This window comes from Streptomyces sp. NPDC028711, assembly GCF_055565415.1.
In genome coordinates this window covers 109,166-331,167 of the sequence record NZ_JBVHUJ010000004.1, presented here as the reverse complement: position 1 = coordinate 331,167, position 222,002 = coordinate 109,166, and the positions used below count along the sequence as shown (strand labels likewise).

232 protein-coding genes, 4 tRNA genes and 1 pseudogene are annotated in these 222,002 nt (G+C 71.0%); 87 read left to right on the top strand and 150 right to left on the bottom strand.

The features are described 5' to 3' along the window. The first annotated feature begins 238 nt into the window (after positions 1-238). Positions 239-670, top strand: coding sequence for a DUF6234 family protein (locus tag ACZ4VK_RS16085; RefSeq protein WP_468352608.1), 432 nt, complete (start codon positions 239-241; stop codon positions 668-670). A gap of 68 nt (positions 671-738) precedes the next feature. Here ACZ4VK_RS16085 and ACZ4VK_RS16080 read toward each other — a convergent pair whose 3' ends face one another. Both ACZ4VK_RS16080 and ACZ4VK_RS16075 read right to left on the bottom strand, forming a co-directional pair. Beyond that, positions 739-945 carry a hypothetical protein gene (locus ACZ4VK_RS16080; RefSeq protein WP_468352606.1) on the bottom strand — a complete coding sequence of 69 codons (207 nt, stop codon included), beginning with the start codon at positions 943-945 and terminating at the stop codon, positions 739-741. Further along, on the bottom strand, positions 942-1,862 hold the full coding sequence (locus ACZ4VK_RS16075) for a polysaccharide deacetylase family protein (protein ID WP_468352604.1): 921 nt from the start codon (positions 1,860-1,862) through the stop codon (positions 942-944). The genes ACZ4VK_RS16080 and ACZ4VK_RS16075 overlap by 4 nt, the downstream gene beginning before the upstream one ends. A gap of 129 nt (positions 1,863-1,991) precedes the next feature. Between ACZ4VK_RS16075 and ACZ4VK_RS16070 the strand changes: the two genes are divergently transcribed. Further along, a complete protein-coding gene (locus tag ACZ4VK_RS16070; protein WP_468352602.1) occupies positions 1,992-3,185 on the top strand; it encodes a THUMP-like domain-containing protein in 1,194 nt (397 codons plus the stop codon). A 38-nt stretch (positions 3,186-3,223) separates the two neighbouring features. Here the strand turns inward: ACZ4VK_RS16070 and ACZ4VK_RS16065 are convergent, their stop codons facing one another. From ACZ4VK_RS16065 to tsaB, 8 genes are all read right to left on the bottom strand, one after another. Further along, the gene (locus ACZ4VK_RS16065; RefSeq protein ID WP_468352600.1) at positions 3,224-3,847 is read right to left on the bottom strand and encodes a hypothetical protein; all 624 of its coding nucleotides are present in this window, start codon (positions 3,845-3,847) and stop codon (positions 3,224-3,226) included. A 56-nt stretch (positions 3,848-3,903) separates the two neighbouring features. Next, positions 3,904-5,226 (bottom strand): RNA polymerase sigma factor, encoded by a 1,323-nt coding sequence (locus ACZ4VK_RS16060; protein ID WP_468352598.1) that lies wholly within the window; start codon positions 5,224-5,226, stop codon positions 3,904-3,906. Positions 5,227-5,257: 31 nt separating this feature from the next. Next, entirely contained in the window at positions 5,258-5,623 is a 366-nt protein-coding gene (locus ACZ4VK_RS16055; protein WP_073810095.1) for a YciI family protein, read from the bottom strand. A gap of 112 nt (positions 5,624-5,735) precedes the next feature. Then, complete coding sequence (locus ACZ4VK_RS16050; protein WP_468352596.1) at positions 5,736-6,650, bottom strand: polysaccharide deacetylase family protein; 915 nt, start codon at positions 6,648-6,650, stop codon at positions 5,736-5,738. Positions 6,651-6,696: 46 nt separating this feature from the next. After that, positions 6,697-6,954 (bottom strand): hypothetical protein, encoded by a 258-nt coding sequence (locus tag ACZ4VK_RS16045; protein WP_468352594.1) that lies wholly within the window; start codon positions 6,952-6,954, stop codon positions 6,697-6,699. Further along, a complete protein-coding gene (gene tsaD, locus ACZ4VK_RS16040; protein WP_468352592.1) occupies positions 6,951-8,063 on the bottom strand; it encodes a tRNA (adenosine(37)-N6)-threonylcarbamoyltransferase complex transferase subunit TsaD in 1,113 nt (370 codons plus the stop codon). The genes ACZ4VK_RS16045 and tsaD overlap by 4 nt, the downstream gene beginning before the upstream one ends. 31 nt (positions 8,064-8,094) lie before the next feature. Then, on the bottom strand, positions 8,095-8,556 hold the full coding sequence (rimI, locus tag ACZ4VK_RS16035) for a ribosomal protein S18-alanine N-acetyltransferase (RefSeq protein WP_468353291.1): 462 nt from the start codon (positions 8,554-8,556) through the stop codon (positions 8,095-8,097). Positions 8,557-8,579: 23 nt separating this feature from the next. Next, positions 8,580-9,236 (bottom strand): tRNA (adenosine(37)-N6)-threonylcarbamoyltransferase complex dimerization subunit type 1 TsaB, encoded by a 657-nt coding sequence (gene tsaB / locus ACZ4VK_RS16030; RefSeq protein WP_468352590.1) that lies wholly within the window; start codon positions 9,234-9,236, stop codon positions 8,580-8,582. Positions 9,237-9,332: 96 nt separating this feature from the next. On the opposite strand from tsaB, the gene ACZ4VK_RS16025 reads away from it, so the two are divergent. Further along, positions 9,333-9,899, top strand: a complete 567-nt coding sequence (locus ACZ4VK_RS16025; protein ID WP_468352588.1) for a hypothetical protein — start codon at positions 9,333-9,335, stop codon at positions 9,897-9,899. A 19-nt stretch (positions 9,900-9,918) separates the two neighbouring features. Here the strand turns inward: ACZ4VK_RS16025 and ACZ4VK_RS16020 are convergent, their stop codons facing one another. The 9 genes from ACZ4VK_RS16020 to ACZ4VK_RS15980 form a co-directional block, all read right to left on the bottom strand. After that, positions 9,919-10,098, bottom strand: a complete 180-nt coding sequence (locus tag ACZ4VK_RS16020) for a hypothetical protein (protein ID WP_468352586.1) — start codon at positions 10,096-10,098, stop codon at positions 9,919-9,921. 123 nt (positions 10,099-10,221) lie between these two features. Continuing rightward, positions 10,222-10,722 carry a tRNA (adenosine(37)-N6)-threonylcarbamoyltransferase complex ATPase subunit type 1 TsaE gene (tsaE, locus tag ACZ4VK_RS16015; RefSeq protein ID WP_468352584.1) on the bottom strand — a complete coding sequence of 167 codons (501 nt, stop codon included), beginning with the start codon at positions 10,720-10,722 and terminating at the stop codon, positions 10,222-10,224. Between the two features lie 71 nt (positions 10,723-10,793). Next, positions 10,794-12,005: an alpha/beta fold hydrolase gene (locus ACZ4VK_RS16010; protein ID WP_468352582.1), complete on the bottom strand. Its 1,212-nt coding sequence runs from the start codon at positions 12,003-12,005 to the stop codon at positions 10,794-10,796. Positions 12,006-12,016: 11 nt separating this feature from the next. Beyond that, a complete protein-coding gene (gene alr / locus ACZ4VK_RS16005; RefSeq protein WP_468352580.1) occupies positions 12,017-13,165 on the bottom strand; it encodes an alanine racemase in 1,149 nt (382 codons plus the stop codon). 20 nt (positions 13,166-13,185) lie between these two features. Continuing rightward, entirely contained in the window at positions 13,186-14,112 is a 927-nt protein-coding gene (locus ACZ4VK_RS16000; RefSeq protein WP_468352578.1) for a L,D-transpeptidase family protein, read from the bottom strand. Between the two features lie 363 nt (positions 14,113-14,475). After that, a complete protein-coding gene (locus ACZ4VK_RS15995; RefSeq protein ID WP_468352576.1) occupies positions 14,476-15,915 on the bottom strand; it encodes an NAD(P)H-hydrate dehydratase in 1,440 nt (479 codons plus the stop codon). Between the two features lie 162 nt (positions 15,916-16,077). Continuing rightward, a complete protein-coding gene (locus tag ACZ4VK_RS15990) occupies positions 16,078-16,446 on the bottom strand; it encodes a holo-ACP synthase (protein WP_468352574.1) in 369 nt (122 codons plus the stop codon). A gap of 7 nt (positions 16,447-16,453) precedes the next feature. After that, positions 16,454-18,301, bottom strand: coding sequence for a glutamine--fructose-6-phosphate transaminase (isomerizing) (gene glmS, locus ACZ4VK_RS15985; RefSeq protein WP_468352572.1), 1,848 nt, complete (start codon positions 18,299-18,301; stop codon positions 16,454-16,456). 177 nt (positions 18,302-18,478) lie between these two features. Continuing rightward, a complete protein-coding gene (locus tag ACZ4VK_RS15980; RefSeq protein ID WP_468352570.1) occupies positions 18,479-19,237 on the bottom strand; it encodes a hypothetical protein in 759 nt (252 codons plus the stop codon). 174 nt (positions 19,238-19,411) lie between these two features. Between ACZ4VK_RS15980 and coaA the strand changes: the two genes are divergently transcribed. Beyond that, positions 19,412-20,440, top strand: coding sequence for a type I pantothenate kinase (gene coaA / locus ACZ4VK_RS15975; protein WP_468352568.1), 1,029 nt, complete (start codon positions 19,412-19,414; stop codon positions 20,438-20,440). Between the two features lie 2 nt (positions 20,441-20,442). Next, positions 20,443-21,390 (top strand): DUF389 domain-containing protein, encoded by a 948-nt coding sequence (locus tag ACZ4VK_RS15970; protein WP_468352566.1) that lies wholly within the window; start codon positions 20,443-20,445, stop codon positions 21,388-21,390. An 84-nt stretch (positions 21,391-21,474) separates the two neighbouring features. Here the strand turns inward: ACZ4VK_RS15970 and glmM are convergent, their stop codons facing one another. From glmM to ACZ4VK_RS15950, 4 genes are all read right to left on the bottom strand, one after another. Next, on the bottom strand, positions 21,475-22,833 hold the full coding sequence (glmM, locus tag ACZ4VK_RS15965; protein WP_468352564.1) for a phosphoglucosamine mutase: 1,359 nt from the start codon (positions 22,831-22,833) through the stop codon (positions 21,475-21,477). 158 nt (positions 22,834-22,991) lie between these two features. Further along, positions 22,992-23,504, bottom strand: a complete 513-nt coding sequence (gene rpsI / locus ACZ4VK_RS15960; RefSeq protein ID WP_148005775.1) for a 30S ribosomal protein S9 — start codon at positions 23,502-23,504, stop codon at positions 22,992-22,994. Positions 23,505-23,548: 44 nt separating this feature from the next. After that, positions 23,549-23,992 (bottom strand): 50S ribosomal protein L13, encoded by a 444-nt coding sequence (gene rplM / locus ACZ4VK_RS15955; protein WP_148005774.1) that lies wholly within the window; start codon positions 23,990-23,992, stop codon positions 23,549-23,551. 395 nt (positions 23,993-24,387) lie between these two features. Further along, positions 24,388-26,019 (bottom strand): ABC-F family ATP-binding cassette domain-containing protein, encoded by a 1,632-nt coding sequence (locus ACZ4VK_RS15950; RefSeq protein WP_468352561.1) that lies wholly within the window; start codon positions 26,017-26,019, stop codon positions 24,388-24,390. A 47-nt stretch (positions 26,020-26,066) separates the two neighbouring features. Here ACZ4VK_RS15950 and ACZ4VK_RS15945 point away from each other — a divergent pair, with 47 nt between their 5' ends. Next, positions 26,067-27,023, top strand: a complete 957-nt coding sequence (locus tag ACZ4VK_RS15945) for a hypothetical protein (RefSeq protein WP_468352559.1) — start codon at positions 26,067-26,069, stop codon at positions 27,021-27,023. On the opposite strand, the gene truA is transcribed toward ACZ4VK_RS15945, so the two are convergent. The 33 genes from truA to ACZ4VK_RS15780 all read right to left on the bottom strand — a co-directional run bounded on the left by truA (position 26,994) and on the right by ACZ4VK_RS15780 (position 46,194). Next, positions 26,994-27,851, bottom strand: a complete 858-nt coding sequence (gene truA, locus ACZ4VK_RS15940; protein WP_468352557.1) for a tRNA pseudouridine(38-40) synthase TruA — start codon at positions 27,849-27,851, stop codon at positions 26,994-26,996. The two genes, ACZ4VK_RS15945 and truA, sit on opposite strands and share 30 nt — an antisense overlap. Positions 27,852-27,944: 93 nt before the next feature. Beyond that, the gene (gene rplQ, locus ACZ4VK_RS15935) at positions 27,945-28,412 is read right to left on the bottom strand and encodes a 50S ribosomal protein L17 (RefSeq protein ID WP_468352555.1); all 468 of its coding nucleotides are present in this window, start codon (positions 28,410-28,412) and stop codon (positions 27,945-27,947) included. Between the two features lie 161 nt (positions 28,413-28,573). After that, positions 28,574-29,596 carry a DNA-directed RNA polymerase subunit alpha gene (locus tag ACZ4VK_RS15930; RefSeq protein WP_024755423.1) on the bottom strand — a complete coding sequence of 341 codons (1,023 nt, stop codon included), beginning with the start codon at positions 29,594-29,596 and terminating at the stop codon, positions 28,574-28,576. 123 nt (positions 29,597-29,719) lie between these two features. Then, positions 29,720-30,124, bottom strand: coding sequence for a 30S ribosomal protein S11 (gene rpsK / locus ACZ4VK_RS15925; protein ID WP_003956432.1), 405 nt, complete (start codon positions 30,122-30,124; stop codon positions 29,720-29,722). Positions 30,125-30,190: 66 nt separating this feature from the next. Next, complete coding sequence (gene rpsM, locus ACZ4VK_RS15920) at positions 30,191-30,571, bottom strand: 30S ribosomal protein S13 (protein WP_266895455.1); 381 nt, start codon at positions 30,569-30,571, stop codon at positions 30,191-30,193. A gap of 206 nt (positions 30,572-30,777) precedes the next feature. Then, the gene (rpmJ, locus tag ACZ4VK_RS15915) at positions 30,778-30,891 is read right to left on the bottom strand and encodes a 50S ribosomal protein L36 (RefSeq protein ID WP_003956441.1); all 114 of its coding nucleotides are present in this window, start codon (positions 30,889-30,891) and stop codon (positions 30,778-30,780) included. A gap of 62 nt (positions 30,892-30,953) precedes the next feature. Beyond that, positions 30,954-31,175, bottom strand: coding sequence for a translation initiation factor IF-1 (infA, locus tag ACZ4VK_RS15910; protein ID WP_003956442.1), 222 nt, complete (start codon positions 31,173-31,175; stop codon positions 30,954-30,956). Between the two features lie 173 nt (positions 31,176-31,348). Further along, the gene (gene map / locus ACZ4VK_RS15905) at positions 31,349-32,200 is read right to left on the bottom strand and encodes a type I methionyl aminopeptidase (RefSeq protein WP_468352553.1); all 852 of its coding nucleotides are present in this window, start codon (positions 32,198-32,200) and stop codon (positions 31,349-31,351) included. Positions 32,201-32,296: 96 nt separating this feature from the next. Beyond that, positions 32,297-32,944, bottom strand: coding sequence for an adenylate kinase (locus tag ACZ4VK_RS15900; protein WP_468352551.1), 648 nt, complete (start codon positions 32,942-32,944; stop codon positions 32,297-32,299). Beyond that, a complete protein-coding gene (gene secY, locus ACZ4VK_RS15895) occupies positions 32,944-34,263 on the bottom strand; it encodes a preprotein translocase subunit SecY (RefSeq protein WP_468352549.1) in 1,320 nt (439 codons plus the stop codon). The genes ACZ4VK_RS15900 and secY overlap by 1 nt, the downstream gene beginning before the upstream one ends. Positions 34,264-34,476: 213 nt before the next feature. After that, complete coding sequence (rplO, locus tag ACZ4VK_RS15890; protein WP_030214036.1) at positions 34,477-34,932, bottom strand: 50S ribosomal protein L15; 456 nt, start codon at positions 34,930-34,932, stop codon at positions 34,477-34,479. Position 34,933: 1 nt separating this feature from the next. Next, entirely contained in the window at positions 34,934-35,116 is a 183-nt protein-coding gene (gene rpmD, locus ACZ4VK_RS15885; RefSeq protein ID WP_015035589.1) for a 50S ribosomal protein L30, read from the bottom strand. Then, entirely contained in the window at positions 35,116-35,718 is a 603-nt protein-coding gene (gene rpsE, locus ACZ4VK_RS15880; RefSeq protein WP_030214033.1) for a 30S ribosomal protein S5, read from the bottom strand. The genes rpmD and rpsE overlap by 1 nt, the downstream gene beginning before the upstream one ends. A 46-nt stretch (positions 35,719-35,764) precedes the next feature. Further along, positions 35,765-36,148 (bottom strand): 50S ribosomal protein L18, encoded by a 384-nt coding sequence (gene rplR, locus ACZ4VK_RS15875; RefSeq protein ID WP_015035587.1) that lies wholly within the window; start codon positions 36,146-36,148, stop codon positions 35,765-35,767. A 3-nt stretch (positions 36,149-36,151) separates the two neighbouring features. Further along, on the bottom strand, positions 36,152-36,691 hold the full coding sequence (gene rplF, locus ACZ4VK_RS15870) for a 50S ribosomal protein L6 (RefSeq protein ID WP_030214030.1): 540 nt from the start codon (positions 36,689-36,691) through the stop codon (positions 36,152-36,154). Between the two features lie 21 nt (positions 36,692-36,712). Beyond that, positions 36,713-37,111, bottom strand: coding sequence for a 30S ribosomal protein S8 (rpsH, locus tag ACZ4VK_RS15865; RefSeq protein WP_015035585.1), 399 nt, complete (start codon positions 37,109-37,111; stop codon positions 36,713-36,715). Between the two features lie 208 nt (positions 37,112-37,319). Further along, on the bottom strand, positions 37,320-37,505 hold the full coding sequence (locus ACZ4VK_RS15860; RefSeq protein ID WP_003948630.1) for a type Z 30S ribosomal protein S14: 186 nt from the start codon (positions 37,503-37,505) through the stop codon (positions 37,320-37,322). Positions 37,506-37,510: 5 nt separating this feature from the next. Further along, positions 37,511-38,068 carry a 50S ribosomal protein L5 gene (gene rplE, locus ACZ4VK_RS15855; RefSeq protein WP_106975815.1) on the bottom strand — a complete coding sequence of 186 codons (558 nt, stop codon included), beginning with the start codon at positions 38,066-38,068 and terminating at the stop codon, positions 37,511-37,513. Next, on the bottom strand, positions 38,065-38,376 hold the full coding sequence (rplX, locus tag ACZ4VK_RS15850; protein ID WP_030214024.1) for a 50S ribosomal protein L24: 312 nt from the start codon (positions 38,374-38,376) through the stop codon (positions 38,065-38,067). Before rplX ends, rplE begins: the two co-directional genes overlap by 4 nt. 2 nt (positions 38,377-38,378) lie before the next feature. Next, a complete protein-coding gene (rplN, locus tag ACZ4VK_RS15845; RefSeq protein ID WP_003956455.1) occupies positions 38,379-38,747 on the bottom strand; it encodes a 50S ribosomal protein L14 in 369 nt (122 codons plus the stop codon). 106 nt (positions 38,748-38,853) lie between these two features. Continuing rightward, a complete protein-coding gene (gene rpsQ / locus ACZ4VK_RS15840; RefSeq protein WP_053646167.1) occupies positions 38,854-39,138 on the bottom strand; it encodes a 30S ribosomal protein S17 in 285 nt (94 codons plus the stop codon). After that, positions 39,138-39,362: a 50S ribosomal protein L29 gene (gene rpmC, locus ACZ4VK_RS15835; protein ID WP_015035581.1), complete on the bottom strand. Its 225-nt coding sequence runs from the start codon at positions 39,360-39,362 to the stop codon at positions 39,138-39,140. Before rpmC ends, rpsQ begins: the two co-directional genes overlap by 1 nt. Continuing rightward, positions 39,362-39,781, bottom strand: a complete 420-nt coding sequence (gene rplP, locus ACZ4VK_RS15830; protein WP_015035580.1) for a 50S ribosomal protein L16 — start codon at positions 39,779-39,781, stop codon at positions 39,362-39,364. Before rplP ends, rpmC begins: the two co-directional genes overlap by 1 nt. 5 nt (positions 39,782-39,786) lie before the next feature. After that, the gene (gene rpsC / locus ACZ4VK_RS15825; protein WP_030214015.1) at positions 39,787-40,638 is read right to left on the bottom strand and encodes a 30S ribosomal protein S3; all 852 of its coding nucleotides are present in this window, start codon (positions 40,636-40,638) and stop codon (positions 39,787-39,789) included. After that, positions 40,638-40,985, bottom strand: a complete 348-nt coding sequence (rplV, locus tag ACZ4VK_RS15820) for a 50S ribosomal protein L22 (protein ID WP_004571827.1) — start codon at positions 40,983-40,985, stop codon at positions 40,638-40,640. The genes rpsC and rplV overlap by 1 nt, the downstream gene beginning before the upstream one ends. Positions 40,986-41,028: 43 nt before the next feature. After that, entirely contained in the window at positions 41,029-41,310 is a 282-nt protein-coding gene (rpsS, locus tag ACZ4VK_RS15815; protein ID WP_024755409.1) for a 30S ribosomal protein S19, read from the bottom strand. A 12-nt stretch (positions 41,311-41,322) separates the two neighbouring features. Further along, positions 41,323-42,159: a 50S ribosomal protein L2 gene (rplB, locus tag ACZ4VK_RS15810; protein ID WP_030318653.1), complete on the bottom strand. Its 837-nt coding sequence runs from the start codon at positions 42,157-42,159 to the stop codon at positions 41,323-41,325. A 40-nt stretch (positions 42,160-42,199) separates the two neighbouring features. Continuing rightward, positions 42,200-42,523 (bottom strand): 50S ribosomal protein L23, encoded by a 324-nt coding sequence (rplW, locus tag ACZ4VK_RS15805; RefSeq protein WP_024755407.1) that lies wholly within the window; start codon positions 42,521-42,523, stop codon positions 42,200-42,202. Then, on the bottom strand, positions 42,523-43,173 hold the full coding sequence (gene rplD, locus ACZ4VK_RS15800; RefSeq protein WP_365784172.1) for a 50S ribosomal protein L4: 651 nt from the start codon (positions 43,171-43,173) through the stop codon (positions 42,523-42,525). Before rplD ends, rplW begins: the two co-directional genes overlap by 1 nt. Positions 43,174-43,180: 7 nt before the next feature. Then, on the bottom strand, positions 43,181-43,825 hold the full coding sequence (gene rplC / locus ACZ4VK_RS15795) for a 50S ribosomal protein L3 (RefSeq protein ID WP_017239574.1): 645 nt from the start codon (positions 43,823-43,825) through the stop codon (positions 43,181-43,183). Positions 43,826-43,838: 13 nt separating this feature from the next. Then, complete coding sequence (gene rpsJ, locus ACZ4VK_RS15790) at positions 43,839-44,147, bottom strand: 30S ribosomal protein S10 (protein ID WP_003948644.1); 309 nt, start codon at positions 44,145-44,147, stop codon at positions 43,839-43,841. Between the two features lie 446 nt (positions 44,148-44,593). After that, entirely contained in the window at positions 44,594-45,835 is a 1,242-nt protein-coding gene (locus tag ACZ4VK_RS15785; protein ID WP_468352543.1) for an RNA polymerase sigma factor, read from the bottom strand. Beyond that, positions 45,832-46,194, bottom strand: a complete 363-nt coding sequence (locus tag ACZ4VK_RS15780; RefSeq protein ID WP_468352541.1) for a YciI family protein — start codon at positions 46,192-46,194, stop codon at positions 45,832-45,834. Before ACZ4VK_RS15780 ends, ACZ4VK_RS15785 begins: the two co-directional genes overlap by 4 nt. Positions 46,195-46,380: 186 nt before the next feature. Between ACZ4VK_RS15780 and ACZ4VK_RS15775 the strand changes: the two genes are divergently transcribed. After that, a complete protein-coding gene (locus ACZ4VK_RS15775) occupies positions 46,381-48,363 on the top strand; it encodes a PIG-L family deacetylase (RefSeq protein WP_468352539.1) in 1,983 nt (660 codons plus the stop codon). Positions 48,364-48,444: 81 nt separating this feature from the next. Here ACZ4VK_RS15775 and tuf read toward each other — a convergent pair whose 3' ends face one another. The 5 genes from tuf to ACZ4VK_RS15750 form a co-directional block, all read right to left on the bottom strand. Continuing rightward, positions 48,445-49,638, bottom strand: coding sequence for an elongation factor Tu (gene tuf, locus ACZ4VK_RS15770; RefSeq protein ID WP_026058274.1), 1,194 nt, complete (start codon positions 49,636-49,638; stop codon positions 48,445-48,447). Positions 49,639-49,789: 151 nt separating this feature from the next. Then, the gene (fusA, locus tag ACZ4VK_RS15765) at positions 49,790-51,919 is read right to left on the bottom strand and encodes an elongation factor G (protein WP_389680882.1); all 2,130 of its coding nucleotides are present in this window, start codon (positions 51,917-51,919) and stop codon (positions 49,790-49,792) included. 39 nt (positions 51,920-51,958) lie between these two features. After that, positions 51,959-52,429: a 30S ribosomal protein S7 gene (gene rpsG / locus ACZ4VK_RS15760; RefSeq protein WP_351213415.1), complete on the bottom strand. Its 471-nt coding sequence runs from the start codon at positions 52,427-52,429 to the stop codon at positions 51,959-51,961. 2 nt (positions 52,430-52,431) lie between these two features. Beyond that, positions 52,432-52,803, bottom strand: a complete 372-nt coding sequence (gene rpsL, locus ACZ4VK_RS15755; RefSeq protein WP_003948652.1) for a 30S ribosomal protein S12 — start codon at positions 52,801-52,803, stop codon at positions 52,432-52,434. Positions 52,804-53,097: 294 nt separating this feature from the next. Further along, positions 53,098-53,550, bottom strand: coding sequence for a helix-turn-helix domain-containing protein (locus ACZ4VK_RS15750; RefSeq protein ID WP_468352536.1), 453 nt, complete (start codon positions 53,548-53,550; stop codon positions 53,098-53,100). Between the two features lie 243 nt (positions 53,551-53,793). On the opposite strand from ACZ4VK_RS15750, the gene ACZ4VK_RS15745 reads away from it, so the two are divergent. Genes ACZ4VK_RS15745 through ACZ4VK_RS15735 form a run of 3 tightly spaced genes read left to right on the top strand, consistent with a single transcriptional unit; the run spans position 53,794 to position 55,083 of the window. Beyond that, entirely contained in the window at positions 53,794-54,081 is a 288-nt protein-coding gene (locus ACZ4VK_RS15745; RefSeq protein ID WP_468352534.1) for a WhiB family transcriptional regulator, read from the top strand. After that, entirely contained in the window at positions 54,074-54,886 is an 813-nt protein-coding gene (locus tag ACZ4VK_RS15740) for a hypothetical protein (RefSeq protein WP_468352532.1), read from the top strand. Before ACZ4VK_RS15745 ends, ACZ4VK_RS15740 begins: the two co-directional genes overlap by 8 nt. Then, complete coding sequence (locus ACZ4VK_RS15735; RefSeq protein ID WP_468352530.1) at positions 54,880-55,083, top strand: hypothetical protein; 204 nt, start codon at positions 54,880-54,882, stop codon at positions 55,081-55,083. Before ACZ4VK_RS15740 ends, ACZ4VK_RS15735 begins: the two co-directional genes overlap by 7 nt. A gap of 59 nt (positions 55,084-55,142) precedes the next feature. Here ACZ4VK_RS15735 and ACZ4VK_RS15730 read toward each other — a convergent pair whose 3' ends face one another. Then, positions 55,143-55,967, bottom strand: coding sequence for an ATP-grasp domain-containing protein (locus ACZ4VK_RS15730; protein WP_468352528.1), 825 nt, complete (start codon positions 55,965-55,967; stop codon positions 55,143-55,145). A 230-nt stretch (positions 55,968-56,197) separates the two neighbouring features. Here ACZ4VK_RS15730 and ACZ4VK_RS15725 point away from each other — a divergent pair, with 230 nt between their 5' ends. The 4 genes from ACZ4VK_RS15725 to ACZ4VK_RS15710 all read left to right on the top strand — a co-directional run bounded on the left by ACZ4VK_RS15725 (position 56,198) and on the right by ACZ4VK_RS15710 (position 58,187). Continuing rightward, the gene (locus ACZ4VK_RS15725) at positions 56,198-56,608 is read left to right on the top strand and encodes a hypothetical protein (protein ID WP_468352526.1); all 411 of its coding nucleotides are present in this window, start codon (positions 56,198-56,200) and stop codon (positions 56,606-56,608) included. Between the two features lie 175 nt (positions 56,609-56,783). After that, positions 56,784-57,383 (top strand): phage tail tube protein, encoded by a 600-nt coding sequence (locus ACZ4VK_RS15720; protein WP_468352524.1) that lies wholly within the window; start codon positions 56,784-56,786, stop codon positions 57,381-57,383. A gap of 94 nt (positions 57,384-57,477) precedes the next feature. Further along, positions 57,478-57,768 carry a hypothetical protein gene (locus tag ACZ4VK_RS15715; protein WP_468352522.1) on the top strand — a complete coding sequence of 97 codons (291 nt, stop codon included), beginning with the start codon at positions 57,478-57,480 and terminating at the stop codon, positions 57,766-57,768. A gap of 119 nt (positions 57,769-57,887) precedes the next feature. Further along, on the top strand, positions 57,888-58,187 hold the full coding sequence (locus tag ACZ4VK_RS15710) for a hypothetical protein (RefSeq protein WP_468353288.1): 300 nt from the start codon (positions 57,888-57,890) through the stop codon (positions 58,185-58,187). Between the two features lie 27 nt (positions 58,188-58,214). Here ACZ4VK_RS15710 and ACZ4VK_RS15705 read toward each other — a convergent pair whose 3' ends face one another. Further along, entirely contained in the window at positions 58,215-59,066 is an 852-nt protein-coding gene (locus ACZ4VK_RS15705) for a hypothetical protein (RefSeq protein WP_468352520.1), read from the bottom strand. A gap of 303 nt (positions 59,067-59,369) precedes the next feature. Between ACZ4VK_RS15705 and ACZ4VK_RS15700 the strand changes: the two genes are divergently transcribed. From ACZ4VK_RS15700 to ACZ4VK_RS15630, 15 genes are all read left to right on the top strand, one after another. Continuing rightward, positions 59,370-59,564, top strand: coding sequence for a hypothetical protein (locus ACZ4VK_RS15700; RefSeq protein WP_468352519.1), 195 nt, complete (start codon positions 59,370-59,372; stop codon positions 59,562-59,564). A 56-nt stretch (positions 59,565-59,620) separates the two neighbouring features. Further along, positions 59,621-60,019 carry a hypothetical protein gene (locus ACZ4VK_RS15695; protein ID WP_468352517.1) on the top strand — a complete coding sequence of 133 codons (399 nt, stop codon included), beginning with the start codon at positions 59,621-59,623 and terminating at the stop codon, positions 60,017-60,019. Positions 60,020-60,138: 119 nt separating this feature from the next. Further along, entirely contained in the window at positions 60,139-60,768 is a 630-nt protein-coding gene (locus ACZ4VK_RS15690; RefSeq protein ID WP_468352515.1) for a hypothetical protein, read from the top strand. 52 nt (positions 60,769-60,820) lie between these two features. After that, complete coding sequence (locus ACZ4VK_RS15685; protein WP_468352513.1) at positions 60,821-62,020, top strand: phage tail protein; 1,200 nt, start codon at positions 60,821-60,823, stop codon at positions 62,018-62,020. Continuing rightward, positions 62,017-63,267: a tape-measure protein gene (locus tag ACZ4VK_RS15680; RefSeq protein ID WP_468352511.1), complete on the top strand. Its 1,251-nt coding sequence runs from the start codon at positions 62,017-62,019 to the stop codon at positions 63,265-63,267. The genes ACZ4VK_RS15685 and ACZ4VK_RS15680 overlap by 4 nt, the downstream gene beginning before the upstream one ends. 105 nt (positions 63,268-63,372) lie before the next feature. Further along, positions 63,373-64,296 (top strand): phage distal tail protein, encoded by a 924-nt coding sequence (locus ACZ4VK_RS15675; RefSeq protein ID WP_468352509.1) that lies wholly within the window; start codon positions 63,373-63,375, stop codon positions 64,294-64,296. Between the two features lie 38 nt (positions 64,297-64,334). Further along, positions 64,335-65,534, top strand: coding sequence for a hypothetical protein (locus tag ACZ4VK_RS15670; RefSeq protein WP_468352508.1), 1,200 nt, complete (start codon positions 64,335-64,337; stop codon positions 65,532-65,534). A 49-nt stretch (positions 65,535-65,583) separates the two neighbouring features. After that, positions 65,584-66,774 (top strand): hypothetical protein, encoded by a 1,191-nt coding sequence (locus ACZ4VK_RS15665; RefSeq protein ID WP_468352506.1) that lies wholly within the window; start codon positions 65,584-65,586, stop codon positions 66,772-66,774. 30 nt (positions 66,775-66,804) lie between these two features. After that, a complete protein-coding gene (locus tag ACZ4VK_RS15660; RefSeq protein WP_468352504.1) occupies positions 66,805-67,941 on the top strand; it encodes a hypothetical protein in 1,137 nt (378 codons plus the stop codon). A gap of 10 nt (positions 67,942-67,951) precedes the next feature. Further along, complete coding sequence (locus tag ACZ4VK_RS15655) at positions 67,952-69,052, top strand: hypothetical protein (protein ID WP_468352502.1); 1,101 nt, start codon at positions 67,952-67,954, stop codon at positions 69,050-69,052. Next, a complete protein-coding gene (locus ACZ4VK_RS15650) occupies positions 69,052-69,675 on the top strand; it encodes a hypothetical protein (protein WP_468352500.1) in 624 nt (207 codons plus the stop codon). The genes ACZ4VK_RS15655 and ACZ4VK_RS15650 overlap by 1 nt, the downstream gene beginning before the upstream one ends. A 29-nt stretch (positions 69,676-69,704) precedes the next feature. Continuing rightward, the gene (locus ACZ4VK_RS15645; RefSeq protein ID WP_468352498.1) at positions 69,705-70,136 is read left to right on the top strand and encodes an ATP-binding protein; all 432 of its coding nucleotides are present in this window, start codon (positions 69,705-69,707) and stop codon (positions 70,134-70,136) included. Positions 70,137-70,204: 68 nt separating this feature from the next. Next, complete coding sequence (locus ACZ4VK_RS15640; RefSeq protein WP_468352496.1) at positions 70,205-71,122, top strand: peptidoglycan-binding protein; 918 nt, start codon at positions 70,205-70,207, stop codon at positions 71,120-71,122. A gap of 24 nt (positions 71,123-71,146) precedes the next feature. After that, entirely contained in the window at positions 71,147-71,386 is a 240-nt protein-coding gene (locus ACZ4VK_RS15635) for a hypothetical protein (RefSeq protein WP_468352494.1), read from the top strand. After that, positions 71,373-71,636 carry a hypothetical protein gene (locus ACZ4VK_RS15630; protein ID WP_389680906.1) on the top strand — a complete coding sequence of 88 codons (264 nt, stop codon included), beginning with the start codon at positions 71,373-71,375 and terminating at the stop codon, positions 71,634-71,636. The genes ACZ4VK_RS15635 and ACZ4VK_RS15630 overlap by 14 nt, the downstream gene beginning before the upstream one ends. A gap of 76 nt (positions 71,637-71,712) precedes the next feature. Here ACZ4VK_RS15630 and ACZ4VK_RS15625 read toward each other — a convergent pair whose 3' ends face one another. From ACZ4VK_RS15625 to ACZ4VK_RS15580, 10 genes are all read right to left on the bottom strand, one after another. Beyond that, entirely contained in the window at positions 71,713-75,612 is a 3,900-nt protein-coding gene (locus ACZ4VK_RS15625; RefSeq protein ID WP_468352493.1) for a DNA-directed RNA polymerase subunit beta', read from the bottom strand. 107 nt (positions 75,613-75,719) lie between these two features. After that, complete coding sequence (rpoB, locus tag ACZ4VK_RS15620; RefSeq protein WP_384108007.1) at positions 75,720-79,202, bottom strand: DNA-directed RNA polymerase subunit beta; 3,483 nt, start codon at positions 79,200-79,202, stop codon at positions 75,720-75,722. 548 nt (positions 79,203-79,750) lie between these two features. Continuing rightward, positions 79,751-80,134: a 50S ribosomal protein L7/L12 gene (gene rplL / locus ACZ4VK_RS15615; RefSeq protein ID WP_468352491.1), complete on the bottom strand. Its 384-nt coding sequence runs from the start codon at positions 80,132-80,134 to the stop codon at positions 79,751-79,753. A gap of 113 nt (positions 80,135-80,247) precedes the next feature. Next, entirely contained in the window at positions 80,248-80,778 is a 531-nt protein-coding gene (gene rplJ, locus ACZ4VK_RS15610) for a 50S ribosomal protein L10 (protein ID WP_360785295.1), read from the bottom strand. A gap of 247 nt (positions 80,779-81,025) precedes the next feature. Continuing rightward, positions 81,026-81,841: an SCO4651 family lipoprotein gene (locus tag ACZ4VK_RS15605; protein ID WP_468352489.1), complete on the bottom strand. Its 816-nt coding sequence runs from the start codon at positions 81,839-81,841 to the stop codon at positions 81,026-81,028. A 118-nt stretch (positions 81,842-81,959) separates the two neighbouring features. Beyond that, positions 81,960-82,688 (bottom strand): 50S ribosomal protein L1, encoded by a 729-nt coding sequence (gene rplA, locus ACZ4VK_RS15600; protein ID WP_073810254.1) that lies wholly within the window; start codon positions 82,686-82,688, stop codon positions 81,960-81,962. Between the two features lie 104 nt (positions 82,689-82,792). Next, positions 82,793-83,227 (bottom strand): 50S ribosomal protein L11, encoded by a 435-nt coding sequence (gene rplK, locus ACZ4VK_RS15595; RefSeq protein ID WP_030318720.1) that lies wholly within the window; start codon positions 83,225-83,227, stop codon positions 82,793-82,795. 158 nt (positions 83,228-83,385) lie between these two features. Further along, a complete protein-coding gene (nusG, locus tag ACZ4VK_RS15590; RefSeq protein ID WP_468352486.1) occupies positions 83,386-84,297 on the bottom strand; it encodes a transcription termination/antitermination protein NusG in 912 nt (303 codons plus the stop codon). 44 nt (positions 84,298-84,341) lie between these two features. Further along, complete coding sequence (gene secE / locus ACZ4VK_RS15585) at positions 84,342-84,629, bottom strand: preprotein translocase subunit SecE (RefSeq protein WP_351901903.1); 288 nt, start codon at positions 84,627-84,629, stop codon at positions 84,342-84,344. Positions 84,630-84,732: 103 nt separating this feature from the next. Further along, positions 84,733-84,805 (bottom strand) — tRNA-Trp (locus ACZ4VK_RS15580). 207 nt (positions 84,806-85,012) lie between these two features. On the opposite strand from ACZ4VK_RS15580, the gene ACZ4VK_RS15575 reads away from it, so the two are divergent. Both ACZ4VK_RS15575 and ACZ4VK_RS15570 read left to right on the top strand, forming a co-directional pair. Then, positions 85,013-86,239, top strand: coding sequence for a pyridoxal phosphate-dependent aminotransferase (locus ACZ4VK_RS15575; protein ID WP_468352484.1), 1,227 nt, complete (start codon positions 85,013-85,015; stop codon positions 86,237-86,239). 122 nt (positions 86,240-86,361) lie between these two features. Beyond that, positions 86,362-87,384: an adenosine deaminase gene (locus tag ACZ4VK_RS15570; RefSeq protein WP_468352482.1), complete on the top strand. Its 1,023-nt coding sequence runs from the start codon at positions 86,362-86,364 to the stop codon at positions 87,382-87,384. On the opposite strand, the gene ACZ4VK_RS15565 is transcribed toward ACZ4VK_RS15570, so the two are convergent. After that, positions 87,374-87,973, bottom strand: a complete 600-nt coding sequence (locus ACZ4VK_RS15565) for a TetR/AcrR family transcriptional regulator (protein WP_468352480.1) — start codon at positions 87,971-87,973, stop codon at positions 87,374-87,376. The two genes, ACZ4VK_RS15570 and ACZ4VK_RS15565, sit on opposite strands and share 11 nt — an antisense overlap. A gap of 87 nt (positions 87,974-88,060) precedes the next feature. Between ACZ4VK_RS15565 and ACZ4VK_RS15560 the strand changes: the two genes are divergently transcribed. Continuing rightward, on the top strand, positions 88,061-88,693 hold the full coding sequence (locus tag ACZ4VK_RS15560; RefSeq protein WP_468352478.1) for an NAD(P)-dependent oxidoreductase: 633 nt from the start codon (positions 88,061-88,063) through the stop codon (positions 88,691-88,693). A gap of 9 nt (positions 88,694-88,702) precedes the next feature. On the opposite strand, the pseudogene ACZ4VK_RS15555 reads toward ACZ4VK_RS15560, so the two are convergent. The 6 genes and pseudogenes from ACZ4VK_RS15555 to ACZ4VK_RS15530 all read right to left on the bottom strand — a co-directional run. Beyond that, positions 88,703-89,773, bottom strand: a pseudogene (locus tag ACZ4VK_RS15555) (UDP-N-acetylmuramate dehydrogenase); the annotation flags it as partial. 43 nt (positions 89,774-89,816) lie between these two features. Further along, positions 89,817-90,245: a MaoC family dehydratase gene (locus tag ACZ4VK_RS15550; RefSeq protein ID WP_468352476.1), complete on the bottom strand. Its 429-nt coding sequence runs from the start codon at positions 90,243-90,245 to the stop codon at positions 89,817-89,819. A 2-nt stretch (positions 90,246-90,247) separates the two neighbouring features. Beyond that, positions 90,248-90,700 (bottom strand): MaoC family dehydratase N-terminal domain-containing protein, encoded by a 453-nt coding sequence (locus ACZ4VK_RS15545; RefSeq protein ID WP_150161562.1) that lies wholly within the window; start codon positions 90,698-90,700, stop codon positions 90,248-90,250. An 82-nt stretch (positions 90,701-90,782) separates the two neighbouring features. Continuing rightward, positions 90,783-90,947, bottom strand: a complete 165-nt coding sequence (rpmG, locus tag ACZ4VK_RS15540) for a 50S ribosomal protein L33 (protein WP_003956487.1) — start codon at positions 90,945-90,947, stop codon at positions 90,783-90,785. 86 nt (positions 90,948-91,033) lie between these two features. Then, positions 91,034-91,106 (bottom strand) — tRNA-Met (locus ACZ4VK_RS15535). Positions 91,107-91,150: 44 nt separating this feature from the next. Next, positions 91,151-91,223, bottom strand: a tRNA-Thr gene (locus ACZ4VK_RS15530). 207 nt (positions 91,224-91,430) lie between these two features. Here ACZ4VK_RS15530 and ACZ4VK_RS15525 point away from each other — a divergent pair. Together ACZ4VK_RS15525 and ACZ4VK_RS15520 are read left to right on the top strand one after the other, a co-directional pair. Further along, entirely contained in the window at positions 91,431-92,711 is a 1,281-nt protein-coding gene (locus ACZ4VK_RS15525) for an amidohydrolase family protein (RefSeq protein WP_468352474.1), read from the top strand. A gap of 2 nt (positions 92,712-92,713) precedes the next feature. Further along, the gene (locus tag ACZ4VK_RS15520; RefSeq protein ID WP_468352472.1) at positions 92,714-93,370 is read left to right on the top strand and encodes an NAD(P)H-binding protein; all 657 of its coding nucleotides are present in this window, start codon (positions 92,714-92,716) and stop codon (positions 93,368-93,370) included. Between the two features lie 68 nt (positions 93,371-93,438). Here ACZ4VK_RS15520 and ACZ4VK_RS15515 read toward each other — a convergent pair. Next, a tRNA-Tyr gene (locus tag ACZ4VK_RS15515) sits at positions 93,439-93,520 on the bottom strand. Between the two features lie 171 nt (positions 93,521-93,691). Here ACZ4VK_RS15515 and ACZ4VK_RS15510 point away from each other — a divergent pair. The 4 genes from ACZ4VK_RS15510 (at position 93,692) to ACZ4VK_RS15495 (ending at position 96,672) form a co-directional block, all read left to right on the top strand. Next, complete coding sequence (locus ACZ4VK_RS15510) at positions 93,692-94,183, top strand: YajQ family cyclic di-GMP-binding protein (protein ID WP_468352470.1); 492 nt, start codon at positions 93,692-93,694, stop codon at positions 94,181-94,183. 104 nt (positions 94,184-94,287) lie between these two features. Next, the gene (locus tag ACZ4VK_RS15505) at positions 94,288-94,797 is read left to right on the top strand and encodes a methylated-DNA--[protein]-cysteine S-methyltransferase (RefSeq protein WP_468352469.1); all 510 of its coding nucleotides are present in this window, start codon (positions 94,288-94,290) and stop codon (positions 94,795-94,797) included. Further along, positions 94,794-95,423: an alpha-ketoglutarate-dependent dioxygenase AlkB family protein gene (locus tag ACZ4VK_RS15500; protein WP_468352467.1), complete on the top strand. Its 630-nt coding sequence runs from the start codon at positions 94,794-94,796 to the stop codon at positions 95,421-95,423. The genes ACZ4VK_RS15505 and ACZ4VK_RS15500 overlap by 4 nt, the downstream gene beginning before the upstream one ends. A 10-nt stretch (positions 95,424-95,433) precedes the next feature. Further along, on the top strand, positions 95,434-96,672 hold the full coding sequence (locus ACZ4VK_RS15495; RefSeq protein ID WP_468352465.1) for an APC family permease: 1,239 nt from the start codon (positions 95,434-95,436) through the stop codon (positions 96,670-96,672). Between the two features lie 28 nt (positions 96,673-96,700). Here the strand turns inward: ACZ4VK_RS15495 and ACZ4VK_RS15490 are convergent, their stop codons facing one another. From ACZ4VK_RS15490 to ACZ4VK_RS15430, 13 genes are all read right to left on the bottom strand, one after another. Next, on the bottom strand, positions 96,701-97,108 hold the full coding sequence (locus ACZ4VK_RS15490) for a YccF domain-containing protein (RefSeq protein ID WP_468352463.1): 408 nt from the start codon (positions 97,106-97,108) through the stop codon (positions 96,701-96,703). Continuing rightward, on the bottom strand, positions 97,105-97,968 hold the full coding sequence (gene htpX / locus ACZ4VK_RS15485; RefSeq protein ID WP_468352461.1) for a zinc metalloprotease HtpX: 864 nt from the start codon (positions 97,966-97,968) through the stop codon (positions 97,105-97,107). The genes ACZ4VK_RS15490 and htpX overlap by 4 nt, the downstream gene beginning before the upstream one ends. 174 nt (positions 97,969-98,142) lie before the next feature. Beyond that, complete coding sequence (gene mscL, locus ACZ4VK_RS15480) at positions 98,143-98,598, bottom strand: large conductance mechanosensitive channel protein MscL (protein WP_468352459.1); 456 nt, start codon at positions 98,596-98,598, stop codon at positions 98,143-98,145. Positions 98,599-98,631: 33 nt separating this feature from the next. Beyond that, positions 98,632-100,131: an NADH-quinone oxidoreductase subunit N gene (locus ACZ4VK_RS15475; protein ID WP_468352457.1), complete on the bottom strand. Its 1,500-nt coding sequence runs from the start codon at positions 100,129-100,131 to the stop codon at positions 98,632-98,634. Then, the gene (locus tag ACZ4VK_RS15470) at positions 100,128-101,681 is read right to left on the bottom strand and encodes a complex I subunit 4 family protein (RefSeq protein ID WP_468353286.1); all 1,554 of its coding nucleotides are present in this window, start codon (positions 101,679-101,681) and stop codon (positions 100,128-100,130) included. Before ACZ4VK_RS15470 ends, ACZ4VK_RS15475 begins: the two co-directional genes overlap by 4 nt. 27 nt (positions 101,682-101,708) lie before the next feature. Then, on the bottom strand, positions 101,709-103,694 hold the full coding sequence (locus tag ACZ4VK_RS15465; protein WP_468352455.1) for an NADH-quinone oxidoreductase subunit 5 family protein: 1,986 nt from the start codon (positions 103,692-103,694) through the stop codon (positions 101,709-101,711). Next, positions 103,691-104,068, bottom strand: coding sequence for an NADH-quinone oxidoreductase subunit NuoK (gene nuoK, locus ACZ4VK_RS15460; RefSeq protein ID WP_468352453.1), 378 nt, complete (start codon positions 104,066-104,068; stop codon positions 103,691-103,693). Before nuoK (ACZ4VK_RS15460) ends, ACZ4VK_RS15465 begins: the two co-directional genes overlap by 4 nt. After that, the gene (locus ACZ4VK_RS15455) at positions 104,068-104,661 is read right to left on the bottom strand and encodes an NADH-quinone oxidoreductase subunit J family protein (RefSeq protein ID WP_468352452.1); all 594 of its coding nucleotides are present in this window, start codon (positions 104,659-104,661) and stop codon (positions 104,068-104,070) included. Before ACZ4VK_RS15455 ends, nuoK (ACZ4VK_RS15460) begins: the two co-directional genes overlap by 1 nt. Continuing rightward, positions 104,658-105,203: a NuoI/complex I 23 kDa subunit family protein gene (locus ACZ4VK_RS15450; RefSeq protein WP_468352449.1), complete on the bottom strand. Its 546-nt coding sequence runs from the start codon at positions 105,201-105,203 to the stop codon at positions 104,658-104,660. The genes ACZ4VK_RS15455 and ACZ4VK_RS15450 overlap by 4 nt, the downstream gene beginning before the upstream one ends. Then, on the bottom strand, positions 105,203-106,171 hold the full coding sequence (locus ACZ4VK_RS15445; protein WP_365784084.1) for a complex I subunit 1/NuoH family protein: 969 nt from the start codon (positions 106,169-106,171) through the stop codon (positions 105,203-105,205). The genes ACZ4VK_RS15450 and ACZ4VK_RS15445 overlap by 1 nt, the downstream gene beginning before the upstream one ends. Next, a complete protein-coding gene (locus ACZ4VK_RS15440) occupies positions 106,168-107,532 on the bottom strand; it encodes an NADH-quinone oxidoreductase subunit C (RefSeq protein ID WP_468352447.1) in 1,365 nt (454 codons plus the stop codon). The genes ACZ4VK_RS15445 and ACZ4VK_RS15440 overlap by 4 nt, the downstream gene beginning before the upstream one ends. Further along, positions 107,529-108,092 carry an NADH-quinone oxidoreductase subunit B gene (locus ACZ4VK_RS15435; protein ID WP_468352445.1) on the bottom strand — a complete coding sequence of 188 codons (564 nt, stop codon included), beginning with the start codon at positions 108,090-108,092 and terminating at the stop codon, positions 107,529-107,531. Before ACZ4VK_RS15435 ends, ACZ4VK_RS15440 begins: the two co-directional genes overlap by 4 nt. Beyond that, positions 108,083-108,511, bottom strand: a complete 429-nt coding sequence (locus tag ACZ4VK_RS15430) for an NADH-quinone oxidoreductase subunit A (protein WP_189800433.1) — start codon at positions 108,509-108,511, stop codon at positions 108,083-108,085. Before ACZ4VK_RS15430 ends, ACZ4VK_RS15435 begins: the two co-directional genes overlap by 10 nt. 146 nt (positions 108,512-108,657) lie before the next feature. Between ACZ4VK_RS15430 and ACZ4VK_RS15425 the strand changes: the two genes are divergently transcribed. The 5 genes from ACZ4VK_RS15425 (at position 108,658) to ACZ4VK_RS15405 (ending at position 115,588) form a co-directional block, all read left to right on the top strand. Then, the gene (locus ACZ4VK_RS15425; RefSeq protein ID WP_468352443.1) at positions 108,658-109,839 is read left to right on the top strand and encodes a sensor histidine kinase; all 1,182 of its coding nucleotides are present in this window, start codon (positions 108,658-108,660) and stop codon (positions 109,837-109,839) included. 300 nt (positions 109,840-110,139) lie between these two features. Further along, positions 110,140-111,426, top strand: coding sequence for a sensor histidine kinase (locus ACZ4VK_RS15420; protein WP_468352440.1), 1,287 nt, complete (start codon positions 110,140-110,142; stop codon positions 111,424-111,426). 215 nt (positions 111,427-111,641) lie between these two features. Beyond that, on the top strand, positions 111,642-112,301 hold the full coding sequence (locus ACZ4VK_RS15415) for a LuxR C-terminal-related transcriptional regulator (protein WP_389680934.1): 660 nt from the start codon (positions 111,642-111,644) through the stop codon (positions 112,299-112,301). A gap of 295 nt (positions 112,302-112,596) precedes the next feature. Next, entirely contained in the window at positions 112,597-114,534 is a 1,938-nt protein-coding gene (locus ACZ4VK_RS15410) for a 2-oxoacid:acceptor oxidoreductase subunit alpha (RefSeq protein ID WP_468352437.1), read from the top strand. Then, complete coding sequence (locus ACZ4VK_RS15405) at positions 114,527-115,588, top strand: 2-oxoacid:ferredoxin oxidoreductase subunit beta (RefSeq protein WP_468352436.1); 1,062 nt, start codon at positions 114,527-114,529, stop codon at positions 115,586-115,588. Before ACZ4VK_RS15410 ends, ACZ4VK_RS15405 begins: the two co-directional genes overlap by 8 nt. Before the next feature lie 66 nt (positions 115,589-115,654). On the opposite strand, the gene ACZ4VK_RS15400 is transcribed toward ACZ4VK_RS15405, so the two are convergent. Then, entirely contained in the window at positions 115,655-116,071 is a 417-nt protein-coding gene (locus ACZ4VK_RS15400; RefSeq protein WP_468352434.1) for a winged helix-turn-helix transcriptional regulator, read from the bottom strand. 107 nt (positions 116,072-116,178) lie between these two features. Between ACZ4VK_RS15400 and ACZ4VK_RS15395 the strand changes: the two genes are divergently transcribed. The 3 genes from ACZ4VK_RS15395 (at position 116,179) to ACZ4VK_RS15385 (ending at position 119,095) form a co-directional block, all read left to right on the top strand. Further along, positions 116,179-117,045, top strand: a complete 867-nt coding sequence (locus tag ACZ4VK_RS15395) for an NmrA family NAD(P)-binding protein (protein ID WP_468352432.1) — start codon at positions 116,179-116,181, stop codon at positions 117,043-117,045. Positions 117,046-117,216: 171 nt separating this feature from the next. Next, positions 117,217-118,149, top strand: coding sequence for an EamA family transporter RarD (gene rarD, locus ACZ4VK_RS15390; RefSeq protein ID WP_468353284.1), 933 nt, complete (start codon positions 117,217-117,219; stop codon positions 118,147-118,149). Positions 118,150-118,234: 85 nt separating this feature from the next. Continuing rightward, positions 118,235-119,095 carry a mechanosensitive ion channel family protein gene (locus ACZ4VK_RS15385; RefSeq protein WP_468352430.1) on the top strand — a complete coding sequence of 287 codons (861 nt, stop codon included), beginning with the start codon at positions 118,235-118,237 and terminating at the stop codon, positions 119,093-119,095. A gap of 9 nt (positions 119,096-119,104) precedes the next feature. On the opposite strand, the gene ACZ4VK_RS15380 is transcribed toward ACZ4VK_RS15385, so the two are convergent. Then, the gene (locus ACZ4VK_RS15380) at positions 119,105-119,425 is read right to left on the bottom strand and encodes a DUF6401 family natural product biosynthesis protein (protein WP_468352428.1); all 321 of its coding nucleotides are present in this window, start codon (positions 119,423-119,425) and stop codon (positions 119,105-119,107) included. 29 nt (positions 119,426-119,454) lie between these two features. Continuing rightward, on the bottom strand, positions 119,455-120,873 hold the full coding sequence (locus tag ACZ4VK_RS15375) for an MFS transporter (protein ID WP_468352426.1): 1,419 nt from the start codon (positions 120,871-120,873) through the stop codon (positions 119,455-119,457). A 99-nt stretch (positions 120,874-120,972) separates the two neighbouring features. Between ACZ4VK_RS15375 and ACZ4VK_RS15370 the strand changes: the two genes are divergently transcribed. Next, entirely contained in the window at positions 120,973-121,410 is a 438-nt protein-coding gene (locus ACZ4VK_RS15370; protein WP_468352424.1) for a winged helix-turn-helix transcriptional regulator, read from the top strand. A 49-nt stretch (positions 121,411-121,459) separates the two neighbouring features. On the opposite strand, the gene ACZ4VK_RS15365 is transcribed toward ACZ4VK_RS15370, so the two are convergent. Beyond that, entirely contained in the window at positions 121,460-121,780 is a 321-nt protein-coding gene (locus ACZ4VK_RS15365) for a hypothetical protein (protein WP_468352422.1), read from the bottom strand. A 156-nt stretch (positions 121,781-121,936) separates the two neighbouring features. After that, positions 121,937-122,548 (bottom strand): GNAT family N-acetyltransferase, encoded by a 612-nt coding sequence (locus ACZ4VK_RS15360; RefSeq protein WP_468352420.1) that lies wholly within the window; start codon positions 122,546-122,548, stop codon positions 121,937-121,939. 349 nt (positions 122,549-122,897) lie between these two features. Here ACZ4VK_RS15360 and ACZ4VK_RS15355 point away from each other — a divergent pair, with 349 nt between their 5' ends. Then, on the top strand, positions 122,898-124,205 hold the full coding sequence (locus ACZ4VK_RS15355) for a M28 family metallopeptidase (protein ID WP_468352419.1): 1,308 nt from the start codon (positions 122,898-122,900) through the stop codon (positions 124,203-124,205). A gap of 81 nt (positions 124,206-124,286) precedes the next feature. Here the strand turns inward: ACZ4VK_RS15355 and ACZ4VK_RS15350 are convergent, their stop codons facing one another. Both ACZ4VK_RS15350 and ACZ4VK_RS15345 read right to left on the bottom strand, forming a co-directional pair. Beyond that, positions 124,287-125,450, bottom strand: a complete 1,164-nt coding sequence (locus ACZ4VK_RS15350; RefSeq protein ID WP_468352416.1) for a LolA family protein — start codon at positions 125,448-125,450, stop codon at positions 124,287-124,289. 143 nt (positions 125,451-125,593) lie between these two features. After that, entirely contained in the window at positions 125,594-126,604 is a 1,011-nt protein-coding gene (locus ACZ4VK_RS15345; RefSeq protein WP_468352414.1) for a polyprenyl synthetase family protein, read from the bottom strand. A 252-nt stretch (positions 126,605-126,856) separates the two neighbouring features. Here ACZ4VK_RS15345 and ACZ4VK_RS15340 point away from each other — a divergent pair, with 252 nt between their 5' ends. Next, the gene (locus ACZ4VK_RS15340) at positions 126,857-128,854 is read left to right on the top strand and encodes a CocE/NonD family hydrolase (RefSeq protein ID WP_468352412.1); all 1,998 of its coding nucleotides are present in this window, start codon (positions 126,857-126,859) and stop codon (positions 128,852-128,854) included. A gap of 51 nt (positions 128,855-128,905) precedes the next feature. Here the strand turns inward: ACZ4VK_RS15340 and ACZ4VK_RS15335 are convergent, their stop codons facing one another. After that, positions 128,906-130,237: a peptidase gene (locus ACZ4VK_RS15335; RefSeq protein ID WP_468352410.1), complete on the bottom strand. Its 1,332-nt coding sequence runs from the start codon at positions 130,235-130,237 to the stop codon at positions 128,906-128,908. A 289-nt stretch (positions 130,238-130,526) separates the two neighbouring features. On the opposite strand from ACZ4VK_RS15335, the gene fahA reads away from it, so the two are divergent. Further along, a complete protein-coding gene (gene fahA / locus ACZ4VK_RS15330) occupies positions 130,527-131,753 on the top strand; it encodes a fumarylacetoacetase (protein WP_468352409.1) in 1,227 nt (408 codons plus the stop codon). On the opposite strand, the gene ACZ4VK_RS15325 is transcribed toward fahA, so the two are convergent. Next, a complete protein-coding gene (locus tag ACZ4VK_RS15325) occupies positions 131,750-132,565 on the bottom strand; it encodes a dioxygenase family protein (RefSeq protein ID WP_468352407.1) in 816 nt (271 codons plus the stop codon). The two genes, fahA and ACZ4VK_RS15325, sit on opposite strands and share 4 nt — an antisense overlap. Positions 132,566-132,605: 40 nt before the next feature. Further along, positions 132,606-133,526 carry a helix-turn-helix transcriptional regulator gene (locus ACZ4VK_RS15320; RefSeq protein ID WP_468352405.1) on the bottom strand — a complete coding sequence of 307 codons (921 nt, stop codon included), beginning with the start codon at positions 133,524-133,526 and terminating at the stop codon, positions 132,606-132,608. A gap of 288 nt (positions 133,527-133,814) precedes the next feature. On the opposite strand from ACZ4VK_RS15320, the gene ACZ4VK_RS15315 reads away from it, so the two are divergent. After that, positions 133,815-134,375 (top strand): hypothetical protein, encoded by a 561-nt coding sequence (locus ACZ4VK_RS15315; RefSeq protein ID WP_468352403.1) that lies wholly within the window; start codon positions 133,815-133,817, stop codon positions 134,373-134,375. Positions 134,376-134,434: 59 nt separating this feature from the next. Here the strand turns inward: ACZ4VK_RS15315 and nuoN are convergent, their stop codons facing one another. The 14 genes from nuoN to ACZ4VK_RS15245 are packed head-to-tail and all read right to left on the bottom strand — an operon-like array spanning position 134,435 to position 150,169. Continuing rightward, positions 134,435-136,096 carry an NADH-quinone oxidoreductase subunit NuoN gene (gene nuoN, locus ACZ4VK_RS15310; RefSeq protein WP_468352402.1) on the bottom strand — a complete coding sequence of 554 codons (1,662 nt, stop codon included), beginning with the start codon at positions 136,094-136,096 and terminating at the stop codon, positions 134,435-134,437. Then, positions 136,093-137,673 carry an NADH-quinone oxidoreductase subunit M gene (locus ACZ4VK_RS15305; RefSeq protein WP_468352400.1) on the bottom strand — a complete coding sequence of 527 codons (1,581 nt, stop codon included), beginning with the start codon at positions 137,671-137,673 and terminating at the stop codon, positions 136,093-136,095. Before ACZ4VK_RS15305 ends, nuoN begins: the two co-directional genes overlap by 4 nt. A gap of 5 nt (positions 137,674-137,678) precedes the next feature. Further along, a complete protein-coding gene (gene nuoL / locus ACZ4VK_RS15300) occupies positions 137,679-139,571 on the bottom strand; it encodes an NADH-quinone oxidoreductase subunit L (protein WP_468352399.1) in 1,893 nt (630 codons plus the stop codon). Between the two features lie 10 nt (positions 139,572-139,581). Continuing rightward, entirely contained in the window at positions 139,582-139,881 is a 300-nt protein-coding gene (gene nuoK / locus ACZ4VK_RS15295) for an NADH-quinone oxidoreductase subunit NuoK (RefSeq protein ID WP_030549909.1), read from the bottom strand. Beyond that, on the bottom strand, positions 139,878-140,705 hold the full coding sequence (locus tag ACZ4VK_RS15290; RefSeq protein ID WP_468352397.1) for an NADH-quinone oxidoreductase subunit J: 828 nt from the start codon (positions 140,703-140,705) through the stop codon (positions 139,878-139,880). Before ACZ4VK_RS15290 ends, nuoK (ACZ4VK_RS15295) begins: the two co-directional genes overlap by 4 nt. Then, on the bottom strand, positions 140,702-141,298 hold the full coding sequence (gene nuoI / locus ACZ4VK_RS15285) for an NADH-quinone oxidoreductase subunit NuoI (protein ID WP_468352395.1): 597 nt from the start codon (positions 141,296-141,298) through the stop codon (positions 140,702-140,704). The genes ACZ4VK_RS15290 and nuoI overlap by 4 nt, the downstream gene beginning before the upstream one ends. Further along, positions 141,273-142,631 (bottom strand): NADH-quinone oxidoreductase subunit NuoH, encoded by a 1,359-nt coding sequence (gene nuoH, locus ACZ4VK_RS15280; RefSeq protein WP_468352393.1) that lies wholly within the window; start codon positions 142,629-142,631, stop codon positions 141,273-141,275. The genes nuoI and nuoH overlap by 26 nt, the downstream gene beginning before the upstream one ends. After that, positions 142,628-145,108: an NADH-quinone oxidoreductase subunit G gene (locus ACZ4VK_RS15275; RefSeq protein WP_468352392.1), complete on the bottom strand. Its 2,481-nt coding sequence runs from the start codon at positions 145,106-145,108 to the stop codon at positions 142,628-142,630. Before ACZ4VK_RS15275 ends, nuoH begins: the two co-directional genes overlap by 4 nt. Then, positions 145,105-146,454 carry an NADH-quinone oxidoreductase subunit NuoF gene (gene nuoF, locus ACZ4VK_RS15270; RefSeq protein ID WP_468352390.1) on the bottom strand — a complete coding sequence of 450 codons (1,350 nt, stop codon included), beginning with the start codon at positions 146,452-146,454 and terminating at the stop codon, positions 145,105-145,107. The genes ACZ4VK_RS15275 and nuoF overlap by 4 nt, the downstream gene beginning before the upstream one ends. Beyond that, the gene (gene nuoE, locus ACZ4VK_RS15265; RefSeq protein WP_468352388.1) at positions 146,454-147,194 is read right to left on the bottom strand and encodes an NADH-quinone oxidoreductase subunit NuoE; all 741 of its coding nucleotides are present in this window, start codon (positions 147,192-147,194) and stop codon (positions 146,454-146,456) included. Before nuoE ends, nuoF begins: the two co-directional genes overlap by 1 nt. After that, positions 147,191-148,513: an NADH-quinone oxidoreductase subunit D gene (locus ACZ4VK_RS15260; RefSeq protein ID WP_468352386.1), complete on the bottom strand. Its 1,323-nt coding sequence runs from the start codon at positions 148,511-148,513 to the stop codon at positions 147,191-147,193. Before ACZ4VK_RS15260 ends, nuoE begins: the two co-directional genes overlap by 4 nt. Beyond that, positions 148,510-149,241, bottom strand: a complete 732-nt coding sequence (locus ACZ4VK_RS15255) for an NADH-quinone oxidoreductase subunit C (RefSeq protein ID WP_389680964.1) — start codon at positions 149,239-149,241, stop codon at positions 148,510-148,512. Before ACZ4VK_RS15255 ends, ACZ4VK_RS15260 begins: the two co-directional genes overlap by 4 nt. Further along, a complete protein-coding gene (locus ACZ4VK_RS15250) occupies positions 149,238-149,792 on the bottom strand; it encodes a NuoB/complex I 20 kDa subunit family protein (protein WP_468352384.1) in 555 nt (184 codons plus the stop codon). The genes ACZ4VK_RS15255 and ACZ4VK_RS15250 overlap by 4 nt, the downstream gene beginning before the upstream one ends. A gap of 17 nt (positions 149,793-149,809) precedes the next feature. Next, positions 149,810-150,169 carry an NADH-quinone oxidoreductase subunit A gene (locus tag ACZ4VK_RS15245; protein ID WP_019888619.1) on the bottom strand — a complete coding sequence of 120 codons (360 nt, stop codon included), beginning with the start codon at positions 150,167-150,169 and terminating at the stop codon, positions 149,810-149,812. Between the two features lie 670 nt (positions 150,170-150,839). Between ACZ4VK_RS15245 and ACZ4VK_RS15240 the strand changes: the two genes are divergently transcribed. Beyond that, positions 150,840-151,736 (top strand): C40 family peptidase, encoded by an 897-nt coding sequence (locus tag ACZ4VK_RS15240; RefSeq protein WP_468352381.1) that lies wholly within the window; start codon positions 150,840-150,842, stop codon positions 151,734-151,736. A 59-nt stretch (positions 151,737-151,795) separates the two neighbouring features. Here ACZ4VK_RS15240 and ACZ4VK_RS15235 read toward each other — a convergent pair whose 3' ends face one another. Further along, on the bottom strand, positions 151,796-152,731 hold the full coding sequence (locus tag ACZ4VK_RS15235) for an NAD(P)-dependent oxidoreductase (protein WP_468352380.1): 936 nt from the start codon (positions 152,729-152,731) through the stop codon (positions 151,796-151,798). A 103-nt stretch (positions 152,732-152,834) separates the two neighbouring features. On the opposite strand from ACZ4VK_RS15235, the gene ACZ4VK_RS15230 reads away from it, so the two are divergent. Beyond that, positions 152,835-153,809, top strand: a complete 975-nt coding sequence (locus ACZ4VK_RS15230; RefSeq protein WP_468352378.1) for a GlxA family transcriptional regulator — start codon at positions 152,835-152,837, stop codon at positions 153,807-153,809. Here ACZ4VK_RS15230 and ACZ4VK_RS15225 read toward each other — a convergent pair. Then, positions 153,775-155,061: a geranylgeranyl reductase family protein gene (locus ACZ4VK_RS15225; RefSeq protein WP_423650147.1), complete on the bottom strand. Its 1,287-nt coding sequence runs from the start codon at positions 155,059-155,061 to the stop codon at positions 153,775-153,777. The two genes, ACZ4VK_RS15230 and ACZ4VK_RS15225, sit on opposite strands and share 35 nt — an antisense overlap. Positions 155,062-155,238: 177 nt before the next feature. Here ACZ4VK_RS15225 and ACZ4VK_RS15220 point away from each other — a divergent pair, with 177 nt between their 5' ends. Next, complete coding sequence (locus tag ACZ4VK_RS15220; RefSeq protein ID WP_468352375.1) at positions 155,239-155,991, top strand: peptidase inhibitor family I36 protein; 753 nt, start codon at positions 155,239-155,241, stop codon at positions 155,989-155,991. Beyond that, the gene (locus ACZ4VK_RS15215; RefSeq protein ID WP_468352373.1) at positions 155,988-157,370 is read left to right on the top strand and encodes a phosphodiester glycosidase family protein; all 1,383 of its coding nucleotides are present in this window, start codon (positions 155,988-155,990) and stop codon (positions 157,368-157,370) included. The genes ACZ4VK_RS15220 and ACZ4VK_RS15215 overlap by 4 nt, the downstream gene beginning before the upstream one ends. A gap of 7 nt (positions 157,371-157,377) precedes the next feature. Here the strand turns inward: ACZ4VK_RS15215 and ACZ4VK_RS15210 are convergent, their stop codons facing one another. Then, a complete protein-coding gene (locus ACZ4VK_RS15210) occupies positions 157,378-158,070 on the bottom strand; it encodes a demethylmenaquinone methyltransferase (RefSeq protein WP_389680969.1) in 693 nt (230 codons plus the stop codon). 149 nt (positions 158,071-158,219) lie between these two features. Between ACZ4VK_RS15210 and ACZ4VK_RS15205 the strand changes: the two genes are divergently transcribed. Together ACZ4VK_RS15205 and ACZ4VK_RS15200 are read left to right on the top strand one after the other, a co-directional pair. Further along, positions 158,220-158,855 carry a SigE family RNA polymerase sigma factor gene (locus ACZ4VK_RS15205; protein WP_468352371.1) on the top strand — a complete coding sequence of 212 codons (636 nt, stop codon included), beginning with the start codon at positions 158,220-158,222 and terminating at the stop codon, positions 158,853-158,855. A gap of 8 nt (positions 158,856-158,863) precedes the next feature. After that, positions 158,864-159,697: a hypothetical protein gene (locus ACZ4VK_RS15200; RefSeq protein WP_468352369.1), complete on the top strand. Its 834-nt coding sequence runs from the start codon at positions 158,864-158,866 to the stop codon at positions 159,695-159,697. A gap of 79 nt (positions 159,698-159,776) precedes the next feature. On the opposite strand, the gene ACZ4VK_RS15195 is transcribed toward ACZ4VK_RS15200, so the two are convergent. The 3 genes from ACZ4VK_RS15195 to ACZ4VK_RS15185 all read right to left on the bottom strand — a co-directional run bounded on the left by ACZ4VK_RS15195 (position 159,777) and on the right by ACZ4VK_RS15185 (position 162,660). Beyond that, positions 159,777-160,376: an imidazolonepropionase-like domain-containing protein gene (locus ACZ4VK_RS15195; RefSeq protein WP_468352367.1), complete on the bottom strand. Its 600-nt coding sequence runs from the start codon at positions 160,374-160,376 to the stop codon at positions 159,777-159,779. Between the two features lie 5 nt (positions 160,377-160,381). Continuing rightward, the gene (gene mqnC / locus ACZ4VK_RS15190) at positions 160,382-161,581 is read right to left on the bottom strand and encodes a cyclic dehypoxanthinyl futalosine synthase (RefSeq protein WP_468352365.1); all 1,200 of its coding nucleotides are present in this window, start codon (positions 161,579-161,581) and stop codon (positions 160,382-160,384) included. A gap of 206 nt (positions 161,582-161,787) precedes the next feature. Further along, positions 161,788-162,660, bottom strand: a complete 873-nt coding sequence (locus ACZ4VK_RS15185; protein WP_468352363.1) for a menaquinone biosynthetic enzyme MqnA/MqnD family protein — start codon at positions 162,658-162,660, stop codon at positions 161,788-161,790. Between the two features lie 260 nt (positions 162,661-162,920). On the opposite strand from ACZ4VK_RS15185, the gene ACZ4VK_RS15180 reads away from it, so the two are divergent. Next, on the top strand, positions 162,921-163,124 hold the full coding sequence (locus ACZ4VK_RS15180; RefSeq protein WP_468352361.1) for a cold-shock protein: 204 nt from the start codon (positions 162,921-162,923) through the stop codon (positions 163,122-163,124). Between the two features lie 109 nt (positions 163,125-163,233). Here ACZ4VK_RS15180 and ACZ4VK_RS15175 read toward each other — a convergent pair whose 3' ends face one another. Then, a complete protein-coding gene (locus ACZ4VK_RS15175) occupies positions 163,234-164,070 on the bottom strand; it encodes a M23 family metallopeptidase (RefSeq protein WP_468352359.1) in 837 nt (278 codons plus the stop codon). 131 nt (positions 164,071-164,201) lie between these two features. Between ACZ4VK_RS15175 and ACZ4VK_RS15170 the strand changes: the two genes are divergently transcribed. From ACZ4VK_RS15170 to ACZ4VK_RS15145, 6 genes are all read left to right on the top strand, one after another. Next, a complete protein-coding gene (locus ACZ4VK_RS15170; RefSeq protein WP_468352357.1) occupies positions 164,202-164,600 on the top strand; it encodes a DnaJ family domain-containing protein in 399 nt (132 codons plus the stop codon). Between the two features lie 31 nt (positions 164,601-164,631). Then, the gene (locus tag ACZ4VK_RS15165; protein WP_468352355.1) at positions 164,632-165,138 is read left to right on the top strand and encodes a mycothiol transferase; all 507 of its coding nucleotides are present in this window, start codon (positions 164,632-164,634) and stop codon (positions 165,136-165,138) included. 83 nt (positions 165,139-165,221) lie between these two features. Then, entirely contained in the window at positions 165,222-165,368 is a 147-nt protein-coding gene (locus ACZ4VK_RS15160) for a hypothetical protein (RefSeq protein WP_468352353.1), read from the top strand. A 21-nt stretch (positions 165,369-165,389) separates the two neighbouring features. Next, positions 165,390-167,609 carry an FG-GAP repeat domain-containing protein gene (locus ACZ4VK_RS15155; protein WP_468352351.1) on the top strand — a complete coding sequence of 740 codons (2,220 nt, stop codon included), beginning with the start codon at positions 165,390-165,392 and terminating at the stop codon, positions 167,607-167,609. A 72-nt stretch (positions 167,610-167,681) separates the two neighbouring features. Then, entirely contained in the window at positions 167,682-169,904 is a 2,223-nt protein-coding gene (locus ACZ4VK_RS15150) for an FG-GAP repeat domain-containing protein (protein ID WP_468352349.1), read from the top strand. Positions 169,905-170,003: 99 nt separating this feature from the next. After that, positions 170,004-172,241, top strand: coding sequence for an FG-GAP repeat domain-containing protein (locus ACZ4VK_RS15145; RefSeq protein ID WP_468352347.1), 2,238 nt, complete (start codon positions 170,004-170,006; stop codon positions 172,239-172,241). A gap of 52 nt (positions 172,242-172,293) precedes the next feature. Here ACZ4VK_RS15145 and ACZ4VK_RS15140 read toward each other — a convergent pair whose 3' ends face one another. Beyond that, a complete protein-coding gene (locus ACZ4VK_RS15140) occupies positions 172,294-172,731 on the bottom strand; it encodes an ATP-binding protein (protein ID WP_468352345.1) in 438 nt (145 codons plus the stop codon). A gap of 90 nt (positions 172,732-172,821) precedes the next feature. On the opposite strand from ACZ4VK_RS15140, the gene ACZ4VK_RS15135 reads away from it, so the two are divergent. Both ACZ4VK_RS15135 and ACZ4VK_RS15130 read left to right on the top strand, forming a co-directional pair. Then, on the top strand, positions 172,822-173,685 hold the full coding sequence (locus tag ACZ4VK_RS15135; protein ID WP_468352343.1) for a helix-turn-helix domain-containing protein: 864 nt from the start codon (positions 172,822-172,824) through the stop codon (positions 173,683-173,685). Then, a complete protein-coding gene (locus tag ACZ4VK_RS15130) occupies positions 173,682-173,933 on the top strand; it encodes a DUF397 domain-containing protein (RefSeq protein ID WP_468352341.1) in 252 nt (83 codons plus the stop codon). The genes ACZ4VK_RS15135 and ACZ4VK_RS15130 overlap by 4 nt, the downstream gene beginning before the upstream one ends. Here the strand turns inward: ACZ4VK_RS15130 and ACZ4VK_RS15125 are convergent. Beyond that, positions 173,930-174,367, bottom strand: coding sequence for a hypothetical protein (locus ACZ4VK_RS15125; RefSeq protein WP_468352339.1), 438 nt, complete (start codon positions 174,365-174,367; stop codon positions 173,930-173,932). The two genes, ACZ4VK_RS15130 and ACZ4VK_RS15125, sit on opposite strands and share 4 nt — an antisense overlap. 59 nt (positions 174,368-174,426) lie before the next feature. Between ACZ4VK_RS15125 and ACZ4VK_RS15120 the strand changes: the two genes are divergently transcribed. The 3 genes from ACZ4VK_RS15120 (at position 174,427) to ACZ4VK_RS15110 (ending at position 178,589) form a co-directional block, all read left to right on the top strand. Beyond that, positions 174,427-174,846, top strand: coding sequence for a hydrolase (locus ACZ4VK_RS15120; RefSeq protein ID WP_468352337.1), 420 nt, complete (start codon positions 174,427-174,429; stop codon positions 174,844-174,846). A 35-nt stretch (positions 174,847-174,881) separates the two neighbouring features. Continuing rightward, entirely contained in the window at positions 174,882-175,511 is a 630-nt protein-coding gene (locus tag ACZ4VK_RS15115; RefSeq protein ID WP_468352335.1) for an HAD family hydrolase, read from the top strand. Between the two features lie 1,143 nt (positions 175,512-176,654). Then, on the top strand, positions 176,655-178,589 hold the full coding sequence (locus tag ACZ4VK_RS15110; protein ID WP_468352334.1) for a protein kinase domain-containing protein: 1,935 nt from the start codon (positions 176,655-176,657) through the stop codon (positions 178,587-178,589). Here the strand turns inward: ACZ4VK_RS15110 and ACZ4VK_RS15105 are convergent. Together ACZ4VK_RS15105 and ACZ4VK_RS15100 are read right to left on the bottom strand one after the other, a co-directional pair. Beyond that, complete coding sequence (locus ACZ4VK_RS15105) at positions 178,578-178,985, bottom strand: Zn-ribbon domain-containing OB-fold protein (protein WP_468352332.1); 408 nt, start codon at positions 178,983-178,985, stop codon at positions 178,578-178,580. The two genes, ACZ4VK_RS15110 and ACZ4VK_RS15105, sit on opposite strands and share 12 nt — an antisense overlap. Then, complete coding sequence (locus ACZ4VK_RS15100) at positions 178,982-179,434, bottom strand: DoxX family membrane protein (protein ID WP_468352330.1); 453 nt, start codon at positions 179,432-179,434, stop codon at positions 178,982-178,984. The genes ACZ4VK_RS15105 and ACZ4VK_RS15100 overlap by 4 nt, the downstream gene beginning before the upstream one ends. Positions 179,435-179,590: 156 nt before the next feature. Here ACZ4VK_RS15100 and ACZ4VK_RS15095 point away from each other — a divergent pair, with 156 nt between their 5' ends. Further along, positions 179,591-180,745, top strand: a complete 1,155-nt coding sequence (locus tag ACZ4VK_RS15095) for a flavin-containing monooxygenase (protein WP_468352328.1) — start codon at positions 179,591-179,593, stop codon at positions 180,743-180,745. Between the two features lie 138 nt (positions 180,746-180,883). Here ACZ4VK_RS15095 and ACZ4VK_RS15090 read toward each other — a convergent pair whose 3' ends face one another. Continuing rightward, positions 180,884-182,572 carry an FG-GAP-like repeat-containing protein gene (locus ACZ4VK_RS15090; protein ID WP_468352326.1) on the bottom strand — a complete coding sequence of 563 codons (1,689 nt, stop codon included), beginning with the start codon at positions 182,570-182,572 and terminating at the stop codon, positions 180,884-180,886. A gap of 275 nt (positions 182,573-182,847) precedes the next feature. Here ACZ4VK_RS15090 and ACZ4VK_RS15085 point away from each other — a divergent pair, with 275 nt between their 5' ends. The 4 genes from ACZ4VK_RS15085 (at position 182,848) to ACZ4VK_RS15070 (ending at position 190,227) form a co-directional block, all read left to right on the top strand. Beyond that, complete coding sequence (locus ACZ4VK_RS15085; RefSeq protein WP_468352324.1) at positions 182,848-185,070, top strand: acetate--CoA ligase family protein; 2,223 nt, start codon at positions 182,848-182,850, stop codon at positions 185,068-185,070. A 7-nt stretch (positions 185,071-185,077) separates the two neighbouring features. Then, positions 185,078-185,863 carry an enoyl-CoA hydratase/isomerase family protein gene (locus ACZ4VK_RS15080; protein WP_468352323.1) on the top strand — a complete coding sequence of 262 codons (786 nt, stop codon included), beginning with the start codon at positions 185,078-185,080 and terminating at the stop codon, positions 185,861-185,863. Positions 185,864-186,226: 363 nt separating this feature from the next. Next, positions 186,227-189,532 carry a hypothetical protein gene (locus tag ACZ4VK_RS15075; protein ID WP_468352321.1) on the top strand — a complete coding sequence of 1,102 codons (3,306 nt, stop codon included), beginning with the start codon at positions 186,227-186,229 and terminating at the stop codon, positions 189,530-189,532. Between the two features lie 110 nt (positions 189,533-189,642). Further along, positions 189,643-190,227: a flavin reductase family protein gene (locus ACZ4VK_RS15070; protein WP_468353282.1), complete on the top strand. Its 585-nt coding sequence runs from the start codon at positions 189,643-189,645 to the stop codon at positions 190,225-190,227. 9 nt (positions 190,228-190,236) lie between these two features. Here the strand turns inward: ACZ4VK_RS15070 and ACZ4VK_RS15065 are convergent, their stop codons facing one another. The 3 genes from ACZ4VK_RS15065 to ACZ4VK_RS15055 all read right to left on the bottom strand — a co-directional run bounded on the left by ACZ4VK_RS15065 (position 190,237) and on the right by ACZ4VK_RS15055 (position 193,402). Further along, positions 190,237-190,737, bottom strand: a complete 501-nt coding sequence (locus ACZ4VK_RS15065; protein ID WP_468352319.1) for a hypothetical protein — start codon at positions 190,735-190,737, stop codon at positions 190,237-190,239. Between the two features lie 20 nt (positions 190,738-190,757). Beyond that, complete coding sequence (locus ACZ4VK_RS15060) at positions 190,758-192,068, bottom strand: MFS transporter (protein WP_468352317.1); 1,311 nt, start codon at positions 192,066-192,068, stop codon at positions 190,758-190,760. An 80-nt stretch (positions 192,069-192,148) separates the two neighbouring features. Continuing rightward, positions 192,149-193,402, bottom strand: coding sequence for an MFS transporter (locus ACZ4VK_RS15055; RefSeq protein WP_468353280.1), 1,254 nt, complete (start codon positions 193,400-193,402; stop codon positions 192,149-192,151). Positions 193,403-193,470: 68 nt separating this feature from the next. Here ACZ4VK_RS15055 and ACZ4VK_RS15050 point away from each other — a divergent pair, with 68 nt between their 5' ends. After that, on the top strand, positions 193,471-194,472 hold the full coding sequence (locus ACZ4VK_RS15050) for a GlxA family transcriptional regulator (RefSeq protein WP_468352315.1): 1,002 nt from the start codon (positions 193,471-193,473) through the stop codon (positions 194,470-194,472). Here ACZ4VK_RS15050 and ACZ4VK_RS15045 read toward each other — a convergent pair. From ACZ4VK_RS15045 to ACZ4VK_RS15035, 3 genes are all read right to left on the bottom strand, one after another. Next, on the bottom strand, positions 194,427-195,644 hold the full coding sequence (locus tag ACZ4VK_RS15045) for an MFS transporter (RefSeq protein WP_468352313.1): 1,218 nt from the start codon (positions 195,642-195,644) through the stop codon (positions 194,427-194,429). The genes ACZ4VK_RS15050 and ACZ4VK_RS15045 overlap by 46 nt on opposite strands. 130 nt (positions 195,645-195,774) lie before the next feature. After that, a complete protein-coding gene (locus ACZ4VK_RS15040) occupies positions 195,775-196,824 on the bottom strand; it encodes a Zn-dependent alcohol dehydrogenase (RefSeq protein WP_468352312.1) in 1,050 nt (349 codons plus the stop codon). Beyond that, positions 196,821-197,843: an SDR family NAD(P)-dependent oxidoreductase gene (locus ACZ4VK_RS15035; RefSeq protein WP_468352311.1), complete on the bottom strand. Its 1,023-nt coding sequence runs from the start codon at positions 197,841-197,843 to the stop codon at positions 196,821-196,823. Before ACZ4VK_RS15035 ends, ACZ4VK_RS15040 begins: the two co-directional genes overlap by 4 nt. 102 nt (positions 197,844-197,945) lie before the next feature. Between ACZ4VK_RS15035 and ACZ4VK_RS15030 the strand changes: the two genes are divergently transcribed. Next, positions 197,946-198,872, top strand: a complete 927-nt coding sequence (locus ACZ4VK_RS15030) for a cyclase family protein (protein ID WP_468352309.1) — start codon at positions 197,946-197,948, stop codon at positions 198,870-198,872. Between the two features lie 149 nt (positions 198,873-199,021). On the opposite strand, the gene ACZ4VK_RS15025 is transcribed toward ACZ4VK_RS15030, so the two are convergent. From ACZ4VK_RS15025 to ACZ4VK_RS15010, 4 genes are all read right to left on the bottom strand, one after another. Further along, on the bottom strand, positions 199,022-199,468 hold the full coding sequence (locus tag ACZ4VK_RS15025; RefSeq protein WP_468352307.1) for an ATP-binding protein: 447 nt from the start codon (positions 199,466-199,468) through the stop codon (positions 199,022-199,024). 410 nt (positions 199,469-199,878) lie between these two features. Next, entirely contained in the window at positions 199,879-200,742 is an 864-nt protein-coding gene (locus ACZ4VK_RS15020; RefSeq protein ID WP_468352305.1) for an acyl-CoA dehydrogenase family protein, read from the bottom strand. Between the two features lie 8 nt (positions 200,743-200,750). Next, positions 200,751-201,884 carry an acyl-CoA dehydrogenase family protein gene (locus ACZ4VK_RS15015; protein WP_468352304.1) on the bottom strand — a complete coding sequence of 378 codons (1,134 nt, stop codon included), beginning with the start codon at positions 201,882-201,884 and terminating at the stop codon, positions 200,751-200,753. Next, a complete protein-coding gene (locus ACZ4VK_RS15010) occupies positions 201,884-203,110 on the bottom strand; it encodes an amidohydrolase family protein (protein WP_468352302.1) in 1,227 nt (408 codons plus the stop codon). Before ACZ4VK_RS15010 ends, ACZ4VK_RS15015 begins: the two co-directional genes overlap by 1 nt. 134 nt (positions 203,111-203,244) lie before the next feature. On the opposite strand from ACZ4VK_RS15010, the gene ACZ4VK_RS15005 reads away from it, so the two are divergent. Then, a complete protein-coding gene (locus ACZ4VK_RS15005) occupies positions 203,245-204,753 on the top strand; it encodes a class I adenylate-forming enzyme family protein (RefSeq protein ID WP_468352300.1) in 1,509 nt (502 codons plus the stop codon). Here the strand turns inward: ACZ4VK_RS15005 and ACZ4VK_RS15000 are convergent. After that, entirely contained in the window at positions 204,725-205,153 is a 429-nt protein-coding gene (locus ACZ4VK_RS15000) for an STAS domain-containing protein (RefSeq protein ID WP_468352298.1), read from the bottom strand. The two genes, ACZ4VK_RS15005 and ACZ4VK_RS15000, sit on opposite strands and share 29 nt — an antisense overlap. Positions 205,154-205,351: 198 nt before the next feature. Here ACZ4VK_RS15000 and ACZ4VK_RS14995 point away from each other — a divergent pair, with 198 nt between their 5' ends. Both ACZ4VK_RS14995 and ACZ4VK_RS14990 read left to right on the top strand, forming a co-directional pair. Continuing rightward, on the top strand, positions 205,352-205,933 hold the full coding sequence (locus ACZ4VK_RS14995; RefSeq protein ID WP_468352296.1) for a sigma-70 family RNA polymerase sigma factor: 582 nt from the start codon (positions 205,352-205,354) through the stop codon (positions 205,931-205,933). After that, on the top strand, positions 205,930-207,180 hold the full coding sequence (locus ACZ4VK_RS14990) for a maleylpyruvate isomerase N-terminal domain-containing protein (RefSeq protein ID WP_468352294.1): 1,251 nt from the start codon (positions 205,930-205,932) through the stop codon (positions 207,178-207,180). Before ACZ4VK_RS14995 ends, ACZ4VK_RS14990 begins: the two co-directional genes overlap by 4 nt. A 29-nt stretch (positions 207,181-207,209) precedes the next feature. Here the strand turns inward: ACZ4VK_RS14990 and purU are convergent, their stop codons facing one another. After that, positions 207,210-208,061: a formyltetrahydrofolate deformylase gene (gene purU, locus ACZ4VK_RS14985; protein ID WP_468352292.1), complete on the bottom strand. Its 852-nt coding sequence runs from the start codon at positions 208,059-208,061 to the stop codon at positions 207,210-207,212. A gap of 46 nt (positions 208,062-208,107) precedes the next feature. Beyond that, the gene (locus tag ACZ4VK_RS14980; RefSeq protein ID WP_468352290.1) at positions 208,108-208,554 is read right to left on the bottom strand and encodes an SCO4402 family protein; all 447 of its coding nucleotides are present in this window, start codon (positions 208,552-208,554) and stop codon (positions 208,108-208,110) included. A 192-nt stretch (positions 208,555-208,746) separates the two neighbouring features. Here ACZ4VK_RS14980 and ACZ4VK_RS14975 point away from each other — a divergent pair, with 192 nt between their 5' ends. Further along, the gene (locus ACZ4VK_RS14975) at positions 208,747-210,039 is read left to right on the top strand and encodes an ABC transporter substrate-binding protein (RefSeq protein WP_468352288.1); all 1,293 of its coding nucleotides are present in this window, start codon (positions 208,747-208,749) and stop codon (positions 210,037-210,039) included. Between the two features lie 66 nt (positions 210,040-210,105). Here ACZ4VK_RS14975 and ACZ4VK_RS14970 read toward each other — a convergent pair whose 3' ends face one another. Continuing rightward, a complete protein-coding gene (locus tag ACZ4VK_RS14970) occupies positions 210,106-211,653 on the bottom strand; it encodes a hypothetical protein (RefSeq protein ID WP_468352287.1) in 1,548 nt (515 codons plus the stop codon). Between the two features lie 113 nt (positions 211,654-211,766). After that, positions 211,767-213,149, bottom strand: coding sequence for a transcriptional regulator (locus ACZ4VK_RS14965; RefSeq protein WP_468352285.1), 1,383 nt, complete (start codon positions 213,147-213,149; stop codon positions 211,767-211,769). A gap of 258 nt (positions 213,150-213,407) precedes the next feature. On the opposite strand from ACZ4VK_RS14965, the gene ACZ4VK_RS14960 reads away from it, so the two are divergent. The 3 genes from ACZ4VK_RS14960 to ACZ4VK_RS14950 all read left to right on the top strand — a co-directional run bounded on the left by ACZ4VK_RS14960 (position 213,408) and on the right by ACZ4VK_RS14950 (position 216,654). Next, the gene (locus ACZ4VK_RS14960) at positions 213,408-214,094 is read left to right on the top strand and encodes a bifunctional DNA primase/polymerase (protein WP_468352284.1); all 687 of its coding nucleotides are present in this window, start codon (positions 213,408-213,410) and stop codon (positions 214,092-214,094) included. 74 nt (positions 214,095-214,168) lie between these two features. Beyond that, entirely contained in the window at positions 214,169-215,014 is an 846-nt protein-coding gene (locus tag ACZ4VK_RS14955; protein WP_468352283.1) for an ABC transporter ATP-binding protein, read from the top strand. Beyond that, positions 215,011-216,654, top strand: a complete 1,644-nt coding sequence (locus ACZ4VK_RS14950) for a transporter (protein ID WP_468352281.1) — start codon at positions 215,011-215,013, stop codon at positions 216,652-216,654. Before ACZ4VK_RS14955 ends, ACZ4VK_RS14950 begins: the two co-directional genes overlap by 4 nt. An 82-nt stretch (positions 216,655-216,736) precedes the next feature. Here ACZ4VK_RS14950 and ACZ4VK_RS14945 read toward each other — a convergent pair whose 3' ends face one another. Beyond that, complete coding sequence (locus ACZ4VK_RS14945; RefSeq protein ID WP_468352279.1) at positions 216,737-217,123, bottom strand: DoxX family protein; 387 nt, start codon at positions 217,121-217,123, stop codon at positions 216,737-216,739. 60 nt (positions 217,124-217,183) lie between these two features. Further along, positions 217,184-217,654, bottom strand: a complete 471-nt coding sequence (locus ACZ4VK_RS14940) for a carboxymuconolactone decarboxylase family protein (RefSeq protein WP_468352277.1) — start codon at positions 217,652-217,654, stop codon at positions 217,184-217,186. Between the two features lie 166 nt (positions 217,655-217,820). Here ACZ4VK_RS14940 and ACZ4VK_RS14935 point away from each other — a divergent pair, with 166 nt between their 5' ends. Next, on the top strand, positions 217,821-218,387 hold the full coding sequence (locus ACZ4VK_RS14935) for a GNAT family N-acetyltransferase (protein ID WP_468352275.1): 567 nt from the start codon (positions 217,821-217,823) through the stop codon (positions 218,385-218,387). A 46-nt stretch (positions 218,388-218,433) separates the two neighbouring features. On the opposite strand, the gene ACZ4VK_RS14930 is transcribed toward ACZ4VK_RS14935, so the two are convergent. Continuing rightward, positions 218,434-219,174 (bottom strand): class I SAM-dependent methyltransferase, encoded by a 741-nt coding sequence (locus tag ACZ4VK_RS14930; RefSeq protein WP_468352273.1) that lies wholly within the window; start codon positions 219,172-219,174, stop codon positions 218,434-218,436. A gap of 186 nt (positions 219,175-219,360) precedes the next feature. Here ACZ4VK_RS14930 and ACZ4VK_RS14925 point away from each other — a divergent pair, with 186 nt between their 5' ends. Next, on the top strand, positions 219,361-219,693 hold the full coding sequence (locus tag ACZ4VK_RS14925) for a type II toxin-antitoxin system PemK/MazF family toxin (protein WP_468352272.1): 333 nt from the start codon (positions 219,361-219,363) through the stop codon (positions 219,691-219,693). A 75-nt stretch (positions 219,694-219,768) separates the two neighbouring features. After that, on the top strand, positions 219,769-219,990 hold the full coding sequence (locus ACZ4VK_RS14920; protein ID WP_468352270.1) for a hypothetical protein: 222 nt from the start codon (positions 219,769-219,771) through the stop codon (positions 219,988-219,990). Positions 219,991-220,003: 13 nt separating this feature from the next. Here ACZ4VK_RS14920 and ACZ4VK_RS14915 read toward each other — a convergent pair whose 3' ends face one another. Next, positions 220,004-220,993 (bottom strand): hypothetical protein, encoded by a 990-nt coding sequence (locus ACZ4VK_RS14915; protein WP_468352268.1) that lies wholly within the window; start codon positions 220,991-220,993, stop codon positions 220,004-220,006. Positions 220,994-221,150: 157 nt separating this feature from the next. Continuing rightward, entirely contained in the window at positions 221,151-221,561 is a 411-nt protein-coding gene (locus ACZ4VK_RS14910; RefSeq protein WP_468352266.1) for a hypothetical protein, read from the bottom strand. An 82-nt stretch (positions 221,562-221,643) separates the two neighbouring features. On the opposite strand from ACZ4VK_RS14910, the gene ACZ4VK_RS14905 reads away from it, so the two are divergent. Then, positions 221,644-222,002 (top strand): helix-turn-helix domain-containing protein (locus ACZ4VK_RS14905; RefSeq protein ID WP_468352265.1); only part of this gene is annotated, 359 nt, incomplete at its 3' end.

The window sequence follows — 222,002 nt, the reverse complement described above, 5'->3', positions numbered from 1 at the left end:
CCTTCGGAGATCACGGGGTTGACTGTCTGAGGTGGCGAACCAGGTGGATCCGTCGTCGCGGGTGCCGGACCTGCCCGTCGCTGTGTTGGCACTCTCCGGTGGGGAGTGCCAGAGCCGAGACTATGACCGCGGTTAGCACTCGGTCAAGCGGAGTGCCAATTCCGTGCCGTGTGGCGATTCGGTCTCGGTACGCGCAACGGCACACCCCGCCCCTCTGTTCCGTACGAGGGTTCGATCCATGACGACTTCCCGTCCTCCTGTTCGCACCGGTGCCGACATCCTGCTCGCGTGCGCGCTCCTGCTCCTGGAAGGCGTGCTCGTCCTGATCGCCGCGTTCACCCTTGGCATGCGGAAGTGGGGAGAGGCGTACGACCCGCGGCCCGAGGGGACGCCGCCGATGAACTGGGTGCCGGTGCTCGTCCTCGGCGGGATCACGGCGGGCATCCTGCTGCTCGGCTGGTCGATGCTGCGCGGGGGCTGGATGTGGACCGCCTGGGCGCAGTTCTTCGCGGTGGGGCTGCTCACCCTCGCGACCCTGCTCGTCGCGAACGAGGAATGGTCGCGGTCCCACCCCGCGACCCCGGACCCGGCGGCCTCCCCGCCCGCACCGTCCGAGGCCCGGTGCGTCTGCCGCAGCGGGGGCGGGCCCTGTGAATGCCCGGGAGGCTAGACGCGGGGGCGGACCCCGTGAACGCCCGGGAGGCTAGGGGTGTCCGGCGGATCATGGCCGGATACGCCCTAGGGGGTGTCCCCTCGTACCGGCCCGGCCGCCGCCCGTTCCGCGATCGTCGTCGCCTCCCGCGGTTCCACCGTCCCCACCCGCTCCGCCGCCTTGCGCCCGAGCCGTTCGATCGGGTCCACCGCCGAGGCGCAGCCGGAGACGGCGAGGAGCGCGCCGGCCAGGACGACTCCGGCAACCGTCCGGCGCGCCGAGGAGCGGCTCACACGTAGTCCTCGAGCTTCGCGACCGCGTACCCCTTGGCCGTGATCACGTTCATCACCCGGCGGATCATGTCGGGCATGGTCCCCTTCCAGTCGTCCTTGCCCCGGAAGTGGGTGAGCACGATGTCGCCGGGGTGCAGGTCCCGGTCCCACTCGCGCCACTCCATGCGGTCGGGGAACGCCTCGGACGCCCACAGCGGGACGGCCTTGACCCCGCAGGACCTGGCGGCGCGCAGGGTGTCCTCGTTGTAGTTGCCGTAGGGCGGACGGAAGAGCGTCGGCCGCTTGCCGAAACGTTTCTCGATGACGTCCTGCATGCCGCAGATCTCGCGCTTCTGACGGCTGTACGAGAGTCCCGGCAGATAGCGGTGGTTGAGGGTGTGGTTGTGCAGGGCGACCCCGCCCTCCTGCGACGTCTGCATGCGGGCGAAGTAGCCGTAGTCGTCCTTGACGACGTAGTCGCTGATGAAGGCGCTGTACGGGATCCGGAGCTCCTTCATCATCCGCAGCAGCTGGGGATCCTTCTCCGCGCCGTCGTCGATCGTCAGGAAGACGACCTTCTGCTTGGTCGGCACGGTGGTGAAGACGGGCGGCAGGCCTTCGCCGTCCGTCTCGAATCCCTTGCGGGTGGTGATCTTCGGCTTGACGGCGGGCGGGGCGGGGGCGTCGAGCGGCGGCCGGGCGAGGCCCCACTTCTTCGCGGCGAGCACCCGGGCGGCGCGCTGCTCGCGGACCTTCTCGACGTACTTGGTGAGCGCGCCGGACGCACCCTGCGCCGGGGCCTGCTGTCCGGCGGCGGGGGCGGGCGCACCGGCGACCGGCTCGGGGTCGTCGGAGCAGGCCGTCGCGGTGGAGGCGAGGGCGGCGACGACGAGGGCGGCTCCGAGCACTCGGGAGGAACGGTGCACACCGTTTGCCATCATTTTGTCCTTTTGTCGTAAGAGTCGTATGGCGCCGCATCCTGTCAGCGCGGCGCCCCGTTCCCGGCCGCGACACCGCCGTACCGCACCCACGTCCCCCGGCCGGCCCACAGCGTCACAGGGCCCACAATGGGACGGGTGACCGACCTCGCCTCCTTCGCCCCGCTCCTCGGACCCGAGGGGCAGACCCTCCTCACCGCCCTGCGCGACTACGACCCCGCGCGGGAGCTGGCGGTGGCCTCACGGCTCCGCCGCGACCACCCCGCGGAACTGGTCACGGCGGCCATCGGGCAGGCACGGCTGCGGCAGCGGGCGGTGGCGAAGTTCGGCGCGGAGGACGCGTACCGGATGTACTTCACGCCGAACGGCGTCGAGCAGTCGACCCGCGCCTCGGTCGGCGCCCACCGGGCGGCCCGGATGAAGGCGCTCGGCGTCCGCAGCGTCGCCGACCTCTGCTCCGGCATCGGCGGCGACGCGATCGCCCTGGCCCGCGCCGGGATCTCCGTCCTCGCCGTCGACCGCGACCCGCTCACCGCGGAGGCGGCCCGCGCCAACGCCGAGGCGCTCGGCCTCACGGAGCTGATCGAGGTGCGGTGCGCGGACGTCACCGACATCGACACCACCCCGTACGACGCCGTCTTCGTCGACCCGGCGCGGCGCGGCGGCCGGGGCAGGATCTTCGACCCGGAGGCGTACTCCCCGCCGCTGTCATGGGCCGTCGAGGCGGCCCGCACCGCCCCGCACGCGGCCCTGAAGGTGGCCCCCGGCATCCCGCACGAGGCGGTGCCCGAGGAGGCCGAGGCCGAGTGGATCTCGGACGGCGGGGACGTCAAGGAGGCGGTCCTCTGGTTCGGTACGGAGCCGGGCCTCCGCCGGGCCACGCTGCTGCCCTCCGGCGCGGGCCTCGCCGGCCGGGGCCTGCCCGACCCGGCGGTCCGGCCGGTCGGCCGCTATCTCTACGAGCCGGACGGCGCGGTCATCCGGGCGCATCTGGTCGCCGAGGTGGCGGAGGACGTGGCCGGCGGCCTGATCGACGCGACGATCGCGTACGTCACGGCGGACGCCCTCGTCCCCACGCCGTACGCCTCCGCCTATGAGATCACCGACGAACTCCCCTTCAACCTGAAGAAGTTGAAGGCCCTGCTGCGGGAGCGCGAGGTCGGCAACCTGACGGTGAAGAAGCGCGGCTCGGCGGTGGAACCCGAGGAGATCCGCCGCAAGGTGAAGCCGAAGGGCCCGAACGCGGCGACGGTCCTGCTCACCCGGGTGGCGGGCGCCCCGACGATGCTGATCGGCCGTCCGGCGAGCACCGGCGGTCGGTGACCCCTCGGCACTGACGGGCGAGGCCGTCGACCCGGCCGTCACCGGCGGCCGCCCGTCAGGCGTACCGCGAGGCGGTAGTGGCCGAAGGCCTTCGCCAGGCCCGTCAGGCCGGTGATCCAGAGGATCAGGGCGACGCCCATGCCGTAGGCGACCAGGCCGTAGCCGTCGTGCGTGCTGGTGCCCGCCGGGATCGCGAAGCCCATCCAGAGACCAAGACCGCACATCGCGAAGGACAGCAGCATCCAGCCGGCGCTGAGGACGGGGGCGCGCAGCCGGGCGTCCGTCGGTCCGTGCCGGTCCAGGGCGGCCCAGAGGACGAGGCGCTCGCGGACGATCCGGTCGCGCCGCAGACTGCGGACGGTCAGCCACACGGCCGGGACGAGGACGCCGATGCCGATGATCGCGGTGAAGACCCCGATGAGCAGGGTGATCGGATCGGGCACGGGCCTGCCGAGCGAGGTGAGCAGGACCCCGATCAGCCCCCAGCCGAGTTGGAGCAGCAAGAACCAGAGCAGGAAGAGCGCGAGCCGCCCGCCGCCGAGCAGCCGCCTGCTGAGCTCGTCGAGCGCGAGCGCCCGGTCCGCGAGCCGTGCGTCCCGGTCGGGCCAGCTCCGGAGTTCGGCGGGTGGGGGTGGCGGAGGCAGCGGAATGCGCGGGGACATGCCAAGACCCTAAGGGTGCGCCTCAGGGCCCCGACGGAACGCCCCCCGTACCGGAGTTACGGCGACGAGTACGGACCCGACCCCCCGACCCCGACCCCCGGAAGCCCACCGGCGGCGACGCCCGACTCCCGCGCCCTCCCCCGCAGCAGCGCCCGCTCGCTCTCGTTGCGGGTGAGCTCGGCCGCCCGCTCGAACTCCGTACGGGCCTCCGCCGGCCGGCCGAGCCGGGCCAGCAGGTCGCCCCGCACGCTCGGCAGCAGGTGGTAGCGCGCCAGGGACGGTTCGGCGGCGAGGGCGTCGACGAGCGGGAGGGCCGCCGCCGGGCCCTCGGCCATCGACACGGCGACCGCGCGGTTCAGTTCGACGACCGGGGAGGGGGCGAGGAGGCCCAGCTGTCCGTACAGGGCGGCGATGGTCGCCCAGTCGGTCTCCTCGTACGAGGCGGCCCGCGCGTGGCAGGCGGCGATGGCGGCCTGCAGGGCGTACGGCCCGTACGAGCGCCCGTCCCCGGCCCGGGCGAGGGCGGCGAACCCGCGCCGGATGAGCAGCCGGTTCCACCGCCGCCTGTCCTGCGCGGCGAGCAGCACCGGCTGTCCGCCGGGCCCGGTCCTGGCCGCCGTCCGGGAGGCCTGGAGCTCCAACAGGGCGGCCAGGCCCTGCGCTTCGCCCTCCTGCGGTACGAGGGCGGCGAGGCCCCGGGCGAGGCGCAGCGCGTCCTCGCAGAGGCCGGGGCGCAGCAGGTCGTCGCCGGCGGTCGCCGCGTACCCCTCGTTGAAGATCAGGTAGATCACTTCGAGGACGGAGCCGAGCCGGGCCGCCCGGTCCTCGCCGTACGGCACCTCGAAGGGGACGCCCGCCTTCGCGAGCGTCCGTTTGGCGCGGGTGATCCGCGCCGCGACCGTCGCCTCCGGTACGAGGAAGGCGCGGGCGATCTCGTCCGTGCGGAGCCCGCCGACGAGCCGCAGGGTCAGCGCGGCCCGGGCGTCGGCGGAGAGCACCGGATGGCAGGCGGTGAAGATCAGCCGCAGTACGTCGTCGTCGATGTCACCGGGCCCGGGGGGCTCGGGGTCGTACGACTCCTCCGTGAGCGTCCTGCCCACCTCGGCGAGCTTTCTGGCGTACGTCTCGCGGCGCCGCACGAGGTCGACGGCGCGGTGCTTGGCCGTGGCCGTCAGCCAGGCTCCCGGCCGCTCCGGGACCCCGTCCCCCGGCCACTGCTCCAGGGCGGCGACGAGGGCGTCCTGGGCGATCTCCTCGGCGATGCCGATGTCCCCGACGATCCGCGCCACCGTGGCGATGATCCGCGCCGACTCCATGCGGAAGACCGTGTCGAGGGTGCTCTCCACCGGGTCAGGGCCGTGTGCCGTCACATCTCCCATGACAGCACACGGCTCGGACAGTGCGGGCGGGTCAGCCCTCCGGCATCTCCTCGACCTCGCGGACCTCGAGGCCGACCTTCCACTGCGGCGGGTGGACGGCCAGGAAGCGCTTCCCCCATTCGACGGCCTCGGCCATGTCCTTGCACTGGAGCATGGCGTAGCCGCCGACGACCTCCTTGGTCTCGGTGAACGGCCCGTCGGTGTACGAGAGCTTCCCGTCCGACCAGGTGATCCGGGTGGCCTCGGCGGTCGGCCTGAGCCCGGCCGTGTCCACCATGGCGCCGGCCTTGGTGATCTCCTCGAAGAGCGCGCCCATGCGCTCCTCGAAGCCGGGGTCGGCGCTCTCCATGTCGATGGTGTTCTCCTCGATCCGGACGAGGGACAGGAAGCGGGGCATGACGACTCCTCGGTGGTGCGGCGGCGGGGCCGTTCCCCGCCTTCCACACATACGTCGAACGGGCCGCGACCGCATCGACACCACGCCCGGAAAGTTTTCGGACGTGTCCGACCTAGACGTAGTCCTCCAGGCGGGCGACGGTGAAGCCCTGCTCCTGGATGCGGCGCAGCATGGTGGCGGTCATCTCCGTCATCGTCCGGCCCTTGAGCTCGGAGGGGCCGCGGAAGTGGGCCAGGATGATGTCGCCGGGGTGCAGCTTCCGGTCGCCGCGCTGGTACTGCATGTTCTTGATCTGCATGGACTCCCGCCACAGCACGATCGCGTCGACGCCGCACTCCCCGGCCGCCGCGCGGGTGGCCTCATTCCAGTTGCCGTAGGGCGGGCGGAAGAGCCGCGGGGCCTGGCCGTAACGATTCTTCAGCTTGGTCTGCTGGCCGCAGATCTCACGGCGCTGGGCCTCCTGGGAGAGGGTGCGCAGGTTGGGGTGGGTGAGGGTGTGGTTGGCGAGCCCGTGGCCCTGGGCGACGAGCGGCGCGAAGTAGGCGTAGTCGGCGCGGATGGCCGCGTCGGTGAGGAACATCGTGACCGGGACCTTGAGGTCCTTCATCATCATCACGAACTCCGGGTCCTTCTCCGCCCCGTCGTCGATCGTGATGAAGACGATCTTCTCGGTGGTGGGGATGTCGCTGATGACGGGGACCGGGCCGCCGGACGGCCGGACGACCGGCTTGACGGCGGGCGGGGCCGGCGGCGGCGCGAAGGGCTTGAGCCCCCACTTGCGGTACGCGGCGGCAGCGGCGGCACCGGGTGCGGCGGGCGCCTCGGGCACCTTGTCCCCGGCCCGGTCACCACCGCCGTCACCGTCCCCGGCCCGGTCACCACCGCCGTCACCGTCCCCGGCCCGGTCACCACCAACGTTCCCCACACCGCCACCGCCACGGCCCCCGGCGGGGTTCTCCGCCGCGCAGCCGGTCACCAGGAGCACGGCGGCGGTGAGGGCCGCCCACAGCGCGATCGTCTTCTTCACGCGTTGTGGGATGCCCGCCGGGATCGAAAGGTTGCCCGACCCTCGCCTATTCCACCGATTCGAAGCGCCAGCGGTGGACCGGACGGGCGATCAGCTCCGCGTCCGGCTCCGGCAGCTCGGGCAGCTCCGCGTCGAACGACTCCGTCTCCCACCAGGTGAGGACGAGGACCCGGTCCTGGGGGGCGCGGAGGATCTCCCGGCGCAGCGGCTCGTACGGGAGGACCTGGGCCCTGGCCCACTCCAGGAGCTCGGCGCCCCGGCCCTGGGCGGCCCGCGCCTCCCACATGAGCGTCACCGTGGTCACGGGTACAGGTTCTCCTTGCTGACCTCGTGCACATGATCGTGGTCGTGGTCGTGCGTGTGCCCGTGGTTCCCCGGCACATGCGGGTCCGTCACCGGAAGCGAGGAGTCCGCTGAGAGTTCCAGGTCGGAGGCCGACCGGTTGCGGGCGACCATCTCGGAGCCGAGGGCGGCGACCATGGCGCCGTTGTCGGTGCAGAGGCCCGGCCGTGGCACCCGCAGCCGGATGCCGGCCCGCTCGCAGCGTTCCTCGGCGAGGGCCCGCAGCCGGGAGTTGGCGGCGACGCCACCGCCGATCATCAGGTGGTCGACGCCCTCGTCCTTGCAGGCCCGGACGGCCTTGCGGGTGAGCACGTCGACGACCGCCTCCTGGAAGGACGCGGCGACGTCCCGTACCGGCACGTCCTCGCCGGCCGCCCGCTTGGCCTCGATCCAGCGGGCCACGGCGGTCTTGAGGCCGGAGAAGGAGAAGTCGTACGCGGGGTCCCGGGAGCCGCTCAGGCCGCGCGGGAACGCGATGGCGGCCGGGTCGCCCTCCCTGGCGAGCCGGTCGATGACCGGTCCGCCGGGGAAGCCGAGGTCGAGGACGCGGGCGATCTTGTCGAAGGCCTCGCCGGCCGCGTCGTCGATGGTGGCGCCGAGGGGCCGCACGTCGGAGGTGATGTCGGCGGAGAGCAGCAGCGAGGAGTGGCCGCCGGAGACGAGCAGGGCCATCGTCGGCTCGGGCAGCTTGCCGTGCTCCAGCTGGTCGACGCAGATGTGCGAGGCGAGGTGGTTGACGCCGTAGAGCGGCTTGCCGAGGGCGTACGCGTAGGCCTTGGCGGCCGAGACGCCGACGAGCAGGGCGCCCGCGAGACCGGGTCCCGCGGTGACGGCGATGCCGTCGAGGTCCCTCGCGGAGATCCCGGCCGTCTTGAGGGCGCGCTCGATCGTCGGGACCATCGCCTCCAGGTGGGCGCGGGAGGCGATCTCGGGGACGACGCCGCCGAAGCGGGCGTGGGTGTCGACGCTGGAGGCGACGGCGTCGGCGAGGAGCGTGGTCCCGCGGACGATGCCGACGCCGGTCTCGTCACAGGAGGTCTCGATGCCGAGTACGAGCGGTTCGTCAGCCATCAGTCATTCCAGCCATGGGTCGGTGCGGACATCAGATCTCGGTCTCGGTTCCTTGGACGGTCAGTCGCATCACGAGCGCGTCGATGTTTCCGGGCTGGTAGTAGCCGCGCCGGAAGCCGATGGGCTCGAAGCCGAAGCGCTCGTAGAGCTTCTGGGCCCGGGTGTTGTCCACGCGCACTTCGAGGAGCACCTCGTCGCACTCGAAGGCGGTGGCGTGCTGCAGCAGGTCGGTGAGGAGCCGGGCGCCGAGGCCGGTGCCCCACTGGTCGCGGGCGACGGCGATCGTCTGGACGTCGCCGAGACCGCCGGCGGCGGCGAGCCCGGCGTATCCGACGAGCCGTCCCTCGCCGTCCTCCGCGACGATGTAGCGGCGGGTGGCCCGCGGTCCGCGCGCGTGCGCGAGCTCCGACCAGAACATCCCCGCCGACCAGGCGTCCTCGGGGAACAGCTCGTCCTCGAGGGCGAGGACCGGTGCGATGTCCCACCAGCGCATCTCGCGCAGTTCGACGGCGCCGGTCACTGGGGTGTGACCACCTTGTAGTTCTTCGGCACCTGCGCGTCGGGGCGGCGCAGGTACATCGGCAGCGGGTCGAGGAACCCGTCCCCGTCGGCCGCCAGCCTCTCCGCGGCGAGCGCGGCGAGCGCCGCCGCCGACTGGTGCTCGGGGTCGCGGGCGTCGGGGAAGGCCTCGGGGTAGAGGCGGGCGCCCGCGCCGACGACCGGGAGGCCGGCGAGCGACTCCGCGATCTCGGCGGGCCGGTCGACGGCCGGGTCGGTCGCGCGGGTGCGGGAGTCGTCGTAGCGCGCCCAGTAGACCTCCTTGCGCCGCGCGTCCGTGGCGACGGCGAAGGGCTCGCCGATCCCGGAGGCGTACGCGAGCCCGTCGAGGGTGCACAGTCCGTGGACCGGCACTCCGAGGGCGGAGGAGAAGGCCGCGGCGGTGACGAGGCCGACGCGCAGGCCCGTGTAGGGGCCGGGGCCGACACCGACGACGAGGCCGGTGACCGCGTCGAGCGTCAGGCCTGCCTGCTTGAGGACCCGGTCGACGGCGGGCAGCAGCAGCTCCCCGTGGCGGCGGGCGTCGACCTGGCTCGACGAGGCGACGACGGCCTCGCCGTCGTGCAGGGCGACGGTGACGGCGGGGGTGGCGGTATCCATGGCGAGCAACAGCACGCGAACAGCCTACGGCTCCCGGGCACGGTGCCCGGCCCCTCGCTCCCCCGGCTGCTACCGTCACCCTTCGATACGTTCGTACGAGAGGTGGGCACGGTGGCACGGAGCAGCTCGGGATTCGTGGCCGGGCTCACGGCGGCGGCGGTCGCCGCGGTCGCCTTCCTCGCGTACCAGGCCTCGGCCAACGTCCCCGCCGATCTGACGCAGAAGCCGCGGACGCCGAGCACCGCCGTCCCCTCGATCTCGCCGAGCGGCGGCCCGAAGGAGCCTGCCGCGAACCCCCTCGCCGTCCCGGCGAACTCGGGCAGCGGCGAGCGGGTGGTGTACGCGCTCGCCGACCGCCGGGTGTGGCTGGTCGACGGGAAGGGCAGGGCGACCCGTACGTTCACGGTGATGCCGAGCACGGTGCACCCGGCGCCCGGGGCGTACAGCGTGACCTCCCGTTCGGGCTCGGTCCGCGGTTCGGACGGCGTGCAGATCGAGCACGTGGTGCGGTTCGCGACGGCCCAGGACGTGGCGATCGGCTTCAGCGCGGCGGTCGACGGCTCGACGCCGAGCCCGGACCCGTCGAAGAAGACGGGCGGCATCCGCATGAAGCGGGCCGACGGTGACGCGCTGTGGATGTTCGCGGTGATCGGCGCGAAGGTCGTCGTCGTCGCCTGAGCGCGCGCGTCCTACCGGCTCACGCGGCCTCGTCCCGTACGTCCCGCAGCCCGCCGAGGGGCTCGTCCAACCCGTCCTCGGCCCGCTCCGGCTCGATCCGGGGTGGAGTCGAGAGCTCGCGGGCGGCCACGCAGGACGCCAGCAGGTCACTCATCGAGACGTGGTCCCGGGTGTGTTCCGCGCGCTTCGGCGTCGCCATGCATGCCTCCCGTAGGTTAGGTAGACCTAACCAGTTCGTGCAACCATGTCACCACGGCACGTACGAACGACGCAACACCTTCCCGACACGTTGTCGGAATCTACGTACCCGCGATCCGGCCGTTCAGAGCACGCCCAGGTCCTCGCCGGCCCAGCGCGGGCCGATCCCGCGCAGCACGACCGTGCGCCGGTCGTCGTCGGTGTCCCCGGTCACCCGGTGGATCAGCAGGTGCAGCCGGTCGTCGGCCAGCTCCTCGACCTTGCCGTCACCCCATTCGACGACGACGACCGACTCGGGCAGCGAGACGTCGAGGTCGAGGTCCTCCATCTCGTCGAGACCGCCGCCGAGGCGGTACGCGTCCACGTGCACCAGGGCGGGACCGCCGGTCAGCGACGGGTGGACGCGGGCGATGACGAAGGTCGGGGAGGTGACGGCACCCCGCACCCCGAGCCCCTCGCCGAGGCCCCGGGTCAGGGTGGTCTTCCCGGCGCCGAGCTCGCCGGTGAGCATGACGAGGTCGCCGGGGCGGAGGATCTTCGCGAGGCGGCGGCCGAGCTCCTGCATCTGCTGGGGGGAGTCGACGGAGAGGGTGGCGCCGGAGACGGGCGGGTGCGCTGCTTCCATACCCGCCAACCTATCCGTTGCGGGTGTCGGGTTCCGCCGTGACCGTCGTCGCCTCCGTAGCCTCCGCCGCCTCAGCCGTCTCCGCCACGATCTCCGGGCGCCGCCTCCGCCGCGATCTCCGCCGCCGCCTCCGTCTCCGGACCGGCGCCCGCGCGTACCAGCAGGTCGACGAGGCGGTCGGTGACCGCCTCCGGGTGCTCCAGCATCACCAGATGGCCGCCGTCGGGGACGATGACGAGTTCCGCCTCCGGGAGCAGGTCGGCGATGGCCTCGGTGTGCGAGCTCGGCGTCACCAGGTCGTTGTCCCCGGCGAGCGCGAGCACCGGCACCCCGGCGAGAACGGGCAGGGCGGCGGCCTTGTCGTGCTCGGCGAAGGCCGGGTAGAACGCGGCGACGACGTCGATGGGGGTCGACTCGATCATCCGCTCCGCGAAGCGGGCCACCGCCGGGTCCACGTCCCTCGACGCGAACGAGTACTTCTTGATCAGCCCGGCGAACAGGTCCGCGGTCGCCCTGCGGCCCCGCTCGACGAGCTCCGCCTGGGAGCCGAGCGCCCGCAGCACCCCCGGCAGGACCCGGCGGACGGCGTTGACGCCGGCGATCGGCAGCCCGTACGACACCTCCGCGAGCTTCCCGGCCGAGGTGCCGACGAAGGCGGCGCCGACGACCCGGTCGCGGACGAACTCCGGGTAGCGGTCGGCGAGCGCCATGATCGTCATCCCGCCCATCGAGTGCCCGACGAGGACGAGCGGGCCCTCGGGCGCGGCGACGTCGAGGACGGCCTTGAGATCACGACCGAGCTGGTCGATGGTGACGGGCACGCCGTCGGCACCGGCCTGCGAGACACCGGCGCCCGAACGGCCGTGACTGCGCTGGTCCCAGTGGACGGTGCGGACGAGACCGCGCAGCGCGGCGCGCTGGAAGTGCCAGGAGTCCTGGTTGAGGCAGTAGCCGTGGCTGAAGACGACGGTGACGGGCGCGGGCTCCTTGCGCCCGAAGAGCCGCCGTCGGCGGGCGGGCGGGGCGGGCGCCTCGACCTCGTCCACCTCGTAGTAGAGGACGGTCGAGTCGTCGGCGAGGGCCCGGCCGGGGGTCCCGCGCAGTCCGCCGTACGGACCGGTGGAGTCGAGGGCGAGCCGCGCCTTCTGGCGCACGGAACGGCCGACGGTGAGCCGCTCGACGGCGACCCCGGCGGCCGCGCCAGCGGCGAGGACGCCTATCGCGGCACCGGCGAACCCGGCGCGCCGCCAGCTGGTGGTACCGGTACCGGCTGCGTCGCCCACGTCGTCTCCCCCTACTCGCCCAGGTACACGCGCGGGACGCGCGCGCCGATCCGGGTGACGATCTCGTACGCGATGGTGTCGGCGGCCACCGCCCAGTCCTCGGCCGTCGGCTCGCCCCGGTCGCCGGAACCGAAGAGCACGGCCTCGGTACCGGGCGGGGGCTCGTCCCCGCCGAGGTCGACGACGAACTGGTCCATGGCGACCCGCCCGGCGACCGTACGGACCGTGCCGTCGACGAGGACGGGTCCGCGGCCGGAGGCGTGCCGGGGAACGCCGTCGGCGTACCCGAGGGGCACGAGCCCGAGAGTGGTCTCGGTCTCGGTGACGTAGTGATGGCCGTAGCTCACGCCGTGCCCGCCGGGCACCCGCTTGACGAGGGCGATGCTCCCCTTCAGCGACATGACGGGCCGCAGTCCGAGCTCGGCGGAGGTGCCGAGCTCGGGGCTGGGCGAGACGCCGTACAGCGCGATGCCGGGCCGGACGAGGTCGAAGTGGGCCTCGGGGAGGGTGAGGGTGGCGGGCGAGTTGGCGATGTGCCGGACCTCGGGCCGGACGCCGGCCTTCTCCGCGTGGTCGAGCATCGAGCGGAAGACGTCGAGCTGGGCGGCGATGGAGGGGTGGTCGGGTTCGTCGGCGCACGCGAGGTGCGACCAGAGCCCGGTGACCTTGACGAGGCCGTCGGCCTCCGCCTTCAGGGCCGCTTCCACGAGCTCGGGCCAGTCGGCGGGCTGGCAGCCGTTGCGCCCGAGCCCGGTGTCGGCCTTGAGCTGGATACGGGCGGTCCCCCCGGTCGTCCTCGCCGCGTGGAGAACCTCCTCCAGGGCCCACATCCCGCTCACGGACATGTCGAGACCGGCCTCGATGCCCTGGTCCCAGGGGTCGCCGGGCGTCCAGAGCCAGCACATGACCGGCACGTCGACGATGCCGGCGGCCCGCAGCGCGAGCGCCTCGTGCGGCGTGGCCGTCCCGAGCCAGTCGGCTCCCGCGTCCAGGGCGGCGCGGGCACAGCGGACGGCGCCGTGGCCGTACGCGTCGGCCTTGACCACGGCCATGATCCGGACGTGGGGGGCGACGCGGGCGCGCAGCGTGCGGACGTTGGCACGCAGCGCACCGAGGTCGATCTCGGCGCGGGCTCTGCGGGGCGGCGGTGTCTCAGTCATCGCGCCCAGTCTCTCAGGTGTCAGCTCCCGGGCCGCTTTCCCCAGATGTAGACCCGGTCACCCTTGCGCAGCACGTCCCAGAGTTTCTGGGCATGGCCGTAGCTGAGATTGACGCAGCCACGGCTGCCGGTGGGCGTGGCGAGCTGCCCGTAGACGGCGTGGAAGGCCTGACCGCCGTCGAAGAACTGGGCGTACGGCATGGGGGTGTCGTAGATGGAGGACCAGTGGTCCTTGTTCCGCCAGTAGACGGAGTGCCAGCCGGTGCGGGTCGCGTAGCCGGGCCGCCCGCTCCGGATGTTGACGACCGCGAACGTGACCTTCTTGTCCTTCCGGACCCACATGAGCTGCCGGTCGAGATCGACGCAGGCCACGGTGTACTTCTTCACGGGACAGCGCCCACCCGGATCGAGGTTCTTCCGGGCGGCGAGCAGCTCGGCCCTGGCCCAGGTGACGGGCCCGGCGTACCCGTTGGCGGGTTTGATCTTCTCCTTGACCTGGAAGGCACGGATGGCCCGGCAGTCGGCGGCGGACTGCCTCCCGTCGACGGGAAGTTTCAACAGCCGCTCGACCAGCCGCTGATGGGTTCCGGTGGTGGCGGTACAGGCGGCCCCGACGGCACTGCGCGGCATGTACTCGACCAACTCGTCCACCTCCCCCTCCGGCTCGGGCACGGGAACGCCCCCGTCGACCCGCAGGGGCGGCAGCACCTGATCGGGCGTATCCATCGGATACTCGGCCGCCCCGCCTCCGGCGACACCGGGCACGAGGACGTCGTCGGAGCCGAGGGGGCCGGCGGGGCCACCGGGCTCGGGCTCGACGGTGCCGGGGACGGCCCCGGCACCGGCCTCCGGCTCAACGGTGCCGGGAACGGCCCCGGCACCGGGCGCGGGCTCATCGGCGAAGGCGCCGGGCCCGACCGCGAGCGCGGCGGCAAGAACGAACGACAACGACGCGAGACGACTTCTCCACCTGATCACCCCACCACCCAATCCCGGCCCACGCCGCGGAGCGCGCCGGAAAGGGCAGCCGGGGCAACGGGTTCGCCCGAGTGGGGGCGGGACGGGAGGGGGCGAAGCCCGGGGGCAGAGCTCCCCCGGCGCCGCGAAGCGGCCGCCGTCGAGGGTCCGGGGCCGAAGCCCGGGGGCCGAGCCCCCGGCGCCGCGAAGCGGCCGCCGTCAGGGGTCCGGGGGCGAAGCCCCCAGGACAACCCCCACCCGCCCCCGGCAGGGTTTCGGGAAGGGGTGGGGTGGGGGGCCCGCCCGGAGGGCACCCCGCGCCCGCAACGGACCCGCACCCGCGCCCCCGGAGCCTCACCCCTCCGCCGTCACGTCCCGCCACGCCGCCCCCAGCGACGCCGCCACCTCCCCCGCCGTCACCGGCCCCCAGCCCTGGGACGCCCGGCGGGCCGCCAGGCCGTGGAGGTACGCGGCGCACGAGGCCGCGTCCAGGGGGCTCAGGCCCGCCGCCAGGAGGGAGCCGGCCAGGCCGGAGAGGACGTCGCCGCTGCCGGCCGTGGCCAGCCAGCCGGTCCCGGTGGGGTTCACCCGTACGGGGCCGCCGCCCGGCCCGTACACCAGCGTCGTCGAGCCCTTGAGCAGCACCGTCGCCCCGAACCGCCCCACCAGTTCCCGTACCGCCGCGAGCCGCCCCGCCTCCACCTCCTCGCGGGCCACGCCGAGCAGCGCCGCCGCCTCGCCCGCGTGCGGGGTGAGGAGGGTCGGCGCGCTGCGTGCCCGTACCAGCAAGGGGTCCAGGCCGCGGAGTCCGTCCGCGTCCATGAGGACCGGCACGTCCGAGGCGAGGACCTCCTCGACACCGGGTTCGTCGCCGAGCCCGGGCCCGACGACCCAGGCCTGGACGCGCCCCGCCGCGGAGGGCGGCCCCGCGTGGACGAGGGTCTCGGGGTGCCGGGCGATCACCGCGTCGGCGGCGGGTCCGACGTACCGCACGGCCCCCGCCCCGCCCCGGAGCGCCCCTTCGACGGTGAGGACGGCCGCGCCCGGATAGCGGGCGGATCCGGCGACGACGCCGAGGACTCCGCGCCGGTACTTGTCGCTCTCGGCGCCCGGTACGGGCAGCAGCCGCGCCACGTCCTGGTGCTGGAGCGCCTCCAGGTCGGGCACGCCCGGCAGCTCCTCGCCGAGTCCGATGTCGACGAGCCGCAGCGCGCCCGCGTACTCCCGCGCGGGGTCGACGAGGAGCCCCGGCTTGTACGTCCCGAAGGTCACCGTCACATCCGCCCGCAGCGCCTCCCCCGTCACCTCCCCCGTGTCCGCGTCGACGCCGCTGGGCAGGTCGACGGCGACGACGACGGCGTCGGAGCCGCGCGCGGCCCGGGCGACGGGCACCGCGTCGGGCCGGAGTCCGCCGTGCCCGCCGATGCCGGTGATGCCGTCGAGGACGAGGTCGGCGGTGGCGAGGGGTGCGAACGGGTCGTCGGCGACCCGGCCTCCCGCCGCCCGGAGGGCCGCGAGCCCCCCCTCGTGGGCGCGGTCGCCGAGCAGGACGGCGGTGACGGCGGCGCCGCGCCGGGCGAGCCGGACGCCGGCGTAGAGGGCGTCGCCGCCGTTGTCGCCGCTGCCGACGAGGAGGACGACCCTTGCCCCGTACACCCGTCCCTTCCCGAGGAGAGAGAAGCAGGCGGCGGCGAGGCCCGCCGCGGCTCGTGCCATGAGGGCGCCGGGGGGCAGCCGGTCCATGAGGGCGGCCTCGGCGGCCCGTACGGTCTCCACGCGGTGAGCGGTACGCATGGTCAGCAGTCTGCCGCAGTCCTCAAGCCCCTGCCCGAAGCGGTGGGTTGACGGAGACGCGCCCGGCACTCACACCCGCTCCGGCCCCCGCGGTCGCGCGCCACACAGCGGGGGCCCGGCCGTCAGGAAACGGCCGGGCCCCCGCTCCGTACAGGAAGGGCCTCACCCCTCCGCGATCACCACCGCCGAAGCCACCCCCGCGTCATGGCTGAGCGAGACGTGCCAGTGCTTCACGCCCAGCTCCGCCGCCCGCGCCGCCACCGTCCCGCGCACCCGCAGCCGGGGCTGCCCGGTGCCCTCGACGTACACCTCCGCGTCCGTCCAGTGCAGCCCGCCCGGCGCGCCGAGCGCCTTCGCGAGGGCCTCCTTCGCGGCGAACCGCACCGCGAGGGAGGCCGGTCCGCGCCGGTCGCCGCTGGGGAGCAGCAGCTCGCTCTCGACGAAGAGGCGCTGGAGCAGCCCCGGTGTCCGCTCGATCGACGCGGCGAAACGGTCGATCTCCGCCACGTCGATCCCCACCCCAATGATCATTTCCCACTCACTCCACGGTCACGGATTTGGCCAGGTTGCGCGGCTGGTCCACCTCGTTGCCCCGCGCGGTGGCGAGCTCGCAGGCGAAGACCTGGAGCGGCACCGTGGAGACCAGCGGCTGGAGCAGCGTAGGCGTGGCCGGGATCCGGACGAGGTGGTCGGCGTACGGGACGACGGCCTCGTCGCCCTCCTCGGCGATCACGATGGTGCGTGCCCCGCGCGCCCGGATCTCCTGGATGTTGGAGACGATCTTGTCGTGGAGGACGGACCGGCCCTTCGGCGAGGGCACCACGACGACGACCGGCACATCCTCCTCGATGAGCGCGATCGGCCCGTGCTTGAGTTCGCCCGCCGCGAAGCCCTCGGCGTGCATGTAGGCGAGTTCCTTGAGCTTGAGGGCGCCTTCGAGGGCGACGGGGTAGCCCACGTGCCGGCCGAGGAAGAGGACGGTGTTCTTGTGGGCGAGGGAGCGGGCGAGGGCCCGTACCGGCTCCATGGTCTCCAGGACCCGCTCGACCTCGTCGCCGATCCGGGCGAGTTCGCGGACGACGGCGTGGATCTCGTCGCCCCATTTGGTGCCGCGGACCTGCCCCAGGTAGAGGGCGAGCAGGTAGCAGGCGACGAGCTGGGTGAGGAAGGCCTTGGTGGAGGCGACGGCGACCTCGGGCCCGGCGTGCGTGTACAGCACGGCGTCCGACTCGCGGGGGATCGTGGAGCCGTTGGTGTTGCAGACGGCGAGGACCTTCGCGCCCTGCTCACGGGCGTGCCGGAGCGCCATGAGGGTGTCCATCGTCTCGCCGGACTGGGAGATCGCGATGACGAGGGTCCGCTGGTCGAGGATCGGGTCCCGGTAGCGGAACTCGCTGGCGAGCTCGACCTCGCAGGGGATCCGGGTCCAGTGCTCGAGGGCGTACTTGGCGATGAGACCGGCGTGGAAGGCGGTGCCGCAGGCGATGATGACGACCTTGTCGGCCTCGCGGAGGACGTGGGCCGGGATGCGCAGCTCGTCGAGGGTGAGCCGGCCCGCGCCGTCGATCCGGCCGAGGAGGGTGTCGGCGACGGCCTTGGGCTGCTCGGCGATCTCCTTGAGCATGAAGTAGTCGTAGCCGCCCTTCTCGGCGGCGGAGGCGTCCCAGTCCACGTGGTAGGCCCGTACGTCGGCGGGGGCCCCGTCGAAGTCGGTGACGGTGACGCCGTCCCTGGTCAGCTCGACGACCTGGTCCTGGCCGAGTTCGATGGCCGAGCGGGTGTGGGCGATGAAGGCGGAGACGTCGGAGGCGAGGAAGTTCTCGCCCTCGCCGACGCCGACGACGAGCGGCGAGTTCCGGCGGGCGCCGACGACGACGTCCGGCTGGTCGGCGTGCACGGCGACCAGGGTGAACGCCCCGTCGAGCCGACGGCACACGAGCCGCATGGCCTCCGCGAGGTCGCAGGCGGAGGAGAACTCCTCGGCGAGGAGGTGGGCGACGACCTCGGTGTCCGTCTCGGAGACGAGGTCGTGGCCGCGTTCGGTGAGCTCCTCGCGCAGGGCGGCGAAGTTCTCGATGATGCCGTTGTGGACGACGGCGACGCGCCCCGCGTTGTCGAGGTGGGGGTGCGCGTTGGCGTCGGTCGGCCCGCCGTGGGTGGCCCAGCGGGTGTGTCCGATGCCCACGGACCCGCCGGCGAGGGGCCGGTCCACGAGCTCCTTCTCCAGGTTGACGAGCTTGCCCGCCTTCTTGGCCGCGGCGAGCCCTCCGTCGGAGAGCACCGCGACACCGGCCGAGTCGTAGCCCCGGTATTCGAGCCTCTTGAGACCCGCGACCACCACATCAAGCGCCGACTGCCCGCCGACGTATCCCACGATTCCACACATGTGGGAAGCCTAGGGCGGAAGAAGCTCCGGAGACCGGAGTCGACGGGGTTCAGAGGGTACGAGTCGGCCGAGCCGGGACCCGTGGGCCCAGCGAGTACGAGTCGGCCGAGCCGGAACGCGACGGCCCAACACGTACGCGCCGACCGAGCGGGACCCGAGAGCCCCGCCCGCCCCTCGTCAGCCCAGCTTCTTGTCCTGCGCGCCGATGACGGCCGTCGGCAGCGCCTTGACCGGGCCGCCGAAGCTGAGGGTGGAGAACGAGGCCAGCGTGCCGCCCTCGCGGAAGGCGACCAGCTTGGTGACGAACGGCTTCCCGTCGACGTCGGTGGTCACGGTCCAGGCGAGCGCCTCGTCGCCGGCGGACACCGTCTCGGGCGCCACCTTCAGGATCTTCGTCTTCTCGCCGCCGGCGATCAGCGTGAAGCCGCCCGCGCACTCCGTACCGGCCTTCTTCAGCGAGGCGAAGGCCTCCTGGGCGCCCTGCCCGTCGTACGAGCCGAGGGTCACGCCCGTCACCGGTGCGCTGAGCGCCTTCAGCACGTCCTCGGGCGACCCCGTCGCGCCGTCGGTCTTCGGCATCTCGACGGTCTTGCGCGTCGCGGAGGCGCCCGGGTCTCCGGTCGCGATGTACGACATGGCGTCCGCGAGGGGCTTGCAGGACGGCTTGTCGGCGGCGACCGCGGAGGACGGGACGATGTCCGCGGCCGTGGCCTTCTTCACCTGGTGGCCGGGCAGGTCGGCCTGCTCGACGATCAGCTTCTCGAGCTCGGCGGCGGACAGCGCCTTGGCCGGGGGCGCGCTGGTCGTGGCGGAGGCGCTGGGCGCGGCGCCCTTGCCCTGGTCGTCGCTCTTCTTCCCGCCGCCGCAGGCGGTGACGAGCAGGGCGAGGGAGACGGCGGTGACGGCGACGGAGGCGGTCCTGAGGGGCGTACGCATGGGTGGTGGCTCTCTGTTCTCTCTTCGTGCCGCCGACGGCGGCTCCCCCCGCGTGAAGTACAGGAGCCCACGCGGCATCAGCATGATCACCCTAGAGGACGGCTCGGACAACGGCTTTTGTCGCGTGACCCACCCCACGACCCACGGAGCCGCCCGACCCCCGACAATGGCGGGGTGATCACTTCGCCGCCACGAAGCCCCGACGGGAACGGCCCTGCCAAGGGCGACGGTCCCCGTAACGGCTCCGGGCCCCGCCGCCCCTCAGAGGCGACCCCGTACGTCGACCTCACCCGGGCCGAGTGGAGCGACCTGCGCGAGAAGACGCCGCTGCCGCTCACCGCCGACGAGGTCGAGCGGCTCCGCGGGCTCGGGGACGTCATCGACCTCGACGAGGTGCGGGACATCTACCTCCCCCTCTCCCGGCTGCTCAACCTGTACGTGCAGGCCACCAGCGGTCTGCGCGGCGCCCTCAACACCTTCCTCGGCGAGAGTGCGGAGCAGCGCGGCACCCCCTTCGTGATAGGGGTCGCCGGTTCGGTCGCCGTCGGCAAGTCGACCGTCTCCCGTCTCCTCCAGGCGCTCCTCGCCCGCTGGCCGGAGCACCCGCGCGTGGAGCTGGTGACCACGGACGCCTTCCTCTATCCGATGGAGGAGCTGAAGGCGCGCGGGCTCATGTCCCGTAAGGGTTTCCCGGAGTCGTACGACCGCCGGGCCCTGACCCGGTTCGTCGCGGACATCAAGGCGGGCAAGGAGGAGGTCACGGCCCCGGTCTACTCGCACCTGATCTACGACCGCGTGCCCGGCGAACGGCTGGTCGTCCGCCGCCCGGACATCCTCATCGTGGAGGGCCTGAACGTCCTCCAGCCGGCCCTGCCCGGCAAGGACGGCCGGACCAGGGTCGGTCTGGCCGACTACTTCGACTTCTCGGTGTACGTGGACGCGCGCCCCGAGGACATCGAGCGCTGGTACCTCAACCGCTTCCGCAAGCTGCGCGACACCGCGTTCCAGAACCCCTCCTCGTACTTCCAGCGCTACACGCAGGTCTCCGAGGAGGAGGCCCTCGACTACGCCCGCACGATGTGGCGGACCATCAACAAGGTGAACCTCCTGGAGAACGTGGCCCCGACACGCGGCCGCGCGACCCTGGTCGTCCGCAAGGGCCCCGACCACAAGGTGCAGAGGCTGAGCCTCCGTAAGCTCTGAGGATGCTGCACCTCCGGATGATCGTCCCGCCCGAACGCACCCCGACCACGGTCGAACTCATCGAGTCGACGGTCGGCACCACGCACCTGGTGGTGCTTCAGGGCGCGGCCCGGGACCCCGAGGGAGACGTCGTGATGTGCGACGTGGCCCGGGAGGCCGGCGACGAACTCCTCAGAAGACTGTGCGAACTGGGGATCGATCAGGACGGGTCGATCGCCGTCGACGACATCGGCCTCTCCCTCTCCAAGCGGGCGGAGGCGGCCGAGGACGAGGCTCCCGGCGAGCCCGCGGACGCGGTGATCTGGGAGCAGCTGACGGGGGCGACGCACGAGGAGTCGTCGCTGTCGATCACGTACAGCGCGTTCATGATCCTGGCGACGATGATCGCGGCCTGCGGTGTCGTCCTGGACAACGCGATCCTGATCGTGGGCGCGATGGCGGTCGGCCCCGAGTTCGGTCCGGTCGCCGGGGCCTGTACGGCGGTGGTGCAGCGGGCCCCGAGGCTGGCGGCGCGGTCGCTGATCGCGCTGCTCGTCGGCTTCGCCGCGGCGATCGCGGCGACGACGGTGTTCAGTCTGGGGATGGACGCGCTGGACCTGTTCAGCAGGGAGCGGCTGGACGCGGACCGCCCCAACACCTCGTTCATCTGGCAGCCGGACCCGTTCTCGTTCGTCGTGGCGCTGCTCGCGGGCGCGGCCGGCATGCTCTCGCTGACCTCCGCCAAGTCGGGTGCGCTCGTGGGCGTGGCGATCTCGGTGACGACGGTCCCGGCGGGGGCGAACGCGGCGGTGGCGCTCAGCTATGGCGAGCTGGGCCAGATGTGGGGCTCGATCGAACAGCTGCTGCTCAACCTCTTCGGGATCATGCTGGCCGGGGTGCTGACGCTGTACAGCCAGAAACTGCTGTGGCGCACCCAGCGCGGCCAATGGCTCCGCACGAAGAAACCCTGAGAGCCGCACGACGCGGCCCCGCACGGCGAAGGGCCCCCACCGATCCGGTGAGGGCCCTTCTTGCATGACGATGCCTCAGAAAGCCTAGCCCAGCGCGGACTTCACGACGTCCGCCAGCCGCTGCGCCACCGCGCGCGCCTGCTCGATGTCCGCGGCCTCGACCATCACGCGGACCAGCGGCTCGGTGCCGGAGGAGCGGAGCAGCACACGGCCGGTGGAGCCGAGCTCGCGCTCCGCCTCGACGACGGCGGCGGCCAAGTCGGCGGAGGTGGTGACGCGCGACTTGTCGACGTCCTTCACGTTGATGAGGATCTGCGGGAGCCGCTCCATCACCCCGGCCAGGTCAGCGAGCGACTTGCCGGTCGCGGCGAGCCGGGCGGCCAGCATGAGGCCGGTGAGGGTGCCGTCGCCTGTGGTGGCGTGGTCGAGGACGATGACGTGCCCGGACTGCTCGCCGCCGAGCGCGTAGCCGTGCTCCTTCATGGCCTCCAGGACGTAGCGGTCGCCGACCGCCGTCTGGACGAGGCTCAGGCCCTCGCGCTCCATGGCGAGCTTGAAGCCCAGGTTGGACATGACGGTCGCGACGACGGTGTCCCCGCGCAGCGTCCCGGCCTCGCGCATGGCGAGGGCGAGCACGGCGAGGATCTGGTCGCCGTCGACCTCGTTGCCCGCGGCGTCCACGGCGAGGCAGCGGTCGGCGTCGCCGTCGTGCGCGATGCCCAGGTCGGCGCCGTGCTGGACGACGGCGGCCCGGAGCAGCTCCAGGTGGGTGGAGCCGCAGCCGTCGTTGATGTTGAGGCCGTCGGGCTCGGCACCGATGGTGATGACCTCGGCGCCGGCCCGGGAGAAGGCCTCGGGCGAGACGCGGGCGGCGGCGCCGTGGGCCTCGTCGAGGACGACCTTCAGGCCGTCGAGACGGTTGGGGAGGACGGCGATGAGGTGGGCGACGTACGTGTCGAAGCCCTCCTCGTAGTCACGGACGCGGCCGACGCCGGCACCGGTCGGGCGCTCCCAGGGGGCGCCGGTGCGGTGCTCCTCGTAGACGGCCTCGATCTTGTCCTCGAGCTCGTCGGCGAGCTTGTGGCCGCCGCGCGCGAAGAACTTGATGCCGTTGTCGGGCATGGCGTTGTGGCTCGCGGAGAGCATGACGCCGAGGTCGGCGCCGAGGACGCCGGTGAGGTGGGCCACGGCCGGGGTGGGCAGGACGCCGACGCGCAGCACGTCGACCCCGGCGCTGGCGAGCCCCGCCACGACGGCCGCCTCCAGGAACTCTCCGGACGCCCGGGGGTCACGTCCGACCACGGCGACCGGCCGATGGCCCTCGAAGGTGCCCGCCTCGGCGAGCACGTGCGCCGCCGCGACCGACAGGCCGAGCGCCAGCTCCGCCGTCAGGTCCGCGTTGGCCACACCGCGTACGCCGTCCGTGCCGAAGAGTCGTCCCACAGCTGTCCTCCGAAATACGTGCCCAAGCCGATGAAAGAACTGATCAAAGATCAAAGATGAAAGGCGAAAGTGCCAGGTCGAAAAGGTTATGAAAAAACGTACGCCCCGACGGCACGGGCAGTGCCGCCGGGGCGTACGAAAGCAGACCGAGCAGGCGATTAACGCTTGCTGTACTGCGGAGCCTTACGGGCCTTCTTGAGACCGGCCTTCTTCCGCTCGACCGCGCGGTCGTCACGGGAGAGGAAGCCGGCCTTCTTCAGCGCCGGGCGGTTGTTCTCGACGTCCGCCTCGTTCAGCGCACGGGCCACACCGAGGCGCAGGGCGCCGGCCTGGCCGGAGACACCGCCACCCGCGATGCGGGCGATGACGTCGTAGCGGTTGTCGAGCTCGAGCACCTTGAAGGGCTCGTTGACTTCCTGCTGGTGCACCTTGTTGGGGAAGTAGTCCTCAAGGGTGCGACCGTTGATCTTCCACTTGCCGGTGCCCGGAACGATCCGGACGCGGGCGATGGCGTTCTTGCGACGGCCCAGGCCGGCGGCCGGCTGCGGGTCGCCGAAGCGGCCCGCGAGCGACTCGGAGGTGTACTCACCCTCGACGAGCTCGGTCTCGGTGGTGTATTCCTCAACGCCCTCGAACTCGTCGACGGGGGTCTCGGGGGTGGTCTCGGCCACGATTCTCCTCAGATTTCTTTCGTTCTTAGGGGGTGTGGCCGGAACTACTGCGCGACCTGGGTGATCTCGAACGGGACCGGCTGCTGAGCAGCGTGCGGGTGGTTCTCGCCCGCGTAGACCTTCAGCTTCGAGAGCATCTGACGGCCCAGGGTGTTCTTGGGGATCATGCCCTTGATGGCCTTCTCGACGGCCTTCTCGGGGTTCTTGGCGAGCAGCTCGTCGTAACGGACGGAGCGCAGACCACCCGGGAAGCCGGAGTGGCGGTAAGCCAGCTTCTGGGTCTTCTTGTTGCCGGACAGGTGGACCTTGTCAGCATTGATGATGATGACGAAGTCGCCCATGTCCATGTGGGGCGCGTACACGGGCTTGTGCTTGCCTCGCAGGAGGTTCGCAGCCGTGGTCGCGAGACGACCCAGGACAATGTCCTGCGCGTCGATGATGTGCCACTGGCGAGTGACATCGCCGGGCTTGGGGCTGTACGTACGCACTTCGTAGCCTTCGCTTCTTCAGTGGATGGAGTCCAGACACACCTGAAGCGATCATGCAGCTGGGGCCTGCACTGCCGGGATCACTGCCCGTATGCGAGCCACTGGTAACTGCTCCAGGGAACCTGCGTAAGGGCCCTTCGCGTGATAACGACGAAGCCAATACGCATAACAAACCGCAACAGTACCCGCGCCACCCCCACGGGTCAAAACGCCGCGAGACACCAGGGCCCGGCCCCCAAGGTCACCGCGCCCGCTCGACCCGCCGCTCGACCTATCCCCCACGCCGCGCTCGCACGGTTCGGCCCCGAGGGGCCTCCCCGGCTTCGCCCGGCTGCGCCGGACTCCGTCCGCCGGACGTGGCCGGCCCGGGGTCGAAACCTGCCGACCGCCCAAGGTCACCGCGCCCGCTCGACCCGGCGCTCGTCCCACACGGGCTCCGTCGTCTCCCGTACGACCCCGTCCGACCCGAACACCAGGAACCGGTCGAAGCTCTTCGCGAACCACCGGTCGTGCGTGACGGCCATCACCGTCCCGTCGTACGCCTCAAGGCCGTCCTGGAGGGCCTCCGCCGACTCCAGGTCCAGGTTGTCCGTGGGCTCGTCAAGGAGCAGCGCCGTCGTGCCGGCCAGTTCAAGGAGCAGGATCTGGAACCGCGCCTGCTGTCCGCCCGACAGCTTGTCGAACGGCTGGTCCCCCTGCCGCTCCAGCTCGTACCGCCGCAGCACCGACATCGCCCCGCCCCGGTCCTTGGCGTGCTCCGTCCACAGGATGTCGACGAGCGGCCGCCCGGTCAGCTCCGGATGGGCGTGGGTCTGCGCGAAGTGCCCGGGCACGACCCGCGCGCCCAGCTTCCACGTCCCCGTGTGGGCGACCGACGTGTCGCCCGCGAGGAGCCGCAGGAAGTGTGACTTGCCCGACCCGTTCGAGCCAAGGACGGCGACCCGCTCCCCGTAGAAGATCTCCAGCGAGAACGGCTTCATCAGACCGGTCAGCTCAAGGTTCTCGCAGGTCACGGCCCGCACGCCGGTCCGCCCGCCGCGCAGCCGCATCCGGATGTCCTGCTCGCGCGGCGGCTCCGGCGGCGGCCCCGCCTCCTCGAACTTCCGCAGCCTGGTCTGCGCCGCCGCGTACCGGGAGGCCATGTCGTGGCTGACGGACGCCGCCTGCCGCAGGTTGACGACGAGCTTCTTCAGCTGGGCGTGCTTCTCCTCCCAGCGCCGCTTCAGCTCCTCGAAGCGGGCGAACCGCTCCCGCCGCGCCTCGTGGAAGGTGTCGAAGCCGCCACCGTGCACCCACACGTCCGAGCCGGCCGGACCGGGCTCGACCGCGACGATCTTCTGCGCGCCCCGGGACAGCAGCTCACGGTCGTGCGAGATGAAGAGCACGGTCTTACGGGTCTCCCGCAGCCGCTCCTCCAGCCACCGCTTGCCGGGGACGTCGAGATAGTTGTCCGGCTCGTCGAGGAGCAGCACCTCGTCGGGGCCGCGCAGCAGCGACTCCAGGACCAGCCGCTTCTGCTCACCGCCGGAGAGCGTCCTGACCTGCCGGAACTGCGCCTTCTCGTACGGGACGCCGAGCGCGGCCATCGTGCAGATGTCCCAGACGGTCTCGGCCTCGTACCCCTGCACCTCGGCCCAGTCGCTGAGCGCCTGCGCGTAGGCCATCTGCGCGGCCTCGTCGTCGACGGTCATGATCAGGTGCTCGGCCGCGTCGACGGCCTTCGCGGCCTCCCGGATCCGGGGCTGGGCCACCGAGACGAGCAGGTCACGGACGGTGGACTCGTCGCGTACGGAGCCGACGAACTGCGGCATCACGCCGAGTCCGCCGCTGACGGTGACGGAGCCGCCGTGCGGCTGGAGCTCTCCGGCGATCAGCCGGAGCAGTGTGGTCTTGCCGGCGCCGTTGGCCCCGACGAGGGCGACGACGGCACCCTCCCCCACCCGGAAGGAGGCGTCCCCGAGCAGGACCCTCCCGTCGGGAAGGTAGTACTCAAGATGCGCGGCCTCGACATGTCCCATGAGGTGCATTGTCGCCGCCCGCGTCGGCCCGGCCCAACCGGTTTAGGATGCGCGGCATGAGCTTTGGGGGACCGCAGTGGCCGCACGAGCCGCAGCAGCAGGGACAGCAGGGGTACGGGCAGCAGCCGCAGGGACAGCAGGGGTACGGCGGACAGCCCCAGGGTCAGCAGGGGTACGGCGGACAGCCGGACCCCTTCCCGGGCGCCCAGGGCGGCGGCTCGACCCCGGACTGGGGCGCCCTGGCCGAGGCCTCGGCCTCCCGTAGCCGGCGCAGGCGCTGGCTGATGATCGGCGGCGGGGTCGTGGCCGCGCTGGCCGTCGGCGCGATCGTGGCGACCGCCGTGGTGGCCACCGGCAAGAAGAACGACGAGGCCAAGAACGGCGGGGTGCCGACCGCCACGGCCTCCCCCACGGACTCCCCCACCCCCGAGCCGACCTTCTCCTCGGTGGCGCCCCCGCCCCCGCCGAACCCGAAGGACTACATCTCGGACCCGAAGAAGGACAAGGCCCCGCTCAGCGCCGAGGGCCTCTTCCCGGGCAAGAAGCTGACCATGGACAAGCGCGCGTACAAGAAGGGCGCGACCTCCTCGACCACGAACTGCGCGGCCGTCACCCAGGGCGGCCTCGGGGGCGTCCTGAAGAAGAACGGCTGCCAGCGGGTGCTCCGCGCCACGTACGTGAAGGACGGCGTGGCGATCACCGTCGGCGTGGCGGTCTTCCCGTCCGAGGCGGCGGCCCTCAAGGCGAAGAACCAGGCCACCGGCGGCATCGCCCCGCTGGCCGGCGCGGGCGTGAAGGAGTTCTGCCGCGCCACCGTCTGCCTGCGCCGCTCGAACGCGATCGGCCGCTACGCGTACTTCACCCAGGCCGGCTTCACCGACGGCAAGAAGGTCACCACCGCCGACAAGCCGGTCTTCCGGGCCAGCGACGACCTCGGCACCTTCGCCTTCAACCAGATCTACGCCCGGGGCAAGGCCCAGGCCTCAGCAGCAGCCAACGCTCCCGGGGAGTGACCGCTTGTTCCTGGCCTCCAGATTGCGGGCGGCCAGGAGCTCGTCGGCCGGGTAGCCGACCTCTTCGAGGGTGAGGCCGTGCGGCCGTACGACGTGCACGGCCGAGTCCCGGACGCCGGCCGCGAGCACCTTGCCCGGCCAGTCCACCGGGCGGTGTCCGTCGCCGACGAACAGCAGGGCGCCGACCAGCGAGCGGACCATGTTGTGGCAGAAGGCGTCGGCCTTCACGGTGGCTTCCATCACACCGCCGGGGCGCCGCTCCCAGCGCAGCTCCTGAAGGGTGCGGATGGTCGTCGCGCCTTCGCGCCTCTTGCAGTACGCGGCGAAGTCGTGCTCGCCGACGAGCGCGGCGGCGGCCTCGTTCATGGCGTCCATGTCGAGGGGCCAGTCGTGCCACAGGACGTGCCCGCGCAGCAGCGGGTCGACGCCGCCGGGGTTGTCGGTGACGCGGTAGGCGTACCGGCGCCAGATCGCCGAGAAGCGGGCGTTGAAGCCCGCGGGGGCCTCCTCCACCCTCCACACCCGTACGTCGTGGGAGAGGCGCCCCGCGAGCCGCCGCAGCAGCTTGTCGCGGTGCTCGGCCCACAGCTCGACGGGCAGGTCGACATGGGCGACCTGGCCGCGCGCGTGCACCCCGGAGTCGGTCCGGCCCGCCACGGTCAGCTCGTACGTCTCCTGGGACCTGGTCACGGTCCGCAGGGCCGCCTCGATGTCCCCCTGCACGGTCCGCTGTCCCTGCTTCTGCCTGGCCCAGCCGGAGAAGTCCCTGCCGTCGTACGAAAGGTCAAGGCGTACCCGTACGAACCCGTCCTGCACGTCATCGCTCACGCGGAATCATCCTCTCGAACCATCAAAAACACGCAACGGGCCCGCACCCCGGAGAGGGGTACGGGCCCGCACACGAAAAGTCGGCGAGAACGCTTACGCGTCCTTCGACTCCTCGGCGGCCTCGGTCGTGGCGGCCTCGTCGGCCTCCTTGACGGCGCGCACGGTGGCGGCCTCGGCCTCGGCGACGGTCGCCTTCTTGGCGATCTCGCCCTCGACCAGCTCGATCACGGCCATCGGGGCGTTGTCGCCACGACGGTTGCCGATCTTGGTGATACGGGTGTAGCCACCCGGGCGCTCGGAGTAGCGCGGCGCGATCTCGGTGAAGAGCGTGTGGACGATGCCCTTGTCGGTGATCGACTGCAGCACGAGGCGACGGTTGTGGATGTCGCCCTTCTTCGCCTTGGTGATCAGACGCTCGGCGACCGGACGCAGGCGACGGGCCTTGGCCTCGGTCGTGGTGATGCGGCCGTGCTCGAAGAGCGACTTCGCCAGGTTGGCGAGGAGCAGCTTCTCGTGCGCGGCGGAACCGCCGAGGCGGGCACCCTTCGCGGGACGCGGCATGGTGTTTCTCCTTGTGATCTGCACCGGCCGTATGAGGTACCGATGTCAGTGTCCGAGCGGGCGGTCACCCGTCGGAGACCCGCGCCCCCAAGGGGCGCGGGGAACTGCGCGACCAGCCGAAACGGGCCCGCAGAAGCAATCAAACAGTCAGTCCCGAGGGACTAGTACTGCTCGGTCTCGACGAAACCGGCGTCCGCGTCATCGTCGGCGCCGAAGGCGTCCGCCGCGGCGGTCGGGTCGAATCCGGGCGGCGAGTCCTTCAGCGCGAGGCCCATACCAGCCAGCTTCGCCTTGACCTCGTCGATCGACTTCGCACCGAAGTTGCGGATGTCGAGCAGGTCCGCCTCGGAGCGCGCCACGAGCTCACCCACGGAGTGGATGCCCTCACGCTTGAGGCAGTTGTACGAACGAACGGTGAGCTCGAGCTCCTCGATCGGCAGCGCGAGATCGGCGGCGAGGGCGGCGTCCGTGGGGGACGGGCCCATGTCGATGCCCTCGGCGTCGATGTTGAGCTCGCGCGCCAGACCGAACAGCTCGACCAGGGTCTTGCCGGCGGACGCCATGGCGTCACGCGGGCGCATGGCCTGCTTGGTCTCGACGTCGACGATCAGCTTGTCGAAGTCGGTGCGCTGCTCGACACGGGTCGCCTCGACCTTGTACGTGACCTTGAGCACCGGGGAGTAGATGGAGTCGACCGGGATACGGCCGATCTCCTGGCCCGCCTGCTTGTTCTGCACGGCGGAGACGTAGCCGCGACCGCGCTCGACGGTGAGCTCCATCTCCAGCTTGCCCTTGCCGTTGAGCGTGGCGAGGACGAGGTCGGGGTTGTGCACCTCGACACCGGCCGGGGGCGCGATGTCGGCGGCGGTGACCAGACCCGGGCCCTGCTTGCGCAGGTACATCACGACCGGCTCGTCGTGCTCCGAGGAGACGACCAGCTGCTTGATGTTGAGGATGAGGTCGGTGACGTCCTCCTTGACGCCCGGCACGGTGGTGAACTCGTGCAGGACACCGTCGATGCGGATGCTGGTGACAGCGGCACCCGGGATCGAGGAGAGGAGGGTACGGCGGAGGGAGTTGCCGAGGGTGTAGCCGAAGCCCGGCTCCAGCGGCTCGATGACGAACCGGGAGCGGAACTCGTCGACGACCTCTTCGGTCAGCGACGGACGCTGAGCGATCAGCATGTCTTGTCCTTCAGTCGTGGACGCCCACTATTTGACGCCCGACGGGATGTAGCACCTACAAGGGTACGGGCGGCACGGTCCGAAGAGCCGTACCGCCCGAAGTCCTGATCAAGCAGCCGTGCGTCAGACGCGGCGGCGCTTGGGGGGACGGCAGCCGTTGTGCGGCGTGGGGGTGACGTCCTGGATCGAACCGACCTCGAGGCCCGTGGCCTGGAGGGAGCGGATCGCGGTCTCGCGGCCGGAGCCGGGACCCTTGACGAAGACGTCGACCTTGCGCATGCCGTGCTCCTGCGCGCGGCGGGCGGCCGACTCGGCGGCCATCTGCGCGGCGAACGGAGTCGACTTGCGCGAGCCCTTGAAGCCGACGTGGCCGGCGGAGGCCCAGGAGATCACGTTGCCCGAGGGGTCCGTGATCGAGACGATCGTGTTGTTGAACGTGCTCTTGATGTGGGCGTGCCCATGAGCGACGTTCTTCTTTTCCTTGCGGCGCACCTTCTTGGCGGCACCCTGACGACCCTTGGGGGGCATCTATAACTCCTACGGGAGGTGGTCGGTCCTACAGCGAAGACCGCTTGGTCAAGCGTCCGCTGAGGACTACTTCTTGCCCGGCTTCTTCTTGCCGGCGATGGCGCGACGCGGGCCCTTGCGGGTACGAGCGTTCGTGCTGGTGCGCTGGCCGCGGACGGGCAGGCCACGACGGTGGCGCAGGCCCTGGTAGCAGCCGATCTCGACCTTGCGGCGGATGTCGGCGGCGATCTCGCGGCGGAGGTCACCCTCGGTCTGGAGGTTGGCGTCCACGTACTCGCGGATCTTGACGAGGTCTTCCTCGGCAAGGTCGCGGACACGGGTGGACGGGTTCACGCCGGTCGCGACGAGGATCTCCTCGGACCGGGTACGTCCGATACCGAAGACGTAGGTGAGTGCGACCACCACACGCTTTTCGCGCGGGATGTCAACACCGGAAACGCGTGCCATTCAATGGCTCCTGTGTTCTCGGGGGTCTGCTGCAGAACCGCTCCCGACCGCCGACTCCTCGAGGTTTCGAAGAGTGGTACGTCCGGGTCCCCGGCCCCCGCCGGAGGTGCCGTCAACCGTTGAAGAACGGCCCGACGGGCTCTGCGTATGTACGTACTGCTATGCGTCGCGCGAAGAACTGCGAAATGCAGGTCGGTCGGCGTGCGTCAGCCCTGGCGCTGCTTGTGGCGCAGGTTGTCGCAGATGACCATGACCCGGCCGTGACGGCGGATCACCTTGCACTTGTCGCAGATCTTCTTGACGCTCGGCTTGACCTTCATGGGTGTGAGGTTCTCCGGGTCAGTGCCACCACCCGCGCACGGAGGCGGGGTGCGGGCAAGATCTACTTGTAGCGGTAGACGATCCGGCCACGCGTCAGGTCGTACGGAGAGAGCTCCACGACAACCCGGTCGTCCGGAAGGATTCGGATGTAGTGCATCCGCATCTTGCCGGAGATGTGCGCGAGGACCTTGTGACCGTTCTGGAGTTCCACCTTGAACATGGCGTTCGGGAGGGACTCGATCACGGTGCCCTCGATTTCGATGGCACCTTGCTTCTTGGCCACGCTTCGCCTTTCGAATCGGCTACCTTGATCGACTCTCGCCGCCGCATGCGGACACACGGGTACACGAGAACCGACGCATCAGTCTACGTCAGGCCCCAGGAAAAGACGAATCGGTAAGTCTGCCCAGGGTTGGAGATCACTACGCCGGCGGAACCCGTCCCCCGACGCGCGTGCTACGCCAGCGGATCGGGCGCCGCGGTCACACCGAGCTCCGCCAGCTTCGCCTTGCCGCCGTCGACCGCCGTGAGGACCAGCGGGCCCTCCTCCGTCAGCGCGACCGAGTGCTCCCAGTGCGACGACCAGGTGCCGTCGGTCGTGATGACCGTCCAGTCGTCCTTCAGGACCTCCGTCTGCGGGGTGCCGAGGGAGACCATCGGCTCGATCGCCAGGCAGAAGCCGGGGACCAGCTTCGGGCCCTTGCCGCGCTTGCGGGAGACGTAGTTCAGGAGGTGCGGGTCCATGTGCATCTCGGTGCCGATGCCGTGGCCGCCGTAGTCCTCGATGATCCCGTACCGGCCGAGGCTGTGGTCGCCGACCGCCGGCCGCGGCTGCCGCTTGATGTACGTCTCGATCGCCTTCGAGATGTCGACGAGCCGGTTGCCGAGCTTCATGGCCGCGATACCGGCCCACATCGACTCCTCCGTGACGCGGGAGAGCTCGACGAGCTCGGGCGCGTGCCCGGTGCCCACGAAGGCCGTGTACGCGGCGTCGCCGTGCCAGCCGTCCACGATCGCGCCGCAGTCGATGGAGATGATGTCGCCGTCCTTGAGGACGGTCTTGTCGTCGGGGATGCCGTGGACGACGACCTCGTTGACCGAGGTGCAGATCGTCGCGGGGAACCCGCCGTACCCGAGGAAGTTCGACTTCGCCCCGTGGTCGGCGATCACCTTCCGCGCGACCTCGTCGAGGTCCTTCGTCGTGGCGCCCGGCACGGCGGCCTCGCGGGTCGCCGCGTGGATGGCGGCGACGACCAGGCCCGCCTCACGCATCTTCGCGATCTGCTCGGGGGTCTTGATCTGCACCATCGTGGCCGCGGCCTTTCCATCGAGTACGGGGAACAGAACAACGATACGGCCGCGGCGCCCCTGAGGGGCACCGCGGCCGTATCGGACGAAGCGGGGTTACTTCTTGAGCGCGGCCATCGCCTTCGCGGTGACCTCGTCCACCTTGCCGAGCGCCGTGATCGTCACGACCAGGTTCTGCGCCCGGTAGTAGTCGATGATCGGCTCGGTCTGCGTGTGGTAGACCTCCAGGCGCTTGCGGACGGTCTCCTCGGAGTCGTCCGGACGCTGGTAGAGCTCGCCGCCGCAGACGTCGCAGACGCCCTCGGTCTTCGGCTGGTTGTACAGCACGTGGAAGACGTGCGCACTGTCGTTGCGGCAGGTGCGGCGACCCGCGATCCGCTTCACGACCTCGTCCTCGGGGACCTCCAGGTCCAGGACCGCGTCGAGCTGCATGTCCTCGGCCTTCAGGACCACGTCCAGAGCCTCGGCCTGCGCCACGTTGCGGGGGAACCCGTCCAGCAGGAAGCCGTTGGCGGCGTCCGGCTGAGCCATCCGGTCCTTGGCCATCCCGATGGTCACCTCGTCGGGTACCAGGTCGCCGGCGTCCATGAACGCCTTGGCCTTCAGACCCAGCTCCGTGCCCTGAGAGATGTTGGCGCGGAACAGGTCACCCGTGGAGATGTGCGGGATGTCCAGGTTCCTGGCAAGGAACGCGGCCTGCGTACCCTTGCCGGCACCGGGCGGTCCGACGAGGACGATTCGCATCAGCGGAGGAACCCTTCGTAATTGCGCTGCTGGAGCTGGCTCTCGATCTGCTTCACGGTCTCCAGCCCCACACCCACGATGATGAGGATGCTCGTCCCGCCGAAGGGGAAGTTGGCATTGGCGCCACCGAAGCCTGCCAACGCCATCGTCGGCACAAGAGCGATCAGACCCAAGTACAGCGAGCCCGGCCAAGTGATCCGGTTGAGCACGTAGCTCAGATACTCGGCAGTAGGTCGACCAGCCCGGATACCCGGGATGAAGCCACCATACTTCTTCATGTTGTCCGCGACTTCCTCGGGGTTGAACGAGATCGCCACGTAGAAGAAGGCGAAGAACACGATCAGGAGGAAGTACGTAGCGATGTAGTAGGGGTGGTCACCCTTGACGAAGTGGGCTTCGATCCAGGTCTTCCACCCTGCGGTGGAGCTGGAGAACTGGGCGATCAAGGCCGGGATGTAGAGCAGCGACGACGCGAAGATGACAGGAATCACACCTGCCTGGTTCACCTTCAACGGGATGTAAGTGGACGTACCGCCGTAGGAACGCCGGCCGATCATCCGCTTCGCGTACTGCACCGGGATGCGTCGCTGGGCCTGCTCGACGAAGACCACGAGGGCCACCATCACGAAGCCGATCAGGATGACGGTACCGAACTCGATCCAGCCCTTGGCGAGCTTGCCGCTCTCCTTGATGGCCCACAGCGCGCCCGGGAAGCCGGCGGCGATCGAGATGAACATCAGGATCGACATGCCGTTGCCGATGCCGCGGTCGGTGATGAGCTCACCGAGCCACATGACGACACAGGTACCCGCGGTCATCGTGATGACCATGGTGGCGATGGTGAAGATCGACGGGTCGGGCACGACCTGGTCGGCGACGCGGCAGCCGCTGAAGAGCGCACCGCTCTTGGCGGTGGCGACGAGACCGGTGCCCTGCAGCACGGCGAGGGCGACGGTCAGGTACCGGGTGTACTGCGTGATCTTGGCGGTGCCCGACTGCCCCTCCTTCTTGAGGGCTTCCAGGCGCGGGATCACGACGGTCAGCAGCTGCAGGATGATGCTCGCCGTGATGTACGGCATGATGCCGAGCGCGAAGATGGTGATCTGCAGCAGCGCCCCGCCACTGAACATGTTGACCAGGCCGAACAGGCTGTTGTTGCCCTCGCTGGCCTGCTTGACACACTCTTGGACGGCCTCGTAGCTGACGCCGGGGACCGGGATGTGGGCCCCGAGGCGGTACAGCACGATGATGGCGAGCGTGAAGAACAGCTTCTTGCGCAGGTCGGGCGTCTTGAACGCCCGGGCGAACGCGGTGAGCACGGTGCCTCCTGCGACCCCCGCGCTATGCGTCAAGGGTGACGGTCTTGAGGTTCGACGAATAGGTATCGGTCATCAATTCCGTGCAGGCATACCGCACGGAGTCTAGACAGTGCACGCCACCTTACCGGCGACCATGCCCGCCTAGGAACGACCAATCGGGGATGCCCCATATGAGAGGCATCCCCGATCGGATGTTCAAGCCATCGAGTCGTCTCAGACGAGCTCGGTGACGGTGCCGCCAGCGGCAGCGATCTTCTCCTTGGCGGAGCCGGAGACGGCGTCAACCGTCACCTGCAGCGCCACGGTGATCTCGCCGGTGCCGAGCACCTTGACGAGCTGGTTCTTGCGAACCGCACCCTTGGCGACCAGATCGGCCACCGTGACCTCGCCACCCTGCGGGTAGAGCGCGGTGAGCTTGTCCAGGTTCACGACCTGGTACTCGGTGCGGAACGGGTTCTTGAAGCCCTTCAGCTTCGGCAGACGCATGTGGAGGGGCATCTGCCCGCCCTCGAAGCGCTGCGGAACCTGGTAGCGGGCCTTCGTACCCTTCGTACCACGACCAGCCGTCTTACCCTTCGACGCCTCACCACGACCGACACGGGTCTTCGCGGTCTTGGCACCGGGGGCGGGACGGAGGTTGTGGGCCTTCAGCGGGCTGTTCTCCGCCATGTCAGTCAACCTCCTCGACCGTCACGAGGTGGCGGACGGTGTGCACCATGCCGCGGAACTCGGGACGATCCTCCTTGACAACCACGTCGTTGACCTTCTTGAGGCCGAGCGAACGCAGGGTGTCGCGGTGGTTCTGCTTGCTGCCGATGTACGACTTCGTCTGCGTGACCTTGAGGCGAGCCATTACGCACCCGCCCCAGCACGCGCACGGAGCAGAGCCGCGGGGGCGACGTCCTCGAGGGGCAGACCACGGCGAGCCGCGATCTCCTCGGGACGCTGCAGGCCCTTGAGGGCCGCCACGGTCGCGTGCACGATGTTGATCGCGTTCGAAGAGCCGAGCGACTTCGACAGGATGTCGTGAACGCCGGCGCACTCCAGAACGGCGCGCACCGGGCCACCGGCGATAACACCGGTACCGGGGGAAGCCGGCTTCAGGAGCACGACGCCCGCGGCACGCTCGCCCGTGATCGGGTGAGGGATGGTGCCCTGGATGCGCGGAACCTTGAAGAAGTTCTTCTTGGCTTCCTCGACACCCTTGGCGATGGCCGCGGGAACTTCCTTGGCCTTGCCGTAACCGACACCTACGGTGCCGTCACCGTCGCCCACCACGACCAGCGCGGTGAAGCTGAAGCGGCGACCACCCTTGACAACCTTGGCGACGCGGTTGATCGCGACAACGCGCTCAACGTACGCGGTCTTCTCGGCGGCAGCGCCACCGTCGCGGCCCTTCCGGTCCCGCCGCTCGCCGCCACCGGCACCGCTTCCGCGGCGCTGGGGTCCAGCCATTGGATTTACCTCTCTCTGTTACGTCCGTTAGTCCCGGAACCGGGGCTTAGAACTTCAGCCCGGCTTCGCGGGCGGCGTCAGCCAGAGCGGCAATGCGCCCGGCGTACCTGTTGCCACCACGGTCGAACACGACAGCCTCGACACCAGCGGCCTTGGCGCGCTCAGCGACGAGAGCACCGACCTGCTTGGCCTGCGCGGACTTGTCACCCTCGCCACCACGGATCGACGCGTCCAGGTTCGACGCGGACGCAAGGGTGTGACCCTTGAGGTCGTCGATGACCTGAGCGGTGATACCGCGGTTCGAACGCGTCACGACGAGGCGCGGACGCTCCGCCGTACCCGACACGTTCTTGCGGATGCGGATGTGGCGGCGAGCCTTGGCCGCACGCTTGTAAGCGTCGCCCTTGGCGATCTTCACACCGTATGCCATGGCTTACTTACCAGCCTTTCCGACCTTGCGGCGGATGACCTCGCCGGCGTACTTGACGCCCTTGGCCTTGTACGGGTCGGGCTTCCGCAGCTTGCGGATGTTCGCCGCGACCTCGCCGACCTTCTGCTTGTCGATGCCCTCGACCGAGAACTTGGTCGGCGACTCGACCTTGAACGAGATGCCCTCGGGCGCCTCGATCAGGATCGGGTGGCTGTAACCGAGCTGGAACTCCAGGCTGGAGCCCTTCGCGGCGACGCGGTAACCGACACCGCTGATCTCGAGCGCCTTCACGTAACCCTGGGTCACACCGGTGATCATGTTGGCCACCAGCGTGCGGGACAGGCCGTGAAGGGCCTTGTTCTGACGCTCGTCGTTCGGACGGTTGACGTTGAGCACGCCATCCTCGCCCTTAACGATCTCGATCGGCGCGGCGACGGTGTGGCTCAGGGTGCCCTTGGAACCCTTCACCGTGACCGTGCGGCCATCGATGGTGACGTCCACGCCGGCGGGAACCTGGATAGGCAGCTTGCCAATACGCGACATGAGCTTTCCTTCCTTTCCCGACTACCAGACGTAGGCGAGGACTTCCCCACCTACGCCCTTCTTGCCTGCCTGCTGGCCGGTCAGGAGACCGTGGGACGTGGAGATGATCGCCACGCCCAGGCCGCCGAGGACCTTCGGCAGGTTGGTGGACTTCGCGTACACACGGAGGCCCGGCTTCGAGATCCGCTTGATGCCCGCGATGGAGCGCTCACGGTTCGGACCGAACTTGAGCTCGAGGACGAGGTTCTTGCCGACCTCGGCGTCCTCGACCTTCCAGCCCGTGATGAAGCCCTCCTGCTGGAGGATTTCCGCGATGTGAGACTTGATCTTGCTGTGCGGCATCGTCACGGAGTCGTGGTATGCCGAGTTCGCGTTACGCAGACGAGTCAGCATGTCCGCGATCGGATCAGTCATGGTCATGAATTGGCCTTCGGCCTCTCTCGCCGGGGTTTCCTGTATGCGCCATCCCTCTCCCCACACAGGGGCGGGACGGGTGCGGCGCGGGGACCTACGGCGTAGTAAGTCGTACGGGCGGCGGACGCCCAACCCTCCTAGCCTAAGCCATGGAGGCCTGGGCATCCGCCAACCCAGTGCTTACCGAGAGACTCCGGTCATCCCAAGTAAGGGATTACCAGGAGCTCTTGGTCACGCCCGGCAGCTCGCCACGGTGAGCCATCTCACGAAGGCACACGCGGCACAGGCCGAACTTGCGGTACACGGAGTGGGGTCGACCACAACGCTGGCAGCGCGTGTAGCCACGCACGCCGAACTTGGGCTTGCGGGCAGCCTTCGCGATGAGAGCCTTCTTCGCCATCTCGCTTACGCCTCCTTGAACGGGAAGCCGAGGTGACGCAGAAGGGCACGGCCCTCGTCGTCGTTGGTCGCCGTGGTCACCACGGTGATGTCCATACCCCGGACACGGTCGATCTTGTCCTGGTCGATCTCGTGGAACATGACCTGCTCCGTGAGACCGAAGGTGTAGTTGCCACGCCCGTCGAACTGCTTGGGGGACAGACCACGGAAGTCGCGGATGCGCGGAAGCGCGAGCGACAGGGTGCGGTCCAGGAACTCCCACATGCGGTCGCCACGGAGGGTGACGTGCGCACCGATCGGCTGTCCCTCGCGGAGCTTGAACTGCGCGATGGACTTGCGGGCCTTGGTGACGGCCGGCTTCTGACCGGTGATGGTGGTCAGGTCACGGACGGCACCGTCCATGAGCTTCGAGTCACGGGCGGCGTCGCCGACACCCATGTTGACCACGATCTTGACGAGGCCGGGAACCTGCATGACGTTCTCGTACGAGAACTCCTCACGCAGCTTGCCCGCGATCTCCTCGCGGTACTTCGTCTTGAGACGCGGAGTGGTGGTAGCCATCAGATGTCCTCACCCGTCCGCTTGGCAACGCGGATCTTGTTGCCCTCGTCGTCGAAGCGGTAACCGACACGCGTGACGACCTTCTGGCCGTCCTTCTCCACGACCAGCTGGACGTTGGAGACGTGGACCGGAGCCTCGGTGGTGACGATGCCACCGGCCTGCGACGGGCCGGCCTTGGTGTGCTTCTTGACCCGGTTGACACCCTCGACGAGGACGCGGTTCTCGCGGGGGAAGGCCGTGATGACCTTGCCCTGCTTGCCCTTGTCCTTACCGGTGATGACCTGGACCAGGTCGCCCTTCTTGATCTTCATGCTTACAGCACCTCCGGCGCGAGCGAGATGATCTTCATGAACTTCTTCTCGCGCAGCTCACGGCCGACCGGGCCGAAGATACGGGTGCCACGAGGGTCGCCGTCGTTCTTGAGAATGACAGCGGCGTTCTCGTCGAAGCGGATGTACGAGCCGTCCTGGCGGCGGCGCTCCTTGACGGTGCGAACGATGACCGCCTTGACGACGTCACCCTTCTTCACGTTGCCACCGGGGATCGCGTCCTTGACGGTGGCGACGATGACGTCACCGATGCCCGCGTAGCGGCGACCCGAGCCACCGAGAACACGGATGCAAAGGATCTCCTTGGCACCAGTGTTGTCGGCGACACGCAGTCGCGACTCCTGCTGGATCACGTCTATCTCCTGATTGTCTGCCGGTTCCCGGCGGAGGAGCGCTGAACGATCAGCGCTCCTCCGCCGAGCCTGGCGGAACGAACTTGAAGGGTTACCCCCTCAAGAATTACTTGGCCTTCTCGAGGATCTCGACGACGCGCCAGTGCTTGGTCGACGACAGCTTCCGGGTCTCCATCAGGAGGACGCGGTCACCGATGCCGGCAGCGTTCTGCTCGTCGTGAGCCTTGAGCTTGTTCGTACGGCGGATGACCTTGCCGTACAGCGCGTGCTTGACGCGGTCCTCGACGGCGACGACGACGGTCTTGTCCATCTTGTCGCTGACGACCAGGCCCTCGCGGACCTTGCGAGCGTTGCGCTCGGTCTTCTGCTCAGTCACGTTGCTCTCGCTCATCAGGCGCTCTCCACCGTCTCGATGCCCAGCTCGCGCTCACGCATCAGGGTGTAGATCCGCGCGATGTCCTTGCGGACGGACTTGAGCCGCCCGTGGTTCTCGAGCTGGCCGGTCGCCGCCTGGAAGCGGAGGTTGAACAGCTCTTCCTTGGCTTCGCGGAGCTTGTTGAGAAGCTCCTCGTTGCCCAGCTCGCGCAGCTCGGACGCCTTGGTACCGGCCGACATCACAGCTCACCTGCTTCGCGCTTAACGATCTTGCACTTCATCGGCAGCTTGTGGGCCGCACGGGTCAGGGCCTCGCGCGCGATCTTCTCGTTCGGGTAGGACAGTTCGAACATCACCCGACCCGGCTTGACGTTCGCGATCCACCACTCCGGAGAACCCTTACCGGAACCCATGCGGGTCTCGGCGGGCTTCTTCGTCAGGGGACGGTCCGGGTAGATGTTGATCCAGACCTTGCCGCCACGCTTGATGTGGCGGGTCATCGCGATACGAGCAGCCTCGATCTGGCGGTTCGTCACGTACGCCGGCGTGAGGGCCTGAATGCCGTACTCGCCGAACGCAACCTGCGTACCACCCTTGCTCATACCCGAGCGCTTGGGGTGGTGCTGCTTGCGGTGCTTGACCCTACGGGGGATCAGCATTTCGGTCAGGCCTCCGTTCCGGTGCTCTCAGCCGGAGCGGCAGCGGCGGCGGGAGCGTCGGCCTTGGGGGCCTCGGCAGCCGGCGCGGACTGCTGCTGCGGCTTGCGGCCGCGGCCGCCACGCTCGCCACCGCGGCCACCACGGCCGGCGGGACGGTCGCCAGCGCCACCCGCGCCACGGGCCGGGCGGTTACCCGCACGGGCCGCAGCGTTCTCGGCGCGGACCTCGGCGATGTTCTTGACGTCGCCCTTGTAGATCCAGACCTTCACGCCAATGCGACCGAAGGTCGTCTTGGCCTCGAAGAAGCCGTAGTCCACGTTCGCGCGGAGCGTGTGCAGCGGCACACGGCCCTCGCGGTAGAACTCCGAGCGGGACATCTCGGCGCCGCCGAGACGACCGCCGCACTGGATCTTGATGCCCTTGGCGCCGGCCTTCATCGTGCCCTGCATGCTCTTACGCATGGCGCGACGGAAGGAGACGCGGGAGGAGAGCTGCTCGGCAACGGCCTGGGCGACCAGCTGAGCGTCCATCTCGGGGTTCTTGACCTCGAGGATGTTCAGCTGGACCTGCTTGCCCGTGAGCTTTTCGAGGTCGCCGCGGATGCGGTCGGCCTCGGCGCCGCGGCGGCCGATGACGATGCCGGGACGCGCGGTGTGGATGTCCACCCGCACGCGGTCACGGGTGCGCTCGATCTCAACCTTCGAGATGCCGGCGCGCTCCATGCCGGACGTCATCATCCGACGGATGGCGACGTCTTCCTTGACGTAGTCCTTGTACAGCTTGTCGGCGTACCAGCGGGACTTGAAGTCCGTGGTGATGCCGAGCCGGAACCCATGCGGGTTAACCTTCTGGCCCATTACCGGGTTCCTTCCTTGCTGCTGACGACCACGGTGATGTGGCTGGTCCGCTTACGGATCCGGTAGGCACGGCCCTGAGCACGCGGACGGAACCGCTTCAGGGTCGGGCCCTCATCCACGTACGCCTCGCTGATGACCAGCGAAGAGGCGTCAGTGTGGTCGTAGTTGTGCGCGGCGTTGGCAATGGCGCTGTCCAGCACCTTGCCAACCGGCACGCTCGCGGCCTGCGGGGCGAAACGCAGGACCGCCTGAGCCTCCGTGGCGTCCATGCCACGGATAAGGTCCACCACGCGGCGGGCCTTCATGGGCGTGACGCGGATGTACCGCGCCTGGGCCCTGGCTTCCATGGTTGTCCTTCCAGTGTCTGTCATGGTCGATTCCACCCCGCTACTAGCGGCGCTTCGACTTCCGGTCGTCCTTCACGTGACCCCGGAAGGTGCGCGTCGGCGAGAACTCGCCGAGCTTGTGGCCGACCATCGACTCGGTGACAAACACCGGAATGTGGGTCTTGCCGTTGTGCACCGCGATCGTGTGGCCGAGCATGGCCGGGATGATCATCGAGCGACGGGACCAGGTCTTGATGACGTTCTTGGTACCGGCTTCGTTCTGTACGTCCACCTTCTTTACGAGGTGTCCGTCGACGAAGGGTCCCTTCTTGAGACTGCGCGGCATCTAAACCCGCTCCTAGCGCTTCTTGTTCGTCTTGCGGCGGCGGACGATGTACTTGCTCGAAGCCTTCTTCGGCGAGCGAGTACGACCCTCCTTCTGACCCCACGGGGAGACCGGGTGACGACCACCGGAGGTCTTGCCCTCACCACCACCGTGCGGGTGGTCCACCGGGTTCATCGCCACACCGCGGACGGTCGGGCGAACACCCAGCCAGCGCTTACGGCCGGCCTTGCCCCAGTTGATGTTCGACTGCTCGGCGTTGCCGACCTCGCCGATGGTGGCGCGGCAGCGGGCGTCGACGAGACGGATCTCACCGGACGGCATACGAAGGTGGGCCATCGTGCCCTCCTTCGCCAGCAGCTGCACGGAGGCACCAGCGGAGCGCGCGAACTTGGCGCCGCCACCGGGACGGAGCTCGATCGCGTGGATCGTGGTACCGACCGGGATGTTGCGGAGCGCCAGGTTGTTGCCGGGCTTGATGTCAGCGCCGGGGCCGTTCTCGACGCGGTCACCCTGCGTCAGACCCTTGGGGGCGATGATGTAGCGCTTCTCGCCGTCCACGTAGTGGAGCAGCGCGATGCGCGCGGTGCGGTTGGGGTCGTACTCGATGTGAGCGACCTTCGCCGGCACGCCGTCCTTGTCGTGACGACGGAAGTCGATCACGCGGTAGGCACGCTTGTGGCCACCGCCCTGGTGGCGCACGGTGATCCGGCCGGTGTTGTTACGGCCGCCCTTGCTGTGCAGAGGGCGAACCAGCGACTTCTCCGGCGTGGACCGCGTGATCTCGACGAAGTCGGCTACGGAGGAGCCACGACGGCCCGGCGTAGTCGGCTTGTACTTGCGGATTCCCATTTCTCAGTCCTCGTCCGATTCCGGACGATCCAGACCGCCGTTAGGCGGTCGGACCGCCGAAGATGTCGATACGGTTGCCCTCGGCAAGGGTCACGATGGCGCGCTTGGTGTCCTTGCGCTTACCGAAACCGGCCTTGGTGCGCTTGCGCTTGCCCTGGCGGTTGATCGTGTTGACCCCGGTGACCTTGACCGAGAAGACCGCCTCGACGGCCTGCTTGATCTGGGTCTTGTTGGAGCCAGGCGCGACGATGAACGTGTACTTGTTCTCGTCCAGCAGGGCGTAGCTCTTCTCCGAGACAACCGGCTTGACGAGAATGTCGCGCGGGTCCGAGAAGGTCTTGCTGGTGACGACGGCCTCAGTCATCAGGCGTCGCTCCCTTCGGTCTCAGCGGTCTGGGGGCCAGACACGAAGGACTCGAGGGCGGCCTGGGTGAAGACCACGTCGTCGGAGACGATCACGTCGTACGTGTTGAGCTGGCCCGGCTCCAGGATGTGCACCTGGGGCAGGTTACGAGCGGACAGCCACGCGGCCTCGTCGGAGCGCTCGACGACCAGGAGCAGGTTCTTGCGCTCCGAGATCTTGCCGAACAGCGTCTTCGCGGCCTTGGTGGAGACATCACCCTCGACCACGCCGGTGACGACGTGGATGCGGGAGTGGGTGGCCCGGTCCGAGAGGGCACCGCGGAGGGCGGCGACCTTCATCTTCTTCGGGGTCCGCTGCGAGTAGTCACGCGGCTGCGGGCCGTGGACGACGCCACCGCCGGCGAACTGCGGGGCGCGGGTCGAACCCTGACGGGCGCGGCCGGTGCCCTTCTGGCGGTACGGCTTCTTGCCACCACCGCGGACTTCGCCACGGCGCTTGGTCTTGTGCGTGCCCTGACGGGCCGCGGCCAGCTGCGCGACGACGACCTGGTGGATCAGCGGAACGCTGACCTTGGCGCCGAAGATCTCCTCGGGGAGCTCGACGGTCCCGGTCTTGTCGCCTGCCGGCGAAAGGATGTCAATGGTGCTCATCGGTTCCTCAAACCCCCTTGGCCGCGGTGCGGACCAGGACGAGGCCACCGTTAGGGCCGGGGACGGCGCCCTTGATGAGCAGCAGACCCTTCTCGGCGTCAACGGCGTGGACGGTCAGGTTCTGGGTGGTCACACGCTCGTTGCCCATGCGACCCGCCATGCGCATGCCCTTGAAGACACGGCCCGGAGTGGCGCAGCCACCGATGGAACCGGGCTTGCGGTGCACGCGGTGGGCACCGTGCGACGCCTTGCCACCACGGAAGTTGTGGCGCTTCATGACACCGGCGAAGCCCTTGCCCTTGCTCTTGCCGGTGACGTCGACCTTCACGCCGGCCTCGAAGAGCTCGGCGGTGATCTCCTGGCCGAGCGTGTACTCGGAGGCGTCAGCGGTGCGGAGCTCCACCAGGTGGCGGCGCGGGGTGACGTCGGCCTTGGCGAAGTGACCCTTGAGGGGCTTGTTCACCTTGCGAGGGTCGATCTCGCCGAAGGCGATCTGGACCGACTCGTAGCCGTCGACGTCGTTCGTACGCACCTGGGTCACGACATTGGGGCCGGCCTTGACGACGGTCACCGGGACGACCCGGTTGTTCTCGTCCCAGACCTGCGTCATGCCGAGCTTCTCGCCCAGGATGCCCTTGATGTTCTTAGCCATCTCGCGCGTCACCTCAGAGCTTGATCTCGATGTCGACGCCCGCCGGCAGGTCGAGGCGCATGAGCGAGTCAACCGTCTTCGGCGTGGGGTCGAGGATGTCGATGAGGCGCTTGTGCGTGCGCATCTCGAAGTGCTCGCGCGAGTCCTTGTACTTGTGCGGCGACTTGATGACGCAGTACACGTTCTTCTCAGTGGGCAGCGGCACCGGGCCCGCGACCGACGCACCAGTGCGGGTCACCGTCTCGACGATCTTCTTCGCCGAGGAGTCGATGACCTCGTGGTCGTAGGCCTTGAGCCGGATGCGGATCTTCTGTCCCGCCATGGCTACTAGTAGTCCTTTGTCTCGTTAACGCTCTGGAACCCGATCGGCTGTGCTGACGAACAGCGCGGTCCCGTCTCCGACCCACGCGGTCGGGCGTGTCGCGCTCCCTCTACGCAGAAATCCCTGAGGATTTCCCAACCAAGGGGGCGCGGTCACCATGACCGCGAGCCGGGGATAGAACACCCACCGGGTGCCTGGCCGGTACCCCGCTGACGCTTCCCAGAAGATTCCCGTACGTCCGCCCCTGAGAAGGGGCGACGAGTACTGTGGGACTCGCTTCCGGTCCTCCCGACGGGAGGCGCGCAGCATCGGCACTCAACCGAGCAACCCCGACAGTCTGCCATACGGGGGCATCCGGCCGCCAATCGGAACCGGAGACTGTACCCCACGTCACGTACGGTCATGCGCCGGGGCGCGTGCGCCCGGTCCGGCAGCCCCCCTCCGGTTCATCCCAAACGCCGTGCGCGCTCCGTGAGATGGCGCCGCTCGGGGGCGCTCGTCGTCCGGCGGGCCGCCTCCCGGTAGGCGACGGCCGCGGCCTCCTCGTCGCCGAGGAGTTCGAGGAGATGGGCCCGGGTGGCGAGCAGCCGGTGGTGCCGGGCCATGCGCTTGTCCTCCGCCACCTCGTCCAGGAGGGCGAGACCGGCCCCGGGGCCGTGGACCATGGCGACGGCCACCGCCCGGTTGAGGGTGATCATGGGGTTCGGCCCGGTCCGCTCCAGAAGCTCGTAGAGCGCGAGGATCTGCGGCCAGTCGGTGGCCTCCGCGGACTCCGCCTCGTCGTGGACGGCCGCGATGGCCGCCTGGAGCTGGTACGGGCCGACCTGGCCGCGCGGCAGGGTGCGGCTGATCAGCGCGAGGCCCTCGGCGACGAGCCCGGCGTCCCAGGCCCGCCGGTCCTGTTCCGCGAGCGGTACCAGTTCGCCGTGCGGGCCCGTACGGGCCGGCCTGCGGGCGTCCGTGAGCAGCATCAGGGCGAGCAGGCCGGCCGTCTCCGGGTCCTCGGGCAGCAGCCGGTGGAGCAGGCGCGTGAGCCGGATCGCCTCCGTGGACAGCTCGGGCGCGGTCAGCGCGTCCCCGCCGCTGGCCGTGTAGCCCTCGTTGAAGACGAGGTAGAGCACGTGCCGCACCTCGGCGAGGCGGGGCGCCCGGTCCTCGCCCTCGGGCAGTGCGAGCGTGCCGCCCGCCGCCTTGATCGTCTGCTTGGCCCGGCTGATCCGCTGCGCCATGGTCGACTCGGGCACGAGGAAGGCGGCGGCGATCTGCGCGGTGGTGAGGCCGCCCACCGCGCGCAGCGTGAGCGCGATCCGGCTGGGCGGCTTGAGGTCCGGGTGGCAGCAGAGGAAGAGCAGGGACAGGGAGTCGTCCCGGTCGGTCCCCGGAGTGTCGTCCGCGGCGCGCGCGAGGAGCGCGGAGTCGGGGGTGGCGAGGGCCACGGCGTCCTCGCGGCGCCTCCGCGCGGCCTCGCTGCGCACCAGGTCGATGTACCGGCGGGCGCCGACGGTGAGCAGCCAGCCGCGCGGCTGCTCGGGAACGCCCTGCCGGGGCCACTGCTCGGCGGCGGCGATCAGCGCCTCCTGGACGGCGTCCTCGCAGAGGTCGAAGTCGCCGTACCGCCGCACGAGCGTGCCGAGGACCTGCGGCGCGCAGGTGCGCAGCAGGTCCTCGATGGTGTCGGTGCCGGTCACACGTCCGCCGCGGACTCGTGCAGGACCGGCCACAGCTCGACGGGGTCGACGTCCGCGAAGGGCATGTCGGCGGCGATCTCCTGGGCCCGCTCCAGGCTGTCGCAGTCGAGCAGGTAGAAGCTGGCCAGGTACTCCTTGGTCTCCAGGTAGGGGCCGTCGGTGACGGCCGGGGCGCCGCCCTCTCGGCGTACCAGCTGGGCGGCGGCGGCGTCGGCGAGTCCGTACGCGCCGACGAGCTCGCCGCTCTCGCGGTACCTCCGGTTGAAGGCCTCCTGCCGGGCGATCGCCTCGGGCCAGGCCTCGGCGGGGAAGGAGTCCCACTTGGCCTGGTTGCCGTAGATCATCGCGACGTACTTCATCTCGGGTGTCCTCCCCGTCCCGCGTGCCCCTGTGGCGCGCTGTCACCCTTCGGTCGGAGCCATGATCGCCCGCTCGACATTCCTCCGCGAGCTTCCCCGGATCTTTTTCCCACGCGGTCCGCACGGCACAACCTCCTCGCCCGCACGGCCGTCTTCCAGGCGAACCCCTGAGCGAAGGACCCGGACGTGCAGCCCACCCCACCCCGCCGGCGATCGGTGCTCGCCGCCGCCGCCGCCGTCACCTCGGCCGCCGCCGGCTGCTCCGTACCGGAGCCGCGGCGCACCGCGCCGACCGCCGATCCGGCGCCGGGGAAGCCGATCGCCCCGGCGCGGCCCGGGCGGGCGCTCCTCATGCAGTTCTCCGCGCATCCGGACGACGACCTGTACTTCATGAACCCGGACACGCAGCGGCTGCTCGACGCGGGCGTCCCGCTCGTCTCCGTGTACGTGACGGCCGGCGAGCACACGGGCCGGAACCGGATCGCGGGGATGCCCCGGACTCCCCCGGACCGTGCGGCCTATTCGGCCGCCCGCCACCAGGGTCTGCGCCAGTCGTACGCGGTGGCGCTCGGCCTTCCGATGTTCACGCCGTGGCGGCGGCAGACGCTGACGCTGCCCGGCGGCCGGCGGGCCGAGGTCGACACGCTCACGCACGGCACCCGCCGGATCGAGCTGGTCTTCCTCAACCTGCCGATGCACACCTCCCGCCGGTACATGGCCATGCCCGCGCTCTGGGACGACCGGGCCCTCGAGGTACGGACCCATCTGCCGGCCGGCTCCCCCGTCACCCGCGCGGACACCTACGACTACGACCAGCTGGTCGCCGCCCTCGCCCGGCTCCTCGCCCGCTACCGGCCCACGGTGGTGCACACCCTCGACCCGGACCCGGACATCCAGGACGGCGACGAAGCCACCCGTCGGCGGAACTCCGAGCAGCCGGGGTACTCGGACCACGGGGACCACACGGCGGTCGCCTGCTTCACCTGGGCGGGGCTCACCCGCTGGGTCTCGGACGCGGTCCGCGACGGCGAACCCATACCGGCGTTCACGACGACCGCCTTCCGCGGGTACTACAACCGGCACTGGCCGAAGAACCTCCCGCCGGCGGTCCTGGCGGAGAAGGCCGCGCGTCTCGTCCCGTACGGCGGGGACCCGGACTGGCAGTGCGGGAACCCCTCGGGCTGCGGCGACTACGGCGTCGGCGGCGACCGGCCGCTGACCAACCGCAAGGGTTGGGTCCGCTCCACGCACCACCGCTGGCCGGGGACGGGCCCGGGGCTCGCCGAGGAGCCGGACGGACGGCTCTCGGCGTACGGCGTCCTCGGGCTGCGCGCGGTCCGCTGGCGCGAGTCGGCGCCCGGGGTCTGGGGCGAACCGGCGGACCTCGGCGGCGGTCCGCTCGCCCCCGCGCTCGGTTCGGCGGTGCTCGGCGACGGCCGGATGCTGCTCTTCGGGGTGCGGTTCGCCGCGCTCGACGGGCACGGCGGGTCGAACCGGCGCGAGGTGGTGCTCCTGGAGCAGCGCTCCCCCGGCGGCCCGTTCCTCGCCTGGCGGGGGCTGGGCTGTCCGGAGCGCGGGGACGACCGGGGACGGCGGATCGGCGCCCCGGTGGCGGCCCTCGCCCCCGACGGCCGGGTCCATCTCTTCGTACGGAACGCGGACAAGGGCGTCTCGACGCGGGTACGGGCGACGGACGGCTCCTGGGGCCCGTGGCGGAGGCTGCCGGGGGACGCGGAGGTCCAGGACGGCCTGGCGGTGTCGGTGGACGCGGCCGGCCGGACGCACGTCTACGCGGCGGGGCGGGAGTCCGTACGGCACTGGGTGGACGGGGAGGAGCGGACGGGCCGACTGCCGCGCTCCGGGTCCACGGTGGCGAGCGCGAACGGCGCGCTCTACTTCCGGGCTCCGGCCGCCGAGAAGCTGCGCGGTCCGGGCGGTGACACCGGTCTCGACGGGTACGGAGGGGTGGTCGCCGCGCGCTCGGCGGCGCTCGGGACCGTGCTGCTCGGCACGGACGTCCGGGGCAGGTTGACGGTACGGGCCGGGGGCCGCTCCCGTACCCGTACGAAGGGCGCGGCAGCCGTGTCGGCCGGGCTGCACCTGGGGTCGGGCGAGGTGACCGTGGTGGGCATCGGCGCGGACGGACACCCCTGGAGCTGGCGGCCCTAGGGGGGAACGCGAGAAGGCCCCGCACCGAGAGGTGCGGGGCCTTCTGCTTGCAGCTCGTGGAGCTACCGGGTCACTTCAAGATCAGGCAGTGATCTTGACGACCTGGCCGGCGCCGACGGTCCGGCCACCCTCACGGATGGCGAACTTGAGGCCCTCCTCCATGGCGATGGGCTGGATCAGCTCAACGCTCATGGCGGTGTTGTCGCCCGGCATGACCATCTCGGTGCCCTCGGGGAGGGTCACGACGCCGGTCACGTCCGTGGTACGGAAGTAGAACTGCGGGCGGTAGTTGTTGAAGAACGGGGTGTGACGGCCACCCTCGTCCTTCGACAGGATGTAGGCCTGCGCCTCGAAGTTCGTGTGAGGCGTGACCGAACCCGGCTTGATGATGACCTGGCCGCGCTCGACATCCTCGCGCTTGATGCCACGGAGGAGCAGACCGACGTTCTCACCGGCCTGGCCCTCGTCGAGCAGCTTGCGGAACATCTCGATACCGGTGACCGTGGTGGTGGTCTTCTCGGTCTTGATGCCGATGATGTCGACGGTCTCGTTGACCTTGAGGATGCCGCGCTCGATACGACCGGTGACGACGGTGCCACGACCGGTGATCGTGAAGACGTCCTCGATCGGCATCAGGAACGGCTTGTCGACGTCACGCTCGGGCTGCGGGATGGACTCGTCCACCGCGTGCATGAGGCCGAGGAGCTTCTCGCCCCACTCCTTGTCGCCCTCGAGCGCCTTCAGCGCCGAGACGCGGACGACCGGCAGGTCGTCGCCCGGGAACTCGTACTCGGAGAGGAGCTCACGCACCTCGAGCTCGACGAGCTCCAGGATCTCCTCGTCGTCCACCATGTCGGCCTTGTTCAGGGCGACGACGATGTACGGAACGCCGACCTGGCGGGCCAGGAGCACGTGCTCCTTGGTCTGCGGCATCGGGCCGTCGGTGGCCGCGACCACGAGGATGGCACCGTCCATCTGCGCCGCACCCGTGATCATGTTCTTGATGTAGTCCGCGTGACCGGGGCAGTCGACGTGGGCGTAGTGACGCGACTCGGTCTGGTACTCGACGTGCGCGATCGAGATCGTGATACCGCGCTGGCGCTCCTCGGGAGCCTTGTCGATCTGGTCGAAGGCCGAGGCCTCGTTCAGGTCCGGGTACGCGTCGTGCAGCACCTTGGTAATGGCGGCCGTGAGGGTCGTCTTACCGTGGTCGATGTGACCGATGGTGCCGATGTTGACGTGCGGCTTAGTCCGCTCGAACTTCGCCTTCGCCACGGGGGTCCTCCTGGAGAGTGGTTCTGTACGCCTTGCTTCATCGGCGCCAGGTGATCTTTGCTGGGATGCCAGTCGCCGGGGCCCGTTCCTCGGGTTGCGGGGTCTGGGCCCCGACGACTGGTGTCAAGCCTAAAGCGTGAACTCGGGAGAGTTACTCGCCCTTGGCCTTCGCGATGATCTCCTCGGCGACGTTCCGCGGAACCTCGGCGTAGGAGTCGAACTGCATCGAGTAGCTTGCGCGACCCGAGGTCTTGCTGCGGAGGTCGCCGACGTAGCCGAACATCTCCGAAAGGGGCACGAGGCCCTTCACGACGCGAGCGCCGCTGCGCTCCTCCATGGCCTGAATCTGACCACGGCGGGAGTTGATGTCGCCGATGACCTCACCCATGTAGTCCTCGGGCGTGGTGACCTCGACGGACATCATGGGCTCGAGGATGACCGGCGAAGCCTTCCGCGCGGCCTCCTTGAAGGCCTGCGAACCGGCGATCTTGAACGCGAGCTCGGAGGAGTCGACCTCGTGGTAGCCACCGTCGAGAAGAATGACGCGGACGCCCGTCATCTCGTAGCCGGCCAGGATGCCGAACTGCATGGCCTCCTGCGCACCCGCGTCGACCGAAGGGATGTACTCCTTCGGGATGCGGCCACCGGTGACCTTGTTCACGAACTCGTACGAGGCGTCGCCGCCCTCGATGGGCTCGATCGCGATCTGCACCTTGGCGAACTGACCGGTACCACCGGTCTGCTTCTTGTGGGTGTAGTCAAGTCGCTCGACGGCCTTGCGGATCGTCTCGCGGTACGCGACCTGCGGCTTGCCGACGTTCGCCTCGACCTTGAACTCGCGACGCATGCGGTCGACGAGGATGTCGAGGTGAAGCTCGCCCATACCACCGATGATGGTCTGGCCGGTCTCCTCGTCCGAGTGCACCTGGAAGGAGGGGTCCTCCTCCGCGAGACGCTGGATGGCGACACCCAGCTTCTCCTGGTCACCCTTGGACTTGGGCTCGATGGCGACCTGAATGACCGGGGCCGGGAAGTCCATGGACTCCAGGATGACCGGGTTCTTCTCGTCGCACAGCGTCTCACCGGTGGTGGTCTGCTTGAGGCCCATGACGGCGACGATGTCGCCGGCGCCCACCGAGTCGATCTCCTCACGCTTGTTCGCGTGCATGCGGTAGATCTTGCCGATGCGCTCCTTCTTGCCCTTGACGGAGTTCAGCACCGCGGTGCCGGCCTCCAGGCGACCGGAGTAGATCCGGACGAAGGTGAGCTTGCCGAGGTGCGGGTCGCTCGCGATCTTGAACGCGAGGGCCGACAGCGGCTCGTCGTCGGACGGCTTGCGCCGCACGATCTCCTCCGCGTCCTTGACGCTGTGGCCCTCGATGGCCTCGACGTCCAGGGGGGAGGGGAGGTAGCGGACGACCGCGTCGAGCAGGGGCTGAACACCCTTGTTCTTGAACGCGGTGCCACAGAAGACGGGGGTGATCGTCTTCTCGCCGCCACCCTTGCCGGAGGCAATGGTGATGCGACGGACGGCGGCGTAGAGCTGCTCCTCGGTGGGCTCGACGCCCTCGAGGAAGAGCTCCATGAGCTCCTCGTCGTTCTCCGCCACGGTCTCGACCAGCTTCGCGCGCCATTCCTCGGCGAGCTCCGTGTGCGAGGCCGGGATGTCGACGACGTCGTACATCTCACCCTTGCTGGCCTCGGCGGACCAGACAAGCGCCTTCATGCGGACCAGGTCGACAACGCCCTGGAAGTCCATCTCGGAACCGATGGGGAGCTGCATGACGATCGGGACGGCGCCGAGGCGGTCCACGATCATGTCGACGCAGCGGAGGAACTCGGCGCCCGTACGGTCGAGCTTGTTGACGAAGCAGATACGCGGCACGCCGTAGCGGTCCGCCTGACGCCAGACAGTCTCGGACTGGGGCTCGACGCCGGCCACACCGTCGAACACGGTGACAGCACCGTCGAGCACGCGCAGCGAACGCTCCACCTCGACGGTGAAGTCGACGTGACCCGGCGTGTCGATGATGTTGATCGTGTGATCGACATTCTCGAGCGGCCAGTGGCAGGTCGTCGCGGCCGACGTGATCGTGATGCCGCGCTCCTGCTCCTGCTCCATCCAGTCCATCGTGGCAGCGCCGTCGTGGACTTCACCGATCTTGTACGAAACGCCGGTGTAGAACAGGATCCGCTCGGTGGTGGTCGTCTTGCCCGCGTCGATGTGCGCCATGATGCCGATGTTGCGCACCTTGGCAAGGTCAAGCGAAGTGGTAGCCATATCGGCTCAGTCTTCTCTCGGTCTCGATGTGGGTTGCGACTACCAGCGGTAGTGCGCGAAGGCCTTGTTGGACTCGGCCATCTTGTGCGTGTCCTCACGCTTCTTGACGGCCGCACCGAGGCCGTTCGAGGCGTCGAGGAGCTCGTTCATGAGGCGCTCGGTCATGGTCTTCTCGCGACGGGCGCGGGAGTAACCGACGAGCCAGCGGAGGGCCAGCGTGGACGCGCGGCCCGGCTTGACCTCGATCGGCACCTGGTAGGTGGCGCCACCGACACGGCGGGACTTGACCTCGAGAGCCGGCTTGACGTTCTCAAGAGCGCGCTTCAGCGTGATGACCGGGTCAGCACCGGTCTTCTCGCGGAGGCCCTCCATGGCGCCGTAGACGATGCGCTCGGCGGTGGAGCGCTTGCCGTCCAGCAGGATCTTGTTGATCAGCGAGGTGACAAGAGGAGAGGCGTAGACCGGGTCGATGATGACCGGGCGCTTCGGGGCGGGGCCCTTACGAGGCATTCTTACTTCTCCTTCTTGGCGCCGTAGCGGCTGCGAGCCTGCTTACGGTTCTTGACGCCCTGCGTGTCGAGGGAACCGCGGATGATCTTGTAGCGAACACCCGGCAGGTCCTTCACACGGCCACCGCGCACGAGCACGATCGAGTGCTCCTGCAGGTTGTGGCCCTCACCCGGGATGTAGGCCGTGACCTCGATGCCGGAGGTCAGACGCACACGCGCGACCTTACGGAGCGCCGAGTTCGGCTTCTTCGGGGTGGTCGTGAACACACGCGTGCAGACGCCACGACGCTGAGGGGAACCCTCGAGTGCGGGCGTCTTGTTCTTCTCGACCTTGTCCTGCCGGCCCTTACGGACCAGCTGCTGGATCGTAGGCACTACTTCTCCGGTTTCTGTGTGCCGTCGGTGAAACTAACCTGGAACAGTCGCCGACCCACGCGGTCGGGTGTGTCGAATCTCGCTGATCTCCGCCTGGGCGGAAAAGGCACGGGATCACGGTGGCCGGTATCTGACTCGCCTTGCGGTTGAGGACACGCACGCGAGCCCAGGCACACCCCAGGCACAAGGCTTGAGCGTACCTATCGCATGGACTCCGGTCAAAACAAATGCCCACGCGCAGGCGGTCCCGGCCGTGACGGGCCGGGACCGGGGGTGATCAGGGCAGGTCCGGGGTCAGTCCCGGGCCGTGCGACGGGGCTCGGCGGCGGCCCCGGCCGGCCGCTCGGCCTCCGCGTCGGGCTCCAGGAACTGGTTCACGACCTTGACGAAGACGCCCATGCGGTCGTCGGGCACCCCGAGCCAGCGGGCGAAGTCCTCCATCGAGGGCTGCCAGTCGCTCGGCGGCAGCAGATCCGCCGCCATCGGCAGCTCCTCCGGGGTCACGCGACCGGACCGGATCAGCATGTCGCGGACGGAGACGCCGAGCAGCGGGGCGATCCTGCGCATGGTCTCCAGGTCGGGCATGCTCTGCCGCTGCAGAAGGCGCGTCACGGCGGCGCGGTGCACCCCCGCCTCGTCCGCGATCCGGGACTTGCCACCGCCGCGCGGGCTGTCGATGTCGTAGCCGCGCCGTCGCATCAGGCCTTCGACCCAGCCTGCGAACTCGTCCAGCCCTCGAGTGGTCATGTCCAGCTCCTCACTCCACTCCTCCGGGTTTCAACTCTAGCGTGCTTGCGCGCACAGAATTACTTGGTTTCGGGTACGCAACGTGTCGAAATCGTGGAGACGGGCGGGAAGGGAACGGCGAGGTGTCGGTTTATTTTTGTTGCGCGCTCGCACGCAACGTGTAAGTCTAGCTCGCCGCCGCACTCGTCGGCCCCCTGAGCCCCACAGGCCCCACCGGCCCCACCGGCTCCGGAGGCCCGGACCGTGGAGACCCTCTTGTTCCAGACCGACCCCACCCCCTGGCAGGCCGCCGCCGCGTGCACCGGCCTCTCCCCGTCCGTCGTCTTCGCCCGCCGCGCCAAGGAGGCGGCCCCGGCCCTGCGCGCCTGCTCCGCCTGCCCCGTCCGCCGCGAGTGCGAGTCGGCGGTGGCCCCCGCCGAGAGCTACTTCGACGGCGTCTGCGCCGGGCGCCTCTGGCGCAACGGCCGCCCGGCGGACCAGCGGCGCGTGGCGAAGGCGCTCGCGTCGGCGGGGAGCCGCCGCCGTGGCTGACCGCACCGCCCGGACCGACCGCAACGGCCAGGCCGGCCGCACCGCCCGGGCCGCGGGGCTTCCCGCGGGGAGTGCCCCCTCCGGCGTCACCCTCGAACCCGTACTGCGTGACATCGCGCTCTGGGCCGCCTCGCTCGTACGCCACTTCCCCGAGCTCGCCGACGAGCTCGCGCCCGGCCGCCGCGGCCCCGCCGGAGGCGCCCCCGCCCCCTCCCCCGCGGGCCGTGACGAGCAGATCCGCGAGGAGCGCCGCGAGGCGCTGCTCCTCCAGCAGCGGCACGGGCTCGCCGTCCCCGGTCACGGCGCCGCCCCGATCAGGCTGCACGTCTCCGACGCCATCCGTGACATCACCGACGGGGTGGTGGAGCTGGAGGAGGCGGTGTGCGCCCGGCTCGCGCTGGCCCGGCCGCCCCGCGCCGGGGTGCTCGACCGGCTCCGCCGGGTGGTGGGGCTGCTCGACGCGATCGCGGCCCACCCAGACCTGGCGCGGCACGTCCGCGACGAGATCCGGCGGATGGCCCGGCGGTGCGCCCGGACGCTCGGCGACCCCGAGACGGTCGTCCGGGTGTCGGGACGCTGCCCCTGGTGCGACTCGGTGTCGCTGCGGGCCTTCCCCGACCGGCGCGCGGTGCTCTGCGTCAACCCGGCCTGTGTGTGCGCGGACGAGGAGTGCGGCTGTCGGGACGACGCCGCCTACCGGCATCTGTGGCCGGAGCGGGAGTGGGCGGAGCTGGCGGCCGCTTCCGGAGCCCGTACCGAGGAGATCGAGACCGCGATGGACCACCGGGAGGAACCCGCATGCTGAGCTCGATCGCGCTGCCTGCCCTGATCCCGGGGCCGCTGGCCGCCGAGGAGGCGGGGGTGGCCCCCGCGACGATCCGGAAGTGGGTCCAGCTGGGCCATCTGGCCGCGGCGGGCCGGGCGGGACGGGCCCAGCTCTTCCGCCTTGAGGACGTGTTCGCCGCCGAGCGGACCGCCCGCCGCCGTCCCCGTACCGCCTGACCCCTTTCCCGTACGAGAAGCGCCCCGTGTCCGGTTCCCTCCGGACGCGGGGCGCTTCGTCATGCCGCCAGGAAGCGGTGGAGGGAGTCGGTGAGGGCGGCGACGAAGCGGTCGCGGGTCTCCGCCGGCACGAGGTCGAGGGAGAGATAGGGGTTGAGGTCCTCCAGTTCGACGAGGAGCAGCTCGCCGCCGGGGGCGCGGCAGGCGTCCACGCGCTGGATGCCGTGGTCGAGGGTGTTCCAGTCGACGAAGCGGCGGGCGAAGGCGAGGTCGTCCCCGGTGGGCTCGTACGGCTCCAGGACCCAGCGGCGTTCGGGGTCGGGGGCGTGGAGGGCGTACTGGAAGAGGTCGTCGACGAAGTAGAAGGAGACCTCGTACCGGAAGTCGACGCGGGGCTGGACGAGGAGCTCGCCGTAGGTGAGGGCGGCGAGTTCCCCGTACGGGACGAAGCGCAGTCCTATGGAGTCGGCACCGGCCTTGGGCTTGACGGCGTAGGCGGCGGCCTCGGGGAGGCGGTGGAGGTCCTCGGGCCTGTCGACGGTGGGGATGACGGGGTATCCGGCGGCCGTGAGGTCGAGGAGGTACTGCTTGCCGGCCATGTCGCCGCGGCCGTGGAGGGGGTTGTAGACGCGGGTGCCGCGGGCGAGGGCCCGGGCGCGGAAGGTGTCGTACTCCCGCTGGTGGCCGAGGACCGGGCCGCTGTTCCGTACGACGACGGCGGCGAAGCCGTCCATGAGGGCGGCGGCGTCGCGCGGGTGGCAGAGCGCCAGGTCGAAGTGCTCGCGCAGCCGGGCGGTGAGGTCGATGTCCTCGTCGCAGTAGCGCCGTCCGCGGGCCGGGTAGGCGAGGTCGGTGACGTACAGGAGGGTGGGGCGGGCGGTCACGGGGCGGCTCCTCGGTCGGTGGCGGTCACGGTACCGGGCCCACCTGGAGCCGTATTAGTTGCGTGCGCGCACGCTCTCTGTCACAGTTGGTGCAGCGGCGGAGCTGCGCCCGCAGGACGGGCGGCGGCTTCGCCGTTCGCCGTCCGGGCGCGGCTCCGCGCCCGTCCCCCTCCCGCCGGAGCGCCCCGGACGGCACCCCGCCCCGTACCCCTCTCCGAGGAGAAACCGTCATGACCACTCCCCCGAGTGCGTTCCCGGACGTCGAGAAGCTGGTCGTCGACGTCCTCAAGGCCGACCCGGCCCTGGCCGGCGCGACCATCGCGGTCAACCCGCCGGCCGGCTTCGACGGCACCCAGAGCGCCGTCCTGGTGAACCGCCGCGGCGGCGCCTGGATCGGCGACCTGCACGTCGACATGCCGCTGATCGAGTTCGAGGTGTACGGGCCGACCAAGAACGCCGCCCACGTCCTCGCCAACGGCGCCCGCGGGGCCCTGCTCGCCACCATCGGCAAGCAGATCGGCGCGAACAACGTCGTCCACGACGTCGAGGAGCAGGACGGCCCGCGCTGGCTGCCCGACTACCTCTACCGGGGCGCCAACCGCTACCTCTGCGTCATCCGCCTCTCCCTGAGCGTGTTCTAGACGACTTGAGCGTCTTCTGGGCGCCCTCCGAGGAGCGTCTTCCGGACGCCCTCCAGGCGCTCTCCGGAACCGCTCGCCCCCACAGACCAGGCCCCGCCGTCCGGCGGGGCCTTTGCCGTACCCCGGGTCCGACGCCCGGGGCGGCGCCCCACCCCACCCAAGGAGAAAACCCACCATGGCAGGAAACAACTCCGCCGAGATCCGCGTCGCAGGTACCGGCAAGCTCTACGTGGCCACGGCCGGCACCGACCTGCCGGCCTTCGGCGCCAACTCCGAGACCGACTGGGCCGGCTGGACGGACCTCGGCTACACCTCCGGCGACGGCGTCACCTTCTCCAAGAAGGACAAGCTGGAGGCCATCGACTCGTGGCAGTCGGTCTCCCCGATCCACTACATCTACTCCAGCCGCGACCTCTCGCTGAAGTTCTCGATGCTCCAGTTCAACGAGAACACGCTGCCGTTCTTCATGGGCGGCGGCTCGGTCAAGACCGAGACCACCCCGGCCGACACGTACCGCTACGAGATCGCCGAGCGTCCGTTCGCCGACGCCCGCGCCCTCGGCCTGGAGTTCACCGACGTCAAGGCCGGCGGCACGACCGCGGTCAAGTACCGCTTCATCATCCCGCGCGGCCAGGTCACCGCCTCCGACGACATCAAGCTGGCCCGCAAGGCCGCGTCCCAGCTGGGCATCACCTTCACCGCCATGTCGAACGGCGACGGCAAGCCGCTGGCCACCTTCCTCATGCAGGACAGCCAGTACTCCACGACCGTCTGATCCCGCACCGCCCGGGGCGGGACGGCCGACCGCCGTCCCGCCCCACCCTCTGCTTCTTCCTTTCCCTCACCAGAAACAAGGAGTACGCGTCACCATGGCCCGATTCGACGTCAACGCCGCCCGCGCCCAGCGCCAGGAGGCCCACGGCCGCGCCTGGTCCTTCGAGCTGGACGGCGAGAGCTACACCCTTCCGACCGAACTGAGCCGCGCGACGGCCAAGGCGCTGCGCGAGCTCGACGACAACGACGTGGACGGCCTGCTCGGACTCCTGATGGGGGAGAAGCAGTTCGCCCGCTTCGAGCAGCACGACATCACCATGCAGGACATCGCCGCCATCCTGGAGGCCTACGGCAAGGAGACCGGGCTCGGCCTGGGGGAAGACTGAGCCTCGTCGAGTTCGTCGACGAACACGCCGAGGCCCTTGAGGCGGATCTCCTCCGCTACTACTCCACCGATCTCCTCGACTGGCACCGCGGCACGCTCTCCAGCCGTCGCGTCGCGGCGCTGATCAAGCACCTGCCGCGGGACAGCGCCGTCCAGCGCGAGCTCCACGGGGAGGCCGCCGAGTGGTCGGTCACCGACCATCTGCTCGCGGCCTCGGTGGACCATCTCGCGGTGGCCAACTGGATGTTCGCCTGCGTCAACACCGGCGAGGACGGCGACATGCCGGACGCCCCGGCGCCCGTACCCCGTCCCGGCGACTCCGCCGGGGACACGGAGGACACGGACCCGGACGGGCAGAGCCCGCCCGACGAGGGGGGCGACGCGGTGTCGCCCCACGCCCTCGCCCGGTTCTTCGGGTGATCCCGCGGCCCCCGGAGTCCCCTCCCGTCAGGGAGCGGGCTCCGGGGGCGCTTCCCGTGCTCGCTCGGCGGTCATGTCCTTCTCCAGGTCCCTGGCCCGGTCGGACAGCCGGCGCCCCTTGCCCGCGCGCGACTCCGGTTCGGCGGGCTCGGCGTCACGGCGGTCGGCGGCGGACTGGACGGGGACTCCGGCCAGGGGCGGAACGATGGGGCGGCCGCCCTTGCCGCGGACGACCTTCCGCACCGGCTGGGCGTTCCGGCGGGTGCGGCTCTCCTGGGCGGTCAGCAGGACGTCCGGCTCGGTGTCGGGCTCGGCTCCCGAGTGGTGCTCGGGCTCGGGCTCGGGACGCCCCTCGGTGCGCTCGGCACGCTCGGTGCGGTCGGTGCGGTCGGTGCGGTCGGTGCGGTCGGTGCGGTCGGTGCGGTCGGTGCGGTCGGCTCGCTGTTCGAACAGCTGGCGCTCCCTGCGGACCCGCTCCTCGGCCTCGACGACGGACGCCGGCGGTTCGAGAAGCCGGGCGAAGGGCAGCGCGATGACCCGGGCGCTCTCCTGGCCGGTCCCGGCATCCGTACGCCGCTGGGGACGGCGGATTCCACGCGCGTCACCCTGTCCCTGCGCGTAGGCGTCGGCGACGCGCTTCTCGTACTCCCTGCGGATGCGCGGCAGTTCGTCGGACACCGCCTCGGCCCACCCCGCGGTGAACGCGGCGGTCTCCCGGCGGTCGACCTCGCTCCGTGGCATCACGACGAGGTCCTCGGTGGCGTGTCCGTGGACGAGGACGAGCTCGGAGAGGCGTGCGAAGAGGTGGGGCAGATCGGGGTGGGAGGCGAGCCAGTCGATGACTCGGTCCCGCCGCCCGCCGCCCGGCTCCGTGTCCATGCGTCAGTACTGCCTTCCAGCCCCCTGGGGTCCCCGCGCGCCCCTCGCGCCCCTCGCACCCCGAAGTGGTCCGGTCCGAGGAGCGTCGTTCAGGTTACCCGGTCGAACGCACGCCCAGTTTCCGGGATCAACACACCCCGGAAACCAGCCAGAAGACACGCCGTCAGGTGTTTACCGCTCGACAAACATCGAACAGGTGTTCCACACTCTGTTCGCACAGAGGTTCGAACACGTGGTGCCCCCGCTCCTCACCCCGCGGCGCCGCCACGCACGCACGGGCAAGCAACCGGAAGGCAGGCGTCCATGACTCAGCAGGCCGAGGCATCGCGACCGCACATCCCGCTCCAGGACCGCCTCCGCCAGCTCCTCGACGGACCCGTCGCCCTCGACAAGAGAGCGCTGCTCGGCAGCCTGTACGCCGAGGTGTCCCGCTGCGAGACCCTCGCGTACGCGGCGGGCTGGAACGACGCCCTCGCCGAACTCCGCCGTACCCCCTAGGGGGTGTCTTGTCGAACAGCCCGGCCCGGTCGGCACGTCGCCCCTAGGATCCGGGCATGACTCGAACGGGATGGCGCGTCGCTGTGGGCCTGACGGCATGCAGCCTCTTCTTCTGGGGTGTCGCGGGCACCGTCGACGTGGGAGTCGTCCGTACGCGCAAGGGCTACACCCTCGCCGAGGGCGGCGGGTGGTACGCCCTCGCCCTCCTCGCCGGCTTCGTCGTCGGGTACGTCGCCGTCGCCTCGCTCACCGACCTCGTCCCTCCCCGCCGCATGGCCCTGGTCCCCACCTGGGGCGCCGGCGTCGGCGCCGTGGCGTGTCTGCTCATGGGCCAGGAGACCCGCCACTGGGTCGCCGCCCTCGCCCTGGTCCTGACCGGTGTCGCGGTACCGGCCGCCGTACACCTCAGGGAGCAGACGAGGACCACCCGGCGGAACACCGGCAGAACCACCTGACCGAAGCCCTCCGCACCCGTACCACGAAGCCCCTGCCGCGCTCCGCCGGCAGGGGCTTCGTCGTGCCCCGACCCGTGCACCCCTCACCTCCATGACAACCGGAACCGGAGGAATCACCGATGAGCGACAAACAGCCCGAGGACCTCAAGGCCCAGATAGCGGACCTGCGGGAGAGCCTGAAGGGCAAGGCCGACACCACCGCACTGACCGGCCTCGCCCGGATCTCCGAGATCAGGGTGGCGGCCCTGACCAAGACCACCACCGAGGAGCAGCTCGCCACCCAGGCCTGGGTGAAGCAGGAGACCGCCGCCAAGTGGTGGCAGTTCTGGAAGGACCCGGAGATCGTGGGCGCGGCCTTCGCGTTCACGATCCTGAAGTTCGAACTCTTCTCCCTCATCAACCTCGATCCGGCCATCGAGAGGTGGCTCAACAAGAAGGGCTGGGAGCGCAACCGCTTCGGCATCCTCTGGAAGCTGACGGAGGACGAGAAGCGGCGCCGCGAGAGGGAGTCGCCCGAGTACGCGATCAGGCGCCTCCAGGACATGGTCGTCAACGCCCACACGAAGATCCGTAACTCCAACGTCCGGATCGGCGTGCTCGAAGGCAAGGTCGGACGCATGACCACACGGGACAACGTCTCCCGACAGCAGGTGCGCCACATGGGCTCCTCCCCCTCGCTGCAGGGCGCCACCGACCAGGTCACGCTGCTCGAACGCCGGGTCGACCTGCTCGCCGCCGCCCTGTCCTGACGTTCACCCCCTCCATCGACATCTCCGTATCCCAGAGCAGAGGTGGACGCACATGTCCCTCGTACGTTCCCTGAAGAACGCCTCCGGATCGCTGCAGCAGTTCAGATCGGCCTCGGCCACCGCCGACCGCGCCGCGTCGACCCTCGGTCAGCGCGCCTCGTCGGCGGGGCGCGGCATCAACAGCGTCAAGGGGGCCGCGCAAGGCTCCACGAAGGAGCTCAAGAGCCTCAAGACGGCCTCGGACCAGGCCGAGCGCGCCATGAAGAAGGCCGGCACCACGGCCCAGTCGGCCGGCGGCAAGCTCGGCAGGTACGAATCGGGTGCCGGTAAGGCCGCCAAGGGCCAGGACAAGCTCAACAAGTCCATGAAGGGCAACATCCTCGCCCGGCTGCTCGAACTCTTCATGCCGCTCATCGAGAAGATCGTCGAGATGGCGGCCCGCTCGAAGACGATGCAGACGATCATGAAGAAGGCGTTCTCCGCCATCAAGACCGTCATCGGCTCGGTCATGAAGGCCATCGGCCCGATCATGAAGAAGGCCGGCAGCCTGATCAAGACGGTCTGGAACGGCATCAAGAAGGCCATCTCCACCGTCGTCAAGGCCGTGGCCACCGTCATCAAGACCTACGTGAAGATCTGGAAGACGGTCATCACGACGGTCATGAAGGCCATCAAGACCGTCATCAGCACGGTCTGGAACGGCATCAAGGCCGTCATCACCCCGGTGGTCAACTGGATCAGGACGGCGATTCCGAAGGCCTTCAGCGCCGTCAAGGAGAAGATGTCGTCCGTCTGGAACGGCCTCAAGGACATCGCGTCCCGGGCGTTCAACGGCATCAAGGACGGCGTGAAGTCCCCGATCAACTCCGTCATCCGGCTGATCAACGGCATGATCGGCAGCCTGAACAGGGTCAAGGTCAGCGTCCCCGGCTGGGTGCCGATCGTCGGCGGCAAGACCTTCGGCGTCAATCTGCCCACCATCCCCATGCTCGCCACCGGTGGTGTCGTCATGCCCCGCCACGGCGGCGTCCCGGCGATCCTCGCCGAGGCCGGCGAGGCCGAGGCCGTCCTGCCGCTCTCCAAGCTGGACCGGCTGCTCGCCCTCACCGCCCGCCGCGCCCGTGCGGCCCAGGGCGTCCGGGCCGGAGGGGCCGGCGCGGGACTGCACATCGAGCACTACCACGCCGCCCGGGGCAGTGACCCGCAGTCCACGGCGGACGCCCTGATGTACCTGGCCAAGGCACGCGGATGAGTACCGCCGCGATGCCCCTGAACCCGCTCGCCGGGACCGCGTCGGCCTTCGCCGGGCTCGCGTCGGCCGCCGGGCGCGCCGCGGAAGCCGTACGGCTCGTCCGGCAGGGCGTGCTGGACGCGGCCGGAGGCGTCGACCGGCTCCGCGCGGGAGCCCGGGCGGCGACCGCTCCCGTCCGCGCGCTCGGGCAGAGCGCCTCCGCCGCCTCCGGCTCGATCGCCCGGCTCGGGCGCTCCCCCGCGAGCGGCGGGGTCCGGAGCTTCGGCGCCAAGGCCACCAGGTCCGGGTCCGCGGCACGGAAGATCGGTACCGGCGTCGGCGGCGTCCTCGCGGTCCTCGCGCCGCTGCTGCCCGTCGCCGGCATCATCACCGGCCTCATGGGCACCTTCGGCACCCTCGCGACCGTCGCCGCCGTCGCCATGACCGCCGTCAACGTCGCCATGCGCGCCAACCCGCTCGGCTTCCTCGTCGGCATCATCGTCCCCGTCGCCGCGTACCTCATCGAGTTCGCGCTGAACTCCGAGACCGGACAGCGGATCATGAAGCAGGTCTTCGACCAGGCACTGAAGGGGTTCCAGGCGGTCTGGAAGTTCATCCAGCCGATCGTGAAGCTCCTCGGCACGGCCGTGGGCACCTACGTCAGGGCGTACCTGACCGTCTTCAAGACCGCTCTCAAGATCGTCGGAGCCGCCGTCGGCGGCATCTCGAAGATCGGCTCCGCCGTCTCCTCCGCCGTACGGGCCCTGCGCACGATCGCCTCGAACACGCTCGGCGGCGTCAAGAACGCCGTCCGGCCGATCGTCACCTGGGTCACCGAGAAGGTGCCCGGCTTCTTCCGTACCGCGAAGGACGCGGTGTCGAAGTCCCTCCGGGGCATCGGCGACCTGGTCAAGGGTGGTCTGAGCGCCGTGCTCGGGGTCGTCAAGGGACCGATCAACGGTCTGATCGCCTTCGCCAACTGGATCATCGACGGGCTCAACGAGCTCAGCTTCGAGATCCCCCTCACCGGCAAGAAGTTCGGCGTCGAGCTCGACAAGCTCCCGATGCTCGCGGAAGGCGGCATCGTCTCGCCCGGTTCCCCGGACGACTACCGCATCGACTCGCTCTCCCAGCTGGAGAACCGCCGCGTCCCGGCCCTCACCGAGCCGCCCCGGAAGCCACGCCGCGTACGGGACTTCCACGAGCAGCCGGGCGCCGGCCCCCGGTCGACCGCCGAGGACCTGCTCTTCCTCGCGGCCGCGCGCTGAGCCACCGCCCGCTGAGCGACCGCCCCTCCGTACGCCCGTCCGTACGGAGGACGGAACCGCACGGACCCCCCGCCGACTCCCCATCAGAAGTGAGGTGACGGCCCCATGGCCGAGACCACGACCCCGTACACCACGCACACCTTCACCGCCGACCTCGCGCCCGGCTCACTCATCACCCAGGACGGGCAGATGCAGTGGGCCGGGCTGCTCATCGGGCCCGGCACCCCCTTCGCCGTCGACCGGTCCGGACTCACGGGCTGGGAGGACCTGCCCGAGTACGACTCCTCCGACGCCGAACGGCCCACCTCGCACGGCGCCTGGCCGGGCGCCCGGTACGCCAAGCCGCGCAAGATCGGCGGCAGCGTCGTGCTGATGCCGGAGTGGAGCCAGGCCCCCGAGGCCGTCCGCGCGCTCCGCCAGGCGCTCGCCCTCCTCGACGAGGAGCGCTGGCTCACCGTCCGGCTGCACGGCGAGATGCTCGCCGTCCGCGCCCGGATCGCCCAGCGCGTGGTCCCCGCAGACCAGGGCTTCGCCACCCAGGGCAGCTCGAAGATGTCGATCCAGTGGCTGGCCGCCGACCCCCGGCGATACGCCGTGAACGAGCAGACCGCGTCGACCACCGCCCCGCAGCCCGAATCCGGCCTCACCTGGCCGCTGACCTGGCCGCTCGACTGGGGCACGGCCACCTCCACCGGCGACACCGTCGCCGAGAACACCGGCTCGGCCGCCACCCACCCGGTGATCACCTTCCGCGGCCCGTGCTCCATGCCGGCCGTCACCGAGCGCGGCAGCCAGCGCCGGCTGCGGTACGCGATCGACCTCGCCGCCGGCGACGAGCTCACCATCGACACCGCCAACGGCACGGTGATGCTCAACAACACCGCGTCCCGCCGCCACACGGCGATGTCCGACTCCAGCCCCGAGGAGCTCTTCCTCCTCGAACCGGGCCGCACCGAGCTGTCCTTCCGGCCCGACGAGGCCACCACGGACGCCCTGATGACCGTGCGCTGGCGCAGCGCCGAATGGTGACCGAACCCCCTCCGCCCCGCTCCGAACAGAGGTGAACCATGACGGTACGAGCCGCCTGGCTCCAGCCCACCGGCCAGACCCGGGAGGACACCCGCCTCGCCCTGGCGGCCCTGCTCACCCCCAGCGGTCAGAGCCCCGAAGAGACCCCGCTGCGCTCCCGGCCGGGCATCCTGCCGGGCGGATTCGCCCTGACCGCGGCCGGCGCCATGCAGTGCACGATCGGCACCGGGCGCGCGATCGTCCAGGGCGTGGACACCCGCCAGGGCGCCTATCTGGTCAGCGCCGTCTCGCCGCAGACGCTCACCGTCGACGACGGTGACCCGCAGTACGGCCGGATCGACCTGATCGAACTGGCCGTCCTCGACGACGACTACGACAAGACGGGAGCCACCGACGCCGTCGTCCGCCTGGTCAAGGGCGTGCCGGCGGCCGTCCCCGTCGCCCCGGCGAGCGGGCCGGGCAGCACCCTGCCGCTCTACACGGTCAGCGTCCCGAAGGGCACGTCGGCGGGCACCGGCGGCATCGCCTGGACCACCACCGGCGTCGCCACCCAGCACTGGCCGGTGGTGGCGCTCGGCGGCATCACTCCCACGAGCGGTTTCAAGGGCGCGTACGTCGGCCAGTACCGCGACGCGAGCGGCATGCTCCAGCGCTGGGACGGCACCACATGGGTCTCGTACCCCAAGGCGCTCGGCGGCATCGCCCCCGGCTCCCAGGTGTCCACCGGCAGCTACGCCGGCCAGTACCGGGACAACGCCGGCGTCCTCCAGCGCTGGGACGGCTCGGCCTGGCAGTACGTCGAGGGCAGGACGACCATCCTGTTCAGCGCCTCGCAGGCGCTGTCGGCCCAGCAGCAGAGCATCCCGCCCAACAGCTGGACGGTGATCAACCTGCCGACCGTCGTCGTGGACGAGGCCACCGGCTGGAACGGCACCCACACCTACGTCGTTCCGCGCACCGGCTGGTGGCGGGTCTCGGCGCAGACCGTCTGGGCCAACGACGCCCAGACCGGCATGCGGGGCGCCCGCGTCCTGGTCAACGGCTCCGGCGTCATCCACACCACCTGGCTCGCGCCCGCGGGCAACGGCGCCGTCTCCGTCGGCGGGCAGGGCCTGATCAGGCTCACAGCTGGCAACCAGCTCCAGCTGGCCGGCCTCCAGAGCCACACCGCGGCCGTGAAGACCCTCGGCGGCTCGGGCTACGCCTGCAGCCTCACCGCCGAATGGATCAAGTCCTGACCTCCCCCGTTCCCGAGTCCTCCCCGACTCCTCCCCGAATGGAGACCCCATGAACCTGCGCAGCAGCTGGGCCGCCGAGACCGGCCAGACCCGCGAGGACACCCGCCTCACCCAGACCGGCGCGACCACCCCGCTCAACACCGTCCAGGTCCGCTCCGGCATCCTGCCCGGCTCGTACGACGGGCAGTACCGGCTCTCCGGCCTGTGGATGGACAACGCCTCGGCCATGACGGCCACCGTCCACGAGGGCCGCGCCGTCATCCAGGGCTCGATCTCCCAGGGCGCGTACCCCGTCACCCTTCCCGTCCCGCAGCAGATCACCTTCGCGGCGGGCGACGCCCAGTACAACCGCGTCGACCTGGTCGTCGCGAGGGTCTACGACAACCTGTACGACTCGTCGAACCGCAACGAGGCGGAGATCGAGATCATCCAGGGCGTCCCGGGACCGACCCCGCAGGCCCCGGCCGCCCCTCCGCTCAGCCTGCCCCTGTGGCAGGTGCTGGTCCCGGCCGGCGCCAGCGCTGGCAACGGCGGCATCCCGTGGGCCAGTGCCCTCACCGACCTGCGCACCCCGGTCGTCTCCCTCGGCGGCATCCTGCCCGTCGAGGGCCAGGCCGCGCAGGGCACGTACCCCGGCCAGTACCAGGACACCCCGGCCGGTGAGCTGCAGCGCTGGGACGGCGGGAAGTGGGTCTCGTACCCGGCGGGCATCGGCGGTGTCGTCCCGGCCTCCGTCTCCCTCACCCAGGGCGGCTACACCGGCCAGTACCGCGACACGGCGGGCGGCCAGCTCCAGCGGTGGAACGGTTCCGCCTGGGCCCCGGCCGTGCCGGGCCCGTACTTCGTCGACAACGGCGACTACGGCGACACCACCTCGGGCACCTACACCTCGACGCTCGCGGCCCGCGCCACGAACCCGCTGACGGTCAACTTCCTCGCCCCGCCGTCGAAGGCCGTCGTCGTCAGCTTCGGCTGCCGCATGAAGTCGCGCGACGACCACTACGCGTACATGGCGCTCCGGCTCACCCAGGGCGCCACGGTCGTCAACGACCTCGACGACGAGTACGCGACGATCGCCGCCAGCAGCACCCTGATCTCGGCCTCCACCACCCGCCGGCTGTCCAACCTGACGCCGGGCGCGACCTACACGCTGACGGCCTACTTCAAGATCCTCGCCAACACCCTCGGTCTCAAGGCCGGGTTCGACAACACGTTCATCCGCGTCGACCCGCTGCCGTAGTCACCCGGCTCCACCCCGACAGGAGATCCCATGCCCGTACGCTCCAGCTGGCTGCTGCCCGAGGGACAGACCCGCCAGAACACCCGCGTCACCACCGTCGGCGCCACCACCCCCGCCAACCCGCTCGCCTCCCGGTCCGGCATCCTGCCCGGCACGTACGACGGCACGGGCCAGGTCGGCGGCCTCTGGGTGAAGGGCACCGGCCCGATGACGGCCACCGTCCACCACGGCAGGGCCGTCATCCAGGGCGGTACGACGGACGGCGCCTACCCGGTCGCCCTCGACGAGGACCTCACCATCGCCTTCGGTGACGGCGACCCGCTCCACCCGCGCCTCGACCTCGTCGTCCTGCGCGTGTACGACAACGAGGTCGACTCCCGCGGGAAGTACGAGGCGGCCGTCGAGATCGTCCGGGGCGCACCGGCCGCCGTGCCGGTGGCGCCCGCCCCGCCCCCGCTGTCGATCCCGCTCTGCTCGGTCAGGGTGAAGTCCGGGGCGTCCGCGGGAACCGGCGGTGTCGGCTGGGCCGACAACATCCTGACCGACCTGCGCACCACCCTCGTCGCCGTGGGCGGCATCCTGCCCGTCCACAACAACGCGGCGGTCGCGGGCTCCTACCCGGGGCAGTACCAGGACAACGACACCTCGCACCACCTCCAGCGCTGGAACGGCACCGGCTGGATCGCCTACCCCCGGGAGATCGGCGGCATCGCCCCCAGCGGGACGGTGTCCACGGGCAGTTACACCGGGCAGTTCCGTGAGACGAACGGTGTCCTCCAGCGCTGGAACGGCAGCTCCTGGGCCGTCTACCAGCCGCCGGTCGAGGTGGAGACCACCGGCTCCGGAGTGACCGCGCTGACCGGCTGGACGGTGGTGAGTTTCGAGGCCCGCCGAACCCGTGGCATCTGCAACATGACCGTCACCGTCACCCGCAACGGCGCCGACATCACCGCCAACAGCGCCGGCAACATCCCCGACGAGCCGTTGTGCGTCCTGCCCACGGGCTGGCGCCCGGCCCTCAGCACCGAGGCTCCGGCCTGCGACGGATTCGGCTTCGGCGGGGCCAACGTCCGCAACGACGGCCGGATCGACCTGCGGGCCTGGGTGTCCAACGGCGCCCTCGTCGCCGGCCGCAACGTACGCGTCTCCGCCACCTACGTCCTCTGAGGAGCCCGCGATGGCACTCGACACGCCCTACCGGGCGATCTTCTGTGATCTGACCAGCGATCAGACCATCGACATCCTGCCTCTGCGGGACGTCCAGTTCGACGACTACATCGGCAAGGCCGGCTCGCTCTCCGGCACCATCCCCATCCCCGACAAGGCCATCGCCGACCGGGTCAAGAAGGTCCGCGAGGGCCGCACCACCGTCTATCTGGAGCGCGGCGGCGACCTGTGGTGGGGCGGCATCGTGTGGACCACCACCCTGCAGTCCAGCGGCCGGGGCGTGCTGACCCTCTCCCTCCAGGCCGCCACCTTCGACTCGTACGCGGCCCGCCGGCGCATCCGTACCAAGATCGAGTACACCCAGCCGACCGACCAGCTGGAGATCGCCCGGGGCCTGTGGAAGGAGCTCACCAAGGGCGACAGCGCCTTCACGGTCAGCTATGGCGAGGAGACCTCCGACACCCTGCGCACCGCCTCCTGGCGGAACGGCGACGAGACCGTCTACCTGGAGGCGCTGGACCAGCTGGCCGCCCTGAAGGACGGCTTCGAGCACCAGATCATGGTCTACCGGGACCCGGTCAGCGGCGAGCGCGTCCGGCAGCTCCGGCTCGGTGCGCCCCAGATCCGTACCGGCGCCACCGACCTGCTCTTCGACCGGCCGGGCGCGATCCTCTCCTACTCCTTCCCCTGGGACGCGACCCGCGGCGGCACCACCGCCGTCGCCCGCGGCGCGTCCACCAACAGCAACGCCGCCGCCGAGTCCCGGCCGCTCGTCTCCACCCAGCAGTTCGCCACGGATCTGCTCGCCGACGGCTGGCCCCTGATCGACCTGTCGTCGGACCACAACGAGATCAGCGACCAGCTCACCCTGGACGCGCTCGCCGCCACGGAACTCGACCAGGCCGGCGGCGCCGTCGTGATCCCGGCGGTCAGCATCCACCTCGGCGGCATCGTGCCGCCCGCCCTCCTGGGCCGCGTCGCCCGCGTCCGCATCAGGGACGAGTGGCACTCCGACGGCCTCGACGCCCGCTACCGCATCATCGGCGTCAAGGTCACTCCCCCCGAACGCGGCCGTCCCGACACCGCCGAGCTCTACCTTGAGGAGGCCTGATGCCGCAGCTGCCCGAGGACATCATCGACCGGCTCAACCAGATGGAACGCCGGATCACCGCCCTCTCCACCGCGGTGAACACCCGCCCGCCGCTCAACGAGATCGCGAACGGCCAGCTCACCGTCAACCGGACCAACGCCGACAAGTCGAAGACCCCCGTCCTCCAGATGGGCGGCAGCTCCCCGGACGCCGTCCGGCCCGTCATCCGGATCTTCGACGGGTACAACCACGAGATCTTCGCCGACGACATCCTCACCGGCGGGCTCGCCCGGCCCTGGCTGCAGATGCTGCCGCCGATGGACCAGAACCAGGCCCGCTGGCCGTCCACCACCAGCACCACGTTCACCATGATCGCCCAGTCCTTCAACCCGGTCTGGCAGCCCAAGCTCCGGCTGACCCTCTACACCAGGGTCTCCGGCGGCACGGGCCAGGTGAAGGTCCTCGTCGACGGCCAGCAGTTCGGCCCCACGGTCACCGCGGGCCAGACCTTCGACCACACCGGCCTGATCCCCGGCGACATGCAGACCAAGTTCGGCAAGCTCATGACCGTCGAGATCCACGCCCTGGCGAGCGGCGGCACGGTCTACGCCCAGCCCGTCCTGATGTACGGCACCCAGACCTGACCGCCTCCGAGGCCGACAAGGAGCACACCATGAACATCGACCCTGCGGAGCCCTGGGGCGTGGCCATCGACTACGCGGGCCGCGCCACCGTCGTCGAACAGGGCCACACGATCGACCTGCGCGTCTACGACAACACCTTCGGCGGCTCCCTCGAGCCGGACCCGATGACCGGCGAGTACCCGTCGGTCTACGTCACCGCCCAGATCAGCGAGACCGGCGCCGCCGACACCGCCCTGCGCGGCTCCGGCATGAGCGTCGTCAGCGGCCGCGACGGGAACCCGGTCGCCCCCGACCCGGTCGCGGTCGAGCGGGCCGTGGCCGCCGCACTCGCCGACTTCGACAGCCGGCGGGACGCGTACGCCGCCCTGTGCGCGGCCTGGACGGAGCGGCCCGCCCCGGAACCGACCCCCGAGCCGACCCCGGAACCGACCCCTGAGCCGGAGCCCGCCCCCGCCCCTTGAGCCCCCGCCCGACCCGCCTGCCCGCCATCCCACCGCCGCGGGCCTTTTTCATGTCCGGAGGACACCAGATGGCCACTCCCCTCTCCGCGGACCGGCTCGTCGCCGCACTCCGCGCCGAAGGCGTCACCGTCGTCGAACACCCCGGCTGGCGCACCCACCACCGCAACCACGCCGGCGCCTGGGGCCCGGTCGCCGGCGTGATGATCCACCACACCGTCAGCACCGGCACCGCCTCCTCCGTGGAGATGTGCTTCAACGGCTACGAGGGCCTCCCCGGACCGCTCTGCCACGGCGTCATCGCCAAGGACGGCACCGTCCACCTCGTCGGCAACGGCCGCGCCAACCACGCCGGCGGCGGTGACCCCTCCGTCCTCCGGGCCGTGGTCTCCGAGACGTACGGAGACCGGCCCCCGGCCCCGCGCGTCCACCAGGGCAGCCCCGGAGCCGTCGACGGCAACTCCCGCTTCTACGGCTTCGAGTGCGTCAACCTCGGCGACGGCCGCGACCCCTGGCCGGCAGCCCAGCTCGACGCCGTCGAACGCGTCTCGGCCGCCCTGTGCCGGGCCCACGGCTGGGGCGCCAGGTCCGTCATCGGCCACCTGGAGTGGTCCGACTGGAAGAGCGACCCCAAGGGCTTCGGCATGCCGGCCCTCCGCGGCCGCGTCCAGACCCGGCTCGGCAAGGCCCCCGCCAGGCCCGCCCCCGGCAGCGGCAAGCCGGCCGCTCCCCGCCTCCAGCCGTTCCCGGGCACCTCGTTCTTCCGCGCGGAGACGAGCTCCCCGGTCATCACGGCCATGGGCCGCCGCCTGGTCGCCGAGGGCTGCTCCGCGTACACCGTCGGCCCCGGCCCCCGCTGGAGCGAGGCCGACCGGCTCAGCTACGCGAAGTGGCAGCGCAAGCTCGGCTTCCGCGGCTCCGACGCCGACGGCATCCCCGGCGCCGCCTCCTGGAGCGCCCTGAAAGTCCCGTACACGCAAGCCCCGTAACCCCGCAGGAAGGCAGACCCTCCGATGTCCGAAGCCGCCAAGCGCACGGCCCGCACCGTCCTCCAGTCCGCCGTCGGCATCGCCGTCGTGCTCCCCGCGATCGTCGACGCCTCCGGCCTCCCCGAGACCCTCCCCTGGGTCGCGGGGGCCCTGGCCGTCGCCGGCGGTCTCACCCGAGTGATGGCCCTCGACGCGGTGCAGCACCTGCTGCCGTCCTGGCTCCGCAGCACCCCGGCCGGGGACGGTGCCGATGACCGAGCCTGATCCGAACGACCCCGTGGCCGTCGCACTCGAACTGGAACGGCTCCGCGGCACCCTGGAGGCCGGCTTCGCCCGCGTCGACGGCGCGCTCGCCCTGCTCGTCCAGCGCAGCGACCAGACCGACCGGCAGCTCGCCGACCACGAGGCCCGCCTGGACGCTCTCGAACGCGCCCGCTGGCCGCTGACCAGCATCCTCGCGCTCGCCGCGAGCGCCGGAGCGCTCGCCGCGGTGTGGGAGCTGGCCGCCAGGTGATCCCGCTTCCGGAAGAGCGAACGCCGAAGGGCGGCCACCCCGTCTCCGGGGTGACCGCCCTTCGGTCTCGCACTACTTACTGGTTGTACGGACCGTAGTCGTAGTCCTCCAGCGGAACGGCCTGGCCGGAGCCCGAGCCGAACGGCGAGTAGTCGATGTCGTCGTAGCCGACGGCCGAGTACATCGCGGCCTTGGCCTCCTCGGTCGGCTCGACCCGGATGTTGCGGTAGCGGGACAGACCCGTACCGGCCGGGATGAGCTTACCGATGATGACGTTCTCCTTGAGGCCGATGAGGCTGTCGGACTTGGCGTTGATCGCCGCGTCCGTCAGCACTCGGGTCGTCTCCTGGAAGGACGCCGCCGACAGCCACGACTCGGTGGCGAGCGAGGCCTTGGTGATACCCATCAGCTGCGGACGGCCGGAGGCGGGGTGACCGCCCTCGGTGACCACACGACGGTTCTCGGTCTCGAACTTCGAGCGCTCGACGAGCTCGCCCGGCAGCAGCTCCGCGTCGCCGGACTCGATGATCGTCACACGGCGCAGCATCTGCCGGATGATGATCTCGATGTGCTTGTCGTGGATCGACACGCCCTGCGAGTTGTAGACCTTCTGGACTTCGGCGACCAGGTGGATCTGGACCGCGCGCTGACCGAGGATCCGCAGCACGTCGTGCGGGTTGGTGGCACCCACGGTGAGCTTCTGGCCCACCTCGACGTGGTCGCCCTCGCCCACGAGCAGACGGGCACGCTTCGAGATCGGGAACGCCGTCTCGTCGGTGCCGTCGTCCGGGGTGACGACGATCTTCTTGGTCTTCTCGGTCTCCTCGATACGGACGCGGCCGGCCGCCTCCGAGATCGGGGCGACACCCTTGGGCTGACGAGCCTCGAAGAGCTCGACGACACGGGGCAGACCCTGGGTGATGTCGTCACCGGCCACACCACCGGTGTGGAAGGTACGCATCGTCAGCTGGGTACCGGGCTCACCGATGGACTGGGCGGCGATGATGCCGACCGCCTCACCGATGTCGACCAGCTTGCCGGTGGCGAGCGAACGGCCGTAGCAGAACGCACAGGTACCGACGGCGGACTCACAGGTCAGGACCGAACGGGTCTTGACCTCCTCGACGCCCGCGTTGAGCAGGGCGTCGATGAGCACGTCACCCAGGTCGACGTTGGCAGGCGCGATGACCTTGCCGTCGACGACGACGTCCTCGGCGAGCATCCGCGCGTACACGGAGGTCTCGACGTCGTCCGTCTTCCGCAGGACGCCGTCGGCGCCGCGCTCGGCGATCCGCAGCTTCAGACCGCGCTCGGTGCCACAGTCCTCCTCGCGGATGATCACGTCCTGCGAGACGTCCACCAGACGACGGGTCAGGTAACCCGAGTCGGCGGTACGCAGGGCGGTGTCCGCCAGACCCTTACGGGCACCGTGCGTGGAGATGAAGTACTCCAGAACGGTGAGGCCCTCACGGAAGGACGCCTTGATGGGACGCGGGATCGTCTCGTTCTTGGCGTTCGACACCAGACCACGCATACCCGCGATCTGGCGCATCTGCATCATGTTTCCTCGGGCACCCGAGTCGACCATCATGAAGATGGGGTTCGTCTTCGGGAAGTTCGCGTTCATCGCCTCGGCAACCTCGTTGGTCGCCTTGGTCCAGATCGCGATGAGCTCCTGAGTGCGCTCTTCCTTCGTGATGAGACCGCGCTCGTACTGCTTCTGGACCTTCTCGTCCTGCTCCTCGTAACCCTTGACGATGGCCTTCTTGGCCTCGGGCACGACGACGTCGGAGATGGCCACGGTGACACCGGAACGGGTCGCCCAGTAGAAGCCCGCCGCCTTCAGGTTGTCGAGCGTCGCCGCCACGATGACCTTGGGGTAGCGCTCGGCGAGGTCGTTGACGATCTCGGAGAGCTGCTTCTTGCCGACGGAGTAGTCGACGAACGGGTAGTCCTCGGGCAGCAGCTCGTTGAAGAGCGCGCGGCCCAGGGACGTCCGCAGGCGGAACGAGTCACCCTGCTGCCACTCCGGCTCGCCCTCCTCCTGGACCGGGGGAACCCAGCCACGGGGAGCGACGGTGCCGACGGGGAAGCGGATGTCGATCTGCGACTGCAGAGCGAGCTCGCCGGCGTCGAACGCCATGATCGCCTCGGCCGTGGAGCCGAACGCGCGGCCCTCGCCCTTGGTGTCACGGAGCTCACCGTCGGTGGTCAGGAAGAACAGACCGAGGACCATGTCCTGGGTCGGCATCGTGACCGGACGGCCGTCGGCGGGCTTCAGGATGTTGTTCGAGGACAGCATCAGGATGCGGGCCTCGGCCTGCGCCTCCGCGGAGAGCGGCAGGTGCACGGCCATCTGGTCACCGTCGAAGTCCGCGTTGAACGCGGTGCAGACGAGCGGGTGGATCTGGATGGCCTTGCCCTCGACCAGCTGGGGCTCGAAGGCCTGGATGCCGAGGCGGTGCAGCGTGGGCGCACGGTTCAGCAGAACCGGGTGCTCGGCGATGACCTCTTCGAGGACGTCGTACACGACCGTGCGGCCGCGCTCGACCATCCGCTTGGCGCTCTTGATGTTCTGCGCGTGGTTCAGGTCGACCAGGCGCTTCATCACGAACGGCTTGAAGAGCTCCAGTGCCATGGCCTTCGGCAGACCGCACTGGTGCAGCTTCAGCTGCGGACCGACGACGATCACGGAACGCGCGGAGTAGTCCACACGCTTGCCGAGCAGGTTCTGACGGAAACGACCCTGCTTGCCCTTGAGCATGTCGCTCAGGGACTTCAGCGGGCGGTTACCGGGACCGGTGACCGGGCGACCGCGGCGGCCGTTGTCGAACAGCGCGTCGACGGCCTCCTGCAGCATCCGCTTCTCGTTGTTCACGATGATCTCGGGGGCACCGAGGTCAAGGAGACGCTTGAGGCGGTTGTTGCGGTTGATCACACGGCGGTACAGGTCGTTCAGGTCGGAGGTCGCGAAGCGGCCACCGTCCAGCTGCACCATCGGACGCAGGTCCGGCGGGATGACCGGCACGCAGTCGAGAACCATGCCCTTGGGGCTGTTCGCGGTCTGCAGGAACGCGGAGACGACCTTGAGGCGCTTGAGCGCACGGGTCTTCTTCTGGCCCTTGCCGGTACGGATGATCTCGCGGAGGCGCTCGGCCTCCTCCTCCAGGTCGAAGGACTCGAGACGCTTCTGCAGAGCGGCCGCGCCCATCGAACCGTCGAAGTACGTGCCGAAGCGGTCACGCAGCTCGCGGTAGAGGAGCTCGTCGCCCTCCAGGTCCTGGACCTTGAGGTTCTTGAAGCGCGACCAGACCTCGTCCAGACGGTCGATCTCGCGCTGCGCACGGTCGCGCAGCTGCTTCATCTCACGCTCGGCGCCCTCGCGCACCTTGCGGCGCACGTCGGCCTTGGCGCCCTCGGCCTCCAGCTCGCCGAGGTCGTTCTCGAGCTTCTTGGCGCGGGCCTCCAGGTCGGAGTCGCGACGGTTCTCGATCTGCTGACGCTCGACGGAGACGTGCGCCTCCAGCGAGGGCAGGTCACGCGTACGACGCTCGTCGTCGACGTACGTGATCATGTACGCCGCGAAGTAGATGACCTTCTCGAGGTCCTTCGGGGCGAGGTCGAGCAGGTAGCCAAGACGCGACGGGACGCCCTTGAAGTACCAGATGTGGGTGACGGGAGCGGCGAGCTCGATGTGGCCCATCCGCTCACGGCGCACCTTCGCGCGGGTGACCTCGACGCCACACCGCTCACAGATGATGCCCTTGAAGCGGACACGCTTGTACTTGCCGCAGTAGCACTCCCAGTCCCGGGTCGGACCGAAGATCTTCTCGCAGAAGAGTCCGTCCTTCTCGGGCTTGAGCGTGCGGTAGTTGATGGTCTCCGGCTTCTTGACCTCGCCGTGGCTCCACTGACGGATGTCGTCAGCGGTGGCCAGACCGATCCGGAGCTCGTCGAAGAAGTTGACGTCGAGCACTATGCGTCAATCCCTCTCAGGGTTGTAAGGCTTGGGGTCTGATACGGGGGTCCTGGGGCCGGCCGGGGACTCGGCGGCGTTACGCCGAGTCCCCGACCGAACTCCCGTCAGACCTCTTCGACGCTGCTCGGCTCGCGCCGGGACAGGTCGATGCCGAGCTCCTCCGCTGCGCGGAAGACGTCCTCGTCGGTGTCGCGCATCTCGATGGACATGCCGTCCGAGGACAGCACCTCCACGTTGAGGCACAGGGACTGCATCTCCTTGATGAGCACCTTGAAGGACTCGGGGATGCCGGGCTCAGGGATGTTCTCGCCCTTGACGATGGCCTCGTAGACCTTCACGCGGCCGGTCACGTCGTCGGACTTGATCGTCAGCAGCTCCTGGAGGGCGTAAGCGGCGCCGTACGCCTCCAGCGCCCACACCTCCATCTCACCGAAGCGCTGGCCACCGAACTGGGCCTTACCACCCAGCGGCTGCTGGGTGATCATCGAGTACGGGCCGGTCGAACGAGCGTGGAGCTTGTCGTCGACCAGGTGGTGCAGCTTGAGGATGTACATGTAGCCGACCGAGACCGGGTCGGGGAACGGCTCGCCGGAGCGGCCGTCGAACAGCCTCGCCTTACCGGTCGGGAGCACCATGCGCTCGCCGTCGCGGTTCGGGATGGTGTGGTTCAGCAGACCCGCGAGCTCGTCCTCACGCGCACCGTCGAAGACGGGGGTGGCGACGTTGGTGCCCGGGGCGACCTGGTCGGCGCCGATCGCCTGGAGGCGCTGCGCCCACTCGTCCGCGAGGCCGGAGACGTCCCAGCCACGGCTGGCGAGCCAGCCGAGGTGGATCTCCAGGACCTGTCCCGGGTTCATTCGGGACGGGACACCCAGCGGGTTGAGGATGATGTCGACCGGGGTGCCGTCCTCGAGGAACGGCATGTCCTCGATCGGGAGGATCTTCGAGATGACGCCCTTGTTGCCGTGACGGCCGGCGAGCTTGTCACCATCGGTGATCTTGCGCTTCTGGGCGACGTAGACGCGGACCAGCTGGTTCACGCCCGGGGGAAGCTCGTCGCCCTCCTCGCGGTCGAAGACGCGGACGCCGATGATCTTGCCGATCTCGCCGTGCGGCACCTTCAGCGAGGTGTCACGGACCTCACGGGCCTTCTCACCGAAGATCGCGCGGAGCAGGCGCTCCTCCGGCGTCAGCTCGGTCTCACCCTTGGGCGTGACCTTGCCGACGAGGATGTCGCCGGCGACGACCTCGGCACCGATGCGGATGATGCCGCGCTCGTCGAGGTCGGCGAGGACCTCCTCGGAGACGTTCGGGATGTCCCGGGTGATCTCCTCCGGGCCGAGCTTGGTGTCACGGGCGTCGACCTCGTGCTCCTCGATGTGGATCGAGGAGAGGACGTCGTCCTGCACGAGGCGCTGCGACAGGATGATCGCGTCCTCGTAGTTGTGACCCTCCCACGGCATGAACGCCACGAGCAGGTTCTTGCCGAGCGCCATCTCGCCGTCTTCGGTGGCGGGACCGTCGGCGAGGACCTGGCCCTCGATGACGCGGTCGCCCTCGTCCACGACGACCTTCTGGTTCACAGAGGTGCCCTGGTTGGAGCGGGAGAACTTGTGCAGGCGGTACGTGATGTACGTGCCGTCGTCGTTGGCGACCGTGATGTAGTCGGCCGACAGCTCCTGGACGACACCGTCCTTCTCGGCCTTGAGCACGTCACCGGCGTCGGTGGCGCAGCGGTACTCCATGCCGGTGCCGACGAGCGGGGCCTCCGACTTAATCAGCGGCACCGCCTGACGCATCATGTTCGCGCCCATGAGGGCACGGTTGGCGTCGTCGTGCTCGAGGAACGGGATCATGGCGGTCGCGACCGACACCATCTGGCGCGGCGAGACGTCCATGTAGTCGACCTCGGACGGGAGGACGTAGTCGACCTCGCCGCCACGCTTGCGCACCAGGACGCGGTTCTCGGTGAGCCGCATGTCGTCGTTGAGCGCGGCGTTGGCCTGCGCGATGACGAAGCGGTCCTCCTCGTCGGCGGTGACGTAGTCGACCTCGTCGGTGACCTGGCCGTCGATGACCTTGCGGTACGGCGTCTCGATGAAGCCGAACGCGTTGACGCGGCCGTACGAGGCGAGCGAACCGATCAGACCGATGTTCGGGCCTTCCGGGGTCTCGATCGGGCACATGCGTCCGTAGTGGGACGGGTGCACGTCTCGGACCTCGAAGCCGGCCCGCTCACGGGACAGACCACCAGGGCCCAGCGCCGAGAGACGACGCTTGTGCGTCAGACCCGACAGCGGGTTGTTCTGGTCCATGAACTGGGACAGCTGGCTGGTGCCGAAGAACTCCTTGATGGAGGCGACGACCGGCCGGATGTTGATCAGGGTCTGCGGCGTGATCGCCTCGACGTCCTGGGTGGTCATGCGCTCCCGCACGACGCGCTCCATACGAGCCAGACCCGTGCGGACCTGGTTCTGGATGAGCTCGCCGACGTTGCGCAGACGACGGTTGCCGAAGTGGTCGATGTCGTCGGTCTCGACGACGATCTCGTTGCCGTTCTCGCCGATCGTCTCGGTCTCGCCCGCGTGGAGCTTGACCAGGTACTTGATCGTGGCGATGACGTCATCGGTCGTGAGCACGCCGGCGTCCAGCGGCTCGTCCGCGCCGAGCTTCTTGTTCACCTTGTAGCGGCCGACCTTGGCGAGGTCGTAGCGCTTCGGGTTGAAGTAGAGGTTCTCGAGCAGCGTCTGAGCGGCCTCACGGGTCGGCGGCTCGCCCGGACGCAGCTTGCGGTAGATGTCGAGCAGCGCGTCGTCCTGGCCCTGGGTGTGGTCCTTCTCCAGGGTGGCGCGCATGGACTCGTACTCGCCGAACTCCTGGAGGATCTGCTCGGTGGTCCAGCCGAGAGCCTTGAGGAGGACGGTGACGGACTGCTTGCGCTTGCGGTCGATGCGGACACCGACCAGGTCGCGCTTGTCGATCTCCATCTCCAGCCAGGCACCCCGGGACGGGATGATCTTGGCGGAGAAGATGTCCTTGTCGGACGTCTTGTCGATGGAGGAGTCGAAGTAGACACCCGGCGAACGGACCAGCTGCGACACCACGACACGCTCGGTGCCGTTGATGACGAAGGTGCCCTTGTTCGTCATGAGCGGGAAATCGCCCATGAAGACCGTCTGGGACTTGATCTCGCCGGTCTCGTTGTTGGTGAACTCGGCGGTGACGAAGAGCGGGGCGCCGTACGTGAAGTCACGGTCCTTGCACTCGTCGATCGAGTTCTTCGGCGGCTCGAAGCGGTGGTCGCGGAAGGTCAGCGACATCGACCCGGAGAAGTCCTCGATCGGCGAGATCTCCTCGAAGATCTCTTCCAGGCCGGACTTCGTGGGGACGTCCTGTCCCGACTCAAGGGCAGCCTCGACGCGAGCCTTCCAGGCGGCGTTGCCGAGCAGCCAGTCAAAGCTCTCGGTCTGCAGCGCGAGGAGGTTCGGAACCTCGAGGGGCTCCTTGATCTTTGCAAAGGAGATGCGCAGCGGGGCGGTGCTTGCGCCGTTGTTCGTATTGGTCGAGGCGTTGCGCGAGGCGGCCAAGAGGGGGTCCTTCCGAGGGCTCGGACTCACTACGCGCGTACCGGTCCCCAGCAGAGCTTCACGGCAGACTTTTCCTGACATGACCGAAAGGCCAGGTCAGACGGGGTCGGTCCACGAAGCTGATGCGAAGGTATGCCCCTGGTGACGGGCAGGGGGCAGCTAACAGGCAGCGCAAAGGGTCAGTGTAGCCAAGTGGCTCACTGATGTCCAGGGCGAATAATTCGCGACCCTCGTTGCTCTCAACTCCGCGCTACTTCGCGCCGTGCGGCGCACCTCGATACTGCCCGTTCAGTCGTCGATCCATGCCTCGGAAACGGATCGTTGTGACGACGCGTCCTGAGAATTGCGCGCTCCGTGCGGTTCGTCAAGGCCCCCCGGTCTGCGGGGCGCACGGCGAAGATCACCATACTCCGCTTCCGGCAGCCCTCGGGGCCCCCGCCACGCCCTTCCCGGGGAACGCCGAAAGGCGACCACCCACAAGGGTGATCGCCTTTCGGTGCTCCCGCGTTACACGGGGGCAGGAGTCAGCTCAGCGAGCCGAAACGGTCTTACTTGACCGTGACGGAGGCGCCGGCGGCCTTGAGGGACTCGGCGGCCTTCTCGGCAACGTCCTTCGCGACCTTCTCGAGAACCGGCTTCGGGGTGCCGTCGACGAGGTCCTTGGCCTCCTTGAGGCCCAGGGAGGTGAGCTCGCGCACGACCTTGATGACCTGGATCTTCTTGTCGCCGGCACCCTCGAGGATGACGTCGAACTCGTCCTGCTCGGCCTCGGCCTCGGCCGGGGCGCCGCCCGCAGCCGGACCGGCGACGGCGACGGCCGCGGCGGCGGTGACGTCGAACTTCTCCTCGAAGGCCTTCACGAACTCGGAGAGCTCGATGAGGGTCATCTCCTCGAACTGGGCGAGGAGGTCGTCCTGAGAGAGCTTCGCCATGATGGGCGATCCTTCCACTAATTCGGCAGGTGCCGGATGTATGTAGAGGCGGGCGTACTTTCGGCCCGCTGCGACCGTCCCCCTAGCGGGAGGCGGTCAATGCGCGAGCCGAGTTACTCGGCACCGCCCTGCTCGGCGAGCTTGACGCGAAGCGCCTCCGCGGTGCGGACGAACTTCGACGGCAGCGCCTGGAAGAGCGAGGCAGCCTGAGACTGCTTGCCCTTGAACGCGCCGGCCAGCTTGCTGAGCAGAACCTCGCGGGACTCGAGGTCCGCGAGCTTCTTGAACTCGTCGGCGGACAGCGCCTTGCCATCAAGGACACCGCCCTTGATGACGAGGTTCGGGTTCTCCTTGGCGAAGTCACGCAGAGCCTTCGCCGACTCCACCGGGTCACCGGTGACGAAGGCGACCGCGGTCGAACCAGCGAGCTGGTCGTCCAGCGCGGCGATCCCGGCCTGGTTGGCCGCAATCTTGGTCAGCGTGTTCTTCACCACGGCGTACTGGGCGTTCTCACCGAGCGAACGACGCAGCGTCTTGAGCTGCGCCACGGTGAGCCCCGTGTACGAGGTCAGCACAACGGCGTTCGAGCTGCGGAACTTGTCCTCAAGCTCGGCTACCGCGGCAGCCTTGTCGGGCCTTGCCATAGAGCGTCGGCCTCCTTCCGGGTGATGAGGACCGCTCAGAAGGGGCTGACAAAACAAAACGCCCCGGCGCAGGCGCTCGGGGCTCAGCTCAACCGCATCACGAAGATCCGGGAACTCATCCACAATCACCTGCGCGGGTCGTTCGCGTCTCAGCGAATCCTTCGGCCACCGCACCCTGAGGCGCGGCAACGACCAGCGGTCTTTGGCTTCTCCCGAAGAGTACGCGACCGGGTCGGCCCGGGGCAAATCAGCCCTGCCCGAGGTCCTTGAGCAGTTCCATGACGTCGACGGTGTCCTTGGCGGGCGGGGCCTGGGAGGCGGCTTTGGCGCCGTAGGCGGAGTACTTCGTGGTGAGTGACGTCGTGACTCCGTCGGCCTCCGCGTGAACGACGCTCTTCACCGGATAGCCGTCCGCGCCGATCCAGACCTCCATGAGCTTCCCTCCGGGGAGCTCGCCCTGGTACCTCTCCGCCTCGGTGTCGCCGCCCTTCGCGGGTCCGAGGTGCTTGACCGCCGACGACCCCGCGAGGAGGCCGAGCTCCTTGGGCAGGTCCATGTTCACGGCGGCCAGGCCGCCGGTCAGCTGGAGCATCAGCTCGTCCCCGGCGGCGGCGCCCTCGGCCTCCACCTTCAGCCAGCGCTTGCCGCCCGTCTGCGCGGCCAGGCCCGTGCCCAGGTCCACGTAGGTGGTCCCGTCCGCCGTGATCACGCGCGTCTCGACGGGTGCGCCGGGGATGTCGGCCAGATACGACGAGTCGAAGACCTTCAGGTCGGCGCCCGGGGGACCCCATGCCTGGACACCGGTGAACGTGCTGCCGCCGGGCGCCTTGTCACTGCCCACATTGAGGCGCATCTCGACCTTGGCGCTCTTGGCCTCCGAGGTCTTGGCGTACGCGGCCCGTACGGCCTTCGCGGCCTCTTCCCGGCTCTGCGTCCCGGGCGTCGCGGCCGCGGAGGCGGCGGGCTTCGCGCCTCCGTCGCCGTCCTGGCATCCCGTGAGTCCCGCCACGACGGCCATGGCCGTCAGGAGGACGGCCGCGCGCTTACCGGCGGACCTGCTCATCTCTCTGCCCCACCCTCTGATCAGCGTCTCAACGATCTTTGGGACCGTAACAAGAAAGCCGGCCCCGCACCTCCGGAGAGGTGCGGGGCCGGCTGACCACTCAGTGAACCCGTCGGGTTCAGACCGCGGCCGGGTCCTCCTCGACGAGGAGGTTGCGGGTGCGGTTGGAGTCCAGCGGGATGCCGGGGCCCATCGTCGTCGTCAGGGTCGCCTTCTTGATGTAGCGGCCCTTGGCGGCGGACGGCTTCAGACGGAGGATCTCCTCCAGAGCCGCGGCGTAGTTCTCGACCAGCTTCGTCTCGTCGAAGGAGACCTTGCCGATGATGAAGTGCAGGTTCGAGTGCTTGTCGACGCGGAACTCGATCTTGCCGCCCTTGATGTCGTTGACAGCCTTCGCGACATCGGGGGTGACGGTGCCGACCTTGGGGTTCGGCATGAGACCACGCGGGCCGAGGACGCGGCCGAGGCGGCCGACCTTGCCCATGAGGTCCGGGGTGGCCACCACGGCGTCGAACTCGTTCAGGCGGTTGCCCTTGGAGATCTCGTCGATGAGCTCGTCGGAACCGACGATGTCGGCGCCGGCGGCGATCGCGGCCTCGGCACGGTCACCGGTCGCGAAGACCAGGACCCGGGCGGTCTTACCGGTGCCGTGCGGGAGGTTCACGGTGCCGCGGACCATCTGGTCGGCCTTGCGCGGGTCGACACCCAGGCGGAAGGCGACCTCGACGGTGCCGTCGAACTTCGTGGTGGCGGTGTCCTTCGCGAGGCGGACGGCCTCGAGAGGAGCGTAGTTCCGCTCGCGGTCGATCTTGGCGTCCGCGCTGCGGAGAGCCTTGCTGCGCTTCACTGCTTCTCCTGTTGGTTCAGGTATGGAGTCGTGGTGCGGGCCGCGCCGGCCCTACCACTCTGTGTTGATCATGCGGCTACCGCCGCGTGGTCCAACGGGGCTGTTCAGCCCTCGACCGTGATGCCCATGGAGCGGGCGGTGCCAGCGATGATCTTGGACGCGGCGTCCAGGTCGTTGGCGTTCAGGTCGGGGAGCTTGACCGTGGCGATCTCGCGGACCTGGGCGGCCGTGAGCTTGGCAACCTTGGTCTTGTGCGGCTCGCCGGAGCCCTTGTCCACACCCGCGGCCTTGAGGATGAGCTTGGCGGCCGGCGGAGTCTTCGTGATGAAGGTGAAGGAACGGTCCTCGTAGACCGTGATCTCCACCGGCACGACCATGCCACGCTGCGACTCGGTCGCGGCGTTGTAGGCCTTGCAGAACTCCATGATGTTGACGCCGTGCTGACCGAGCGCGGGGCCGACCGGCGGGGCCGGGTTCGCCGCACCGGCGTTGATCTGGAGCTTGATAAGCCCCGTGACCTTCTTCTTCTTGGGAGGCATTGCTCTCTCCGGGTCCTAGTGAGAGTGTTCAGCCCGCCATCCGGTCATCCGGATGGAGGCATACCGCACAACGATAACGGGTATACACGCGCGGCTAAAAACCGAGCAGGTCAGAGCGGCTGTGAGAGCCACTCTGACCTGGTCGGAAATCTGTGGGATCAGTTCTTCTGGATCTGGTCGAAGCTGAGCTCGACCGGGGTCTCGCGACCGAAGATCTCGACGAGGCCCTTGACCTTCTTCGAGTCGGGGTTGATCTCGTTGATCGTGGCCTGGAGGGTCGCGAAGGGACCGTCCGTGACCGTGACCGAGTCGCCGACCTCGAAGTCCAGGACCTGGACCTCCAGCTTGCGGGCCGGAGCCGGCTTGCCCTCGGCCTCGGCGGCCTCGCGGGCGGCCTTCTCCTCGGCCTCCGGGGCGAGCATCTTGACGATCTCGTCCAGGGTCAGCGGGTACGGGTCGTAGGCGTTGCCCACGAAGCCGGTGACGCCGGGGGTGTTGCGGACGACGCCCCAGGACTCGTTCGTCAGGTCCATGCGGACGAGAACGTAGCCGGGAAGCTTGTTCTGCTTGACGTTCTTCCGCTCGCCGCCCTTGATCTGGACGATCTCTTCCTCGGGGACCTCGGCCTGGTAGATGAAGTCCTCGACGTTGAGCGAGACGGCACGCTGCTCGAGGTTGGCCTTCACGCGCTTCTCGTAGCCCGCGTAGGTGTGGATGACGTACCACTCGCCGGGGAGGGTGCGCAGCTCCTCGCGGAGCGCGGCGACCGGGTCGACCGGGGCGGCCGGCTCGGCCTCCTCCTCGGTCTCTTCCTCGGCGTCCTCGTCCTCGGACTCGGCCTCGTCGGCCTCGACGGTCTCGTCCTCGTCGCCCTCGGCGGCGTCGACGTCCTCGTCGATCTCCGGCTCGTCCCCGTCCTCTTCCTCGACGTGGAGAGCGGCTTCCTCGGCGGCCTCGCCGGCAACGTCGTCAGCAGCGTCGGCCTGGTCCTCGTCGGCCGCCTCGACGATGTCCAGCTCGTCCTCGACGGACTCGGACTCGAAGGCGTCGTTCAGGTTCGCGTCAGACACGGTGGCTGCTTCTTCCTGCGATACAGATGGGGTGGAACAAAAAGTCAGCCGAAGACGTACTTGACTGCTTCCTGGAAGCCATAGTCAATCACGGTGACCAGGCCGATCATGATGACGACGAAGATGATCACCACAGTGGTGTACGTCGAGAGCTGGCTGCGCGTGGGCCAGACGACCTTGCGGAGCTCCGCGACGATCTGACGGTAGAAGAGGGCGAGACGGCCCAGGGGGCCCTTCTTGCCTCGCTTGCCGCCCTTGCGGGACTTCTTCTTAGACTCGGAGGCCTCGTCATCGGCATCAGGCATGTCGATGGAGCCTACGGCGTCCGTCACGATCTCTCACCTGATTCCGGGTCGGCCGTGCCGCGCCCGGGTGGAGCCGCACGGCGGTGCAATGAAGTACGTACATGCGCACAACACCTGGCGGTGTGTGTAGCAGGGCCGGAGGGACTTGAACCCCCAACCGCCGGTTTTGGAGACCGGTGCTCTACCAATTGAGCTACGACCCTTTGTTGGTGTCCCCCAACCTACCGCATCGTGAGATGTGGTCGGTGCGGGCCAACGAGCAGTGAGCATACGTGGTCAGAGGGCTCCGCGTCGAACAGAAACCACGAGCGACCTGCCGTCGGACGCGCGTACGACCGGGATTGACCGTTCCTGTCCGGTCCGTGAAACCTGTGTATCGGGCCCTGAAGCGGTCTGGGACGATGGGCCGTATGAGCGCTGCTACCCCTCCCACCGAGCGTCGGGTCTCCGCCCGGATCGGTGCGATCTCCGAGTCCGCCACCCTCGCCGTCGACGCCAAGGCCAAGGCTCTCAAGGCCGCCGGGCGCCCGGTGATCGGTTTCGGCGCCGGTGAGCCCGACTTCCCGACTCCGGACTACATCGTCGACGCGGCCGTCGAGGCCTGCAAGAACCCGAAGTTCCACCGCTACACGCCGGCCGGCGGCCTGCCCGAGCTGAAGGCCGCCATCGCCGCCAAGACGCTGCGCGACTCGGGCTACGAGGTCGACGCCTCGCAGATCCTGGTGACCAACGGCGGCAAGCAGGCGATCTACGAGGCCTTCGCCGCGATCCTCGACCCGGGCGACGAGGTCATCGTCCCGGCGCCGTACTGGACGACGTACCCCGAGTCGATCCGCCTCGCGGGCGGTGTCCCCGTGGAGGTCGTGGCCGACGAGACCACCGGCTACCGGGTCTCGGTGGAGCAGCTGGAGGCGGCCCGTACGGAGAAGACGAAGGTCGTCCTCTTCGTCTCCCCGTCGAACCCGACCGGCGCCGTCTACAGCGAGGCCGAGACCGAGGCGATCGGCCGCTGGGCCGTCGAGCACGGTCTGTGGGTCCTCACGGACGAGATCTACGAGCACCTGGTCTACGGCGACGCGTCCGCGGTCTCCCTGCCGGCGGTCATGCCGGAGCTGCGCGACAAGTGCATCGTCGTCAACGGTGTCGCCAAGACGTACGCGATGACCGGCTGGCGCGTGGGATGGATCATCGGCCCGAAGGACGTGGTGAAGGCCGCGACCAACCTGCAGTCGCACGCCACGTCGAACGTGAGCAACGTGGCGCAGATGGCCGCGCTCGCCGCCGTGTCGGGCAACCTGGACGCGGTCGCCGAGATGGGGCGCGCCTTCGACCGGCGCCGCCAGACGATCGTGCGGATGCTCAACGAGATCGAGGGCGTTCTCTGCCCGACCCCGGAGGGCGCGTTCTACGTGTACCCGTCGGTGAAGGCGCTGCTCGGCAAGGAGATCCGCGGCAGGCGTCCGCAGACCTCGGTCGAGCTCGCGGCGCTGATCCTGGACGAGGCCGAGGTCGCGGTCGTCCCGGGCGAGGCCTTCGGCACGCCGGGCTACCTGCGGCTGTCGTACGCGCTGGGTGACGAGGACCTGGTGGAGGGCGTGTCCCGGATGCAGAAGCTGCTCGCGGAGGCGACCGTCTGATCCGCTCCCTCCTCTGCGGGCCTCCGGTTCTTCGGGACCGGGGGCCCGTTTCTGCGTTCTAGCGAGGCCCCGATCGTGGAAACGGGGTGTCCTCGCCCGTTCGGGTGCGGCAGGATCGGTCGATGGAGCACGTACACCGCGATCTCACCCTGCTGCCCAAGGCCCATCTGCACCTGCACTTCACCGGTTCGATGCGGCCCACGACGCTCATCGAGCTGGCCGACAAGTACGGCGTGCACCTACCCGAGGCGCTTAAGCGCGGTACGCCTCCCAAGCTGCGGGCGACCGACGAGCGCGGCTGGTTCCGCTTCCAGCGGCTCTACGACATCGCGCGCTCCTGCCTGCGCTCGCCCGAGGACATCCGGCGGCTGGTGCGGGAGGCGGCCGAGGAGGACGTCAGGGACGGCTCGGGGTGGCTGGAGATCCAGGTGGACCCCACCTCGTACGCGCCGCATCTCGGCGGGCTCATCCCGGCTCTGGAGATCATCCTGGACGCCGTCGACTCGGCCTCCCGGGAGACCGGGCTCGGGATGCGGGTGCTCGTCGCGGCGAACCGCATGAAGCACCCCCTGGAGGCGCGTACGCTCGCCCGGCTCGCCGTGCGGTTCGCGGACCGGGGGGTGGTCGGCTTCGGGCTCTCCAACGACGAGCGGCGGGGCCTGGCCCGTGACTTCGACCGGGCCTTCGCCATCGCCCGGGACGGAGGCCTCCTCGCGGCCCCGCACGGCGGCGAGCTGACGGGTCCCGCGTCGGTACGGGACTGCCTGGACGATCTGCGGGCGGCGCGGATCGGTCACGGCGTGCGGGCGGCGGAGGACCCGCGGCTCCTTCGGAAGCTCGCGGAGCGGGGGGTGACCTGCGAGGTCTGCCCGGCGTCCAACGTGGCGCTCGGGGTGTACGAGAAGCACGAGGACGTACCGCTGCGGACGCTCTTCGACGCGGGGGTGCCGATGGCGCTCGGCGCGGACGACCCGCTGCTCTTCGGCTCGCGGCTCGCGGCTCAGTACGAGATCGCCCGCCGGCACCACGGGTTCACGGACGCGGAGCTCGCGGAGCTGGCCCGCCAGTCGGTGCGGGGCTCGGCGGCCCCCGAGGGCGTCCGGTCGAAGCTGCTCGCGGGGATCGACGACTGGCTCACCGGCTGAGCCCCCTGAGCAGCGTGCGGGCGAGCGCGCGCGCGAAGTCGTCGACGGAGTCCGGCGGCCGGCGGTCCGGGGTCGCCTCCCAGGCGAAGGCGCGCTGGGCGCAGGCGCCGAGGAGCAGGGAGGCGGCGGCCATCGGGTCGGCGTCGGCGGCGAGGCGGCCGTGCCGCTGCTCGGCGCGCAGATAGGCGGAGAGGCCTTCGATGGGCTCGTGGGGGCCCCTGCCGTAGGTGCGCATGGCCTCGTCGTGGCGCTGCTTGAGCTGCGGTTCCGCGTAGAGGGAGGCGAGGACCGGGAAGGTCTGTTCGTAGAAGAGGGTCGCCTGCCGGGCGACCTCGGTGAGGTTCTCCTCGACGGTGCGGCCGCCGGGGTCGGCGGCGAGCGTGCCGAGGAGTCCGCCGAGCCGGGGCAGCCGCTCGTTGAGGACGGTGAGGAACAGTTCTTCCTTGCTGGTGAAGTACTTGTAGAGCGCCGCTTCCGAGCAGCCGGCGGCCTTGGCGATCTCCTTGGTGGTGGTGCGGGCGAGCCCCGCCGTCCGCATCAGGTCGCGGGCCGCGTCGATGATCCGTACGCGGGTCGGCTTCTGTTCCATGCATCCTCCAACGACGCTTGACGCGTGAGTGAGTATCCACCCACCCTGGAGGTGAGTGAATACTTACCCACCCCGGGAGGGCGCGACATGAAGCTCACCGTCTTCGGTGCGACCGGCGGCATCGGTCGGGAGATCGTCGGCCAGGCGTTGGCCTCGGGCCATGAGGTGACGGCGGTGGTACGGAACCCCGCGGGGCTCACGGCGACCGGGCAGCGTCTGACGGTCCTCCGCGCCGACCTCTCCGATCCCGAGACGCTCCGGGGCGCCGTCCGGGGCCGGGACGCGGTGCTCTCGGGCCTCGGGGCGCGGTCCCGCGCGGACGCGGGGGTGGCCGCCCGGCTGACCCGCTCGGTGCTCACGGCCATGGAGGCGGAGAAGGCGCGCCGCCTCCTGGTGGTCAGCGCCGCTCCGCTCGGCCCGGTCCCGCCAGGTCAGGCGGTACTGGACAAGGCCGTCCTGGCGATCATCAACACGGTCCTGAAGGACGTCTACGACGACCTGCGGGTCATGGAGTCCGACCTCGCCGCGAGCACCGCCGACTGGACCTCCGTACGCCCGCCCAAGCTGACGGACAGGCCGGTCACCGGCCGCTACCGCACGGTCATCGGCGGCACCCCGCCCCGCGGCCGCTCCCTGGCCCGCGCGGACGTGGCCCACGCGATGCTGGCGATGATCGACGCCCCGGCCACGGTCAGGCAGGGCGTGGGAGTGGCGTACTAGTACGGAGCTCTAGAGCTCGACGCCCACCGTGACGGGCTCGTTGACCAGGGTGATACCGAAGGCGTCCCGGACCCCCGCCACGACCTCGCGGGCGAGCGCGAGCAGGTCCTCGGTGGTCGCCTCGCCCCGGTTGGTGAGGGCGAGCGTGTGCTTGGTGGAGATCCGGGCGGGCCCGGAGCCGTACCCCTTGGTGAACCCGGCCCTGTCGATCAGCCAGGCGGCGGAGGTCTTGGTGAACCCGTCGCCGGCGGGGAAGGCCGGCGGGGTGACGTCGGCGCCGAGCCGCTCGGCCACGCGCGCGAGGAAGGCCTCGTACTCCCCCGCCGTGAGGATCGGGTTGGTGAAGAACGACCCGGCGGACCAGGTGTCGTGGTCCTCGGGGTCCAGGACCATCCCCTTGCCGGCACGCAGCCTCAGGACGGTCTCGCGGGCCTGCGCGAGCGGCACGCGCTCCCCCGCCTCGACCCCGAGGGCGCGCGCGGTCTCGGCGTACTTGATCGGCGCCGACATCCCGTCGGCGTCCTCGAGCGCGAAACGGACCCGCAGCACCACATAGCGCTCGGGGTGCTCCTTGAAGAGGCTGTGCCGGTAGGAGAAGGCGCATTCGGCGTTGGTGAGGGTGACCGTCTCCTCGGCGCGCCGGTCGTAGGCGACGACCTCGGTCACGGTGGCGGAGACGTCCTGCCCGTAGGCGCCGACGTTCTGGATCGGGGTCGCACCGGCCGAGCCGGGGATGCCGGCGAGGCACTCGATCCCGGCGAGCCCGGCCCCGACGGTCCGGGCGACTGCGTCGGTCCAGACCTCGCCCGCGGCGAGCTCCAGGCGGGTCCCGTCGAGGGTGAGGCCCCTGGTGGCGATGCGCAGCGCGGTGCCGTCGAAGCCCTTGTCCCCGATGACCAGGTTGGAACCGCCGCCGATGACGAGCAGCGGCGTCCCCGCGGCATCGGCCTCGCGGACCGCGGCGACCACGTCGTCGTCGGTGGTGGCGGTGACGAGCCGGGCGGCGGGACCGCCGAGCCGGAAGGTGGTCAGGGGGGCGAGGGGGGCGTCGTGGAGAAGCTGCACGGGCTCAAGAGTACGGGCCTGCTTTCCGCCGTGGCGGAACGCAGGCCCGTCAGCGGCTTCAGGCGAGGCGGACCACGGCCCGGCTCATGCCCAGGACCTTCTGCCCCGCCGAGGTCGCGGTGATGTCCACCCGCACCCGCTGGTCGTCCAGCTTGGCGGCGACCTTGGCGCTGACCTCCACGACCGCGCCCTTGTCGTCGTTGGGGACGATCACGGGCTTGGTGAAGCGGACGCCGTACTCGACGACGGCGGCGGGGTCGCCGGCCCAGTCGGTCACGACGCGGATCGCCTCGGCCATGGTGAACATGCCGTGGGCGATGACGTCGGGGAGGCCGACCTCCACCGCGAACTTCTCGTTCCAGTGGATGGGGTTGAAGTCCCCCGACGCGCCCGCGTACTGGACGAGCGTGGCGCGGGTCACGGGGAAGGTCTGCGCGGGCAGCTCGGTGCCGACCTCGACCTCGTCGTAGGCGATCTTCGCGGTCATGGTCAGGCCCCCTCGGGTGCGCGGGAGACGAGCTTCGTCCAGGCGGTGACGACGTGCTCGCCCGAGGCGTCGTGGACCTCGCCGCGGATGTCCAGGATGTCGTTGCCGGCGAGGGACTTGATCGCCTCGATGGTGGAGGTGACCGAGAGCCGGTCCCCGGCGCGCACGGGCCGCGTGTAGGCGAACTTCTGGTCGCCGTGGACGACCCGGCTGTAGTCGAGACCCAGCTGCGGGTCCTCGATGACCGCTCCGGCCGCCTTGAACGTGATGGCGAACACAAAGGTCGGCGGGGCGATCACATCGGGGTGACCGAGCGCCTTGGCCGCCTCGGTGTCGGTGTACGCGGGATTGGCGTCCCCGATCGCCTCGGCGAACTCGCGGATCTTCTCGCGGCCGACCTCGTAGGGCGGGGTGGGCGGATAGGTCCGGCCCACGAAGGACTGGTCGAGCGCCATGGACTCGATACCTCCTGGATCTGTTGCCGACAAACGACACGAGGCCGCCCCCTGGTGGGGACGGCCTCGTGTACGAGCCTGATTAACGCGTCTCGCGGTGCGCGGTGTGCGAGTTGCAGCGAGGGCAGTGCTTCTTCATCTCAAGACGGTCCGGGTTGTTACGCCGGTTCTTCTTGGTGATGTAGTTCCGCTCCTTGCACTCCACGCAGGCCAGCGTGATCTTCGGGCGGACGTCGGTGGCAGCCACGTGAGTGCTCCTTGGACGGATGGGACGGATGAACGCATAAAAGAGTAGCCGATCGAAGGACCGACCCCACAATCGGCTACCGTGTGTAGCGGTGACCGGACTTGAACCGGTGACACAGCGATTATGAGCCGCTTGCTCTACCGACTGAGCTACACCGCTTTGATGATCTGGATCCCGCCCGAAGGCGGGTTCCTTCTCACCAGAGCCCCAATACGGAATCGAACCGTAGACCTTCTCCTTACCATGGAGACGCTCTACCGACTGAGCTATTGGGGCGAGCGAGGAAGACATTACACGGTCTCCCGCCCATCACCCAAATCCGTTTCGCGGTGCCCCCGCGACGGTCCTCACCAGGCGTCCCGTACGCCACTCGTGGCCTCATCGGTACGACTATTGCGCTCCTCCTCGAAGGTCGCCGTGAGCGCCCCTAGGCTCGGCCCCACGCTTCGTGATCTTGATCTTGAGGAGCCTTGAGGAGCCCCGATGTCAGCCGAAAGCAAGCAGCCCCAGCCGCCCGAGGACGGGGCCGCCACCACCGCCGACTCGGCCTCGCTCCTGCTCTCCCACGCGCGCCTCACCGACGGACGGACCGTGGACGTCCGGCTCGTCGGCGGCCGCATCGAGGCGGTCGGCACGGCCGGCAGCCTCACCGCCACGGGCGCGCGTGTGGATCTCGCCGGCTATCTGCTGCTGCCCGCCGCCGCCGAGCCCCACGCCCACGCCGACACCGCCCTCTCCGCCGACTCCCCCGGGCCCGTCTCGTACGCCCCCGAGGACGTCCAGCGCAGGGCCACCGAGGCGGCGCTGCTGCAGCTCGGCCACGGCGCGACGGCGCTCCGCGCGCACGTGCGCATCGGCGACGTGCACGCGCTCGGGCCGCTCGAGGCCGTGCTGCAGGCCCGGCGCTCGCTGCGCGGCCTCGCGGACCTCACCGCCGTGGCCGTACCCCGGCTACTGACCGGGGTGGCGGGTGCGGACGGTCTCGCGATGCTGCGGGACGCCGTGAAGATGGGCGCGGGGGTGGTCGGCGGCTGCCCGGACCTCGACCCCGACCCGGCGGGATACGTCGAGGCGGTCCTGGAGGTGGCGGCCGAGCACGGCGTCCCGGTCGACCTGCACACCGACGGGGACGACCCGGCCCGGCTGGCCCGGCTCGCGGCGATGGCCGGCGGGCTGCGGCCCGGGGTGACGATCGGGCCGTGCGCGGGGCTCGCCGGGCTCCCCGCCGACGCGGTGCGGCGGGCGGCGGACCAGCTGGCGGCGGCGGGGGTCACGGTGGTGTGCCTGCCGCAGGGCGGCTGCGGCGGGACGGAGCGGCGCGGGGCGGCGCCGGTACGGCTGCTGCGGGCGGCCGGAGTGCGGGTCGCGGCGGGCAGCGGGGCGCTGCGGGACGTGTCCAACCCGGTGGGGCGCGGGGATCCGCTGGAGGCGGCGTATCTGCTCGCCTCGCTGGGCGGGATGTCGGCGGAGGAAGCGTACGGGGCGGTGAGCGCGGAGGCGCGGGACGTGATGGGGCTGCCGGAGGTGCGGGTGGAGGCCGGTTTCCCGGCGGAGCTGCTCGCGGTGCGGGGCGAGCGCCTCTCGGGCGTGCTGTCCCTGGCGTACAGCCGGATCGTGGTGCACCGGGGGCGGGTGGTGGCCCGGACGAGCGCGGTGCGGGAGTACTGCGACTCGGCGGCGGCGCTCGACCTGCCCCGCCAGACACGTCCGGAGCGTCCGCCCGAGCCGGGGAGCCCTTCGGCCGGTCCCGTCGTACGGTCGTGAGTATGCGCATCGTCATCGCTGGAGGACACGGACAGATCGCCCTGCGCCTGGAGAGGCTGCTCTCGGCGGCCGGGCACGAGGTCGCGGGGATCATCCGCAGACCGGAACAGGCCGGGGACCTGCGGGACATGGGGGCCGAGCCCGTGGTCCTCGACCTGGAGTCGGCGTCGGTCGAGATGGTCGCGGCGGTCCTCCAGGGTGCCGACGCGGCCGTCTTCGCGGCGGGCGCGGGCCCGGGCAGCGGCGCGGACCGCAAGGACACGGTGGACCGCGCGGCGGCGGTGCTCTTCGCGGACGCGGCGGTACGCGCGCGCGTACGGCGGTATGTCGTCGTCTCGTCGATGGGCGCCGACGCGTCCCACCCGGGCGACGAGGTCTTCGACGTGTATCTGCGCGCCAAGGGCGCAGCCGACGACGACGTCCGCGCGCGGACGGCCCTGGACTGGACGATCCTGCGCCCCGGTTCGCTGACGAACGACGCGGGCACGGGGATGGTCCGTCTGGAGGCGCGCACGGGCCCCGGCCCGATCCCGCGCGACGACGTGGCCGCGACGCTGGCCGAGATCCTCGACACCCCGGCGACGGCCGGCCTCACCCTGGAACTGATCGCGGGCTCGACCCCGCTGTCGGTCGCGGTGAAGGACGTGGCCGGAAACTGACCCGGAGCCCGGCGCTCCCGGGAAACGAGTGAAGGTCCCCGGTGCACGCACCGGGGACCTTCTTCGCGTGGCGACGCCAGGATTCGAACCTGGGTAGGCTAAGCCGACGGATTTACAGTCCGCTCCCATTGGCCACTCGGGCACATCGCCATGAGATCGCTGCCGTGGAGCCGCTTTGCGGCGGTGTTCCGTGGCAACGACGTAAACAATACCTGATCCCCGGGGGTGCTTCGCCACCGGATTGATCAGCGGTGGGGGCCGTGGTGCACCCCCTAGGCTTTGGGCTGTACCCCACAGCATCCGAGCAAGGAGCCACGAGTCATGGCCGACTCCAGTTTCGACATCGTGTCCAAGGTCGAGCGGCAGGAGGTCGACAACGCCCTCAACCAGGCCGTGAAGGAGATCTCCCAGCGTTACGACTTCAAGGGAACCAACGCCTCGATCGAGTGGTCGGGCGAGAAGATCCTGATGAAGGCGAACGGCGAGGAGCGCGTCATGGCGATCCTCGACATCTTCCAGACCAAGCTGATCAAGCGCGGGATCTCGCTCAAGTCCCTGGACGTCGAGGGCGAGCCGCAGCTGTCCGGCAAGGAGTACAAGCTCACCGCCTCGGTCACCGAGGGCATCTCGCAGGAGAACGCCAAGAAGGTCGCGAAGACCATCCGGGACGAGGGTCCCAAGGGCGTCAAGGCGCAGGTGCAGGGCGACGAGCTGCGGGTCAGCTCGAAGAGCCGGGACGACCTGCAGGCCGTGCAGGCGCTGCTCAAGGGCAAGGACTTCGACTTCGCGATCCAGTTCGTGAACTACCGCTGACCCTTCCTCACGCGCCGAGGCTCGTGTCCGAATTCCGCCAGCCCGCGGCTCGGCGGGCCCCGCACACTGGACGTGGAAGACCCGTGCGGGGAGAGGAACGAGCCATGACCGTGTACGCGTACGTCGACGGCCCCCTGGGCGAGATGCTGCTTGTCGGGCAGCTCGCCGGAGGGGGCCGTGCCGTGCTGCGCTCGCTGTCCCTGCCGGGGCAGAAGGGTGCCGTCGCGGTCGAGGACGGGTGGACGCTCGCGCCCGGGGCGTTCGGCGATGCCGCCGGGCAGCTGGGCGAGTACTTCGCCGGGCGCCGGGACCGCTTCGAGCTGCCGCTCGCGACCGACGTCGGAACCGCGTTCCAGCGGCGGGTCTGGGAGGCCCTGGAGGAGATCCCGTACGGCACGACCGTCTCGTACGGGGAGATCGCCCGGCGGGTCGGTTCCGCCGGCGCCGGGGTACGGGCCGTGGGGACCGCGATCGGGCGCAATCCGCTGCTCCTGGTGCGGCCCTGTCACCGGGTGATCGGGGCCGACGGGAGTCTGCGCGGGTACGCCGCCGGGCTCGAGCGGAAGGAACGGCTCCTGACGCTCGAAGGGGCGCTCGCAGGGGCCTCCGTGTGACCGAGGGGCTCTTCCCGCGCGAGCGGGCCACGATCGCGCCAGGAGCCGTGCACGTGCCCGGGTGGCTCTCGTTCGCGCGGCAGCGGGAGCTGGTGGACGCCTGCCGGGAGTGGGGGCGCGGGCCGGTGCCGTACCGGCGGACCGTGCTGCCCGGCGGGGGTGTCATGTCGGTGCGGTCGCTGTGTCTGGGCCGGCAGTGGGTGCCGTACCGCTATCTCGACACGGTGGGCGTGGAGCTGCCCGACCGGCTCGTCGCCCTGGGCCGGGAGGCGCTCGTCGAGGCGTACGGCGACGACGGCGGTTTCGCCCCCGACACCGCGCTCGTGAACTTCTACGCGCCGGGGGCGCGGATGGGCATGCACCAGGACCGGGAGGAGCGTTCGGGTGCGCCGGTGGTGTCGCTGAGCCTCGGGGACCGGTGCGTGTTCCGGTTCGGGAACGAGGAGGGCCGTGGGCGGCCGTACCAGGACGTCGAGCTGGCCTCCGGGGACCTGTTCGTCTTCGGCGGGGCTTCACGGTGGGTTCACCACGGGGTCCCCAAGGTGTACCCGGGGACGGCCGAGCCTGCCCTCGGCCTGAGGGGGCGGCTCAACATCACGCTCAGGGGGACCGGCCACAGCCTCTAATGTGCGGGGCATGACATCGGAACTGCGCCGCTCCCTCGGCGTCTTCGACGCGGTCGTGATCGGGCTCGGGGCCATGGTCGGGGCCGGGATCTTCGTCGCGCTCGGGCCCGCCGCCGGGGCCGCCGGATCCGGCGCCGGGCTGCTCGGGGCGCTCGGGATCGCCGCCGTCGTCGCGTACTGCAACGCCATGGCCTCGGCGCGGCTCGCGGCCCGCTACCCCAGCTCGGGCGGCACCTATGTGTACGGTCGCGAATGCCTCGGTTCGTTCTGGGGCTACCTGGCGGGGTGGGCCTTCGTGGTGGGCAAGACGGCCTCCTGCGCGGCGATGGCCCTGACCGTCGGGGCGTACGTGTGGCCGGGGCACGCGCACGCGGTGGCGGTGGCCGCCGTGGTCGCCCTGACAGCCGTCAACTACGGGGGAGTTCAGAAGTCCGCGCTGCTCACGCGGGTGATCGTCGCCCTCGTCCTCGCCGTCCTCGCCGCCGTCTCCGTGGTGTCCCTCGGGGCCGGTGGGACAGCCGCGCCCAGCCTCGGCGGAGAGCTCACGGCGGGCGGGGTGCTCCAGGCCGCGGGTTTGCTCTTCTTCGCATTCGCGGGGTACGCGCGGATCGCCACGCTCGGCGAGGAGGTCCGCGATCCGGCCCGGACGATCCCGCGCGCGGTGCCCCTGGCGCTCGGGATCGCCCTCGCCGTCTATGTGCTCGTCGCGGTGAGCGTGCTCACCGTCCTCGGTCCCGGGGCCCTCGCCGCGTCGCCCGCCCCGCTCGCCGACGCGGCCCGCGCGGCGGACGCCGGCTGGCTGGTCCCGGTGGTGACGGTGGGCGCGGCGGTCGCGGCGCTCGGTTCGCTGCTCTCGCTGATCCTCGGGGTGTCCCGTACGACCCTGGCCATGGCCCGGGACGGCTATCTGCCGTCCGCGCTCGCCGTCGTGCACCCCCGCTTCCAGGTGCCGCACCGGGCGGAGCTCGCGGTGGGCGTGGTGGTGGCCGTGGTCGCGGCGACGGCGGACGTGCGGGGGGCGATCGGCTTCTCGTCCTTCGGGGTGCTCGTCTACTACGGCATCGCGAACGCCTCCGCCTGGACCCTGGGCGGCCGGAACCGGCCGCTCGCCGTGCTCGGGCTCGCCGGCTGCGGGGCCCTCGCGTTCGCGCTTCCGCTCGGGTCCGTCCTGGCGGGGTCCGCGGTCGTCGCGGCCGGTGTGGTGGCGTGGGCGGTCAGCCGGGGACGGCCGGCGCCCCCTCGACCCTGAGTCGGTCGAGGACTCTCCGGGGGCTGAACTACCGGGCCGTGTACCCGTAGGCCTGGGAGGCCTGGTCCGTGGGGACGATCTCCTTGCCGAGGGGCAGCAGCGACACCGGGATCAGCTTGAAGTTCGCGATGCCGAGCGGGATGCCGATGATCGTGATGCAGAGCGCGATGCCGGTGGTGATGTGGCCGAGGGCGAGCCACCAGCCGGCGAGGATCAGCCACAGGACGTTGCCCACGCAGGAGGGGGCGCCCGCGTCGCGGCGGTCGACGACCGTGTGCCCGAAGGGCCACAGGGCGTAGACCCCGATGCGGAAGGCGGCGAGCCCGAAGGGGATGCCGATGATCGTGACGCAGAGCAGGACGCCCGCGAGCATGTAGCCCAGGAACATCCAGAATCCGCACAGGATCAGCCAAATGACGTTCAGGATCGTCTTCACGGGCGGTGACCTGCCATCTGTTCGAGCCGGGCGATCCGCTCGGCCATCGGCGGATGCGTGGAGAACATCTTGGACATGCCCTGTCCGGGACGGAACGGGTTGGCGATCATCATATGGCTCGCGGTCTCGATCCTGGGCTCCGCGGGCAGCGGCAGCTGCTTGGTGCCCGCCTCCAGCTTCCGCAGGGCGCTGGCCAGGGCGAGGGGGTCGCCGGTGAGCTGGGCGCCGGAGGCATCCGCGTCGTACTCCCGGGAGCGGGAGATGGCGAGCTGGATGACCGAGGCGGCGACCGGGCCGAGAATCATGATCAGGAGCATGCCGAGCAGTCCGGGGCCGTCGTCGTCGCTGGAGCGGCCGACGGGGATCAGCCAGGCGAAGTTGACCAGGAAAAGGATCACGGAGGCGAGCGCTCCGGCGACCGAGGAGATGAGGATGTCCCGGTTGTAGACGTGGCTCAGCTCATGGCCGATGACCCCGCGCAGCTCTCTCTCGTCGAGGATCGCGAGGATGCCCTCGGTGCAGCAGACAGCGGCGTTGCGCGGGTTCCGGCCGGTCGCGAAGGCGTTGGGCGCCTGCGTCGGCGAGATGTAGAGCCGTGGCATGGGCTGGCGCGCCTGCGTGGAGAGCTCCCGCACCATCCTGTAGAGCGCGGGCGCCTCGAACTCGCTGACCGGGCGGGCCCGCATGGCCCGGAGCGCCAGCTTGTCGCTGTTCCAGTACGCGTACGCGTTGGTGCCGAGCGCCACGACGAGCGCGACGATCAGCCCCGTACGCCCGAAGAAGCTGCCGATGACGATGATGAGGGCCGAGAGCCCTCCGAGGAGTACGGCGGTCCTCAGCCCGTTGTGCCGGCGGTGCACGGTACGCCCTCCAAGTGGTGCGGCAGGGGAACCCTTTGCTTCGTGGTCGTCCTCCCCCGGACTTCGTCCGGGAGGGACCCCCATGTCCAGTGGACCCTTCCGTACTGGTCAACGCCAGGCGGCAGGTTCGGGTTCCCCCGGCCGCACCGGGGGGCGTGTGAGCCGTTCGGGTGATCAGCGGGGAGCGGGGACGGCCAGCTTCTCCAGGCTGGTGGGGACGGGCTCGACCTCGCTGGTGCAGTGGGCGCAGCGGGAGGCGACGGCCGGGATCTCCGTGAAGCAGCGGGGGCAGTCGCGCTTCTCGGACTTGGGGTCGGCCGCCTCCTCCTTCGCGAACCTCTCCTGGACCTTGGCCAGCGGCGCGACGATCAGGAAGTAGAGGACGGCGGCGGTGATGACGAAGGCGATGGCGGCGGAGATGGCGAGGCCGTAGGGGAAGACGGTCTTGCCGACACTGAACCTCGCCTCGCTGAAGTCACCGACGGAGCCGGTGGCGAGCCCGATGAGCGGGGTGATGAAGGCCTTGCTGAAGCCCGTGACGACGGCCGTGAACGCCGTTCCGACGGCCAGACCGATGGCCATCGAGATGACGTTCCCGCGAAGTATGAAGTCCTTGAATCCGTTCAGCACGGGGTGTTGCTCCTGCGTTCTGCTCGTGGGGGGTCAGAAGAGGCTGTCCGTGGCGAAGCGGAGGGCGAACTGCGGGTAGCCCGACAGGACGGCTCCGGCGACGGCGGTCAGCGCGATCGCCAGGGTGATCGGCGCGGGAGCCCTGTGGGGGGCCTTCCGGACCGCCCCTTCCGGCGCCCGGAACAGCAGAGCCGTCCAGCGCAGGTAGTAGTACAGCGCGATCACGACGTTGACGCCCATGATCACGGCAAGCCAGCCCAGGCCCGCGTCGACGGCCGACGAGAAGACGGTCACCTTGGCGAAGAGGCCGATGATACCCGGGGGCAAACCGGCCAGATTCAGGAGGAAGAAGGCGAGCGCGAGGGCGGCGGCGGGGTTCGACGCGTAGAGGCCCCGGAAGTCCGCGATCCGGTTCCGCGGGTGGTTGCGGGCGACGAGCGCGACGACCGCGAACGCGCCGAGGTTCACGACGGCGTACATCAGGGCGTACGCGACGGTGGCGCCGATCTGGTCGTCGCTGGAGTACGCGGCGGCCGCGATCGGCACCAGGAGGTAGCCCGCCTGGGCGACGGAGGACCAGGCGAGCAGTCGGACCGCGCTCCACGCGCGCGTGGAGCGCTGGCGCAGGGCGGCGACGTTGCCGGCGGTCATGGTGAGCGCGGCGAGGACGGCGAGCGCCGGGCCCCACACGTCCGCGTACGAGGGGAACGCGACGACCGTCACCAGGATGAGCCCGGTGAAGCCGACGGCCTTGCCGACCACCGACAGGTAGGCGGCGACGGGCAGCGGGGCGCCGACGTAGGTGTCGGGCACCCAGAAGTGGAAGGGGACGGCGGCCGTCTTGAAGGCGAAGCCGACGAGGGTGAGGGCCACGCCCGCCTCGGCGAGCGTCTGGAGCTGGCCGGGGACGTCGTCGAGGCGCTGGGCGAGCTCCGTGAGGTGGAGGGTGCCGGTCGCCGCGTACAGGAAGCTGACGCCGAGCAGGGTGACGGCGGTCGCGGTCACCGAGGACAGGAAGAACTTGAGCGCCGCCTCGCCGGACATGCGGTCGCCGCGCTTGAGGCCGACGAGCGCGAAGGCGGGCAGCGAGGCCACTTCGAGGGCGACGACGAGGGTCGCGAGGTCGCGGGAGGCGGGAAGCAGGGCGGCGCCCGCGGCCGAGGAGAGCAGCAGGAACCAGAACTCGCCGGCCGGGAGCTTCTCGCGGGTCTCGGTGAGCGAGAGCAGCGCCGTCAGGAGCGCGCCGCCGAGGACGAGCAGCTGGATGACGAGGGTGAAGTGGTCGGCGGTGTAGCTGCAGGCCCTGACCTGGGTGTCGGCGGTGAGGCAGAAGGTGGAGCGGTCGCCGGCCCGCAGCGGGACGAGGAGGGCGAGGGCGGCGGCGAGGCCCCCGATCGCGGTCCAGCCGAGCAGCTGCTTGCGCTCCTCGGGGACGAACAGGTCGGCGACGAGGACGAGGAGGGCGACCACGGCCGTCAGGGTGGGGGGCGCGATCGTGAGCCAGTCGACGGACTGGACGAGCGACGACGTCACTGGGTGCCTCCGGCGAGGAGCTTCTGGACGGCCGGGTCGGTGAGGCCGAGGAGGACGGCGGGCCAGAGTCCGGCGAGGACGGTGAGGGCGACGAGCGGGGTCCAGGCGGCGAACTCGTACCCCTGGACGTCGGCGATCGGTGTCTCCCCGGCGGGGCGGGGGCCGCCCATGCAGACGCGGCGGACGACGAGGAGGAGGTACGCGGCGGTGAGGAGGGTGCCGAACGCGCCGATCGCCATGAAGGTGAGGAAGGCGGGGCGGCTGAGGCCCTCGGCCGGTTCGAAGGCGCCGAACAGGGCCAGCATCTCGCCCCAGAAGCCGGCGAGGCCCGGCAGGCCGAGGGAGGCGACGGCGGCGAAGGCGAGGAGGGCGCCGAGGCGCGGGGCGCGGCCGTAGAGGGCTGCCCCGGTGGCACCCGCGAGGGTGTCGAGGTCGGCGGTGCCGTACCGGTCCTTGACCGCGCCGACCAGGAAGAAGAGCAGGCCGGTGACGAGGCCGTGGGCGACGTTGGCGAAGAGGGCGCCGTTGACTCCGGTGGGGGTCATGGTGGCGATGCCGAGGAGGACGAAGCCCATGTGGCCGACGGAGGAGTACGCGATGAGGCGCTTGAGGTCGCCCTTGTTGCCGGGCCTGGCCAGGGCGAGGCAGGCGAGCGATCCGTAGATGATCCCGGCGACGGCGAAGGCGGCGAGGTACGGGGCGAAGGTCCGCATCCCGTCCGGGGCGATCGGCAGGACGATCCGGACGAACCCGTACGTACCCATCTTGAGCAGGACACCGGCGAGGAGGACCGAGCCGACGGTCGGGGCGGCGGTGTGGGCGTCCGGGAGCCAGCTGTGCAGCGGCCACATCGGGGTCTTCACGGCGAGCCCGATCCCGATCGCGAGAACGGCGATGACCTGCACGGACGTGGTCAGTCCACGGCCGTTGTCAGTGGCGAGTGCCACCATGTCGAATGTGCCCGCCTTCACACCGATGAGGAGCAGGCCGAGCAGCATGACGACGGAGCCGAGCAGCGTGTAGAGGATGAACTTCCAGGCCGCGGCCTGCCTGCCCTCGCCGCCCCAGCGGGCGATGAGGAAGTACATCGGGATGAGGACCATCTCGAAGGCCAGGAAGAACAGGACCAGGTCGAGGACGGCGAAGGTGGCGAGGGTGCCGGACTCCAGGACGAGGAGGAGCGCGACGAAGCCCTTGGGGGAAGGGCCTGCCGGCATCTTGTAGTAGCTGTACAGCGCGCAGAGGAAGCTCAGGAGCGCGGTCAGGACCAGGAGGGGGAGGGAAATGCCGTCGACACCGAGGTGGATCCGCACGTCGAGTGCGTGGATCCAGCTGATGTCCGTCGTGGCCTGCATCCTCGACGGCTGGTCGTGGTCGAAGCCGAGGACCAGGACGATCGCGGCGAGGAGGATCACGCCGGTGACGGTGACGCCGTGGCGGAGCACGGCCTGGTCCGGTGACGTCCCCTTCAGCCCCGGCGGGGCGGGGAGGAGAGCGGCGGCGGCCCCGATGAGCGGGCCGACGACGATCAACGCGAGAAGGAACTGCATCACGGATTCGCTGATATCGATCACGGCTCACGCTCCGGCGACGGCGTTGGCGAGGGCGACGGCGGCGATCGCCAGGACGACGGAGCCGGCGAGCAGGGCGCTCAGGTAGGTCTGGACGTTGCCGGTCTGGGCGCGGCGGACGAGCCAGCCGAGACCCTTGGCGGAACCGCTCGCGGCGCGGACGTAGGTGTCGACGACCTCGCGGTCCAGGAAGCGGACCAGGGAGGCGGCGGCGAGGACGGGCCGGACGAACGCCGTCCGGTAGACGGCGTCCAGGTGGAAGCCGTCGGCGGCGGGGCCGTGCAGCGGCCCGAGGAGGGCGCGGCCGGGGTCGGCCGGGTCGCCGGCCGGGTGCGGCAGGTGCAGCGCCTCCGCCTCGACGAGGCCGGCTTCGGCGTCGGGGTGGGCCACGTGCGGGACGGGGGCCGCGACCGGGGTGCGGGCGGCGAGGGTGCGCCAGACCGCGTAGGTGATCGCGGCTCCGGCGACGGCGAGGCCCGTGCCCAGGACGGCCGTGGTGAGCGTCGGGGTGAGGGCGTGCCCGTCGAACCAGTCGTCGACGTACGTGGCGGTGAGCCCGAAGCCGAGGGAGGGGATCGCGAGGACCCACAGGACGCTGGTCATGGCGATCGGCTGGCGGCCGTGGTCCGGGGCTTCGGCGCCCCGGCCGCGGAAGGTCCGCAGCCAGAGGCGGAGCGCGTAGGCGGCGGTGAGCAGGGCGGTCAGGAGCCCGGCGACGAGGACGGTCCAGCCGGCCGCGGCGGGGGCTGCCTGGACGGCCCGGTCCCCGAGCGCGGTGTGCTCGGCGGCCACCAGGACGGCCTCCTTGGAGAAGAAGCCGGCGAAGGGCGGGATCGCGGCGAGCGCGAGAAGGGCGACGGTCATCGTCCAGTAGGCGTCCGGGATGCGCTTCGCGAGGCCGCTCATGCGGGACATCGCGGTCAGCGAGTTCGTACCGGCGGCGTGGATGACCGCGCCGGCGGCGAGGAAGAGCAGCGCCTTGAAGGCGGCGTGCGAGAGGAGGTGGAAGACGGCGGCGCTGCGGTCGCCGACGGCGAGGGCTCCGGCCATGTAGCCGAGCTGGCCGATCGTCGAGTAGGCGAGGACCCGCTTGATGTCGTCCTGGGCGAGCGCGGCGAGCGCCGAGCCGACCATCGTGATCGCGGCCATCACGGCGAGCACGGTCATCGCGGCGGCGGAGGCGGCGAAGACGGGCAGCAGCCGGGCCGTGAAGTAGATGCCGGCGGCGACCATCGTCGCCGCGTGGATGAGCGCGGAGACGGGGGTGGGGCCGGCCATGGCGTCCGGGAGCCAGGTGTGCAGCGGGAACTGTGCCGACTTGCCCGCCACACCGGCGAGCAGCAGCAGCGCGATCAGAGTGGGGTGGTCGATACCGCCGCTCGCGACGGCGCCGAGGACGCCGGTGATCCGGAAGGTGCCGGCGTCGGCGGCGAGCGCGAAGAGACCGATGAGGAAGGGGACGTCACCGAGCTTGGTGACGAGGAAGGCCTTCAGGGAGGCGGCCCGCGCCTCGGGGGTCTCCCAGTAGTGGCCGACGAGGAAGTACGAGCAGATGCCCATGATCTCCCAGCCGACCAGGAGCACCATCAGGTCGCCGGAGTAGACGACGAGCAGCATCGCGGAGGTGAAGAGGGAGACGAGCGCGGCGTACGAGGGGTAGCGCGGGTCCTCGCGGAGGTAGCCGGTCGAGTAGATCTGCACACAGGTGGCGACGACGCCGACGAGGACGGCGACGAGAGCGGCGAAGCCGTCGATGTGAAGGGCCAGGTCGACGGGGACCGAGCCGGTGGGGGTGAGCTGCGTGGCCGCGTCGATCGCCTTCCCACCGCCCTGGCGGGCGGCGACGAGGACGGCGAGGACGGCGGCGGCGAGCGTCGGGAGGACGGCGAGCGGGCGGACGAAGCCGGGCGCGGTGCGGCCGAGCAGGAGTCCGGCGGCGGAACCGAGGAACGGCAGGAGGGGGACGAGGACGGCCAGGGTCGTGGTGGTCACGCGGTGGCCTCGGCCTTCTCGCCGGTGGGCGTGTCGTCGGTGCTGCTCTCGCCGGTGCTCTCGTGCGGGTCCTCCGCCGTGTCGCGGAGGCGGTCGACGTCCGACGTGCCCTTGTTGCGGTGGACCATCAGGACGATCGCGAGACCGATGCCGATCTCCGCGGCGGCGATGGCGATGGTGAAGAGGGTGAGCGCCTGGCCGGCGTGGAGGGTGTCGCGGAGCCAGACGTCGAAGGCGACCAGGTTGAGGTTGACGGCGTTGAGCATCAGCTCGACGGACATCAGGACCAGGATCGCGTTGCGGCGGGCGAGGACGCCGTACACGCCGATGGCGAAGAGGAGGGCGGCGAGGACGGCCGGGTAGACGAGATGCATCAGCGCTGCTCCTCCCGCTTCTTGCGGGAGATGACGATCGCGCCGACGAGGGCGGCCAGGAGGAGGACGGACAGCGCCTCGAAGGGCAGCACCCAGTGCCGGAAGAGGATCTCGCCGGACACCTTCGTCGAGCCCTGCACGGCTCCGTCCAGGTCGATCCAGGTCGTACGGAACGCGTCGACGACGACCCAGACGAGCGCGGCCGCGGCGGCCAGGGCGACCGCGATCGCCACCGGCTTGTTGCGGGAGTCGGCGTCCGGGGAGTGGCCGATGGGGGCCTTGGTGAGCATGAGACCGAACAGGAGGAGGACGACGACGGAACCGACGTAGATCAGGACCTGCACCCAGGCGATGAACTCGGCGGTCAGGAGCAGGTACTCCACGGCGAGGCCGCCGAGCGCCACGACCAGCCAGAGCGCGGCGTGCACCAGCTGGCGCGTGGTGACGGTGACGAGGGCGGCGCCGAGGGTGACGAGGCCGACGAGGAGGAACGCGATCTCGACGCCGGTCGGCGACAGGAAGCCGTGGGTCTGCTGTGCGGTGGCGGCGGCGGTGGCTGCCGCGACTTCGGCGGCTTCGGCTGCGAGGGTCACTGCTGCTCCTCCTGGGCCTCGGCCTGGGCGGCGGCCTTCTCCGCGGACTTGCGGGCGGCCGCGATCTCCTTCGGCTCCTCCGCACGCGGGTCGAGCGCGGGCGGTTCGGGGACCGTCCACATCCACTCGCGGAGCTTGTCGCGCTCGTGGGTGAGCTCGTGGATGTCGGTCTCCGCGTACTCGAACTCGGGCGACCAGAACAGCGCGTCGAACGGGCACACCTCGATGCAGATGCCGCAGTACATGCAGAGGGCGAAGTCGATGGCGAAGCGGTCGAGGACGTTCCGGCTGCGCTCGCGGCCGCCGGGGGCGGCGGCCGGCACCGTCTCCTTGTGGGAGTCGATGTAGATGCACCAGTCGGGGCACTCACGGGCGCAGAGCATGCAGACCGTGCAGTTCTCCTCGAACAGCCCGATGACCCCGCGGGTGCGGGGCGGGAGCTCGGGCTGGACGTCCGGGTACTGCGCGGTGACGGTCTTCTTCGTCATCGTGCGGAGCGTGACGGCGAGGCCCTTGGCGAGGCCGGAACCGGGGATGGGCATTACTGGATCGCCACCTTCACGATGCCGGTGAGCGCGATCTGCGCGAGGGCGAGCGGGACGAGCGTCGTCCAGGCCAGCTTCTGGAGCTGGTCCTCACGCAGCCGCGGGTAGCTCACCCGCAGCCAGATCACGACGAACGCGAGGACGGCGGTCTTGAGCAGGGTCCACACCCAGCCGAGACCGTCCGCGCCGAAGGGGCCGTGCCAGCCGCCGAGGAACAGGACGGTGGTGAGACCGCACAGGACGACGATGCCGGCGTACTCGGCGAGCAGGAACAGGGCGAAGCGGAGACCGGTGTACTCGGTGTACGCGCCGAAGATGATCTCGGAGTCGGCGACGGGCATGTCGAACGGGGGCCGCTGGAGCTCCGCGAGCCCGGCCACGAAGAACACCAGCGCGCCGACGATCTGCCAGGGCAGCCACCACCACTCGAAGGCGTTCAGGATGCCGGGGAGGGAGACGGTGCCGGCGGCCATCGCCACGGAGGCGGCGGCGAGCAGCATCGGCAGCTCGTACGCGAGGAGCTGGGCGGCGGTACGGAGGCCGCCGAGCAGCGAGAACTTGTTGGCGGACGCCCAGCCGGCCATCAGGCTGCCGAGGACGCCGACGCCCATCACGGCGAGCACGAAGAAGATGCCGGCGTCGACGACCTGGCCGACTGCGCCCTCGCTCGGGCCGATCGGGATCGCGACGAGGACGAGGAGGTACGGGAGGAGGGCGACGGCCGGCGCGAGCTGGAAGACCCGCCGGTCGGCGTCCTTGGGGACGACGTCCTCCTTCTGCGCGAACTTCACCCCGTCGGCGACGAGCTGGGCCCAGCCGTGGAACCCGCCGGCGTACATGGGGCCGAGGCGGCCCTGCATGTGGGCCATGACCTTGTGCTCGGTCTGCCCGACGACGAGGGGCAGGACGAGGAAGACGGCGAAGACGACGAGCAGCCGGAGGGCGACGTCGAGTACGTCGTTCACGCGGGATCGCCTCCGGCGGGGGTGGTGGGGTCGACGCGGTCGCCCTGCGGGGCGGTGGGGTCGTGGGGGCGGGGGGCCTCCGGGCGGGTGCGGGGCTCGGTGCCGGGCTCGGGCTCGGGCTCGGTGCTGGGCTCCGGCTCGGGCTCGGTGCTGGGCTCCGGTCCCGTGCCGGGCTCGGGCTCCGTGCCGGGCTCGGGCTCCGTGCCGGGCTCGGGCTCCGTGCCGGGCTCGGGCTCCGTGCCGGGCTCCGGCTCCGTGCCGGGCTCCGGCTCCGTGCCGGGCTCCGGCTCGGCCGGGGGCTTCGGCTTTGCCGGGGGCTCCGGAAGGGGCGGCTCCTCGTCGAAGGCCGGGCTGGCGTGGTGCCAGGGGGCGTCCGAGCTGCGGGTGCGCGGAGCGGCCGGGCCGGCGGACGGCTCCGGGGGCGTCTGGCTCGCCGAGCCCTCCGACGCCGAGCGCGAGCGGCGCGGCGGGCGCGCCGGGGCCGCCGGGGTGTCGGTCCCCGTACCCGGTTCCGACGCCGATGCTCCCGGCTCGGGGGCCACGGCGGGCGTCTGGCTTGCCGAGCCCTCCGACACCGAGCGCGAGCGGCGCGGCGGGCGCGCCGGGGCTTCGGCGGTCGTGCCCGGCTGCGGAGCCGCGGCTCCCGGCTCGGGGGCCGCGGCAGGGGCCTGGCTCGCCGAGCCCTCTCCCACCGAGCGGGTTCGGCGGGCCGGGCGGTCGCCCGTCGCCGCTCGGGCCGGGCGGTCTCCCGTCGCTCGTGCCGGGCGGGACGGGGCCGGGGGGAGCTGGCCCTTGAGGGGGCCCCATTCGTTGGGGTCCGGGACGCCCGGCGGGAGCATCTGGCGGCGCTTCGGGCCGCCGCCGTCGTGGGACTCGCCCGGTTCCTTCGCGCCCGGCCACGCCTTGGCGACCCGGGCCGCGAGGACGAAGTCCTTGCGCAGCGGGTGGCCCTCGAAGTTCTCGGGGAGCAGGAGGGGGACGAGGTGGGGATGGCCGGTGAAGTCCACCCCGAACATCTCGTGCGTCTCGCGTTCGTGCCAGCCCGCGCCCGCGTACACCCCGATCGCCGTGGGCAGGGCGGCGGCGGAGTGCGGGACGGTCGTACGGACGAGGAGGCGGCGCGGGCGGCCCTCCGCGAGGGACACCACGTGCGCGCAGACCCGGAAGCCCGTGCCCGGCTCGTCGACCGCGCTCAGCCAGTCGAAGTACGTGCAGCCGAGCACGTCGCGTGCCGTCGTGAGCGCCTCGATCCAGGACGCCGGCGGGACGTCGACGGTCAGCAGGTCGTACGCCTGCTCCGCCGTCGCCTCCTCGCCGAAGATCTCCGTCACGGAGGCGGGGAGGGAGTCGTAGGCCGTCATGCCGCGCCTCCGGGCGGAGTCACCAGGGGGCTCGTCAGCTGGGAGACCGAGGCGGCGCTCGCGTACCGCTCCGCCAGGCTCTCCCGCGCGATCTTCTCCTGGAGCTTGAGGATGCCCTGGAGCAGCGCCTCGGGGCGGGGCGGGCAGCCGGGGACGTAGACGTCGACCGGGATGATCTGGTCCACGCCCTTGGTGACGGAGTACGAGTCCCAGTACGGGCCTCCGCAGTTCGAGCAGGCGCCGAAGGAGATGACGTACTTCGGTTCCGGCATCTGCTCGTACAGGCGCTTCACGGCCGGCGCCATCTTGTCCGTCACCGTGCCCGAGACGATCATCAGGTCGGCCTGGCGCGGGCCCGGCGCGAACGGGATGACGCCGAGCCGGATGAAGTCGTGGCGGGCCATCGACGCGGCGATGAACTCGATCGCGCAGCAGGCGAGCCCGAAGTTGAAGACCCACAGGCTGTAGCGGCGGCCCCAGTTCAGGACCACCTTCATCGGCTCGGGGGCCAGCCGGGCGAGCGTCCCCAGCTTCGGAGCGGGCAGCGGTGTTACGTCCATGACAGGACGCCCTTCTTGTACGCGTAGAGCAGCCCCACGGCCAGGAAGCCGAGGAAGACGAACATCTCGACCAGGGTCGTGGCGCCGTAGCCGGGCGCGGCGAAGACCGTCGCCCAGGGGAAGAGGAAGATCGAGTCGACGGCGAAGATGACGTAGAGGAAGGCGTACACGTAGTAGCGGACCTGGGTGTGGGCCCAGCCCTCCCCCACGGGGTCGACACCGCACTCGTACGTGAGGAGTTTCTCGGGCGTCGGCACGACGGGCCTGAGCAGCCGGCCCGCGCCGAACGCCACGGCGACGAAGAGCACGCCGACGACGGCGAGCAGGCCGACGACGGAATACGTCTGGAAGTAGTCCGCCGCGTCGGCCGCGACAACGGTGGGTTCCCGCACGTCCGCCCCTCGGTCTCGGTGTCTCATGAGTCACTTCTGTACGGACGCGAGTCTAGGCCCTGCTAAAGGGACCGTAAGCAGTCGCGTACGCGCTGCTGGTGGGGATATCCCCCCTGCCCCTCACCCACCTCCCCCATGGCGTCGCACGGCCCCGGACCGGCAGTCTGGGGAGCATGACCGCTGATCATGACTCCGCCGGCCCCTCCGGCTCCGCCGTCGCCCCGCGTCCGCCGCTGCGCCTCGCCTACGGCAAGGAGACCTGGAAGGAGATCGCTTTCCTCCTCTCCAACCTGTTCACGGCCCTGGCCGGTTTCGTCTACGCGGTCGTCAGCGTCGTCCTCGGCGTCGCCCTCTCGGTCACCGTGATCGGGCTTCCGCTGCTCGCCCTCGGGCTCGGCGGGGCGCGCCTCATCGGCCGCTCGGAGCGGGCACGGGCGCGCGGGCTGCTGGGGGTCGAGGTCGCCGAGCCGTCCCGGCTGCCGCTGCCCGGCGGCTTCTTCGGCTGGCTGTGGACCTCGCTGAAGGACCCGGTGGCGTGGCGGACCCAGCTGTACGGGCTGATCCGGCTGCCCTGGGGGATCGTGACGTTCACGGTCGCCCTGGTCTCGCTGATCGTCCTCTGGCCGGTGCTCCCCTTCCTCTCCCGGGGCCTGACCAACGCCGACCGGGGCATGGTGCGGGGGCTTCTCTCGCCCTCAGACGAGCTGGAGCGGCGGATCGCCGAGCTGGAGTCGGACCGGGGCGTGGTCGTCGACACCGCCGCGGCCGACCTGCGGCGCATCGAACGCGACCTGCACGACGGCGCGCAGGCCCGGCTCGTCGCCCTCGCGATGGGGCTCGGGCTCGCGAAGGAGAAGCTCCTCGACGACCCGGAGGCGGCCGCGACGATGGTCGACGAGGCGCACGGCGAGGTGAAGCTCGCGCTCCAGGAGCTGCGGGACCTCGCCCGGGGCATCCACCCGGCGGTCCTCACCGACCGGGGGCTCAGCGCCGCGCTCTCCTCCGTCTCGGCGCGGTGCACGGTGCCGGTGAAGGTGACGGTGGACCTGGAGGAGCGGCCGGCGGAGGCGATCGAGGGCATCGCGTACTTCACGGTGTCGGAACTGCTCCAGAACGTCTCCAAGCACGCGCGTGCCCGGTCCGCGTCCGTGGAGGTGTGGCGGACGAAGGACCGGCTGCTGCTCCAGGTACGGGACGACGGGACGGGCGGGGCCCGCTTCGACGGCGGCACGGGGCTCGCGGGGCTCGCGGAACGACTGGGGGCGGTGGACGGGCTGCTCGTCCTGGACTCCCCGGAGGGCGGGCCCACGACGGTCACGGCGGAGCTGCCGTGGCGGGCGCGTTCCGCGGGGTGAGGGCGTGCGGCCGGGGGGGTCGGTCCCGGTGAGGCTCGGGGGACGACCTGGGGCGGGTGGCGGTGACGGCCGGGGGCGGTCACCCGTGACGTCCCCGATCGGTCGCTCAGGTCGTCGCGGTTGCCCGTGACGTCCCCGATCGGTCGCTCAGGTCGTCCCGGGCCGGTCGCCCGGGACGTCCTGCGGCGCCGCAGGTAGGGAAAACCCCCGCCCTCAGACGCCCACCCGCCTCATGGTCCCGGCCGGTCCCGGACGGAACCCTGGAACACGTACACAACCCACCCAGCGAAGGACCCCGCGATGGCCTCCCACCGACTCCCCGCCGCGATCCGCGCGCCGTTCGAGGCCCGCACCTGGCGGGCCTTCCTCCACGTACTGATCGGGCTTCCGCTGAGCGTCTGCTGGTTCGCGCTCTCCATCGCCTTCGTGTCGGCCGGCGCCGGACTGCTCATCACCTTCCTCGGCGTGCCGATCCTGGCCGGGGCCCTCGCCATGTGCCGGGGCTTCGGCGCGGTCGAGCGGGCGAGGGCGCGCGCGCTCCTCGACCTCGACGTGCGGGCTCCCGAGCCGGTACGGGGCCGGACCGGCGGGGCCTTCTCCTGGATGGGCGCCATGCTGAAGAGCGGGGCGTCGTGGCGGCACCTGCTGTACGCGGTCCTGCACATGCCGTGGGCGGTGTTCTCGTTCTCGGTGACGGTGGCGTTCTGGTCCTGGGGCTGGGGCCTCTTCCTGTACCCGCTGTGGCAGTGGGTCTTCCCCGCGTACCTGGGACAGGACGGCCTCCAGCTGTACGGCGACGGAACCCACGACCTCTACCTCGACTCGCCCTTCGAGATCGCCGTGACGAGCCTGATCGGGCTCCTGTTCGTGATGGTCGGGCCGTGGCTCCTCCGCGGGTTCGTCGCCGTCGACCGGCTCCTGGTCTCCGGCCTCCTCGGCCCCTCGCGGCTCGCCTCCCGCGTGACCGAGCTGGAGACCGACCGGGGCGTGGTCGTCGACACCGCCGCGGCCGACCTGCGGCGCATCGAACGCGACCTGCACGACGGTGCTCAGGCCCGGCTCGCGGCGCTCGCCATGGACCTGGGGCTCGCCAAGGAGAAGCTCACGGAGGACCCGCAGGCGGCGGCGGTGCTGGTCGGCGAGGCGCACGGCGAGGTGAAGCTCGCGCTCAAGGAGCTGCGGGACCTCGCCCGGGGCATCCACCCGGCGGTCCTCACCGACCGTGGCCTCGACGCGGCGCTCTCCGCGGTCGCCTCCCGGTGCGCGGTCCCGGTGTCGGTGGACGTCGACCTGCCGGCCCGGCCGGTGCCGGCGATCGAGGGAATCGCGTACTTCACGGTCTCCGAGCTGCTGCGGAACGTCACCGAGCACGCGCGGGCGCGGCGGGCCTGGGTGGACGTGTGGCGGACGGAGGACCGTCTGATGCTCCAGGTCCGGGACGACGGGGTGGGCGGGGCGGAGTCGGTGGCGGGGCGGAGTCTCGCGGGCCTCGCGGAGCGGGTGGGGGCGGTGGACGGGGTGCTGGCGGTGGACTCGCCGGGGGGCGGGCCCACGACGGTGACGGTGGAGTTGCCTTGGCGGGGGTGACGTGCCCCTTGAACAGGGCATCGGCCCCGTGAGCGCCGTACCCGCGAGGAGCCTGGGCCCGGGCAGGGGCGCCGTCCGTCGCGCCCGCCCCGCGGCGGCGGCAAGGACGTACGGCCACAACAGGCCGTAGGCCAGTCCCTCAGTGCGATGCTGGACCCCGCATCGGACGACACGGAACATGGGGGCTCTACGGCGTGGGTGGGCAAGAGGGGGCGGTGCGTGTGGTCATCGCCGAGGATTCAGTGCTGCTCCGGGAGGGGCTGACGCGGCTCCTGACCGATCTGGGGCATGAGGTCGTCGCGGGCGTCGGGGACGGGGACGCGCTCGTCGAGACCGTCGCCGGCCTCGCCGGGCAGGGCGCGCTGCCGGACGTGGTGGTGGCGGACGTACGGATGCCGCCGACGCACACGGACGAGGGCGTACGGGCCGCGGTGCGGCTGCGCAAGGAGTATCCGGGCCTCGGGGTACTGGTCCTTTCGCAGTACGTCGAGGAGCAGTACGCCACCGAACTTCTGGCCGGTTCCAGCCGGGGCGTCGGTTATCTGCTGAAGGACCGGGTCGCCGAGGTCCGTGAGTTCGTGGACGCGGTCGTGCGGGTCGCCGGCGGTGGTACGGCGCTGGATCCCGAGGTCGTGCAGCAGCTGCTCGGCCGGAGCCGTCAGCAGGACGTGCTCGCGAACCTGACGCCGCGCGAGCGGGAGGTGCTCGGTCTGATGGCGGAGGGCCGGACGAACTCGGCGATCGCGAAGGCGCTGGTCGTGAGCGACGGCGCGGTGGAGAAGCACATCAGCAACATTTTCCTGAAGCTGGGCCTTTCACCGAGTGACGGCGATCATCGACGGGTACTCGCGGTGTTGACGTATCTGAGATCCTGAGGATCTGACACTCTGTCAGGTGACGGGGGGAGCGGAGGCCGTCCGCCCCCGCCCTGCGGGCCTGGGGCCCGGAGGGGGCGGAATCAGACATTCCGGAACTCTCGTCAGTGACAGAACGTGACGATTCAGGGCAAGAGGGCGTCTCAAAAAGAGGTCCACGATGTGAGAAGTCCCGGGAAGGCCCTCCCTGTCGTCGTAGGGTGGGCCTCGGGACGGACGGTGATCGGCCGACCGCGCCCGAGCCTTCTCCCGCCTCCGGCGGAGAGTCCCCTTGCCGCGAGGGAGGTCCAGTTCAGTGACCAGCCAGGTCAGTAGCGAGGCCGGTGAGGCGCTGCTCGGGGAGCAGCGCACCGCCCCGGCGAAGCCGCACCACGGCACAGAGAAGGAAGTGCGCCGTCTCGACCGGGTGATCATCCGATTCGCGGGTGACTCCGGCGACGGTATGCAGCTGACGGGTGACCGGTTCACCTCGGAGACGGCGTCCTTCGGGAACGACCTCTCCACGCTGCCGAACTTCCCGGCCGAGATCCGGGCACCCGCCGGAACCCTGCCGGGCGTGTCGTCCTTCCAGCTGCACTTCGCCGACCACGACATCCTGACCCCGGGCGACGCCCCGAACGTGCTGGTCGCGATGAACCCCGCCGCCCTCAAGGCCAACCTGGGCGACGTACCGCGAGGTGGCGAGATCATCGTCAACACCGACGAGTTCGCTCCCCGGGCCATGAAGAAGATCGGCTGGGACGTCTCGCCCCTGGAGGACGGTTCGCTCGACGGCTACCGGGTCCACCCGGTGCCGCTGACGACCCTGACCGTGGAGGCCCTGAAGGAGTTCGGTCTCACCCGGAAGGAGGCCGAGCGGAGCAAGAACATGTTCGCGCTCGGGCTGCTCTCCTGGATGTACCACCGGCCGACCGAGGGCACCGAGACCTTCCTGCGGAGCAAGTTCGCGAAGAAGCCGCAGATCGCCGAGGCCAACGTGGCCGCCTTCCGGGCCGGCTGGAACTTCGGCGAGACCACCGAGGACTTCGCCGTCTCCTACGAGATCGCCCCCGCGACCCAGGCCTTCCCCACCGGCACGTACCGGAACATCTCGGGGAACCTGGCCCTGTCGTACGGACTGATCGCCGCGGGCCGGCAGGCGGACCTGCCGCTCTACCTGGGCTCGTACCCCATCACTCCGGCCTCGGACATCCTGCACGAGCTGTCGAAGCACAAGAACTTCGGCGTGCGGACCTTCCAGGCAGAGGACGAGATCGCCGGCATCGGCGCCGCGCTCGGCGCGGCCTTCGGCGGCTCGCTCGCCGTGACCACCACCTCCGGCCCCGGCGTGGCGCTCAAGTCGGAGACGATCGGGCTCGCGGTCTCCCTGGAGCTGCCGCTGCTCGTCGTCGACATCCAGCGCGGCGGCCCGTCCACCGGTCTGCCCACCAAGACCGAGCAGGCGGACCTTCTGCAGGCCATGTACGGCCGCAACGGCGAGGCGCCGGTGCCGGTCGTCGCCCCGCGGACGCCCGCCGACTGCTTCGACGCGGCGATCGAGGCGGCCCGGATCGCCCTCACGTACCGCACGCCCGTCTTCCTCCTCTCCGACGGCTATCTCGCCAACGGCTCCGAGCCCTGGCGCATCCCGGACGTCGAGGAGCTCCCCGACCTGCGGACGCAGTTCGCCACCGGGCCGAACCACACGCTCGACGACGGCACCGAGGTCTTCTGGCCGTACAAGCGCGACCCGGAGACCCTGGCCCGCCCGTGGGCCGTACCGGGCACGCCGGGGCTCGAACACCGGATCGGCGGCATCGAGAAGCAGGACGGCACGGGCAACATCTCGTACGACCCCGCCAACCACGAGTTCATGGTCCGCACCCGGCAGGCCAAGATCGACGGCATCGACGTGCCCGACGTCGAGGTCGACGACCCGGACGGCGCGAGCACCCTGGTGCTCGGCTGGGGCTCCACCTACGGGCCGATCACGGCGGCCGTCCGCCGCATCCGCAGGGCGGGCGGGCACATCGCCCAGGCCCATCTGCGGCACCTCAACCCCTTCCCGAAGAACCTCGGCGAGGTCCTGAAGGGATACGAGAAGGTCGTGATCCCCGAGATGAACCTCGGGCAGCTCGCCACCCTCGTCCGGGCGAAGTACCTCGTCGACGCCCGCAGCCACACCCAGGTCAACGGCATGCCGTTCAAGGCCGAGCAGCTCGCCGCAGCCCTCAAGGAGGCCATCGATGCCTGAGCCCTCGGAGACCCTGCTGAGCCTGGTGCCCAAGGCCGAGGCCAAGCAGTCGATGAAGGACTTCAAGTCCGACCAGGAGGTCCGCTGGTGTCCGGGCTGCGGTGACTACGCGGTCCTCGCCGCCGTGCAGGGCTTCATGCCCGAGCTCGGCCTGGCGAAGGAGAACATCGTCTTCGTCTCCGGCATCGGCTGCTCCTCCCGCTTCCCGTACTACATGAACACCTACGGGATGCACTCCATCCACGGCCGCGCCCCGGCCATCGCCACCGGCCTCGCCACCTCCCGCCGCGACCTGTCCGTCTGGGTCGTCACCGGCGACGGCGACGCGCTGTCCATCGGCGGCAACCACCTCATCCACGCGCTGCGCCGCAACGTCAACCTCAAGATCCTGCTGTTCAACAACCGGATCTACGGCCTGACCAAGGGCCAGTACAGCCCCACGTCCGAGGTCGGCAAGATCACCAAGTCGACGCCGATGGGCTCGCTCGACGCGCCCTTCAACCCGGTGTCGCTCGCGCTCGGCGCGGAGGCCTCCTTCGTGGCCCGTACGGTCGACTCCGACCGCAAGCACCTCACCGAGGTGCTGCGGCAGGCCGCCGACCACAACGGCACGGCACTCGTCGAGATCTACCAGAACTGCAACATCTTCAACGACGGCGCGTTCGAGGTCCTCAAGGACAAGGACCAGGCGAAGGAGGCGGTCATCCGCCTCACGCACGGGCAGCCGATCCGCTTCGGCGCCGAGGACGAGAAGGGCGTGGTCCGCGACCCGGCGACCGGCGACCTCCAGGTCGTCACGGTCACGCCGGAGAACGAGTCGCGGATCCTCGTCCACGACGCCCACGCGGCCACCCCGACCACCGCCTTCGCGCTCTCCCGGCTCGCCGACCCGGACACCCTCCACCAGACGCCCATCGGGGTGTTCCGTTCGGTGGACCGGCCGGTGTACGACACGCTGATGGCCGATCAGCTGGAGACGGCGGTGGAGCGGTACGGCAAGGGCGACCTCGGCCAGCTCCTCGCGGGGAACGACACCTGGACGGTCGTCGGCTGACAGCCGCCGGAGAAGGGCCCGGTCCGCACACCCGCGGACCGGGCCCTTCCCGCGTCGGTCACACCGTCATGGGGACGGATCCGTGGCGCGCCCGCGACGTTCGTCGTCGTATCGCGCGCGGGCCTCCTCCACGGCCCCGACCTGGCGCTCCGTCCAGCGGGCCAGCTCCCAGACCTGGCGGGCGGCCTCCGTGCCCAGGTCGGTGAGGGTGTAATCGACGCGGGGCGGGATGACGGGCTTGGCGTCGCGGTGGACGAAGCCGTCGCGCTCCAGGGTCTGGAGGGTCTGGGCGAGCATCTTCTCGCTGACGCCGCCGATCCGGCGGCGGAGTTCGCTGAAGCGGTACGAGCGCTCCAGGAGGGCCGCGAGGATCAGGACGCCCCAGCGGCTGGTGACGTGTTCGAGGACGAGCCGCGAGGGGCACATGGGTTCGTTCACATCGGCCTTCATGGGCTGCCCCGGCACCGTTCCCCTTACCTCCATGCCAGTACCTTACTTCAAAGTGGGTACTTTCGAAAGGTTAGCGCCCTCCGTATGGTGAGTACCGGTGAGCGGATCGCCCACCGCAGCCCACGGGAAAAGGAAGCACCATGAGCATCGTCGTCACCGGAGCCACCGGAGAGCTCGGCCGTCTCGTCATCGACGCCCTCCTCGCCACCGTCCCCGCCGAGTCCGTCGCCGCCGTCGTCCGGAACAAGGAGAAGGCGGCCGGCCTCGCCGAGCGCGGTGTCGAGCTGCGGATCGCCGACTACAGCCGGCCGGAGACCCTGGCGGGCGCCTTCGAGGCCGGTGACCGGGTGCTCCTGATCTCGGGCAGCGAGGTCGGGCAGCGAGTCGCCCAGCACGCCGCCGTGATCAGCGCGGCGAAGGCGGCGGGCGTGGCCCAGCTCGCGTACACCGGTGTCCTCGGCGGCGACGAGGCCGACTTCGACCTGGCCGCCGAGCACAAGGAGACCGAGCGGCTGATCCTCGCCTCGGACCTGCCGTACACCTTCCTCCGCAACGGCTGGTACTCCGAGAACTACACGGCCAACCTCGCCCCCGTCCTGGCCCACGGCGCCGTCGTCGCCAACGCGGGCGAGGGCAGGGTCGCCTCCGCGAGCCGCGCCGACTACGCCGCGGCGGCGGCCGCGGTCCTGACCGGCCCGGCCGATGAGCACCTGAACAGGGCGTACGAGCTGAGCGGTGACACCGCCTGGTCGCTCGCCGAGTACGCGGCCGCGGTCGCCGCGCAGACCGGCCGGGAGATCGCGTACAGCAACGTCCCCGCCGAGACCCACCTCGCGATCCTCACCGGCGCCGGCGTCCCCGCGCCCTTCGCCGAGATCCTGGTCGACGTCGACCGGGCCGTCGAGCGCGGCGCGCTCGCCCGGCGCAACGGCGACCTGGCCCGGCTCATCGGCCGTCCGACCACCCCGATCGCCGAGTCGATCAGGGCCGCGCTCGCCGCCTCCTGAACGACAACACCGAATTGTCATGACCGTATTGCGGTACGGGCATGACAACCCGCCCCGCGCGGCGCTACCGTCGACACGACAGCGCGGCACAGGGCGGGAGGTCCGGTGAAGACGGAGACCACGGAGAACACGGAGCGAGCGGGATTGCTCTACGGGATCGGCGCCTACGGCATGTGGGGGCTGGTCCCGCTGTTCTGGCCCCTGCTCAAGCCGGCCGGGGCGATCGAGATCCTCGCCCACCGGATGGTGTGGTCCCTGGCCTTCGTCGGCCTCGCCCTGCTCGCCCTGCGCCGCTGGGGCTGGATACGCGAGCTCGTCCGCAGCCCGCGCAAGCTCGCCCTGATCACCGTCGCCGCCTCCGTCATCACGGTGAACTGGGGCCTCTACATCTGGTCCGTCAACACGGGCCATGTCGTCGAGGCCTCCCTCGGCTACTTCATCAACCCGCTCGTCACCATCGCCCTCGGCGTCCTCGTCCTCCAGGAACGGCTGCGCCCCGCGCAGTGGGCCGCCGTCGGCATCGGCTTCGCCGCCGTCCTCGTCCTGGCCATCGGGTACGGGCAGCCGCCCTGGATCTCCCTCACCCTGGCCTTCTCCTTCGCCCTCTACGGCCTGGTGAAGAAGAAGGTCAACATCGGCGGCCTGGAATCGCTCGCCGCCGAGACCGCCGTCCAGTTCCTGCCCGCCCTCGGCTACCTCGTCTGGCTCGGCACCCAGGACACCCTCGCCTTCGGCGGTCACGGCGCCGGGCACACGCTCCTGCTCGCCGCCACCGGCATCGTCACGGCGGTCCCGCTCGTCTGCTTCGGGGCGGCGGCGATCCGCGTACCGCTGTCGACGCTCGGACTCCTCCAGTACCTCGCGCCGACCTTCCAGTTCCTCCTCGGGATCCTCTACTTCCACGAGGCGATGCCGCCGGAGCGGTGGGCCGGCTTCTCCCTCGTCTGGCTGGCCCTGACGATCCTCACCTGGGACGCCCTGCGCACGGCCCGCCGCAGCCGCGCCGCGGTCGAGACGGCGAAGGCCACGGCGGCGGCGGAAGCGGGCCCCGCGACGGCGGCGGAGCCCCCGGTTCCCACCCCATCGGCCCAGCCTGGGCGCTGACAGCGGGCGGGCGCGGGCCACCCGTAGTTACGTCGGAGTTCCAGGCCCCCGAACGGACGGGGCCCTCCCGAGTGGAGAAGGCTCCATGTCGCAGCCCCTCGCCCTCTCGGTCGACTTCGGCCGGGGATTCACGGACGCGTGGTCCGCCGTCGCCGAGTTCGTACCGAAGTTCATCGGCTTCCTCGCGATCCTGCTCATCGGCTGGTTCGTCGCCAAGATGATCGCCAAGGTCGCCGACCGGCTGCTCCGCCGCGTCGGCTTCGAGCGGATGGCCGAGCGCAGCGGCGTCGCGAACACCCTCAAGGGATCGAAGTACGACGCCACCGGCATCATCGCCAAGATCCTCTACTACGCGGTCCTGCTGATCGCCCTCCAGCTGGCCTTCGGGGTCTTCGGCCCCAACCCGGTCAGCGTCATGATCAACGGCATCGTCGCCTGGCTGCCCAAGGCGATCGTCGCCTGCGTCATCGTCGTCGTGGCCATGGCCATCGCCCGCGCGGTACGGGACATCGTCGGCGGCGCGCTGAGCCAGACGTCCTACGGCAAGATCCTCGCCACGGCGGCCTGGGCGTTCATCGTCGGCCTCGGCGTGATCGCCGCGCTGAGCCAGGCGGGCATCGCTACCTCGGTGACCGGACCGGTGCTCACGGCCGTGCTCGCGATGATCGCGGGCGTCGTGATCGTCGGTGTCGGCGGCGGTCTCGTCACCCCGATGCGGGGACGCTGGGAGCGCTGGCTCTCGGCGGCCGAGTCGGAGACCGGGCGGGCCAAGGACCAGGTGGCGGCCTACCAGAGGGGCCGCGAGGACGCCCGGAGCGGGATGCCCTCGGCGCAGGAGCGGATGGCGCGGGGCGAGAGGCAGCAGGGCATGGGACAGCAGGGCATGGGGCGGGGCGAGACTCCGGAGCGCCGTCCCGGCCAGGAGCCCCCGATGGACCCGATGTAGGCCGGAGTGTCAGGCGTCCAGGAGCAGGTCGTGCTCCCGGATCAGCCAGCAGACCGCCGTCAGGCGCAGGGTCGCGAAGTCATGGCCGACGGGCTCGGTCCAGTCGACCTCGGAGAGCCAGTCGGTGAACCCGAGGACGTAGTCGGCGAGCTCCTCCCGCCGCACGGTCCGGCTCTCCGGTCCCCGCTGGGCGGGGACGAGGGCGTCGCACACGGCGGCCGCGTGCTGGTCGACGGCGGCCACGAGCCCCGGCTCGAAGGTGAACTCCGAGAGCCGGGGCATGTACGTGGCGGCGACGTCGATCAACGGGCAGCCGGGCGAAAACTCCATCCCTCCACATTAGGGGCGGGCGGGGGCGTTCAGACCGTGACCTTCGTCGCAGACTCCCGGACCCCAGGGGCCTCCTGGCCCGTCCCCCCGACGACTCGCGGGGCCTTCCCGCGTACCCCCGTCGCCGTGATCACGGCTCCCAGGGCGACCATGACCAGCGGGACGACGAGCGCCGCGCGGAAGCCGTCTAGGCCACCGCCCGCGAGGCCGTGGACCGCGGTCACCGCAGCGATGCCGACCGCCGAGCCGAACTGGGTCGCCGTCGTGAGCAGTCCGCCCGCGAGCCCCTGCTCCTCCTCCGCGACGCCGTCCGTACCGGCGATGGTCAGCGGCCCGTACGCCAGGGCGAACGCGAGCCCGCTCAGGAACAGGGTCGGGAACATGGCCGCGTACGACCAGTCCGGGCCGAGCGGCAGGAACAGCGCGTACGAGACGACCGCGAGGACGAAGCCGCCGAGGATCACCCTGGCGTTGCCGAACCTGGCCACGAGCCGCGGGGTCAGGGTGGGCGCGAGGACCGCGTCGACGCCCATCACCAGGAGGGCGAGCGCCGTCTGGAGGGAGGACCAGCCGCGCAGTTCCTGGAGGTAGAGCGTGGCCACGAACTGGCAGCCGAAGAAGGAGCCGACGAAGAGCAGGGCGCCCAGGTCGGCGCGGACGAGCGAGGCCTTACGGAGGATGCCGAGGCGGACGAGCGGGGTGGCGGCCCGGCGCTCGACGGCGACGAAGGCACCGGTGAGGAGGAGTCCGGCGGCGAGCGCGGCGACGGTGAGCCGCCAGCCGGCGAACCCGTGCTCCAGGCGGACCACGCCGTACGCGAGGAGCAGCATCGCGCCGGCGGCGGTGAGCGATCCGCCGAGGTCGAAGCCGCCCCTGACGCGGGCCGGGCGCGGCTCCTTCGGGATCAGCGCGATCGCGGCGGCCAGGATGGCGGCGGCGAGCAGGACGGGTGCGAAGAAGACCCAGCGCCAGCCGAGCTGGGTGAGCAGCCCGCCGATGACGAGTCCGAGTGAGAAACCGGCGGCCGCGGTGCCGGCGAAGACCAGGAGTGCCTTGTTGCGCTGGGGCCCCTCCTCGTAGGACGTGGTGATGATCGACAGGGCGGCCGGGGTCATGAAGGCGGCGGCGACGCCGGTCACGAAGCGGGCCAGGATCAGGGTCCAGCCCTCGTCGGCGAGGCCGCCGAGGCCGGAGAAGACCAGGAAGACGGTGAGCCAGCCGAGGAGCATCCGGCGGCGTCCGAGCAGGTCGGCGGCGCGGCCGCCGAGGAGGGTGAAGCCGGCGTAGCCGAGGACGTAGGCGGACATGACCCAGGCGGCGGTGCCGGTGGTGAGGCCGAGGTCGGCGCGGACGGAGGGGACGGCGACGGCGAGCATGGCGACGTCGATGCCTTCGAGGAAGATCGTCCCGGAGAGGACGAGGAGCAGACTCCAGGCGCGGAGGGACACAACTGCCTCCTGGGCAGGGCGGGTTGGGATGGCCGGTTACCGATCCGAGGGTCGGTTCCCTCTTGTAACCACCTGCATCCTGCGGGACCATCGGGTGCCATGGAAGAAGGCACTTTGAAGGAACCGAGTCACTGCGCGGGAACCTATGGAACCGGGGGCGACCCCGACCCCTTCCAGTGGGACACCCGGGAGGACTGCGAGGTCCGCCAGATCCTCGACCGCGTCGCCGACAAGTGGTCGCTCCTCGTCATCGCCCTCCTCGACCGCCGGGTCCTGCGCTTCACGGAGCTCAAGCACGAGATCGACGGCGTCAGCCAGCGCATGCTGACCGTGACCCTGCGCCAGCTGGAGCGCGACGGCCTGGTGAAGCGCACGGTCCACCCGGTGGTCCCGCCGCGCGTGGAGTACGAACTGACGCCCCTGGGCGGCACGTTGCACACCACGATCCGCTCCCTGGTCACCTGGACCGAGCAGCACCAGAACGAGATCGCGGCGGCACGGGAGGCGTACGACGCGAAGGAGGCGGCGACGGTGTAGCGGAAGCTCGACGGGCGACGGGGCGGGCGGCGCGACTCGGACGTGACCTCTACTGCCCGCTTCGTGAAACCATCGCAAGGAAGAAGACCAGCCCCGCCGCCAGAACGATCAATACCAGACAGCACGGTGCCGAGGACGGTGCCTTGAGGGGTGGGCCGGCTGCTATCTGCGCGGCCACTCGGCGCACGTCGTCGGCGTGATACCACATCTTGCCGGCGTACCCCATCGTGGTCATCCAGCTCTCCGAACGGACCCGCACCCCATGAGCGGTCGCGTTCACATACACCGAGCGAGGAGCGACGCCCCGCCACACGGCGCTCACCTGGCGCTCCGTCAGCCAGTCGTCCTTCTCGTCCCCCTCGTCCGCCATATTCCGCCCCTCCCCCTGCCGCCGGTGACACGACACCATGAACTGTCCCATAGGCAGGGGCAGTTCGACCCCATCGCTCCTCGGGGTTCCGACGCGGCGATCCACTTCCCGGGCCCGAGGCGCGCGCCTCGGGTCCGGGTCCACCACCGGCCTCCGCTACGACGGGTCCTGGGGCGCCCTGCGCATGGCCCACAGGGTCGGGCCGCCGCCCGGCAGGGACGCCTCGCCCAGGACGACGAAGCCGAAGTGCTCGTAGACGGGGAGGTTGTCCGGCTTGGAGGACTCCAGGTAGACGGGGAGGCCCGCCGCGTCGGCCCGGGCGAGCCCGGAGCGCAGCAGCGCGGAGCCGTGGCCCTGGCCCCGGGCGGCCGGGTCGGCGCCGATGACCGCGAGGTACCAGTGCGGCTCGGGCGGCGTGTGCGCGGCCGCCGCCTCGACGGCCTCGCGGAAGAGCCCGGCCCGGTCGCCGAGGATCTCCGTGAGCTCCTGGACGGTCCCGGCGTCGGGGACGGCCTTCTCCTGTCCCTCCGGCGTCACCCAGAAGGAGGCGGCCGCGGCGGTGCGCTCGCAGAAGCCGTGGAGCCCGTACTGCCGGGTGAAGAGGGTGGTGAAGTAGCGGCCGAGACCGGCCTCGCGCGTGGCGTCCTCGGGGAAGAACCAGCGCATCATCGGGTCGTCGCCGAAGGCCCGCGCCAGGGTGCGGCCGACCATCGGGGCGTCGTCGAGCGTTGCCGTTATCGGTGTGTTCGAGGTAGGCATACGGGTCATTCTGCACCCGGGATGATCTTCGTCGACCGGCGGGGGCACCTCCCCCGGCCGCACCGGGTGCCACCCGCACGGAGACCCGTCATCGGCCAACTGTCCGCTGGGCGAACGTGCCTGACCGGTTTCCGCTCTTGACGTGGAATCAAATTTCCCCTGAACATTCAGCACGCCCAACAGAACAACTGCGCAACAGAACAACTGCTCAACAGAACGACCGAGCCTCAGAACAACCGAGCGCCAGAACAACTGAACACCGCGCACGCACCCGTACAGCTCCAGCGCCTCGTGGCTCCCCGGCCCGAGGCGTCTCGCACGTTCCGTCCCATCCCCGTTCGGAATCCGGAGCCCCCACATGAACATCTCCGTGCCCAGACGCGTCACCGCGGTCGCCGCACTCGCGGCGCTCGCCCTCGGCGGACTCGCCGGCACCAGCGCCTCGGCCGGTCCGGCCGCCGCTGCCGCCGCGCCCGACATCCCGCTCGCCAACGTCAAGCAGCACTTGACGGACCTGCAGTCGATCGCCACCGCCAACGGCGGCAACCGCGCCCACGGCCGTCCCGGCTACAAGGCGTCCATCGACTTCGTGAAGGCCAAGCTGGACGCCGCCGGTTTCACCACCACCGTCCAGACGTTCACGTCCAACAGCGCCACCGGCTACAACCTGATAGCCGACTGGCCGGGCGGCGACCCCAACCAGGTCCTGATGGCCGGCGCCCACCTCGACTCGGTCTCCTCCGGCGCCGGCATCAACGACAACGGCTCCGGCTCGGCCGCGGTCCTGGAGACCGCCCTCGCCGTGGCCCGCTCCGGCTACCAGCCCTCCAAGCACCTGCGCTTCGGCTGGTGGGGCGCGGAGGAGCTCGGCCTGGTCGGCTCGAAGTACTACGTGAGCCAGCTGCCGACGACCGAGCGCTCCAAGCTCTCCGGGTACCTGAACTTCGACATGATCGGCTCGCCCAACCCGGGGTACTTCGTCTACGACGACGACCCGACGATCGAGACGACGTTCAAGAACTACTTCGCGGGTCTCGGCGTCCCCACCGAGATCGAGACCGAGGGCGACGGCCGCTCGGACCACGCCTCGTTCAAGAACGTGGGCATACCCGTCGGCGGTCTCTTCACGGGCGCGAGCCGCGTCAAGACCAGCGCCCAGGTGTCGAAGTGGGGCGGTACGGCCACGGCCTTCGACCGCTGCTACCACTCGTCGTGCGACACGACGGCGAACATCAACGACACCGCCCTCGACCGCAACAGCGACGCCATCGCCCACGCGATCTGGACGCTGTCCGGCTCCTCGACCCCGCCGCCCACCGGCACGGTCTTCGAGAACACCGCCGACGTGTCCATCCCGGACAACGGCGTGGCGGTGACCTCCACGGTCGACGTCACCGGCATCGCGGGCAACGCGCCGGCCACCCTCAAGGTCGATGTGAACATCGTCCACAGCTACCGCGGTGACCTGGTCGTCGACCTCGTCGCCCCCGACGGCTCCGTCTACAGCCTGAGCAACCGCTCCGGCGGCAGCGCCGACAACATCGTCCAGACCTTCACCGTGAACGCCTCCTCGGAGGTCGCCAACGGCGCCTGGAAGCTCCGCGCCCAGGACAAGGCCTCGGTCGACACCGGCTACATCAACAGCTTCAGGCTGACGTTCCCGTAGCCACACGCGAAAAGCTCCCGGGCGGATCGGTGACCATCGCCCCCGACCCGCCCGGGGTCCCAACCCGTCGTGCCCCGCCGGCTACTTGCCGGCGTTCGCCGCGTCCACGAGCGCGTCCTTCGTGACCGCGCCGACGTAGACCCTGCCGTCGTCGGTGAGCAGCGCGTTCACCAGCTTCGTCTTGAAGACGGTGCCCGAGCCGAACTTCCCGGTGACCTTGTCGCCGAGGGAGTCCAGGAAGCCCTGGATCTCCTTCGGCGCCTCGTCGGTCTTCGGCGCCGGGGCTCCGGTGTCGAGCTTCGCGATCGTCGTCCAGCCCTCGCCGATGACGTTCAGGCCCTGGCCGAAGTCGCCGAAGCTCTTCTCCAGGTCACCGAGGCCCTTCTCGAACTCCTCGGGGAACTTCTCCTCCCCCGCGCCCTTCTCGGCGGCGCCCTCCGTCACCTTCGCGCCCTCCGGGGCCTTGAAGGTGAACGCGGAGGCCGCGGGCTTGGCGAAGTCGACCTTCGTGAAGCCGGCGTCGACGACGGGCTTGCCGCCCTCCACCGAGGCGAGGGTGAACTTCAGCGGCGTGCCGGTCGCCGCGTCCACGGCGATCTTCACCGACTCGACCGTCGAACCGGTCTGCTTCGGCTTGATCACCAGCTGGTACGCGTCCCGGCCGGCCACCTTGGCCGTGCCGCCGACGGTGATCGACGTGGTGTCGCCCGCCGCCTTCAGGACCTCGTCCGCGAGCTCCTTGGGCGTGGTCGGCACCTCCTTGTCCGCCGGGGCCTCGGCGCCCTGCGGGGCCTTCTCGTGGAACACCTCGTTCGACTTGCTGTCGTACGCCCAGACGTCGTCGCCGTTGTGGATCAGGCTGTACTCGTCGGAGCCGTCGAGCAGGGTCAGCTTCTGGCGCTCGGGGCCGTCCGCCGCCACGCGCAGCGTGTGCGTGCCCGAGACGAGCTCGGTGAGCTTCTCCGACGGGTCGGCCGAGGAGCCGCCACCGCCGCCGGCGCCCCCGAGTCCCGACACCAGGCCGCCGAAGGACGGAAGCCCCAGGTCGGTGGAGATCTTGAACGTGCCGGACAGGGTCTGGGTGTCCGAGGCGGCGATCTTCTCGATGAGCTGCTGGGCCGTGATCTCCGGCAGGTCGGGGTCGCCGGACGCCGCCAGCGCCGGGACGAGTCCGATGGTCGCCGCGGCCACTCCTGCCACCGCGACCGGGACGATGAACCGGCTCGCCTTACGGGTCTCTGCCATGGTCTCCGCTACCTCCGTGGTCGATGTACCCATCTCACCAAAGCGGCGGCGTCGATGCGTCAGCCCCGGGGATCAACCTCACGTACTGCTTCGGGATGACCCGACCCTGAGACAGGGTCACCCGAGCGGGGGACCGTGCGGGGTCAGCCCGCGCGGTGGACCACCGCGTCGCACATCTCCGCCAGGGCCGCCTTCGCGTACCCGTCGGGCAGCGGCGCCAGCATCGCGCGCGCCTCCTCCGCGTACCGCACGGTGTCCCGGCGGGCCTGCTCCAGGGCCGGGTGGGCGCGCAGCCGGCGCAGCGCCTCGGCGTGCCGCTCGTCGTCGCTGAGGTCGCCGTCGACGAGGGCGACGAGCTCCAGGTCCTCCGGGCGCCCGTGGGCGGCCGCGGCGGCCCGCAGGTGGAGGACGGGCAGGGTCGGGATGCCCTCGCGGAGGTCGGTGCCGGGGGTCTTGCCGGACTCGTGGGAGTCGGAGGCGATGTCGAGGACGTCGTCGGCGAGCTGGAAGGCGACGCCGAGCCGCTCACCGTACTGGGTGAGGGTGTCGACGACGCTCTCGTCGGCGCCGGACATCATGGCGCCGAAGCGGCAGGAGACGGCGACGAGCGAGCCGGTCTTGCCGCCGAGGACGTCGAGGTAGTGGGCGACGGGGTCGCGGCCGTCGCTGGGACCCGCGGTCTCCAGGATCTGGCCGGTCACGAGCCGTTCGAACGCCTCGGACTGGATCCGTACGGCCTCGGGGCCGAGGTCCGCGAGCGTGTGCGAGGCGCGGGCGAAGAGGAAGTCACCCGTGAGGACGGCGATCGAGTTGCCCCAGCGGGTGTTGGCGCTGGGGACTCCGCGCCGGACGTCGGCCTCGTCCATGACGTCGTCGTGGTACAGCGTGGCCAGATGGGTGAGCTCGACGACGACGGCGGAGGGCACGACGCCCGGCGCGTAGGGGTCGCCGAACTGGGCGGCGAGCATCACGAGCAGGGGGCGGAAACGCTTCCCACCGGCGAGGACGAGGTGCTGCGCCGCCTCCGTGATGAAGGGGACGTCGCTCTTGGTGGCGTCGAGGAGGCCCGCCTCCACAGCCGCCAACCCGGTCTGCACATCGGCCTCAAGAGCCTGGTCCCGCACGCTAAGACCGAACGGCCCGACGACGGTCACGAGGGGGTCTCCTGTCTGCTGACGCCTGCTGACGATCACACGGATGGTTCACATGGACTGTTGAAGATCACACGGATTGTCGATGTGTCGCTGGATTCACTCAAGCCAGCGTATCCGGTCACCTTTCGATCACCGTGGGCGCCTTCCCGTCACCCCCGGTATGTTCGTGATCAGCTCATACGACCAGGAGTAGGCGTTTTGTCCCGAACGGCGATCTTCGGCGCCGCGCACCCCGTCCACCAGGGAGCCGTGATGAGAATCCGTACCGACTTCCCGTACGAGACCCGCCACGAGGACATCCGCATCCCCCTGCCGGACGGGACCAGGCTGTACGCGCGCGTGTGGCGGCCGCTCACCGACGAGCCCGTACCGGCCCTCCTGGAGTACCTGCCCCACCGCCTCACCGACGGGACCGCGCCCCGCGACCGGCAGCGCCACCCCTGGTACGCGGGCCACGGCTACGCCTCCGTACGGGTCGACGTCCGCGGCCACGGCAACAGCGAGGGCCTGCCGGGCGACGCGCACGACCCGGTCGAGCTCGCCGACGGCGTGGCCGTCGTGAACTGGCTCGCCGAGCAGCCCTGGTGCACCGGCGGGGTCGGCATGTTCGGCATCTCCTGGGGCGGCTTCGACGCGCTCCGGATCGCCGCCCTCACCCCCGAACCCCTCAAGGCGATCGTCACCGTCTGCTCCACCGACGACCGCTACGACAACGACGTCCACTCCATGGGCGGCTCCGTCCTCGGCGTCGGCACGCCCGCCCGGGCCGCCACCCTGCTCGCCTCCGTCTGCCGCCCGCCCGACCCCCGGTACGCGGGCGAGGAGTGGCGCACGATGTGGCTGAAACGCCTGGCGGCCGTCACCCCCCTCGTCCACACCTGGCTCGCCCACCAGACCCGCGACGCCTACTGGAAGCACGGCAGCGTCCGCGAGGAGTACGGCGCGATCCGGGCCGCCGTCCTCGCCGTCGGCGGCTGGCACGACCCGTACCGCGACACCGTCCTCCGCCTCGCCGAGCACCTCCCCCAGGACCGGGTGCGCGGCATCATCGGCCCCTGGTCCCACCAGTACCCCGACCGCGGCCTGCCGCCGGGGCCCGCCATCGGCTTCCTCCAGGAGACCCTCCGCTGGTGGGACCACCACCTCAAGGGCGTCGAGAACGACGTCATGGCCGTGCCGCTGCTGCGCTCCTGGATCAGCGAGTCGCACCCCCCGGCCACCGTGTACGAGGAGCTGCCGGGCCGCTGGGTCACCGACCCCGCCTGGCCGTCCCCGCACGTCACCCCCGTCACGTACGCCTTCCAGGGCGCCCCGGTCGTCGTCGACTCGCCCCAGCAGACCGGGCTCGACGCGGGCCGCTTCCTCCCCTGCGGCAACGACGCCGACCTGCCCCCGGACCAGCGCGCCGAGGACGCCCACTCGGCCTGCTTCGACTTCCCCGTCCCCGAGGACGGCCCGGCGGTCGAGATCCTCGGGCGGCCGTCCGTGCACCTCGCCCTGCGCGCCGCCGCCCCCACCGGACAGGTCATCGCCCGGCTCTGCGACATCGCACCGGACGGCTCCTCCACCCTCGTCACCCGGGGCGCGCTGAACTTCTCCGCCCGCTATGGCCTCGACCGGGCCGTGGAGGCCCAGATCGGCGAGACGGAGAGCCTCGCCTTCGAACTGAACGGCATCGGGCACGGCTTCCGGCCGGGCCACCGGGTGCGCCTCGCCGTCTCCTCCACGTACTGGCCGTGGATCTGGCCCCAGCCGGACGCGGCGGGCTTCACGCTCGACCCGGCGGGCTCCTCCCTCACCCTGCCGGTGCGCCGCCCCACCGGGTCCACCGTCACCTGGGAGGAACCGGAACAGTCCGAGCCGCTCGGCGTGGTCGTCCCGGCCACCCTGGAGGAACCCCGCCCGGAGCGTCTTGTGGTCAGGGACGTGGCGAAGGGCGAGTGGACCCTGGAGGTCGACCCGAGGTACGGCGGCACGCGGGTCTACCCGGACGGCCTGGAGTTCACCGAGAACGCGAGGGAGACGTACACGATCGACGAGAGCGGCCCCCTGTCCGCCCGGACCCGCTCGGAATGGACGATCCGGCTGCACCGGCCGGAGGACGCCTGGGACGTCACGGTCGACACCCGCTCGGAGGTCACCTGCGACGCGCACTCCTTCCTCACCACGGACGAGGTGGTGTGCAAGGAGGCCGGGGAGGTCGTCTTCCACCGCACGTGGGAGGAACGGATCCCGCGCACGGCGGGCTGAGTACGCGGAAGGCGCCCGTACCGGAACCGGTACGGGCGCCTTCCCTTCCGCTTAGGCCTTCGCGCCGGCCTTGCGGCGGGCGAGGACCAGCGCGCCGGCGCCGAGGGCGACGGCCGCACCGGCGGCGAGGCCGAGCGGGAGGGTGTCGTTCGCACCGGTGGCGGCGAGGGTGCCGGACGAGCCGCCCTGCTGGGTGACGTTGTTGTTGCCGCCGGTGGTGACGGTCGGCGCCGGGGTCGGCGTCGCGGTCGTCGCCGACGGGGTCGGCGTCGGCGTGGGCGTCGGCTTCGGCTTGTCGCCCTTGGCCGCGAGGATGTCGAAGTCGGCGTCCTCGAAGTCGCCCATGCCGCAGGAGCCGTCGTTGTTCTCGTACTCGGCGTAGGTGAAGGCCGAGCCCTTGCCGGCGGGGGCGTCGGCGTCGACCGTGAGGCGCAGCTTCACGTCGTAGCTGGCGCCCTTGGCGAGCTCGCCGATCTCGATGGACTCGAACTCCTCGGTGAACGTCGTCCACTCGAGGTTGTCCGCGGAGGACCACTCGACGGGGATGAGCCGGCCGGTGAAGTCCGTCTCCTCGTCGATGACCTCACCGGGCTCGGGGGCCCGCAGGGCGTTGGCGAAGGCGTGGACGGCGTCCAGGGTGCCGTCTGAGGTGTTGGTGACCCGCAGCGAGAAGAAGGCGGGCTGACCGGCGGTGACCGTCTTCGGACCGCTCAGCGTGATGTCGAGGGAGGGGTCTTCCTCGCACTCCCCGCCGATCTCCTCGAAGAACGCCAGCTCCTCCTTGGCCTCGTCGAGGTCCTCGGAGGCGGCCTTCTTCACCTTCTCGGCGAGGGTGACGACGCGGTCGGCGGCGGCGATGGCCTCGCTCAGGTCGCCCTCGGCCTCGGTGACCGCGGTGACGGCGGCCTCCGCGGCGGTCGCGGCGAGCCCTGCGGCCTCCTTCGCCTCGACGACCTTGGCGGCAGCGGCCGCCTTCTCCTCTTCGGTGGCCTCGGGGAGGAGGTCCTTCTCCGCCTGCACGGCCGCGGCGAGCGCCGCGTCGGCGGCGGTCTTCTCGGCAGCGGCGGTCTCGGAGGCGGCCTTCGCGTCGGCGACGGCCTTCTGGAGGGCGTGGCCGGGCTTGTTCAGCTCCTCACGCGCCTTCTTCGCTCCGTCGAGTTCGAGGACGGCCTCGTCGTACGCCTTCTGCGCCAGCGCGACGGCGGCCTTCAGCTCCTCGATCGAGGGCATGTCCTCCTCGGGGTCCTCCTCCTCCAGCGCGGGCTTCTGCGTCGTCGCGGACGACGGCTTGGTGTCCGCAAACGCGGGCGAGGCGGAGAGGAACACGACCGGGGTGGTCACAGCGGCGGCCACGGCGGTCGCGAGAATGCGACGAATCTTCACAGTGCGGACCTTTTTCCTGGTCAGGGAGAACTGAGGAGAAGTGCGGGCGCGCGCCTGCGGCGACTTCACGCGGCGCGATACCACCGTGATCGTATGGCCTGGCAACGCCCCTGCGGGAGCCCCGCTTTCGCACCTCGAAGCGGGGCACCGAGCCACCCGGGACACAAACCGCGCGAAGCCGGACAGTTGCCCACGGAGGCCGCACTTTCTGTGTGATCCATGTCATCAGCGCCCGGCGGCCCGCCCCGTAACGTGTCCCCCACACACCTGGAAAGCGAGGCACGTACCGATGTCCGAGCACAGCCCGCTCGACCTGGCCGAGGGCGATCCCTTCGGCCCGCACAACCTCCCGTACGGCGTCTTCTCGACCGCCGGCGAGCCCGGCCGCCGCCGGCTCGGCGTCCGGATCGGCGGGCACGTGCTCGACGCGGGTGCCGCGGCGCACGCGCTCGGCTCGCCGTACGCGGCGCTCCTCGCCCAGCCGAGCCTGAACCCGCTGCTCGCCGCCGGGCGGACCGCCTGGCGCGATGTCCGCCGGGCGCTCACGGCCTGGGTGACGGTCCCCGCGCACCGGGCGGACGTCGAGCCGCTGCTGCACCCGCTCGACGAGGTGACGCTGCACCTGCCGTACGAGGTCGCGGACTACGTCGACTTCTACGCGAGCGAGCACCACGCGACGAACGTGGGCCGCATCTTCCGCCCCGACGGCGACGCGCTCACCCCCAACTGGAAGCACCTGCCGATCGGTTACCACGGCCGGGCGGGCACGGTCGTGGTCTCCGGGACCGATGTCGTACGCCCCTCCGGACAGCGGAAGGCGCCCACGGACGCCGCCCCGGTCTTCGGGCCCTCGATCAAGCTGGACATCGAGGCGGAGGTCGGCTTCCTCGTCGGCACGCCGTCGGAGCTCGGCCGGTCGGTCCCGCTGGCCGACTTCCGGGAGCACGTCTTCGGTCTGACGCTGCTCAACGACTGGTCGGCGCGGGACGTGCAGGCCTGGGAGTACGTGCCGCTCGGCCCGTTCCTCGGCAAGTCGTTCCAGACCTCGGTGTCGGCGTGGGTGACGCCCCTCGAGGCACTGGACGCGGCGAGGACCGCCCCGCCGGCCCGGGACCTCCCGCTCCTTCCGTACCTGGACGACGCCGCGGAGGAGGAGCCGGGCGGCTTCGACCTGCGGATCACGGTGGAGATCAACGGCGAGGTCGTGGCGGAGCCGCCGTTCTCCTCCATGTACTGGACGGCGGCGCAGCAGCTCGCCCACATGACGGTGAACGGCGCCTCGCTGCGCACGGGTGACCTGTACGGCTCCGGGACGGTCTCCGGGCCCGAGGTGAACCAGCGCGGTTCGCTCCTGGAGCTGACCTGGAACGGCCGCGACGCCCTCGAACTGGCCGGTGGCAAGCGGACGTTCCTGGAGGACGGCGACGAGGTCGTCCTCACGGCCTGGGCCCCGGGCCCGGACGGCACCCGCGTGGCACTGGGCGAGGTCCGGGGCCGGATCGCCCCCGCGGTCTAGGCGAGCCGCCAGAGCGCGGGGACGTTCGGCGGTTCCCAGCCGGCCTGGGCCGTGTGCGCCTGGAGGCACACATAGCCCGGGCCGCCGTACGTGACCCTGTCCCCCGCCCGGTAGGCGGTCCCGGCGGCCCAGCTGCCGCCGGGCGGCGGGGTGGTGGTCGGGCTCGGGCCGGGGTCCTGCGGCACGTTCAGGACGAAGTCGAAGGCCGCCTCCCTCGCACCGCCCGCGTCCCGCACGGTCATGAGGAGCCGCGGGTCGAAGAGGGTGTCGGTGGTGTTGCGGGGTTCGCCGGGGAAGTACAGCTGGGTCGTGAGCACCGGGCGGCCGGGGGCCTGCACCTTGACGTGGAGGTGCCGGGTGCGGCCCGGGTAGAGGCCGGGCACGATCGTGGTGAGCGCGAAGGCGCCCCGGGAGTCGGTGAACTGGTGGCCGCGGAAGCGGAATCCGGTGTTGTCGTACGCGCCGTTGGTGTCCGCCTGCCAGAAGTCGAGCAGGACGCCCGCGACCGGCCGGCAGGCGAGCCCGAAGACGTAGCCGCTGACGGTGAGCCGTACGCCGACGGTGCCGGCCTCGAGGAGGCTGGTCCGCAGTGGCGAGTGGGGCTTGAAGTAGGGACCTTCGGTCTGCGCCGGGGTGGGGTCGTCGCCGTCGTCGCACGCGGGGGTGAGCGCGGGCGCCGCCTCGCCGGCGGTGAGGGTACGGGCGAGTGCCGGTACGCCCATGAGCACCGCGGGCGCCGCCATGCCGGCGGCGAGCGCGGCCCGCAGCACGGCCTTCCTGGTGACGTGCCCGGTGCTGGTCTCGTTGTCCATGCCTGCTCCTCGTGGGGGGGCGCTGGGGTCGGCAACGAACCTAGGCGGGTGCGCCGTCGCCTTCGAGGGACGGATCACGGCGGTCGTGGTGTTTTCGGAAGTCCCCGGGGCTCCGTCCCGTCTCGCGCCGGAAGAAGCGGCAGAAGTACGCGGGGTCGCCGAAGCCGACCCGGGACGCCACCTGCCGGACGGACAAGTCGGTGCTGACGAGCAGCCGTTGGGCCTCGCGCGTCCTGGCCTCGCGAAGCAGCGCGGCGGGGGTGCGTCCGGTGGCGGCCCTGACGGCCTCCGCGAGGTGGCCGGGGGTGACGCCGAGGAGGCCGGCACACCGCCGTACGGAAAGGCCGTCGGCCGCGGACCGGCCGGCGAGCCGCAGGAACTCCTCGGCGAGCCCCCGGACGGGCGCCGGGCGCCCGGCGCCTCCGGGCAGCCGGGCGGCCCGCACGAGCAGCACATGGAGCAGGGACCGCAGCACCCCGGCGAAGCCGTCGGCCCCGTGCCGGTACTCCTCGGTGAGCTCCGCCATCAGCCGGCCCGTCCGCTCGTGCGTGGCGGCGTCGAGGTCCACCCAGGGCCGCTCCCCCAGCCTGCGGAGCAGTTCCTCGTCCTGCGCCCCGCCGACGAGGAACTCGGGAGTGAACAGCACGAGCGACCCTTCGAGGCCTCGTACGTCCTCCCAGTGGTGGACCTGCCCCGGCAGGATCACGCCCCACTGCGGCGGCCGCAGCTCGTACCGCTCCAGGTCGAGCACATGCGTCCCGCTCCCCTCGACGACGTGCACGATCTCGTAGAAGGTGTGGCGGTGCGGCGAGTCGGCCCGTGACATCGGCCCCATGGCGTCGAACCCGCCTGCGGCGAAGGGCACTTGGTCCGGCAGCCGTACCTCGAGGCGGTGCACCGGCGGTTCCCCCTGCCGGGGAACGGCACCGGCCCTGCCGGGTAGGACCGTGGTCCCGCGCATACGCCCCGCCCCTCCGACTGCTGGTACAGACCATTCGGCCCGTCCACGATGCCACGCCCGGCGCGCCGTGTCAGGACCGCGGGAGGTCGCTCGGGGTCATTCGGCACGGCGTGGCGGCGGGAGCAGGAAGAAGGCCCTGGTCACACCGCGTGTCCACTCCGCTGGGCCAGTCCCGGGTGCGGCGGCGGGGCGGCCGGTCGATGCTGCTGGAGGCGGGAGCCGGGGGGAGCCCGCTCACGTCAGGCGCCCCGTACCGGCGCGCCCCGCCCTTCCGAGGAGCACACCCACATGTCCGCACGACCCCGTCCCCTGATGGCCGCGCTCGCCCTGGCCGCCGCCGGCTCGCTGGCCCTGGGGACCGCCCCGGCCGTCTCCGCGGCCCCCGCACCGAAGCCGGTCACCGACTTCCCGCACCCGGACCTCCAGAAGACGTACGACGCCACGGTGAAGTACAGGTCCGAGCAGAGGGCCATCGCCGACGGCTTCCAGCGCACCGACGACTGCGTGGAGGACCCGGAGCTCGGTGGCATGGGCTACCACTACGTCAACCCGGCGAACCTCGGCTCGACCGACCCGACGAGGCCTGCCGCCGTGCTGTACGAGGAGGACCACAAGACCGGCAAGCGCGAGCTGGTCGCGGTCGAGTGGGTCGTCCCCGACCCGAACGAGAACATTCCCAGGCCGCGGCTCTTCGACCGGGGCTTCGACGGGCCGTTCGACTTCGAGCCCGTCGGACCCCACTACTCGCTGCACGCGTGGATCTTCAAGAAGAACCCGAAGGGTGTCTTCACCCCGTACAACCCGCGGGTGCACTGCACCCCCTGCCCTGAGGACCACCCGAAGGCGTAGGCGTACGACGAAGGGCCCGGCCCCCGCACGCGGAGACCGGGCCCTTCGTCGCGCCGCGGCTACCGCACGAAGACGCTCGCCTGGTTCGCGAGGTCCAGGAAGTACTGCGGCGCGAGGCCGAGCACCAGCGTGACGACCACCCCCGCCGTGATGGTGAGGGTCGTCAGGGCCGAGGGCACGGCGACCGTCGGGCCGTCCGCCTTCGGCTCACTGAAGAACATCAGCACGATCACCCGGATGTAGAAGAACGCGGCGATCGCCGAGGAGAGCACGCCGACCACGACGAGCGCGCCCGCGCCGCCCTCCGCCGCCGCCTTGAAGACCGCGAACTTGCCCGAGAACCCGGAGGTCAGCGGGATGCCGGCGAAGGCGAGCAGGAAGACCGCGAAGACCGCCGCGACGAGCGGCGAACGGCGCCCGAGCCCGGCCCACTTGGAGAGGTGGGTGGCCTCGCCGCCGGCGTCCCTGACGAGCGTGACGACGGCGAAGGCGCCGATCGTCACGAAGGAGTACGCGCCGAGGTAGAACAGGACCGACGAGATCCCGCTCGGCGTGGCCGCGATGACACCGGCGAGCAGGAAGCCCGCGTGCGCGATCGACGAGTACGCGAGGAGCCGCTTGATGTCGGTCTGGGTGATGGCGACGATCGCGCCGCCCAGCATGGTGACGATGGCGACGCCCCACATGACCGGCCGCCAGTCCCAGGTGAGGCCCGGCAGCACCACGTACAGCAGGCGGAGCAGCGCGCCGAACGCGGCGACCTTGGTCGCGGCGGCCATGAAGCCGGTGACCGGGGTCGGGGCGCCCTGGTAGACGTCGGGGGTCCACATGTGGAACGGCACGGCGCCGACCTTGAAGAGGAGCCCCGTCAGGACCATGGCGAAGCCGATGAGCAGCAGCGCGTCGTTGCCCATGGTGCCGGCGAGCGCCGGGTTCACGGAGCCGACGGCGCCGTCGACGACGTCGGCGATGGTGGCGTACGAGACGGAGCCCGCGTAGCCGTAGAGCAGGGCGATCCCGAAGAGCAGGAAGGCCGAGGAGAAGGCGCCGAGCAGGAAGTACTTGACGGCCGCCTCCTGCGACATCAGCCGCTTGCGGCGGGCGACGGCGCAGAGCAGGTACAGCGGGAGGGAGAAGACCTCCAGGGCGACGAAGAGCGTCAGGAGGTCGTTGGCCGCCGGGAAGACCAGCATGCCGGCGATGGCGAAGAGCGCGAGGGGGAAGACCTCGGTGGTGGTGAACCCGGCCTTGACGGCGGCCTTCTCCTGGTCGCTGCCGGGGACGGCGGCGGCCTCGGCGGCGAAGGAGTCGACCTTGTGGCCGTGGTCGGCCGGGTCGAGCCTGCGCTCGGCGAAGGTGAAGATCGCGACGATCGAGGCGAGGAGAATGGTGCCCTGGAGGAAGAGGGCGGGCCCGTCGACGGCGATGGCGCCCATGGCCGCGATCTGGGCCTTGGTGGAGCCGTAGCCGCCGGCCGCGAGGGCGACGATCGCGGCGAAGGCGGCGACGAGCGCGACGACGCTGAGGAACACCTGGCTGTGGTAGCGGGCCTTGCGGGGCACGAAGGCCTCGACGAGGACGCTGAGGATCGCGGCGCCGATCACGATGAGTACGGGCGAGAGCTGGGTGTACTCGATGTGGGGCGTCTCGATCCTGTTCAGCGGATCGGCCGCCGTCGTCCACAGGCTGTGGACGGAAGATGCGACGACGGAAGTGCTCACTTGGCCGCCTCCACGTTCTGGGGCGCAGAGGGCTGCGGGTCCTTCTGCTGTACGTCGGACATGGTGTGCCGCACCGCCGGGTTGACGACGTCCGTGAGCGGCTTCGGGAAGACCCCGAGGAAGATCAGGACGGCGATCAGCGGGACGACCACCGCCAGTTCACGCGCCCGCAGGTCGGGCAGCGACCGCACCTCCTCCTTCACCGGCCCGGTCATCGTCCGCTGGTACAGGACGAGGGTGTAGAGCGCGGCGAGGACGATGCCGGTGGTCGCGATGATCCCGGCCACCGGGTAGCGGGCGTAGGTGCCGACCAGGACGAGGAACTCGCTGACGAACGGGGCGAGTCCGGGCAGCGACAGGGTCGCGAGGCCGCCGATCAGGAAGGTGCCGGCCAGCACCGGGGCGACCTTCTGCACCCCGCCGTAGTCGGCGATGAGCCGCGAGCCGCGCCGGGAGATCAGGAAGCCGGCGACGAGCATCAGGGCGGCCGTCGAGATGCCGTGGTTGACCATGTAGAGCGTGGCGCCCGACTGGCCCTGGCTGGTCATCGCGAAGATGCCCAGGATGATGAAGCCGAAGTGCGAGATCGACGCGTACGCCACCAGGCGCTTGATGTCCCGCTGGCCGACCGCGAGCAGCGCCCCGTACACGATGCTGATGAGGGCGAGCACGATGATCGCGGGGGTGGCCCACTTCGAGGCCTCGGGGAAGAGCCCGAGGCAGAAGCGGAGCATCGCGAAGGTGCCGACCTTGTCGACGACGGCGGTGATGAGGACGGCGACCGGGGCGGTCGCCTCCCCCATCGCGTTCGGCAGCCAGGTGTGCAGCGGCCAGAGCGGCGCCTTCACCGCGAAGGCGAAGAAGAAGCCGAGGAACAGCCAGCGTTCCGTGGAGGTCGCCATCTCCAGGCTGCCATCGGCGCGGGCCGCGGCGATCTCGGTGAGCGAGAAGTTCCCCGCGACCACGTAGAGCCCGATGACGGCGGCCAGCATGATGAGGCCGCCGGCGAGGTTGTAGAGGAGGAACTTGACGGCCGCGTACGAGCGCTGGGCCGCCGCGTTCTCGTCGGAGCCCGCGTGGGCGCGGTCGCCGAAGCCGCCGATGAGGAAGTACATCGGGATGAGCATGGCTTCGAACAGGATGTAGAAGAGGAAGACGTCGGTGGCCTCGAAGGAGAGGATCACCATCGCCTCGACCATGAGGATCAGGGCGAAGAAGCCCTGCGTCGGCCGCCACCGCTTGGAGGAGGCCTCCTGGTCGGCGTCGTGCCAGCCGGCGAGGATCACGAAGGGGATGAGCAGGGCGGTGAGCGCGATCAGCGCCACCCCGATGCCGTCGACGCCGAGCTCGTAGCGGACGCCGAAGTCCTTGATCCAGGCGTGGGACTCGGTCAGCTGGTACCGCTCGCCGCCGGGCTCGAACCGTACGAAGACGACGGCGGCGAGCACAAGGGTGGCGAGGGAGACGAGCAGCGCCAGCCACTTGGCGGCGGTGCGGCGGGCGGCGGGGACGGCGGCGGTGAGGATCGCACCGACCGCCGGAACCGCTGCCGTCACCGTAAGGAGCGGGAATGACATGGTGGTTACACCGCCCTCATCAGCAGGGTCGCGGCGATCAGCACCGCCGTACCTCCGAACATGGAGACCGCGTACGAGCGGGCGTAGCCGTTCTGGAGCTTGCGCAGCCGGCCGGAGAGTCCGCCGACGGAGGCCGCGGTGCCGTTGACCACGCCGTCGACCAGGGTGTGGTCGACGTAGACGAGCGAGCGGGTCAGGTGGGTGCCGCCGCGGACGAAGACGGCGTGGTTGAGGTCGTCCTGGAGGAGGTCGCGGCGGGCGGCCCGGGTGAGCAGCGAGCCGCGCGGGGCGACGACCGGGACGGGCTTGCGCCCGTACTGGACGTACGCGAGGCCGACACCGATCACCATGACGGCGACGGTGGCGGAGGTGACGGCGGCGGCGCTGATCGGCGGGTGCCCGTGTGCGTAGCCGGTGACCGGCTCCAGCCATTCGACGAATCCGGCGAACTCGAAGATCGCGCCTCCGGCGACGGAGCCGACGGCGAGCAGGACCATGGGGATGACCATGGACTTGGGCGACTCGTGCGGGCGCGGCGGGTTGCCCGCCGCGTCGGGCTGCCAGCGCTTCTCGCCGAAGAAGGTCATCAGCATCACGCGGGTCATGTAATACGCGGTGATGGCCGCGCCGAGCAGGGTGACCGCGCCGAGGATCCAGCCTTCGGTGCCGCCCTTGGCGAAGGCCGCCTCGATGATCTTGTCCTTGGAGAAGAAGCCGGACAGGCCGGGGAAGCCGATGATCGCGAGGTAGCCGAGGCCGAAAGTGACGAAGGTGACCGGCATGTACTTTCGCAGGCCGCCGTACTTCCGCATGTCGACCTCGTCGTTCATGCCGTGCATGACGGAACCGGCGCCGAGGAACAGCCCGGCCTTGAAGAAGCCGTGGGTCACCAGGTGCATGATCGCGAAGACGTAGCCGATGGGGCCGAGGCCGGCCGCCAGGATCATGTAGCCGATCTGCGACATCGTCGAACCGGCGAGCGCCTTCTTGATGTCGTCCTTCGCGCAACCGACGATCGCACCGAAGAGGAGCGTGACCGCGCCGACCACGACGACCACCGTCTGCGCGTCCGGGGCCGCGTTGAAGATGTTCGCGGAGCGGACGATCAGATAGACACCGGCGGTCACCATCGTGGCCGCGTGGATGAGGGCCGAGACCGGGGTCGGGCCCTCCATCGCGTCCCCGAGCCAGGACTGCAGCGGCACCTGGGCCGACTTGCCGCAGGCGGCGAGGAGCAGCATCAGGCCGATCGCGGTGAGCGTGCCCTGGCCGGTCTCCTCCGTCGCCCCGAGTACCGGGGTGAAGGCGAAGGTGCCGAAGGTGGTGAACATGATCATGATGGCGATGGAGAGGCCCATGTCGCCGACCCGGTTCACCAGGAAGGCCTTCTTGGCGGCGGTGGCCGCGCTGGGCTTGTGCTGCCAGAAGCCGATCAGGAGGTACGAGGCGAGGCCGACGCCCTCCCAGCCGAAGTACAGGAGCAGGTAGTTGTCGGCGAGGACGAGCAGCAGCATCGCCGCGACGAACAGGTTGAGGTAGCCGAAGAAGCGGCGGCGGCGCTCGTCGTGCTCCATGTATCCGATGGAGTACACGTGGATGAGCGTGCCGACCCCGCTGATCAGCAGGACGAAGGTCATCGACAGCTGGTCGAGCTGGAAGGCGACGTCCGCCTGGAAGCCCTCGACGGGGATCCAGGAGAAGAGCCGCTGGTGCAGGGCCCGGTCCTCGGCGCCCTTGCCGAGCATGTCGGCGAAGAGGGCCAGGCCGATGGCGAAGGAGACGGCCGCGAGGAGCGTGCCGATCCAGTGCCCGATCCTGTCGAGCCGCCGGCCGCCGCAGAGCAGGACGGCCGCGCCGAGCAGGGGCGCTCCGACGAGCGGAGCGATGAGATTTTCCACGGTCAGCCCCTCACAGCTTCATCAGGCTCGCGTCGTCGACCGAGGCCGAGTGACGGGCACGGAAGACGGACACGATGATCGCGAGCCCGACGACGACCTCCGCGGCGGCGACGACCATCGTGAAGAACGCGAAGATCTGGCCGTCGAGGTTTCCGTGCATACGGGAGAAGGCGACGAACGCGAGGTTGCAGGCGTTGAGCATCAGCTCGACGCACATGAAGACCACGATCGCGTTGCGCCGGATCAGCACCCCGGCCGCACCGATGGTGAACAGCAGGGCGGCGAGATACAGGTAGTTGACGGGGTTCACCGGGTGGCCTCCTCTTCGTCCCGGTCGCGGCCGAGCCGCTCCTCGGAGCGCTGCTCCAGCGCCTTGAGGTCGGCGAGCGCCTCGGTGGAGACGTCCCGGATCTGGCCCCGCTTGCGCAGGGTCTGCATGACGGTGAGCTCCGCGGGCGTGCCGTCGGGCAGCAGTCCCGGGATGTCCACGGCGTTGTGCCGGGCGTAGACACCGGGCGCCGGGAGCGGCGGCACGTGCGTGCCTTCCCGTACGCGCTGCTCGGAGAGCTCGCGCTGGGTGCGGGCCTTCTCGGTGCGCTCGCGGTGGGTGAGCACCATCGCGCCGACGGCGGCGGTGATGAGGAGCGCGCCGGTGAGCTCGAACGCGAAGACGTACTTGGTGAAGATGAGGGCGGCGAGGCCCTCGACGTTCCCGCCGTGCGCGGTGTTGGCGGCGCCGAGCCCGGCGAACTCCGTCAGGGACGCGTTCCCGATGCCGGCGGCGAGCAGGACGCCGAAGCCGAGGCCGCAGGCGGTGGCCCACCAGCGCTGGCCCTTGAGGGTCTCCTTCAGCGAGTCCGCGGCCGTGACACCGACCAGCATGACGACGAAGAGGAAGAGCATCATGATCGCGCCGGTGTAGACGACGATCTGCACGATGCCGAGGAAGTACGCCCCGTTGGCCAGGTAGAAGACCGCCAGGATGATCATCGTTCCGGCGAGGCAGAGCGCCGAGTGGACGGCCCGCCGCATCAGGATCGTGCACAGCGCGCCGATGACGGCGACGGTGCCGAGGACCCAGAACTGGAAGGCCTCGCCGGACGAGGTCGCGTACGCCGCGAGGTTCGCGCTCATGCGTCCACCTCCTCCTCTTCGCCCTTCTCCCCCTTGGACACGGCGACCTGCCGGACGGTGCCGGGCGCGGCCTCCGTGACGAGCCCCCGGTAGTAGTCCTGCTCGGTCATGCCCGGGAAGATCGCGTGCGGGGTGTCGACCATGGTCTCCTCGAGTCCCGCGAGGAGCTGCTCCTTGGTGTAGATCAGGTTCGCGCGGGAGGAGTCGGCCAGCTCGAACTCGTTGGTCATCGTCAGCGCCCGCGTGGGGCAGGCCTCGATGCACAGCCCGCACAGGATGCAGCGGGCGTAGTTGATCTGGTAGACGCGGCCGTAGCGCTCGCCCGGCGAGTAGCGCTCCTCGTCCGTGTTCTCCGCGCCCTCCACGTAGATGGCGTCGGCGGGACAGGCCCAGGCGCACAGCTCACAGCCGACGCACTTCTCCAGACCGTCGGGGTGGCGGTTGAGCTGGTGCCGGCCGTGGAACCGGGGCGCCGTCGTCTTCTGCTGCTCCGGGTACTGCTCGGTCAGCCGCTTCTTGAACATGGCCTTGAAGGTCACGCCGAAGCCGGCCACCGGATTCTGGAAGTCAGACACCGTCCGTCTCCTTTCCATCACTCGCAGTAGCAGTATCGGGGGCGCCACTGACAACGAGGTCCCTGTCCTGCCGCGGCCTGCGCCGGGGCACGGGCGGCAGGGACTGTCCGGGCCTGGGCGGTACGGGGAAGCCGCCGGCCATCGGGTCGAAGGCGGGCTCGTCGGCGGGCCCTGCCGCCGTGGCCTTCGCCTTCCGGTCGCGGAAGACGTCGACGACGAAGGAGAGCAGCAGAAGCCCGAGGACGGCTCCGGCGACGTACAGGACGATGTTGGTGAAGGCGATGTTCTCGTTCCGCAGGGCCCGGACGGTGGCGACCAGCATCAGCCAGACCACGGAGACCGGGATGAGGACCTTCCAGCCGAGCTTCATCAGCTGGTCGTAGCGGACGCGGGGCAGGGTGCCGCGGAGCCAGATGAAGAAGAAGAGCAGCAGCTGCACCTTGAGGACGAACCAGAGCATCGGCCACCAGCCGTGGTTGGCGCCCTCCCAGAAGGTGGAGACCGGGTACGGGGCCCGCCAGCCGCCCAGGAAGAGGGTCACCGACACGGCCGAGACCGTCACCATGTTCACGTACTCGGCGAGCATGAACATCGCGAACTTGATGGACGAGTACTCGGTGTTGAAGCCGCCGACGAGGTCGCCCTCGGACTCCGGCATGTCGAAGGGGGCGCGGTTCGTCTCGCCGACCATCGTGACGATGTAGATGATGAACGACACCGGCAGCAGGATGACGAACCAGCGGTCCGCCTGCGCCTCGACGATCGCCGAGGTCGACATCGACCCGGAGTAGAGGAAGACGGAGGCGAAGGCCGCGCCCATGGCGATCTCGTACGAGATCATCTGCGCGCAGGAGCGCAGACCGCCGAGGAGCGGGTACGTGGAGCCCGACGACCAGCCGGCGAGGACGATGCCGTAGATGCCGACCGAGGCGATGGCCAGGACGTACAGCATCGCGATCGGCAGGTCGGTGAGCTGCATCGCGGTCCGGTGGCCGAAGATCGAGACCTCGTTGCCGGCCGGGCCGAAGGGGATCACGGCGATCGCCATGAACGCGGGGATCGCGGCGACGATCGGAGCGAGGACGTAGACGACCTTGTCGGCCTTCTTGACGATCACGTCCTCCTTGAGCATCAGCTTGATGCCGTCCGCGAGGGACTGGAGGAGGCCCCAGGGGCCGTGCCGGTTCGGGCCGACGCGCAGCTGCATCCAGGCGACGACCTTGCGCTCCCACACGATGGAGAAGAGCACGGTGACCATCAGGAAGGCGAAGCAGAAGACGGCCTTGATCAGGACGAGCCACCAGGGGTCCGTGCCGAACATGGACAGGTCTTCGGCGGCGAGCGTGTTCATGCCTGGACCTCCGTCGTGGTGGCCGCGCCGATGCGGACCAGGTCGCCGGGGCGGGCGCCGGTGTCGGAGAGGACGCCGCGGCCCGCCGAGTTCAGCGGGACCCAGACGACCCGGTCCGGCATCTCGGTGACCTGGAGCGGGAAGGCGACCGAGCCGGCGGGGCCGGTGACCTCGAGGACGTCGCCGTCCTTGACGCCGGTGTCGGCGGCGGTGGCGGCGGAGAGCCGGGCGACCGCCGCGTGCCGGGTGCCGGCCAGGGCGCTGTCGCCCTCCTGGAGCCGGCCCAGGTCGAGCAGGAGCCGGTGCCCGGCGAGGACGGCCTCGCCCTCGCCGGCCCGGGGCGCGGCCTGGGCGGGTTCCACGGGCTCGGAGGCCCGCTCCTCGGTCCAGCCGCCGAGCCGGTCCAGCTCCCGCCGTACGGCCCTGAGGTCGGGCAGGCCCAGATGGACGTCGAGGGCGTCGGCGAGCATGTGGAGCACGCGCGCGTCGCCCGGGGCGACGGGCCGGGTCATGTGCTCGGGCTTGAGCGCGGCCTCGAAGAGCCGGGCCCTGCCCTCCCAGTTGAGGAAGGTGCCGGACTTCTCGGCGACGGCGGCGACCGGGAGGACGACGTCGGCGTGCCGGGTGACCTCGCTGGGCCGCAGCTCGAGGGAGACCACGAAGGCCGCGTCGAGCGCCTCGCGCGCGCGTGCCGGGTCCGGCAGGTCGGCGACCTCGACACCGGCGACGAGCAGGGCGCCGAGTTCGCCGGTGGCGGCGGCCTCGATCATCTGGCCGGTGTCCCGGCCGTAGCGGTGCGGGAGTTCGCGGACGCCCCAGGCGGCGGCGACCTCCTCACGCGCGCGGGGGTGGGTCGCGGGCCGGCCGCCGGGCAGCAGCGCCGGGAGCGCGCCGGCCTCGACGGCTCCGCGTTCGCCGGCGCGGCGCGGGATCCACACGAGCCGGGCGCCGGTGGCGGCCGCGGTGCGCAGGGCGGCGGTGAGGGCGCCGGGGACGCCCGCGAGCCGCTCGCCGACGGCGATGACGGCGCCGTCCTGGCGGAGGGCCTGGGCGGCGGCGAGGCCGTCGCCCTCGAGACCGACCCGGGAGGTCAGCGCGTCGAGCCACTCGGTCTCGGTGCCGGGGGCCGCGGGCAGCAGGGTGCCGCCCGCCTTCTCCAGGCCCCGGGTCGCGAAGGCGGCGACCGCGTACGTCTTCTGGCCCTTCTTCCGCCAGGCCTTGCGGAGCCGCAGGAAGACGCCGGGGGCCTCCTCCTCGGCCTCCAGGCCGACGAGGAGCACGGCCGGGGCGGCTTCGAGCGAGGTGTACGTGACCCCGCTGCCGTCCAGGTCGCGGCCGCGGCCGGCGACGGCGGAGGCCAGGAAGTCGGCCTCCTCGCCGGAGTGGACGCGGGCCCGGAAGTCGATGTCGTTGGTGTCGAGGGCGACCCGGGCGAACTTGGCGTACGCGTAGGAGTCCTCGACGGTCAGCCTGCCGCCGGTGAGGACACCGGTCCGGCCGCGGACGAGGCCGCGGGCGGCGGCCTCCAGGGCCTCCGGCCAGGACGCCGTCCGCATCTCACCGGTCTCCTGGTTCCGGATGAGCGGCGTGGTGAGCCGGTCGCGCTGCTGGGCGTACCGGAAGCCGAAGCGGCCCTTGTCGCAGATCCACTCCTCGTTGACCTCCGGGTCCTCGGCGGCGAGCCGCCGCATGACCTTGCCGCGCCGGTGGTCGGTGCGGGTGGCGCAGCCGCCCGCGCAGTGCTCGCACACGGACGGCGAGGAGACCAGGTCGAAGGGGCGGGAGCGGAAGCGGTAGGCGGCCGAGGTGAGGGCGCCGACCGGGCAGATCTGGATGGTGTTGCCGGAGAAGTACGACTCGAAGGGGTCGCCCACGCCGGTGCCGACCTGCTGGAGCGCGCCGCGCTCGACCAGTTCGATCATCGGGTCGCCGGCGACCTGGTTGGAGAAGCGGGTGCAGCGGGCGCAGAGCACGCACCGCTCGCGGTCGAGGAGCACCTGGGTGGAGAGCGGGATCGGCTTCTCGAAGGTCCGCTTGACGCCCTCGAAGCGGGACTCGGACTGCCCGTGGGACATGGCCTGGTTCTGCAGGGGGCACTCGCCGCCCTTGTCGCAGACCGGGCAGTCCAGCGGGTGGTTGATGAGCAGCAGCTCCATCACGCCGTGCTGGGCCTTCTCGGCCACGGGCGAGGTGAGCTGCGACTTCACCACCATGCCGTCGGTGCAGGTGATGGTGCAGGAGGCCATCGGCTTGCGCTGGCCCTCGACCTCGACGATGCACTGGCGGCAGGCGCCGGCGGGGTCGAGGAGCGGGTGGTCGCAGAAGCGCGGGATCTCGATGCCGAGCTGTTCGGCGGCGCGGATGACGAGCGTCCCCTTGGGGACGGAGATCTCGGCGCCGTCGATGGTCAGCGTGACGAGATCCTCGGGCGGTACCGCCGGGGAGCCGCCCGCCGGGCCGGCCGTGGTGACCGTCATGCCGTCACCTCCTTGTGGTTGTCCGCCCAGGCGGTCGACTTGGCCGGGTCGAAGGGGCAGCCCCGGCCGGTGATGTGCTGCTCGTACTCCGCGCGGAAGTACTTGAGAGAGGAGAAGATCGGCGAGGCGGCGCCGTCGCCGAGGGCGCAGAACGACTTGCCGTTGATGTTGTCGGCGATGTCGTTGAGCTTGTCGAGGTCGGACATCCGTCCGCGGCCGGCCTCGATGTCGCGGAGCAACTGGACCAGCCAGTACGTCCCTTCGCGGCAGGGTGTGCACTTGCCGCAGGACTCGTGGGCGTAGAACTCGGTCCAGCGGGTGACGGCCCGGACGACGCAGGTGGTCTCGTCGAAGCACTGGAGCGCCTTGGTGCCGAGCATCGATCCGGCGGCGCCGACGCCCTCGTAGTCGAGGGGCACGTCGAGGTGCTCCTCGGTGAACATGGGGGTGGAGGAGCCGCCGGGGGTCCAGAACTTGAGGCGGTGGCCGGGGCGCATGCCGCCGCTCATGTCGAGGAGCTGGCGCAGTGTGATGCCGAGGGGCGCCTCGTACTGGCCGGGCGAGGCGACGTGTCCGCTCAGCGAGTAGAGCGTGAAGCCCGGGGACTTCTCGCTGCCCATCGAGGTGAACCATTCCTTGCCGCGGTGGAGGATCGCGGGAACGGACGCGATGGACTCGACGTTGTTCACGACAGTGGGGCAGGCGTACAGACCGGCGACCGCGGGGAAGGGGGGGCGCAGCCGGGGCTGGCCGCGGCGCCCTTCGAGCGAGTCGAGCAGCGCGGTCTCCTCACCGCAGATGTACGCGCCGGCGCCGGCGTGCACGGTGAGTTCGAGGTCGAGTCCGCTGCCGAGGATGTTCGTGCCGAGGTAGCCGGCGGCGTAGGCCTCGCGGACGGCCTCGTGGAGGCGGCGCAGGACGGGGACGACCTCGCCGCGCAGATAGATGAAGGCGTGCTGCGAGCGGATCGCGTAGCAGGCGATCACGATGCCCTCGATGAGGGAGTGCGGGTTGGCGAAGAGGAGGGGGATGTCCTTGCAGGTGCCGGGCTCGGACTCGTCCGCGTTGACGACGAGGTAGTGCGGCTTGCCGTCGCCCTGCGGGATGAACTGCCACTTCATGCCGGTGGGGAAGCCGGCGCCGCCGCGGCCGCGGAGGCCGGATTCCTTGACGTACGCGATGAGGTCGTCAGGGCTCATCGCGAGGGCCTTCTTGAGGCCCCGGTACCCCTCGTGCCGCTCGTAGGTCTCCAGGGTCCAGGAGTCGGGCTGGTCCCAGAAGGCCGAGAGGACGGGTGCGAGAAGCTTCTCGGGGCTGCTGTTGTTGATCTCGGCGGCCAAGGTCATCACTCCCCCTCCTGACCGGAGGACTCACCGCGCGGGTGGACGATTCGGTGGGACGGGTTCTCGCCCTTGGCCAGGCGCAGGCCGACGAGTGAGGCGGGGCCCGCGCCGCCGGTGGCCTCGACGGCGCCGGGGCGCTCGTCGGGGAAGCCGGCGAGGATGCGGGCGGTCTCCTTGAAGGTGCAGAGCGGCGCGCCGCGGGTGGGCTCGACGGTCCGCCCGGCCCGGAGGTCGTCCACCATCTTCTTGGCGGACTCGGGGGTCTGGTTGTCGAAGAACTCCCAGTTGACCATCACGACCGGGGCGAAGTCGCAGGCGGCGTTGCACTCGATGTGCTCGAGGGTGATCTTGCCGTCCTCGGTCGTCTCGTCGTTGCCGACGCCGAGGTGCTCCTTCAGCTCCTCGAAGATGGCGTCGCCGCCCATGACCGCGCAGAGCGTGTTGGTGCAGACGCCGACCTGGTAGTCGCCGGAGGGCTTGCGCCGGTACATGGAGTAGAAGGTGGCGACGGCGGTGACCTCGGCGGTGGTGAGGCCGAGGGTGTCGGCGCAGAACGCCATGCCGGTCCTGGTCACATGGCCCTCCTCCGACTGCACGAGGTGCAGCATCGGCAGGAGCGCGGAGCGGGAGTCCGGGTAGCGGGCGATGATCGCCCGCGCGTCCTCGGTCAGCCGGGCGTGGACCTCGGCCGGGTAGGCGGGGGCGGGGAGCTGGGGCATGCCCAGGCTGATCTGGTCGGTCATCGGTCGACGCCTCCCATCACGGGGTCGATGGAGGCGACGGCGACGATGACGTCGGCGACCTGGCCGCCCTCGCACATCGCGGCCATGGCCTGGAGGTTGGTGAAGGACGGGTCGCGGAAGTGGACCCGGAAGGGGCGGGTGCCGCCGTCGGAGACGACGTGCACGCCGAGCTCGCCCTTGGGGGACTCGACGGCCGCGTAGGCCTGCCCCGCGGGGACCCGGAAGCCCTCGGTGACCAGCTTGAAGTGGTGGATCAGGGCCTCCATGGAGGTGCCCATGATCTTCTTGATGTGGTCCATGGAGTTGCCGAGGCCGTCGGGGCCGAGCGCGAGCTGCGCGGGCCAGGCGATCTTCTTGTCGCCGACCATGACGGGTCCCGGTGCCAGGCGGTCGAGGCACTGCTCGACGATCCGGAGGGACTGGCGCATCTCCTCCAGGCGGACGAGGAAGCGTCCGTAGGAGTCGCAGCTGTCGGCGGTCGGGATGTCGAAGTCGTAGTTCTCGTAGCCGCAGTACGGGTCGGTCTTGCGCAGGTCGTGCGGGAGGCCCGCCGAGCGCAGGATCGGTCCGGTGGCGCCGAGGGCCATGCAGCCGGTGAGGTCGAGGTAGCCGACGTCCTGCATGCGGGCCTTGAAGATGGGGTTGCCGGTGGCGAGCTTGTCGTACTCCGGCAGGTTCTTCTTCATGGTCTTCACGAACTCGCGGACGGCGTCGACGGCGCCGGGCGGGAGGTCCTGGGCGAGGCCGCCGGGGCGGATGAACGCGTGGTTCATGCGGAGGCCCGTGATCAGCTCGTACAGGTCCAGGATCAGTTCGCGGTCCCGGAAGCCGTAGATCATGATCGTGGTGGCGCCCAGCTCCATGCCGCCGGTGGCGATGGCCACCAGGTGGGAGGAGAGCCGGTTGAGCTCCATGAGGAGCACCCGGATGACGCTCGCCCGGTCCGGGATCTGGTCGGTGATGCCGAGCAGCTTCTCCACGCCGAGGCAGTACGCCGTCTCGTTGTAGAACGAGGTGAGGTAGTCCATGCGCGTGACGAAGGTGGTGCCCTGCGTCCAGGTCCGGTATTCGAGGTTCTTCTCGATGCCGGTGTGGAGGTAGCCGATGCCGCAGCGGGCCTCGGTGACGGTCTCGCCGTCGATCTCCAGGATGAGCCGGAGCACGCCGTGGGTGGACGGGTGCTGGGGGCCCATGTTGACGATGATGCGTTCGTCGTCGGCCTTGGCGGCGGACTGGACGACCTCTTCCCAGTCGCCGCCGGTCACCGTGTAGACGGCGCCTTCTGTCGTCTCGCGCGGAGACGCGGGGGGAGTTGTCACGAGTACGACCTCCGCTGGTCCGGAGCCGGGATCTGGGCGCCCTTGTACTCGACGGCGATGCCGCCGAGGGGATAGTCCTTGCGCTGCGGGTGGCCCTGCCAGTCGTCCGGCATCATGATCCGGGTGAGGGCGGGGTGGCCGTCGAAGACGATGCCGAAGAAGTCGTACGTCTCGCGCTCGTGCCAGTCGTTCGTCGGGTAGACGGCGACGAGGGACGGGATCCGGGGGTCGGCGTCGGGGGCCGAGACCTCCAGACGGATCAGCCGGCCGTGGGTGAGCGAGCGCAGGTGGTAGACGGCGTGCAGCTCGCGGCCCTTGTCCCCGGGGTAGTGGACGCCGGAGACCCCGGTGCACAGCTCGAAGCGGAGCGCCGGGTCGTCGCGGAGCGTGCGGGCGACCCGGACGAGGTGCTCGCGCTCGATGTGGAAGGTGAGCTCGTCGCGGTCGACGACGGTCTTCTCGATGGCGTTCCCGGGAAGCAGTCCCTGTTCCTCGAGGGCGCCTTCGAGTTCGTCGGCGACCTCGTCGAACCAGCCGCCGTAGGGGCGGGTGGCCGGGCCAGGGAGGCGGATCGAGCGGACGAGGCCGCCGTAGCCGGAGGTGTCGGCTCCGCTCTGGGCGCCGAACATGCCGCGCTGGACGCGGACCTCCTCGCCGTGGTCCCCGCGCTGACCGGGCAGGTTCTGCTCGCTCAGCTCCTTCTCGGGGTTCGGGGTTTCGTCACTCACTGGAGAAGGCCCTTCAACTCGATCGTCGGCAGCGCCTTGAGCGCCGCCTCCTCCGCCTCCCGGGCCGCCTCCTCGGCGTTCACGCCGAGCTTGGAGCCCTGGATCTTCTGGTGGAGCTTGAGGATCGCGTCGATCAGCATCTCCGGGCGCGGCGGGCAGCCGGGCAGGTAGATGTCGACCGGCACGATGTGGTCGACGCCCTGGACGATCGCGTAGTTGTTGAACATGCCGCCCGAGGAGGCGCAGACGCCCATGGAGATGACCCACTTGGGGTTGGGCATCTGGTCGTAGACCTGCCTCAGGACGGGCGCCATCTTCTGGCTGACCCGGCCGGCGACGATCATCAGGTCGGCCTGGCGCGGCGAGCCGCGGAAGACCTCCATGCCGAAGCGGGCCAGGTCGTACCGGCCGGCTCCGGTGGTCATCATCTCGATGGCGCAGCAGGCGAGGCCGAAGGTCGCGGGGAACACGGACGCCTTGCGCACCCAGCCCGCGGCCTGTTCGACCGTCGTCAGCAGAAAGCCGCTCGGGAGTTTCTCTTCGAGTCCCATAGGTGCCCCTCAGCCCCTCAGTCCCATTCCAGGCCGCCGCGACGCCACACGTACGCGTAGGCGACGAAGACGGTGAGCACGAAGAGCAGCATCTCCACGAGCCCGAAAAGCCCCAGGGCGTCGAAGGTGACGGCCCAGGGGTAGAGGAAGACGATCTCGATGTCGAAGACGATGAAGAGCATCGCCGTCAGGTAGTACTTGATCGGGAAGCGGCCGCCGCCGGCGGGAGTGGGCGTCGGCTCGATGCCGCACTCGTACGCCTCAAGTTTTGCCCTGTTGTACCGCTTTGGACCGATAAGCGTGGCCATGACCACGGAGAAGATCGCAAACCCCGCACCCAGGGCACCGAGCACGAGGACGGGCGCGTACGCATTCACGCTCCTCGCTCCTTCCAGTCGTCCTTGACCGTTGGACCGCACGGCCGGACCGTGAAAGATCGCCCCCATGTGAGGCAGTTCACAAGCCCGGCTGCCCCGCATCTTATGCCCGCCCCTCTGTGATCTGCGACACGGGGTACGCCAAGGACTTTGTGATCTCCACCACCTGACGAAGGATCATGAAGTCGGATGAGCGGTGATCTTGTCGCGCGAAGCGCCCAGGTGATCACCAGATGTGACATCCGGACCGGAAATCGCAGATCGGAGGGGGTGGCGCTCTATCAAGAGATGGCCCCTACAGGCAAATTGGCGATGGACGCGTCCGGGTGGTAAAGCAGGCGCCCGTCGCCCGGTCGAGGGGTCCGGTGGACGGGGATGGACGCGTGACTGCTTTCACGAGCCTTCGTGAGACGCGGATGTGACCTGCGCCACACCCTGAAGGTGGAGAAAATGTGGGGCTTGGCCATCGGCGTCAAGAGGTGGTAAGCGTCGGGCAATTCGGGCGTTTCAATGAAAACCCATGATCAAGGGCCAGGTGAGCCCTGTCCGTTTTGCCCGATACGGCGTCAATAAAGGCCCCACAGAAGCGGATTAGCCGGTTCCAAACGTAACTGTGGCGCACCCCACGTTTCTTGAAGGGAACCGTGAAGCCCTGATAGCGGTTGTACCCATGTCCCACACCGCTCACATACCCAGCCACCGGAAGCCCCGCCGCAGCGCCTCGAAGCTCGCGCTGCGAGCCGGAGTCGCCGGTGGCGTCCTCGGCACCATCGCGGTGGCCGGTGCTGCCGGGCCGGCGAATGCCGAGCCGGTGACCGAGACCATCGAAATGCCCACCCTGGGCTCCCTCGAGACCGCCGGTCTCGCCAGCGCCGTCGCCGCCTCCGCCCAGGCCTCCCAGCAGGAGGCGCTCGACCAGAGCCTCCAGGCGCAGGAGAACGCGGCGCTGCAGAAGGCCGCGAAGGAAGCCAAGAAGGCCAAGGCCGAGGCCGAGCGCAAGGCCGCGGCCGAGCGCGCCGAGGAGGCCCGCCTCAAGGCCGAGCAGGAGCGCCAGGAAGCCGAGGAGCGCGCCTCCCGCGACCGCGAGCGCACCCGGCTCGCCGTCGCCTCCGCGAGCGCGTCGAACGACAACGGCTCCTCGTCGTCCGATTCCTCGTCCTCCGACAGCGGCTCCTCCGCCGACTCGGACGACAGCCAGACGCAGGCCCCCTCCGGCTCCGCCGCCGCGATCGTGGCCTTCGCCCGCGCCCAGATCGGCGACGCGTACGTCATGGGCGGCACCGGCCCCAACTCCTGGGACTGCTCCGGCCTCGTCCAGGCCGCCTACAGCGCCGCCGGCATCGATCTGCCGCGTGTCTCCGGCTCCCAGTCGAGCATGGGCACCTCCGTCTCCCTGAGCGACCTCCAGCCGGGCGACATCCTGTACTGGGGCAGCCGCAGCGGCTCGTACCACGTCGCGATCTACGTGGGCGGCGGCATGTACGTCGGCGCGCAGAACCCGTCGACGGGCGTCGTCGAGCGCTCCCTGGACTGGGACACGCCCTCGGGCGCCGTCCGCATCCTCTGATTTCCGGACATACGCGGTGAGAAGCCGTCACTCCTCGGGGGAGTGACGGCTTTTCCCATTCACGCCACGGGTCCGGAGGCCCGCTCTTTCCGGAACGAGTCGATGATCCGGGCGTAGCTGTCTCCGCCGTGGCCCGCCGCCACCGCCTCCCGCATCAGCTCCAGGTGCAGCCGCGGAAGCCGCCCGTCGATCCCCCGCTCCTCCCCCGCGTGCAGCAGGTGCCCGATGGTCGCGACCTGGACGTCGATGGTGGCGTCGTCGCCCGGGTACTCCCCCGCGTCGATCTGGTCCGCGTACGTGGTGAGGAACCAGGACACCGTGCGCAGCCAGCGCACCGACACCGCCGTGAACTCCCTGGCCGGCACCCCGTCCGCCCCCGCGAGCGCGGTGGCGTGCAGCCAGCCGCCGAAGACCGACCACATCAGGCCGAGCAGCCCGGCGTCGTACAGCGAGGCCAGTCCCGGGTCCGGCCCCAGGTCGACCGGGTCGCCGAGGACCTCCAGGGTCGTCCGGTGCGCGGCGAGGAGCCCGGCACCGCCCGCGTACAGGATCATGTTCTCGCGGTCGCCGACTCCCGGCGGGGTCGTCATGATGCCGCCGTCGAGGTACCCGGCGCCGTGCCCGGCCGCCCACTCGGCCTCGGCGCGGGCCTGCTCGGGCGAGCCGGACGTGAGGTTGACCAGAACGCGGCCGCGCAGGGACCCGGCGGCGGGGGCGAGAAGGGCGCGGACCGCCGGATAGTCGAGGACGCAGACCACGACGATGCCGCTCGCCTCGACCGCCTCGGCGACGGTGGCCGCGAGGACGGCTCCGCGCGCGACGAGCGGGGCGGCCCTGTCGGGCGTCCGGTTGTGGACGGTGGTGGGGTGGCCGGCGTCGAGGAAGGCGCCCGCGAGGGCGGCGCCCATCTGCCCGAGACCGATGACGGTCACGGGAGGCCGCTGCGTGCTCGGGCTCGTCCTGGTGCTCGTACTGGTGCTGGTGCGTGTGGTCATGGCTCCACGCTCGCAGCGCGAGTCCCGCGCCGACAGCGGCGGAACTGACCGCGGGCGCACGGTTCCTGCCAGGCTGTCAGTGCCCCGTCGTACGGTCGGAGGCATGAGCGCTGCAACGGTCGCCGTCGTTCTCGTCCCCGACGAGCGGGGCGCCCTCTCGCCGTGGGACCTGTACGAGCTGTCCACCGTCTCCATGGTCTTCGGGGTGCCGCACCCCGACCTCGCCGACCCCTGGTACGCGCTCCGGGTGTGCGGCCCCGCCCCGCACGCCACGCACGGCCTCGACGGGATCGCCGGCGCCGGCACGGTCGTCGTGCCCTCGGTGCCGGACGCGGTGGCCGAGGGCCGTGCGGAACTGTCGGCCGAGCTCGTCGCCGCGCTCCGGGAGGCGGGCGCGTCGGGCGCGCGCATGGTGTCGATGTGCACCGGCGCCTTCGCGCTCGCGGCGGCCGGCGTACTCGACGGGCACCGGGCCGTCGTCCACCGGAACTACGCCCCCGCGCTTGCCGCCCGGCACCCTCGGGTCACGGTCGACGCCTCGGTGCTCTACACCGACGGGGGCCGCGTGCTCACGTGCGCGGGCGCCGCTTCGGCCCTGGACCTGTGCCTGCATCTCGTACGGAACGACCTCGGCGCCGGGGTGGCGGGCGAGCTGTCGCGGCGCCTCGTCGTCCCGGCCCACCGGCCCGGCGGACAGCCTCAGTTCGTCGAGGCCCCGCTCCCGCCGAGCGACGAGGAGAGTCTCGGGCCGGTGCTCGACTGGGCCCGCGAGCACCTGCGCGAGCCGCTGTCGGTGGCCGGTCTCGCGCGGCGGGCCCGGATGAGCCCGCGCACCTTCCACCGCAGGGTGCGGGAGGCCCACGGCACCACCCCGCTGCAGTGGCTGCTCGAACAGCGGGTGTCGCGGGCGCGGGCGCTCCTGGAGTCGACGGACCTGCCGGTGGAGCGGATCGGCGAGGAGAGCGGCCTCGGTTCGGCCGCCAACCTCCGCCGCCACTTCACCCGGGCGGTCGGGCTCTCCCCGACCGCCTACCGGGCGGGGTTCAGGCCTTCGGTGCCACCTTCGACAGGCCGTTGATGATGCGGTCCATGGCGTCGCCGCCCGTCGGGTCGGTGAGGTTGGCCAGCATCTTCAGGGTGAACTTCATCAGGAGCGGGTGGGTCAGGCCGCGCTGGGTCGCGATCTTCATGACCTTCGGGTTGCCGATGAGCTTCACGAAGGCGCGGCCGAGCGTGTAGTAGCCGCCGTAGGTGTCCTTGAGGACCTGCGGGTAGTTCCGCAGGGCCAGTTCGCGCTGGGCGGGGGTGGTCCTGGCGTTCGCCTGGACGATGACGTCGGCCGCGATCTGGCCGGACTCCATGGCGTACGCGATGCCCTCGCCGTTGAACGGGTTGACCAGGCCGCCCGCGTCACCGACGAGCAGCAGGCCCTTGGTGTAGTGCGGCTGGCGGTTGAACGCCATGGGGAGGGCGGCGCCGCGGATCGGCGTCGTCATGTTGTCCGGGGTGAAGCCCCAGTCCTCGGGCATCGAGGCGCACCAGGCCTTGAGGACCTCGCGCCAGTCCAGCTCGCGGAAGGCCTTCGAGGAGTTGAGGATGCCGAGGCCGACGTTGGAGGTGCCGTCGCCCATGCCGAAGACCCAGCCGTAGCCGGGCAGGAGGCGGTCCTGCGGGCCGCGCCGGTCCCACAGCTCCAGCCAGGACTCCAGGTAGTCGTCGTCGTGCCGGGGGGACGTGAAGTACGTGCGGACGGCGACGCCCATCGGCCGGTCCTCGCGCCGGTGCAGGCCCATGGCGAGGGAGATCCGGGTGGAGTTGCCGTCGGCGGCGACGACGAGCGGGGCGTGGAAGGTGACCTCGCGCTTCTCCTCGCCGAGCTTGGCGTGGACGCCGGTGATCCGGCCCGTACGGTCGTCGATGATCGGGGCGCCGACGTTGCAGCGCTCGTACAGGCGGGCGCCGGCCTTCTGCGCCTGCCGGGCCAGCTGCTCGTCGAAGTCGTCGCGCTTGCGGACGAGTCCGTAGTCCGGGTACGAGGCGAGCTCCGGCCAGTCCAGCTCCAGGCGGACGCCGCCGCCGATGATCCGCAGGCCCTTGTTCCGCAGCCAGCCGGCCTCTTCGGAGATGTCGATGCCCATGGAGACGAGCTGCTTGGTGGCGCGGGGGGTGAGGCCGTCGCCGCAGACCTTCTCGCGGGGGAACGCGGTCTTCTCCAGGAGGAGGACGTCGAGTCCGGCCTTCGCGAGGTAGTACGCGGTGGTGGAGCCGGCCGGGCCCGCTCCGACGACGATGACGTCCGCGCTGTGCTCGGAGAGGGGCTGCTCGCTCACGGCGGTTTCTCCCGGTGGTTCGGCGATGGAAGGACGTGTCGAAGTCTATGGGGGGCGGTCGCGGCGGGACCGGAGGGTCACCCCGGCACTTCCCCGAGACGATGACAGGCGGCGCCTTCTCCACCCACGGCGAACACGCGTTCCCCTGCGCCGAGCGTGATGGCACGATGATCATCCGTGACCGACTTCCGAATCGACATGCGCCGGGGCGCGCTGATCACCGCCGCCCTCGCCCTCCTCTGCTCGGTGTTCCTCGTGCTCCCCGCGAACGCCGACCCCGCCCCCTTCGACGACTGCCCGCCCGCCACCCTCTGCCTCTACTCCGGGGCCGACGGCACCGGAGAACGGCAGGACTTCACCGACCGGCAGAGCGTGGAGCGCTACGACGCCGGCTGGGACGGCAGGACGCTCTCGGCGAAGAACAACACCGCCCACTGGGCCTGCGCCTACGTCGACGCCGCGTACGGCGGCCTCCTCACCACCGTCAAGCCGGGCAACTCCGTCACGTACACGACGGACCCCCGCTTCACCGGCACCCTCAGCTCCCACAAGACGGTCCCCACCCGGGCCCTCTGCTTCACCGGCTACGAGCGCTGCCCCGACAACCGGGTCTGCACCTTCACGGAGCCCAACGGACGCGGCGCCATGACCGTCCACCTCCCGAAGACCGACCCCGCCACCCAGAACTACGGCAGCGATTACGGCACCGGGGCCGCCCCCGCGTCCGTCTGGAACCGGACGCAGAAGCACGTCTGCTTCTACCCCGAGCCGACGTTCACCGGCAGCTGGGCCGACCCGGCGGACTCCGCGGGACTCAAGCGGTTCGGCGCGTACGTCGTCCTGCGCGGCGACAGCACCAGCGTCCCGGCACCGTTCACCGGCACCTTCCGCTCGCACGAGCTCGTCAACGGAACGGCGGACTGCCAGTGACCAGGACCCTCCGCCCCTGGGCGGCCGTCGCCGCCGCCCTCGGCGCCGCCCTCGCCCTCACCTCCCCCGCCTCCGGCGCCGACGCACCGGTCCCCAGCCCGCTCGCCGCCTGGACCAAGGGAACCCCCGTCACGGTCACCCCCGGCGTCACCCGCACCACGTGGACCGAGACGGCCCTCGACAACCGCACCAAGGCCCGCGTCCTCCAGATCGTCGAGATCGACCCCACCGCCGGGTCCCTCACCCTGGAGAGCGCCATCGGAACGAACGACTCCACGGCCGAGACGCTCCCCCAGCAGCTCTCCCGGGTCACCTCCGTCCCGACCCGCCACCCGCACGCCGGCGTCAACGGCGGCCTGTTCCAGCGGGAACCCGCCGGCAGCGGCGCCGAGAAGACCGTGGCGCACACCGGCGTCTCCGCCACCGACGGCACCCTCCACAGCTCCAGCTGCTGGAGCGGCGGCAAGGGCAGCTCCGGCGCGGTGATCCAGTACGGCATCCCGTACGTCACCAAGCTCCTCACCGAGCTGAGCCTGACCGCACCCTCCGGCGAGACCATGCGCATCGACGACATCAACCGGACCCCCGGCCGCGCCCCGCACTGCGCGCGCGACGCCGAAGACGTCCAGGTGAGCGCGAGCCCGCCCGTCTACACCGACGCCGACGAGATCGTCGTCTTCACCGACGACTACGGCGCTCCCGTCCCCCGCCCCGGAACCGACCCGGCCGTCGCCGCCACCGCCGACGCCGGCTTCGAGGTCGTCGTCGACGCGCACGGCGTCGTCACCGAGGCCCGCGAGGGCCGCGGCGGCACCCTGGTCCCCGCGGGCGGCCACGTCATCCAGGGCATCGGCGGCGGCGCCGACTGGCTCCGTGGCCGGCTCGTCCGCGACGACACGGTGACGATCGACCAGAAGCTCCACGACGTGACCATGAAGCGGGAGATCCCGCTGGACGACTCGGTCGACGTCGTCAGCTCGTTCCACCCGCTGCTCCGGAACGGCGAGGTCCCCGCCGAGCTGCCCGACTCGTGCAGCGGCACGGAGAAGGGCGCCGACGGCACGACCCTCATCTGCACCGACTCCCGCACGGCCCTCGGCACCAACGTCCGCGGCCGCCCGGTGCTCGTCACCCTCACCGGCCAGGACAACGAGGACGGCGACTACCTGCGCAGCTTCGCCGCCCTCCTCGACGCGCCGGAACTCGGGATCGTCGACGCCCTCAACCTGGACGGTGGCGGCTCCACGACGCTGATGACGGGCACGCAGATCCACACCCCGCCGACGGACCTCGTGAACGGCACGCTCGTCCACCGGCCGGTGGGCGACGCGGTGTACACCGGCGTCGGCGGTTACGGCCTGTACGTGAAGCAGCCGTAAGCAGCCGTCAGGCCTTGAAGCCCCGGTGGAGCGCGACGATCCCACCGGTCAGGTTCCGCCAGGCCACCTTCGACCAGCCGGCCTTCTGGAGCATCCCCGCCAGGGTCGGCTGGTCCGGCCAGGACTGGATGGACTCCGCGAGGTACACGTACGCGTCGGGGTTGGACGACACCGCGCGGGCCACCGGCGGCAGCGCCCGCATCAGGTACTCCTCGTACACCGTGCGGAACGGCCCCCACGTCGGGTGCGAGAACTCCGAGATCACGACCCGGCCGCCGGGCTTCGTCACCCGGTACAGCTCGCGCAGCGCCTGCTCGGTGTCCTGGATGTTCCGGAGCCCGAAGGAGATGGTGACGGCGTCGAACACGTCGTCGCGGAACGGCAGCTTCGTCCCGTCGCCCGCAGTGAACGGCATCCACGGGTGGCGCTGCTTGCCGACCCGGAGCATGCCGATCGAGAAGTCGCAGGGCACGACGTACGCCCCCGCCCGCGCGAAGGGCTGCGAGGAGGTGGCCGTGCCCGCGGCGAGGTCGAGGATCCGCTGCGCCGGGCGGGCGTCGACCGCCCTGGCGACCTCCTTGCGCCAGCGCCGGTCCTGGCCCAGGGAGAGCACGTCATTGGTGAGGTCGTAGTTCGCCGCCACGTCGTCGAACATCGAGGCGACTTCGTGCGGCTGCTTGTCCAGGGAGGCTCGGGTCACCCCGTCATTGTGGCAGCCGCCGAAATCTCTCCTCGTACCGCTTCAACCTTTTCGGCGCGCCCGCGCTCAAGGACGGACGAGTGTGCGACACCCCCGGCCGACATCGGCCGGCCCGGTCGGCACCGAAGGCGAGAGAAGGCAGGAACGCGATGGCGGTACCGATCGAAGTGAGACCCGGCTCCCCGGCCGGGCGGGACCACGGGGCGGCCGACCCCGCCGGCGGCGTGTCGGCGGGCTTGTCCGCGGGGCCGGCGGTCGGCGTGTCGGCCGGGCACGCCGTGCCCTCCTCCGTCGACGGGTTCGAGGAGTTCGCCCGGGCGGGGCAGCAGCGGCTCTACCGCACGGCGTACCTCCTCTGCGGCAACGCCGAGACCGCCCGCGACCTGACCCAGACCACCCTGGCCAAGCTGTACCAGCACTGGCGCCGCGCGGGCACCGCCGACCATCCGCACGCGTACGCCAAGACCGTGCTCACCCGCACCTTCCTCGCCGAGCGGCGGCGCGGCCTGCGCGATCTGCTCGCGCTCACCCGCACCGGCGGAATGAGCCCGGCGGCCGCCACCGACCACACCGATCTGCGCGTCACCCTGCTCGCGGCGCTCGCCGAGCTGCCGCCACGGGCCCGCGCGATGGTCGTCCTGCGCTACTGGGACGACCAGAGCGTGGCCTCCGTGGCCACCCTGCTGCGCTGCAGCGAGGCCACCGTCAAGAGCCAGTGTTCGCGCTCGCTCGCCCGACTCCGCGAGCGCCTGGGTGACGCCGGGCTCTCCACCACAGGAAGCTGAGGTCCACCGTGGACAACGACGACATCACCCTGCTCCGCACCACGATGGAACGCACGGCGGACGACCTTCCCCCGCTCCCCGACCTCGCCCCGCTCGCGGTGCGCGAGGGCCGCAGACGACGGACGCGGGCCCGGATCGCGATCGTCACGACCGCGTTCGGCGCGGTCACGGCGGGGGCGCTCGGCCTGACCCTGCTGCCGGGATCGAGCCCGGAGCTCACGACGCCCGCCGCGGTGCCGACGTCGCCCGGCGCGAGCGCGAGCGCCAGCACAGGACCGAGCAAGACCTACGCCCCCGTCACGATCGAGGCGACCCCGGGCGTCACACCGCCCGACAACCCCGACGGCCTGTCCGAGCCCGAGCGCGAGCGCCGCGCGGCGCACCAGCAGCGGGTGGCGGCGCTGCTCGACGAACTCCTGCCCGCGACCGTGACCGAGATCCGGCCGGTGAAGGACGAGGTGCACGTCTACCGGATCGCCTCGGGCGGCGAGACCTTCCGCATGACGGTGTCGGTACGCCCGTCCGACGAGCACGGCCTCAAGCCCTGCGTGGACGAGCCGGTCAGGGGCTTCCGGTGCGAGGAGGTCACGTTCGACGGGAACCGCGAGGCGCACCTCGTCTCGATGGCGGTCAACGGGCCGGACACGACCGGGTCGTACCTGAGCTTCCGGTACGACGAGAGTCAGGTCCTGCTCTCCGTCGACCCGGAGAGGGTCTCGGCGCCGGTCTCGCCGCGGCAGCTGCTCGCCGTCGCCAAGGATCCGCGCTTCCTCGACCTGGTGCGGTACGCGGACGAGAACCCGGTCGAGACGAAGGCACCGCCGGCGATCGAGGGCGGCTGAGCGGACGGGGGCGGTACGGCACGGGGGTACGGGCCGCCCCCCGGTAGCGGCCCCGTACCGGGCCCCCTCTCCTCGGACCCTACTGCCGCCGGAACACCAGCCGGCCGCCGAGGACCGTCGCGACGCAGGTCGACGCGCCGAGGCGGACCAGGGCCGCCCGGTCCGGGACGTCGAAGACGGCGAACCGGGCGGGGCCGCCCGGCACCAGGCCGGGCAGGAGCACCAGCGGCGTCGGGGAGAACGACGGGGGCCCGGGGAGCCGCTCCGGGCGCCGGGCGATGGCGAGTCCCGCCCGGCGTACGGCGTCCACGGCGGCCGCGCCGCGCAGCTCGCCCGCGATGGCGACCGTCCCGTGGGCGAGCAGCCGCTGCACGCCCCGGCGCGCGGAGGCACCGCGCCGGGCGGGGTCGGCCCGGAAGATCCGCTGCGCCCGCTCGCCGGGGATCGGCTCGGTGCCGAAGCCCGCGGCCTCCCGGGGGTCCGGGTGGTACATGCCTTCGAGGAGCTCGGGCCCGAACGGGTTGAGGAGCCCGGGGGTGAGGATGCCGGGCCAGTTCCGCACCCGTGCCTCGGGCCGTACGGCGGCCAGGTCCTCGTACGGGCCGACGGCGGCGACGAGACCGCCGTCGATCAGGACGGCGGTCTCGGGCGACGCCTCGGCGACGTGGATCGTGAGCACGCGCGTCAGTTGGCGTCGAGGAGCTTGAGCTCCGGGTGGGCCGTGCCGCCCTCGATCGCGATGGACGAGATGTGCGAGACGACGCGCTCGTCGACCGGGTCGTTCGCCGGGTCGTCGTGGACGACGAGGTGCTCGTACGTGGTCGCGCGCTGCGCCGGGACGCGGCCCGCCTTGCGGATCAGGTCGATGATCTCCAGGCGGTTGGAGCGGTGCTTGGCACCGGCCGAGGAGACGACGTTCTCCTCCAGCATGATCGAGCCCAGGTCGTCGGCGCCGTAGTGCAGGGAGAGCTGGCCCGCCTCCTTGCCGACGGTCAGCCAGGAGCCCTGGATGTGCGCGATGTTGTCGAGGAAGAGGCGCGCGATCGCGATCATGCGCAGGTACTCGAAGATCGTCGCCTGCGTACGGCCCTTGAGGTGGTTGTTCTCGGGCTGGTACGTGTACGGGATGAAGGCCCGGAAGCCGCCCGTCCGGTCCTGGGTGTCACGGATCATGCGCAGGTGCTCGATCCGCTCGGCGTTGGTCTCGCCGGTGCCCATCAGCATCGTGGAGGTGGACTCGACGCCCAGGCCGTGGGCGATCTCCATGATCTCCAGCCAGCGCTCGCCGCTCTCCTTGAGCGGGGCGATGGCCTTGCGGGGCCGCTCCGGCAGCAGCTCGGCGCCGGCGCCCGCGAAGGAGTCGAGCCCGGCGGCGTGGATGCGGGTGATCGCCTCGTCGACGGAGACCTTGGAGATGCGGGCCATGTGCTCGACCTCGGAGGCACCGAGGGAGTGGATGACCAGCTGCGGGAAGGCCTGCTTGATGGCGGCGAAGTGGTGCTCGTAGTACTCGACGCCGTAGTCCGGGTGGTGGCCGCCCTGGAACATGATCTGGGTGCCGCCGAGCTCCACGGTCTCCGCGCAGCGGCGCAGGATGTCGTCGAGGTCGCGGGTCCAGCCCTTCTTGGTGTCCTTCGGGGCGGCGTAGAAGGCGCAGAACTTGCACGCCGTCACGCAGACGTTCGTGTAGTTGATGTTCCGCTCGATGATGTACGTCGCGATGTGCTCGGTCCCCGCGTACCGGCGGCGGCGGGCGGCGTCGGCCGCGGCGCCGAGGGCGTGCAGGGGCGCCGAGCGGTAGAGGTCGAGCGCCTCCTCGGGGGTGATCCGGCCACCCGCGGCAGCGCGGTCGAGAACAGACTGGAGTTCGGCCTTCTCGGTCACCGGATGTGTCCCTTTCGGAGGGGTTCTGACGGACCGAACCAGCGTACGCCAGCGGTCTTCGCGGCTTCCGCTGGGTGCCATGCGGGGCCTCCGGCGGTAATGCGGACGGCGCGGGCGCGGATATATCGGATATCGGATATACGAAGGAATTACGGGACGCTTACCGCGGTGGAAGCGTCGGCGAATTCCCGGGTGCCCGCCTGGGTCTAAAGGGAAGCGGGCGCGAGCAGTTCGACGCGGACGTCGGCCGGGAAGCCGGTCGTGGGGCCGGTGCGGCGGGCGAACTCACGGACCCCGGCGAGCTGCTCGGGGCCGAAGCGGAAGTCGAGCGTACGGAAGTACCGCTCCAGGAGTTCGGCGTCGAAGGTCTCCCAGCGGGCGGCCTGCTCGGCGACCTTGGCGACCTCTTCGAGGGAGAGGTCGCGGGACGCCAGGAACGCCTGGTGGACCTCGTGGACGGTCTCCGGTTCGCGCGCCAGGTAGTCCTTGCGGGCCGCCCACACGGCGAAGACGAACGGCAGGCCCGTCCAGTCCTTCCACATGAGGCCGAGGTCGTGGACCTGGAGGCCGAGCCGGGGCGCGTCGTGCAGCGAGGCCCGGAGCGCGGCGTCGCCGATGAGGACGGCCGCCTCGGCCTCCTGCATCATCAGGCCCAGGTCAGGGGGGCAGGTGTAGTAGTCGGGCGCCACCCCGAACCGCTCGGCGAGCAGGAGCTGCGCGAGGCGTACGGAGGTGCGCGAGGTGGAGCCGAGGGCGACGCGCGCCCCGTCCAGCTCCTCCAGCGGCCGCTGGGAGACGATCACGCAGGACATGACGGGGCCGTCGCAGCCGACGGCGATGTCCGGGAGGGCCACCAGGTCCGCCGCGTTGCGGAGGTACTCGACGAGGGTGATGGGGCCGATGTCGAGGTCGCCCCGGACGAGCCGCTCGCTGAGCTTCTCCGGGGTGTCCTTCGTCAGCTCCAGATCGAGGAGCGTTCCGGTTCTCGCCAGACCCCAGTAGAGGGGGAGGCAGTTCAGGAACTGGATGTGCCCGACGCGGGGCCGGCTGCGCTGCTGGTCGTCGGTTGCATTGTCCACATCGTGAGGCTAGACCCGTCTCGTACCGTGGGCATCGCCGGGGCACGCGCGTCAGCGCACGGAGCGAGATCAAACATGCGGGTGACGTGATCTTTCGCTCTTCCGTCCCTAGCGTCCTGCGTGCTAGGCTCAACGCAAGTTGCAGTTTGGTTTCCCTTGCAGTACAGAGCCTGCGGAGCATGTGACCCGCAGGCTTTTGTAGTTTTCAGACTTGTTTGCAGGTTCTGGAGCAGGGCAACCCTTTGGCCCAAGGAGGGCTTATGGCTACCGGAACCGTCAAGTGGTTCAACGCTGAAAAGGGCTTCGGCTTCATCGCCCAGGACGGCGGCGGCCCGGATGTCTTCGTCCACTACTCCGCGATCAACGCGAACGGCTTCCGTTCGCTCGAGGAGAACCAGACCGTGACGTTCGACGTCACGCAGGGCCCGAAGGGCCCGCAGGCGGAGAACGTCTCCCCGGCCTAAGGTGCCTGGGTCGGCGAAGCACGACTAGTAGAGCAGTACCCAAGGAGCCCCGCTCCGTGCCTTCGGGCACGAGCGGGGCTCCTGCCCTTTTACGGGGCGGGCGGGCCCCTCAGCAGTTCGGGATGACCGTCCCGTTGTTGTCCCGGGCCTCGTCGTTGCCCCAGCGGGACAGGTAGTAGGCGGAGACGTACGCCCCGTATCCGTTCTTCCCGGCGTAGACCGTGTCGAGGTCCGTCCGCAGCCACCAGTGGTTGTAGTTGCCGGAGGCGTCGCGGATCTCCTGGCCCCAGACCTTGCAGTAGACGTAGTTCGTGCCGGCGTTCAGGACTCCCTGCGGGGAGGTGGTGTTCGCCTGGGCGTAGCCCGTGGCGTTGGCGAAGGTGTCGACCCAGTACTTTCCGCCGCCCCCGCCCGAGCACCCGTTGTCGCTGGTCAGGGACTTGGAGCCGTACGAGCCCGGATAGGGGGCGAGGGAGGCTCCGTTGATCACGATCGGCTGGCCGACGCCGTTGTAGAGCTGCTCGTAGTGGATGTGGGCGCCGGAGCTGTTGCCCGTGCTGCCGGTGGTGCCGATCTGCCGGCCCTGGGCGACCTGGGTGCCGTGGGCCACGGAGTACGCGCTGAGGTGGAAGTAGTACGTCTTCCAGCCGCCGCCGTGGTCGATCACGATGTAGTTGCCCGCGCCGGACGGCTGCGCGTAGCGGTAGGCGGTGCCGGACGCCGAGGCGAGGACCGGGGTGCCGGCCGTCGTACCGCCGTCGGAGCGGATGAAGTCGAGGGCCTGGCGGACCTCGGCCGAGTGGTGGCTGTAGGTCCAGGTCTGGCCGCAGGGGTACGGCGCCTTGAAGGCGGGCGCGGCCTGGGCGGGGCTGGTGGTGACGAGCGCGGTGAGCAGGCCCGCGACGAGCGCGAGCAGGGTGCCGAGTGGAGTGATCCGTGCACGCATGCATCCTCCGGGTACCGGGACGGGACAAGAGTTGACGCGCGTTGAACGGACCACAGCGTGCCGGAAGATCGCGTGCCGCAGTAGACGGCGAAGACCACACCCCGGCGGGGCCGTGTACGTAGTCTGGACACATGACCGAACGCAAGCCGCCGGGAGTCAGCTTCGAGTCGTTCGTGGACAAGCAGATCCGCGAGGCGTCGGAACGGGGTGAGTTCAGCGGTCTGGCGGGCTTCGGCAAGCCGCTGCCGGACGACTCGGCCCCGTACGACGAGCTGTGGTGGATCAAGGGCAAGCTGCACCGCGAGGGCGCGTCCGTGCTGCCGCCCTCCCTCGCCCTGCGCAAGGAGGCCGAGGACGCGGAGGCGGCGGTGGCCGCGGCCGTCTCGGAGAGCCAGGTCCGCCGGATCCTCGGAGAGATCAACACCAAGATCGCCGCGGCCCTGCTCCGCCCGCCGGCCGGGCCGCCGCTGAACCTGAGGCCGTTCGACGTGGAGGCGGCGGTGGAGGCGTGGCGGAGGAAGCGGTCGTAGTTCCTCGGAGCAGTCGCTGGAAGGAGCCCCCATGAACAGCGCCGGACTGCTGGTCGACTCGTTCGGCCGGATCCGTGAGGCCGTCCACGAGGCCGTGGACGGCCTCACGGAGGAGCAGCTCGCCGTACGTGTCGATCCGGGCGCCAACTCGATCGCCTGGCTCGTCTGGCACCTCACCCGCATCCAGGACGATCACCTCGCGGGCGCCTTCGGCAGGGACCAGCTGTGGGACGCGGACGGCTGGCGGGACCGCTTCGGGCTCCCGTTCCCGGCGGCGGCGACCGGCTACGGCCAGTCACGCGCCCAGGCGGGCAAGGTCCGCGCCCCCGCGGACCTGCTGCTCGGCTACCACGACGCCGTGCACGCCCGTACGGAGGAGCTGATCGGCACGGTCACGAACGCGGACCTGGACCGGGTCGTCGACACGACCTGGGATCCCCCGGTCACGCTCGGTGTCCGCCTGGTGTCGGTGATCGCGGACGACCTCCAGCACGCGGGGCAGGCGGCGTATGTACGGGGTGTGGTGGAGCGGCGATAGAAATCGCGAAGACGTTCGGTCTCTTCGTACAACCACCGGTGGCGATCACGAGTCCAACTGGGTGCGGCGCCTGCCGTGTTCGGTTGCCGGCGGGCCGCTCCGTCGCCGTCATCGAGCAGCCCGACGCCCGGTCCCGCGCCTCTACCGGCGGCACCGCCAGCAGCCCCTTCAAGGCAGGCGTGTCCACGGCCGTGCACGACGACCCGACCGCGCTCGACTCGATCTTCTGACAGAAAGAACGACACGCCACGATGAAGCACCGCATATCCGCCCGCCGGCTCGCCGCCGCGGTCCTCACCCTCTCCACCGTGACCGCGCTCACCGGCACCCTCGTCACGGCCCCGGCGGTGGCCGCGCCCGCGGCCGTCGCCCCGGCGGCGCTGCAGCAGGCAGATCTCTCGGTTCCGGCCGCCGTCGAGATCGTGAGCACCGGCACCACCGGCTTCCTCACGTCCCGGAAGGACGGGTCCGGCGAAACCGTCCTGGAGTGGCGGAAGTTCGAGGGCGGTCCGGTGGAGGTCATCCCCGGCAGGGAGGCGCTGAGCACCGGCTCCGACGTCGTCGTGGTGCGGGACGGCGCCCAGTTCTCCTTCCGGGACATGGCCGCGCCCGGCTACTCCGCCTGGACGATCAACCTCGTCCAGGTCCTCGGTACCACCGACTACCGGTTCGTCGGCCTGACCGGGTCCACGATCTGGGCGACGAAGCCCGACATGCGCGGCGATCCGGAGCTGCGCCGCATCACCCGCCTGAACGGCGTCCTCGTCAACCAGATGGTGACGAACTACGCCGGGGACAAGTCCTTCCGGGTCCTCGCCCACTCCGCCACGGACGTCTTCGGCCTCTCCACCCAGGGCACGGGCACCAACACCACGTACCACCGCTTCCTGACCAACCGCGACGCCAACGACCAGTACCAGACCAGGCACAGCCTCGCGGGCTACTCCGGCCCCGGCGCCACCGCCGCCATCACCCCGAAGTACATGGCGTGGACCGAGCACCCGGGCAGCTCCACCGACATCAAGTGGTACGACCGCGTGAACTCCACCTCCGGCGTGCCGCGGATCAGTCAGATCGCCGGCCAGTCCACCGTGATCGCCGGCATCGTCGGCGACTCGGTGGTGTACGGCGAGCCGGGCGGCTACACCGCGACCCAGCCGGACGGAAAGGACGCCCTGATCGGGCGCTCCCTCCCCACCGGTGAGGCGTACCACCTCCTCGACTACTTCAGCTCCACGGCCGTCGCGGCGGACGGCAGCCTGCTCGTGCGCGGCGGCTCGGTGGAGGAGGGCGACGGACTGTTCCGGATCTCCGACTCGGGTGGCACCCCGATCGTCACGAAGGTGGCGGACACGAACCGGGCCGTCGGCGTCGAGATCGTCGAGTCCTCCGTCCCCGAGGTGGTGGAACTCGACAAGAACGGCGGCACGGTGACGATGGAGTGGGCCCTGTCCCGCCCCAACGCCTACCTGGACCTCACGCTCACGCACATCTACACGGGCAAGGAGTTCAAGCAGCGCGTCCCCGCGACGGCCTCCGGCACCCTCTTCCGCTCCACGTGGAACGGTGTCATCGAGGGGATCAGCGCGCCCAACGGCCTCTACGCCGTGGAGGCCGAGGCGACCCCGCTCAACGGGATCGGTGGCACCGCCTACCAGGGCGCGTACCTCGGGGTGAAGCGCACGGCCAACCCGCACGACTTCAACGACAACGGCTCGACCGACGTCCTGGCCCGTGACGCCTCGGGCGTCCTGTGGCGGGACGACCTCTTCGACTGGCCGTCCGGCGGCCAGGTCACCACCGCGAAGCGGACGAGGATCGGCAGCGGCTGGAACACGTACAAGCAGATCGAGGCCGTCGGCAGCATCGACGGCACCAACAACGGCGACCTCATCGCCCTCGACGGCTCCGGCTACCTGTGGCAGTACCTCGGCAAGGGTGACGGCACCTTCGCCACGCGGGTGAAGATCGGCGGCGGCTGGGGCGGCTACACCAAGCTCACCGGCGGCTCCGACCTCACCGGCGACGGCCTGCCGGACCTGCTCGCCACGGACGGCACCGGAACCCTCTGGTTCTACAAGGGCACCGGTTTCGCGAGCGCGCCCTTCGCCACGCGCGTGAAGGTCGGCGGCGGCTGGGGCGTCTACAACCAGCTCACCGCCGTCGGCAACATCGCCGGCTCCGCCGCGGGCGACCTCGTCGCCCGCGACACCTCGGGCGTCCTCTGGCTCTACCAGGGCAACGGCGCGGGCAACTTCGCCACCCGGGTCAGGGTCGGCAGCGGCTGGGGTGCCTTCTCCCAGCTGGTCGGCGGGGGAGACGTGACGAACGACGGGCGCCCGGACCTGATCGCGTACGGAGCGGGCGGCACGTACGTCTACCGCTCCACGGGCTCGGTCACGGCCCCGTTCGCCCGCATGAACACGACGCTCTACGCGGGCGAGGGCACGAAGTTCACCTCGGTCTCCTGACGGAAGCACAACCGTTCGGATCAGAAGACCGAACTTCCTTCTCCTCCGTCCCTCCATACGAAGGATCAACAGGTGTCCCAGACCCGTATCTCCGGCCGCCGCGTCGCCGCGGCGGTTCTCACCCTCTCCACCGTCACCGCCGTGACGGGGACGCTCGTCACCGCCCCGGCCTTCGCGGCCGTTCCCGCCGCCGTGGCCGGGGTCGCCGCCGGCACGGCGGCGGAGCTGCCCCTCGACGCCGAGGTCGTCAGCGCCGGCGACTCCGGCTACCTGACGTCCCGCAAGGACGACGCCGGCAACACCGTCCTGGAGTGGCACAAGTACTCCGACGGCTCGATCATGCCGATCCACACCGGTCCCGGGGCCTACGAAAGCGGCTCGGACATCGTCGTGACCGGCGACGGAAGCGGCTTCAGCCTGCGGGACATGAAGGACGGGGCCACCTGGTCCACGTACCTGAACATCGCGTACGAGTTCAAGCCCGGCTCGAAGTTCGTCGGCCTGGTCAGGGACGCGATCTTCGTGAGCGTCCCGACCACCGGCGACTACCACGAGCTGTGGCAGCTCCGGAAGGTCAACGGCGTCAGCCAGAAGGTCAAGCTCTCCTCGCGGGAGACGAACACGGACTACAAGGTCGTCGCCTTCTCCGGCAACGACCTCGTCGTCCTGGGCAGCACCTGGAACGTCAGGTCCGCCCGGACCGACCACTGGTGGGCCAAGACGTCCATCAACAGCAACTCGGTCATCGACTGGGGTGGCAGCTCGGGCACCACCGCGTGGGACCAGGCGACGACCGGCGCCCTCACCCCCACCTACAAGGCGTGGGTCCACAAGTCGTTCCTCGACGGCACCACCGAGATCACCGTGAGCGGCGGCGCCAACCGGTACATCCCCCTGACCGGCGAGATGACCGGCGCCGTCGTCGCCGGCATCGTCGGCAACACGATCCTGTACGGCGTCCGGGGCACCACGGCCGGCGAGCCCCCGAGCGCCCTGTACGGGCAGAACCTGACGGACAGCACCTCCGCGCCGTTCAAGGTCCTGGACAACTTCTCCAGCGCGGCCCACGCCCCGGACGGGACCCTGATGGTGCGTGGCTTCAACGCCCAGGGCGACGGCATCTTCCGGATCTCCGACTCCGGCGGCGCCCGCCCGGCGGTCGGCCTCGAAGTCCCCACCGGCCGGGTCCTGGGCGTGCAGGTGACCGAGTCCAAGGTCCCCGCCTCGGTCACCCTGGAGAAGCCGGGCACGACCGTCCCCATGGCGTGGACCCTGTCCCGCGCGAACGCCACCGTGGACGTCACGCTCACGCACGCGGCCACCGGCAGGAAGCTCACCCAGCGGCTGTCCCAGCCCAGTTCCGGCAGCACGTTCACCTTCGCCTGGAACGGCCTCCTGGACGGCATCAGCGCCCCGAACGGCGCCTACACCTGGCAGGTCACCGCGACCCCGACCGACGGCCTCGGCGGCCCGGCGACCGCCTCCGGGTGGTTCCAGGTCTCGCGCCAGGCCAACCCGCACGACCTCAACGACAACGGCTCGACCGACGTCCTCGCCCGTGACGCCTCGGGCGTCCTGTGGCGGGACGACCTCTTCGACTGGCCGACGGGCAGCCAGGTCACCACCGCCAAGCGGACCAGGGTCGGCACCGGCTGGAACACGTACAAGCAGATCGAAGCCGTCGGCAACATCGCGGGCAGCGCCCACGGCGACCTCATCGCCCTCGACACCTCCGGCGTGCTCTGGCACTACCTCGGCAAGGGCGACGGCACCCTCCCGGCCCGCTACCGCATCGGCGGCGGCTGGGGCGGCTACACCAAGCTCGCCGGCGGCTCCGACCTGACGGGCGACGGCCGCTCGGACCTCCTCGCCACGGACGCCTCGGGCGTGCTGTGGTTCTACAAGGGCACGGGCAGCGCCACGGCCCCGTTCGCGACCCGCGTGCGCGTGGGCGGCGGCTGGGGCATCTACAACCAGCTCACGGCTGTCGGCAACATCGCCGGCACGGCAGCGGGCGACCTCGTCGCCCGCGACACCGCCGGCGTCCTCTGGCTCTACCAGGGCAACGGCGCGGGCAACTTCACCACCCGCGTGCGGGTCGGCAGCGGCTGGGGCGCGTTCTCCCAGCTCGTCGGCGCGGGCGACGTGACCGCCGACGGGCGCCCCGACCTGATCGCGTACGGGGCGGGAGGCACGTACGTCTACCGCTCGACGGGCTCGGCGACGGCCCCGTTCAGCCGGATGACGACGAACCTGTACGCGGGCGAGGGCACGAAGTTCACCTCGGTGTCCTGACCCGCTCCGGCGTACAACTTTTCGAACTCCTCATGAGTCCTGTGGGCATGGCGGTCACCCGCCATGCCCAACAGGACTGGGGGATCACCCTTGATGCACATGCGCACCACCCGGAGACGACTCGGCACGGCCGTCGCGGCCGTGCTCGCCGTCACCACCACGGCCGGACTCGCGTCCCCGGCCTTCGCCGCCGCCCCGGCCGCCCCGCTCCCGGCGGTCACGGCGGCCTCCGGCGAGCAGGACACGCTGACGCTCCCGGCCGGCTCGAAGCTCGTCAGCGCCGGCCGTTCCGGCATGCTGAGCGCCACCGACGGGGCAAGCCTCGTCTACCGCTGGACGCGGTTCTCGGACGGCGTCACCACCACGCTTCCCGCCGGCACCCACTGGGGTGCCATGGGCACGGACACCGTCGCCACCCGGAACGGGAACGCGTACACGCTCACCGACATGAGCGGTGCCTCGGACCCCCTCGTGATCGACACGTCCGCCTTCAGCACCACCGCCGCCCCGTACGCCCTCCACCGGGTCGTCGGCTCCACCCTCGTCATGTCAGTGGCTCTCGCCGGCGGCGGCCGGGAGTACCACCTGGTCTCCCTGGAGGAGGGACAGGTCGTCGACCGGAAGGTCGCCCTGCCCGAGGGCTCCACCGCCCTGCTGAACCACAGCAACGGGCCGGGCACCTGGGTCCTCCACTACAACCGCGTGGTGAACGGGGTCTACACGAAGCACGTGGGCGTGGTGGACCTCGCCACCGGCGCGCTCACCGAGACGTACGACACCGCGCCGAACACCGTCACCGGCTCCACCGTCGTCTCCCCGACCCACGTGGCCTGGACCGAGACGCCTGCCGGGGGCAAGGCGACCCTCGCCGTGGCCCGCCGGGGCGGGACGACGGTCGAGCGGACGCCGCTGGACACCCTCAGGAGCGCGGACGGCATCCTCCTGCGGGTCGTCGGCGACCGCGTCACGTACAACAGGAACGGCGGCGGCACGGCCGTCGTCTCCGACGCCCTGCACGCCCTGACCGCCCGTCCGGCGGCCGGCGGCGACCCGGTCCGGCTCCTCGACCACGTCCAGTCCAGCACCATGGACGCCGACGGCGGCCTGCTCGTCCTCGGCGGCACGGTCGAGCACGGCGAGGGCCTCTACCGCGTCGCCCCCGGCGCCGACGGCACACCGGTCGCCACCCTGGTGACGAGCGCGGGCCGGCCCACCGCCCTCACCGTGGAGAAGGAGACCCTCCCGCCGAGCGGTGTGTTCGACCTCGACCGCACCACGGTGACGGCGTCATGGACGCTCAGCCGGTTCAACGCCCGCGTGAGCCTGGTCATCACCCACACCGCGTCAGGCCTGAAGGGAGGTGGCGGCTACGGGATCCCGCGCGCCGGAGTGACCGACTTCCCGATCACCTGGAACGGCATGTTCACCAACGGCATCCCGGCGTACAACGGCGACTACACCTGGACGATGACGGCGAAGCCCGCCAACGGCATCGGCCCCGACGTCGTCCGCACCGGCACCTTCACCGTCGCCCGCCCGCCGAAGCCGCACGACTTCGACGACAACGGCTCGGCGGACCTGCTCTCCCGTGACGTGACGGGCCGCCTGCGCGCGTACGACTTCCGCCAGATCGAGGGCTCCTCCACCCTCCACGCCCTCGACCCGGTGGACATCGGGCCGGGCTGGAACACGTATGACCGGATCACGGCCACCGGCGACCTCGCCGGCACGACCGCCGGGGACGTCCTCGGCCGCGACAGGACCGGTGTCCTCTGGCTCCACCAGGGCAACGGCAAGGGTCTCGCCCCCCGGACGAAGATCGGCGGGGGCTGGGGGATCTACAACAAGCTCACCGCCGGTTCGGACGTCACCGGCGACGGCCGTCCCGACCTCCTCACCACCGACACCACGGGCACCCTCTGGTTCTACAGGGCCACGGGCAGCGCCACCGCCCCCTTCGCCACGCGCGTGAAGGTCGGCGGCGGCTGGGGGATCTACAACCAGCTCACCGCCACCGGGAACATCGGCGGCGGCCCGGCCGGAGACCTCGTCGCCCGCGACACCACCGGCGTCCTCTGGCTCTACCTCGGCAAGGGCGACGGCACCTTCGCGCCCCGCACCAGGATCGGCTCCGGCTGGGGCCCCTACACGAGCCTGGCCGGCGTCGGCGACACCGACCGCGACGGCCGCAACGACCTGATCGCGTACAACAACGGCGGCGGCCACTACGACAGCCTCTACGTCTACCGGGGCACGGGCGACTGGCGCGCCCCCTTCACACCCCGCTGGGCGCCCTACAACCCGGGCCTGGGCGACGGCACGGTCGAACTCTTCTGACCGCGACGCACACCTTCTCGCCCCCTTCATTCGAAGACCTCCAGCAGACGGCCTACGTGGGGGGCGAGACCGTGTTCTGACTGGTCAGCGGGACGGTCGCCCAGACCGTCTTGCCGACGCAGCGGTCCTTCACACCCCACGCCGTGGCGAGGGCGGCGACGAGCAGCAGCCCGTAGCCGCCCTCGTCCGGCTCCCGGACCGGTAACGGCCGGCGCTCGCCCCGCGCGTCGGACAGCTCGATCCGTACGTGCGCGTGCTCGTCGTCGAGGGCCATCCGCACCTCGAAGTCCCTCCCCGGCACCCGGCCGTGGAGGGCGGCGTTGGCGGCGAGCTCCGCGACGACCAGCTCGACGGCTTCGGCGGCGGAGCCGGTCACGCCCCAGTCGTGGAGCTGCTGCACAGCGAGTAGCCGGGCGAGACGCGCGCCCCGGCGCGTCGCCGAGAGCCGGAGCGTGAACTCACTGGTGGGAGTGGAAGTTTCGGACTTCATGCCCTGAGCGTGACGCCCCGGCCGTACGCTGACCAGCAGCGACGCCACGACGCTGAGTGACGGTACGGGTACGCCAAGAGGGCGGTACGGATGTCGGGGAACGAGGAGGAGCGGCCGGAACGGCCCTCCGAGGTGGACGGTACGGCGCACCTGTTTCGTGCGCTCGGGAAGATCATCAAGGTACTGCGAAGAAACGCGGGCCTGAGCCAGGCGGAGCTGGCGGAAGCCACCCATTGCAGCGAGGACCTCGTCTCCTCGGTCGAGCGGGGAGTGCGGACTCCACAGCCGGACTTCCTGATCCGGGCGGACCCGGTGGTGGGGGCGGGGGGTGTGCTGGTCGCGGCGGTGGATGATGTGCGGGAGGCGTTGGCGCGGGCGCGGGTTCGGCATCCGGATTGGTTCCAGGACTTCGCCGAGGCGGAGGCGCGGGCAGTGGCGCTGCACTATTACGCGGTGCAAGCGGTCCCGGGCATTCTGCAAACCCCGGCCTACGCCCGCTCTCTCTTCGAGCACCGCCGCCCCATGCTGGACGAGGCGACCGTCGAGAAGCGCGTGGCCGACCGGATCTCCCGCCAGGTGTTGTTCGACAAGTGGCCCGCGCCGACGATCAGCTTCGTCCTGGAGGCGGCCGTCCTGCTCCGCCCGTTCGGCGGTCCCGACGTCCACCGCGAGCAGTTGCGACGCATCCTGGACGTGGCCCGGCGCCGGACTGTCGACTTCCAGATCATGCCTCTGGACAGGCACGAACACCCTTACCTGGACGGCGCTTTCACCCTGCTCACGCCCAAGGGGCGACGGGAGACGGCATACACCGAGATCTACGGGCACGCCCGGCTGATCACCGACCCGGACGAGGTCCGCCAGTACACGGAGCGCTATGGGATCATCCGGTCGCAGGCACTCACGCAACACGAGTCGCTGACGTGGATCGAGAAACTGCTGGGAGAACGATGAACACCACGGGTCTGGCCTGGTTCAAGAGCAGCTACAGCAGCGCCGAGGGCGGCGAGTGCATCGAAGTCGCCTACGACTGGCGCAAGTCCAGCTACAGCAGCGGCGAGGGCGGCAACTGCGTCGAGGTCGCCGCTCACCCCGCCGCCGTCCACGTCCGCGACTCCAAGAACCCCCACGGCCCCCAGCTCGCCGTCGCCCCGGCCGCCTGGGCCGCGTTCGTGGGTGTGACCGGTGAGGGGCCCTTCTAGCCCTTCTTTCCCGACTGGGATGCGATGAACTGGCGCAGCTCGTCTCGCGGGTCGGGGCCCTGGCCCTTGCGCCAGATCCGATTCGACATCTCCCCCAACGGGATCCCGCGAAGAAACAGGTCGCACATCTCGGAGACGGCCGCCTGCTTCGCAGCTTCGCTGCGCCGGCGGCTGTCCTCGCTCCCGTCGTCGGCGGCCAGGACCTCGGCCAGTCGGCGCTCCCACTCCCGCACGCCGTCCCAGACATGCATCTCCATGTGTCCGGAGCCCGGGTGCTGAAGACCGACCAGGACCCACCCCTGCGCCTCCGTCAGAGGCTTGCTCCCCGAGACCCACTCGGTCACCAACGTGGCGGCCGCAAGGGCAAGTTCCGCATCGGACCGCTCGTCGGCGGTGGGCATGGCGGTGCTGTTCTCGTCTCGCGATTCCGTCATGTGATGAGCATACGCTGTTATCGTCACTTTGACGGTAATAATGTCGAAGGGAGGGGGCGGTGATCACCGGTCTCCCGGCTGAGTTCTGGTCCGTCCGGTACGAGGGTTCGCGTTTCCCCGGCGCTGCGGCCGTGGCCGCCCGGCCGGGCCTCGCGGCCGGTGCGAACTGCCAGTTGTTCGCGTACGAGGTGCTCAGGCACTTCGGACTGACCCCGCCGGAGCTCCGCTCCTCCGAGCTCTGGAGCGACACGGAGGCCACGGCCCACGTGACGGTCGCGCGGCCCCTCGACCTGGTCCTGTTCAACTCCACCGCCCGCGCCTACGGCGCTCATGTCGGCGTCCACGTCGGGGACGACGCGATCCTCCACCTGTGCGCGGAGGTCGGGCATCCGACGGTGTGGAGCGCGGCGGACTTCGCGGAACGGGAGCGCTACCGGGTCCGGCTCGGCGCCAAGAGGGTCCTCCCCTCAGGACCCTGAGGGCCCGCGCCGGCTCCCGCCGTAGCATCGGGCGCGTGACCAGCGGAAAGTTCGTTCTCTTCGACGTCGACGGCACCCTCATGGATGCCGTCTCCAATCAGCGCCGTGTCTGGCACGCGTGGGCCGCGCGGTACGGGCTGGACGGGGACGAGGTGTACGCCGTCGCGCTCCGGACGCGGCCGGTCGAGACCTTCGCGGCCGTCGTACCGACCCGCGCCCCGGGCGAGTGCCTCGCACTCCTGCACGAACTGGAGGACGAGGACGTCCGTACGGGGACGTACGCGGCCTTCGACGGCGCGGCGGAGCTGCTCGCCGCGCTGCCGGCGGACCGGTGGGCGCTGGTGACGTCGAACTACGAGCACCGGGTACGGGGGCGGTTCGAGCGGACCGGGCTCCCGATGCCCGCGCTCGTCATCGACGCGGCCTCGGTGGCGGAGGGGAAGCCGTCCCCCGTCCCGTACCTGACCGCCGCCGAGAAGCTGGGCGCGGATCCGGCGGAATGCCTGGTGATCGAGGACGCGCCGTCGGGAGTCCGGTCCGGTCGGGCGGCCGGGATGACGGTGTGGACGGTCAACACCGAGGCCCCGCACCCCGAGGCCCATCGCCACTTCCCGTCCCTGGCGGAAGCGGCACCGGAGATCCTGGCGCTGGCCGCGCGGGTCTAGGCCCTGGGGGTGAGCGTGTCCGGTGGGCTTCTGGTGGGACCGCCCTCTTTCCGAGAGTCGCTCCTGGAGGCGGTGCGTCAAGGGCGCTCCTTCGTCGCGTCGGCTTCGCCGATTCCGCTGCGCTCCACCCTTGACCCACCACCTCCAGGAGCGAAAGACCTCTCGGAGGGCGGTCCGGGGGCCGGAGTCACCGGAGCCCCGGGCAGTGACCGGGGTCGGACGGCGCCTGTCGGGCCGGTGGGTGGGGGCTGGGTTCGTAGCCGGGGTGGGTACGTCTGTACCCCTCGGTTCGGGGTGCGCGGAAGTTGAATGGGGCAGCCGGACGGCGCTCAGCGTCTTGCGGTCGCGGTCGGCCGGGATTCAGGCCCCGCTGGTCCGTCTGAGTGGGTGGGAAGTCCGCGAAGGAGCACAAGCCGGGGCTAACGTGCTCCTACTCGGGGTAACCAGCCCCAAACAGGCCGAATCAGGGGAGTTACCGCGAGTAGGAGCACGTTAGCCCCCGGACGCACCTCCCCAAGCCCCGTTCCACCCACCGGGAATGACCAGCGGGGCCTGAAGCCCCGCCAACCGACGGCCGTGACCCGCTGAGCCGAGCCGGACCGCCCCATTCAACTTCCGCGCACCCCGAACCGACGGGGACGGGCCCACCGACCCCCGCTGCGAACCCAGCCCCCACCCACCCCGCCGCACCCCACAAACCAACCAGAGCGATGCCCGGCCTCGCTCTGACCCGCAGGCGCCCACGGCGAATTGAATGCCACCGCCCCCCGCGAGGACCCGTCCCCCGGGCCGCCCTCCGAGAGTCGTTCCGCGCCTTCCGTCACCGGGTCAAGGGTGGGCGCAGCCCATCGCGCAGCGACGCCGAAGGCGCCCTTGACGCGGTGACGGAAGGTGCGACTCTCGGAAAGAGGGCGGCCGCACCAGAGGCCCCCGAAGCCGGTTCACACCGAGTACCCCGCCCGAGCCTCAGCCCCGCACCGCGTGAACAGGACTCCCGACGGCCCCGACACCCAGCTCAACCACACCTTCCCGCCAGCCACTTGACCTACATTCAGATCGTCGACCCGCTCGGCTACTGTGTCGCCCATGCAGGGGGAACCGGAAAACAATTCGCATCTGGACAGTTTGAGCGGCAGCGGGGCAATGCCGCTCGAGTCGGGCGACCCCCGGCAGATCGGTGCGTTCAGGCTGCTCGGTGTGCTCGGGTCCGGGGGGATGGGGCGGGTCTATCTCGGCGCCGTGCCGGGCACGTTCGCGGCGGTGAAGCGGGTGCTTCCCGTGCTCGCCGAGGACACGGACTTCCTGAACCACTTCGGGCACGAGCTCGACAACCTCGCCCGGCTGCCCGCCGGTGCCAACACCAAGCTGCTCGCGAGCGACCGCACGGCGAAGCCGCCCTGGTTCGCCACCGAGTTCATCCCGGGCATCACCCTCAGCGAGGCGATCCGGCTGCACGGCGGCCCGCTGCCCGGCGAGGCCCTGTGGCGGCTCCTCCACGGGGCGGCGGCCGGGCTGCGTGTCGTGCACGGCGCCGACATGGTGCACCGCGACCTCAAGCCCTCCAACGTCATGCTGACCTCCTCCGGGCTCTCGCTCATCGACTTCGGCGTCGCCCGCGCCGCCGACCAGAGCCGCCTCACGAAGACCGGCATGGTCATCGGCACCCCCGCCTACATGGCGCCGGAGCAGGCCGTCGCCGACCGGCAGCTGACCGGCGCCGCAGACGTCTTCGCTCTGGGCAGCCTCCTCCTCTACGCGGCGAACGGCCGTCCTCCCTTCGGTGACGGCTCCGGCCCCGACCTGCTCTACCGGGTCGTCCACGGCGAGCCCGACTTCGGGCGGCTCGCGGAGACCGAGCCCGAGCTCGCGGAGCTCGTACAGAAATGTTTCGCCAAGGACCCGGCGGACCGGCCCACCGCCGAGGAGCTCGTCGGGCTCACCGAGGAGCGGGCCGCCGGGGTCGTGTGGCCGCCGGCCGTCAGCGAGCGGATCGAGGAGCGGGCGACGTTCGCCGCCGGGGCGCCCACGGCCGAGCAGCTCGCCGAGCTTGAGCTGAGCGAGCCGGCCAAGGACGTGGCGACGGCCTCCCTCACCCCGCAGGGTGGCCGGGAGCCCGCGACCGCCTCGCCCGACCCCCTGGCTGTCACCGGGCAGGCGCCGCCCGGGAAGCGGCAGGGGCGGCGCAACCGGTTCGTCATGCTCGCCGTGCCCGTCGTCGTGGCGACGGGCACCACCCTGACCGTCGCCCTCGGCCCGTACGAGATCGGCCGCCTCGGCGCGAACCCGGGGACCTCCTCCGCTCCCCCGTCCGGCGTGGCCTCGCAGCCCGCGCACATCCCCTCCTCGACCGGGCCGGGGTCGCCGTCCGCGAAGACGCCGGGCGCCAAGACCCCGTCGCCCAAGCCGCCGGGCTCGAAGCCGCCGGGTAGCTCCCCCGCCGTCCCGCCTCCGCCCGGCGACGGCGGCGGTGGCGGCGGTGTTGGCGGTGGCGACGTGGGCGGCACCGGCACCGTCCCCGATGGCGGCTCGGGCAGTGGGTCCGGCAGCGGATCCGGGGGCGGTTCGAGCACCACCACCTCCGGCGGCGGCACGACGACCCGTCCCGCTCCCCGGCCGGACCCGACGACCCAGCAGCCCGCGCCCCCTCCGCCGTCCACCGGCGGCTCGGCGCCCTCGGGGACGTACTCCCTGCAGAACATCTCCAACGGTCACTGTCTGGCGGAGAACGACGCGGGCTACGCCGTCCTCGTCGACACGTACGAGTGCGGCTCCAAGCCCACCAACGGTGGTTACCTCGCCTACTCCTGGACGTACTCCCCCGGCGCGAACGGCACCTTCCGCCTCATCAGCAAGATCTCCGGCAAGTGCCTGCAGCCGTCGAGCTCCACCGTCACCGTCGCCTCCTGCAACGGCTCCGACGTCCAGTCCTGGAAGATCGGCACGTCGACCTCCGCCGGGCGGACCATCAAGAACGTGAACAGCGGCTACTGCCTGATCACCGGACCTCCGTTCGCGATGACGTACACCTGCAACCCCTCCGACCGCGCTCACCTCTGGCGGAACATCTCAGCCCTCTGAGCGCGGGCGCCCGAAGACGGGGACCGTGACCTCCCCCTCCGTCCGGAAGGCGACCTCCAGGTCCATCCCGATCCGGAGGTCGTCCTCCGGCACGCCGACGACCTGCGTCATCATGCGCGGGCCCTCGGCGAGGTCGACGACGGCCGCGACGTACGGGACGCGCTCGCCGAAGGGCGGGAGGTCGTTCCGGTGGACGACCGACCAGGTGTAGAGGGTGGCCCGGCCGCCGGCCCGCTCCCAGCGGACGTCCTCGCTCCAGCAGTGGGGGCAGAACTCGCGCGGGTAGTGGTGAGTCCTGTCGCAGGCAGCGCAGTGGCGCAGCAGCAGGTGACCCTCGGCGGCGGCGTCCCAGTACGGGCGGGTGAAGGCGTCGATGTCGGGGTCGGCGGCCGTCATCCGAAGAGTCCGATCGCGGAGTCGAGGGACCAGGTCTGCCAGGACATCGCGAGGAGGGCGACGAGGGAGATCAGCGCCATCATCGCGTTCTGCCCCTGCTCGGCCCAGTCGTGGATCATCAGGACGAGGTAGAGGAGGTTGAGGAGGAGGCCGCCGGCGAGGGCGACGGGGGTGAGGAAGCCGGTGACCAGGCCGAGGCCGACGCAGAGTTCGGCGTAGACGACGACGTACGCCATGAGCCTGGGGCGGGGCGCGACGACCGCGTCGAAACCCTTCCCGACCTGGGGCCACCGGTGTCCGGCGGCGATGTCGGCGGCCCAGGCGATGCCCGTGCCGCGCTCGAACCAGCCCTTCCTGTCCTTGTGGCGCCAGCTCTCCAGCCACCACAGGCCGAGGCCGATGCGGAGGACGGCGAGCCATTCGGCGCCGGTGAGCCAGACGGTCTGCATGGTGTCCTGTCCCCTCGACGAGCCGGATCTGACGGTACGTCAGTTCAGCGCAGGGCCGGCCATGGGCGCAAGGGGCGGGCACGCGTGACCGATTCGCAACCGAAATCCCTCTTGGTCGAGACCCACTACGTGTACACGTCATTACGCTCAGCATTCATGGTCACCACCCCCCATGAACCGCCCGTCCACCCCGTGTACGTCATCGGCGGCGGGCCCGGCGGACTCGCCGTCGCCGCCGCCCTGCGCGCGCGAGGCGTCCGGGCCGTCGTCCTGGAGAGATCCGACGCCGTCGGCGCCTCCTGGCGCACCCACTACGACCGGCTGCGGCTGCACACCACGCGGCGGCTCTCCGCCCTCCCCGGGCTCCGGATACCCCGCTCCTTCGGACGCTGGGTCGCCCGCGCGGACGTGGTGCGCTACCTGGAGAAGTACGCCGAGAAGCACGAGCTCGAGATCGTGACGGGCGTCGAGGTGTTCCGTATCGAGCGGGCCGGTGAGGACTGGATCCTGCACGCGACCGGCGGGCGGCGCCTCACCGGGCGCGCGGTGGTCGTCGCCACCGGCTACAACCACACCCCTCGCCTTCCCGACTGGCCCGGCCGTGACGCGTACACCGGCGAGCTCAGCCACGCCAGGACCTACCGCGCCCCCGAGCCGTACGCCGGGAAGGACGTCCTCGTCGTCGGCATCGGCAACACCGGCGCCGAGATCGCCGCCGACCTCGCCGAGGGCGGCGCGGGGCGGGTACGGCTCGCGGTGCGCACCGCCCCGCACATCGTGCGCCGCACGACGGCCGGCTGGCCCGCGCAGCGCTCGGCGATCCTGATCCGGCGGCTGCCCGTGGCCTTCGTCGACCGCCTCGGCGCCCTGCTCGCCCGGTTCGCTACACCGGACCTCTCGGCGTACGGGCTGCCCCGGCCGGAGAAGGGCCTCGCCACCCGCCAGCGCGAGGGCGCGGTCCCCGTGCAGGACGTGGGCCTGATCGACGCCGTACGGGCCGGGAAGGTCGAGATCGTCGCCGCCGTCGAGGCCTTCGAGGGCGGCGAGGTCGTCCTCGCGGACGGCAGCCGGATCGCCCCGGACGCGGTGATCGCGGCGACCGGCTACCGGCGCGCCCTGGAGCCGCTCCTCGGCCACCTGAACGTGCTCGACGGGCGCGGGATGCCGGTGGTGAGCGGGGCGCGGTGCCCGAGCGAGGCGCCCGGCCTGTACTTCACGGGGTTCACGAACCCGATCAGCGGGATGCTCCGGGAGCTGGCGCGTGACGCGGAGAAGATCGCGCGGCGGATCGCGCGCCAGCCCGCGCGTTGACCCGGCGGGGATCACGAGGCGGATCGCGTGCCGGACGGCGTTGCGGATCGCGAGGCGAGACGGGAGTGATGCCCACCCCCAAGGCACAGGGGGCGGGCACGGGCTGATCCTTGGGAAAGGCTGACCCCTGAGAGGGAATCAGAACGTGGTGATGCCCTTCCAGCCCCGGCCGATCTGCACCCGGGTCTTAAGGCCGCCCTTGCCGTCGCCGTCGTAGCGCCACAGGGCGCCGGCGGTGTCGGTGGCGAGGACGTCGGGCACTCCGTCGCCCGACAGGTCGCCCGCACCCGTCAGGTGCAGGGTCTTCCAGCCGTGGCCGATCTTGGATCGGCCGCCCCTCTCGTAGCGGTAGAGGTCCCCGGCCGGGGTCTGGCCGACGTAGTTCTGGTAGCCGCCCGCCGTGACCGCGCCGACGCCCGTCAGGCGGTAGCCGGTGTAGCCGTGACCCGTCTTCTGGCGGGTCTGGAGGCCGCCGCGGCCGTTGCCCGCGTACTGCCAGAGGGTGCCCGAGAGGTCGGTGGCCAGGACGTCCGGGAAGCCGTCGCCCGTCAGGTCGCCCACTCCGGTGAGCCTGAGGTCCTTCCAGCCTGTGCCGATCTTCACCTTCGCCGCGAAACGGCCGTCCGCCGTCCCGTCGAGCCGCCAGAGGCCACCGGCGCCATCCTGCGCGAGGGCGTCGGGGCGGCCGTCGGCGTTGAGGTCGCCGGCGGCGGTGAGGCGGTAGCCCTTCCAGCCCCAGCCGATCTTCACGGGGGGCTTGAGGGCGCCCGTTCCGTTGCCGTCGTAGCGCCAGAGGACGCCTGCGGCGTCCAGAGCCAGGGCGTCGGCGCGGCCGTCGCCGGTGTAGTCGCGGCGGAAGGTGCCGTGGGGGTTCCAGCCGCGCGGGGTGACCCAGGAGAGGTCGGAGGCGGTGGTGTCGGGGGCCGAGAGGATCTTGGGGGTGCTGCCGGGAACGGTTGCGCTGCTGACGGTCGCCTGTTGCTCCGTGCCGCCGGAGATGTACGCGACCTGGGAGCCGTCCGGGGACCACTCGGGGAACATAACGTTCTTTCCCTTGGACAGGGAGTACTCGCTGCCGCTGCTCAGGACGCGGGCGCGGACCTCGTACGCGGCGCCGACATAGGCCGAGAAGGTGATCCGCTCGCCGTTCGGCGAGAACGTCGGGTGCAGACCGTAGGTGACGAGCTTCGGGGCGCCGCCCACGCGCGGGTCCCACATGTGGACGGAGCTGCCGCGCAGGAAGGTGATGCGCCCGTCCCAGGCCACGTCGACCTGACCGTCCCAGGTCCGCTCGGGGGAGACGAAGACGTAGCCGAGGCCGCTGCCGTCGAGGTTGACCCGCATGATGCGCAGACGGTCGTGACCCGGCTTGACCCCGAAGCTCAGGTAGAGCTGCTTGCCGTCAGGGGTCCAGTCGAGGCCGGCGAGCCAGCCGTCCGGCTCGTCGATGTCCATGCGGACGGGGCGCGCGTTGCGGCCGTCGGCGTCGGCGACCCAGATGTCGCCGTAGCCGTCGTTGTTGATGAAGGCCATGCGCAGGCCGTCGGGCGAGTAGGTGACGCCGCTGATGTCCGCCCTGGTCAGCCCCGGGCCGGTGGGCACGAGTGTGCGCCGGTCGGTGCCGTCGGCGTTGACCGTGACGATGGTGCTGTGGCGGACGCCGTCGACGTCCTTGTACTCGGTGAAAACGACGCGGGGCTTCGGCGCACCATCGGCGGCCCGGGCCGGTGCCGTCGTGACCGCGGTGAGCGCGGCGGAGGAGGCGAGGACGGCCAGGGCGGCTCCGAGGGCGCGACGGCGCCCCCGGATGCGGGTGGAACGGGTCACGTGGTCCCCCAGAACGAACGGATGTCGTCGGACGCGGTCGGTCGCGTCGTCTGGGGAGTAGGACGGTCCGCCCTGTCGAAGGGTTGTACGTCGTCGGGGAATCCGTTCCGCCAGGGACCTCGGGGGGGCGTCCGGCCCGCACCACCCTCGGACGGGCGCGGGGTGCGGTGAGCGCCCCACACCGGCCGCTTCACACCTATTCCTGACTGACCGTCAGTTCTGTAACCTGACTAGGCGTCAGGTCTCATGTCATGGGCGAAGGGTGGAGCGGAACCATGCTTGGATCGACACACGGCACCTTCACCACCGATCTCCGCGCCCGCGTGGTCGCCTGCGGGGAGGCGGCGGGGACCGTCGTGCACGGCGTCACCGCCGTCGCCGGCGACCTGGACGTCAGCGGGCGCCCGCTGTACGCGCCCGTGCCCGACCTGGACCGGTTCTTCCGGCCCGAGTCCGTCGCCGTCGTCGGCGCCTCCGACGCCGAGGGGCGGCCCCACACCGGGATCACCCGGCAGCTGCTCGCCTGGGCCGAGCGGGTCGGCGCCCGGATCGTGCCCGTCCACCCGACCCGTACCAGCGTGTTCGGGATCGACTGCGTGCCCTCCGTCGGCGCGCTCACCGAGCCCGTCGACCTCGCCGTCCTCCTCGTCGCCGACCCGCTCCCCGTCGTCGAGGAACTCGCCGCGGCCAAGGTGAGGTTCGCGGTCGCCTTCGCCTCCGGCTTCGCCGAGACGGGCGAGGCGGGCGCCGCCGCGCAGGAACGTCTCGCCGCCGCCGTACGCCGCTCCGGGCTCCGGCTCCTCGGCCCCAACACCAACCTCAACGCCTTCGAGCACTTCCGCGAGGACCTCGAAGGACCCGCCGTCGCGCTCATCACCCAGTCCGGCCACCAGGGGCGGCCCCTCTTCACCCTCCAGGAGCTCGGCGTCCGCCTCTCCCACTGGGCGCCCACCGGAAACGAGGCCGACCTGGAGACCGCCGACTTCCTCTCGTACTTCGCCGGACGGCCCGAGGTCGGCGCCATCGCCTGTTACGTCGAAGGGCTCAAGGACGGCCGCTCCTTCCTCCTCGCCGCCGACCGCGCGGCCCGCCACGGCGTCCCCGTCGTCGCCGTGAAGGTCGGAAGGACCGAGGCCGGGGCCCGTACCGCCGCCTCTCACACCGGCAAGCTCACCGGCGCCGACCAGGTCGTCGACGCGGCCATGCGCCAGTTCGGGGTCATCCGCGTCGACGGGCTCGACCAGCTCCAGGACACCGCGACGCTCCTCGCCCGCGCGCGGAAACCGGTCGCCGAGGGCGTCGTCGTCTACTCGATCTCCGGCGGTACGGGAGCCCACTTCGCCGACCTGGCCACGGCGGCGGGCCTCCCGCTGCCCACCCTCCCGGAGGCCAAGCAGGACGAACTCCACCAGTGGATACCGGAGTACCTGAACGTCGCCAACCCCGTCGACAACGGCGGGCACCCCGTCGGCGACTGGCGCGGCCGGAAGATCATCGACGCGATCCTCGCCGACCCCTCCGTCGGCGTGCTCATCTGCCCCATCACCGGCCCCTTCCCGCCCATGAGCGACAGGCTCGCCCAGGACCTGGCCGACGCGGCCGAGGCGACGGACAAGCTGGTGTGCGTGGTCTGGGGCTCGCCGGTGGGGACGGAGGAGGCGTACCGCACGACCCTGCTCGGCTCCTCGCGCCTCGCCACCTTCCGTACGTTCTCCAACTGCATCGGGGCCGTGAAGGCCTATCTCGACCACCACCGCTTCACCACCGGCTACCGCTCCCCCTTCGACGAGGCACCCCGCACCCCCTCCCCGTCCCTCCGCAAGGCGCGGGCCCTCATGCGGCCCGGCCGGCGGCTCAGCGAGCACGCGGCGAAGCAGCTCCTGCGGGCGTACGGGATCCGGGTGCCGCGCGAGCAGCTCGTCACGAGCGCGGCAGCGGCGGTGCGGGCGGCCGGGCTCGTCGGCTACCCGGTGGTGATGAAGGCCTCGGGCGCGCAGCTCGCCCACAAGACGGAGCTGGGCCTGGTGAAGGTCGGGCTGACGTCGGCGAGCCAGGTGCGGGACGCGTACCGCGAGCTCACCGACATCGCCCGCTACGAGTCGGTCGACCTCGACGGCGTCCTGGTCTGCCAGATGGTGGGGCGCGGGGTCGAGATGGTGGTGGGGGTGACCCGCGACGAGCTGTTCGGTCCGACGGTGACGGTCGGTCTCGGCGGGGTCCTGGTGGAGGTCCTCGGCGACACGGCCGTCCGCGTCGCGCCGTTCGGTGAGCGGGAGGCCCGTTCGATGCTCGCCGAGCTCCGGGGCCGGGCGCTCCTCGACGGGGTACGGGGCGCCCCGCCGGCCGATGTCGACGCGCTGGTGGAGGTCGTGCTTCGGGTGCAGCGGATGGCCCTCGAACTCGACGGCGACCTCGCCGAGCTGGACATCAACCCGCTGATGGTGCTGCCGCGCGGGCAGGGCGCGGTGGCCCTGGACGCGCTGGCGGTCTGCCGATAGGAGAGCCATGTCCGACGTACTCCACGGCATCGAGAACGGCGTCTCGTGGATCACGCTCAACCGCCCCGAGGCGATGAACGCGGTCACCTGGGACCAGCGGGAGCGGATCATCGCCCTGCTCGCCGGGGCGTCCGCCGATCCGGACGTCCGGGCGGTGGTCGTCACGGCCACGGGACGCGGCTTCTGCGCGGGCGCGGACCTGCGGGGGGCGGCGCCGGCGGGAGAGCAGATCGCCGGGGACGTGGCGCGCACGATCCGGCGGGGGGCCCAGCGGTTCATCGGAGCCGTACTGGACTGCGAGAAGCCGGTGATCGCGGCGGTGAACGGGACGGCGGCGGGGATCGGCGCGCATCTGGCGTTCGCGTGCGACCTGGTGCTCGCGGCGGAGTCGGCCCGGTTCATCGAGGTGTTCGTACGACGGGGGCTCGTCCCGGACGGGGGCGGGGCGTATCTCCTCCCCCGGCTGATCGGGCCGCAGCGGGCGAAGGAGCTGATGTTCTTCGGTGACGCGGTGGGGGCGGCGGAGGCGAAGGAACTGGGCCTGGTGAACCGGGTCGTCCCGGCGGAGGACCTGGCGAAGACCGCCCGGGAATGGGCGGAGCGCCTCGCCCGGGGCCCGACGCGGGCGCTCGCGCTCACGAAGCAGCTGGTGAACGCGTCCCTGGACGTCGACCGTTCCACCGCCTTCGCGGCGGAGGCGACGGCGCAGGAGCTGAACATGACGACGAGGGACGCGCGGGAGGGGGTGGCGAGCTTCGTGGAGCGGCGGGAGGCGCGGTACGAGGGGCGGTAGCGGGGGCTGTCCCACCTGGGCCTTAGGGTGTGTCGCGCCTATGCCACACACTGCCGCTCCGGGGGGAACGGAATGCCCAACTCCGCGCGCTCGCGCGAAAAGTCCCGAAGATCCGGAAGATCTCTGCTTCTGGTTCCCGCCCTGCTGACGGCCCTCATGGGGCCGCTGCTGCCTACGGGGACGGCGCTGGCGGCGACGCCGCCGCCACCGTCGGCGAGCGCGGCACCCGCGCCGGAACCGTCGACGACGGACCCGGCGCCGGATCCCACGACGGACCCGACGCCGCCGGCCGCGCCGACGCCCTCCACATCCCCCAGCACCGACCCCTGTCCGTCCCTCGCGGTCGCGCCGCTCGGTGGCACCGTGATCGGCACGGTCACGGTGGAGCCGCGCGGCACCGCCTGCTTCACGGTGACCGTCGAGCAGCCCGGCGTCCACCGGATCCTTCTCGACCAGGACAACGTCCTGCACCCGACGCTCACCTCAGGTGAGACGACGGTCGGCTGCGAGCGGGTGGACTACGCGACCTGGTGCGAACTCGCCGTCGGCACGTACACGCTCAAGCTTTCCAGCAGCGACTGGACCACCAGGGAGCACCGCGTCTCGGTCGTCCGGCTGACGGCCGCTCCCGGGTGCCCGGCCGTCCCCGGTACCGGTTACGACACGCCCCTGGCAGTCGGCGAGGGCGTCGGCAGGCTGGGCGTCGTCTGCCACTCCTTCACCGCCGCCCCCGGCGAGCGCGTCACCGTCGATCTCCGGCGCTCCGACACCCACTCGGACCGCAACTGGATCACCGACGACACCGGCAGGAACCTCTGCCCCTATCGGTACGACGGCGAGAACGACGGCTGCGTCCTGCCCGAGGGCTCAGGCGGCTACCGCGTGCTCGCCATCGTCGACGACGCCCAGGACGGCTCGCCCACCTCGTACACCCTGAAGGTCCGGCGCCTGTCGAACCCCGCCGGCTGCGTCGCCGCACCGGTGAACGCCTACGGCAGCGCACCCACCGAGGCCGCGCCGCACACCGGGTGCAGGATCTTCACTCCCTCGGCGACCAGCCGTTACGAACTGCGGAGCGTCGACGGGTCCGGTGGGGGATACACGGCCGAGGTGTACGCGGCGGACGGCACCACCGTCTGCATGCAGTACGAAGGGGAGCCCTGCGCCCTCACCGCGGGCACCCCGTACACCCTGGTGACCGACAAGGCCGTACGGATCCTGGACCGCGCCTCCTCCGAGGGCTGCGCGGACGGCCTCCAGGTCGGCACCACGCACCAGGGCGCTTTCGGCGCGGCCGGTGCGATCGACTGCGTGAACCTGCCGGTGCCGCAGGGCGCCCACGTGGCCGCCGTGACGACCGAGTACGAGACGGCCCTCTCCGCTGTCGACGCGCACGGCACCACCGTCTGCGACGACGAGCGGCTCAGGGACGGCCACTGCGCCCTCGGCGGCGCCGCCCCGTACCGGCTGATCGTCATGGGCCGGTACGGCTCGACGGCGGCCGGGGAGGAGTACCGGCTCGTCGTCCATCGCACGGACACGCCGAGCGCCTGTCGTTCCTTCCTCGCCGGCGACTTCACCGCGAACCCGACCAGGATGAGCGTGAAGACCGGCGCGGGCGTCTTCACGGACTGTCTGGCCATTCCGGCGGACGCACACAGCACGCGCGAGCTCGTGCAGATCCAGACGGTCTCGGGCGCAGGGAGGCCCGAGTTCACCGTCTTCGCCGCGAACGGCGAGCCCACGTGTGCCGTGGATCGCTACGACGGTGGCTGGAACGTCTGCGAGCTGCGGCCCGGTGCCGCGTACACCGTCCTCGTCCGGGGCAGTGATGTCCCCGCCGAGTTCGCCCTGACCCGCCGGGACGTGACCGCCGCCGCGCGTGGCTGCGTCAGCACCCCCGCCAAGGCCGTCGGCGGCCCGTCCGTCGCCGGTGTCCCGGCCGCGCCCGGCGCGTTCGCGTGCCACCAGGTGACCACGGCCGCCACCGGGGACACCCTGCATCTGAACGTGCGCGACGCACTGGGCGGCGCCGAGCTGGTGGTGGCGTACGGCCCGACCGGCGACGCGGCCTGCGACTACTGGGCGTCGGGCTGCGCCGTCACCGGCTCCACCCGCTACCAGGTCCTCGTCCAGGTCCCGCAGGTCGAGGCCGCCACTCCCACCTACCGTTTCGACGCCCTGCGCATCGGCACGGCGGCCGGTCCGGCGCCCGAGTGTGTCAAGGTCCCGAACGTCAGTTACGGCTTCGGTCCGCTGACCGCCACCCTTTCCGAGCAGAAGACCGCGATCTGCGCCGTCCTGCCGACCGCCTCGGGCGACCGCTTCGGCCTGACGTTCACCCCCGCGGGCACCTTCGAGCAGTCCCCGACGCCCTGGCTGTACGACCGGTCGAGTCTGGTGAACCTCTGCCGCGGCTCGTACACCAGCGAGGGCGACACCTACGCCTGCTCCCTCTCGCGCTCCTCCCCCAAGGAGGCCAAGCCGACCACGCTCGTCATCGGTCTGCCCGAGCAGCCGGCGCAGTCCTCGACCGCCGTGCGGGCCACGTTCGCGTGCGAACAGCCGGTCTGCGGTCTCGACGAGCGGACCGTCGGCACCGTCAGCCCCGGCACGGTGGGCAAGGGCAAGGTCACGATGACGCTCACCGGCACCGCGCTGCGTGAGACCGACCGGATCGAGGTGTACGGCGGGAGCTTCCGCGCCCGGTCCACCACGGTCTCCGTCGCCACCGACCGGCGGAGCATGACGGTAGCCCTGGACCTGACGAACGCCCCGCTCGGGTCGCTGGGCGTGAGCGTGTTCACGCACTACGGGTACGAGTACCAGCGCGCGAACGTCACCGTCGTCACCGCCCTCCGCAACACCGCCGCACCCGGCATCTCGGGTACGGCCGTCGTCGGCGGGAAGATGACGGCGAGGGCCGGGTCGTGGTCGCTGCCGGTGGACTCGCTCGCGTACCAGTGGCGGGCCAACGGGGTCGCGATCGCGGGGGCCACGGCCTCCACGTACACGATTCCGTCCACGCTCCAGGGCAAGCAGCTGTCGGTGGCCGTGATCGCGCGGAAGCCCGGGCATCCGACCCTCACCGCGGGCAGCGGGTCGGTGGTCGTGAAGGGCGTCGCGCCGAAGCCGTCGCGGGTGCCCTACCTCTCCGGCACCGCCCGTGTCGGCGGCAGGGTGACCGCCGTCGTCGGCACCTGGGCGCCCGCGCCGACCTCGTACGCCTATCAGTGGCGGGCGAACGGTGTCGCGATCTCCGGGGCGACGGGCTACGCGTACACGCCGACCGCCGGGGTCCTCGGCAAGAAGCTCACCGTGACCGTCACCGCCCACCGCACCGGGCACCTGAGCGGGGCGTACACGACCGCCGGGTACACCGTCGCCACGGGCCTCGCGCCGAAGGCGACGACCGCGCCGTACCTCACGGGCACGGTCAAGGTGGGGCGGACGCTCACCCTGAACAGGGGTACGTGGACGCCGGCACCGACCTCGTACGCGTACCAGTGGTACGCGAACGGGCGGGCGGTCACCGGGGCCACGAAGAGCTGGTTCACGCTGACGAACGCGCAGCGCGGGACGCGGATCACCGTGCGGGTGACCGCGTACCGGACCGGTCACGTCTCCGGCGTGGCGTGGACCCGGGCCACGGGGGCGGTCGCCGGCTGACCGCACCCCCTGTCCGGGAAGCCCCCGGGGCGACGGTTCGTCCGTCGCCCCGGGGGCTTCCCATCTGACGGTTCGTCAGTTTCAATGGCGGGGTGATGGGACACGCGGGGATGGCGGCCACCGCCGTCCGACACCTGAGAGCGGCCGGTTCGCCGACGGCTGTGGAACCACTGCCCCGGCCGGTGCTGCGCGCGGTACGGGAGGACGAGCGGCCACCCGTCGACCCGGCCGAGTTCCGCCGCGTCCTCGGCCACTTCGCGAGCGGGGTCACGATCGTGACGGCCCTCGACACGGAAGGCCCGGCGGGCTTCGCCTGCCAGTCCTTCGCCTCCCTCTCCCTCGACCCGCCCCTGGTCGCCTTCATGGTCGCCCGCACGTCGACGACGTGGCCGCGAATCGCGGCGGCGGGGAGCTTCTGCGTCAACGTCCTTGGCGCGGACCAGGGCGACCTGTGCCGGACGTTCGCGGTGAGCGGCGCCGACAAGTTCGCGGGCGTCGAGTGGACCCCGTCCCCGGCCACCGGCTCACCCCGGCTGCCCGACGCCCCCGCCTGGATCGACTGCACGATCACCACCGTCCACACGGGCGGCGACCACCTGATCGTGGTGGGCCGGGTGGAGTCCCTGGGCGCGACGGAGGACGGCGGCGAGCCGCTGCTGTTCCACCGGGGGCGGTTCGGGCGGTTCGACTCCTAGCCGCGGACGTCAGTCCGCCACGTAGAGGACCATTCCGCCCACCATGAAGGCGCTCACCACGGCGAGCGTGCCCCACAGCAGCAGCATCACGAAGTACCCCTGCCGCGCCTGCCGGGTGAGCAGCGCCGCCACGGCGAGCACCGCCCAGCCCACGAGCCATCCCCGGACACCCGCGACCGGTGCGAGGAGGGCCCCGGCGACCGCCGCCAGGGACAGCTGCCACCAGACGGGCCGGCCCCCGGGCTTCCGCCCCAGGTCCTCACCGAGCAGCACCACCGGCAGGACGAGCACCGCGGACACCGCGAACGCCGCGAGCACGCAGAACACCACCACGAACGGGAGCGACAGCAGCCACAGCCCCCCGCCGGCCGTGTCGTCCCCGGGCGCCGGTTCCGTGGTCGTGCCGACCGTCATCAGTACCGCGAGGGCCACTCCGGCCTCCAGCAGCAGGGCCAGTGTCGAGACCCTCAGCATCCGGGCGTGCGTACGCCCCGTGTCAGGACCGCTCATGCGATCACCCCCGGGGATCATCATGCTCCCGCCAGGGACGACCGCTCCCCCCGGGGCCGTCGGATGACCAGGGCCATCAGCGCCGCCGCCGCGCACAGCGCGCCCGAGGCGTACCAGACGACGTCGTACGTGCCGAAGACGTCGCGGGCCACGCCGCCCGCGAAGGCGACGGCCGCCGCGCCGACCTGGTGGGAGGCGAGGACCCAGCCGAAGACGATCGCCGAGTCCTCGCCGTAGTGCTCCCGGCACAGGGCGATCGTGGGCGGGACGGTGGCCACCCAGTCCAGGCCGTAGAAGACGATGAAGAACAGCATCGGGGGGTGGACCGAGGGGGCGAGGAGCAGCGGGAGGAAGAGGAGGGAGATGCCTCGGAGCCCGTAGTAGACCGCGAGCAGCCGGCGCGCCTCGAAGCGGTCGGTGAACCAGCCGGAGGCGATCGTGCCGACGACGTCGAAGACGCCGATCACGGCGAGCAGTCCGGCCGCCGCCGTCACCGGCATCCCGTGGTCGTGGGCGGCGGGCACGAAGTGCGTCTTGACGAGGCCGTTCGTGGAGGCCCCGCAGATCGCGAAGGTGCCCGCGAGGAGCCAGAACGGGCCGGTGCGGGCCGCCTTGAGGAGGACGGTGACCGCGCGGCGGGCCGCGCCGGGGACGGGGGCGGGCTTGTCGGCGTACTCCCCGCCGTACGGGGCGAGCCCGGCGTCCGCCGGGTGGTCGCGGAGCAGCAGCCACACGAAGGGGACGACCGCGAGCGCGGCGAGCGAGACGGTGACGGCCGCCGGGCGCCAGTCGTGGTGCTCGATCAGGTAGGAGAGGAGGGGGAGGAAGACCAGCTGGCCGGAGGCGCCGGCGGCGGTGAGGATGCCGGTGACCAGGCCCCGGCGGGCGACGAACCAGCGGTTGGTGACGGTCGCGGCGAAGGCGAGGGCCATGGAGCCGCTGCCGAGGCCGACGAGGACGCCCCAGTAGAGGATCAGCTGCCAGGGGGTCGTCATCCACACGGTGAGGAGCGAGCCGAGGGCGATCACCGTCAGGGCCGCCGCGACGATCCGGCGGATGCCGAAGCGGTCCATGAGGGCGGCGGCGAAGGGCGCGGTCAGGCCGTAGAGCGCCAGGTTCACCGAGACGGCGAAGCCGATGGTGCCCCGCGACCAGTCGAACTCCTCGTGCAGCGGCTCGATCAGCAGGCCCGGGAGGGAGGCGAAGGCCGCCGCGCCGATGATCGTGACGAAGGTGACCGCCGCGACGAACCAGGCGCGGTGGATACGGGGGGTGCGGACGGGACGGCGGTCGGGGGCCTGACCTGCGCGGCTCTCGGTTGTCTGGGCCATGCCACCGAGCGTCCCGTCTCCGCCGCCGCCCCGCCATTGGCCCGAATGACAGGTTTGCAAAGGATCGGGACACCGGTGACCTACACCCGGGGCAGCGTCCTGATCGGGCGTACCGCGAGCAGCGCGCCCACCACGAGCACCGCGATGCCCGCCCCCGTCAGCAGTACCGCCTCCGTGCCGACCGCCGCCGCCACCGGTCCCGACAGGGTCCGGCCGACGCCCATCATGAGGAGCGAGCCGGCCACGTCGTACGCGTGCATCCGGTTCAGGGCCTCCTGCGGTACGTGGGTCTGCACCGCGGTCGACCACATCACCAGCCAGAACGCGAAGGCCGCCCCGCCGATGAACTGCCCGGCGCCGAGCAGGGCCACCGGCGCGCCCAGGCCGAGCAGGGCGAGGTTCACGGGGAGGCCGAGGAGCGCGACCGCGCCCGCCGCGAGGGGCGTGCGCGGGCGCAGCCGGAGCGCGAGCAGGCCGCCGGCGGCGCTGCCCGCGCCGTTGACGGCCATGAGCACGCCGTACGTGGCCGAGCCGTGGTCCCCGGTGACCAGGCTCGCGGTGAGCGGCACCATGGGGCCCGCGACGGTCAGCCCGTACACCGTCCAGATGGAGATGACCCCCCAGAGCCAGCTCCGCGACCTGAACTCGCGCCAGCCTCCGATGAGTTCGGCGCCGAGGGAGTCGCGGCGGAGGGAGTCGGAGGGGAGGGGCGGGATGCGCAGGAGGGCGAGGCAGAGGGCGCTGACCGCGAAGGTCACGCCGTTGACGGCGAAGGCGGCGCCCGCGTTCCACAGGGCGACGAGCAGGCCGGCGGCGGCCGGGCCCGCCATGGTCATGAGGGCTTCGACGACCCGCAGGACGGCGTTGGCGCGCTGCACGTCGGGGGCGATGCGCGGGATGGTGGAGGCGACGCCCGGCTGGAAGAGGGCGGCGCCCGTGCCGGCGGCGACGGAGAGGACGTACACCGCCCACAGCGGGGGGCTGCCGAGCGTGAAGGAGACGGCGAGGACGGCGGCTCCGGGCAGCCGCAGCAGATCGGCGAGGATCATCATGCGGCGGGCGGTGAACCGGTCGGCGAGGACGCCGCCGAAGAGGACGAAGAGCGCGAAGGCGGCCGTCCAGCCGCCGAGCGCGTAGCCGACGGTGGAGCCGGGGTGGCCGGCGCCGAGGAGTCCGGCGGCGAAGGCGACCGGGACCATGCCCTCGCCGAAGACGGCGACGCCCCGGGCGACGAAGAAGAGCCGGAAGTTACGGTTCCACAGTGCGGGCGGCTCCACCGGTGCGGGAATCCGCCCGGGGGCCTCAGACTTGTACGTGTTGTCCGTCACGAACAGCTGACCTATCACCCGAGTGGTCTGGACCACCACCGATTTTCGACCGGCCTCCGAAGGGAGCACCGCCCGTGCCGTCGCCACCCGAACCGCCCCCGCACCGCGTCGCCGTCCTCGCGCTTCCCGGCCTCCTCCCCTTCGAACTGGGCATTCCGCACCGCATCTTCGGCCGCGCGAAGGACCGTACGGGCCGGGCGCTGTACGAGCTGGTGACCTGCGCCCCGGTCGCGGGCCCGGTCCCCACGGACGCCGATTTCTCGATCCACGTCGAGCACGGCCCGGAGGCGCTCGCCACCGCCGACACGGTCGTCGTGCCCGCCTCGTACGAACTGGGTCCCGTCTACGACGAGGGCAGGCTCACCGACGACCTCGCGGCCGCCCTCGGCCACATCCGACCCGGCACCCGGCTCGTCTCCATCTGCACCGGCGGGTACGTGCTCGCCGCCGCCGGCTTCCTCGACGGGCGCCCGGCCACCACCCACTGGTCATCGGCCGAGCACTTCCAGCGTCTCTTCCCGCGCGTACGCGTCGACGCGGACGTCCTGTTCGTCGACGACGGCGACGTCCTCACCTCGGCGGGTGTGGCCGCCGGGATCGACCTGTGCCTGCACATCGTGCGCCGCGACCACGGCACGGCGGTCGCCAACGACGTCGCCCGCAGGACGGTCGTGCCGCCGCACCGGGACGGCGGCCAGGCCCAGTACATCGAGCGGCCCCTGCCGGAGGCCGGCACCCACACCACGACCACCGCGCGCGCGTGGGCGCTCGCCCACCTCCACGAGCCGATCCAGCTGCGGGACCTGGCCGAGAGGGAGGCGATGAGCGTACGGACGTTCACCCGCCGCTTCCGTGACGAGGTCGGCATCAGCCCCGGCCAGTGGCTCACCCAGCAGCGCGTCGAACGCGCCCGGCACCTCCTGGAGTCCACCGGCCTGCCCGTCGACCGGATAGCGCGGGACGCGGGCTTCGGCACGGCCCAGTCGCTGCGGACGCACCTGATGACCGCGATCGGCGTCACCCCCACGTCCTACCGGCGCACCTTCCGCTCCTCCACGGGCGCGGCCTCTTCCTGAGCGTCCCCGGTCCCCCGGGTCAGCCGCCGCTCCCCCACCGCGCCGACCGCCGTGAGCAGCACGGTCAGCGCGACGCCGTAGAGGATCGCGGTCGACGGGGCCACCACCTTGAGCAGGCCGCCCGCGAGGGCGCCGCTCGCCGCGTAACCGGCGCCGACAGCCGCGTACATGACCGAGTATCCGGCGGCGAGCGCGGACGGCGGCAGGATCCGGCGCAGGGCGAGGTTGCGGGTGAGCGCGGCGGGCGCCTGGAGGAGTCCGGCGGCGACCAGGACGGCGCCGATGGCGGCGGTCCAGGGCAGGAGGGCGACGAGGGCGACTCCGGCGGTCACGGCGAGCACCAGGACGACGGACTGCACGAGCAGCGGACCCGGCCAGCGCCCCCGCAGGCCGTAGACGAACGCGCCGGCCGCCGAACCGATCGAGAACCCGGCGAGCAGCGCACCGGCCCAGCCGACGGCGATCCCCCGCTGTTCGAGGAGGGCCGGCAGGACCAGCTCGGCAAGCGCGAGCAGCGAGAGCCCGGCGGCCCCGAGGACGTACACGGGCCAGGCCCGCAGCAGCGCCCGCCGCGCGGAGACCCCCTTCTCCGGCGGCTCGGCCGCCCAGCCGGCCGGAAGCAGCCACATCCCGGCCACGGAGAGCCCCATCAGGGCGGCCATGAGGAGCAGCGGTACGGCGGCGCCGACGCCGAGCGCGAGGCCGGTGGCGAGCGCGGGGGCGGCCGCCCAGACGCCGAAGGTCAGCATCGACTCCATGCTCATCGCCTGGGTGACGGCCCGCTCGGGGACCATGCTCGTGAGCAGCGCGCGCAGCCCACCCGCCACGGCCGCGGGACCGGCGCCCGCGAGCACCGCGAGGACGGAGAGGACGAGGGGGTGCGCGTCGGGGGCGAACCCGAGTCCGGCGAACCCGGCGGCACCGACGGCGAGTCCGGCGGCGAGCTGCGGCCGGGCCCGTTCGGCGTTCATGCGGAGGCCGAGGACGGGGGCGGCGACGATCTCCCCGATGACGTACGCGGCGGCCAGCACGGCTCCGAGGGAGTATCCGCCCGGCCGCTCGCGCACGAGGAAGACGAGCGCGAGCGGTGCCATGGCGACGGGCAGCCGCCCGGCGGCGGTGACGGCACACCAGGCGAGGACGGGTCGGGTGGCGAGCTCGCGGTAGGACATGATCAGGACCGTAACGGCCGTACGCCCCTGGGGCCCAGCCCGTTTCAGCGGGGCCCGGACGGCCGGAAGCGGGGCCCGGACGGCCGGAAGCGGGGTCCGGCCCGTCAGAGGCGCGCGCCCCCGGCCTCCGTCAGAACGTGAGCACCCCCCGGGCCACCTTGCCGTGTTCGGCGTCCTCGGCGGCTCGGGCGAACTCCTCCACGGGGTAGGTGGCGGTGACGAGTTCGTCGAGGAGGAGTCGGCCCGAGCGGTACAGGTCGGCGTAGAGCGGGATGTCCCGCTGGGGGCGGGAGGAGCCGTAGCGGCAGCCGAGGATCGACTTGTCGAGGAACATCGCGGCCGGCGGGAAGCTCGCCTCCGCCTTCGGGGCGGTCATGCCGAGCAGGATCGCCTGGCCGTGCCGGTCGAGGAGGTCGATGGCGGTGCGGACGAGGCCGGTGTGGCCGACGCACTCGAAGACGTGGTCGGCGCCGGTGGGCAGGACGTCCCGTACGCCGTCGGTGGAGGCGAGGAAGTGGGTGGCACCGAACTGCCGGGCCACGGCCTCCTTGGCCGGGTTGGTGTCGACGGCCACGATCGTCGGGGCGCCCGCGATCCGGGCGCCCTGGAGGACGTTGAGGCCGATGCCGCCGGTGCCGATGACGACGACGGTCTCGCCCTGGCCGACCTTCGCGCGGTTCAGTACGGCTCCGACGCCGGTGAGGACGCCGCAGCCCATGAGGGCGGCGGAGGTCAGGGGGATGTCGCGCGGGATCCTCACGGCCTGGACGGCCCTGACGACGGTCCGCTCCGCGAAGGAGGAGTTCGAGGCGAACTGGTAGAGCGGCTGCCCGGCCCGCGAGAACGGCTGCCCCGGCCTCCCGATCGCCTTCCGGCACATGGTGGGCCGCCCCCGGTCGCAGTCGGCGCAGGCGCCGCAGTTCGCGAGGGTGGAGAGGGCGACGTGGTCGCCGGGGACGACATGGGTGACGCCGGGGCCGACGGCCTCGACGACGCCGGCCCCCTCGTGGCCGAGGACGACGGGCGGGGGGAAGGGGATGGTCCCGTCGATGACGGAGAGGTCGCTGTGGCAGAGCCCGGCGGCGGCGATCCCCACGAGGACCTCCCCGGGCCCGGGGTCCCGTACCTCCAGGTCGTCGACGACCCGCACCTGCTTCCCGTCGAACACCACACCTCTCATGAGCCGTTCTCCTTGGTACCCGTCGGCGCGGCCGCGTCGGAGCCGGAGCCTTCCGCGACCGCGTGGGGGCGGGAACCCTCCCCCGCGTGGGGCCGGGGGCCCTCCGCCGCGTTGGGCCGGGAGCCCTCCGCCGCCGCCCGTGCCATCTCCTCGAGCCGCGCCAGCATCGGCATCGGGTCCGTCCCCACCGTCCCCGGCAGGAAGTCCGCGATGCGCTCAGGGGTCCATCCGCCGCCCTCCGCGTACCCCGCCCGCAGCTCCCTCGGCTGGGCCCAGACCGCGATCTTGGGGCCCGCGATCGTGTAGACCTGGCCGGTGATCCGCTCCTCCCGGGCCCGTTCGGAGAGCAGGTAGACGACGAGCGCCGCCACGTCCTCCGGTTCCCCGATCTCCTTGAGCTCCATGGGAACGTTCGCCGACATCCGTGTCCGCGCCACCGGCGCCACCGCGTTCGCCGTGACCCCGTACTTGTGGAGGCCGAGCGCCGCCGACCGTACGAGCGAGATGATCCCGCCCTTCGCTGCGGAGTAGTTGGCCTGGGCCACGGACCCCTGGTGGTTGCCGCTCGTGAAGCCGATCAGGGTTCCGGCGCCCTGCCTGCGCATGACCGCCGACGCCGCCCGGAAGACGGTGAACGTGCCCTTGAGGTGGGTGGCGACGACCGGGTCCCACTCCTCCTCGGACATGTTGAAGAGCATGCGTTCGCGCAGGATGCCCGCGACGCAGACGACGCCGTCGATCCGCCCGTACTCCGCGAGGGCCGTGTCGACGACCCGCTGTCCGCCCGCCATCGTCGAGATGTCGTCGGCGACGGCGACGGCCGTGCCGCCGGCCGCCTCGATCTCCTTCACGACGGAGAGGGCGATCTCGGAGGTCGGCTCCCCGCCCTCGATCGACACCCCGTAGTCGTTGACGACGACCTTCGCGCCCTCCGCCGCGCACGCGAGGGCGACGGCGCGGCCGATGCCCCGTCCCGCGCCCGTGACGGCGACGACCTTGCCAGTCAAGAAGTTCCCCACGCCCGGCCCCTTCCCGCACTTTCTGACGGTCCGTTAGATTCGTTCGTCGTCAGGATTCTACGGTCCGTCAGATACGGGAAAACAAGACCCCGGAGGCCCCCGATGTCTCTGCCCGCCGCATTCCACGAGATCGCCAAGCGCGTCAACAACTGGGGACGCTGGGGCCAGGACGACGAGATCGGCACGCTCAACCTCGTCACGGACGAGGTCGTACGCGCCGCCGTCGCCACCGTCCGCACCGGCCACCGCGTCCCGCTCGCCGTCGACCTCCGACAGGACGGCGTGCAGACCGGCATGATCCCCGGCCGGGTCAATCCGCTCCACGTCATGGTCCAGATCAACCAGGAGCTCTTCGGCCCCGGCACGGTCGCCACCAGCGACGACGCCGTGACCCTCGGACTCCAGGCCGGCACGCACTGGGACGCCCTGACCCATGTCTCGCACTCGGGCCGCATCTACAACGGCCGGCCCGCCTCCTCCATCACCCCGCACGGCCGCTCCGAGTTCAGCGGCATCCACACCGCCCGGCACCTCGTGAGCCGAGGGGTGCTGCTCGACGTCGCCGCCGCGAAGGGCGTGGACCGGCTGCCGGGTGACCACGCCGTCACCCCCGAGGACCTGGACGAGGCGGCGGACTTCGGCGGGGTGACGGTCCGCTCCGGCGACATCGTGCTCGTACGGACGGGTCAGATGCGGCTGTACCTGGCCGGGGACCGGCACGGGTACGCCTTCCCGTCACCGGGCCTCTCGGTCCGTACGCCGGAGTGGTTCCACGCCCGTGACGTCGCGGCCGTCGCCGACGACACGCTCACGTTCGAGATCTTCCCGCCGGAGATCGAGGACCTGTGGCTGCCCGTGCACGCCCTCCACCTGGTCGAGATGGGAATGCTCCAGGGGCAGAACTGGAATCTGGAATCTCTGTCCACAGCCTGTGCACAAGAGGGGCGGTACGCGTTCCTGCTCTCCGCGATGCCGGAACCTTTCGTCGGCGGCACGGGCACACCGGTGGCCCCGGTCGCGATCCTGTAGGGACCGGGCCCCGCCTTCCGGTTCAGGCCGATGGGCGGCGGCACGGCCGCCGCCACCCGGCAGCGACCCGCACACGCCGAGGGCCCACGGCCCTCGGCTCCCCTCGCCGCGCATCGCTCACACCAGGGTGGGCAAAACGGAACGAACCGTCAACAGTGCACCCGGCCGGGCGACACCGACGGCCCCGGCACCGGCCCCGGCCCGACCGGCGCCCTGTCCACCTCGCACCAGATGCTCTTGCCCGTGCCCTCGGGCTGCCAGCCCCACCGGTCCGCGAGGCCGTCCACCAGCTCGAGACCGCGCCCGTTGGTGTCTTCGCCCTCCGCGTGCCGGGGCTTCGGCGGGCGGTCGCTCGCGTCGGCGACCTCGACCCGCACCCCGCCCTCCGCCACGAACAGCATCCGCAGCACGGCCGGACAGCCGGTGTGCACCACCGCGTTGGTCACGAGCTCCGAGATGAGCAGCACCAGCGTCTCGGCCAGCGGCTCGTCATCCCGTATGCCCGAGCCGGCGAGCCGTGACCGCGCCCACCTCCGGGCTCGCCCCACCTCCGCCGGGTCGGGCCCGACCTCCAACTGAACCTGAAGCACCTGCACCGCTCACACCATCCGAACCGGCGGACACATCGCCTCGCGCCTCACAGCCATCGACGCCCTTACGGAACGTGATTCCCTTGCGAGACAGCATGGTTGACGTACAGTCACCGCAACAAGCGCTTCGGGCATATTCCAGCGCGAAGGAGTACGCGTAGTCCATACTGTGCGACGCACGCTGCGGGGAGTCGAACAGGAGCGCGCAGGGCGCATCCTCGGGGCGCGAGCGGCGCGCATTCCCGGAGCCGGAGTCACCCCGGGGGCGACACCGGGACGATCCGGGTCAACATGCACTCGCATCCCACGGAGCGTACCGGAGCCGGAGGCCGACTCCGGGCCGTGACGGCCCCGCCGCAGGACACAACCCGGTATCGACATTGCGTGACCCGGCGGACGCGGAGCGCCACCGCCGGCTACAGGGCGTCGGCCACCGCCTCCTCGGCCCGCGCGGCGGGCAGCCGGAGCCCGGCCCGCACCCAGGCCCTCTTGAGGTGCAGATGGACGTCCGCCTCCCAGGTGAAGCCCATGCCGCCGTGCACCTGGAGGCAGTCGCGGGCGTTGCCGGTGGCGGCGTCGTCGGCGAGCAGCTTGGCCCCGGCGATCTCGACGGGGTCGGCGGTGACGGAGGCGGCGCGAACGGCGGCACGGGCGAGTTCGGTACGGACGAGCATCCCGGCACAGAGATGCTTGACGGCCTGAAACCCCCCGATCGCCTGCCCGAACTGCTCCCGCACACGGGCGTAGGAGACGGCGGCGTCCATGGTCGCGGCCGCACTCCCGACCTGCTCGGCAGCGGTGAACAGGACGGCTTCCAGGGACCCTGCCGCGCCCCCGCGTCCGGGCACGCTGTGCAACGGTGTCAGCGGATCCACCGACCGCATCGGTACGGCTCCCGTCACGTCACCGAGCACCACATCGGCCTCGTCCAGCCAGGGGACGAGGCCCTCGTCCACGGAGGTCACCACCGTCTCCCCCTCCCCCGCCCCCGGCACAGCCCCCGCCGCCAGATGCGTCGCCACCAACGGCCCCGGCAGCAGCACCCGCCCCGCCTCCTCGAAGAGCAGCACCGCCTCCGGGAGGCCGAGGCCCGCCCCGCCCTCCTCCTCCGGGAGCCGCAGTGCGAAGAACCCGGCCGCGCCGAGCTCCCGCCACAGCTTCCGGTCCAGTGCGCCGGAGTCGACGGCGGCCCGCAGCGCCTCCCGGTCGAAGCGGCGCGTGAGCAGTTCCCGTACGCCCCGCCGCAGGGCCCGCTGGTCCTCGGTGAGTCGGAAGTCCATGGCGGGGGTCACCGTCCCTTCGGGAGGCCGAGGATGCGCTCGGCGACGATGTCGCGCTGGATCTGGGAGGTGCCGGCGGCGATCGTGTACGAGAGCGAGGAGAGCCGGTCGAGGGTCCACTCGCGGTCCAGGTCGAGCGCGCCGGTGCCGAGGACGGTGGCGGCGGCCTCGTACAGCTCCTGGCGGGCGTGGGAGTAGTGCAGTTTGAAGACGGAGCCGCCCGCGCCGGGGACTCCGCCGGTGGCCTGGGCCTCGCTGACGTTGGCCTGGACGAGCCGCCACAGGGTCTGGAACTCGGCGGAGAGCCTGCCGAGCCGCCGCCGCAGGACGGGGTCGTCCCAGGTGCCGTTCTCGCGGGCCGTACGGGCGAGTTCGCCGAGGAGGCGGCGGCAGGCGACGACCTCGCCGACGAAGGCGGTGCCGCGTTCGAAGGAGAGGGTGACCATGGTGACCCGCCAGCCGTCGTTCTCCTCGCCGACGCGGTGGGTGACGGGCACCCGTACCTCGTCGAGGAAGAGTTCGGCGAACTCGGTCGAGCCGGCGAGGGTGCGCAGTGGCCGCACGGTGACGCCGGGGGTGTCCATGGGCATCGCGAGCCAGCTGATGCCCTTGTGCCGGGGGGCCGCGGGGTCGGTCCGTACGAGGAGTTCGCACCAGTCGGCGACCTCGGCGTGCGAGGTCCAGATCTTCTGGCCGCTGACGACGTACGTGTCCCCGTCCCGTACCGCGCGGGTCCTGAGCGAGGCCAGGTCGGAGCCGGCGTCGGGTTCGCTGAAGCCCTGGCACCAGACCTCGTCGCCGCGCAGGATCGGCGGCAGCCACCGCTCGCGCTGGGCGGCGGTGCCCTCGGCGGCGATGGTGGGGCCCGCGTGGAGGAGCCCGACGAAGTTGGCGCCGACGTAGGGCGCTCCGGCGCGTTCGGTCTCCTCCAGGAAGATGAGCCGTTGGGTGGGGGAGGCGTCCCAGTGGGTGTCGGCGTATCCGGCGTCGTACAGGCGGCGCTGCCAGCCGCAGTCGTAGGCGCGGCGGGCGGGCCAGTCGAGCGGGTCGGGCCGCGCGGGGAGGCCGGGCAGGGCCGCGGTGAGCCATTCCCGCAGGCGGGCGCGGTACTCCTCCTCCTCGTCGGTGTACGTCAGGTCCATCAGCCGATGCCCCGGTCGACGCGCGTGCCCCGGTCGCGGTCGAAGGCGAGGTCGAGCATGCGGATGGCGTTGCCGCGCATGAGCTTGTAGACGGTCTCGTCGTCGAGGCCCTGGACGTGGTCGAGGGCGACCTCCTTGGTGTGCGGGAAGGTCGAGTCGACGTGCGGGTAGTCGGTCTCGAAGGTGGCGTTGTCGCGGCCGACGACGTCGAGCGAGGCGATGCCGTGCTTGTCGCGGAAGAAGCAGCAGAAGATCTGCCGGTAGTAGTACGTGGACGGGGGCTCGGGGATGAGGTCGCGGACGCCGCCCCAGGCACGGTGCTCCTCCCACACGTCGTCGGCGCGTTCGAGGGCGTACGGGATCCAGCCCATCTGGCCCTCGCTGTAGGCGAGCTTGAGTCTCGGGAACTTCACCAGGACGCCGGAGAAGAGGAAGTCCATCATCGAGGCCATCGCGTTGTTGAAGCTGAGGGAGGCCTGGACGGCGGGCGGGGCGTCGGGGGAGGCCGCCGGCATTTGGCTACTGGATCCAATATGCATATTCACCACCGTTCCGGTCTCCTGGCAGACGGCGAAGAAGGGGTCCCAGTAGCCGGAGTGGATGGACGGGAGTCCGAGGTGGGTGGGGATCTCGGAGAAGGTGACGGCCCTGACGCCCCGGGCGGCGTTGCGCCGGATCTCGGCGACGGCGAGGTCGATGTCCCAGAGCGGGATGAGGCAGAGCGGGATGAGCCGGCCGCCGCTGTCGCCGCACCACTCCTCGACCATCCAGTCGTTGTAGGCGCGGACGCAGGCGAGGGCGACCTCCTTGTCGTGCGCCTCGGCGAAGGTCTGGCCGCAGAAGCGGGGGAAGGTGGGGAAGCAGAGGGAGGCCTCGACGTGGTTGAGGTCCATGTCGGCGAGGCGGGCCCCGGGGTCCCAGCAGCCGCGCCGCATCTCCTCCCTGGTGATCCCTTCGAGGGTCATGTCGTCGCGGTCGAAGCCGACGGCGGCGATGTTGCGCTTGTACGGGAACCTGAGGTCCTCGTAGATCCACCAGTCGGTGGGCGGCCCCTCGGGGTCCATCGTGATCTGGTACTTGCCGGCGACGTAGGCGAGCTCGCCGATGCCGGCGGTGAGGGGCCGGGGACCCCGGTCGCGGTACTTCTTCGGGAGCCAGGTCTCGAAGAGGTGGGCGGGCTCGATCACGTGGTCGTCGACGCTGATGATGCGGGGCAGTTCCGTCATGGAGCGCTCTCCATTTTCTGATGACCCGTCAGATCTGACGGGGTCAGGCTAGCCCCGCACCCCTGGACCGACAAGCGCCTGACCTCTACGCTCGCCGCACGAACTGACGGAACGTCAGCCAAGGGGAGTACGGGATGAATGAGACCGCACACACTCTCGACGGCTCCCGCACGCTCTGGGAGCTCGTCGCCCGCCGCGCCGCCCTCACCCCCGACCGGCCCGTCCTCCTCCAGGGCGACCGCGTCCTCACCTTCGGCGGCCTGCGCGAGCGCGCCGAGCGCTGCGCCGCCGGCCTGTACGGCATGGGCGTGCGACCCGGCACCGTCGTCGCCTGGCAGCTGCCCACCCGCATCGAGACCGCGGTGCTCTCCTTCGCGCTCGCCCGCATCGGAGCCGTACAGACGCCCGTGATCCCCTTCTACCGGGACAAGGAGGTCGGCTTCGCGCTGCGCGAGTCCAAGGCCGAGTTCTTCGCCATCCCCGGCGTCTGGCGCGGATTCGACCACACGGAGATGGCCGGGCGGCTCGGCGCGCGCGGCGTCTTCGAGGCGTACGACTCCCTGCCGGACGGCGACCCGGCCGTGCTGCCCCCACCGCCCTCGTCGGGGACCGACGTCCGCTGGATCTACTGGACGTCCGGCACGACCTCCGACCCCAAGGGCGTCCTGCACACCGACCGCTCCCTCCTCGCGGGCGGCTCCTGCCTCGCGCACGCGCTGCGGCTCACCGACGCGGACGTCGGCTCGATGGCCTTCCCGTACGCGCACATCGCCGGGCCCGACTACACGGTGATGCTGCTGCTCTGCGGCTTCCCCGCGGTGATGTTCGAGCAGTTCGCGCTGCCGGAGGCCCTGGACGAGTACCGCAGGCACGGGGTGACCGTGGCCGGCGGCTCGACCGCCTTCTACGCGATGTTCCTCGCCGAGCAGCGTAGGCGTCCGGACGAGCCGCTCATCCCCACGCTGCGACTCCTGGCCGGCGGTGGGGCGCCGAAACCGCCCGAGATGTACCACGCCGTACGGAAGGAGCTGGGCTGCCGACTCACCCACGGGTACGGCATGACGGAGGTCCCCATGATCACGATGGGCTCCCCCGACGACACCCCCGAGAACCTCGCGACCACCGAGGGCCGCCCGCCCGCCGGCATGGAGATCCGGATCACCGCCACCGGCGAGGTCCGGCTGCGTGGCGAGGCCGTCTGCCGGGGCTATCTGGACCCGGCGCAGACGGCCGCCGCCTTCGACGAGGACGGCTTCCTCATCACCGGGGACGTCGGACACCTCACGCCGAGCGGGCACCTGGTCCTCACGGGCCGCGTGAAGGACGTCATCATCCGCAAGGGAGAGAACATCTCGGCCAAGGAGATCGAGGACCTCCTCCACACGCACCCGGACGTCGGGGACACCGCCGTCATAGGCCTCCCGGACGCCGAGCGCGGCGAACGCGTCTGCGCCGTCGTCGAACAGCCGCCGGGCGCCGCGCCGCTGACGCTGCCCGCGGTGACGGCCTTCCTGCGGGCCGCGGGACTCTCCGTCCACAAGCTGCCGGAACAGCTGGAGGTGGTGGACGCGCTCCCCCGCAACGAGACGCTGCGGAAGGTGCTCAAGTACCGGCTCAGGGAGCGATTCGGTCCGTCGCGGTGAGGCCGCTCGCGGTCAGGGCCGTCGTCTCGGTGAGCGCGGCCTCGATCGGATCCGTGCCGGTGAGCGCCGCCGACACGTTCTCGTACACCTCGAAGAGGCGCCGGACGCCGAGCGCGGCGAGCACCCGGCCGACGTGACCCTCCCGGTCCTCGGGCAGTATCAGGCGGAGCCGGCCGCCGCAGGAACGCAGCAGCCGGCGGGCCGCGATCAGCATGCCGACCCCGCTGGAATCACAGAACCGGACGGCGGAGAGGTCTATCACGAGGTCGTGGCGGCCCCCCGCGACCACGTCGTGGACGCGGCGGCGTATCCGGGGGGAGGTGACCAGGTCCAGTTCTCCCCGCACCCGGAACACCGTCCAGGAGCCGTACTCGTCCTCGTCGACCTCGATCGTCGTCACGGACGCCGCCTGCCCCGCCGTAACCCGGCGAAACCCCCGGGGCGAAGGATGACGCTTTCCTTACCACCCGGATCCGCGTCAAGGGCGCACTTGCGGCAAACGGACGTACGTTGTCGGCAGGGCGCACTACGTTGGAGGAGAACAGGGGAGCCGGGGAGCCGGGAGGGGAGCCGGAAGCCGGGAAGAGCGGAGGGTCGGATGGCGAAGGACACACCACCGCGCTGGGACCGCAGGATGCAGCAGCGGCTCGCGCGCGGGGAGGCCGCCGCGCTCGGCGAGCTGTACGACCGGTTCGCCTCCCTCGTCCACAGCCTCGCCCACCGGGTCCTCGACGACGACGAGGCGGCCGACCAGATCACCCGCGAGGTCTTCGGCTACATCTGGGAGAACCCCGACGCGTACGACCCGAAGCAGGGCAACATGCGCGGGTGGGTCGCCCGGCTCACCCAGTCGCAGGCCGTGCACCGGCTGCGGCAGGCCGAGGCGACGGCGTACGCGGAGACGGGCCGGGGCTCCGTCGAGGAACTGGAGCAGAAGGTCCGCCGGGCCTCCGTCGCGGCCCGCGCCGACTACATCGTGACGTCCATGCCGACGCCGCTCAGGGCCGCGCTCGAACTGGCGTACTTCCAGCGGCGGGACTACCGGCAGACCGCCGCCGACCTCGGCGTCACCGAGGACGAGGCGCGGCGGCGCCTCCGCCTCGGCCTCCAGCTGCTCTCCTCGGCGAACACCCGGCACCCCGAGGGCGGCGGGCCGCCCGGCTACGGACGGGCACGGTGACGGGGGCGAACGGCGACGGGGACGACGTCGCACGCGCCCCCTGGATACCGGGGCCGCGCCGGGCGGCGGACGACCACGCGGACCTGACGGCGGAGGGCCACGGGCCGGAACCCGGGCCGGAGCCGGAGCCGGAGCCGGAGGTGCCGGTCCTCACCCACGGTGTGCTCAAGTCCCTCCTCGGGGCCTGGGCACTTTCGGCGTGTTCGGCCGGGGAGACCCAGGCCGTCGAGGACCACCTCACGGCCTGCGCGCCGTGCGCGGACGAGGCCCTGCGGCTGCGGGACGCGGTGGCGCTGCTCCACGAGGACCGCGACCTGGACCTCGACCCGCTGCTGCGGTCCCGCGTCCTGGAGAACTGCCTGGGCCGCCGCCCGGCACGTATCCCGATCCCCGGCTGGGTCACCCCGTACGACGCGGAGACCGCGCGGCTCGACGCGCTGCTGCGGGACATCGGCGAGTCGGAGTGGCACGCGCCGGTACGGCTCAAGTGGTACGAGGAGGACCGGATCGTACGCCGGAAGGCGACGGTCGCCGGGGTCATCGGCCACCTGCTCGCCGTGGACGGCCTGGTGGCGGCGGCACTCGGCCTCGACGACCCGCTGGGCAGGGGCACGCCGGAACTGTCGCCGACCGAGCGGACGGAGGAGTTCTGGTCGGGCCTCGACCGGCCGGCGAACCGGTCGCTGCGGGAGCCCTGGCGGGAGCAGAGCCACGCCCTGATCCGCACGGTCTCGTTCGCGGGGCGGGGAGTGGCGGACCTGACGGTCACCTACAAGGACTTCGCGCTGCCGCTGCGGGACTCGCTGTTGGAGCGGGCCTTCGAGTGCTGGGTGCACGCGGAGGACATCGCGCAGGCGGTGGCGTATCCGTACGCGCCGCCGAGCGGCGCGCACCTCCACGACATGATCGACCTGGCGGCCCGGCTGCTCCCCGCGGCCCTGGCCGGACGACGGCGCACGGGCCTCGCCGCCCCGGCCCGCCACCTTGTGGCGGCGGGCGCACCGGGCCGCTCGCTCCACCTGGAGGTGGAGGGCGCGGGCGGGGGCCACTGGTACATCCCCCTGGACTCCCCGGCGGCGGTGGGGTCGCCGGACCACACGGTGGCGCAGGTGGCGATGGACGGGGTGGAGTTCTGCCAGCTGGTGGCGGGCCATGTCCCTCCGGAGGAGGCAGCGGCGGGCCAGGACGGCGACCGAGAGGCCATCAGGGACGTCCTCTCAGCAGCAGCGTCCCTGAGCCGCCTGTAGCCACCCCCTCGCGGCCGCCGCCCCGCGGGTTACGCGAAGACGACCGTGCGGCGGCCGTTCAGGAGGATTCGGCGTTCCGCGTGCCACTTCACCGCGCGGGCCAGCGCCTGGCACTCCACGTCCCGGCCCACCGCCACCAGCTGGTCCGGCGTCACCTCGTGGCCCACCCGTTCGACCTCCTGCTCGATGATCGGGCCCTCGTCGAGGTCGGCCGTCACGTAGTGGGCCGTCGCGCCGATCAGCTTCACGCCGCGCATGTGTGCCTGGTGGTACGGCTTGGCGCCCTTGAAGCTGGGGAGGAAGGAGTGGTGGATGTTGATGATCCGGCCGGAGAGCTGCTTGCAGAGGTCGTCGGAGAGGACCTGCATGTAGCGGGCGAGGACGACCAGCTCGACGTTCTCCGAGCGGACGAGCTCAAGGAGTTCCGCTTCCGCCGCCGCCTTCGTGTCCTTCGTCACCGGGATGTACCGGAAGGGGATCCCGTACGAGCCGACGAGCTCCTCGAAGTCCGTGTGGTTGGAGACGACCGCGACGATCTCGACGGGCAGCGCCCCGATCCGGGACCGGAACAGCAGGTCGTTCAGGCAGTGGCCGAATTTCGACACCATGAGGACGACCCGCATGCGCTCGTCGGCGCGGTTGATCTGCCAGTCCATGGCGAAGGCGTCGCCGACCGCGGCGAAGCTGGCCCGCAGCTTGTCGACGTTCACGGGGGCTTCGGCCGAGAAGTGGACCCGCATGAAGAAGAGACCGGTGTCACGGTCTCCGAACTGCTGACTGTCCTCGATGTTGCATCCCGTGATGAAGAGGTAGCTCGACACGGCGTGCACGATGCCCTGCTTGTCGGGGCACGAGAGGGTGAGGACGTACTGGTCGGTCATCCTGTCAGCCTGCCATACCCCGGCGGGTCACGAAGCCCACTGTCCGTCAGACGGACCGGGTCATGATCCGGAGCACGTCGAGGGAGCGCGGGGGCGTGTCGGGGTCCTCGCCGTCGGCCTGCGCGAGGCGTACGTGGGCCTCGCGGGCGGCCCGTACGGCTTCGGGCCAGCCGTGGTGTTCGAGGTACGCGGAGACCGGGGCGTCGGGTCCGACCTGGTGCATGATGCGGAGCACCCGGAGGACGGCGACGTCGACGAGGGCGGCCTCGCCGGTGTCGCGGAAGATCGAGCCGACGTACTTCTCGGCGGACCAGTTGTCGAGCCAGGTGTCCTCGACCAGGCGGTAGACGGCGTCGGTGACGTCCCCGTACCCCTCGAGGCCGGCGAGCCAGGTCGTCTCGTGGAACCCGGGGTCGGAGAGCATGTGAAGCGCCGAGCGCACGTTGCTGCGCCAGCGCCACCACGGCATGTCGTTGAGCGGCATGCCGCCCATGGTGGAGGAGCGACGGCCGCGACGGGAAGAGTTAACCGAACCGGAGACTGGACTGGACACGTTTCGATCGTACGTTCCCTTGTCCGGTCAGCGGTGTCCGCCCCTCGCGGCTCCCGTAATTCACCTTCACGTCACCCACCGTTGAACCGTGCACACTCCCGCGTTACCCATGAGACGGAAATGTGCATGCCCATGACCGGTAGGCGACTGACCTCACTCCTCGCGTACGTCACGACCGCGGCGACCGGAGCCTCGTTGCTCACCGGGTGTGGCGTGCTCCCTGGGGCCACGGGGGGCTCCAGGGAGCCCGTCACGGTGATGACGTGGGCCCCCGACCAGACCCGGGCGACCAACATGCCCGGAATGCCCGCGATGGCCCAGGCCTTCGCCCGGTGGGTCAACGCCCAGGGCGGTATCGACGGCCACGAACTGCGCGTCCTCACCTGTAACGAACACAACACCGGCACCGGCGCCGCCGCCTGTGCCCGCCGGGCCGTCCACGAGAACGCGGTCGCCGTCGTCGGCTCGTACAGCCAGAACGGGCGCGCCTTCATGGCGCCCCTGGAGGCCGCCGGCATCCCGTACATCGGCGGCTACGGCATCTCGGAGGACGAGTTCACCAGCCCGCTCTCCTACCCCGTCAACGGCGGGCAGGCGTCCCTCATCGCCGGTCACGGCATGCAGCTCGCCGAGTCCTGCCGCACGGTCTCCCTGGTCCGGCCCGACACCCTCGCCGGCGACAAGCTTCCCGAGCTCCTCAACTCCGGTCTCCGCACGACGCGTCACCGCGGCGCCGTCGACATCCCGGCCGTCGAGGACGCGGCCGAGTACACCGCGCAGGCCGACCGGGCCCGTGAGAAGGCCGGTGACGAGGACGGCTGTGTCACCGCCGTCCTCGGCGAGCGCACCCAGACGTTCTTCGACTCCTTCCGCCGGCTCCCGGCGGAGGACGAGGGCGAGGGCACGGGCGAGGGCGGCTCGGACGGCAAGCGGGACGCCGTACGGATCTCGTCGGTCCTCGGCAGCGTCGGCCAGCCGGTGATCGACCGTACCGGCGGCGCCCGCAGCCCCTTCGAGGGCGCGTTCGTCACCGGCTGGTACCCGGAGTCGTCCGACAAGAGCTGGGCGCCGATGCGCAAGGTCATCCAGGAGCACGCCTTCGCCGACAACCGGGTCGACCCGGCCGACGCGGGCGTCCAGACCACCTGGATCGCGTACACCGTGCTCAAGGAGGTCATCGAGGCCCTCGACACCGACCGGATCACGGCCACGAAGATCGCCCACGCCCTGGACCGGGGCGAGCGGATCGACACCGGTGGTCTGACCCCCACCCTGCGCTGGAAGTACGAGGACCTGCTCGGCGCCCCCAGCTTCCCCCGGATCGTCAACCACGAGGTGACGTTCCAGGTGGTCCGCGAGGGGCGGCTCGTGGCGCAGAAGCCCGGCTTCGTCGACGTCGGCGAGACCGTCCTCAGCGCCCCGTAGATCCCTCGTCGGAAGAAGGGCCTCGCCGGTTCCGGCGAGGCCCTTCTCAGATCCGGCGGGGCCCGCTCACAGCTGGGAGTAGCTCCGCTTCTCCAGGCCGTACTTCGAGGCGGTCGGGTTCCACAGCGAGGCCGCCTCCTTCTTCGCGGCGGTGGCCACGCCGCTCTGCTGGTTCGCCTCGACCAGGCGGTTGGTCGAGCGGGCCTTGCCGCCCTTGCACGCCTTCTTGGCCTTCATCTGGGTGCCCCAGGCCGCGTAGTGGTCGTCGGCCGCCGCCGAGGCCCGCCAGGCCTTGGTGAGGGCCGCCGTCAGGGCGCTGTTGTCCGGGATCTTGTCGACCGACAGCGACTGGAGCTTGGTGACCAGGCCCCGGCGCTGGTCGGCCGCCGCGCGCAGGTCGGCGACGGCCTTGTCGAGGTTCTTGCACTGCTTGATGGACTCGACCGAGCTGATCACCGTGTCACGGCTGCTGCTGCTGGTCGCGAGCAGCTTGCTCAGCTCCCGCGCCTGCGGCTCGGCCGGGTCGACGGGCTTCTCGGTGGGCGGCGGCGCCTCGGTGGACGACGGCGCGGCGGAGCTCGCCGCCACGTTCTGCCCGGGGGCCTTGGGGTCCTTCTCCTCGTCGCCGCCGCTGAGGAGCGCGCCGGCGCCGAGGCCGACGACGGCGCAGCCGGCGACGACGACGGCGATCAGCGCGACCGGCGCCTTGCGGCGCGGCGGCTCGGGCTCGTCGCCCTCGTAGTAGGCGCCCTGGTACGCGTACTGCTGCGGGGGCGCGGGCGGCTGCTGGTGCTGCTGATGCTGCGGCGGCTGGTGGTGCTGCGGCTGGTGCTGCTGGTGCTGCTGGTACGGGGCCGGGGCCGGCTGCTGGTACGCCTGCGTGTGCGGCTGCGGCTGCTGCGGCGGCCGCGGGGCCTCCGTACGGAAGAGGTTGTCGAACTCGGCGGGCGGCTGCCGCTCACCGGGTTCCTGCGCCGGAACGGGCGCGATGTACTGGGTCGCGTCGGCGGCGCCCGCGGGGCCGGGGCCCTGCTGCCCCTGCGCGGAGAGCGGTCCCGTACCGAGGAACTGGGTGTGGGAGCCGCCGCCCTGCTGCTGCGGCGGCAGCGGGGCGATGTGCTGGGTCGCCTGCATGTCCCCGGCGGCCGGCGGCGGGTACCCGTACCCGGGCTGCGGAGCCGAGACCGGCGGCGGATAGCCGTACCCCTGCGGAGGTGGAGCCTGGTGCATCCCGCCCGACGCCGGCGGCATCCCGCCCGGTCCCTGGGGTATCCCGCCCGACACCGGCGGCATCCCGCCCGCCACCGGGGCGATGTGCTGCGTCGCCTGCATGTCGGCGGCGCCCGGGGCGCCCTGGTGCGGGTAGCCGTAGCCCGGCTGCGGCGGTGCGCCCTGCGGCGGGACCGGCGGCAGGTACTGGGTGGACTGCATGTCGGCCGCGCCGCCCGGCGTCGCCTCAGGAGGCAGCGGCTGCGCGGGCGGCAGGGGCTGTCCGCCCGGCGCGGCGCCGGCGGGACCCCAGGCGCCACCGTACGACTGTGCTCCCCCTTGACCGTTCTGCGCGGGGGGCACCGCCGGGTACTGCGGCTCCGGACCCTGTCCGTTCTGCGTCACCGGGACTCCTACTGATGGACCTACGGAATCGTCGGCTCACGCTACCGGGTGCGCGCCGGGCTCCGCACACACGTGTGAGCCCGGTTACACAACCTTCCCTCGTCGCCGAAGGCCTACGCCGCGTACAGCTCGACGCGCGCCCCGAACTCCCGTACCACCGGCTCTCCCGCGTACGGCTCCAGTCGGTCCCGCAGATCGTCCAGGTACTCCGTGCCCCGCGACGACCGCAGTGTGCCGAGGAGTTCGAGCGCCCGGGTCCCCGTCCGGCAGGCCTGCTCGACCTCCCGCTGCTGGACCTGCGCCGAGGCGAGCAGGGCGAGCCCGATCGCCCGCCGCCGCACCCGCGACTCCGGGTGCCCGGCGACCGACTCCTCGGCAGCCCGCGCGGAGGCCTCCGGCTGCCCCAGGTCCCGGTAGCAGTGGGCCAGTTCGTCCGCGAGATACGCGTGGTCGAAGTGGGCGATCCACGCCGGGTCGTCGCCCGCCTCCGGATCGGCCCGCTCCAGGGCCCGTGCGGCACCTCCCGCCGCCGCCTCGAAGGCGCGGACGTCCCCGAGGAGCGCGTGCCCCCGGGCCTCGGCCGCGAGGAACATCGCCTCCGCCCTCGGCGGCACCTTGCCCCGCGCCCCTTCCTGCGCGGCCCGCGCCAACTGGGCGATCTCCCGGGGGCTGCCGAGCTGTGCGGCGAGGTGGCTCATCGAGGCGGCGAGGACGTATCCGCCGTACCCTCGGTCACCGGCCGCCTGCGCGAGCCGCAGCGCCTGGATGTAGTACCGCTGGGCAAGCCCCGGTTCGCCGGTGTCCACCGCCATGTACCCGGCGAGTTCGGTGAGTCGGGCGACGGCCGCGAACAGCTGCCGGCCGACGGCCTCCCGGTAGGAGCCGGACAGCATGCCCGACACCACGCTGTTGAGGTAGTGGACGACCACCGGCCGCACATGGCCGCTGCCGAACCGCCGGTCGAGGCCGACGAGCGCGGTCGTCATCTCCCGTACGGCCGTCACGTCCGCGACGCCGACGCGGGCCCCCGCCATCCGGGCCACGTGCGTGTCCGGCACCGTGATCAGCCAGTCCCGGCTGGGCTCGACGAGGGCCGAGGCGGCGATGGTGGAGCCGGAGAGGAAGTCACGGCGGCCGACGTCGCTGCGCCACAGCTCGCAGACCTGCTCGATCGCCCCGGGCACGGTCGGCGCGAACTGGAGCCCCACCCCGGCGGCGAGGTTCCGGCCGTTGGCCATGCCGACCTCGTCGATCGTGACGGTACGGCCCAGCTTGCGGCCGAGCGCCTCGGCGATGATCCCCGGCGCGCGGCCGCGCGGCTGCTGTCCGCGCAGCCAGCGCGCCACCGAGGTCTTGTCGTACCGCAGGTCGAGGCCGCGCTCCGCGCCGACCATGTTGACTCTGCGGGCGAGACCGGCGTTGGAGCAGCCCGCCTCCTGAATGAGCGCCTGGAGCCGTTCGTTGAGCTGACGCGGAACGAGTGGTCTGGCTGCCATGAGTACCCCCTGAGGCCGTGCGGTGATCACAAGAGAACTGATCACTGCCCGGTGAATATCCGGTCAATGCCGATGTGAACACGCGAAACCGGACACGTCGGCCGCTTCCTCACCGCCGGCGCCCCCACCTCTGCGTACCCATCCCCGCTCCCCGGGCCCCCGCGCGCCCCCGCCCGTGCACCGATGCGCCCCGCGTGCAGGATCGATGCCTCACACCGCTCGGCGTCCCGCCCGTAACCCCAGGTGGCGGCGGAAGTTGTGTTCACCGTGGAAGAGACCATCGGAGTCACGGAAGCCGCACAGATCCCCAAGCAGCGAGGCGAGCAGCTGCTGGACAGCGCTGTGCGGTACGCGGAAGAGCGGCACTGGGACGTGTTCCCCGGGACCTGGCTGGAGGCCGTCGAAGGCAGGGAACGCTGTTCGTGCGGTGCTGACGCGTGCGCCCGGCCCGGCGCCCACGCGATCAGGCCCGACTGGTCGACCCAGGCGACCGGCAGCGGGGTCGGCGCCCGGCGCATGTGGTCGAAGCAGCCGAAGTCGTCGATCCTGCTGCCGACGGGCCGCACGTTCGACGCGATCGAGGTCTCCGAGTCGGCCGGTTTCCTCGCGCTCGCCCGGATGGAGCGCATGGAGCTGACGCTCGGCCCCGTGACCTGCACCCCGGACCGCCGGATGTACTTCTTCGTCCTGCCGGGCGCCGCCGCCAAGGTGCCGGACCTCGTCCGGAAGCTGGGCTGGGTCCCCTCCTCCCTCGATCTCACCACCCGCGGCGAGGGCCACTACGTGGCGGCCCCGCCGACCCGGATCGGCGGCTCCGGCGCGGTGCAGTGGGCCCGGCGCCCCACGCCGGCGAACCGCTGGCTGCCCGACGCGGAGGAGCTGATCAGCGCCCTCGCGTACGCGTGCGGCCGGGAAGCGGCGGAGGCGAGAAGCCGCACGTCGTGACCCTAGGGACCCCACGGACACCCCCTTTAGGGTGGGGCCCGTACACACGGGGACCGAAAAGGGGTTGAAGCACCATGCCTGACCAGGCATTTGAGAAAACTTTCGACAAGGCGGGCGCCGCACCGGGGGAAGGTGCGGCGCCCGCTGTGCGTGTCGAGGGACTGTGGAAACGATTCGGCCAGCAGATCGCGGTGAACGGGATCGACCTGGTCCTGCCCGCCGGCCGCTTCATCGGGCTCGTCGGCCCCAACGGCGCCGGCAAGACCACCACCCTCTCCATGATCACCGGCCTGCTCCGGCCCGACCAGGGCCGCATCCACGTCGCCGGGCACGACGTGTGGGCCGACCCGGAGTCGGTCGCGCGGGTCAAGGCGCGGATCGGCATCCTGCCGGAGGGCCTGCGGCTCTTCGAGCGCCTCTCCGGCCGTGAACTCCTCGCGTACAGCGGCCGGCTGCGGGGCCTGCCGGGCGCCGAGGTCGACAAGCGGGCCGCGCAGCTCCTCGATGTCCTCGACCTGACCGGTTCGCAGAACAAGCTGGTCGTCGACTACTCGACCGGCATGCGGAAGAAGATCGGGCTCGCGGCCGCGCTGCTCCACAACCCCGAGGTGCTCTTCCTCGACGAGCCCTTCGAGGGCGTCGACCCCGTCTCGGCGCAGACCATCCGCGGCGTTCTTGAGCGGTACACCGCCTCCGGCGCGACCGTCGTCTTCTCCAGCCACGTCATGGAACTCGTCGAGTCGCTCTGCGACTGGGTCGCCGTGATGGCCGCGGGCCAGATCCGGGCCCAGGGACCGCTCGCCGAGGTGCGGGGCGACGCGCCCTCGCTGCAGGCCGCGTTCCTCGAACTGGTCGGCGCGAACGGGCGCGAGGCGGCCGGGGACTCGCTCGACTGGCTGGGCGGCGGGGCGCAGCGATGAGCGCCGTGACGACCCCCGCCGCGGCCGCCGCCGCGTCCTCCGTACCGTCCCTCACGTCCGTCTTCGTACGGCTCAAGCTGTCGCTGCTTCGCAACGGCCTGAAGCAGTCGGGCGGGCGGACCGCCGCGTACATCGTCTCGATCGTCTTCGGGGTGGTCTTCGCGGCGGGCATGGTGCTCGCCTTCGTCCTGGTGCGGGGCAGCGCCGACGCCGGGACCATCGCCGTCCTCCTCACCGGGGTGACCGCGCTCGCGTGGGCGGTGATGCCGCTGTTCGTGCCGGGCGGTGACGAGACCCTCGATCCGTCGCGGCTCGTGATGCTGCCGCTGCGGCCCCGGCCGCTGATCCGGGCCCTGTTCGTGGCCTCCCTCGTCGGTGTCGGTCCCGTCCTCACCCTGTTCCTGGCGTTCGGCGCGGCCCTGTCGGTCGCGCACGGCACGGCCGCCGTGCTCGCGGCCGTCGTCGCGGTGCCGCTGACGGTCGCCGTGTGCGTGGCGCTGTCCCGGGCCGTCGCCGCCGCCAACGTCCGGCTGCTCACCTCCCGCAAGGGACGCGACCTGGCGCTCCTGAGCGGCCTCCTCATCGCGGTCGGCATGCAGCTCGTGAACTTCGGCGCCCAGCGCCTCAGCCGGCCCGGGGGGCTGACCGCCCTCGAACCGGTGGCGGCCGTCGCCGACTGGCTGCCGCCCGCGGCGGCGATCGGCGCGGTCGACGCGGCGAGCGCCGGCGACTACGGGTCGGCGGCTGCCCGGCTGCTGCTCACCGCCGCCGTGCTCGTGGCGCTCGTGTACTGGTGGCAGCGGAGCCTGGTCCGGCTGATGGTCGAGCCGGACGGTTCCACGATCGGGGCCGCGTCGGGCGCGGGCGTCCGCGAGAAGTCCTCGGGTACGGGGCTCCTGGGCCGGATCCTGCCCGGCGGGCGTACGGGCGCCGTCATGGAGCGGAGCATGCGCTACATGTGGCGCGACCCGAAGACGAAGGCCTCGTGGGTGACGTCGCTCGCCCTCGGTCTGATCGTGCCGCTGTTCAACGCCTTCCAGGGCACGGGCTCGATCTACTGGGCCTGTTTCGCCTCCGGGATGCTCGGCATGCTGATGTACAACCAGTTCGGCCAGGACACCTCGGCGTTCTGGATGGTCGCGCAGACCCTCGCGTCGACCGCCGACGCGTACGCCGAACTCCGCGCGCGTGCCCTGGCCCTGCTGGCCGTGACCCTGCCGTACGCGACGCTCGTCACCGTCCTGACGACCGCCGTCCTCGGTGACTGGTCACGGCTCCCCGAGGCGCTCGGCCTGGCGTTCGCGCTGCTCGGCGCGATGCTGGCGACGGGCGCGGTGGCCTCGGCCTTCTTCCCGTACTCGATCCCGCAGGACAGCGGCTACAAGAACGTGGCGCCCGGGCAGGCCGGTCTCGCCTGGATCTCGATCCTCGGCGGCATGCTCACGGCCCCGCTGCTCTGCGGCCCGCTCATCGGCGCGACGGTGTACCTGCACCTGTCCGACCAGGACTCGCTGCTGTGGCTCCTGCTCCCGGTGGGCGCGCTCTACGGCGCGGTCCTCGCCTGGGCGGGCCTCAAGGTGGCGGCTCCTCGGACGGCGAACCGGCTGCCGGAGATCCTGGCGGCGGTCAGCAAGGGCTAGCACGGCATCCGGGAGGACAGCCGTCGGCGGCGGTACGCACACCGTGCGTACCGCCGCCTTCGTACCGCCTCCCGGCTCTCGGTCAGCCCGTGAAGGACTCGGGGCCGAGGCGGCCCCAGACCACGAAGCCGATGAGGACGACGTAGACCACGTCCACCCCCACGAGCTTCAGCTCGTTCCGCCGGATCCGGGTGATCGCCGCCCCCACCATGATGATCAGCAGGCCGATGGCGGCCGCCGGCACCAGGCCCGGCGCGATGTCGAGCGCGGCGGGCAGGATCAGGCCTATGGCGCCCAGCACCTCAAGGGCTCCGATGGCCTTGACGGACCCGCCGCTGAAGTCGTCGACCCACCGCCCGCTGGGTCCGGCGGCGGCGATCTTCTCCTTCGGTACGGCCACCTTGTAGGCGCCACCGGCCAGGAAGGCGAGGGCGAGCAGTCCGGTGACGATCCACAGGGCGAGGTTCATGGACGTTTTCCTTTACGAGGAAGGGCGGTGACGGGGGCGGTGACCGGGCGGCGGTGCTTCTCAGCCGAACTGGCCGGGCTGGTACTCGCCGCCGGGCATCTGGATCATCACGTTGCCTCGGTTGAACGCGTTGATGATCGCGATGGCGGCGACCAGGGCGGAGAGCTCCTCCTCGTCGTAGTACTTGGCGGCGTTCGCCCACGCCTCGTCCGTGACCCGGCCGCCGTCGGCGAGGCGGGTGCCCTGCTCCGTCAGCTCGAGGGCGGCGCGCTCGGCGTCGGTGAAGACCGTGGCCTCACGCCAGGCCGCGACCATGTGCAGGCGCAGCTGGCTCTCGCCGGCGGCCGCGGCGTCCTTGGTGTGCATGTCGAGGCAGAAACCGCAGCCGTTGATCTGGCTGGCGCGGATCTTCACGAGCTCCCGCGTCGCGACGGGCAGCGTCGAGTCGTCGAGGGCCTTGCCGGCCATGATGATGTGCTTCCACACCTTGGCGGCGATGGGGCTCTCGAACATGTTCAGACGAGCGTTCATGGCGGCTTCCTCCGTGGGGTGTTGTCGTTGCCTCCACACCCAGGACGGAATGGGCCCACCGCGCTGTGACATGCCCTGATGTGACCTGCGTCTCACGGCGCCGGGGCGCGGTCACACCCGGGGAATTCCCTTGCCGCGCGCGGGCCCGCCGTACGATCCTCGCCGCATGAGCCTCCCCCTCCCGCAGCCGCTCCCGCTCCCGCAGCCCGTGATCGTCGTCGACGGCGGGCTCACGCTGCGCGCGTACGACGCCGGGGCGGACCTGCCGGAGTTCTCCCGGGTCATCGACGAGTCGCTCGACCACCTGCGCCCCTGGATGCCGTGGGTCGCCGAGCACAGCCCGGCCCGCGTCGCGGACTTCCTGGCCGGCCGCGCGGAACGCTGGGCGAGCGGGGTCGAGTGCAGTTACGCGATCGTCCTCGACGGCGCCATCGTCGGCTCCTGCGGCCTTGCCCGGTACGCGGACACCCCCGCCGACACCCGCGAGATCGGCTACTGGCTGCACCCCGCCGCCACCGGCCGCGGCGTCGCCACCCGGGCCGCCCGCGCCCTGACCGAGGAGGCCTTCCGCCTCCCCGGCGTCGAGCGCGTCGAGATCGTCCACGACCCGGCCAACACCCCCAGCGCCGCCGTCCCTGCCCGCCTCGGCTTCACCGAGGACACCCGCCGCCCGGCCGAGGCGCTGGCTCCGGCCGAGACGGGTGAGGTGCAGGTCTGGTTCCGGCTGCGGTGAACGAAGAAGCACGTTCGCGAGCTCGCATGGCTCGTAGCGGCGGAACCTACGGTTTGTGGGTGACCCAGAGCAGTTCCGCCGGCCAGCGGTGTGCCCAGTCGGGTGGGTCGGTCTCGTTGTAGCCGTTGGGTGTTCCCGGTTCGGGCCGTGGCTCGATGAGGTCGTCGATGACGAGACCCGCGCCGCGCAGGACCCTGACCCAGTCGCCGTAGGTGAGCTGATAGCTGGTCGCGCCGTCGCCCTCGGCGATGGTGTCCAGGCCGAAGTAGTCCTGCCGCAGCGTCGTGGTCACGCGGCCGGCGGCTTCGTCGTAGCACGCTTCGAACCATGGGCTGGCGACGTTGAACACCAGGCGCCCGCCTCGGCGCAAGACGCGTGCGGCCTGCGGGACGGCCAGGTGCGGGGGCGCCCAGCTGAGCCCACCGAAGTCGCAGAACACCAGGTCGAAGCTGTCGGCGGCGAAGGGGAGCTGCTCGGCGGAGCCTTGCACCAGCGGGTAGCGGTCCGCTCCCATCGCGTCGACCGCTGCGGCGAGTTGGGCTTCGGACAGGTCGAGCCCGACCACGGTGGCGCCCTCGGCGGTGAGCGCCCTGGACCACTGGCCGGCGCCGCAGCCGAGTTCGAGGACGCGCTTGCCGGTGACGTCACCCAGGGCGCGCAGGTGCGCGTCGGGGATGGAGTACATGCCCCACAGCCGGGGTGCGGCGCCGATCTGCGGGTCGTGCGCGTGCTGGTAGGAGCTGCTGATCCGGTTCCAGAGCCGCCGGTTGGCGGGGATGCTGTTCACGTGCCGACTCCAGCACTGGCTGCCGGGACGGTCAACACGATCCAGCGGGCGGGGTCTACGCTGTGATCCGCGGCCACCGCATGGTCTTCCGTCTTCACACACCGATGATCAACGGTGGCCACACCCGTCTCCCCAACGCGTCAGGGTCGCGCAGCGTCCGCCTGCCGTCCTGTGTCAGGAGGACATGTGCAACGTGGCGAAGTCTGGTGGGTCGCGTTCGACGAGCGGCGGCCGGTCGTACTGCTGTCGGGAGACGACGCGTCCGGAATCCAGGTGATGCAGGTCGTCGCTCCGGCGGGCGTCGACCTCAGCGGTCTGGGCGTCGAAGTGGCAGTCGGCGCCATGGAAGGGCTGCCCTGTGAAGGCGTGCTGCGGATCGCGCTTCCGCGTCCAGGCGTTACCCCTTGCACGTGGCTGACCACAGTGTCCCGGGACGACCTGATCGAGCGAGCGGGGGTCCTGCCCTCCGCGAAGCTCAGCGAGATCGAGGACGCCCTCCGTCTCGGTGGACTCGGGTAGGCGGAGACGTGCCCGTCCGGCCCTCGCCTCGGTCCGGCCCGGCCTGACCGGCAAGACGCCCCCTAGGCTCGTGTCGTGACCGAGACTCCGAAGCACTGGACGGTACGCCACTTCTCTCAGGCCAATCCCCTCGGGCCCGGCTGCGACAGCGTGCCCGACCTCCTGCGCCGACTCGCCGACTCCGTCGAGGCCCTGGGGCCCGTCGAGGTCCAGGACATCGTCCTCTCGGACGAGATGACCGAACACGGCTCGTGGTGGTCCGGAACCGTCTACTTCCATCTGCCCGAGGACGACTGACGGCCGCGGCCTTTCAGGAGGGCTGCGACCGGACGATCGCGTCCACGCGCTCCCGCCAGGGGACGGAGGCGCCCTTGTCGGGCTCGGGCTGACAGCGGCGTGCGTGGGCCTTCCAGGCCTCGTCCCTCCGGCAGGGGCCGCAGAGGGTCTCGTCGGCGGCGGGGCGGAAGACGTGGGTGTTACCCGGTCCTTCGCAGGTCACCAGGGCGGCGACGCGGGGCGTGGACGGGTCGGCGGCGGATGCCTCGGCCGTCGCGATCGTCGCCGTCGGGAGGGGCTCGGCCGGGAGCTTCTGCGTCAGGCGGTGGCGGAGGAAACCCACCGCCGAACGGACCCCACCACGCGGCAGATGCGCCGTCAGCGCATGGCGCAGGTCCGCGACGGACACGCCCCGGCGGAGCCACTCCGCCGCCGTCTCCGCAAGCCCACGGGCCTCCCGGACGCCGAGCAGCAGGTCCCGGTTCTGGTGCCGGAGGGAGAGCAGCACGCGCTCGGCCTCGACGACTTCGGGAGCGGGGTCGGCGGGGGCGGGGTCGGTCTGCGGGGTGGTCTCGCTTGCCGGGGCGGGGTCGGCCTCCGGGGCGGGGTCCGGTTCCGGCGCGTGCGCTTCGGTGGGTGGGTGGGGAGAGGTCTTCTTCTCTCCGTCTTTCTCTACCGAAGGAGAAGGTCCGGCCCACCGGGGACCCCGAAAACCGGCAGTCGGTCCCGCGTCATCCGGAGACTCGGTCGGAATCCCGTCCCGGATCGCGTTCGCCTCCTCACGCGTGAGGGTGACGTTCGACAGCAGCTGCTCGGTGATCCAATGCCCGCGCCTGCTCTGGTACTTCCACTCGTGGAGGTACCCGCACTCCGTCAGGCCCTCCTTCGCCCGGTGGTACGCGCGGGGGCGCATGCCCAGGTCCGTGGCGTGCTCCCCGAGCGGCTTCCCGCTCGCGATCTCGGGCAGGCCCTGGACGTAGATCAGGAGGAGCTTCGCGTCGCTGTTCAGACGCGGGTGTCGCACGACACTGTTCGAAGCCTTGGTGTAACAGCGAACGGGGTCGATAGCATGACGGAGCATTTCTGGTGGACCTCACTTGACCACTAGCGATGAAGGCCCTCGGGGAGTGTTGCTGCACCCCCGAGGGCCGCTCCATATCTCACGGAGCGTGATTTTGCGGTTACCGTACCGCACATTTCACGGTCCTATGCAGCAACTCCGTTTCCACGAACGGATCTTCGATTGTCGGCCGCGACCTCCAGTCCAGCGGCCAGGTCAGCCCGTGCAGCGCCGGGATTCCCACGTACGCCTCGCTCCGGCCCCCGCCACTCAGCGCCCTCACCGGAGCCGGCCAGTCGTAACCGGCGACGGTTCCTGGCGGCACGAGGAAGTACAGGTTCTTCGCGCCGGTGGCCTCCCGGACGATCGGGCCCGCCTGGAAGTCCGTGAACGCCATCAGGCGGTACGCCACGTCCTCGCCGAGGAACCCTCCGATCCGTACGGCGTCGAAGTGCACGCCCGCGTGACGGAGGGCGTGACCGGTGGCGGGCACCCAAGAGGGCACGATGTCAAGCGACTTGCGCAGATTCATGCGGCCAGCTTGGAGGGCGTGGTCTCCTGTGACCAGCGACACAGTCCGTTTGTGCAGGACTGTGCACTCGGGGAGGTGGGCTGTGAACAAGGGGAACAGCGGAGGCCCAGGGGCTGCGAAGGCCTTCGGAAGACTGCTGCGGTTCTACCGGGAGCGGGCGGGCGTCTCGCAGGAGGCCCTGGGGCGGGAGACCGGATATTCCAAGTCCCAGGTGGCCATGATCGAGCGCGGAGAGCGGCGCCCGAAGGGAAATTTCGTCGCCATCGCCGACGAGATGCTGAGTGCACAAGGTGCACTTCTGGAAGTGGCCGAGGAGGTACCACTCAGCGCGGTGGCCGCCTGGTTCGAGGACTACCTGGAGGCAGAGGCGACGGCCGCCGGGATCCACGCGTACGAGAACCAGCTGATCCCCGGACTGCTCCAGACCCCGGACTACGCACG

Coding starts and splice junctions, on each gene's coding strand:
- ACZ4VK_RS15640 (WP_468352496.1), top strand. CDS start 70,205: ATGGCCACTCCCCTCTCCGCGGACCGGCTCGTCGCCGCACTCCGCGCC.
- ACZ4VK_RS15575 (WP_468352484.1), top strand. CDS start 85,013: ATGAGCGCTGCTACCCCTCCCACCGAGCGTCGGGTCTCCGCCCGGATC.
- ACZ4VK_RS16085 (WP_468352608.1), top strand. CDS start 239: ATGACGACTTCCCGTCCTCCTGTTCGCACCGGTGCCGACATCCTGCTC.
- ACZ4VK_RS15690 (WP_468352515.1), top strand. CDS start 60,139: ATGAGCGACAAACAGCCCGAGGACCTCAAGGCCCAGATAGCGGACCTG.
- ACZ4VK_RS15715 (WP_468352522.1), top strand. CDS start 57,478: ATGGCCCGATTCGACGTCAACGCCGCCCGCGCCCAGCGCCAGGAGGCC.
- ACZ4VK_RS15630 (WP_389680906.1), top strand. CDS start 71,373: ATGACCGAGCCTGATCCGAACGACCCCGTGGCCGTCGCACTCGAACTG.
- rpsG (WP_351213415.1), bottom strand. CDS start 52,429: ATGCCTCGTAAGGGCCCCGCCCCGAAGCGCCCGGTCATCATCGACCCG.
- nuoH (WP_468352393.1), bottom strand. CDS start 142,631: ATGAACACGCTCGCCGCCGAAGACCTGTCCATGTTCGGCACGGACCCC.
- glmS (WP_468352572.1), bottom strand. CDS start 18,301: ATGTGTGGAATCGTGGGATACGTCGGCGGGCAGTCGGCGCTTGATGTG.
- nuoF (WP_468352390.1), bottom strand. CDS start 146,454: ATGACCTTGGCCGCCGAGATCAACAACAGCAGCCCCGAGAAGCTTCTC.
- ACZ4VK_RS15680 (WP_468352511.1), top strand. CDS start 62,017: ATGAGTACCGCCGCGATGCCCCTGAACCCGCTCGCCGGGACCGCGTCG.
- rplQ (WP_468352555.1), bottom strand. CDS start 28,412: ATGCCGCGTCCCGCGAAGGGTGCCCGCCTCGGCGGTTCCGCCGCGCAC.
- ACZ4VK_RS15675 (WP_468352509.1), top strand. CDS start 63,373: ATGGCCGAGACCACGACCCCGTACACCACGCACACCTTCACCGCCGAC.
- rpmJ (WP_003956441.1), bottom strand. CDS start 30,891: ATGAAGGTCAAGCCGAGCGTCAAGAAGATCTGCGACAAGTGCAAGGTG.
- nuoE (WP_468352388.1), bottom strand. CDS start 147,194: ATGACCGACCAGATCAGCCTGGGCATGCCCCAGCTCCCCGCCCCCGCC.
- ACZ4VK_RS15395 (WP_468352432.1), top strand. CDS start 116,179: ATGAGCATCGTCGTCACCGGAGCCACCGGAGAGCTCGGCCGTCTCGTC.
- fahA (WP_468352409.1), top strand. CDS start 130,527: ATGTCCGAGCACAGCCCGCTCGACCTGGCCGAGGGCGATCCCTTCGGC.
- rpsE (WP_030214033.1), bottom strand. CDS start 35,718: ATGGCTGGACCCCAGCGCCGCGGAAGCGGTGCCGGTGGCGGCGAGCGG.
- ACZ4VK_RS15290 (WP_468352397.1), bottom strand. CDS start 140,705: ATGAGCGCGAACCTCGCGGCGTACGCGACCTCGTCCGGCGAGGCCTTC.
- ACZ4VK_RS15720 (WP_468352524.1), top strand. CDS start 56,784: ATGGCAGGAAACAACTCCGCCGAGATCCGCGTCGCAGGTACCGGCAAG.
- ACZ4VK_RS15425 (WP_468352443.1), top strand. CDS start 108,658: ATGACCGCTGATCATGACTCCGCCGGCCCCTCCGGCTCCGCCGTCGCC.
- alr (WP_468352580.1), bottom strand. CDS start 13,165: ATGACTGAGACACCGCCGCCCCGCAGAGCCCGCGCCGAGATCGACCTC.
- ACZ4VK_RS15950 (WP_468352561.1), bottom strand. CDS start 26,019: ATGCACCTCATGGGACATGTCGAGGCCGCGCATCTTGAGTACTACCTT.
- rplD (WP_365784172.1), bottom strand. CDS start 43,173: ATGAGCACCATTGACATCCTTTCGCCGGCAGGCGACAAGACCGGGACC.
- ACZ4VK_RS15060 (WP_468352317.1), bottom strand. CDS start 192,068: ATGGCCCAGACAACCGAGAGCCGCGCAGGTCAGGCCCCCGACCGCCGT.
- nuoI (WP_468352395.1), bottom strand. CDS start 141,298: ATGGAAAGGAGACGGACGGTGTCTGACTTCCAGAATCCGGTGGCCGGC.
- ACZ4VK_RS15350 (WP_468352416.1), bottom strand. CDS start 125,450: ATGGCAGAGACCCGTAAGGCGAGCCGGTTCATCGTCCCGGTCGCGGTG.
- ACZ4VK_RS15725 (WP_468352526.1), top strand. CDS start 56,198: ATGACCACTCCCCCGAGTGCGTTCCCGGACGTCGAGAAGCTGGTCGTC.
- nuoK (WP_468352453.1), bottom strand. CDS start 104,068: ATGCATCTCGTCTACCCGGCCGTCCTCGCCGCCCTCCTCTTCGCCATC.
- ACZ4VK_RS15180 (WP_468352361.1), top strand. CDS start 162,921: ATGGCTACCGGAACCGTCAAGTGGTTCAACGCTGAAAAGGGCTTCGGC.
- ACZ4VK_RS15080 (WP_468352323.1), top strand. CDS start 185,078: ATGTCCGACGTACTCCACGGCATCGAGAACGGCGTCTCGTGGATCACG.
- tsaD (WP_468352592.1), bottom strand. CDS start 8,063: ATGGCTGACGAACCGCTCGTACTCGGCATCGAGACCTCCTGTGACGAG.
- ACZ4VK_RS15670 (WP_468352508.1), top strand. CDS start 64,335: ATGACGGTACGAGCCGCCTGGCTCCAGCCCACCGGCCAGACCCGGGAG.
- ACZ4VK_RS15360 (WP_468352420.1), bottom strand. CDS start 122,548: ATGACCCGTATGCCTACCTCGAACACACCGATAACGGCAACGCTCGAC.
- rpsJ (WP_003948644.1), bottom strand. CDS start 44,147: ATGGCGGGACAGAAGATCCGCATCCGGCTCAAGGCCTACGACCACGAG.
- rplK (WP_030318720.1), bottom strand. CDS start 83,227: ATGCCTCCCAAGAAGAAGAAGGTCACGGGGCTTATCAAGCTCCAGATC.
- ACZ4VK_RS15365 (WP_468352422.1), bottom strand. CDS start 121,780: ATGGCGGACGAGGGGGACGAGAAGGACGACTGGCTGACGGAGCGCCAG.
- ACZ4VK_RS15565 (WP_468352480.1), bottom strand. CDS start 87,973: ATGGAACAGAAGCCGACCCGCGTACGGATCATCGACGCGGCCCGCGAC.
- ACZ4VK_RS15510 (WP_468352470.1), top strand. CDS start 93,692: ATGGCCGACTCCAGTTTCGACATCGTGTCCAAGGTCGAGCGGCAGGAG.
- ACZ4VK_RS14955 (WP_468352283.1), top strand. CDS start 214,169: ATGCCTGACCAGGCATTTGAGAAAACTTTCGACAAGGCGGGCGCCGCA.
- ACZ4VK_RS14935 (WP_468352275.1), top strand. CDS start 217,821: ATGAGCCTCCCCCTCCCGCAGCCGCTCCCGCTCCCGCAGCCCGTGATC.
- ACZ4VK_RS15370 (WP_468352424.1), top strand. CDS start 120,973: ATGGAAGAAGGCACTTTGAAGGAACCGAGTCACTGCGCGGGAACCTAT.
- ACZ4VK_RS15320 (WP_468352405.1), bottom strand. CDS start 133,526: ATGCGCGGGACCACGGTCCTACCCGGCAGGGCCGGTGCCGTTCCCCGG.
- rplW (WP_024755407.1), bottom strand. CDS start 42,523: ATGACTGAGGCCGTCGTCACCAGCAAGACCTTCTCGGACCCGCGCGAC.
- rplO (WP_030214036.1), bottom strand. CDS start 34,932: ATGGCGGAGAACAGCCCGCTGAAGGCCCACAACCTCCGTCCCGCCCCC.
- ACZ4VK_RS15780 (WP_468352541.1), bottom strand. CDS start 46,194: ATGAAGTACGTCGCGATGATCTACGGCAACCAGGCCAAGTGGGACTCC.
- ACZ4VK_RS15175 (WP_468352359.1), bottom strand. CDS start 164,070: ATGCGTGCACGGATCACTCCACTCGGCACCCTGCTCGCGCTCGTCGCG.
- ACZ4VK_RS15945 (WP_468352559.1), top strand. CDS start 26,067: ATGAGCTTTGGGGGACCGCAGTGGCCGCACGAGCCGCAGCAGCAGGGA.
- ACZ4VK_RS15380 (WP_468352428.1), bottom strand. CDS start 119,425: ATGGAGTTTTCGCCCGGCTGCCCGTTGATCGACGTCGCCGCCACGTAC.
- ACZ4VK_RS15470 (WP_468353286.1), bottom strand. CDS start 101,681: ATGCAGTTCCTTCTCGCGTTGATCGTCGTCGGCCCGCTCATCGGGGCC.
- rplX (WP_030214024.1), bottom strand. CDS start 38,376: ATGAAGATCAAGAAGGGCGACCTGGTCCAGGTCATCACCGGTAAGGAC.
- rarD (WP_468353284.1), top strand. CDS start 117,217: ATGTGGGGGCTGGTCCCGCTGTTCTGGCCCCTGCTCAAGCCGGCCGGG.
- rpmD (WP_015035589.1), bottom strand. CDS start 35,116: ATGGCTCGCCTCAAGGTCACGCAGACGAAGTCGTACATCGGCAGCAAG.
- ACZ4VK_RS15560 (WP_468352478.1), top strand. CDS start 88,061: ATGAAGCTCACCGTCTTCGGTGCGACCGGCGGCATCGGTCGGGAGATC.
- ACZ4VK_RS15665 (WP_468352506.1), top strand. CDS start 65,584: ATGAACCTGCGCAGCAGCTGGGCCGCCGAGACCGGCCAGACCCGCGAG.
- map (WP_468352553.1), bottom strand. CDS start 32,200: ATGGTGCAGATCAAGACCCCCGAGCAGATCGCGAAGATGCGTGAGGCG.
- ACZ4VK_RS15685 (WP_468352513.1), top strand. CDS start 60,821: ATGTCCCTCGTACGTTCCCTGAAGAACGCCTCCGGATCGCTGCAGCAG.
- ACZ4VK_RS15990 (WP_468352574.1), bottom strand. CDS start 16,446: ATGATCATTGGGGTGGGGATCGACGTGGCGGAGATCGACCGTTTCGCC.
- ACZ4VK_RS15135 (WP_468352343.1), top strand. CDS start 172,822: ATGTCGGGGAACGAGGAGGAGCGGCCGGAACGGCCCTCCGAGGTGGAC.
- rplB (WP_030318653.1), bottom strand. CDS start 42,159: ATGGGAATCCGCAAGTACAAGCCGACTACGCCGGGCCGTCGTGGCTCC.
- rplJ (WP_360785295.1), bottom strand. CDS start 80,778: ATGGCAAGGCCCGACAAGGCTGCCGCGGTAGCCGAGCTTGAGGACAAG.
- ACZ4VK_RS15165 (WP_468352355.1), top strand. CDS start 164,632: ATGAACAGCGCCGGACTGCTGGTCGACTCGTTCGGCCGGATCCGTGAG.
- ACZ4VK_RS15155 (WP_468352351.1), top strand. CDS start 165,390: ATGAAGCACCGCATATCCGCCCGCCGGCTCGCCGCCGCGGTCCTCACC.
- ACZ4VK_RS15070 (WP_468353282.1), top strand. CDS start 189,643: ATGGCGGCCACCGCCGTCCGACACCTGAGAGCGGCCGGTTCGCCGACG.
- ACZ4VK_RS14940 (WP_468352277.1), bottom strand. CDS start 217,654: ATGAACGCTCGTCTGAACATGTTCGAGAGCCCCATCGCCGCCAAGGTG.
- ACZ4VK_RS15660 (WP_468352504.1), top strand. CDS start 66,805: ATGCCCGTACGCTCCAGCTGGCTGCTGCCCGAGGGACAGACCCGCCAG.
- ACZ4VK_RS14995 (WP_468352296.1), top strand. CDS start 205,352: ATGGCGAAGGACACACCACCGCGCTGGGACCGCAGGATGCAGCAGCGG.
- ACZ4VK_RS15315 (WP_468352403.1), top strand. CDS start 133,815: ATGTCCGCACGACCCCGTCCCCTGATGGCCGCGCTCGCCCTGGCCGCC.
- ACZ4VK_RS15735 (WP_468352530.1), top strand. CDS start 54,880: ATGCTGAGCTCGATCGCGCTGCCTGCCCTGATCCCGGGGCCGCTGGCC.
- fusA (WP_389680882.1), bottom strand. CDS start 51,919: ATGGCTACCACTTCGCTTGACCTTGCCAAGGTGCGCAACATCGGCATC.
- ACZ4VK_RS15140 (WP_468352345.1), bottom strand. CDS start 172,731: ATGAAGTCCGAAACTTCCACTCCCACCAGTGAGTTCACGCTCCGGCTC.
- ACZ4VK_RS15645 (WP_468352498.1), top strand. CDS start 69,705: ATGAACATCGACCCTGCGGAGCCCTGGGGCGTGGCCATCGACTACGCG.
- rpsC (WP_030214015.1), bottom strand. CDS start 40,638: ATGGGCCAGAAGGTTAACCCGCATGGGTTCCGGCTCGGCATCACCACG.
- ACZ4VK_RS14980 (WP_468352290.1), bottom strand. CDS start 208,554: ATGGGCGGCATGCCGCTCAACGACATGCCGTGGTGGCGCTGGCGCAGC.
- ACZ4VK_RS16075 (WP_468352604.1), bottom strand. CDS start 1,862: ATGGCAAACGGTGTGCACCGTTCCTCCCGAGTGCTCGGAGCCGCCCTC.
- purU (WP_468352292.1), bottom strand. CDS start 208,061: ATGACCGACCAGTACGTCCTCACCCTCTCGTGCCCCGACAAGCAGGGC.
- ACZ4VK_RS15635 (WP_468352494.1), top strand. CDS start 71,147: ATGTCCGAAGCCGCCAAGCGCACGGCCCGCACCGTCCTCCAGTCCGCC.
- ACZ4VK_RS15040 (WP_468352312.1), bottom strand. CDS start 196,824: ATGAGAGGTGTGGTGTTCGACGGGAAGCAGGTGCGGGTCGTCGACGAC.
- ACZ4VK_RS15995 (WP_468352576.1), bottom strand. CDS start 15,915: ATGCGTACCGCTCACCGCGTGGAGACCGTACGGGCCGCCGAGGCCGCC.
- ACZ4VK_RS15900 (WP_468352551.1), bottom strand. CDS start 32,944: ATGCGAATCGTCCTCGTCGGACCGCCCGGTGCCGGCAAGGGTACGCAG.
- ACZ4VK_RS15505 (WP_468352469.1), top strand. CDS start 94,288: ATGACCGTGTACGCGTACGTCGACGGCCCCCTGGGCGAGATGCTGCTT.
- ACZ4VK_RS16020 (WP_468352586.1), bottom strand. CDS start 10,098: ATGGCGACGCCGAAGCGCGCGGAACACACCCGGGACCACGTCTCGATG.
- ACZ4VK_RS15385 (WP_468352430.1), top strand. CDS start 118,235: ATGTCGCAGCCCCTCGCCCTCTCGGTCGACTTCGGCCGGGGATTCACG.
- ACZ4VK_RS15750 (WP_468352536.1), bottom strand. CDS start 53,550: ATGACCACTCGAGGGCTGGACGAGTTCGCAGGCTGGGTCGAAGGCCTG.
- ACZ4VK_RS15545 (WP_150161562.1), bottom strand. CDS start 90,700: ATGGCGCTCGACCAGTCCTTCGTGGGCCGGACCTATCCGCCCACCCCG.
- ACZ4VK_RS15930 (WP_024755423.1), bottom strand. CDS start 29,596: ATGCTGATCGCTCAGCGTCCGTCGCTGACCGAAGAGGTCGTCGACGAG.
- tsaE (WP_468352584.1), bottom strand. CDS start 10,722: ATGGAAGCAGCGCACCCGCCCGTCTCCGGCGCCACCCTCTCCGTCGAC.
- ACZ4VK_RS15695 (WP_468352517.1), top strand. CDS start 59,621: ATGACTCGAACGGGATGGCGCGTCGCTGTGGGCCTGACGGCATGCAGC.
- ACZ4VK_RS15605 (WP_468352489.1), bottom strand. CDS start 81,841: ATGAGCAGGTCCGCCGGTAAGCGCGCGGCCGTCCTCCTGACGGCCATG.
- rplR (WP_015035587.1), bottom strand. CDS start 36,148: ATGGCATACGGTGTGAAGATCGCCAAGGGCGACGCTTACAAGCGTGCG.
- ACZ4VK_RS15400 (WP_468352434.1), bottom strand. CDS start 116,071: ATGGAGGTAAGGGGAACGGTGCCGGGGCAGCCCATGAAGGCCGATGTG.
- ACZ4VK_RS14965 (WP_468352285.1), bottom strand. CDS start 213,149: ATGGCAGCCAGACCACTCGTTCCGCGTCAGCTCAACGAACGGCTCCAG.
- ACZ4VK_RS15110 (WP_468352334.1), top strand. CDS start 176,655: ATGCCGCTCGAGTCGGGCGACCCCCGGCAGATCGGTGCGTTCAGGCTG.
- ACZ4VK_RS15170 (WP_468352357.1), top strand. CDS start 164,202: ATGACCGAACGCAAGCCGCCGGGAGTCAGCTTCGAGTCGTTCGTGGAC.
- ACZ4VK_RS15130 (WP_468352341.1), top strand. CDS start 173,682: ATGAACACCACGGGTCTGGCCTGGTTCAAGAGCAGCTACAGCAGCGCC.
- ACZ4VK_RS15205 (WP_468352371.1), top strand. CDS start 158,220: ATGGCGGTACCGATCGAAGTGAGACCCGGCTCCCCGGCCGGGCGGGAC.
- ACZ4VK_RS15655 (WP_468352502.1), top strand. CDS start 67,952: ATGGCACTCGACACGCCCTACCGGGCGATCTTCTGTGATCTGACCAGC.
- rimI (WP_468353291.1), bottom strand. CDS start 8,556: ATGCGCTGGTGGGACATCGCACCGGTCCTCGCCCTCGAGGACGAGCTG.
- ACZ4VK_RS15340 (WP_468352412.1), top strand. CDS start 126,857: ATGAGAATCCGTACCGACTTCCCGTACGAGACCCGCCACGAGGACATC.
- ACZ4VK_RS15700 (WP_468352519.1), top strand. CDS start 59,370: ATGACTCAGCAGGCCGAGGCATCGCGACCGCACATCCCGCTCCAGGAC.
- ACZ4VK_RS15085 (WP_468352324.1), top strand. CDS start 182,848: ATGCTTGGATCGACACACGGCACCTTCACCACCGATCTCCGCGCCCGC.
- ACZ4VK_RS15970 (WP_468352566.1), top strand. CDS start 20,443: ATGCTGCACCTCCGGATGATCGTCCCGCCCGAACGCACCCCGACCACG.
- ACZ4VK_RS15010 (WP_468352302.1), bottom strand. CDS start 203,110: ATGACGGAACTGCCCCGCATCATCAGCGTCGACGACCACGTGATCGAG.
- ACZ4VK_RS14950 (WP_468352281.1), top strand. CDS start 215,011: ATGAGCGCCGTGACGACCCCCGCCGCGGCCGCCGCCGCGTCCTCCGTA.
- ACZ4VK_RS15095 (WP_468352328.1), top strand. CDS start 179,591: ATGGTCACCACCCCCCATGAACCGCCCGTCCACCCCGTGTACGTCATC.
- ACZ4VK_RS15355 (WP_468352419.1), top strand. CDS start 122,898: ATGAACATCTCCGTGCCCAGACGCGTCACCGCGGTCGCCGCACTCGCG.
- ACZ4VK_RS15305 (WP_468352400.1), bottom strand. CDS start 137,673: ATGTCATTCCCGCTCCTTACGGTGACGGCAGCGGTTCCGGCGGTCGGT.
- ACZ4VK_RS15405 (WP_468352436.1), top strand. CDS start 114,527: ATGCCTGAGCCCTCGGAGACCCTGCTGAGCCTGGTGCCCAAGGCCGAG.
- ACZ4VK_RS15440 (WP_468352447.1), bottom strand. CDS start 107,532: ATGACGGCCTACGACTCCCTCCCCGCCTCCGTGACGGAGATCTTCGGC.
- ACZ4VK_RS15550 (WP_468352476.1), bottom strand. CDS start 90,245: ATGACCGCGAAGATCGCCTACGACGAGGTCGAGGTCGGCACCGAGCTG.
- ACZ4VK_RS15125 (WP_468352339.1), bottom strand. CDS start 174,367: ATGACGGAATCGCGAGACGAGAACAGCACCGCCATGCCCACCGCCGAC.
- ACZ4VK_RS15020 (WP_468352305.1), bottom strand. CDS start 200,742: ATGGACTTCCGACTCACCGAGGACCAGCGGGCCCTGCGGCGGGGCGTA.
- ACZ4VK_RS15230 (WP_468352378.1), top strand. CDS start 152,835: ATGAGCGCTGCAACGGTCGCCGTCGTTCTCGTCCCCGACGAGCGGGGC.
- ACZ4VK_RS16070 (WP_468352602.1), top strand. CDS start 1,992: ATGGGACGGGTGACCGACCTCGCCTCCTTCGCCCCGCTCCTCGGACCC.
- ACZ4VK_RS15860 (WP_003948630.1), bottom strand. CDS start 37,505: ATGGCGAAGAAGGCTCTCATCGCGAAGGCTGCCCGCAAGCCCAAGTTC.
- ACZ4VK_RS15525 (WP_468352474.1), top strand. CDS start 91,431: ATGTCAGCCGAAAGCAAGCAGCCCCAGCCGCCCGAGGACGGGGCCGCC.
- ACZ4VK_RS15005 (WP_468352300.1), top strand. CDS start 203,245: ATGAATGAGACCGCACACACTCTCGACGGCTCCCGCACGCTCTGGGAG.
- rplP (WP_015035580.1), bottom strand. CDS start 39,781: ATGCTGATCCCCCGTAGGGTCAAGCACCGCAAGCAGCACCACCCCAAG.
- ACZ4VK_RS16055 (WP_073810095.1), bottom strand. CDS start 5,623: ATGCCCCGCTTCCTGTCCCTCGTCCGGATCGAGGAGAACACCATCGAC.
- ACZ4VK_RS15015 (WP_468352304.1), bottom strand. CDS start 201,884: ATGGACCTGACGTACACCGACGAGGAGGAGGAGTACCGCGCCCGCCTG.
- rpmC (WP_015035581.1), bottom strand. CDS start 39,362: ATGTCGGCCGGTACCAAGGCGTCCGAGCTGCGCGAGCTGGGCAACGAG.
- ACZ4VK_RS15240 (WP_468352381.1), top strand. CDS start 150,840: ATGTCCCACACCGCTCACATACCCAGCCACCGGAAGCCCCGCCGCAGC.
- rplL (WP_468352491.1), bottom strand. CDS start 80,134: ATGGCGAAGCTCTCTCAGGACGACCTCCTCGCCCAGTTCGAGGAGATG.
- ACZ4VK_RS15145 (WP_468352347.1), top strand. CDS start 170,004: ATGCGCACCACCCGGAGACGACTCGGCACGGCCGTCGCGGCCGTGCTC.
- rplV (WP_004571827.1), bottom strand. CDS start 40,985: ATGGAAGCCAGGGCCCAGGCGCGGTACATCCGCGTCACGCCCATGAAG.
- ACZ4VK_RS15235 (WP_468352380.1), bottom strand. CDS start 152,731: ATGACCACACGCACCAGCACCAGTACGAGCACCAGGACGAGCCCGAGC.
- ACZ4VK_RS15325 (WP_468352407.1), bottom strand. CDS start 132,565: ATGGACAACGAGACCAGCACCGGGCACGTCACCAGGAAGGCCGTGCTG.
- ACZ4VK_RS15705 (WP_468352520.1), bottom strand. CDS start 59,066: ATGGACACGGAGCCGGGCGGCGGGCGGCGGGACCGAGTCATCGACTGG.
- rpsQ (WP_053646167.1), bottom strand. CDS start 39,138: ATGAGCGAGAGCAACGTGACTGAGCAGAAGACCGAGCGCAACGCTCGC.
- ACZ4VK_RS15570 (WP_468352482.1), top strand. CDS start 86,362: ATGGAGCACGTACACCGCGATCTCACCCTGCTGCCCAAGGCCCATCTG.
- ACZ4VK_RS15520 (WP_468352472.1), top strand. CDS start 92,714: ATGCGCATCGTCATCGCTGGAGGACACGGACAGATCGCCCTGCGCCTG.
- ACZ4VK_RS15430 (WP_189800433.1), bottom strand. CDS start 108,511: ATGAGACACCGAGACCGAGGGGCGGACGTGCGGGAACCCACCGTTGTC.
- ACZ4VK_RS15420 (WP_468352440.1), top strand. CDS start 110,140: ATGGCCTCCCACCGACTCCCCGCCGCGATCCGCGCGCCGTTCGAGGCC.
- ACZ4VK_RS14975 (WP_468352288.1), top strand. CDS start 208,747: ATGACCGGTAGGCGACTGACCTCACTCCTCGCGTACGTCACGACCGCG.
- ACZ4VK_RS15275 (WP_468352392.1), bottom strand. CDS start 145,108: ATGACGGTCACCACGGCCGGCCCGGCGGGCGGCTCCCCGGCGGTACCG.
- ACZ4VK_RS15065 (WP_468352319.1), bottom strand. CDS start 190,737: ATGAGCGGTCCTGACACGGGGCGTACGCACGCCCGGATGCTGAGGGTC.
- ACZ4VK_RS15250 (WP_468352384.1), bottom strand. CDS start 149,792: ATGGGACTCGAAGAGAAACTCCCGAGCGGCTTTCTGCTGACGACGGTC.
- ACZ4VK_RS15105 (WP_468352332.1), bottom strand. CDS start 178,985: ATGACGGCCGCCGACCCCGACATCGACGCCTTCACCCGCCCGTACTGG.
- rpsM (WP_266895455.1), bottom strand. CDS start 30,571: ATGGCACGCGTTTCCGGTGTTGACATCCCGCGCGAAAAGCGTGTGGTG.
- ACZ4VK_RS15045 (WP_468352313.1), bottom strand. CDS start 195,644: ATGTCCTACCGCGAGCTCGCCACCCGACCCGTCCTCGCCTGGTGTGCC.
- ACZ4VK_RS15030 (WP_468352309.1), top strand. CDS start 197,946: ATGTCTCTGCCCGCCGCATTCCACGAGATCGCCAAGCGCGTCAACAAC.
- ACZ4VK_RS15450 (WP_468352449.1), bottom strand. CDS start 105,203: ATGCCCATCCCCGGTTCCGGCCTCGCCAAGGGCCTCGCCGTCACGCTC.
- ACZ4VK_RS15100 (WP_468352330.1), bottom strand. CDS start 179,434: ATGCAGACCGTCTGGCTCACCGGCGCCGAATGGCTCGCCGTCCTCCGC.
- rpsH (WP_015035585.1), bottom strand. CDS start 37,111: ATGACCATGACTGATCCGATCGCGGACATGCTGACTCGTCTGCGTAAC.
- ACZ4VK_RS15650 (WP_468352500.1), top strand. CDS start 69,052: ATGCCGCAGCTGCCCGAGGACATCATCGACCGGCTCAACCAGATGGAA.
- ACZ4VK_RS15435 (WP_468352445.1), bottom strand. CDS start 108,092: ATGGACGTAACACCGCTGCCCGCTCCGAAGCTGGGGACGCTCGCCCGG.
- ACZ4VK_RS14910 (WP_468352266.1), bottom strand. CDS start 221,561: ATGAATCTGCGCAAGTCGCTTGACATCGTGCCCTCTTGGGTGCCCGCC.
- rpsS (WP_024755409.1), bottom strand. CDS start 41,310: ATGCCGCGCAGTCTCAAGAAGGGACCCTTCGTCGACGGACACCTCGTA.
- ACZ4VK_RS15495 (WP_468352465.1), top strand. CDS start 95,434: ATGACATCGGAACTGCGCCGCTCCCTCGGCGTCTTCGACGCGGTCGTG.
- rpsK (WP_003956432.1), bottom strand. CDS start 30,124: ATGCCCCCCAAGGGTCGTCAGGGTGCCGCCAAGAAGGTGCGCCGCAAG.
- ACZ4VK_RS16060 (WP_468352598.1), bottom strand. CDS start 5,226: ATGGGAGATGTGACGGCACACGGCCCTGACCCGGTGGAGAGCACCCTC.
- rplF (WP_030214030.1), bottom strand. CDS start 36,691: ATGTCGCGTATTGGCAAGCTGCCTATCCAGGTTCCCGCCGGCGTGGAC.
- ACZ4VK_RS16065 (WP_468352600.1), bottom strand. CDS start 3,847: ATGTCCCCGCGCATTCCGCTGCCTCCGCCACCCCCACCCGCCGAACTC.
- ACZ4VK_RS14945 (WP_468352279.1), bottom strand. CDS start 217,123: ATGAACCTCGCCCTGTGGATCGTCACCGGACTGCTCGCCCTCGCCTTC.
- rplC (WP_017239574.1), bottom strand. CDS start 43,825: ATGGCTAAGAACATCAAGGGCATCCTGGGCGAGAAGCTCGGCATGACG.
- ACZ4VK_RS15980 (WP_468352570.1), bottom strand. CDS start 19,237: ATGCGTACGCCCCTCAGGACCGCCTCCGTCGCCGTCACCGCCGTCTCC.